184 protein-coding genes, 1 tRNA gene and 6 pseudogenes (2 of these 191 running past the window's edge) are annotated in these 230,686 nt (G+C 71.4%); 65 read left to right on the top strand and 126 right to left on the bottom strand.

The window, feature by feature from the left end; all coding sequences use genetic code 11:
* From K3769_RS33550 to K3769_RS33540, 3 genes are all read right to left on the bottom strand, one after another.
* Positions 1-2,254, bottom strand: partial view of an alpha-mannosidase gene (locus K3769_RS33550; RefSeq protein ID WP_267029998.1) — the 5' portion only. It extends 797 nt beyond the left edge of the window; only the first 2,254 of its 3,051 coding nucleotides appear in the window; it begins with the start codon at positions 2,252-2,254; its stop codon lies off the left edge, out of view.
* 32 nt (positions 2,255-2,286) lie between these two features.
* Complete coding sequence (locus K3769_RS33545) at positions 2,287-3,624, bottom strand: 6-phospho-beta-glucosidase (protein WP_267029997.1); 1,338 nt, start codon at positions 3,622-3,624, stop codon at positions 2,287-2,289.
* A 454-nt stretch (positions 3,625-4,078) separates the two neighbouring features.
* Positions 4,079-4,828: a DeoR/GlpR family DNA-binding transcription regulator gene (locus K3769_RS33540; protein WP_267031647.1), complete on the bottom strand. Its 750-nt coding sequence runs from the start codon at positions 4,826-4,828 to the stop codon at positions 4,079-4,081.
* 148 nt (positions 4,829-4,976) lie between these two features.
* On the opposite strand from K3769_RS33540, the gene K3769_RS33535 reads away from it, so the two are divergent.
* The 6 genes from K3769_RS33535 to K3769_RS33510 all read left to right on the top strand — a co-directional run bounded on the left by K3769_RS33535 (position 4,977) and on the right by K3769_RS33510 (position 13,218).
* On the top strand, positions 4,977-6,050 hold the full coding sequence (locus tag K3769_RS33535; protein WP_267029996.1) for a carbohydrate kinase family protein: 1,074 nt from the start codon (positions 4,977-4,979) through the stop codon (positions 6,048-6,050).
* A gap of 65 nt (positions 6,051-6,115) precedes the next feature.
* Complete coding sequence (locus K3769_RS33530) at positions 6,116-7,402, top strand: extracellular solute-binding protein (protein WP_267029995.1); 1,287 nt, start codon at positions 6,116-6,118, stop codon at positions 7,400-7,402.
* Positions 7,402-8,364: a carbohydrate ABC transporter permease gene (locus tag K3769_RS33525; RefSeq protein WP_267029994.1), complete on the top strand. Its 963-nt coding sequence runs from the start codon at positions 7,402-7,404 to the stop codon at positions 8,362-8,364. Before K3769_RS33530 ends, K3769_RS33525 begins: the two co-directional genes overlap by 1 nt.
* Positions 8,365-8,378: 14 nt before the next feature.
* Positions 8,379-9,278 carry a carbohydrate ABC transporter permease gene (locus tag K3769_RS33520; RefSeq protein WP_267029993.1) on the top strand — a complete coding sequence of 300 codons (900 nt, stop codon included), beginning with the start codon at positions 8,379-8,381 and terminating at the stop codon, positions 9,276-9,278.
* The gene (locus K3769_RS33515) at positions 9,278-12,220 is read left to right on the top strand and encodes a glycoside hydrolase family 2 TIM barrel-domain containing protein (protein ID WP_267029992.1); all 2,943 of its coding nucleotides are present in this window, start codon (positions 9,278-9,280) and stop codon (positions 12,218-12,220) included. Before K3769_RS33520 ends, K3769_RS33515 begins: the two co-directional genes overlap by 1 nt.
* A gap of 167 nt (positions 12,221-12,387) precedes the next feature.
* Complete coding sequence (locus K3769_RS33510; protein ID WP_267029991.1) at positions 12,388-13,218, top strand: PaaX family transcriptional regulator; 831 nt, start codon at positions 12,388-12,390, stop codon at positions 13,216-13,218.
* Positions 13,219-13,350: 132 nt separating this feature from the next.
* Here K3769_RS33510 and K3769_RS33505 read toward each other — a convergent pair whose 3' ends face one another.
* From K3769_RS33505 to K3769_RS33490, 4 genes are read right to left on the bottom strand one after another with little or no spacing between them, the layout of a single operon-like run.
* Positions 13,351-13,806: a MaoC family dehydratase gene (locus tag K3769_RS33505; RefSeq protein ID WP_267029990.1), complete on the bottom strand. Its 456-nt coding sequence runs from the start codon at positions 13,804-13,806 to the stop codon at positions 13,351-13,353.
* A gap of 10 nt (positions 13,807-13,816) precedes the next feature.
* Complete coding sequence (locus K3769_RS33500; RefSeq protein ID WP_267029989.1) at positions 13,817-15,361, bottom strand: acyl-CoA synthetase; 1,545 nt, start codon at positions 15,359-15,361, stop codon at positions 13,817-13,819.
* 30 nt (positions 15,362-15,391) lie between these two features.
* Positions 15,392-16,267, bottom strand: coding sequence for an amidohydrolase family protein (locus K3769_RS33495; RefSeq protein WP_267031646.1), 876 nt, complete (start codon positions 16,265-16,267; stop codon positions 15,392-15,394).
* Between the two features lie 8 nt (positions 16,268-16,275).
* Positions 16,276-17,208, bottom strand: a complete 933-nt coding sequence (locus tag K3769_RS33490; protein ID WP_308216416.1) for an SDR family NAD(P)-dependent oxidoreductase — start codon at positions 17,206-17,208, stop codon at positions 16,276-16,278.
* 251 nt (positions 17,209-17,459) lie between these two features.
* On the opposite strand from K3769_RS33490, the gene K3769_RS33485 reads away from it, so the two are divergent.
* The 4 genes and pseudogenes from K3769_RS33485 to K3769_RS33470 all read left to right on the top strand — a co-directional run.
* A complete protein-coding gene (locus K3769_RS33485) occupies positions 17,460-17,894 on the top strand; it encodes a MarR family winged helix-turn-helix transcriptional regulator (RefSeq protein ID WP_267031644.1) in 435 nt (144 codons plus the stop codon).
* Between the two features lie 13 nt (positions 17,895-17,907).
* The gene (locus K3769_RS33480; protein ID WP_267029988.1) at positions 17,908-18,666 is read left to right on the top strand and encodes an IclR family transcriptional regulator; all 759 of its coding nucleotides are present in this window, start codon (positions 17,908-17,910) and stop codon (positions 18,664-18,666) included.
* A gap of 115 nt (positions 18,667-18,781) precedes the next feature.
* The gene (locus K3769_RS33475) at positions 18,782-18,931 is read left to right on the top strand and encodes a hypothetical protein (RefSeq protein WP_267029987.1); all 150 of its coding nucleotides are present in this window, start codon (positions 18,782-18,784) and stop codon (positions 18,929-18,931) included.
* Positions 18,919-19,107, top strand: a pseudogene (locus tag K3769_RS33470) (hypothetical protein); the annotation flags it as partial. The gene K3769_RS33475 and the pseudogene K3769_RS33470, both read left to right, overlap by 13 nt.
* A 32-nt stretch (positions 19,108-19,139) precedes the next feature.
* Here K3769_RS33470 and K3769_RS33465 read toward each other — a convergent pair.
* From K3769_RS33465 to K3769_RS33440, 6 genes are read right to left on the bottom strand one after another with little or no spacing between them, the layout of a single operon-like run.
* On the bottom strand, positions 19,140-20,594 hold the full coding sequence (locus K3769_RS33465; protein ID WP_267029986.1) for a class I adenylate-forming enzyme family protein: 1,455 nt from the start codon (positions 20,592-20,594) through the stop codon (positions 19,140-19,142).
* Positions 20,587-22,131, bottom strand: a complete 1,545-nt coding sequence (locus K3769_RS33460) for an NAD(P)-binding domain-containing protein (protein ID WP_267029985.1) — start codon at positions 22,129-22,131, stop codon at positions 20,587-20,589. The genes K3769_RS33465 and K3769_RS33460 overlap by 8 nt, the downstream gene beginning before the upstream one ends.
* A 55-nt stretch (positions 22,132-22,186) precedes the next feature.
* On the bottom strand, positions 22,187-23,536 hold the full coding sequence (locus K3769_RS33455; protein ID WP_267029984.1) for a cation:proton antiporter: 1,350 nt from the start codon (positions 23,534-23,536) through the stop codon (positions 22,187-22,189).
* Between the two features lie 18 nt (positions 23,537-23,554).
* A complete protein-coding gene (locus tag K3769_RS33450; protein ID WP_372515094.1) occupies positions 23,555-24,958 on the bottom strand; it encodes a cytochrome P450 in 1,404 nt (467 codons plus the stop codon).
* Entirely contained in the window at positions 24,952-26,022 is a 1,071-nt protein-coding gene (locus tag K3769_RS33445; RefSeq protein WP_267029982.1) for an alpha-hydroxy acid oxidase, read from the bottom strand. The genes K3769_RS33450 and K3769_RS33445 overlap by 7 nt, the downstream gene beginning before the upstream one ends.
* Positions 26,019-27,641 (bottom strand): NAD(P)-binding domain-containing protein, encoded by a 1,623-nt coding sequence (locus K3769_RS33440; RefSeq protein WP_267029981.1) that lies wholly within the window; start codon positions 27,639-27,641, stop codon positions 26,019-26,021. Before K3769_RS33440 ends, K3769_RS33445 begins: the two co-directional genes overlap by 4 nt.
* 62 nt (positions 27,642-27,703) lie before the next feature.
* Here K3769_RS33440 and K3769_RS33435 point away from each other — a divergent pair, with 62 nt between their 5' ends.
* Positions 27,704-29,281: an aromatic amino acid ammonia-lyase gene (locus tag K3769_RS33435; RefSeq protein ID WP_267029980.1), complete on the top strand. Its 1,578-nt coding sequence runs from the start codon at positions 27,704-27,706 to the stop codon at positions 29,279-29,281.
* Here K3769_RS33435 and K3769_RS33430 read toward each other — a convergent pair.
* Both K3769_RS33430 and K3769_RS33425 read right to left on the bottom strand, forming a co-directional pair.
* A complete protein-coding gene (locus K3769_RS33430) occupies positions 29,262-30,485 on the bottom strand; it encodes a sensor histidine kinase (protein WP_267029979.1) in 1,224 nt (407 codons plus the stop codon). The two genes, K3769_RS33435 and K3769_RS33430, sit on opposite strands and share 20 nt — an antisense overlap.
* A 29-nt stretch (positions 30,486-30,514) precedes the next feature.
* A complete protein-coding gene (locus K3769_RS33425) occupies positions 30,515-31,195 on the bottom strand; it encodes a response regulator transcription factor (RefSeq protein ID WP_267029978.1) in 681 nt (226 codons plus the stop codon).
* A gap of 382 nt (positions 31,196-31,577) precedes the next feature.
* Between K3769_RS33425 and K3769_RS33420 the strand changes: the two genes are divergently transcribed.
* On the top strand, positions 31,578-32,960 hold the full coding sequence (locus K3769_RS33420) for a glycoside hydrolase family 16 protein (protein WP_267029977.1): 1,383 nt from the start codon (positions 31,578-31,580) through the stop codon (positions 32,958-32,960).
* 77 nt (positions 32,961-33,037) lie between these two features.
* Here K3769_RS33420 and K3769_RS33415 read toward each other — a convergent pair whose 3' ends face one another.
* Positions 33,038-33,937 carry a helix-turn-helix transcriptional regulator gene (locus K3769_RS33415; RefSeq protein ID WP_267029976.1) on the bottom strand — a complete coding sequence of 300 codons (900 nt, stop codon included), beginning with the start codon at positions 33,935-33,937 and terminating at the stop codon, positions 33,038-33,040.
* Between the two features lie 146 nt (positions 33,938-34,083).
* On the opposite strand from K3769_RS33415, the gene tkt reads away from it, so the two are divergent.
* From tkt to K3769_RS33370, 9 genes are all read left to right on the top strand, one after another.
* A complete protein-coding gene (gene tkt / locus K3769_RS33410; protein WP_267029975.1) occupies positions 34,084-36,171 on the top strand; it encodes a transketolase in 2,088 nt (695 codons plus the stop codon).
* Between the two features lie 19 nt (positions 36,172-36,190).
* A complete protein-coding gene (gene tal / locus K3769_RS33405; RefSeq protein ID WP_267029974.1) occupies positions 36,191-37,336 on the top strand; it encodes a transaldolase in 1,146 nt (381 codons plus the stop codon).
* A 452-nt stretch (positions 37,337-37,788) separates the two neighbouring features.
* Positions 37,789-39,327, top strand: a complete 1,539-nt coding sequence (gene zwf / locus K3769_RS33400; RefSeq protein WP_267031643.1) for a glucose-6-phosphate dehydrogenase — start codon at positions 37,789-37,791, stop codon at positions 39,325-39,327.
* On the top strand, positions 39,324-40,256 hold the full coding sequence (gene opcA / locus K3769_RS33395) for a glucose-6-phosphate dehydrogenase assembly protein OpcA (protein WP_267029973.1): 933 nt from the start codon (positions 39,324-39,326) through the stop codon (positions 40,254-40,256). Before zwf ends, opcA begins: the two co-directional genes overlap by 4 nt.
* Positions 40,249-41,898 carry a glucose-6-phosphate isomerase gene (pgi, locus tag K3769_RS33390; protein ID WP_267029972.1) on the top strand — a complete coding sequence of 550 codons (1,650 nt, stop codon included), beginning with the start codon at positions 40,249-40,251 and terminating at the stop codon, positions 41,896-41,898. Before opcA ends, pgi begins: the two co-directional genes overlap by 8 nt.
* Before the next feature lie 15 nt (positions 41,899-41,913).
* Complete coding sequence (gene gnd / locus K3769_RS33385) at positions 41,914-42,792, top strand: phosphogluconate dehydrogenase (NAD(+)-dependent, decarboxylating) (protein WP_267031642.1); 879 nt, start codon at positions 41,914-41,916, stop codon at positions 42,790-42,792.
* Between the two features lie 5 nt (positions 42,793-42,797).
* Positions 42,798-43,385, top strand: a complete 588-nt coding sequence (locus K3769_RS33380; protein WP_267029971.1) for a histidine phosphatase family protein — start codon at positions 42,798-42,800, stop codon at positions 43,383-43,385.
* Between the two features lie 454 nt (positions 43,386-43,839).
* Positions 43,840-46,740 carry a peroxidase family protein gene (locus tag K3769_RS33375; RefSeq protein ID WP_267029970.1) on the top strand — a complete coding sequence of 967 codons (2,901 nt, stop codon included), beginning with the start codon at positions 43,840-43,842 and terminating at the stop codon, positions 46,738-46,740.
* Positions 46,727-48,106 (top strand): hypothetical protein, encoded by a 1,380-nt coding sequence (locus tag K3769_RS33370; protein WP_267029969.1) that lies wholly within the window; start codon positions 46,727-46,729, stop codon positions 48,104-48,106. The genes K3769_RS33375 and K3769_RS33370 overlap by 14 nt, the downstream gene beginning before the upstream one ends.
* Before the next feature lie 71 nt (positions 48,107-48,177).
* Here the strand turns inward: K3769_RS33370 and K3769_RS33365 are convergent, their stop codons facing one another.
* From K3769_RS33365 to K3769_RS33355, 3 genes are all read right to left on the bottom strand, one after another.
* Entirely contained in the window at positions 48,178-49,740 is a 1,563-nt protein-coding gene (locus tag K3769_RS33365) for an acetolactate synthase large subunit (protein ID WP_267029968.1), read from the bottom strand.
* Positions 49,741-49,864: 124 nt separating this feature from the next.
* Positions 49,865-51,733, bottom strand: a complete 1,869-nt coding sequence (locus K3769_RS33360; protein WP_267029967.1) for a bifunctional sugar phosphate isomerase/epimerase/4-hydroxyphenylpyruvate dioxygenase family protein — start codon at positions 51,731-51,733, stop codon at positions 49,865-49,867.
* Between the two features lie 76 nt (positions 51,734-51,809).
* Positions 51,810-52,688: a shikimate dehydrogenase gene (locus K3769_RS33355; RefSeq protein ID WP_267031641.1), complete on the bottom strand. Its 879-nt coding sequence runs from the start codon at positions 52,686-52,688 to the stop codon at positions 51,810-51,812.
* A gap of 213 nt (positions 52,689-52,901) precedes the next feature.
* Here K3769_RS33355 and K3769_RS33350 point away from each other — a divergent pair, with 213 nt between their 5' ends.
* Both K3769_RS33350 and K3769_RS33345 read left to right on the top strand, forming a co-directional pair.
* A complete protein-coding gene (locus K3769_RS33350; RefSeq protein WP_267029966.1) occupies positions 52,902-53,567 on the top strand; it encodes a TetR/AcrR family transcriptional regulator in 666 nt (221 codons plus the stop codon).
* Between the two features lie 245 nt (positions 53,568-53,812).
* Positions 53,813-55,168, top strand: coding sequence for an MFS transporter (locus tag K3769_RS33345; RefSeq protein WP_267029965.1), 1,356 nt, complete (start codon positions 53,813-53,815; stop codon positions 55,166-55,168).
* Positions 55,169-55,186: 18 nt separating this feature from the next.
* Here the strand turns inward: K3769_RS33345 and K3769_RS33340 are convergent, their stop codons facing one another.
* From K3769_RS33340 to K3769_RS33320, 5 genes are all read right to left on the bottom strand, one after another.
* The gene (locus K3769_RS33340) at positions 55,187-57,046 is read right to left on the bottom strand and encodes a hypothetical protein (protein ID WP_267031640.1); all 1,860 of its coding nucleotides are present in this window, start codon (positions 57,044-57,046) and stop codon (positions 55,187-55,189) included.
* A gap of 6 nt (positions 57,047-57,052) precedes the next feature.
* Positions 57,053-57,961: a carbohydrate ABC transporter permease gene (locus K3769_RS33335; RefSeq protein ID WP_267029964.1), complete on the bottom strand. Its 909-nt coding sequence runs from the start codon at positions 57,959-57,961 to the stop codon at positions 57,053-57,055.
* 72 nt (positions 57,962-58,033) lie between these two features.
* A complete protein-coding gene (locus tag K3769_RS33330; protein WP_267029963.1) occupies positions 58,034-59,011 on the bottom strand; it encodes a carbohydrate ABC transporter permease in 978 nt (325 codons plus the stop codon).
* Positions 59,012-59,122: 111 nt separating this feature from the next.
* Positions 59,123-60,454: an ABC transporter substrate-binding protein gene (locus K3769_RS33325; RefSeq protein ID WP_267029962.1), complete on the bottom strand. Its 1,332-nt coding sequence runs from the start codon at positions 60,452-60,454 to the stop codon at positions 59,123-59,125.
* Between the two features lie 265 nt (positions 60,455-60,719).
* Positions 60,720-61,850, bottom strand: coding sequence for an ROK family transcriptional regulator (locus tag K3769_RS33320; protein ID WP_267031639.1), 1,131 nt, complete (start codon positions 61,848-61,850; stop codon positions 60,720-60,722).
* A 483-nt stretch (positions 61,851-62,333) separates the two neighbouring features.
* Here K3769_RS33320 and K3769_RS33315 point away from each other — a divergent pair, with 483 nt between their 5' ends.
* On the top strand, positions 62,334-64,301 hold the full coding sequence (locus K3769_RS33315; protein ID WP_267029961.1) for a phosphatase PAP2 family protein: 1,968 nt from the start codon (positions 62,334-62,336) through the stop codon (positions 64,299-64,301).
* 68 nt (positions 64,302-64,369) lie between these two features.
* Here the strand turns inward: K3769_RS33315 and tgmB are convergent, their stop codons facing one another.
* The 6 genes and pseudogenes from tgmB to ribA form a co-directional block, all read right to left on the bottom strand.
* Positions 64,370-65,368, bottom strand: coding sequence for an ATP-grasp ribosomal peptide maturase (tgmB, locus tag K3769_RS33310; RefSeq protein ID WP_267029960.1), 999 nt, complete (start codon positions 65,366-65,368; stop codon positions 64,370-64,372).
* Positions 65,369-65,384: 16 nt separating this feature from the next.
* Positions 65,385-65,576, bottom strand: coding sequence for a putative ATP-grasp-modified RiPP (gene tgmA / locus K3769_RS33305; protein ID WP_267029959.1), 192 nt, complete (start codon positions 65,574-65,576; stop codon positions 65,385-65,387).
* Positions 65,577-66,471: 895 nt separating this feature from the next.
* Positions 66,472-67,284, bottom strand: coding sequence for a saccharopine dehydrogenase C-terminal domain-containing protein (locus tag K3769_RS33300; RefSeq protein ID WP_267029958.1), 813 nt, complete (start codon positions 67,282-67,284; stop codon positions 66,472-66,474).
* Positions 67,277-68,329 carry a saccharopine dehydrogenase gene (locus K3769_RS33295; protein WP_267029957.1) on the bottom strand — a complete coding sequence of 351 codons (1,053 nt, stop codon included), beginning with the start codon at positions 68,327-68,329 and terminating at the stop codon, positions 67,277-67,279. The genes K3769_RS33300 and K3769_RS33295 overlap by 8 nt, the downstream gene beginning before the upstream one ends.
* Positions 68,326-68,954, bottom strand: a pseudogene (locus K3769_RS33290) (FAD-dependent oxidoreductase). The gene K3769_RS33295 and the pseudogene K3769_RS33290 overlap by 4 nt, the downstream one beginning before the upstream one ends.
* A gap of 76 nt (positions 68,955-69,030) precedes the next feature.
* Positions 69,031-69,699 carry a GTP cyclohydrolase II gene (ribA, locus tag K3769_RS33285; RefSeq protein WP_267029956.1) on the bottom strand — a complete coding sequence of 223 codons (669 nt, stop codon included), beginning with the start codon at positions 69,697-69,699 and terminating at the stop codon, positions 69,031-69,033.
* 39 nt (positions 69,700-69,738) lie between these two features.
* On the opposite strand from ribA, the gene K3769_RS33280 reads away from it, so the two are divergent.
* On the top strand, positions 69,739-70,551 hold the full coding sequence (locus K3769_RS33280; protein WP_308216414.1) for a creatininase family protein: 813 nt from the start codon (positions 69,739-69,741) through the stop codon (positions 70,549-70,551).
* Between the two features lie 173 nt (positions 70,552-70,724).
* On the opposite strand, the pseudogene K3769_RS33275 reads toward K3769_RS33280, so the two are convergent.
* The 5 genes and pseudogenes from K3769_RS33275 to K3769_RS33255 form a co-directional block, all read right to left on the bottom strand.
* Positions 70,725-71,717: pseudogene (locus tag K3769_RS33275) on the bottom strand (lysylphosphatidylglycerol synthase transmembrane domain-containing protein); the annotation flags it as partial.
* Positions 71,717-72,739 carry a class I SAM-dependent methyltransferase gene (locus tag K3769_RS33270; protein WP_267029954.1) on the bottom strand — a complete coding sequence of 341 codons (1,023 nt, stop codon included), beginning with the start codon at positions 72,737-72,739 and terminating at the stop codon, positions 71,717-71,719. The pseudogene K3769_RS33275 and the gene K3769_RS33270, both read right to left, overlap by 1 nt.
* The gene (locus K3769_RS33265; protein WP_267031638.1) at positions 72,736-73,836 is read right to left on the bottom strand and encodes a glycosyltransferase family 4 protein; all 1,101 of its coding nucleotides are present in this window, start codon (positions 73,834-73,836) and stop codon (positions 72,736-72,738) included. Before K3769_RS33265 ends, K3769_RS33270 begins: the two co-directional genes overlap by 4 nt.
* Before the next feature lie 23 nt (positions 73,837-73,859).
* Positions 73,860-74,258 carry a 6-pyruvoyl trahydropterin synthase family protein gene (locus tag K3769_RS33260; protein WP_055513514.1) on the bottom strand — a complete coding sequence of 133 codons (399 nt, stop codon included), beginning with the start codon at positions 74,256-74,258 and terminating at the stop codon, positions 73,860-73,862.
* A 307-nt stretch (positions 74,259-74,565) separates the two neighbouring features.
* A complete protein-coding gene (locus tag K3769_RS33255; RefSeq protein ID WP_267029953.1) occupies positions 74,566-75,558 on the bottom strand; it encodes a zinc-dependent alcohol dehydrogenase in 993 nt (330 codons plus the stop codon).
* 144 nt (positions 75,559-75,702) lie between these two features.
* On the opposite strand from K3769_RS33255, the gene K3769_RS33250 reads away from it, so the two are divergent.
* A complete protein-coding gene (locus tag K3769_RS33250; RefSeq protein WP_267029952.1) occupies positions 75,703-76,485 on the top strand; it encodes a CDP-alcohol phosphatidyltransferase family protein in 783 nt (260 codons plus the stop codon).
* Positions 76,486-76,935: 450 nt separating this feature from the next.
* Here the strand turns inward: K3769_RS33250 and K3769_RS33245 are convergent, their stop codons facing one another.
* Positions 76,936-77,808: an oxidoreductase gene (locus tag K3769_RS33245; protein ID WP_267029951.1), complete on the bottom strand. Its 873-nt coding sequence runs from the start codon at positions 77,806-77,808 to the stop codon at positions 76,936-76,938.
* 140 nt (positions 77,809-77,948) lie between these two features.
* Here K3769_RS33245 and K3769_RS33240 point away from each other — a divergent pair, with 140 nt between their 5' ends.
* Positions 77,949-78,854, top strand: a complete 906-nt coding sequence (locus K3769_RS33240) for a helix-turn-helix domain-containing protein (RefSeq protein ID WP_267029950.1) — start codon at positions 77,949-77,951, stop codon at positions 78,852-78,854.
* Positions 78,855-78,891: 37 nt separating this feature from the next.
* On the opposite strand, the gene K3769_RS33235 is transcribed toward K3769_RS33240, so the two are convergent.
* Positions 78,892-80,379: an MFS transporter gene (locus K3769_RS33235; protein WP_267029949.1), complete on the bottom strand. Its 1,488-nt coding sequence runs from the start codon at positions 80,377-80,379 to the stop codon at positions 78,892-78,894.
* A 354-nt stretch (positions 80,380-80,733) separates the two neighbouring features.
* On the opposite strand from K3769_RS33235, the gene K3769_RS33230 reads away from it, so the two are divergent.
* The 5 genes from K3769_RS33230 (at position 80,734) to K3769_RS33210 (ending at position 85,488) form a co-directional block, all read left to right on the top strand.
* Complete coding sequence (locus K3769_RS33230) at positions 80,734-81,312, top strand: TetR/AcrR family transcriptional regulator (protein ID WP_267029948.1); 579 nt, start codon at positions 80,734-80,736, stop codon at positions 81,310-81,312.
* Positions 81,313-81,436: 124 nt separating this feature from the next.
* A complete protein-coding gene (locus K3769_RS33225; RefSeq protein WP_267029947.1) occupies positions 81,437-82,813 on the top strand; it encodes a sensor histidine kinase in 1,377 nt (458 codons plus the stop codon).
* Positions 82,782-83,453, top strand: coding sequence for a response regulator (locus K3769_RS33220; RefSeq protein WP_267029946.1), 672 nt, complete (start codon positions 82,782-82,784; stop codon positions 83,451-83,453). The genes K3769_RS33225 and K3769_RS33220 overlap by 32 nt, the downstream gene beginning before the upstream one ends.
* A gap of 350 nt (positions 83,454-83,803) precedes the next feature.
* Positions 83,804-84,076, top strand: a complete 273-nt coding sequence (locus K3769_RS33215; RefSeq protein WP_267029945.1) for a hypothetical protein — start codon at positions 83,804-83,806, stop codon at positions 84,074-84,076.
* A gap of 134 nt (positions 84,077-84,210) precedes the next feature.
* Positions 84,211-85,488: a N(5)-(carboxyethyl)ornithine synthase gene (locus K3769_RS33210; protein ID WP_267029944.1), complete on the top strand. Its 1,278-nt coding sequence runs from the start codon at positions 84,211-84,213 to the stop codon at positions 85,486-85,488.
* Here the strand turns inward: K3769_RS33210 and K3769_RS33205 are convergent.
* The 8 genes from K3769_RS33205 to K3769_RS33170 form a co-directional block, all read right to left on the bottom strand.
* Positions 85,439-86,671 (bottom strand): LCP family protein, encoded by a 1,233-nt coding sequence (locus tag K3769_RS33205; RefSeq protein WP_267029943.1) that lies wholly within the window; start codon positions 86,669-86,671, stop codon positions 85,439-85,441. The genes K3769_RS33210 and K3769_RS33205 overlap by 50 nt on opposite strands.
* A gap of 45 nt (positions 86,672-86,716) precedes the next feature.
* The gene (locus K3769_RS33200; protein ID WP_372515093.1) at positions 86,717-88,795 is read right to left on the bottom strand and encodes a bifunctional polysaccharide deacetylase/glycosyltransferase family 2 protein; all 2,079 of its coding nucleotides are present in this window, start codon (positions 88,793-88,795) and stop codon (positions 86,717-86,719) included.
* Positions 88,796-89,052: 257 nt separating this feature from the next.
* The gene (locus tag K3769_RS33195) at positions 89,053-89,853 is read right to left on the bottom strand and encodes an ABC transporter ATP-binding protein (RefSeq protein WP_267029942.1); all 801 of its coding nucleotides are present in this window, start codon (positions 89,851-89,853) and stop codon (positions 89,053-89,055) included.
* Positions 89,850-90,686, bottom strand: a complete 837-nt coding sequence (locus K3769_RS33190) for an ATP-binding cassette domain-containing protein (RefSeq protein WP_267029941.1) — start codon at positions 90,684-90,686, stop codon at positions 89,850-89,852. The genes K3769_RS33195 and K3769_RS33190 overlap by 4 nt, the downstream gene beginning before the upstream one ends.
* Positions 90,683-91,564 (bottom strand): ABC transporter permease, encoded by an 882-nt coding sequence (locus K3769_RS33185; protein ID WP_267029940.1) that lies wholly within the window; start codon positions 91,562-91,564, stop codon positions 90,683-90,685. The genes K3769_RS33190 and K3769_RS33185 overlap by 4 nt, the downstream gene beginning before the upstream one ends.
* The gene (locus K3769_RS33180; protein WP_267029939.1) at positions 91,561-92,526 is read right to left on the bottom strand and encodes an ABC transporter permease; all 966 of its coding nucleotides are present in this window, start codon (positions 92,524-92,526) and stop codon (positions 91,561-91,563) included. The genes K3769_RS33185 and K3769_RS33180 overlap by 4 nt, the downstream gene beginning before the upstream one ends.
* The gene (locus tag K3769_RS33175) at positions 92,526-94,055 is read right to left on the bottom strand and encodes an ABC transporter substrate-binding protein (protein ID WP_267029938.1); all 1,530 of its coding nucleotides are present in this window, start codon (positions 94,053-94,055) and stop codon (positions 92,526-92,528) included. The genes K3769_RS33180 and K3769_RS33175 overlap by 1 nt, the downstream gene beginning before the upstream one ends.
* Positions 94,056-94,138: 83 nt before the next feature.
* A complete protein-coding gene (locus tag K3769_RS33170; RefSeq protein WP_267029937.1) occupies positions 94,139-94,867 on the bottom strand; it encodes a DUF1684 domain-containing protein in 729 nt (242 codons plus the stop codon).
* Positions 94,868-95,214: 347 nt separating this feature from the next.
* Here K3769_RS33170 and K3769_RS33165 point away from each other — a divergent pair, with 347 nt between their 5' ends.
* On the top strand, positions 95,215-96,147 hold the full coding sequence (locus K3769_RS33165; protein ID WP_267029936.1) for a hypothetical protein: 933 nt from the start codon (positions 95,215-95,217) through the stop codon (positions 96,145-96,147).
* 315 nt (positions 96,148-96,462) lie between these two features.
* On the opposite strand, the gene K3769_RS33160 is transcribed toward K3769_RS33165, so the two are convergent.
* Positions 96,463-98,109, bottom strand: coding sequence for a serine/threonine-protein kinase (locus K3769_RS33160; protein WP_267029935.1), 1,647 nt, complete (start codon positions 98,107-98,109; stop codon positions 96,463-96,465).
* A gap of 315 nt (positions 98,110-98,424) precedes the next feature.
* Between K3769_RS33160 and K3769_RS33155 the strand changes: the two genes are divergently transcribed.
* Both K3769_RS33155 and K3769_RS33150 read left to right on the top strand, forming a co-directional pair.
* Entirely contained in the window at positions 98,425-98,559 is a 135-nt protein-coding gene (locus K3769_RS33155; RefSeq protein ID WP_263973071.1) for a hypothetical protein, read from the top strand.
* Positions 98,560-98,713: 154 nt separating this feature from the next.
* On the top strand, positions 98,714-100,324 hold the full coding sequence (locus K3769_RS33150) for an aKG-HExxH-type peptide beta-hydroxylase (protein ID WP_267029934.1): 1,611 nt from the start codon (positions 98,714-98,716) through the stop codon (positions 100,322-100,324).
* 3 nt (positions 100,325-100,327) lie between these two features.
* On the opposite strand, the gene K3769_RS33145 is transcribed toward K3769_RS33150, so the two are convergent.
* The 5 genes from K3769_RS33145 to sucC form a co-directional block, all read right to left on the bottom strand.
* Positions 100,328-101,038 (bottom strand): response regulator, encoded by a 711-nt coding sequence (locus K3769_RS33145; RefSeq protein WP_267029933.1) that lies wholly within the window; start codon positions 101,036-101,038, stop codon positions 100,328-100,330.
* Positions 101,039-101,277: 239 nt separating this feature from the next.
* Positions 101,278-101,362 (bottom strand) — tRNA-Leu (locus K3769_RS33140).
* A gap of 218 nt (positions 101,363-101,580) precedes the next feature.
* Positions 101,581-103,146: an aldehyde dehydrogenase family protein gene (locus K3769_RS33135; protein ID WP_267029932.1), complete on the bottom strand. Its 1,566-nt coding sequence runs from the start codon at positions 103,144-103,146 to the stop codon at positions 101,581-101,583.
* 269 nt (positions 103,147-103,415) lie between these two features.
* Positions 103,416-104,315, bottom strand: coding sequence for a succinate--CoA ligase subunit alpha (sucD, locus tag K3769_RS33130; protein WP_267029931.1), 900 nt, complete (start codon positions 104,313-104,315; stop codon positions 103,416-103,418).
* A gap of 11 nt (positions 104,316-104,326) precedes the next feature.
* Positions 104,327-105,457 (bottom strand): ADP-forming succinate--CoA ligase subunit beta, encoded by a 1,131-nt coding sequence (gene sucC / locus K3769_RS33125; protein WP_267029930.1) that lies wholly within the window; start codon positions 105,455-105,457, stop codon positions 104,327-104,329.
* A 200-nt stretch (positions 105,458-105,657) separates the two neighbouring features.
* Here sucC and K3769_RS33120 point away from each other — a divergent pair, with 200 nt between their 5' ends.
* The 4 genes from K3769_RS33120 (at position 105,658) to K3769_RS33105 (ending at position 112,318) form a co-directional block, all read left to right on the top strand.
* Positions 105,658-107,343, top strand: coding sequence for a thiamine pyrophosphate-binding protein (locus K3769_RS33120; protein ID WP_267029929.1), 1,686 nt, complete (start codon positions 105,658-105,660; stop codon positions 107,341-107,343).
* 10 nt (positions 107,344-107,353) lie between these two features.
* Positions 107,354-108,658: a formyl-CoA transferase gene (frc, locus tag K3769_RS33115; protein WP_267029928.1), complete on the top strand. Its 1,305-nt coding sequence runs from the start codon at positions 107,354-107,356 to the stop codon at positions 108,656-108,658.
* A 3-nt stretch (positions 108,659-108,661) separates the two neighbouring features.
* Positions 108,662-110,806, top strand: a complete 2,145-nt coding sequence (locus K3769_RS33110; RefSeq protein WP_267029927.1) for an acetate--CoA ligase family protein — start codon at positions 108,662-108,664, stop codon at positions 110,804-110,806.
* Between the two features lie 123 nt (positions 110,807-110,929).
* Positions 110,930-112,318, top strand: coding sequence for an OFA family MFS transporter (locus K3769_RS33105; RefSeq protein ID WP_267029926.1), 1,389 nt, complete (start codon positions 110,930-110,932; stop codon positions 112,316-112,318).
* Between the two features lie 223 nt (positions 112,319-112,541).
* Here K3769_RS33105 and K3769_RS33100 read toward each other — a convergent pair whose 3' ends face one another.
* From K3769_RS33100 to K3769_RS33025, 16 genes and pseudogenes are all read right to left on the bottom strand, one after another.
* The gene (locus K3769_RS33100) at positions 112,542-113,717 is read right to left on the bottom strand and encodes a sugar phosphate isomerase/epimerase family protein (protein ID WP_267029925.1); all 1,176 of its coding nucleotides are present in this window, start codon (positions 113,715-113,717) and stop codon (positions 112,542-112,544) included.
* Between the two features lie 177 nt (positions 113,718-113,894).
* On the bottom strand, positions 113,895-115,331 hold the full coding sequence (locus K3769_RS33095) for an alkaline phosphatase family protein (RefSeq protein ID WP_372515182.1): 1,437 nt from the start codon (positions 115,329-115,331) through the stop codon (positions 113,895-113,897).
* Positions 115,332-115,462: 131 nt separating this feature from the next.
* Complete coding sequence (gene eboE, locus K3769_RS33090; RefSeq protein WP_267029924.1) at positions 115,463-116,632, bottom strand: metabolite traffic protein EboE; 1,170 nt, start codon at positions 116,630-116,632, stop codon at positions 115,463-115,465.
* 3 nt (positions 116,633-116,635) lie between these two features.
* Positions 116,636-117,607 carry a TatD family hydrolase gene (locus K3769_RS33085; RefSeq protein WP_267029923.1) on the bottom strand — a complete coding sequence of 324 codons (972 nt, stop codon included), beginning with the start codon at positions 117,605-117,607 and terminating at the stop codon, positions 116,636-116,638.
* Positions 117,607-118,344 carry an EboA domain-containing protein gene (locus K3769_RS33080; protein WP_267029922.1) on the bottom strand — a complete coding sequence of 246 codons (738 nt, stop codon included), beginning with the start codon at positions 118,342-118,344 and terminating at the stop codon, positions 117,607-117,609. The genes K3769_RS33085 and K3769_RS33080 overlap by 1 nt, the downstream gene beginning before the upstream one ends.
* Positions 118,341-119,304 (bottom strand): annotated as a pseudogene (locus tag K3769_RS33075) (sugar phosphate isomerase/epimerase family protein). The gene K3769_RS33080 and the pseudogene K3769_RS33075 overlap by 4 nt, the downstream one beginning before the upstream one ends.
* The gene (locus K3769_RS33070; RefSeq protein WP_372515092.1) at positions 119,301-120,416 is read right to left on the bottom strand and encodes an SCO3242 family prenyltransferase; all 1,116 of its coding nucleotides are present in this window, start codon (positions 120,414-120,416) and stop codon (positions 119,301-119,303) included. Before K3769_RS33070 ends, K3769_RS33075 begins: the two are co-directional and overlap by 4 nt.
* Positions 120,417-120,721: 305 nt before the next feature.
* Entirely contained in the window at positions 120,722-121,933 is a 1,212-nt protein-coding gene (locus K3769_RS33065; protein ID WP_267029921.1) for an inositol-3-phosphate synthase, read from the bottom strand.
* 178 nt (positions 121,934-122,111) lie between these two features.
* Positions 122,112-123,542 (bottom strand): ThuA domain-containing protein, encoded by a 1,431-nt coding sequence (locus tag K3769_RS33060; RefSeq protein ID WP_267029920.1) that lies wholly within the window; start codon positions 123,540-123,542, stop codon positions 122,112-122,114.
* Between the two features lie 35 nt (positions 123,543-123,577).
* Positions 123,578-126,040, bottom strand: coding sequence for a PQQ-dependent sugar dehydrogenase (locus tag K3769_RS33055; protein WP_267031634.1), 2,463 nt, complete (start codon positions 126,038-126,040; stop codon positions 123,578-123,580).
* A 212-nt stretch (positions 126,041-126,252) separates the two neighbouring features.
* Positions 126,253-127,257, bottom strand: a complete 1,005-nt coding sequence (locus K3769_RS33050) for a sugar phosphate isomerase/epimerase family protein (RefSeq protein WP_107016863.1) — start codon at positions 127,255-127,257, stop codon at positions 126,253-126,255.
* Positions 127,258-127,272: 15 nt separating this feature from the next.
* Positions 127,273-128,505 carry a Gfo/Idh/MocA family protein gene (locus K3769_RS33045; RefSeq protein ID WP_267029919.1) on the bottom strand — a complete coding sequence of 411 codons (1,233 nt, stop codon included), beginning with the start codon at positions 128,503-128,505 and terminating at the stop codon, positions 127,273-127,275.
* 132 nt (positions 128,506-128,637) lie between these two features.
* On the bottom strand, positions 128,638-129,675 hold the full coding sequence (locus K3769_RS33040) for a substrate-binding domain-containing protein (RefSeq protein WP_267029918.1): 1,038 nt from the start codon (positions 129,673-129,675) through the stop codon (positions 128,638-128,640).
* 136 nt (positions 129,676-129,811) lie between these two features.
* Positions 129,812-130,831, bottom strand: a complete 1,020-nt coding sequence (locus K3769_RS33035) for an ABC transporter permease (RefSeq protein ID WP_267029917.1) — start codon at positions 130,829-130,831, stop codon at positions 129,812-129,814.
* On the bottom strand, positions 130,828-132,345 hold the full coding sequence (locus K3769_RS33030; protein ID WP_267029916.1) for a sugar ABC transporter ATP-binding protein: 1,518 nt from the start codon (positions 132,343-132,345) through the stop codon (positions 130,828-130,830). Before K3769_RS33030 ends, K3769_RS33035 begins: the two co-directional genes overlap by 4 nt.
* 149 nt (positions 132,346-132,494) lie before the next feature.
* Positions 132,495-133,676 carry an ROK family protein gene (locus K3769_RS33025; RefSeq protein WP_267029915.1) on the bottom strand — a complete coding sequence of 394 codons (1,182 nt, stop codon included), beginning with the start codon at positions 133,674-133,676 and terminating at the stop codon, positions 132,495-132,497.
* Positions 133,677-134,010: 334 nt separating this feature from the next.
* On the opposite strand from K3769_RS33025, the gene K3769_RS33020 reads away from it, so the two are divergent.
* The 3 genes from K3769_RS33020 (at position 134,011) to K3769_RS33010 (ending at position 138,323) form a co-directional block, all read left to right on the top strand.
* Positions 134,011-135,537 carry a flavin-containing monooxygenase gene (locus tag K3769_RS33020; RefSeq protein ID WP_267029914.1) on the top strand — a complete coding sequence of 509 codons (1,527 nt, stop codon included), beginning with the start codon at positions 134,011-134,013 and terminating at the stop codon, positions 135,535-135,537.
* Between the two features lie 143 nt (positions 135,538-135,680).
* On the top strand, positions 135,681-136,649 hold the full coding sequence (locus K3769_RS33015) for an AurF N-oxygenase family protein (protein WP_267029913.1): 969 nt from the start codon (positions 135,681-135,683) through the stop codon (positions 136,647-136,649).
* Positions 136,650-136,703: 54 nt separating this feature from the next.
* Positions 136,704-138,323 (top strand): FAD-dependent oxidoreductase, encoded by a 1,620-nt coding sequence (locus K3769_RS33010; RefSeq protein WP_267029912.1) that lies wholly within the window; start codon positions 136,704-136,706, stop codon positions 138,321-138,323.
* A gap of 24 nt (positions 138,324-138,347) precedes the next feature.
* Here K3769_RS33010 and K3769_RS33005 read toward each other — a convergent pair whose 3' ends face one another.
* The 5 genes from K3769_RS33005 to K3769_RS32985 form a co-directional block, all read right to left on the bottom strand.
* Entirely contained in the window at positions 138,348-139,028 is a 681-nt protein-coding gene (locus K3769_RS33005; RefSeq protein ID WP_267029911.1) for a TetR/AcrR family transcriptional regulator, read from the bottom strand.
* Positions 139,029-139,127: 99 nt separating this feature from the next.
* Entirely contained in the window at positions 139,128-139,808 is a 681-nt protein-coding gene (locus K3769_RS33000; RefSeq protein WP_267029910.1) for a GntR family transcriptional regulator, read from the bottom strand.
* A gap of 150 nt (positions 139,809-139,958) precedes the next feature.
* Positions 139,959-140,897, bottom strand: a complete 939-nt coding sequence (locus K3769_RS32995; protein ID WP_267029909.1) for a beta-ketoacyl-ACP synthase III — start codon at positions 140,895-140,897, stop codon at positions 139,959-139,961.
* A gap of 207 nt (positions 140,898-141,104) precedes the next feature.
* Positions 141,105-141,266, bottom strand: coding sequence for an MFS transporter small subunit (locus tag K3769_RS32990; RefSeq protein ID WP_210888248.1), 162 nt, complete (start codon positions 141,264-141,266; stop codon positions 141,105-141,107).
* Positions 141,253-142,569 carry an OFA family MFS transporter gene (locus K3769_RS32985; RefSeq protein WP_267029908.1) on the bottom strand — a complete coding sequence of 439 codons (1,317 nt, stop codon included), beginning with the start codon at positions 142,567-142,569 and terminating at the stop codon, positions 141,253-141,255. Before K3769_RS32985 ends, K3769_RS32990 begins: the two co-directional genes overlap by 14 nt.
* Positions 142,570-143,013: 444 nt before the next feature.
* Here K3769_RS32985 and K3769_RS32980 point away from each other — a divergent pair, with 444 nt between their 5' ends.
* From K3769_RS32980 to K3769_RS32950, 7 genes are all read left to right on the top strand, one after another.
* Positions 143,014-143,985, top strand: a complete 972-nt coding sequence (locus K3769_RS32980; RefSeq protein ID WP_267029907.1) for a 2-dehydropantoate 2-reductase — start codon at positions 143,014-143,016, stop codon at positions 143,983-143,985.
* A 64-nt stretch (positions 143,986-144,049) separates the two neighbouring features.
* Positions 144,050-145,975, top strand: coding sequence for a molybdopterin oxidoreductase family protein (locus K3769_RS32975; protein WP_267029906.1), 1,926 nt, complete (start codon positions 144,050-144,052; stop codon positions 145,973-145,975).
* A 42-nt stretch (positions 145,976-146,017) separates the two neighbouring features.
* Positions 146,018-147,841, top strand: a complete 1,824-nt coding sequence (locus K3769_RS32970) for an NAD(P)H-dependent oxidoreductase subunit E (RefSeq protein WP_267029905.1) — start codon at positions 146,018-146,020, stop codon at positions 147,839-147,841.
* Positions 147,838-148,698 carry a 2Fe-2S iron-sulfur cluster-binding protein gene (locus tag K3769_RS32965; RefSeq protein ID WP_267029904.1) on the top strand — a complete coding sequence of 287 codons (861 nt, stop codon included), beginning with the start codon at positions 147,838-147,840 and terminating at the stop codon, positions 148,696-148,698. The genes K3769_RS32970 and K3769_RS32965 overlap by 4 nt, the downstream gene beginning before the upstream one ends.
* A gap of 7 nt (positions 148,699-148,705) precedes the next feature.
* On the top strand, positions 148,706-149,569 hold the full coding sequence (fdhD, locus tag K3769_RS32960; protein WP_210888260.1) for a formate dehydrogenase accessory sulfurtransferase FdhD: 864 nt from the start codon (positions 148,706-148,708) through the stop codon (positions 149,567-149,569).
* Positions 149,570-149,822: 253 nt separating this feature from the next.
* Positions 149,823-151,760, top strand: coding sequence for an exo-alpha-sialidase (locus K3769_RS32955; RefSeq protein ID WP_267029903.1), 1,938 nt, complete (start codon positions 149,823-149,825; stop codon positions 151,758-151,760).
* Between the two features lie 10 nt (positions 151,761-151,770).
* Entirely contained in the window at positions 151,771-153,027 is a 1,257-nt protein-coding gene (locus K3769_RS32950) for a DUF5005 domain-containing protein (RefSeq protein WP_267029902.1), read from the top strand.
* On the opposite strand, the gene K3769_RS32945 is transcribed toward K3769_RS32950, so the two are convergent.
* Positions 152,966-154,039, bottom strand: coding sequence for a bile acid:sodium symporter family protein (locus tag K3769_RS32945; protein WP_267029901.1), 1,074 nt, complete (start codon positions 154,037-154,039; stop codon positions 152,966-152,968). The two genes, K3769_RS32950 and K3769_RS32945, sit on opposite strands and share 62 nt — an antisense overlap.
* A gap of 180 nt (positions 154,040-154,219) precedes the next feature.
* Here K3769_RS32945 and K3769_RS32940 point away from each other — a divergent pair, with 180 nt between their 5' ends.
* Positions 154,220-155,086 carry a LysR substrate-binding domain-containing protein gene (locus K3769_RS32940; protein ID WP_267029900.1) on the top strand — a complete coding sequence of 289 codons (867 nt, stop codon included), beginning with the start codon at positions 154,220-154,222 and terminating at the stop codon, positions 155,084-155,086.
* Positions 155,087-155,182: 96 nt separating this feature from the next.
* Here K3769_RS32940 and K3769_RS32935 read toward each other — a convergent pair whose 3' ends face one another.
* A complete protein-coding gene (locus K3769_RS32935; RefSeq protein ID WP_267029899.1) occupies positions 155,183-155,713 on the bottom strand; it encodes a TetR/AcrR family transcriptional regulator in 531 nt (176 codons plus the stop codon).
* Between the two features lie 180 nt (positions 155,714-155,893).
* On the opposite strand from K3769_RS32935, the gene K3769_RS32930 reads away from it, so the two are divergent.
* Positions 155,894-156,256 (top strand): DUF4267 domain-containing protein, encoded by a 363-nt coding sequence (locus K3769_RS32930; protein WP_267029898.1) that lies wholly within the window; start codon positions 155,894-155,896, stop codon positions 156,254-156,256.
* A 286-nt stretch (positions 156,257-156,542) separates the two neighbouring features.
* Positions 156,543-158,369, top strand: a complete 1,827-nt coding sequence (locus tag K3769_RS32925) for an AMP-dependent synthetase/ligase (protein WP_267029897.1) — start codon at positions 156,543-156,545, stop codon at positions 158,367-158,369.
* Between the two features lie 102 nt (positions 158,370-158,471).
* Here K3769_RS32925 and K3769_RS32920 read toward each other — a convergent pair whose 3' ends face one another.
* Positions 158,472-159,119, bottom strand: coding sequence for a LysE family translocator (locus K3769_RS32920; protein WP_267029896.1), 648 nt, complete (start codon positions 159,117-159,119; stop codon positions 158,472-158,474).
* Between the two features lie 204 nt (positions 159,120-159,323).
* On the bottom strand, positions 159,324-161,000 hold the full coding sequence (locus K3769_RS32915) for a B12-binding domain-containing radical SAM protein (RefSeq protein ID WP_267029895.1): 1,677 nt from the start codon (positions 160,998-161,000) through the stop codon (positions 159,324-159,326).
* Positions 161,001-161,289: 289 nt separating this feature from the next.
* Here K3769_RS32915 and K3769_RS32910 point away from each other — a divergent pair, with 289 nt between their 5' ends.
* Positions 161,290-162,078: an aldo/keto reductase gene (locus K3769_RS32910; RefSeq protein WP_267031633.1), complete on the top strand. Its 789-nt coding sequence runs from the start codon at positions 161,290-161,292 to the stop codon at positions 162,076-162,078.
* 100 nt (positions 162,079-162,178) lie between these two features.
* Here the strand turns inward: K3769_RS32910 and K3769_RS32905 are convergent, their stop codons facing one another.
* The 3 genes from K3769_RS32905 to K3769_RS32895 form a co-directional block, all read right to left on the bottom strand.
* A complete protein-coding gene (locus K3769_RS32905; protein ID WP_267029894.1) occupies positions 162,179-162,880 on the bottom strand; it encodes an SDR family oxidoreductase in 702 nt (233 codons plus the stop codon).
* Positions 162,881-162,996: 116 nt separating this feature from the next.
* Positions 162,997-163,902: a class I SAM-dependent methyltransferase gene (locus tag K3769_RS32900; RefSeq protein ID WP_267029893.1), complete on the bottom strand. Its 906-nt coding sequence runs from the start codon at positions 163,900-163,902 to the stop codon at positions 162,997-162,999.
* A gap of 163 nt (positions 163,903-164,065) precedes the next feature.
* A complete protein-coding gene (locus K3769_RS32895) occupies positions 164,066-165,781 on the bottom strand; it encodes a glycoside hydrolase family 6 protein (RefSeq protein WP_267029892.1) in 1,716 nt (571 codons plus the stop codon).
* A gap of 448 nt (positions 165,782-166,229) precedes the next feature.
* Between K3769_RS32895 and K3769_RS32890 the strand changes: the two genes are divergently transcribed.
* The 3 genes from K3769_RS32890 to K3769_RS32880 all read left to right on the top strand — a co-directional run bounded on the left by K3769_RS32890 (position 166,230) and on the right by K3769_RS32880 (position 173,023).
* Positions 166,230-169,142: a glycoside hydrolase family 48 protein gene (locus K3769_RS32890; protein WP_267029891.1), complete on the top strand. Its 2,913-nt coding sequence runs from the start codon at positions 166,230-166,232 to the stop codon at positions 169,140-169,142.
* 201 nt (positions 169,143-169,343) lie between these two features.
* On the top strand, positions 169,344-172,016 hold the full coding sequence (locus tag K3769_RS32885; protein ID WP_267029890.1) for a cellulose binding domain-containing protein: 2,673 nt from the start codon (positions 169,344-169,346) through the stop codon (positions 172,014-172,016).
* A gap of 173 nt (positions 172,017-172,189) precedes the next feature.
* Positions 172,190-173,023, top strand: a complete 834-nt coding sequence (locus K3769_RS32880; RefSeq protein ID WP_267029889.1) for a PIG-L family deacetylase — start codon at positions 172,190-172,192, stop codon at positions 173,021-173,023.
* Positions 173,024-173,162: 139 nt separating this feature from the next.
* Here K3769_RS32880 and K3769_RS32875 read toward each other — a convergent pair whose 3' ends face one another.
* Together K3769_RS32875 and K3769_RS32870 are read right to left on the bottom strand one after the other, a co-directional pair.
* The gene (locus K3769_RS32875; protein ID WP_267029888.1) at positions 173,163-175,034 is read right to left on the bottom strand and encodes a rhamnogalacturonan lyase; all 1,872 of its coding nucleotides are present in this window, start codon (positions 175,032-175,034) and stop codon (positions 173,163-173,165) included.
* A gap of 98 nt (positions 175,035-175,132) precedes the next feature.
* Complete coding sequence (locus tag K3769_RS32870; RefSeq protein WP_267029887.1) at positions 175,133-176,194, bottom strand: helix-turn-helix transcriptional regulator; 1,062 nt, start codon at positions 176,192-176,194, stop codon at positions 175,133-175,135.
* 62 nt (positions 176,195-176,256) lie between these two features.
* Here K3769_RS32870 and K3769_RS32865 point away from each other — a divergent pair, with 62 nt between their 5' ends.
* Positions 176,257-176,736 (top strand): hypothetical protein, encoded by a 480-nt coding sequence (locus K3769_RS32865; RefSeq protein ID WP_267029886.1) that lies wholly within the window; start codon positions 176,257-176,259, stop codon positions 176,734-176,736.
* Between the two features lie 182 nt (positions 176,737-176,918).
* Here K3769_RS32865 and K3769_RS32860 read toward each other — a convergent pair whose 3' ends face one another.
* Both K3769_RS32860 and K3769_RS32855 read right to left on the bottom strand, forming a co-directional pair.
* The gene (locus K3769_RS32860) at positions 176,919-177,671 is read right to left on the bottom strand and encodes a class I SAM-dependent methyltransferase (RefSeq protein WP_267029885.1); all 753 of its coding nucleotides are present in this window, start codon (positions 177,669-177,671) and stop codon (positions 176,919-176,921) included.
* Positions 177,668-177,973, bottom strand: a complete 306-nt coding sequence (locus K3769_RS32855; RefSeq protein ID WP_267029884.1) for a 4a-hydroxytetrahydrobiopterin dehydratase — start codon at positions 177,971-177,973, stop codon at positions 177,668-177,670. Before K3769_RS32855 ends, K3769_RS32860 begins: the two co-directional genes overlap by 4 nt.
* Before the next feature lie 155 nt (positions 177,974-178,128).
* Between K3769_RS32855 and K3769_RS32850 the strand changes: the two genes are divergently transcribed.
* Positions 178,129-179,085: a helix-turn-helix domain-containing protein gene (locus tag K3769_RS32850; RefSeq protein ID WP_282566296.1), complete on the top strand. Its 957-nt coding sequence runs from the start codon at positions 178,129-178,131 to the stop codon at positions 179,083-179,085.
* Positions 179,086-179,188: 103 nt separating this feature from the next.
* Complete coding sequence (locus tag K3769_RS32845; RefSeq protein WP_267029883.1) at positions 179,189-180,052, top strand: Sco1979 family transcriptional regulator; 864 nt, start codon at positions 179,189-179,191, stop codon at positions 180,050-180,052.
* A 241-nt stretch (positions 180,053-180,293) separates the two neighbouring features.
* Here the strand turns inward: K3769_RS32845 and dnaK are convergent, their stop codons facing one another.
* The 6 genes from dnaK to K3769_RS32815 all read right to left on the bottom strand — a co-directional run bounded on the left by dnaK (position 180,294) and on the right by K3769_RS32815 (position 188,640).
* The gene (dnaK, locus tag K3769_RS32840; RefSeq protein ID WP_267029882.1) at positions 180,294-182,180 is read right to left on the bottom strand and encodes a molecular chaperone DnaK; all 1,887 of its coding nucleotides are present in this window, start codon (positions 182,178-182,180) and stop codon (positions 180,294-180,296) included.
* Positions 182,181-182,379: 199 nt separating this feature from the next.
* Positions 182,380-182,805: an OsmC family peroxiredoxin gene (locus tag K3769_RS32835; RefSeq protein ID WP_267029881.1), complete on the bottom strand. Its 426-nt coding sequence runs from the start codon at positions 182,803-182,805 to the stop codon at positions 182,380-182,382.
* A gap of 74 nt (positions 182,806-182,879) precedes the next feature.
* Positions 182,880-184,622 (bottom strand): vWA domain-containing protein, encoded by a 1,743-nt coding sequence (locus K3769_RS32830; RefSeq protein ID WP_282567275.1) that lies wholly within the window; start codon positions 184,620-184,622, stop codon positions 182,880-182,882.
* Positions 184,623-184,687: 65 nt separating this feature from the next.
* Positions 184,688-185,749, bottom strand: a complete 1,062-nt coding sequence (locus K3769_RS32825; protein ID WP_267029879.1) for an ATP-binding protein — start codon at positions 185,747-185,749, stop codon at positions 184,688-184,690.
* Positions 185,750-185,989: 240 nt separating this feature from the next.
* Positions 185,990-188,032: a phage holin family protein gene (locus K3769_RS32820; protein ID WP_372515091.1), complete on the bottom strand. Its 2,043-nt coding sequence runs from the start codon at positions 188,030-188,032 to the stop codon at positions 185,990-185,992.
* A 182-nt stretch (positions 188,033-188,214) separates the two neighbouring features.
* Entirely contained in the window at positions 188,215-188,640 is a 426-nt protein-coding gene (locus K3769_RS32815) for a hypothetical protein (RefSeq protein ID WP_267029877.1), read from the bottom strand.
* Positions 188,641-188,723: 83 nt separating this feature from the next.
* On the opposite strand from K3769_RS32815, the gene K3769_RS32810 reads away from it, so the two are divergent.
* Together K3769_RS32810 and K3769_RS32805 are read left to right on the top strand one after the other, a co-directional pair.
* Positions 188,724-189,563, top strand: a complete 840-nt coding sequence (locus tag K3769_RS32810) for an MBL fold metallo-hydrolase (RefSeq protein ID WP_267029876.1) — start codon at positions 188,724-188,726, stop codon at positions 189,561-189,563.
* 38 nt (positions 189,564-189,601) lie between these two features.
* Complete coding sequence (locus K3769_RS32805; protein WP_267029875.1) at positions 189,602-190,198, top strand: DedA family protein; 597 nt, start codon at positions 189,602-189,604, stop codon at positions 190,196-190,198.
* Between the two features lie 178 nt (positions 190,199-190,376).
* Here K3769_RS32805 and K3769_RS32800 read toward each other — a convergent pair whose 3' ends face one another.
* The 4 genes and pseudogenes from K3769_RS32800 to K3769_RS32785 form a co-directional block, all read right to left on the bottom strand.
* On the bottom strand, positions 190,377-191,414 hold the full coding sequence (locus K3769_RS32800) for an MBL fold metallo-hydrolase (RefSeq protein WP_267029874.1): 1,038 nt from the start codon (positions 191,412-191,414) through the stop codon (positions 190,377-190,379).
* A complete protein-coding gene (locus K3769_RS32795; RefSeq protein WP_267029873.1) occupies positions 191,411-192,670 on the bottom strand; it encodes an aminotransferase class I/II-fold pyridoxal phosphate-dependent enzyme in 1,260 nt (419 codons plus the stop codon). Before K3769_RS32795 ends, K3769_RS32800 begins: the two co-directional genes overlap by 4 nt.
* A 102-nt stretch (positions 192,671-192,772) precedes the next feature.
* Positions 192,773-193,582, bottom strand: a complete 810-nt coding sequence (locus tag K3769_RS32790) for a hypothetical protein (protein WP_267029872.1) — start codon at positions 193,580-193,582, stop codon at positions 192,773-192,775.
* Positions 193,583-193,791: 209 nt separating this feature from the next.
* Positions 193,792-194,472: pseudogene (locus tag K3769_RS32785) on the bottom strand (RNA polymerase sigma factor SigF); the annotation flags it as partial.
* Positions 194,473-194,859: 387 nt separating this feature from the next.
* On the opposite strand from K3769_RS32785, the gene K3769_RS32780 reads away from it, so the two are divergent.
* Entirely contained in the window at positions 194,860-195,249 is a 390-nt protein-coding gene (locus tag K3769_RS32780; RefSeq protein ID WP_267031630.1) for a DUF2795 domain-containing protein, read from the top strand.
* 201 nt (positions 195,250-195,450) lie between these two features.
* Here the strand turns inward: K3769_RS32780 and K3769_RS32775 are convergent.
* Positions 195,451-196,863 (bottom strand): annotated as a pseudogene (locus tag K3769_RS32775) (ATP-binding cassette domain-containing protein); the annotation flags it as partial.
* Positions 196,864-196,944: 81 nt separating this feature from the next.
* Between K3769_RS32775 and K3769_RS32770 the strand changes: the two are divergent.
* Positions 196,945-198,435, top strand: coding sequence for a bifunctional phosphatase PAP2/diacylglycerol kinase family protein (locus K3769_RS32770; protein WP_267029871.1), 1,491 nt, complete (start codon positions 196,945-196,947; stop codon positions 198,433-198,435).
* Positions 198,436-198,549: 114 nt separating this feature from the next.
* Positions 198,550-199,383: a class I SAM-dependent methyltransferase gene (locus K3769_RS32765; protein ID WP_267029870.1), complete on the top strand. Its 834-nt coding sequence runs from the start codon at positions 198,550-198,552 to the stop codon at positions 199,381-199,383.
* A 306-nt stretch (positions 199,384-199,689) separates the two neighbouring features.
* Here K3769_RS32765 and K3769_RS32760 read toward each other — a convergent pair whose 3' ends face one another.
* From K3769_RS32760 to K3769_RS32695, 14 genes are all read right to left on the bottom strand, one after another.
* Positions 199,690-200,055: a gas vesicle protein K gene (locus K3769_RS32760; protein WP_282567272.1), complete on the bottom strand. Its 366-nt coding sequence runs from the start codon at positions 200,053-200,055 to the stop codon at positions 199,690-199,692.
* Positions 200,056-200,096: 41 nt separating this feature from the next.
* Positions 200,097-200,285 (bottom strand): gas vesicle protein, encoded by a 189-nt coding sequence (locus K3769_RS32755; RefSeq protein WP_248776654.1) that lies wholly within the window; start codon positions 200,283-200,285, stop codon positions 200,097-200,099.
* Positions 200,282-201,064, bottom strand: coding sequence for a GvpL/GvpF family gas vesicle protein (locus K3769_RS32750; RefSeq protein ID WP_267029868.1), 783 nt, complete (start codon positions 201,062-201,064; stop codon positions 200,282-200,284). The genes K3769_RS32755 and K3769_RS32750 overlap by 4 nt, the downstream gene beginning before the upstream one ends.
* Positions 201,061-201,438 carry a gas vesicle protein gene (locus K3769_RS32745; RefSeq protein WP_267029867.1) on the bottom strand — a complete coding sequence of 126 codons (378 nt, stop codon included), beginning with the start codon at positions 201,436-201,438 and terminating at the stop codon, positions 201,061-201,063. The genes K3769_RS32750 and K3769_RS32745 overlap by 4 nt, the downstream gene beginning before the upstream one ends.
* Entirely contained in the window at positions 201,435-202,622 is a 1,188-nt protein-coding gene (locus tag K3769_RS32740) for an SRPBCC family protein (protein WP_267029866.1), read from the bottom strand. Before K3769_RS32740 ends, K3769_RS32745 begins: the two co-directional genes overlap by 4 nt.
* Positions 202,615-203,355, bottom strand: coding sequence for a DNA primase (locus K3769_RS32735; RefSeq protein ID WP_267029865.1), 741 nt, complete (start codon positions 203,353-203,355; stop codon positions 202,615-202,617). The genes K3769_RS32740 and K3769_RS32735 overlap by 8 nt, the downstream gene beginning before the upstream one ends.
* Positions 203,352-203,618, bottom strand: coding sequence for a gas vesicle protein GvpG (locus K3769_RS32730; protein ID WP_267029864.1), 267 nt, complete (start codon positions 203,616-203,618; stop codon positions 203,352-203,354). Before K3769_RS32730 ends, K3769_RS32735 begins: the two co-directional genes overlap by 4 nt.
* A 25-nt stretch (positions 203,619-203,643) precedes the next feature.
* Complete coding sequence (locus tag K3769_RS32725; protein WP_267029863.1) at positions 203,644-204,393, bottom strand: GvpL/GvpF family gas vesicle protein; 750 nt, start codon at positions 204,391-204,393, stop codon at positions 203,644-203,646.
* Positions 204,390-204,821: a gas vesicle structural protein GvpA gene (locus K3769_RS32720; RefSeq protein ID WP_107016803.1), complete on the bottom strand. Its 432-nt coding sequence runs from the start codon at positions 204,819-204,821 to the stop codon at positions 204,390-204,392. The genes K3769_RS32725 and K3769_RS32720 overlap by 4 nt, the downstream gene beginning before the upstream one ends.
* Positions 204,822-204,916: 95 nt before the next feature.
* A complete protein-coding gene (locus K3769_RS32715) occupies positions 204,917-205,273 on the bottom strand; it encodes a gas vesicle protein GvpO (RefSeq protein WP_267029862.1) in 357 nt (118 codons plus the stop codon).
* Positions 205,274-205,332: 59 nt separating this feature from the next.
* Complete coding sequence (gene ligD / locus K3769_RS32710; RefSeq protein WP_267029861.1) at positions 205,333-206,298, bottom strand: non-homologous end-joining DNA ligase; 966 nt, start codon at positions 206,296-206,298, stop codon at positions 205,333-205,335.
* The gene (locus K3769_RS32705) at positions 206,295-208,145 is read right to left on the bottom strand and encodes a transketolase (RefSeq protein ID WP_267029860.1); all 1,851 of its coding nucleotides are present in this window, start codon (positions 208,143-208,145) and stop codon (positions 206,295-206,297) included. The genes ligD and K3769_RS32705 overlap by 4 nt, the downstream gene beginning before the upstream one ends.
* Positions 208,142-209,512 carry an NAD(P)/FAD-dependent oxidoreductase gene (locus K3769_RS32700; RefSeq protein ID WP_267029859.1) on the bottom strand — a complete coding sequence of 457 codons (1,371 nt, stop codon included), beginning with the start codon at positions 209,510-209,512 and terminating at the stop codon, positions 208,142-208,144. Before K3769_RS32700 ends, K3769_RS32705 begins: the two co-directional genes overlap by 4 nt.
* A 310-nt stretch (positions 209,513-209,822) precedes the next feature.
* Positions 209,823-210,239, bottom strand: a complete 417-nt coding sequence (locus K3769_RS32695; protein ID WP_267029858.1) for a phage holin family protein — start codon at positions 210,237-210,239, stop codon at positions 209,823-209,825.
* A gap of 121 nt (positions 210,240-210,360) precedes the next feature.
* Here K3769_RS32695 and K3769_RS32690 point away from each other — a divergent pair, with 121 nt between their 5' ends.
* The gene (locus K3769_RS32690; RefSeq protein ID WP_267029857.1) at positions 210,361-210,714 is read left to right on the top strand and encodes a VOC family protein; all 354 of its coding nucleotides are present in this window, start codon (positions 210,361-210,363) and stop codon (positions 210,712-210,714) included.
* A 20-nt stretch (positions 210,715-210,734) separates the two neighbouring features.
* Here the strand turns inward: K3769_RS32690 and K3769_RS32685 are convergent, their stop codons facing one another.
* The 18 genes from K3769_RS32685 to K3769_RS32600 all read right to left on the bottom strand — a co-directional run.
* Entirely contained in the window at positions 210,735-212,705 is a 1,971-nt protein-coding gene (locus tag K3769_RS32685) for a DUF5107 domain-containing protein (protein WP_267029856.1), read from the bottom strand.
* Positions 212,706-212,764: 59 nt separating this feature from the next.
* Positions 212,765-213,664, bottom strand: a complete 900-nt coding sequence (locus K3769_RS32680; RefSeq protein ID WP_308216483.1) for an arginase family protein — start codon at positions 213,662-213,664, stop codon at positions 212,765-212,767.
* A 5-nt stretch (positions 213,665-213,669) separates the two neighbouring features.
* Complete coding sequence (locus K3769_RS32675; RefSeq protein ID WP_267029854.1) at positions 213,670-214,215, bottom strand: GNAT family N-acetyltransferase; 546 nt, start codon at positions 214,213-214,215, stop codon at positions 213,670-213,672.
* 188 nt (positions 214,216-214,403) lie between these two features.
* Complete coding sequence (locus K3769_RS32670) at positions 214,404-214,661, bottom strand: LapA family protein (protein ID WP_267029853.1); 258 nt, start codon at positions 214,659-214,661, stop codon at positions 214,404-214,406.
* A 72-nt stretch (positions 214,662-214,733) separates the two neighbouring features.
* A complete protein-coding gene (locus tag K3769_RS32665; RefSeq protein WP_267029852.1) occupies positions 214,734-215,657 on the bottom strand; it encodes a S66 peptidase family protein in 924 nt (307 codons plus the stop codon).
* Between the two features lie 37 nt (positions 215,658-215,694).
* On the bottom strand, positions 215,695-217,722 hold the full coding sequence (locus K3769_RS32660) for a prolyl oligopeptidase family serine peptidase (protein WP_267029851.1): 2,028 nt from the start codon (positions 217,720-217,722) through the stop codon (positions 215,695-215,697).
* A gap of 8 nt (positions 217,723-217,730) precedes the next feature.
* Positions 217,731-219,065 carry a M20/M25/M40 family metallo-hydrolase gene (locus tag K3769_RS32655; protein ID WP_372515090.1) on the bottom strand — a complete coding sequence of 445 codons (1,335 nt, stop codon included), beginning with the start codon at positions 219,063-219,065 and terminating at the stop codon, positions 217,731-217,733.
* A gap of 1 nt (position 219,066) precedes the next feature.
* Entirely contained in the window at positions 219,067-219,903 is an 837-nt protein-coding gene (locus tag K3769_RS32650) for a M55 family metallopeptidase (protein ID WP_267029849.1), read from the bottom strand.
* 46 nt (positions 219,904-219,949) lie between these two features.
* Positions 219,950-221,605, bottom strand: coding sequence for an immune inhibitor A domain-containing protein (locus K3769_RS32645; RefSeq protein ID WP_267029848.1), 1,656 nt, complete (start codon positions 221,603-221,605; stop codon positions 219,950-219,952).
* A 94-nt stretch (positions 221,606-221,699) separates the two neighbouring features.
* Complete coding sequence (locus K3769_RS32640; RefSeq protein ID WP_267029847.1) at positions 221,700-222,377, bottom strand: GntR family transcriptional regulator; 678 nt, start codon at positions 222,375-222,377, stop codon at positions 221,700-221,702.
* A gap of 97 nt (positions 222,378-222,474) precedes the next feature.
* Entirely contained in the window at positions 222,475-223,476 is a 1,002-nt protein-coding gene (locus K3769_RS32635; RefSeq protein ID WP_267029846.1) for a proline racemase family protein, read from the bottom strand.
* 41 nt (positions 223,477-223,517) lie between these two features.
* Positions 223,518-224,453, bottom strand: coding sequence for a dihydrodipicolinate synthase family protein (locus K3769_RS32630; RefSeq protein ID WP_267029845.1), 936 nt, complete (start codon positions 224,451-224,453; stop codon positions 223,518-223,520).
* 106 nt (positions 224,454-224,559) lie between these two features.
* A complete protein-coding gene (locus tag K3769_RS32625) occupies positions 224,560-226,002 on the bottom strand; it encodes an FAD-dependent oxidoreductase (RefSeq protein WP_267029844.1) in 1,443 nt (480 codons plus the stop codon).
* The gene (locus K3769_RS32620) at positions 225,995-226,303 is read right to left on the bottom strand and encodes a (2Fe-2S)-binding protein (protein WP_267029843.1); all 309 of its coding nucleotides are present in this window, start codon (positions 226,301-226,303) and stop codon (positions 225,995-225,997) included. Before K3769_RS32620 ends, K3769_RS32625 begins: the two co-directional genes overlap by 8 nt.
* Positions 226,300-227,481 carry an NAD(P)/FAD-dependent oxidoreductase gene (locus K3769_RS32615; RefSeq protein ID WP_267029842.1) on the bottom strand — a complete coding sequence of 394 codons (1,182 nt, stop codon included), beginning with the start codon at positions 227,479-227,481 and terminating at the stop codon, positions 226,300-226,302. The genes K3769_RS32620 and K3769_RS32615 overlap by 4 nt, the downstream gene beginning before the upstream one ends.
* 88 nt (positions 227,482-227,569) lie before the next feature.
* Positions 227,570-229,429, bottom strand: coding sequence for a glycoside hydrolase family 76 protein (locus K3769_RS32610; RefSeq protein WP_267029841.1), 1,860 nt, complete (start codon positions 229,427-229,429; stop codon positions 227,570-227,572).
* A 136-nt stretch (positions 229,430-229,565) separates the two neighbouring features.
* On the bottom strand, positions 229,566-230,288 hold the full coding sequence (locus tag K3769_RS32605; protein WP_267029840.1) for a class I SAM-dependent methyltransferase: 723 nt from the start codon (positions 230,286-230,288) through the stop codon (positions 229,566-229,568).
* A gap of 195 nt (positions 230,289-230,483) precedes the next feature.
* Positions 230,484-230,686, bottom strand: partial view of an ATP-binding SpoIIE family protein phosphatase gene (locus K3769_RS32600; protein ID WP_267029839.1) — the final stretch only. It continues 2,242 nt past the right edge of the window; 203 of the gene's 2,445 nt are visible here — the last part of the coding sequence; its start codon lies beyond the right edge, outside the window — the gene reads right to left on this strand; the stop codon is at positions 230,484-230,486.

The raw sequence follows: 230,686 nt of genomic DNA, 5'->3' as shown, positions 1-230,686 counted from the left end.
GGATCGCCCCGAGCAGCGGGTCGTCCTCGACCACCGTCACGGACTCGGCGTCCAGCAGGTCCGTGTAGCGGTTCTTGTAGTGCTTGTCGACGTCCCACGCGTCCCAGTAGTTCGGGAGGTCCGTGTGCAGCCGGAGCAGGTTGCCCTGGCCCGCCAGGACCTCACGGCCGCCCGCGCGCAGATCGCGTACGGAGGCCAGGGTGCCGTCCTCGGCGATCTCGACGCGGACCAGGCCGTTGTCGAGGACCCGGCCCTCGACCGTCACCGGCCGGGGTGCCTCGCCGGTGCCGAGAGGCGCGCTGCCGTTGGCCGGGACGACCGTGTGGGTCGGGGTGCCGTCGGCGGCCCGTACGACCTCGCGGCGCTCGACGGGGCTCGTGTTGAAGACGCGGGGGCCGCCCGTGCCGAGCGCGCCGAGCGCCTCGGCGGTCAGTGCCTCGACCTCCTCGGCGACGCGGGCGTACTCGGCCTCGGCCTCGCGGTGCACCCAGGCGATCGAGGAGCCCGGCAGGATGTCGTGGAACTGGTGGAGCAGAACCGTCTTCCAGAGCCGGTCGAGCCTGTCGTACGGGTAGGCGTAGCCGGGCGCGTGCAGCGCGGCCGTCGTGGCCCACAGCTCGGCCTCGCGGAGCTTGTGTTCGCTGCGGCGGTTGCCCTGCTTGGTGCGCGCCTGCGAGGTGTAGGTGGCCCGGTGCAGCTCCAGGTAGAGCTCGCCGACCCAGACGGGGGCGTCGGGGTACTCCTCGCGGGCCTTGGCGAAGAAGTCGTCGGGGTGCTCGACGACGACCTTGGGCGAGCCCTCCAGGTCGGCGAGGCGGCGCGCCCGCTCCATGATCTCGCGGGTGGGGCCGCCGCCGCCGTCACCCCAGCCGAAGGGGGCCAGCGAGCGCGTGCCGACGCCCTTCTCCTGGTAGTTGCGGGTGGCGCGGGCCATCTCCTCGCCGCTGAAGCGGGCGTTGTAGGTGTCGACGGGCGGGAAGTGCGTGAAGATCCGGGTGCCGTCGATGCCCTCCCACCAGAAGGTGTGGTGCGGGAACTTGTTGGTCTGGTTCCAGGAGATCTTCTGGGTGAGGAACCACTCGTTGCCCGCCAGCTTGGCGAGCTGCGGGTAGGACGCGGTGTAGCCGAAGGAGTCCGGCAGCCACACGCCCTTGGTCTCGACGCCGAAGTGCTCGATGAAGAACCGCTTGCCGTGGACGAACTGGCGGGCGACGGCCTCGCCGCCGGGCAGGTTGCCGTCGGCCTCGACCCACATGCCGCCGACCGGCGCCCACTGGCCCTTCTGGACGGACTCCTGGATGCGGGCCCAGACCTTCGGGTAGTTGTCGCGCACCCATTCGTACTGCTGGGCCTGCGAGCAGGCGAAGACGAAGTCCTCGTACTCGTCGGCGAGCGAGGTGACGTTCGAGAAGGTGCGGGACGTCTTGCGCTTGGTCTCGCGGATCGGCCAGAGCCAGGCGGAGTCGATGTGGGCGTGGCCGACGCCGGAGACGATGTGGGCGCTGGCGTTGGCGGGCCTGGCCAGCGCGGGCTTCAGCGCCGCGCGCACGTCGGCGGCCGAACCGGAGACGTCGTCGAGGTCCAGCAGGTCCAGGGCCCGGTCCAGGGCGTGGGTGATCTCGTGCCGCCTCGGGTCGTGCTCGCCCAGCTCCAGCATCAGTTCGCGCAGGACCTGGATGTCGAGGTCGAGGTGCCAGACCTCCTCGTCGAGGACGGCGATGTCCGCGCGCCGGAAGGTGTAGAGGGGCTTGTCGCCCGCGGTGCGGATGTCCCCCATCGGCGTGATCTTCGAGAAGTCGTCGGCGAGGATGTCCGGGTTCGAGGCCGCCTCGACCAGGTAGTCGATCTCCTCGCCGCCGGCGGCGGGGTTGGCGATGGCCACGTACTGGTTGAGCGGGTTGACCGCCTTCAGCGGGGTGCCGTCCGTGAGGTGGACCAGGGCCTCGGCCTGGTTGCCGGGCCAGTCGCCGACGAAGCCGAGGTCGATGACCGCCTCGACGCGCCGCCCCGCCCACTCGGCGGGCACCTGTCCGCGCATCCGGAACCAGGTCGTGCCCCAGGGCGGGCCCCACGGGGTGCCCGTCGCGAAGGGCGCGTACGACGCGGAGGCGGCCTCTTCGAAGGGAACGGGCTCCCCCGGGGCCTGCCAGGCCTCGATCTCGAAGGGCACGGCGGCGGCGTAGATCGCGGCCTTGATGCGCTGGTCGTGGAGGCGCTGGACGCGCTCCTCGATTCGCCGGCGTTCGTCGTGCATGAAAGTCTCCAGGTAACGAGCGGGGAAAGCGCTTACTTGAGGTAGGCCAGACCAGGATGGACCGCGGTGTACCCGTCCACCAGGTTGCGCGCCACATTCACCGAGTCGACGAGCGGATGCAGGGCGAAGGCCTTGACGGCCGTGGCGCGCGAACCCGACCCGGCGGCGGCCAGCACCTCCCGCTCGACGGCCTTCACCGCGCACACCAGACCGGTGGCGTGGCCGGGCAGCGGGGCGACCGCGACGGGGTGCGCGCCGTTGGCGTCGACGAGGCAGGGCACCTCGATGACGGCGTCCGCGTCGAGGGCGGAGAGGGTGCCCTGATTGCGGACGTTGAGGATGAGCGTGGTCCGCTCGTCGCGGGCGATGGCCCGCATCAGGGCGAGGGCCACCTTCTCGTAGCCGCCGGAGAGGTCGTCGGCGTCGCGCTCGCCCGCGCCGGCCGTCTCCCGGTTCTCGGACATGTACGTGGCCTCGCGCTCGGCCCGCGTACGGTCCCAGGCGGTGAGCGCCGCGCTGTCCGGGCGGCTCATCTCCTCGTAGAAGGAGGCCTGCTGGTCGCGGAGGAACGCGCCGCGGGTCTTCTCGGCCTGGCTGTAGGCGCGGACGGCCTCGCGGTTGAAGTAGTAGTAGTGCAGATACTCGTTCGGGACGGCGCCGAGCGACTGGAGCCAGTCCGTGCCGAAGAGCTTGCCCTCCTCGAAGGAGCCGAGCAGGTCGGTGTCGGCGAGCAGCCGCGGGAGTTCGTCGCGTCCGGCGACGTGGAGTCCGCGCACCCAGCCGAGGTGGTTGAGGCCGACGTAGTCGATCCAGGCCTCGCGGGGGTTCGCGCCCAGGACGCGGGCGATACGGCGGCCGAGGCCGACCGGGGAGTCGCAGATGCCGATGACGCGGTCGCCGAGGTGGCGGGACATGGCCTCGGTGACCAGGCCCGCCGGGTTGGTGAAGTTGATGAGCCAGGCGTCGGGCGCGAGGCGGGCGACGCGCCGGGCGATGTCGACGGCGACGGGCACCGTGCGCAGGCCGTAGGCGATGCCTCCGGCGCCGACGGTCTCCTGGCCGAGGACGCCCTGGTCCAGGGCGACCCGCTCGTCGGCGGCGCGGCCTTCGAGGCCGCCGACGCGGATCGCGGAGAAGATGAAGTCGGCGCCGCGCAGTGCCTCGTCGAGATCCGTGGTGGCGGTCACGGCCGGTGCGTCCGGGTGGCCCGCCGCCTGCTCGGCGAGGACCCGGGCGACGGCGGAGAGCCGCCCCTGGTCCAGGTCGTGCAGGACGACGTCGGTGACGCGGCCCTCGCCGCGGTCCCCGAGGAGCGCCCCGTACACGAGCGGCACGCGGAATCCGCCGCCGCCCAGAATCGTCAGCTTCACGCAACTGCCCTTTCGCTGTTCCTCGGGGTCATCAGGGGTGGTGGGGACGGTGGCGCCACCAGGGCCTTCGGCGCCGGGGTCGCCGGGGCCGGGGTCGCCGGGGCCGGGGTCGCCGGGGCCGGGGGAGGTACCGGAGCCGCCAGGGCCGCCAGGGCCGCCGGTGATACTGGCGCCACCAGCGCCTTCGGTGACCCCGGTACCCCCGGGGCCACCGGTGTCTCCGGCGCCGCGGGTGTCTCCGGCGCAACCGGGACCACCAGTGCCACCGGAACCACCGATGCGGCCGGGGCTCTCGGGGCCCTCGGGGCCACTGCGACCGTCGGGAGCACCGGGGCCGTCGGGGTCACCGGCGCCGCCGCGGCCCCGGCACCCGCCGTGGACGGCATCGCGGCCCCGGCGCCCGCCGTCAGGTTCCCGCGCTCGCCGGAGCGCGTCGGGATCCCGTGCGTGCCGGTCACGTGAGCACCACGCGTACGCCCGCCTCCTCCAGGGCGGCCCGCGTCCCGGCGTCCGCCGGCGCGTTGGTCACCACGACGTCCAGGTCCTCGGGCCCGCAGACCTTGGCCATCCCCGTCCCGGGGAACTTGGCGCGGTCGGCGAGCAGGACGACCCGGTCGGCCGCCGCGATCATGGCGCGCTTCACCGGTACCTCGACGACGGTCGTGTCCATCACCTGCCCTCCCGGCCGTACCCCGCTCGTTCCCAGGAACAGCCAGTCCGCGTGCAGCTGACGCAGATTGTCCTCGGTGAGGAAGCCGACCAGTGAGCGGTATTCGCGGCGGACCATGCCGCCGAGCAGGACCAGCTCGATGGCCTCGTCGTCCACCAGCTCCTCGTAGACCACGAGGTTGCTGGTGATCACGGTGATCCGGCGGCCGTGCAGCTGCCGGGCCAGCCGGTAGGCGGTGGTGCCGATGTCGAGCAGCACGGACTGGCCGTCCTCGACGAGGGCCGCCGCGCGCTCCGCGATGGCGTCCTTCTCGGCCACGCGCACCTCGGCGACCTCGGCGAAGGGCTGGTCGCCCTCCTCGGCGACCGCCCCGCCGTGCACCCGGGTGAGCAGGCCCTCCTCCTCCAGCTTGAGCAGGTCGCGCCGGACGGTGGCGGGGCTCACGCCGAGCTGCTCCGAGAGGTCGGTCACGGCCGCGGGGCCACCGGAGCGCAGGGCCCGCAGGATGAGTTGATGTCGTCGCTCTGCCAGCACGACGTGAACAGTACTCGTCATTGCCAATCATTTCTATGCTCAGTTCTGCTCGACTCTTGCCAAATCGGCCGGAGACGCGCACGATCCTGTCCACCGAAACACGATCCGGTGCACCGAAAATGAAGAGTTTTGACGAGAGGATGCCTTCGTGGGTGAGACACGGCCCGACGCGCGGCCCGATGTGCTGCTGACCGGGCTGCTCTTCTACGACCTCGTCCTGACCGGTCTGGGCAAGCCGCCGACCCCCGGCGAGGAGATCTGGACCGACGGGATGGGCACGAGCCCGGGCGGCATCGCCAACCTGGCTGTGGCCGCGGCCCGTTACGGCCTCAGCACCTCCCTGGCGACCGTGTTCGGCGACGACGGCTACGGCGCGTACTGCCGTGAGGTCCTCGCCGGCCAGGAGCACATCGACCTCTCGCTCTCCCGTACGGCGGACGGCTGGCACACCCCGGTCACCGTCTCGATCGCCTACGGCCACGACCGGGCCCTGGTCACCCACGGCCAGGAGCCCCCGTACTCGCAGGACGCGCTGATGGGTGACCCGCCCGCCGCGCGCACGGCCCTCGTGCACATCGAGGCCGAACCCCGCGAGTGGCTCGCCAAGGCCGCCGCGAACGGCACGAAGATCTACGCGGACGTCGGCTGGGACCCCACCCAGCGGTGGTCCCAGGACCTCCTCGACCAGCTCGCCCTGTGCCACGCCTTCGTCCCGAACGACACCGAGGCGATGGCGTACACCCGTACCGGCACCGCGGCCGACGCGCTCTCCAAGCTGTCCGAGCTGGTGCCGGTGGCCGTGGTCACCCGCGGCCCAGGCGGCGCGATCGCCGTCGACCAGAGCACGGGCGAGCACGCCGACGTGCCCGCCCTCGCCACCGACGTGCTGGACGCGACGGGCGCCGGAGACGTCTTCGGCGCGAGTTTCGTCGCTGCCTCGCTCCAGGGCTGGCCCCTGGAGGAGCGGCTGCGCTTCGCGGTGCTGGCCGCCGGACTCTCCGTACAACGGCACGGCGGGGCGCTGGCCGCGCCCGGCTGGTACGGGATCCACCAGTGGTGGAGCTCGCTGAAGGACCCCGAACTGCGGCGCGCGTACGGCTTCCTGACGGACCGTATGCCCGCCGATCCCGGCCCTCCGGTCCCCCACGCCCCGGTGACTCCACCCGCCCCCACGGCACTGCCGACCCCACCCGACGCATCCGCCGCGACGCATCCCTTCTGATGCCGCCGCGCTGATGCGCCTCTCCTGATGCGAAGACCGAACACATGTGAAAGGCGGTGGGAGCTGTGCGGCTCTCACGAAGGGGCCTGCTCCGCGCGGGACTGGCCGGTACGGCCGCGACCGCGCTCGGCGGCCTGGCGTCCGGCTGCGCCGTACCGAACGGCTCGACGGGCCGGAACATGGTGCTGTGGTACTGGAGCGGCGGTCTGAGCGACACCGTCGTCAAGAAGGCCAAGGCGCGTTACGACGACGCGGTCGACCTGGACGCGATCCAGATCGGCGGCTACTACCGCTCCAAGCTCATCACCACGATGACCGGCCAGGCCCATGTCCCCGACATCGCGGGGCTCAAGGGCGAGGACATGGCGTCGTACCTGCCGAACGCCGACCAGTTCGTGGACCTGCGCACACTCGGCGCGGAGAAGCTCAAAAGCCAGTACCTGGACTGGAAGTGGCAGCAGGGAGTGGCCCCCGACGGCAGCCTCGTCGGCTTCCCCATCGACGTGGGCCCGGTCGTGCAGTTCTACCAGCCGGCCGTCTACGAGAAGGCCGGGCTGGCGCACGAACCGAAGGACGTCTCCAAGGAGATGGGCACCTGGGAGCAGTTCTTCGCGGCCGGTGAGCAGCTCAAGAAGCGGGTGCGCGGGGCGTTCATCCTCACCGACATCACCAGTGTCTTCGAGATGTCGATCGGACAGGGCACCGAGCGGTTCGTGAACCGGGACAAGCACTTCATCGGTGACCAGGAGCATGTGCGGGTCTGCTGGGACCGGGCCGTGGAGGCCAAACGGCGCGGGCTCGCGTCGAGCATCGTCACGGGCACGCCCGACTCGATCTCGGCCACCGAGAGCGGCAAGCTGCCCAGCCAGCTCAACGCCTCGTGGAACGCGGGCGACCTCAAGCTCCAGTACCCGAAGACCAAGGGCAGATGGCGGGTCGCGAACTGCCCCGGCGGCCCCTCGAACGTCGGCGGCTCGTTCCTGGCGATCACCAAGGCGTGCCGTGAACCCGAGAAGGCCTTCGAGATCATCACCTGGCTGCTCGGCCCGGACAACCAGGCCCAGGGCTTCATCGACGCCGGGCTCTTCCCCTCCACGCCCGCCTCGTACGAGATGCGGAAGCTGCGCGAGAGCGACCCGTTCTTCGGCGACCAGATCACGATGGACGTCTACGGTCCCGCCGCGGAGAAGATCCCGGTCGCCTTCAACAGCCCGTACGACGTGGCGCTCGGGCAGCCGATCAGGGACGAGATCAAGAACGTCGGGGTCCTCGGCAAGAACCCCGAGAACGCCTGGAAGGACGCCATGAGCAAGTGCCGGCGCATCGCCGACCACCTGGGGGTGAGTACCTGATGGCCACCGCACCCCTCGTCGAGAGGCCCCCGGCGCCCGTCGCCGAGCCGCCCGCGTATCGTCCCAAGAAGGGCGTCCTGAGCTACTGGCGGCTGTACGCCGCGATCTCCCCCTTCTATCTCCTCTTCCTCGCCTTCGGTCTGATCCCGGTCGGCTTCTCGCTCTATCTGTCGTTCCACCGCTGGGACGGCCTGGGCTCCATGGAGTACGCGGGGCTCTCGCAGTACCGCTATCTGCTGACCGACACCGATTTCTGGAGCTCGATCGGCAACACGCTGATCATCTGGGCGCTGGCCACCTTCCCCATGATCTTCCTCGCGATGATCACGGCCGTGATGCTCAACTCGGCGGTCCGCTTCAAGAACGTCTACCGCTTCGCGTACTTCCTGCCCAACGTCACCTCCGTGGTGGCCGTCGCGATCATCTTCGGCTCGGTGTTCTCCACCAACTTCGGCCTCGTGAACGCCCTTTTGCAGGCCGTCGGCCTCGACCAGATCGCCTGGCTGAACACCCCCTGGGGCATCAAGGTCGCCATCGCCACCCTGATGACCTGGCAGTGGACCGGCTACAACGCGATCATCTTCCTCGCCGGACTCCAGACGATCCCGGGCGAGCTGTACGAGGCGGCGCGGATGGACGGCGCGGGGCCCGTGCAGACCTTCTTCCGGATCACGCTCCCGCTGATGCGCCCGGTGCTGCTGTTCGTGCTCGTCATCTCGACCGTCACCGGACTGCAGAGCTTCTCCGAACCGCAGGTGCTGCTGCAGTCCACCGCCAACGAGTCCACGTTCTCCGGCGGCCCCGACCACGCCGGCCGGACGATGGTCCTCTACTTCTTCCAGCAGACCTTCGACAACAACGACTTCGGTTACGGCGCGGCCGTGGCCTGGGGCATCTTCCTCGTCGTCGTCATCTTCTCGATCATCAACTGGCGCCTGGTGCAGCGCCGGGGCGAAGACTAGGGAGGCCCGTCACCATGGCTGTCACCACACAGACCGAGCCCGCCCCCACCGAGCCGCCCCGCACCGAGCCCGCCAAGGGCACGCGCATCCGGGGCAACCGGCGCAGAGGCGTCGCGCTGCACGTCTCCCTGCTGTTCGGGGTGCTGCTCTCCGCGTTCCCGTTCTACTGGGCCGTGATCATGTCGACGCACACGTCGACCGAGATCTTCTCCTATCCGCCGAAGCTGCTGCCCGGTTCGCACTTCGGCGACAACCTGAACAAGCTGTTCGACAGCATCGATTTCTTCGGGTCGATGTTCAACTCGCTGCTCGTCGCCGTCTCGGTGACGTTCCTCGTGCTGTTCTTCGACTCGCTGGCCGCGTTCGTCTTCGCGAAGTTCAGCTTTCCGGGCCGCCGCGTGCTGTTCGCGATGATGATGGCGATCTTCATGGTGCCGGCGCAGCTCGCCGCCATCCCGCAGTTCGTGATCATGGCGAAGCTGGGCTGGATCGGCTCGATGACCTCACTGATCGTGCCCGCCGCCGCGAACGCCTTCGGCATCTTCTGGATGCGGCAGTACATGAAGAGCGCGATCCACGACGAGCTGCTCGACGCCTCGAAGATCGACGGGGCGAGCTTCCTGCGCCAGTACTGGCACGTGGCGCTGCCCGTGGTCCGCCCCGGGCTCGCCTTCCTCGGCATCTTCACGTTCATGGGCCAGTGGAACGACTACGCCTGGCCGCTGATCGCCCTCACCGACCCGGGCAACGTGACCCTCCAGGTCGCCCTGTCCCAGCTCAACGGGGTCCACGGCACCACGGACTACGGGATGGTCATGACGGGCGCGGTGCTGGCCCTGATCCCCCTGCTGATCGTCTTCGCGATCGGCGCCAAGCAGATCATCGCCGACCTCGGCAAGGGAGCGATCCGCTGATGCGACGCGACCACCTGCTCACCCTGCGGCCCTGGGAGTCACCGGAGACGACCTCCTGGCAGCGGCTGCCGATGAACGCGGTGGACCGGCGTTCCGGCGCGCTGTCCCTGGACGGCTCCTGGCACTTCCAGCTGCTGTCCTCGCCGACCGGCGCGTCGGGCGAGTGGACCCTCGCGGACGTGCCGGGCGTGTGGACCATGCAGAGCGCGGTGACCACGCAGGGCACCGCCGACCTGCCCCAGTACACGAACGTCCGGATGCCGTTCGCCGACTTTCCGCCGCACGTGCCCGCCGCGAACCCGACGGGCGTGTACGAGCGGTCCGTGGACATCCCCGCCGAGTGGGCGGGCCGCCGGGTCGTCCTCCAGGTCGGCGCGGCCGAGAGCGTGCTCCTCGTCCATGTGAATGGCCGGCCGGTCGGCCTCTCCAAGGACTCCCACCTGGCGGCCGAGTTCGACCTCACGGACGTCGTACGCCCCGGGGACCCGGCCACCGTACGGTTCACCGTCGTCAAGTGGTCCGACGCCTCGCACATCGAGGACCAGGACCAGTGGTGGCACGCGGGCATCACGCGTTCGGTCCTGCTGTACGCCACCGACCCGCTGCATCTCTCGGACGTGACCGTGCGGGCGCCGCGGGACGGACGGCTGCGGGTCGACTGCACGGTGCGCGACACGGCGGGACCGCTCCCGGCGGGCTGGTACGTCACGGCGGCCCTGGACGGTCAACTCCTCTCCCAGGACACGGAGTTCGACCGTCTCAACGCCGAGGACATGCGGGTGTCCGACTTCCACGGCGAGGCGCGGCTGCGGACCGTCGTCCGGGACGTCCGCCCGTGGACCGCCGAGACACCCGAGCTGTACGACCTGGCCGTACGGCTGCACCGGGCCGACGGCTCGATCGCCGACAGCTCGCACCACCGGGTCGGTTTCCGGGACGTCGAGATCGTCGGCCGGGACCTGCTGGTCAACGGCGAGCGCGTCTTCGTACGGGGCGTGAACCGGCACGACTTCCACCCGCTGACCGGCCGCACGGTCACCGCGGACGACATGCGCGCCGACCTCGTCGTCCTCAAACGGTTCGGCTTCAACGCGGTCCGCACCTCCCACTACCCGAACGACCCCACGCTGTACGACCTCACCGACGAGCTGGGCCTGTACGTGGTGGACGAGGCGAACATCGAGTCGCACGACCACGCCCACGAGATCGCCGACGACCCGCGCTATCTGCCCGCGTTCGTGGACCGGGTCTCGCGCATGGTCCTGCGGGACAAGAACCACCCCTCGGTCATCATCTGGTCACTGGGCAACGAGTCCGACTACGGCGCCAACCACGACGCGGCGGCGGGCTGGGTACGGCGCCACGACCCGACCCGGCCGATCCAGTACGAGGGGGCCGCCAAGATCGACTGGGCGGACGAGAAGCTCGCCTCCGACATCGCCTGCCCGATGTACGCCCCCATCGAGGACTGCGTGGCACACGCCCTGTCGGGCCGGCAGACCAAGCCCCTCATCCAGTGCGAGTACTCGCACGCCATGGGCAACAGCAACGGCACGCTCGCCGACACCTGGGCAGCCATCGAGTCCACGCCGGGTCTTCAGGGCGGTTTCATCTGGGAGTTCTGGGACCACGGCATCCTCCAGCGGGTGGACGACGGACGACCGGCCGGACGGGCCGGCGTGGGCCTGTACGGCAACGGTGTCACCTCACCGGGCCACCGCTGGGCGTACGGCGGCGACTTCGGCGAGGCGATCCACGACGGGGCCTTCATCGCCGACGGCGTGGTGTTCCCCGACCGCACCCCCAAGCCCGTGATGTACGAGCACCGGGAGATCGCGGGGCCGGTCCGGCTGACGTACGACGAGGGGGTGCTGCGGGTGCACAACCGGCAGCACTTCCGGGGCCTTGAGTGGCTGGCCGCCGAGTGGCTGCTCTCGGGCGCCGACGGTACGACGCGGCGCGCGGCTGCCTCGCTGCCGGAGGTGCCGCCGGGCGGGTCGGCGGAGGTGGCGCTGCCGTTCCCGCCGCCCGAGCCCTCCGCCGGTGAGACCTGGCTGACGTTGCGGGTGACCACCGCGGACGACGAGGCGTGGGCGCCGCTCGGCACGGAGGTGTGCGTACCTCAGGTCCGGCTGGCCGCCGCGGTCGCCGACGCGCCGCCGGAGCCCGCGGCCGGTCCGGCCGTCACGCTGGACGGGGACGCGCTGCTGGTCCATCCGCTGCTGACATCGGCGCCGCGGCTCTCGCTGTGGCGGGCACCCACCGACAACGACGAGCTGGGCGGCATGGCGGCGCGCTGGCACGACTGGGGTCTCGACGCTCTCGTACGCAAGGTCGTGGACGTGAGTGAGGAGGGCTCGCGGGTCGTGGTGCGCAGCGAGTACGCGACCGGGGCCGGGCCAGTCCACCACGAGCAGGTGTTCACCCCCGTCACCGGCGGGATCCGGGTCGAGGAGTCGGCCGAACTGCCGGAAGGGCTCGACGACGTGGCCAGGGTCGGTACGGTCTTCGAGACTGTCCCCGGGCTCGATGTCCTGGACTGGTACGGGCAGGGTCCCTGGGAGTCGTACCCGGACCGCGCAGCGGGGGCGCCCGTGGGGCATCACTCGCTCGCGGTGGACGAGCTGTTCACGCCGTATCTGCGCCCGCAGGAGAGCGGTGGGCGGCACGGGGTGCGGCGGTTCACGCTGTCGGCGCCGGATGCCACGGGGCTCGCGGTGGAGCTGGGGGTGCCGGGGCAGGTCTCCGTCAACCGCTACCGGGCGGAGGATCTGGCGGCTGCCGCGCACCATGACGAGCTGGTGCCGCGGCCGGGGTGTGTCGTGCATGTCGACGCGGCGCATCGGGGGCTGGGCACGGCGTCCTGCGGGCCGGACACGTCGGCGGGGTATCGCGTCGCCGCGGGGGGTCATCGGTGGGGGTGGACGCTGCGGGTGCTTTGAGGGGGCGCTGGTCGCGGCGCAAGGACTAAAAGATTGCGCCGTTCCCCGCGCCCCTGAAAGCCAGAAGGTTGCGCCGTTCGCCGCGGCGCAAAGACCAAAGGACTGCGCCGTTCCCCGCGCCCTGAAAGGGCTGAGGCGGTGACTGGGAGGGGGCGTACCGTGGGGCTGTGACCAGTGACGAGGTGCTGCGGCCCCAGTCCCTCATGTTGTCGTTTCTCGGTGATCAGGTGCTCGGGCGGGGCGTCTGCGTGTATTCGGGGAGTGTCATCGACGTCTTCGGGCGGGCGGGCGTCGGCGAGCACGCCACCCGGTCCACCCTGACCCGCATGGTCGGCCGCGACCTGCTGCGGCGGCAGCGCGAGGGACGCCGGATGTACTTCGGACTGACCGAGCGCTCGGAGGCCGTGCTGCGGGACGGTGAGCGGCGGATCTGGGAGGAGGGGGCCGTCAACCGCCGATGGGACGGCACCTGGACGCTGCTGGGCTTCTCCTTGCCCGAGTCATGGCAGCGTCAACGCCACGATCTGCGCGCGCAGTTGACGTGGAACGGCTTCGGCCCGCTGTTCGGCGGGCTGTGGATCGCGCCCGGCGAGACCGACGTCTCCGGACTGGTCGCCGAACTCGGCCTGTCCGCCCACGTGAAGATCTTCCGTGCCCACGCGGACGCCGGCATGGACATCGGCGCGATGATCGAGGAGACCTGGGAACTGGGCGAACTCGCCACGCGCTACCGCGAGTTCGTGAGCCGCTGGCAGCGCTGGGAGACCGTGGAGCCCGAGGCCGACGAAGCCCTCGCACTTCGGCTGCGCCTGTCCACGCAGTGGCTGCAGGTCGTCCGCCGGGACCCGCGCCTGCCGGTCGAGCACCTGCCGGACGACTGGCCCGCCGACCAGGCCGAGAAGACGTTCCGGACGGTGTACACCCGCCTGACCCCCCTGGCCCAGCACTCCGCGGACCACCTCCTGGACCTGGTCCCGGTACGCCCCTCCAACCCATAGGGGCGCGGGGAACGGCGCAATCCTTTGGTCTTTTCGGCGAGGGGCACCCAGCCACCTCTCCCTCCCCGGGGCACGGGGAACCGCGCGCTCAGCCCCCGCGGACCCGCACCCGGCAAAGCCCCGAAGACCCCGTCAGACGTAGAACCGCGACAAGCTCTGCAGCACCGCCGCCGGCTTCCCCACCCCCTCGATCTCGATCGTGCCGTCGACGACGACCTGCACCCCTCCCGGCACGTCCAGGACCTCCGCGAGCTTCGCGACGAGCCGTATGCGCGAACCCACCTTCACCGGCGAGGGAAAGCGCACCTTGTTCAGCCCGTAGTTGACCTTCGTGGTCACCCCCCGGACGTCCAGCAGCCCGGTGAAGAGCGGGATGAACAGCGACAGGGTGAGATACCCGTGCGCGATGGGCGCCCCGAACGGCCCCCGCGCCGCCTTCTCCACGTCCACGTGGATCCACTGGTGGTCCCCCGTCGCCTCGGCGAAGGTGTTGACGCGCTCCTGCGTGACCTCGATCCACTCGCTCGTGCCGAGGTCGCCCCCGACGAGTTTCCTGAGTTCGTCGACACCGTTCACCGTGATCGTCATATGGCTCTCCCTAGGGGGAATCGGTCCCGTACCGGCGGCGGACACGGGATTTGAGCAGCTTGCCGGAGGCCGTCCGCGGCAGTTCGTCCGCGAGCACCACCGACTTCGGGATCTTGTACTTGGCGAGGTGCCCGGTGAGGGACGCGAGGACCTCGTCGGGGTCCAGCTCGACGCCCTCGCGCGGTACGACGACCGCGCGCGGCACCTCGCCCCACTTCTCGTCGGGCACGCCGATGACCGCGCACTCGGCGACACCGGGGTGGGCGAGGAGCCGGTCCTCTATCTCGGCGGGATAGACGTTCTCGCCACCCGAGATGATCATGTCCTTGATGCGGTCGACGACGGTCACGTAGCCGTCCTCGTCGATCCGGGCGGCGTCCCCGCTGCGGAACCAGCCGTCGCTGAGGACGGCCGCGGTCTCGTCGGGCAACTTCCAGTAGCCGGACATGACATGGGGCCCGCGGACGACGATCTCGCCGGTCTCGCCGACCCCGACGCCCGCGCCGGCTTCGGCGGCTTCGGCGACGTCGTGCGGGGTGAGGCCCGTCCGTACCACCCGCACGTCGCTGAAGAAGTGCGGCACGCCCGCCGAGCCCGCCTTGGCCACCGCGTGCTCGGCGTCCAGGAAGAGCGCACCGGGCGAGGTCTCGGTCATGCCGTAGCCCTGGAGGAAGGTGAGGCCGCGCCGCTGGTAGGCGGCGATGAGCGGGGTCGGTACGGGTGAGCCGCCGCAGCTGAGCATGCGCAGCGAGGACAGGTCGGCGTCGGCCCAGCCCGGCTGGCGGGCCACCTGCTCGAACATGGTGGGCACGCCGAACATGAAGGTGATCCGGTGCCGTTCGATCAGGCCGAGGGTGGCCGCCGGGTCGAAGGTCTCGACCAGGACACAGGTACCGCCCTTGAGGAGGACGGGCAGGGTGAGCATGTTGAGCCCGGCCGTGTGGAACAACGGGGCCGACACCAGTGCCCGTTCGTCCGCGATCAGGTCCTGGTCGACCAGGACGTTGACGGCGTTCCAGGTGAGGTTGCCGTGGGTGAGCATCGCGCCCTTGGGGCGGCCCGTCGTGCCCGAGGTGTACATGATGACGCAGGTGTCGTCGGCCGTGACGGGTTCGTCGATCGCTCCGCCGGAGGCCGAGGCGAGCAACCGCTCGTAGTCGGCGCCCACTTCGACGTACGTACGCACATCGCAGGTGTCCGGCAGGCCGGCGATCAGCCCCTCGGACGCCGGCCCGTGCACGAGGACCTCCGCGCCGGAGTCTTCGAGCTGGTAGGCGATCTCGGGTCCGGCGAGGCGGGTGTTGAGCGGGACGAAGACCGCGCCGAGCGTGCCCGCCGCGAACAGCGTCTCCAGATAGGAGGGGTGGTTGGGGCCGAGGTAGGCGATCCGGTCGCCGTGGCGCACCCCGCAGGCGCGCAGCGCGTGGGCGAGGCGGGTGGTGCGCTCGTACAGGCCGCCGTACGTGAGGGTCGTGCCGTGGTGGATCAGGGCGGTGCGGTGGGGGGTCTTGCGGGCCCGGCGGGCGGGCCACGACCCCAGTCCCTCGTTGCGCATGCCATACCCCTCGGGGCTCGGTGTGTCCGGTCAGGGCGTGGTGAGGCCGAGCAGCCGGGCGGCGTTCTCCTTGAGGATCTTCGGCCGGACCTCCTCCTTGACGGGCAGCTTCGCGAAGTCGGCGAGCCAGCGGTCCGGGGTGAGGACCGGGTAGTCGGAGCCGAACAGCACCTTGTCCTTGAGCAGGGTGTTCGCGTACTGCACGAGCTGCGGCGGGAAGTACTTCGGCGACCAGCCGGACAGGTCGATGTGGACGCCCGGCTTGTGGGTGGCGACCGCGAGGGCCTCGTCCTGCCAGGGGAAGGACGGATGCGCCAGGATGATCTTCAGATGCGGGAAGTCCGCCGCCACGTCGTCGACGTGCAGCGGGTTGGAGTACTTGAGGCGGATGCCGCCCCCGCCGGGCACGCCCGCGCCGATGCCGGTCTGCCCCGTGTGGAAGAGGGCGATGGCGCCGGCCTCCTCGATGACCTCGTACAACTCGTACGCCACGGAGCGGTCGTTGGGGAAGAAGCCCTGGATGCTCGGGTGGAACTTGAAGCCCTTCACCCCGTACTCCTCCACCAGCCGGCGGGCCCGTCGCACTCCCGCCTTCCCGCGGAAGGGGTCGACGGAGGCGAACGGGATCAGCACGTCCGGGTTGGCGGCGGCGGCCTCGGCGACCTCCTCGTTCGGGACGGGTTCGGTGCCGGTCGCGGACTCGGCGTCGACCGTGAAGATCACGGCGGCCATCCTGCGCTCCCGGTAGTACGCGGCCGTCTCCTCCAGGGTCGGTTTCCGCTCGCCCTCGACCTTGAAGTAGGCGCTGGACGCCGCGTGCAGGTCCTCGGTGAGGGAGGACGTGCCCTTGGAGGAGACTTCGGCATGGGTGTGTACGTCGATGGCGACCAGGTCGTCGATGTCCATCGCGGCGGTCATGACGCCTCCGGAGCCTTGGCCGCGAGCACGGGCGCGGGGATGCCGACCGTCTGCGGTTCGGCGCCGACCGAGGTGTGCCAGACCTCGGCGAGTGCTTCGGGCGTCCAGCCGCCGTCCGCGTACGCCGCTCGGATCTCCTGGGGGTGGGACCACAGGGTCACCTTGTCGCCGCCGATGCCGATGGCCTGGCCGGTCACCCCGCGGGCGGCCTCGGAGGCCAGGAAGGGGACGAGGGCCGCGCAGTCCTCGGGGGTGCCGAAGCCCTCGCCCTTGCGCAGGAGGTCGGGCAGCGGTTCGCCGCGTCTCATGGCCTCGATGTAGGGCGCGAAGGCCGGAATGGTCTCGGTCATCGCGGTCGCGGCCACCGGCACGATCGCGTTGACGGTGATGCCCGCGCGCCCCAGCTCCATCGACCAGGTACGGGCCATGGCGGCGATGCCCGCCTTGGCGGCGGAGTAGTTGGTCTGTCCGAAGTTGCCGCGCTGCCCGGCCGGTGAGCCGACGAGGATCAGCGTGCCGCCCCCGCCCTGCTCCCGCATGCGTACGGCGGCGGCGCGGGCGCAGGTGAAGGTGCCCTTCAGATGGGTGGTGAGCACCGCGTCGAAGTCGTCGTCGGTCATCTTCCACAGCACCCTGTCGCGCAGGATGCCCGCGTTGGTGACCAGGACGTCGAGGCGGCCGAACTCCGCGACCGCGCGGCCCACCAGGCGGTCCGCGGCCTCGGCGGTGCCGACCGCGACCACCTCGGCCACGGCCGTGCCGCCCGCGCGGGTGATCGCCTCGACGGCCTGTTCGGCGACGGCCTCGTCCACGTCGTTGACGACCACCGAGGCGCCGGCGGCGGCCAGGGCGTGCGCGTAGGCCAGGCCGAGGCCACGGCCGGAGCCCGTGACGACGGCGGCCTTGCCGGTGAGATCGATGCTGGGCACAGGGGGTCCCTTCGGGAGGCGGAACGGCCGGCCGGCGACCGGCGTCCGGGGCGCGGAATCGAAGCTAAGGACAATAGTTGTCGACGTCAATAGTTGTTGCCGACCGAGCTGTGCGCCATGCTGGTCCCGTACGGACGCAGTGCCCGGCCCGTGTCCGGGCCACGACCAGGGAGCCCGCCATCGCCCGCCAGCCGCATGCCACCGACCCCTCGCCCGCGGATGCCGCGCCGATCGACGCCCAGGAACCGTGGATGCGCGGGCTGCACGCGGACACCGGCTATCTGCTGTACCGGATGGGCCTGCGCTCGGGTCAGATGTTCAACTCGTTCCTCCAGGAGTCCGGGCTGCGGCTGCGGCACTACGCGCTGCTGCGCTTCCTGGCCACCTCCGAGGGGGCGCTCCAGCGGGAACTGAGCGCGCGGCTCGGCTACGACCCGAGCGCGATCGTCGGCCTGGTCGACGACCTGGAGAAGCTGGGGTTCGCCGAGCGCCGCCCCTCCCCCGACGACCGCCGCAGCCGCACCGTCGTACTGACCGGGGACGGACGCGCCTTCCTGCGCGACACCGACGAGGCGGGGCTGCGCGTCACGGACGGCCTGCTCGGGCCGCTCGACCCCGCCGAGCGGGAGATCCTGCACGCGCTGCTGCGGCGCGTCGCCGAGACCGAGCTCGACTCCGGCGCGTAGAACGGCGCGGCCCATGACCCCCCTGTCCGCGGCCGACCGTCTGCTGGCCGTGCTCGCCGCCTTCGACCACGGCCACCCGGCGCTCTCCCTCACGGAGATCAGCCGCCGGGCCGGGCTCTCCCTCACCACCGCGCACCGGCTCGTGGGCGCGCTCGGCGACTGGGGCGCCCTGGAGCGTGACGCGGACGGGATCTACCACGTGGGCCTGCGGCTGTGGGAGCTGGCGGCGCTCTCGCCGCGCGGGCTCGCGCTGCGGCAGATCGCGCTGCCGTACCTGGAGGACCTGTACGAAGCCACGCACGAGAACGTGCAGTTGGCCGTGCGCGACGGCTCCGAGGTCGTCTACATCGAGTGGATCTCGGGCCGTTCGGCCGTCGGCGTGAAGATCCAGGTGGGCGCGCGCTGGCCGCTGCACGCGACCGGGGTGGGACTCGCGCTGCTCGCCCACTGCGAACCGGCGTTCCAGGAGACATACTGCGGCGGACCGCTCGCCGGCTTCACCCCGCACACCCTCACGGACCCGGCCGCACTGCGCCGGGTACTCGCCGAAGTCCGGCGCTCCGGAGTAGTGGTGAGTGACCGTCAGATCACTGAGGACGCCCTGTCGGTGGCCGCACCGGTGCGCGGGCCGGGCGGACCGGTGACCGCGGCGGTCTCGGTCGTGGTACCCGAACGCGGGGCGCAGACACCGGCGTTGATACCGGCGGTACGGCTGGCCGCCCGCGGGATCTCCCGGGCACTGGGGTGGCAGCCGGAGCCGCCGGGAGGATGACCGGCCACACGCGGTTCACCCGCGGTGGGAGCCGATCGACATCCCTCTCACCGGTGAGGACGCGGCCCGGGCCCCGCGCCGATACTGGCACCGCCCCGTCCCCGAGGAGCCGCCCATGCCTGCCTCGACCGCCTCACCCGGCTCGTCCGGCTCGTCCGTGTCTCCCTGGATCGCTCCTGCCGTCGCCCGCCTGCGCACGGCCGACCCGTACGTCGTCGACAACGCGGCGAACAGCACGAGGACGGCGAGCGCGGTCTCGGACTGACCCTCGCCGTGCTGATCGACGCGACGTTCGTCCGGATGCTGCCCGTCCCCGCGACCACGGCCCTGCTGGGCCGGCGCGCGTGGTGGGCGCCGGGGCGACTGCGCCGGGCGCACGAACGGTTCGGGCCGAGCGAGGAGGTGCGGCCCGCCGCACCCGAACTCACCGAGCAGCGCTGATGCCCGCGGAGCCGGGCCAGGTGGAACCGCGGCTATCCTCCGGCGGCCAGCCGCCTCTTGTCCGGCTTCCCGCCGGGCGTGACCGGTATTTCCCGGATGAGGGTCAGCCGGGTCGGCGCGCTCGCCTCCTCCAGGTTCGCCGTGACCAGCGCGCGCAGTTCGCACAGGTCCGGGGTGCGTCCCTCGGCAGGTACGACGAAGGCGTGCACCGCTTCGCCCGTGTCGTCGTCGGGGACGCCGACGACGTACGCCTCGGCGACCGAGGGATGGGTGGCGAGGAGTCGTTCGACGGGTCCGGCGTAGTAGACGTTCGCGTTGACGATGATCACGTCGCGGGTCCTGCCGGTCAGCCACAGCCGGCCCCCGGGGTCGAGCCGGCCCAGGTCGCGGGTGCGCACCCAGCCGTCGACGAACACCTCGGCGGTGAGGGCGGGTTCCCCCCAGTAGCCGACGCTCTGTCCCGGCGTCCGGACGTGGAGTTCACCGTCGGTGCCCGGCGGGACGGGGCGGCCCGAGGTGTCCCTGATCTCCAGGTCGACGGGCGGCACGCCGAGCGAACCCGGCTCGTCCTCCGGGGTGGCCATCGAGATCATGCCGGTCTCGGTCTGGCCGTACCCGTGGAAGACGACCGGGCCGAGCACTTCGGAGGCCTCGCGGAGCCGCCCCGGCTCCAGCGGGGAGCCGGACACCATCAGGGCACGCAGGCTGCCGAGGTCGGCGGGCGACGCGCGCTGGGCCGCCGTGAGTCTTCGCAGGCCGGCCACCGTGATGACGCTCGCGGTCGCGCGGTGCCGCTCGATGCTGTCGGGAAAACTCGGCGGTTCGACGGTGACCAGGGTGCCGCCGGCGGCGAGGGCGAGGAGGCCGTACTCCATCATCACCTGGCTGGCCAGGGTGCCGAACACCAGGAAGCGGTCCAGCCGTGCGGCGAGCGCCCGCACGGCGGGCGGCCAGGCGTCCGGCCGGAGCGCCCAGGCACCGGTCATCGCCGCGTAGGTCTGTACGCAGGCCTTCGGGACGCCGGTGCTGCCGCTGGTGTGGATGAGCCGGGCGATGTCCCGCGGCCCGGCCGACGGCGTCGGCCGCACGCCGTCGTCCCGCGCCACCAGCAGGTCGGCCAGCGCGAGGACCTTCCCGGGCCCCTGCCGGTCGGTGTCCGCGCCGTCCGGCCGGTCGGTGACCGTGAAGGCCGTGTCCGCGAGCAGATGCCACCGCTGACGTACCGTCAGGCCGGGACGCACGCCTACGACGCGGGCACCGACGACGTGCGCCGCGACGATCGCGGCGAACGCCTCGGGGCTCACGCCGAGCCGCAGGGCGACCCCGTCACCGGGTCCGATGCCCCGCACGCGCAGCCCGTGGGTCACGCGTCGTACGGTCCCGAGGAGTTCGGCCGCGGAGACCGCCCGGCCGGCGTGCTCGAAGACCGGACGGCGGCCTGCCGCGTCGAGCAGGTCCAGGACCCGGCCGGGGAACTGCTCAGTCAAGGCAGGCCTTGACGAACGCCGCGAGCGGCTGCCGGTGGACCTCCGGGACGTCCCACTCGTTCTCCAGGTTCTCCGCCAGATGGTGGGTGGCGCTCAGGACTCCGTCGCGGTAGTGGCGTACGACGGGGTGGAGATAGCTGGAGTCCATCGCGTGCTCGACGTCGTTCTCGGTCACCCGCGGGACGGTGACGTCGAACGGATCGACGCCGTCGTGGTCGGCCCCGTATTCGAGGTCGACCACGAACCGGTGGGCGGCGGGTCCGAGGCAGCCGTCGGCGACGTACTCCAGCGGGACCTCCTCCTGGTGGGTGACGCGGTCCGCGTCCACCGTGATCACGTCGCCGAGGACTCCGAACTGCTGCCACAGGGCGGAGGACCGGTTGACGCGGGCGACGACGGCGTCGGCGATCGCCTCCGGTGCCGTGGCGAGCGGCCGGGAGGGCCAGGGTTCGCCGTGGTGGCGGGCACCGAGGACGCGGTACAGGGCGCGTGCCCCGTAGCGGAAGCCGTGGACGAAGCCGCTGGTGCCCTTCTTGAAGTCGCGCTGCTGGGTCAGCGTGCCGGCGAAGTGCAGGTCCGGCACGTTGACCGACTCGTAGGCGGAGTTCTGTTCGGGGAAGCGCCCGTCGATGACGAGGGCGGGGCGGCAGGTCTCGTCGAAGGCGTCGGCGTCGAAGCGGAATCCGGCGCACAGGATGATCCGGTCGTAGAGCAGTTCGCGCAGGCGTTCCGTGGTGCGGGCATAGCGGAAGGTGACCCGGAACCTGCCGTCGGACGTCTTGTCGATGTTCTCCACGGTGCCGTCCAGGACTGCGTTCTGCGACTTGAGCTGGTAGCTGTCCAGGAAGTTGTTGTTCACCGCGCGCAGATGCCCGACGAAGTGCGTCTTCCAGGCCATCTTGAGCGAGTGCGGTCCGGCCACGTGGATGACCGCGGCCTTCGCCATGAGGGCTTCGGCGGTCTCGAAGGCGGAGTTGCCCTTGCCGACGACCAGCACGCGCTGGTTGGTGAAGGAGCCCGGGTCGACGTCGAACTCGTCGTACCGTTCGGCCAGTTCGATGCCGGGGATGGCGGGCTCGTGGAGCCGGGAGACGCCGGTCGCCACGACGAGCCGGCGGGCCTGCCGGTCCTGACCGGCGGCGTCGCGGACCGTGAAGACGCCGTCCGCTCGGGAGACCCGGACGACGTCGGTGCCGTACGCGACACGGACGCCGGTACGGTCGGCGAAGTCGGCCAGATAACGTACGAAGTCGTCGGCCTGGGGGAAGTACTCCTCGCTGTACCGGCTGAACAGCAGGTCCGGGTCGTCGCTGAGCAGCGAGTTCCAGTCCATCCGGAGGTTGAGTTCGGGGTCGGTGTATCCGGTGTTCACCTTGTTGATCGATATGAGCTGTCGATGTCGGGGGTACCTGGTGAAGAACGTGCCGGGCCCGTCTCCGCGCTCCAGGACGAGGTAGTCCCGTCCGTCGCGTTCCAGGAGAGCGGCGAGCTGAAGTCCGGCCGGTCCGGCCCCGATGATCAGGTAATCGCGCACCATGTACGGGACGTTAGTGCCGTCACATCAGAAGGCTCTGAGATTGCCCCGCGGCGGGTCAGGCGTGCACGGAACCCGCCCCGGCCGAGGGCGCGGAGGAAGCCTCCGTGCCGGCGGTCTCCGCCGTGGGGGACATACCGCGTTCGATGCGTTCGGGCAGGGCCAGCCGGTAGAGCGGCACGGCGCCCGCGGTGGTGAGGACGGCGACCAGGACGAGCATGGAGAAGACGTCCTTGCCGATCATGCCCTGGGCGAGGCCTATGTTGATGAAGATCAGGATCATGAGGCCGCGGGCGTTCATCAGGGCGCCCACCGCCCAGGACTCACGCCAGCTGAAGCCGATGCCGCGCATGGCGAGGGCGCACCCGAGGTACTTGCCGGTGAACCCGGCCACGAGGATCAGCAGGAGCGGCCCGATCATGGCCCATCCGGCGACTCCGCCCAGTTCGGTGTTGAGGCCGGAGAAGGTGAAGAAGACGGGCAGCAGCAGCACGCAGACGAGGTCCATCATGCGGGTGTGCAGGGCCTGGCGGAAGGCGTCGTTCCTGGGCATGGCCAGTCCGGCGACGAAGCCCCCGAAGACCGAGTAGATGCCGATGTAGTCGGTGAACAGGCCGCAGAGCAGCACGATGCTCACGACGAGGTACATCTGGTCGAAGCCGAACAGGCCGGTGCGTTCGACCCTGTCACCCATCGGACGCAGGAGCCGCGACACGACGGTGAGCATCACGACGGTGAAGGCGACGGTCAGGCCGATGGCGCGCAGGGCGTGGGGCAGGCCGGCGCCGGTGTGCATGGCGGACAGCACGGCGAGGAAGCACCAGGCCGCCGCGTCGTCCACGGAGGCGCCGAGGAGGGTCATGCGGCCGAGCGGCGAGTTCTCCAGTCCGCGTTCGTAGAGGATGCGGGCGAGCATCGGGAAGGCGGTGATGGACAGGGCGCCGCCGAGGAAGAGGGCGAACTCGAAGGAGGAGACGCCGGGTTCGGAAAGGCGGTCGTGGAGCAGATACCCCGTCGCGGCACCGAGCAGGAGCGAGGGGACGATGCCGGACACCGCCAGTACGGCCGCGTTCCTGGTGTCCTTGGTGCCGCTGCCGGGGGTGTGGTCGAGGCCGACCCCGACCAGGAACATGAAGAGGGTCAGGCCGAGGGTGCTCAGCACGTAGAGGATGGGTTTCACCTCGGCGGTGAAGACGGCCTTCTGGGCCTCGGGGAAGAGGGCGCCGAAGAGCGTGGGGCCCAGCAGGACGCCGGCCACCATCTCGCCGAGCACCCGTGGCTGCCTCACCCACAGGGCGAGACGGCCGCAGAGGGCGGACGCGGCGAGGATGATCACGATGGCGGGCAGGACCCGCAGGACGAGTTCGAGGTTCTTGTCGGTGGTGGCTGCCAGCAAAGTGGTGGGCACGGCCAGCTCCTGGGGTCGTCAGCGACGTGCGGGGACGTGGGGCGGGGGCCCGGGACCACGGCCTCGGCCGGCCGGGCAGCCGCTGGGCGGATGCTCTTCGAAGTAGCGGCCCGCCAGTCGCCGCCGGCGGGCGTGCAGCACCATGACCGTGCCCAGCACCAGTTGCCGGACGCCGCGGGTGACGTCCTCCACCGCGTTGCGCGCCCGCATGCGGCGCCGCAGTGCGTCGAGCCGGCGCGGGGCGGGCGGCATGCCGTGCGGGATGAGCAGACAGGGGGCGCGGTGCGGGATCGACCGGGTGTGCGGGACCGTCGAGTCCAGCCGGAAGCGGCGCAGCACCTCGCGTACGGCCGCGCGCAGCACCAGCGGGGACAGCCGCCAGGCCGGGCAGGGCCGGTTCGCCGCGATGCCGTACGGGATGTGGTGGGCTTCCTTGACCGAGAGGGTGGCCCAGCGGTCCGGGTCGAACTCGTCGGGCCGGTCGTAACCGGTGGCGTGGTAGCCGGGGTAGCTGAAGCACACCACGGTGCCGGGCGGCAGCACGGTGTCCTCGTCGAGCGGGATCTCGTCCGTGGTGATGCGGTGCGCGATGCCGAAGAGCGGGTACAGCCGCATCGTCTCGTCGAGCACCCGCGTGAGGTACCGGTCCTCCTCGGAGTCGTCCATGACGCGCTGTTGCGCCTCGGGGTGGCGCGCCAGGGCGAGCAGGACGTGTGCGGTCGCCTCCGACAGCTGCACCACGGCGGTGTTGAACATCGTTCCCTGGAGGTAGTGCACCTGCTCCGACAGTGACAGCGTCCGCGGGAGCGGATACGGCACCTCGCCCGCCACGACTCTGCGGCGCACGTACTCCGTCAGTCGGGCCCGGCGCCCGGGGTGGCGCAGTGAGGTGCACTTCAGCGCGCTGATCACGTCGTCGGCGTGTGCGGTGATCAGGTCCCGGGCGTGCGGCGGGCACGGCTCCCTGAACACCAGCTCGTAGCAGAACTCGGCCCAGGCGGGCATCACCAGATCACGCAGGCGCACCTGGCTGATACGCCCGTCCGGGACCGTGTCCAGGGTGCGGGCGACGGCGCGCGTGGCCTGGGCCATGAGCTCGCCCGACGTGCCGGCCAGCATCCGCCGGGTCGTCGCGGCCACGTCCTCGTACCGCTCGCCGGGTTCCAGATGCTCCTGGTGGACCTCGGGTCCCGGGGAGAGCCAGTACCAGAACAGGTCGGACAGGCCCGCGCCGGCGCTGCGTCCGTTCGCCGCGGGGTGCGCGTAGACGCGTTCGAACACCTCCGGGCCGTGGGTGGCGTTGGGCAGGGTCACCGCGCGGTCGCCGTTGGCCTTCTCGAAGATGCGGACGCGCAGCGCCACCACGGCGCGCGGCAGCCACCAGGTGTCCGCCGTGGCCGGCCTGGTCCCGCTCCTCACCACGTCTCTCCCCCGCGGACGACCATGTCCCTCGTCAGATCGGCGTTGTGGCGCCCTCCGCACAGCGCGAGCGTGTGGTCGTACTCGTCGCGCAGCGTGGCCAGTACCGCTCGGACTCCGGCCTCTCCGTCGGCGGCCAGGCCCCACATCACCGGGCGCCCCACCCCGACGGCCGTCGCGCCCAGCGCCAGGGCGACGGCGATGTCACTGCCGCGGCGCACCCCGCCGTCCATCAGCACCGGTATACGGCCCGCGACGGCCTCGGCGACCGCCGGCAGGCAGTCGAGGGCGGCCGGGACGGCGTCGCACTGGCGGCCCCCGTGGTTGGAGACGATCACTCCGCTCGCGCCGTGCTCGACGGCCAGCCGCGCGTCCGCCGGGTGCAGGACTCCCTTGACCAGTACGGGAAGCGCGGTCATGCGCGGGATCTCGCCGAAGTCCCGCCAGGTCGGGGCGGCGGACATGGGGATGTCCGTGAGGGAGCCGGGCGGGGCGCCGGGCAGATCGCGCATGTTCTCCGCGGCGTGGCCCGGCGGCAACTCGGTGAAGCCGTGGCGCAGATCCCTGGTGTGCCGGCCGAACACCGCCGAGTCGACGGTGACCACCAGCGCCGTGCAGCCCGCCCGTTCGGCGCGCCGCACCAGTGTCTCGGTGACCTCTGCGCGCGGGTGGAGGTACAGCTGGAACCACACCGCCGGGTCGGGGGCCGCCTCGCGGGCCGCGGCGACGACGGCGTCGACCGCCGTGGTCGCGGCCGTGCCCGTCACCAGCACGGCTCCCTCGGCCGCGGCGGCACGGGCCGTGGCGCCCTCGCCGTCCGGATGCATCAGCCGGTGGAAGGCGGTGGGGGCGACGATCACCGGTGCGGCCCGCTGGGCACCCGGCAGACAGGCGGTGGTGTCCCGCGTCTCGCTGCCGCACAGGACCCGTGGCAGCAGCAGACAGCGGTCGAAGGCCCGCTCGTTGGCGGACAGGACGCGTTCCTCGGCCGCCCCGCCCGCCACGTAGTCGTAGTGGACGGGGTCCAGTGTCCTGCGGGCCGCGTCGTGCAGCGCGCGCAGGGTCACGGTGTCACCGGGGCGACGGAGCCGAGGCGGTCGGCGAGGAACGCGAGCAGCGGGGCGCGGTGGAACTCCTCGCTGTCCCACTCGTTCTCCAGGTTCTCCGTCATGTGGTGCTCGGCCACGAGTCCGCCGGCCCGGTACCAGCGGACGACCGGATGCAGGTAGCGGCCGTCGAGACCCGCCATGTCCTGCTGCGACTTGCGCCCCGCGGTGACGTCGAAGGGATCCACCCGGTCGTGGTCCGCGCCGTACTCCAGGGTGATCACCGCGTACGCGTCCGCCGGCCCGAAGTCGCCCGCGCGTACGGCGTCGGGCACATGGCGGACGGGAACCTCCTCCGCGTACCGCATGCTGCCGTCCGGGGCGACGAGCAGCAGGTCGCCCAGGACGGCGAACTGCTGCCACAGCGCGGAGGACCGGTTGACGCGGGTGATGACCGCGTCGGCGGCCCGCTCGACGGCGTCGCCCAGCTCCGTCACCGGCCAGGCCTCGCCGTGGTGGCGCCCGCGCAGCACGCGGTGCAGGGCGCGCACCGCGTAGCGGAAACCGTGGATGAAGCCGGTGGTGGACTTCTTGAAGTCGGGGCCCTGGGTCAGGGTCCCGGCGAAGTACAGACCGGGCACGTTGGTCGACTCGCCGACCGGGGTGAGGGCGGGAAAGCGCCCGCCGACGATCAGCTCGGGGAGACAGGCGGCGTCGAAGATCGAGGTGTCGAAGCGGAATCCGGTCGCGACGATCACCCGGTCGTAGCGGAGGTCCTTGACCACCTCGTCGACCCGCTCGAACGAGACCGGCACGGCGAAGCCGTCCGTCTCCCGGCGGATCTCCAGCACCCGGCCGTCCAGGAGCGCGTTCTGCGACTTCAGCTGGTAGCTGTCGAGGAAGTTGTTGTTCACCGCGCGCAGATGCCCCACGTAGTGCGACTTCCAGGCCAGCCGCAGGGAGCCCGCTCCGACGAGGTGGATGACCGCCGCGGTCTCCATCAGGCTGTCGGCCGTCTCGAAGGCGGAGTTGCCCCGGCCGATGATCAGTACGCGCTGGTCGGTGAAGGACTGCGGGTCAGGGTCGAACGTGTCGTAGCGTTCGGCCAGTTCGACGCCCGGAACGGCCGGCAGGTTCGGCTGGAACACTCCGGTGGCGACCACCACGCGCCGGGCGTGCCGCACCGTGCCGGTGTGATCGGTGACCGCGAATCCTCCGCCGCCACCGGCTCCGTCACCGCCGCCGTCGTCATCGTCATCGTCATCGTCGGTACGGGAGATCCGCGTCACCGTGGTGTCGTAGCGCACCCGCACCCCGGTACGGTCCGCGTAGTCCGCGAGGTAGCGGACCAGGTCGTCGGCCGACGGGAAGTACCGCGGGCTGTACCGGGTGAAGAGCAGCTCGGGATCGTCGCTCAGCAGGGAGTTCCAGTCCATGCGCAGCCGTAGTTCCGGATCGTCGTATCCGGTGTGCACCTTGTTGATCGAGATCAGTTGGCGATGCCGGGGAAAGCGCGTGAAGAACGCGCCCGGAACGCTCCCGCGCTCCAGGACGACGTAGTCCGCACCGTCACGCTCCAGGGAGGCGGCGAGCTGTAGTCCCGCGGGCCCCGCTCCGATGATCAGGTAGTCGTGCGCCATGGCCCAGAAGCTATCCACCGGTTTTCAGAGCGCTCTGAGATTCCCCGCCTAGCTTCTCAGGGGTGCTCACCACCATGGACACCGTCTCGCTGACCGCCCCGCTGGACTCCGCCGTCCTGCGCCGCGCGGCCACGCCGCTCACCGTCACGGTGGACGACGGGACCCGTGCGCGCGTCGACCGCAGCCGACAGCTCTTCCACGACCTGCTGCACGGCGGCGGAGAGGGCGGCGGGAGCAACGGCGACCGTGCCGCAGGCGGCGGCCGGGAGAGCCGTATCTACGGCGCCACCACGGGCTTCGGCGCACTCGTCGGTTACGCGGGCCGTGCCGACGAGGCCGACCAGTGCGACAACACCCTGGCCCATCTCGGCGCGGGCCAGGGCCCGGACCTGCCGCTGGAGATCACGCGCGCGGCCCTGCTGCTGCGCACCCGGTCCCTCGCCCAGGGGCTCTCCGGTGTGTCCGCCGAGGTCGTCGAACGGCTCACCGCCATGTTCGCCACGACGTTCACCCCCGCCGTCCCGCGTTACGGCTCGGTGGGGGCGAGCGGGGACCTGATCCCGCTCGCCTATGCCACGCAGGCGCTGCGGGGCCGCGGACACGCCTACGTGGACGACCGCCGGCTGCCGGCCGCCGAAGCCCTGACCGCCGCCGGCCTGCGCCCGCTCGTCCTCGACGGCCGGGACGCCCTCGCCCTCGTCAACGGCACCTCCGTCACCAGCGCCGCCACCGCGCTGGCCCACGACACCCTCCGCGCCGCACACCGTGCGCTGGCCGGTCTCACCTGCCTGCTGGCCGACCTCCTCGGCTGCGACCCCGGCTTCCTCGACGAGGACCTGCTGCGCGCCTACGGCCACCCCGGCGCGGCCCACGTCGGCGCACGCATGCGGCACACCCTGACCGGTGTCACGCCGTCGGGTACCCGGCCCCTGCAGGAGCCGTACAGCATCCGCTGCGCCCCGCAGCTGCTCGGCGCCGCGGAGGACGCCCTGCGCTACGTCGACGGTGTGGTCGCCGCGGACCTCGGCGGCGTCAGTGACAACCCGCTGTTCTTTCCCGGCGACGTGGGGGCGGGAGAGAACGCGGGGACGGGGGCGGCGGCGAAGGTGGTGCACGGCGGGAACTTCTTCGGCCAGCCCGCCGCCTTCGCCGCCGATCTGCTGGCCTGTGTCACCGCCCAGCTGGGCAACCTGGCCGAGCGCCAGCTCGACCTGCTGGTGGACCCGGCGCGCAACGGCGGGCTGCCGCCCATGCTCGCCACCACGCCGGGGCAGCAGCACGGACTGCAGGGCGTACAGCTGGCCACCACCGCCCTGGTCGCCGAGATCCGCCGCGCGGCGGCACCGGCCGGCATGCAGAGCCTGCCGACCAACCTCCACAACCAGGACGTCGTCCCGTTCGGCACCCAGGCCGCCCTGCGCTCCTACGACATGGCGGAGCTGCTCCGCCTGCTGTGCGGGTCGCTCGCCCTCGGGCTGCGCCAGGCCGCGCACGTCGGGGCGCGCCGCCCCACCGCGCCCCGCTGCGGCGGGCTGCTCGACCTCCTCGTCGAGACGGTTCCCGCGGTCGAGCGGGACCGCCCGCTGGACGCCGACGTCCGTGCGGCGGCCCGGCTGCTCGTCACGACCGACCTGCCGTGACCGGCTGCGCCGGATCAGGGACGGGCGCCGAAACGCACTCCGGCAGCCGGACGGTGAACCGGGCGCCGCATCCCGGGCGGCCGGTCGCGGCCACCGTGCCGCCGTGATGGGCGATGACCTCCCGCAGCAGCGCGAGCCCCAGACCGTACCGCCCGCCCCCGTCACCGCGGTGGAACCTCTCGAACAGCAGCTCCGCCTCGGCGGGCTCGAAGCCGGACCCGGTGTCCGCGACGGTCAGCTGGACCGTCCCGCCGGTGCGCGCGAGGTCCACCTCGATCCGCCCGCCCGCCGGGGTGTGTCCGATCGCGTTCACCAGCAGCTCGCCGACGGCGCGGCGCAGGGCGGACTCGATGCCGTCGACGCACAGCGGATACGAGGGGCCGTTCACGACCACGGTGAGGCCGCCCTCGTGTGTGCGGTCCGACTCCTCGGCGACCACCGACCGGGCCAGCGTGACCAGTTCGACATGGCGGTGTTCCGACCGCCGCGCCGGGTCCGCCGCGAGACTCGCGGACAGCAGCAGATCGTCCAGTACCTCACCGAGCCGGCTGACCGACCCCACCAGCCGGGCCAGCCCGTCCCGGTGCCGGGCCGGGAGGTCCTCGTCGGCCGCCTGCCGTGACAGCACCTGCGCCCGCGTGTACACCTGGGTGATCGGGGTGCGCAGCTCGTGGCTGGCGTCCGCGACGAACCGTCGCTGGCGGGCGAGGGCCTCGGCGAGCGGGGCCACCGCCCGGTTCCCCAGGACCGCGCCGGTCACGGCCGCGGCGATCAGCCCCACGATCTCGGCGACGCCGAGCGCGGACCACAGGTATCTGCGGTCGGCGAGCTGGAAACGCATGTCGAAGACCGCCTGGACCAGTTCGCCGTCCGTCCTGACCTGCGTACGCACGAGGTAGACCGTGTCGTTGCGCCGTACCGTGCGCTCCACGGCCTGCCCGGTCCGCCGCGCCCGGTCCATGTCGGCGCGCACCGGGAACCCGGCCGGGGCGTTCGCGAGCGGGGTCGCTCCGGGCGCGTACAGCCAGGTGCACACCGGCGGGCTCGACAGGCCGCCGCGCGCCGCGCCGTAGCGCAGTTCGCGCCGTACCTGATCGTCCTGCGCGTGGGTCATGACCGTGTGGGCCACACCGCCCACGAGCGTGATCAGCAGGGTGATGGTGAGAGCGGTGATCACGGAGATCCGCAGGCGTGCCCGGCGCACCGCCGCCCCTTCCGCGTACGCCGACGCCCTCACAGCGACCCCAGTCGGTAGCCCAGGCCACGGACCGTGCGCACCACCTGCCGGCCGAGTTTGCGGCGCAGGTAGTAGACGTAGGTGTCGACGATGGAGGACGCGGGCGCCTCGTGGAAGACCGCCCGGCGCAGTTCCGCCCGCGAGTACACGGTTTCGGGGCGGGAGGCCAGCACCCACAGCAGTTCGAACTCCCGCGCGGCGAGCCCGATCCGCTCGCCGTCGGCGAGTTCCACCTCGCGGTGGCTGACGTACAGGTGCCCCGAGCCGATCCGCAGCACGTCGGCCACATCGAGTGCGCGTCTGCACAAGGCCCGTAATCGGGCGCTGAGTTCATCGAGTTCGAAGGGCTTGACCAGGTAGTCGTCGGCGCCGGCGTCGAGCCCGTCGACCCGGTCGTGCACCGTGCCCATCGCGGTCAGCAGCATGACCGGCGTACGGACCGCGCGGGACCGCAGCCGGCCCAGCAGGTCGAGGCCGTCCAGGCCCGGCAGGCGCCGGTCGACGACGAGCACGTCGTACTGACGCGCCAGGCCCAGATGCAGGCCCCGCTGGCCGTCCGTCGCCACGTCGACGGCGTACCCCTCCTGCCGCAGTGTCTCGGAGAGCATGGAGCCCAGCTCCCGGTCGTCCTCGACCAGCAGCAACCGCCGGGGGTCGTGCGCGCGAACTTGTCCCACCGTCCCGTTCCCCTCGTCCCGGTGCCCGTCAACGCCCGTGCGTGACACGCGAGTTCCGTGTACGGGAAGGCGCGGCCGAACGAGGATTCGATCGGCAGGACGAAGCTAGCGCGTGCCCCCCGGGGAAGGCGCTCCGGCGGCGGAACCGAGGCTCGTTTTCTGTGCGTGCGGGCAGTCGTCCCGGGCCGCCGCCCCCTCTCTTCCGCTCCCCGCCCCTCCTTCACGGTGTGAACTCCCGGGCCCCCGCACGGCTTTTACCGCTTTACCTCTTGACGGCCGGAGTACTGAAGAGCACATTGGCCGCGCAGCAGTGATGAGAGCGCTCTCAACAGCTCTCGGCAACACCCCGCGCACCCCCACTTCCGTACGTGAAGAGGCACCCATGAGGGAAACTTCCGGCACCCCCGCAAGACCCGGTCGGATACGGCGTTCGGTCATCGCGCTCGTCGGCGTGCTGAGCCTGGCGGCGGCCGGGGCCTCGGCGGCACAGGCGGACGCGCCCGCGCCGCCCAGCGGCTGGACCCAGGTCTTCGTCGACGACTTCAACGGCAGCGCCGGCACCGGCGTCAACACCTCGAACTGGCAGTACTCGACCGGCCACGGCTATCCGGGCGGGCCCTCCAACTGGGGTACGGGCGAGATCGAGAACATGACGTCCAGCACCAACAACGTGGCGCTGGACGGCGCCGGCAACCTGCGGATCACCCCGCGGCGCGACACGTCGGGCAACTGGACCTCGGGCCGCATCGAGACCAACCGCACCGACTTCCAGCCGCCCGCCGGGGGCAAGCTGCGGGTGCAGTCCCGGATCCAGATGCCGAACGTGACGGGCGCCGCCGCCCGCGGGTACTGGCCGGCGTTCTGGATGCTGGGCGCGCCCTACCGCGGCAACTACCAGAACTGGCCGGCCGTCGGCGAGCTGGACATCATGGAGAACGTCCAGGGCCTCAACACCGTGTGGTCCACGATGCACTGCGGCACCAACCCGGGCGGCCCGTGCAACGAGACGACCGGCATCGGCAGTTCCCGCGCCTGTCCCGGCACGACCTGTCAGGCGGGCTTCCACACGTACGGCCTGGAGTGGGACAGGTCGACGAGCGTGGAGGAGATCCGCTTCTACGTCGACGGCGTCAACTACCACACCGTACGGGCCAACCAGGTGGACGCGACGACCTGGGCGAACGCCACGAACCACGGGTACTTCATCATCCTGAACGTGGCGATGGGCGGCGGTTTCGTGGACGCCTTCGGCGGTGGCCCGGACGGTGCCACGGTGCCGGGCAACCCGATGGTCGTGGACTACGTGCAGGTGCTCACGTCGGGCGGCGGCACCACCCCTCCGCCGACCGGCAACCGTGACGCGTACAGCGCGATCCAGGCCGAGTCGTTCGACGGCCAGAGCGGCACGATCACCGAGACCACCACCGACTCGGGCGGCGGCCAGAACATCGGCGCCCTCGCCAACGGCGACTGGGCGCAGTACAAGGGCGTCAACTTCGGCTCCACGGCGGCCAGGCAGTTCGTCGCCCGGGTGGCGAGCGGCGCGGGCAACTCCGTCAGCGGCCTGGTCGAGGTCCGCCTCGACAGCCGTACGAGCACACCCATCGGCAGCTTCGCGCTGGCCAACACCGGGGGCTGGCAGAGCTGGCGGACCGTACCCGCGAACATCAGCAACGTCACGGGCACGCACGACGTCTACCTCACCTTCACGAGCGGCCAGCCGGCTGACTTCGTGAACGTGAACTGGTTCAACTTCGGTCACTGAGAACGTAGTCGAGCGTAGCCGAGTCACCTCCAGCCCTGGTGGGGGCGGTCCTGACGGGCCGCCCCCACCAGGGTTCCTCAGCGCAGCTCCGTCCGGAACGTCACCGGTGTCGTGCCCGTGTGCTGGGTGAAGAACTTGGAGAAGTTGGCCGCGTCCGGGAAGCCCACGACGGCGCCGACGCGGCCGATCGGCATGTCCGTGTGGGCCAGCAGGCGCTTGGCCTCCAGGACCACCCGTTTGTCGATGAAGCCCTTGGGGGTCTCGCCGGTCGCGGCGCGGACCGCGCGGACCAGGGTGCGCCGGGAGTAGCCGAGGGCGTCGGCGTAGGCGCTGACACTGTGGTTGGTGGCGAAGCCCTTCTCGACGGCCTCGCGGAAGCGGGTGAAGGTGCTGTCCGTCCGCGCGTGGGCCGCGTCGGCGGCGCCGGCCGCGAGGTGGGCCAGGCGCAGCAGGAACGCGGTCAGGCTGTGCCGCAGCACGGCGGTGTGCAGGCTGAGCGGCAGGGTGCCCGTGTCGACGTACTCGCGCTCCAGGTGGGCGAGGGAGTTCTCCAGCGCGGTGAGCCGGCCGCGGTCGGGGCGCAGCAGCGGGGGCAGGTCGTAGCGGTAGAGGCCGGCCGCCTCCACGGTGGCGCGGGGCAGGAAGCCCGGCTGCATGATCAGGGCGGTGCCGCGGTAGTCCGCCGGCGAGGAGAAGCGGTGCACCTGGCCGGGCCGGATCCACAGGATCTCGCCGTCCCCCGCCTCGTACTCGTCGAAGTCGATCATGTGCCGGACGGGGCCGCCCCGGAAGAGCAGGACCACATGGAAGTCGATCCGGTGGACGCGCTCGATCTGTTCACCCGAATGCCAGCTGCGGCCTGCTTCCATCGGGCCCACCTGCATGCCCACGCCGAGGACGCTGCGGTCGACGGGGAAGGGAAAGGTTCTGATCCCGCTCCGGAACCCGTCCTCGAATTGAGTGCTTGTGTCCGCCATATCCTTCTCTTGCCGGTTCGGTCCCGTGATCGTTGTCCCACTTTCACCAAAGGCTGACACAGGGGCACCTTCCCCAGAATAAGTCCGACTTTTAAGGTTGAACGCATCAGAGCAGTTACCGGGCTTCCCGTGAGGATTTGTTGAAGATGAGCGCGCAGACACCCGACGGCTTGGAGTGGACCGACCTGGACCGGCGAGCCGTCGACACGGCCCGTCTTCTGGCGGCGGACGCCGTGCAGAAGGTCGGCAACGGCCACCCGGGCACCGCGATGAGTCTGGCCCCGGCCGCGTACACCCTCTTTCAGAAGGTGATGCGCCACGACCCGGCAGACCCGGAGTGGACCGGCCGCGACCGCTTCGTCCTCTCCCCCGGCCACACCTCGCTGACGCTCTACACCCAGCTCTTCCTCTCCGGCTACGAGCTGGAGCTGGACGACCTGAAGGCGTTCCGCACCCATGGCTCGAAGACGCCGGGGCACCCCGAGTACGGCCACACCGCCGGGGTCGAGACCACCACGGGCCCGCTGGGCCAGGGCGTCGCCAACGCGGTGGGCATGGCGATGGCCGCCCGCTACGAGCGCGGCCTCTTCGACCCGGACGCCCCCGAGGGCGAGTCCCCCTTCGACCACACCATCTGGGGCATCGTCTCCGACGGCGACCTGGAGGAGGGCATCTCCGCCGAGGCGTCCTCACTGGCGGGCCACCAGAAGCTCGGCAACCTCGTCTTCGTCTACGACGACAACCACATCTCCATCGAGGGCGACACCGCCACGGCCTTCTCCGAGGACGTGCTCAAGCGCTACGAGGCGTACGGCTGGCACGTCCAGCGGGTCGAGCCCTCGGCGGACGGCGACTCGGCCGGTGACATCGACGTACCCGCGCTGTACGAGGCCCTGACCGCCGCCAGGAACGAGACCGGGCGGCCCTCGATCATCGCGATGCGCACGGTCATCGCCTGGCCCGCCCCGAACGCGCGGAACACCGAGGCCTCGCACGGCTCGGCGCTGGGCGCGGAGGAGATCGCCGCCACCAAGCGCCTGCTGGGCTTCGACCCCGAGCAGTCCTTCGAGGTGTCGGACGAGGTCCTGAACCACGCCCGTCGCGCCCTCGACCGCGGCGCCGAGGCCCACGCCGCCTGGAACAAGCAGCTCGCCGAGTGGCGCACCGAGCAGCCCGAGCGCGCGAAGCTCTTCGACCGGATCGTGGCGGGACAGCTCCCCGAGGGCTGGGAGGGCGCGCTGCCGGTCTTCGAGGCCGGCACGTCCGTGGCGACCCGCGCGGCCTCCGGCAAGGTGCTGCAGGCGCTCGGCGGTGTGCTCCCCGAGCTGTGGGGCGGCTCCGCCGACCTCGCGGGCTCGAACAACACGACCATCGACAAGACGAGCTCGTTCCTCCCGAAGGGCAACCCGCTCCCCGGGGCCGACCCGTACGGCCGCACGATCCACTTCGGCATCCGCGAGCACTCCATGGCCGCCGAGATGAACGGCATCGCGCTGCACGGCAACACCCGTATCTACGGCGGCACCTTCCTGGTGTTCTCCGACTACATGCGCAACGCCGTCCGGCTGTCCGCACTCATGCAGCTCCCCGTCACGTACGTGTGGACGCACGACTCCATCGGCCTCGGCGAGGACGGCCCGACCCACCAGCCGGTCGAGCACCTCGCCTCGCTGCGCGCCATCCCCGGCCTGAACGTCGTGCGCCCCGCCGACGCCAACGAGACCGCCATCGCCTGGGCCGAGATCACCCGGCGGCACGCGGTGAACCCGGCCCCGCACGGCCTGGCCCTCACCCGTCAGGGTGTACCGACGTACGAGGCCGACGCCGACGCGGCCAAGGGCGGCTACGTTCTGCGCGACTCCTCCACCGAGGTGCCCGACGTGCTCCTGATCGCGACCGGCTCGGAGGTGCAGCTCGCCGTTGCGGCACGCGAACAGTTGGAAGCCGAGGGAGTGGGCACCCGGGTGGTGTCGATGCCGTCCGTGGAGTGGTTCGAGGAGCAGTCCGCCGAGTACCGGGAGAGTGTCCTGCCGACAGCTGTGAAGGCCCGCGTGGCGGTCGAGGCGGGCATCGGTCTCACCTGGTACCGGTACGTCGGCGACGCCGGACGCATCGTCTCCCTGGAGCACTTCGGGGCCTCCGCCGACGCCGGGATCCTGTTCGCCGAGTACGGCTTCACCGCCGAGAACGTCGCCGCGTCCGCGCGGGAATCCGTTGCCGCCGCCCGCGGTTGATTCGACTGCACGAAGGAAGATGATCACTGTGACCCAGACAATCACCACCGCTGAACCCCTGAAGGCCCTCTCCGGCGAAGGCGTCTCCATCTGGCTCGACGACCTGTCCCGCAAGCGCATCACGTCCGGCAACCTCGCCGAGCTCATCGAGACCCGGCACGTCGTCGGCGTCACCACCAACCCCTCCATCTTCCAGGCCGCGATCGGCTCGGGCGAGGGGTACGAGGAGCAGCTCGCCGACCTCGCCGCGCGCCGTGTCACGGTCGACGAGGCCGTACGGATGATGACCACCGCCGACGTCCGCGCCGCCGCCGACATCCTGCGGCCCGTGTACGAGGAGACCGGTGGCCGCGACGGCCGGGTCTCCATCGAAGTGGACCCGCGCCTCGCCCATGACGCGTTGGCGACGGTCGCCGAGGCCAAGCAGCTGTCCTGGCTGGTCGACCGCCCGAACGTGATGATCAAGATTCCGGCGACCAAGGCCGGGCTGCCGGCGATCACCGAGGTCATCGGCCTCGGTATCAGCGTCAACGTCACGCTGATCTTCTCGCTCGAACGCTACCGCGAGGTCATGGACGCCTACCTGGCCGGCCTGGAGAAGGCCCGGGCCAAGGGGCTCGACCTCGCCACCATCCACTCGGTCGCCTCCTTCTTCGTCTCCCGCGTCGACAGCGAGATCGACAAGCGGCTGACGCGGGTCGGCACGGACGAGGCCCTCGCGCTCAAGGGCAGGGCGGCGCTGGCCAACGCGCGGCTCGCGTACGAGGCTTACGAAGAGGTCTTCGGCGGTGGGCGCTGGAACGCGCTCGGTGGCGCCCGCGCCAACAAGCAGCGTCCGCTGTGGGCGTCGACGGGTGTCAAGGACCCGTCCTACAAGGACACGCTGTACGTCGACGAGCTGGTCGCGCCCGGCACGGTCAACACGATGCCCGAGGGCACGCTGAACGCCACCGCCGACCACGGCGAGATCCGCGGCGACACGGTGAGCGGTGGTTACGCCCAGGCCCGCGCGGACCTGGACGCCGTCGAGAAGCAGGGCATCTCGTACGACGAGGTCGTCGGGCAGCTGGAGACCGAGGGTGTCGCGAAGTTCGCGGTGGCCTGGGACGAGCTGCTGGACGCGGTCACGGTCTCGCTCAACAGCAAGGGAGTTGACGGCGAATGAGCAAGAACCCTCCCGAGGGAACCCCCTCGGAGGCGGCGGGCGCGGGCGCGTCCGCCGCCGCCCCGGCCCGGGCGGCACAGGCCAAGAAGGCCGCGGGCACCAAGAAGACCGCGGCTGCGGCCAAGGCTGCAGGCGGCAAGAGCGCCGCCGGCGCCGGTAAGGGCGCGGGCGCCACGGTGGCCGCCGGTGCCAAGAAATCCGCGGGTGCAGCCAAGGTTGCGGGCAGCAAGAAGGCTGCGGGGGCCACGGCCGCCGCCGGTGCCAAGAAGGCCGCGGGCGCCACTGGCGCCAAGAAGACCGCGGGTGCTGCGAAGGCCTCCGGTTCCAAGCGCGCCTCCGCCACCAGGAAGACTGCACCGAGTCGCGCGAGGGCCGGGGCAGCCACGGACGCCGCGGCACCGGCCGTCGTCGACCCGGGCACCGCCGATCTCGCGCCGAAGTCGCTCGCCGAGGTGCTGGAGCATGCCGACGGGTGGGTCAATCCGCTGCGTGATCCTCAGGACCGTCGGCTGCCGAAGATCGCCGGGCCCTCCGGTCTCGTCATCTTCGGGGTGACGGGCGACCTGTCGCGCAAGAAGCTCATGCCGGCCGTCTACGACCTGGCCAACCGCGGCCTGCTGCCGCCCGGCTTCTCGCTCGTCGGGTTCGCGCGCCGCGACTGGGAGGACGAGGACTTCGCCCAGATCGTGCACGACTCGGTCCGCGACCACGCGCGCACCGAGTTCCGCGAGGAGGTCTGGCAGCAGCTCGCCGAGGGCATGCGGTTCATCCCGGGCGACTTCGACGACGACCAGGCGTTCGAGCAACTGCGCGCCGCGGTGGACGAGTTGGACAAGTCCCGGGGCACGAGCGGCAACTACGCCTTCTACCTCTCCGTACCGCCCAAGTTCTTCCCCAAGGTCGTCAAGCAGCTCAAGAAGCACGGCCTCGCCGAGGCGCCCGAGGGTTCCTGGCGGCGCGGGGTGATCGAGAAGCCGTTCGGCCGCGACCTGAAGAGCGCGCGCGAGCTGAACCGGGTGGTGCACGAGGTGTTCGACCCGGAGCAGGTGTTCCGGATCGACCACTACCTCGGCAAGGAGACCGTCCAGAACATCCTGGCGCTCCGCTTCGCCAACCAGATGTACGAGCCCATCTGGAACCGGTCGTTCGTCGACCACGTACAGATCACGATGGCCGAGGACATCGGCATCGGAGGCCGCGCGGGCTACTACGACGGCATCGGATCGGCCCGTGACGTCATCCAGAACCACCTGCTCCAGCTGATGGCGCTGACCGCGATGGAGGAGCCCATCGCCTTCGACGCCGACTCGCTGCTCACCGAGAAGCTCAAGGTCCTCAAGTCCGTGAAGCTGCCGGAGGACCTGGGCGAGCACACGGTCCGCGGCCAGTACGCGGCGGGCTGGCAGGGCGGCGAGAAGGTGCGCGGCTACCTCGACGAGGACGGCATCGACCCCGGTTCGACGACCGACACGTACGCGGCCGTCAAGCTGGAGGTCGACAACCGCCGCTGGGCGGGCGTCCCCTTCTACCTGCGCACCGGCAAGCGCCTGGGCCGCCGCGTCACCGAGATCGCCGTCGTCTTCCAGCGCGCCCCGCACTCCCCCTTCGACTCCACCGCCACCGAGGAACTCGGCGCGAACGCGATCGTCATCCGCGTCCAGCCGGACGAGGGCATGACGGTGCGCTTCGGATCGAAGGTGCCGGGTACGTCGATGGAGATCCGGGACGTGTCGATGGACTTCGCGTACGGCGAGTCGTTCACGGAGTCCAGCCCGGAAGCGTACGAGAGGCTGATCCTGGACGTACTGCTCGGCGACGCCAACCTCTTCCCCCGCCACCAGGAGGTGGAAGAGTCCTGGAAGATCCTCGACCCGATCGAGGGCTACTGGGACACCCACGGCAAACCCGCCCAGTACGCCTCGGGCACCTGGGGTCCCGGGGAAGCCGACGAGATGCTCGCACGAGACGGACGGAGCTGGCGCAGGCCATGAAGATCGACCTGACCGACACCACGGCAAGCAAGATCAACAAGGCCCTCGTGCAGGGTCGCCGCGCCATCGGCACGCCAGCCGTGGGCATGGTCCTGACGATGGTCATCGTGACGGACGAGGAGAACGCCTACGACTCGATCAAGGCGGCCGAGGAGGCCTCGCACGAGCACCCCTCGCGCACCCTGGTCGTGATCAAGCGGCACGCCCGCACCCCGCGCGACCGCACGAACTCCCACCTCGACGCCGAGGTACGGGTGGGCGCGGACGCCGGCACCGGCGAGACGGTCATCCTGCGGCTGTACGGCGAGGTGTCCGACCACGCCGACTCCGTGGTCCTGCCGCTGCTGCTCCCCGACGCGCCGGTCGTCGTCTGGTGGCCGGTGGACGCGCCGGAGGTCCCCGTCAAGGACCCGCTGGGCGCCCTCGCGCAGCGCCGGATCACCGACATGTACGCCGTCGAGACCCCGCTGGAGGCCCTGGAGGCACGTGCCGCCGCGTACGCGCCGGGCGACACGGACCTGGCCTGGACCCGGCTCACCCCGTGGCGTTCCATGCTCGCCGCCGCCCTCGACCAGGCCCGCACGAAGATCATCACGGCCACCGTCGAGAGCGAGGCCGAGAACCCGAGCGCCGAGCTGCTGGCCCGCTGGCTGGAGGCCCGTCTCAAGGTCTCGGTCGAGCGGGTCGTCACCGCGGGGCCCGTGGTCACCGCCGTGAAGCTCGGCACCGAGAACGGAGAGATCGTCATCGACCGCCCCGAGGGCCCCCTCGCGACGCTGTCCCTGCCGGGCCAGCCCTCGCGCACCCTCGCGCTGAAGGTCCGCAGCACCTCCGAGCTGATCGCCGAGGAACTGCGGCGGCTCGACGCGGACGAGATGTACGCCGTCGCCCTGCACGGGGACGACACCCGGAGGGAGAGCCGTGTCTGACTCACCGAAGCTCACCCGCCGCCCCGAGTGGACCGCCCTGGAGGACCACCGGGCCGGGCCGTTCCTGCACGCGCACCTGCGCGAGCTGTTCGCGACGGACCCGGAGCGCGCCGAGCGCTACACCGTGCGCGTGGGCGACCTGCACGTCGACTACTCGAAGCACCTGATCACCGACGAGACGCTCGCGCTGCTCCAGGAACTCGCCACCGCCACCGACGTGTTCGGTCTGCGGGACGCGATGTTCCGCGGGGAGCGGATCAACGTCACCGAGGACCGGGCGGTCCTGCACACCGCGCTGCGCGCCCCGCGCGACGCCGTGGTGGAGGTCGACGGCGAGAACGTCGTACCTAAGGTGCACGCCGTGCTCGACCGGATGGCCGGCTTCGCCGAACAGGTCCGCTCCGGCAAGTGGACCGGCCACACCGGCCGCCGCATCCGCAACGTCGTCAACATCGGCATCGGCGGCTCCGACCTGGGCCCGGCGATGGCGTACGACGCGCTGCGCGCCTTCACCGACCGCGACCTGACGGTCCGGTTCGTGTCGAACGTCGACGGGGCCGACCTGCACGAGGCCGTCCGCGACCTCGACCCGGCCGAGACGCTGTTCATCGTCGCCTCGAAGACCTTCACCACCATCGAGACGATCACCAACGCGACCTCGGCGCGGTCCTGGCTGCTCGCCGGGCTCGGCGGTGAAGCGGCAGCCGTCGCCAAGCACTTCGTGGCGCTGTCGACGAACGCGGAGAAGGTCGCGGACTTCGGTATCGACACGGCGAACATGTTCGAGTTCTGGGACTGGGTCGGCGGGCGGTACTCGTTCGACTCGGCGATCGGTCTCTCGCTGATGATCGCGATCGGCCCGGACCGCTTCCGGGAACTGCTCGACGGCTTCCACCTCGTCGACGAGCACTTCCGCACGGCCCCCGCCGAGGCCAACGTGCCTTTGCTGCTGGGGCTGTTGGGTGTCTGGTACGGCAACTTCTTCGACGCGCAGTCGCACGCGGTGCTGCCGTACTCGCACTACCTGTCCAAGTTCACCGCGTACCTCCAGCAGTTGGACATGGAGTCCAACGGCAAGTCCGTGGACCGCGACGGACGCCCCGTGGAGTGGCAGACGGGCCCTGTCGTCTGGGGCACGCCCGGCACCAACGGGCAGCACGCGTACTACCAGTTGATCCACCAGGGCACGAAGACGATTCCCGCCGACCTGATCGGCTTCGTCAACCCGGTCGCCGAGCTGGGCAGCGAACTCGCGGCCCAGCACGACCTGTTGATGGCGAACCTCTTCGCCCAGGGCCAGGCGCTGGCCTTCGGCAGGACACCGGAGGAGGTGCGGGCGGAGGGCGTGGCCGAGGAGCTGGTGGCGCACAAGACGTTCAGGGGCAACCACCCGACGACCACGATCCTCGCCCGCGAGCTGACCCCTTCGGTTCTCGGCCAGCTGATCGCCCTCTACGAGCACAAGGTGTTCGTGCAGGGAGCGATCTGGCACATCGACTCCTTCGACCAGTGGGGTGTCGAGCTCGGCAAGGTCCTCGCCAAGCGCGTCGAACCAGCCCTCACCGAGGGCGCCGACGTCCCCGGCCTCGACTCCTCCACCAGCGCCCTCGTGGCCACGTACCGCACTCTCCGGAAGAAGTGAACTGACATGACTGCGATGCAGCTTGGTCTCATCGGCCTCGGCAAGATGGGCGGCAACATGCGCGAGCGCATCCGCCGCGCAGGCCACACCGTCATCGGATACGACCGCAATCCGGAGCTCGCCGACGTGAGCAGCCTGGCCGAGCTCGTGGGCAAGCTCGAAGGTCCGCGGGTGGTGTGGGTGATGGTTCCCGCCGGTGCCGCGACCCAGTCCACCATCGACGAGCTCGGCGAGCTGCTTGAGCCGGGTGACGTGGTCGTGGACGGCGGCAACTCCCGCTGGACGGACGACGAGAAGCACTCCGAGGAGCTGGCGGCCAAGGGCATCGGCTTCGTCGACGCCGGCGTCTCGGGGGGCGTGTGGGGCCTCAAGAACGGCTACGCGCTGATGGTCGGCGGCGACGCCGAGCACATCGCCAAGGTCCAGCCGGTCTTCGACGCCCTCAAGCCCGAGGGCGACGCCGGGTTCGTGCACGCGGGCAAGGTCGGCGCCGGGCACTTCTCCAAGATGGTCCACAACGGCATCGAGTACGCCATGATGCAGGCCTACGCCGAGGGCTGGGAGCTGCTCGAGGCGGTCGACTCCGTCACCGATGTGCGCGAGGTCTTCCGTTCCTGGCAGGAGGGCACGGTGATCCGGTCCTGGCTGCTGGACCTGGCGGTCAACGCGCTGGACGAGGACGAGCACCTGGAGCGGCTGCGCGGCTTCGCGCAGGACTCCGGCGAGGGCCGCTGGACTGTCGAGGCGGCCATCGACAACGCGGTACCGCTGCCCGCGATCACCGCGTCGCTGTTCGCCCGGTTCGCGTCCCGGCAGGACGACTCGCCGCAGATGAAGATGATCGCGGCACTGCGCAACCAGTTCGGCGGTCACGCCGTCGAGTCCGCGAAGTAGGAGTCATGGGCGATCTTCTCCTCGTCCGGCACGGCGAGACCGAGTGGAGCAGGTCGGGACAGCACACGAGCTGGACCGACCTGCCCCTCACCGAGCACGGCGAGGAACAGGCGAAGTCCCTCGTTCCGCTCTTCGCCGGGCGGTCCTGTGCCCTGGTGCTCACCAGTCCGCTTCAGCGCGCGATACGGACCGCCGAGCTGGCGGGGCTGACCGGGGCCGTCGTCGACCCCGACCTGCACGAGTGGAACTACGGGGCGTACGAGGGCATCAAGACCGTCGACATCCACCGGACCAGGCCCGACTGGTACCTGTGGAACGACGGGGTGCCACCCGGTCCTGACGGGCAGAGGGGCGAGTCGCCCGCCGAGGTGGGCGAACGGGCCGACCGGGTGCTGGCCCATGCGGCGAAGGCGCTCGACGAGGGTGACGTGGTGCTGGTGGCCCACTCGCACTTCCTGCGGGTGCTGACCGCGCGCCGGCTCGGGCTGCCGGCGTCGGACGGGCGGCTGTTCCGGCTCGACACGGCCACGGTGAGCCGGCTCTCCCTGGAGCACGGGCGCCCGGTCCTCGCGGAGTGGAACGCGAAGCCGTAGCCGGTTCCCCGGGCGGGGCCCTTTCGCGAAGTTCCTCGCACCCCTTGCCACATCCGCACCCCAGTGGGTGCTGAGCGCGCAGTTCCCCGCGCCCCTGAAGGGGCGCGGCCCCGCCTTCAGGGGCGCGGGGAACTGCGCGGCCCACCGCCACGGCCCGCAGGCATAGACATACCTCGCGTCCACCGCCGCGCGGCGCCGGCTCGCGTGGCCGGGAGGTGGTGGTCCCCGGCCACCCTCGTCGCCACCGGCTGTGGCTGCTGTGGGTTCGGGGCCTCGCGGGGCGGCGGACGGCCGTCGCGGACGGCCGGGCAGGCGCCTGACGTGCACCGACGCGCCGCACGTGAGCCACCCGCCCGGCACCCCGCATCGGCGGGAACCACCGCTGCGGCCACCCCGCCCCACCGGTAGCGTGCTGCCCCCTGTCCCGTACGCATCCGTACGAAGGAGACAGCCGATGGCCGACACCGGGCAGTACGATCAGCGGTACGAACACTACGAAGGCGGAAGCCCCGAGGCGGAACGGCTGGTTTTCGATCGGCTGGCCCGGGAGCTGATGGAAGTACAGGTCAAGAACCGCCGGGCCGCCGGCGGCGCGACCGCCCGCGCCTTCCACGCCAAGGCTCCGCTCGGAGTGGAGAACGCCCGCCTGCGCTTCCACGACGACCTGCCCGCCGTCCTGCGCGTCGGCTTCGCCCGCCCCGGCGCCGACTACCCGGTGACGCTGCGGCTGTCGAACGCGAGCGGCATCCGGCAGGGCGACGGAGCCCCCGACCTGCGCGGCGCGGCCCTGCGCGTCCGCGTGTCGGACGAGGAGAGCCACGACCTGCTCGCCACGAGCCATCCCGTGTCGCACGCCCGCGACGCACGCGAGTTCGTGGCCTTCGCCAAGGCCATGGCGGGCGCCCGCAACCCCCTCCAGAAGGCGTTCGGACTCCTCGTGAAGCTCCCGCTGGCGGTCGGGTTCGAAACCGCCACCCGGATGCGGCGCAACGTCCAGGCGGCCACCCGGCAGACCGTCACCTCCCTGGCCACACAGACGTATTGGAGTCGCGGGGCGATGCTCTGGGGCGAGGCGGGACCCGTGCGCCACCTGCTGCGCCCGGTCGGCGGAACCCCGCCCGCTCCCCCGCCCGACCGGCGCGACCCCGACTTCCTGCACCACGAGCTGGCCCGTCGGCTCGCCTCCGCCGACGTCTCCTTCGACCTGTGCGTGCAGCGGTACGTGGACGAGTTGCGCACCCCGGTCGAGGACACCTCGGTGGAGTGGAAGGACGCCGTCTCGCCGCCGATCCCGGTGGCCCGGCTCACCGTACCGGGCCAGGATCTGGACGGGGCCGAAGCACGGGCGGCGGCCCGGCGGGTGGAAGACCTGGTGTTCAACCCCTGGTACACCACCGACGAGTTCCGCCCGCTCGGCAATCTCAACCGCGCCCGCAAGGCCGCGTACCAGGCGAGCGGCGCGCACCGGCTCGGGCTGCGCTTCGTCACCGAGGAGCCGCTGCGCAACCGGCTCATCGGCCGGCCCGTCGGCGCCGCACTGACACGGCTGAACCGGTATGTGCCCTGGCACCGGCTGCCGTTGCAGCTGAGCCTGCTGAACCTGGTCTTCCTGCGGAAGGTGCTGCGCCGGTTCAACCTCATCGACAGCGAGGTGCGCGAGGCCCCGCCCAGGGCCCAGTCCGTACCGGAGCCCATCGAGGAGCGGCTGCGCACCGAGCGCTCGTACGACGGGTCGTACAACGATCTGTCCGAGCCGCGGATGGGTGCCGTGGGCGCCGCCTTCGGACGCAACCTGAAACCGGACTACCGGCCCGACCGGTTCGACACGCCCAACCCGGTCACGGTGAGCCGGCAGCTCCTGCGGCGGGACAGTTTCCTGCCCGCGACCTCGCTCAATGTGCTGGCGGCGGCCTGGATCCAGTTCCAGGTGCACGACTGGGTCAACCACCGCAGGTACCCGGCGGGCGGTCCGTCCGTGGAGGTGCCGCTGCCGCCCGGCAGCGACCCCTGGCACAACACGCCGGGCGGGTCGGCCGAGAACGTGATGCGGTTCAGCGACAACGAGGGGCTGGCCCAGCCCGGCGACCGCCCGCCGATCCTGTTCGGGAACATGGCCTCGCACTGGTGGGACGGTTCCGAGGTGTACGGCGGCGACGAGAAGACCGCCCGTTTCCTGCGCGAGCCCGACGGCGGCGCCGAACTCCGTTTGGAGGACGGCCACTTGCCGGGCGCGCAGAACGGCATTCCGCTCACCGGGTTCAACGAGAGCTGGTGGATGGGCCTCAGCGCGATGCACACCCTGTTCGCGCGGGAGCACAACGCGGTCTGCGACGCGCTGCGCACCGAGTATCCGTCGATGGGCGAGGAGCGGATCTACCACACGGCGCGGCTGGTGGTCTCCGCGCTCATCGCGAAGATACACACGGTGGAGTGGACCCCGGCGATCCTCGCCACCAAGGCGATCGACATCGGTCTGAAGACCAACTGGCAGGGCCCGCCCAGGAACTGGCTGAACCAGCTGGGGCTGTGGCTGCTGGAGGCCCACTCGCTCAAGGGCATCCCGCACACCCTGCCGGACCACCACGGGACGCCGTACTCGCTGACCGAGGACTTCGTCACGGTGTACCGCATGCATCCGCTGGTCCCCGACGACTTCGAACTGCGCGAGCACCACTTCGGGCACCGGCTGGAGACGGTCGGGTTCATGGACATCCAGGGCGGCGCGGCCGAGTCGCAGATCCGCAAGACGGGCCTCGCGAACGCGCTGTACTCGTTCGGCATCGCCCACCCCGGCGCCATCACACTGCACAACTACCCCGAAGCCCTGCGGCGGTTCGAGCGGGACGGCGAGATCATCGACCTGTCGGTGGTGGACCTCGTACGGACCCGGCGCCGGGGTGTGCCGCGCTACAACGACTTCCGCGAGGGTCTGCACAAGCAGCGCATCCGGTCCTTCGAGGAGCTGACGCAGAGCGCCGAGTCGCTGGCGCGGCTCAAGGAGGTGTACCGCTCGGTCGACGAGATCGACACGGTGGTGGGCCTGTTCGCCGAGAACCCGCCGACGGGCTTCGGCTTCAGCGACACGGCCTTCCGCATCTTCATCCTGATGGCGACGCGGCGTCTGCAGAGCGACCGCTTCCTGACCGTCGACTACCGGCCCGAGGTGTACACACCGCTCGGTATCGACTGGGTGGAGAAGGGCGGCATGGACTCCGTCATCCTGCGCCACTGCCCGGAGCTGGCCGCGCTGCTGCCGCGCGACGCGAGCGCCTTCGCGCCATGGCGGGCGGTCCGCCCGACGGACAACGGCGACGGCGACGGCGACGGCCATGGAGTCAACGGTGAGCCGGGCTGAGCGCCGCTCCGGGCATCCGGGGCTCGACGACCTGCTGGCGCGGCCTCTCCTGGAGACCCTCTGGCGCCGCCGCACCCACCGGGTCAGCCGGGGCGCGTCGGTGCCGGCCGGCTCCATGAGCCACCGCTCCACGCACCCTCCGCAGCCCCTGTCGGAGCTGGAGGAGGCGGTGCTGATCGCGCTGACCGGCGCCACCGGGCTGACCATGCCGGACCGGCCCTTCGACGATCCGCGGGACGGCAAGCCCATCATGGCCAAGCCCAACCTCACGATGGCGGGCCGGACCGCGGGCAGCCCCGACAACGCGCAGGGCACCCACTTCTTCATGATCAACGACTCGGGCACGTACTACCTGCGCAAACTGGAACCGGCCCCGCACGAGCCCTTCGACGCCGCCACGCTGGTCGCCAGGGCCCACCGGGCCAAGGTGCGGGTCCTGGACCACCGCCTGGACGTCGCCGAGGGGATGCGCGACTTCCCGGCGTACCTCGACTCGAACCGGTTCCTGTCCAACCTGCCCGGCACGACGCTGTTCCTGCCGGTCGTCGACCTGTCCCACCAGTACGTCAACGCGCTGATGTACCTGCTCACGCAGCCGGACGGAGCCCGCCCGACCTTCGTCGACGACCGCAACCTCTACCGTCCCGCCGGGGTACGGAAGTGGGTGCGCAACGGATTCCTCAACGGCGACCTGAAACTGCCGCTGGGCGCGCTCGGCCCGATGCGCACCCAGATCGAGGCGGACCTGCTTCTGCAGAACCTGATGCTCACCGCCGAGGCGATGGGCCTGGGCGCCTGGATCCACGCCTCGGTCAACCCGCAGATCGCCCTGGGCGACCCGAAGTTCTCGAAGGCGTACGGCAGGATGCTCGGTTTCACCTTCGTCACCCCGCGCTGGCGGCTCGCCGACGTGTGGCGCTGGCACGTCCCGCTGCCCAAGTACGCGAACCTGCGCTCGCATCCGGTGGGTCTCACCTCCCCGGAGGGCGAGCCCCTGATCGAGGCCGCCTGCCCGCCCGCGCACCCGTCGATGTCGGCGGCCGTGGACGCCGTCGTCGAGGCCAAGTTCGGGCCCGGCGGCACGTACACCGACAAGGAGGTCTTCACCCGGATCTACAAGGAGGACTACGGGCAGCGCTATCTCGCCGAGGCCAGTGAGTACGAGTCACGGGTCGTGGACTGCGCCCGGGACGTGTGCGAGTACATCATCGGGACGCACCGGCGGTTCCCGGCGCACACGGACGCCATCCTTGTCCCGGGTGTCTGGCTGCAGGCACACCACGTCGAGGAGGAGTACTACGACCGCTTCTTCGTGAACGGTCTGACGCCGGCGCACCGCGAGCACTCCGGCGTCTGGGACGGCTGAGCCCACTTCGTCGCGGGGCCGGGGGCCAGGGACGGCTCTTGGTCAGGCAGGTCAGGTCAGGTCAGGTCAGGTCACGCCAGTGGTGGTACGACGCAGTCGATGAGACAGGGGCCGGGCTCTGCCAGGGCCCGGTCCAGCAGGATGGTGAACTGCTCGGCCGTGACGGCCCGTTCGGCGGGTACGCCCATGCCGCGGGCCAGGGCCACGAAGTCCAGGTCGGGACGGGACAGGTCGAGCAGATCGCCCGCCCGGGGGCCGGCGGCGGTCGCGCCGACGGACTGGAGCTCCAGTTTGAGGACCGAGTACGCGCGGTTGTCGAAGAGCACGACGGTGATGTCGAGCTGCTCGCGGGCCATGGTCCACAGCGCCTGCAGGGTGTACATGGCGCTGCCGTCCGCCTCCAGGGCGAGCACGGGCCGGCCGGGCGCGGCGAGCGCGGCGCCGACGGCCGCGGGCAGCCCCTGTCCGATGGCTCCGCCGGTGAGGGTGAGCCAGTCGTGGGGCGGGGCGCCCGCCGTCGCGGCGGGCAGCCAGATGCCGGAGGTGTTCGCCTCGTCGACGACGATCGCCTGGTCCGGGAGCAGCGCGCCGATCGCCGCGGCGGCGCTCTCGCCGGTCAGGGCCCCGGTGGGCCGCTCGGGCCGCGAGGGCGCCTGCGGTAGGGGAGTCACGGCGCTCTGCACCAGTTCCGCGAGTGCCTCAAGGGCCGCTGTGACGTCCTCGGTCCCGGTGGCCGCCGACAGCACCCGGCAGCCGTCCGGGACGATCCGGCCGCTCTGCCCCGGGTAGGCGAAGAACGTGACCGGCTCGGCCGCTCCGGCGAGCAACAACAGCCGCGCGCCCGCCAGTTGGGCGGTGGCGTCCGCCTCACGGTAGGCGAGCCTGCCGACCGCGGGCAGCCCGGCGCCACGTTCCAGCCGGGCCGGGAAGGTCTCGCACAGGAGCCGGGCGCCGGTCGCGGCGGCGATCCGGGCGGCAGCCCGCAGACCGCGCCCGTGCGTGGCCGCGCCGCCGAGGAGCAGCGCGGCGGGCTCGGTGGAGCGCAGCGCCCGCGCCGCCTCCTCGACGGCCGCCGCGGACACGGCTCCGGGGCGCGGCCCGGTCCTGGCGGGCGGCGGGCCCGACTTGCCCGCCTCCGACCAGGACACGTCGGCGGGCACCAGCAGGGTCGCGACCGAGCCGGGCGGCCCGTACGCGGCGGCGACGGCCTCGGCCGCGTCGCTCGCCAGGTCGGTGGCGCGATACGTGCGCCGGGTCCAGCCGGAGACGGTGCGCGCGAGGGACCCGATGTCGGACTCCAGGGGCGCGTCGAGCCGTTTGTGCGGCAGGGCGTGGTCACCGACGACGTTCACGACGGGGGTGCCCGCGCGGCGGGCGTTGTGCAGGTTGGCCAGGCCGTTGGCCAGTCCTGGGCCCAGGTGGAGAAGCGTCGAGGCGGGTTTGCCCGTCATGCGCCCGTAGCCGTCGGCCGCTCCCGTGGCCACGCCTTCGAAGAGACAGAGCACCGCGCGCAGGCCCGGTACCTCGTCCAGGGCGGCCACGAAGTGCATCTCCGAGGTACCGGGGTTGGCGAAGCACACGTCGACGCCCGCGTCCACGAGGCCTTCCACCAGGGTCTGCGCTCCGTTCGGCATGGCGGTCCGCCTCTGCTGCTCGTGCCTGTCGGGGGTGTGCGCCTGCCAGTCTCACCAGGTTCACAACGGGGCGTCAGCCGGATTCCGGACATCCGGACCGCCGGAGAGCCGGTCGGCCGCCGGCTCAGCGCACGGGCCGCCGTACGTGCTGCGCCGCCAGCCGCACCGGGGCGTTGCGCGCGCCGTAACCGCGGTGTCCCGGGTCGCGCTGGACCAGTTCGAAGAAGACCCGGCCGATCGTCTCCGTGTAGCAGTGGCGGAACGCGCCGTCCGCGTCCCGGTCGTAGAGGATGCCGAGTGCGCGGAAGGTCTCCAGCTCGCCGTCGGCGAACTCGTACCTGGCCGCGAGGTCGTCGTAGTAGTTGGCGGGGATGGCGAGCAGCCGGCCGCCCGCGGCCCGGAAGCGGCGCGCCGCCGTCACGAGGTCGTCGGTGGCGAGCGCGATGTGCTGGGCCCGGTCGCCGTCGTCGGCGCTCGGGGCCGGGCCGACACCGAGGGCGATACGGACACTGCCGTCGGCGTTGGTGACGGCCCGGCTGCGCAGCAGCCCGTACGGGTCGGCGACGTCCACGCTCTCCAGGGCGCCGAGCCCCAGAACGCTGCGGTGGAAGAGCGCGGCCTCGTCGAACTGGTGCCAGGGCTGGGTGAGGGCGAGGTGATCGATGCGGTGGATGCCGCCGGGGGCGGGCTCCGTGGGGTCTGTGGTATCCGCGGGCCCTGTCGGCCCAGTCGGTCCTGCGGGGTCTGTGGGGTCTGCGGGGTCTGCGGGGTCGAAGTCGCTTGTCCAGTCGGGCAGTCCGGGGCGGCCGGTGGCGCAGAAGAAGAGTTCCGTACCGTCGGGTGCGGCGACGGCGTCCAGGGGCACGTCTTCCGGGGTGCGGCGGCGCGGCAGCACGGGGGCGAGCAGTGCTTCGGCACGCTTGGCCGCGCCGGCCGGGTCCGGTGACTCCAGCCCGACGGCGGCGAGCTGCGTACCGTCGCGGCGGGCGCCCGGACCGGTGTTGAGCAGCACCCGTGCCTCCCCCTGCTGCCACAGGTCGACCGGTTTGCCGCGGTGCCGGGCGGTTCTGGTGAAGCCGAGCGCTGCCAGGAGTTCCGAGACCGGTTCGACGTCGGGGCTGACCAGTTCGGCGAAGGCGACGCCGGTCGGCACGACGGGCGCGGGCGGTGCGGTGAGGCCGACGCTCTCCTGCAGCACGAGGAGCGAGCGCTGCGCGTCGACGGCGGTCGGCCCGGCCTCGGCCTGCCGGAAGACGTCGTTGAAGACTTCGAGGGAGAGCGGCCCCTGATAGCCGGCCTTGATCACCTGCCGGAGGAACCCGGCGATGTCGAAGCCGCCCTGACCGGGGAAGCAGCGGTGGTGGCGGCTCCACTGCAGGACGTCCATCGCCATGAGCGGCGCGTCGGCCAGTTGCAGAAAGAAGATCTTCTCGCCGGGAATCTCCGCGATCCCTTCGAGAGCCCGGGGGTCGGAGTCGCGGGCGAGGATGTGGAAACTGTCCAGGCAGGTGCCGAGCGCCGGGTGGTCGGCGGCTTCGACGATGCGCCAGGCGTGGTCGTACGTGCTGACGTGCCGGCCCCATGCCAGGGCCTCGTACGCGACGCGGATACCGAAGCCGTCGGCGAGTTCGGCCAGGCGGCGCAGCTGGAAGGCGGCGAGCGCGTCGTCGTCGACCGCGTGGGGCGAGACACTGGAGCACACCAGGACGGTGTCCGCGCCGAGTCGCTCCATGAGCCGGAATTTGTGCTCGGCCCGGCGCAGGTTGCGCTGGAACTCGTCCGGCGGCACGGCCTCGATATCGCGCATGGGTTGATACAGATCGATGCTCAGCCCGAGATCGGCACAGCGCGCGCGAATCTCCTCCGGTGTCAGCGGACTGGCCAGCAGATCGTTCTCGAAGACCTCGACCCCGTCGAACCCGGCCCGCGCGGCAGCGGTGAGCTTCTCGGTGAGGGCTCCGCTGAGGGAGACGGTGGCGATGGAGGTACGCACGTTGCTACTCCTCGGATTCCGACGTACAAGGGGGCGCAGCCGCAAGGGGCGCGGGGAACGGCGCGGTCCTCTGTCCTCAGGGGGCTCGCAGGGCGCCGGCCCCCGCCAACTCGGAGATGTCCGCCAGCATCCGTGAGGCGTCCGCCTCCCGCCCCGTGACCAGCCGAAACGCGTCCGCCGCCTGGAAGACAGCCATCCCCCCACCATCGAGCACCGCGCACCCCACCTCCCGCGCGACGCGCAGCAGCTCGGTCTCCAGCGGCCGGTAGACCACCTCGGCCACCCACAACCGGGGCCGCAGCAGCTCCGCCGCGAACGGCAGGCCGGGGTGCGCCGCCATCCCCGTGGGCGTGGCGTGCACGACACCGTCGGCCCCGACGAGCAACGCGGCCAACCGCTCCGGGTCACCGGCGTCCACCCGACCCGCCCCGAACTGCCGGTTCAGTTGGTCGGCCAGCGCCCCCGCCCGGTCCGGCAGCGCGTCCACCACGGTGACGGACCCCGCCCCGAGCGTCAGCAGGGCGTGCGCGACGGCCGCCCCCGCTCCCCCAGCGCCCAGCTGCACCACCCGCTCCAGCCGGGCGTCGGGCAGTCCGCGCGCGAAGGACGCCGCGAAGCCGGTGACGTCCGTGTTGTGGCCGATCGCGCGCCCGGCGTCGAAGACGACCGTGTTCACCGCGCCGAGCGCCTCGGCCTGCGGGGAGAGCGCGTCCAGGTGCTCGATGACGAGCTGCTTGCACGGGTGGGTGATGTTCAGCCCGTCGAAGCCGAGGTCACGGGCGGCGCGCACCAGATCGCCCACCGCCTCCGGCGCGACACCGAGCACGTCGATGTCGATGAGCCGGTACAGATAGCGCAGGCCCTGGCGGTCGGCCTCCCGCTCGTGCAGGGCCGGGCTGAGCGAAGGGCCGATGCCGGCGCCGATCAACCCGACGAGATACGAGTCCTTGACCACGGCGACCACGCCGGACCTCCCGAGCAGCTCACTAATGTACGAACCAGTACGTTAGCTATATCAGCATCCTTTGACCACGGGAAGGCCCCGGCGGACACCCCGGCCCGGGCGCCGCCACCTGCTTCTAGAATCGCGGGACACCGGCCCCTCGCCCGCGAGCAGCCGCGGCAGCCAGAGCACCCAGAAACACCCGGCAGAGCCCGAAGGAACCCGATGACCAGCGTCGAAGAACCGGCAAGGCCGAACGGACGCATCCGCGACGCCGTACGCACGAGGGCCGAGATCCTCGACGTGGCGACCCAGGAGTTCGCGCGGGCCGGCTACGACGGGGCCCGGGTGGACGAGATCGCCGCCCGCACCCGGACCACGAAGCGGATGATCTATTACTACTTCGGCGGCAAGGAGCAGCTGTTCACCGCCGTGCTGGAGCGGTCGTACAGCGTCATCCGCGAGGCCGAGCAGGGGCTCGACGTCGAACATCTGGACCCGGTCGCGGCCATCCGGCGGCTGGCCGAGCTGACCTTCGACCACCACGAGGCGCACCCGGACTTCATCCGGCTGGTCAGCATCGAGAACATCCACGGGGCCGCGCACATCGCCGGCTCCGAGAAGCTCGGCCGGATCGGTTCGCCCGCGCTCGACGTGATCCGCCGCATCCTGGAGTCGGGGCGGGAGTCGGGCCTGTTCACGGCCGACGTCGACGCCGTGGACCTGCACGCGATGATCAGCTCGTTCTGCTTCTTCCGGGTCGCCAACCGGCACACCTTCGGCGCCCTGTTCGGCCGCGACCTGGTCGACCCCGCGCAGCGTGAGCACTACCGGAGCATGCTGGGCGACATGGTCATCGCCTATCTGACGGCGGACCGCACGGCGGACTGAGCCTCCGCAAGATCCTTGGGCGCGACCTCTTGACACCCGGGAAACGTGAGCGCAACATCCGTAGCCAGCCACTACTAACTATCCAGTGGGTTAATTAACCGAGCAGGCCCCGGCACGGCGGCCCCACCACCCCAGGGACCACCACTCCTGCCCCGCTCAGCACCGCCCCCTCCCGCACCCCCCCGCTCACTCCCTCCCTCCCGCTCACTCCGCCTACGTTGGAGTTCCCCCGAAGGAGCACCGCCGTGTCCGTCCCCGCAGCACCCCTCGACGCGCCACCCGGCCAGCCGAGGAAGGCCGCGACAGCCGCCTGGATCGGCAGCGCGCTGGAGTACTACGACTTCTTCATCTACGGGAGCGCAGCCGCGCTGATCTTCCCGGAGGTCTTCTTCGACGAGTCCGACCCCGCCACGGCGACCCTGCTGTCGCTGGCCACGTTCGGGGTCGCGTACGCGGCGCGTCCGGTCGGGGCCCTGTTCCTCGGGCACTTCGGCGACAAGGTCGGCCGTAAGAAGATCATGGTCTTCACGCTGATCCTGATGGGCTTGTCGACGTTCCTCATCGGCTGTCTGCCGACCCGCGACCAGGTCGGCACGCTGGCGCCGGTACTGCTGGTCCTGTGCCGCGTGCTGCAGGGCATCTCGGCCGCCGGCGAGCAGGCCAGCGCCAACTCCATGTCGCTGGAACACGCGCCACCGGACAAACGCGGCTTCTTCACCAGCTTCACGCTCAGCGGCACCCAGGGCGGCCAGCTCCTCGCCACCCTGGTGTTCATCCCGGTCGCCGCGATGCCCGAGGACCAACTGCTCGCCTGGGGCTGGCGCATCCCGTTCTGGATGAGCATCGCGGTCGCCGTCGTCGGCTACGTGATCCGCCGCACCCTTGAGGAGACGCCGACCTTCACCCAGCAGGCCGCCACCGAGGGCGTCGCGAAGATGCCCCTCGCCGTGCTGATGCGCGAACACTGGGCGGACGTCCTGCGGGTGGTCGCCGCCGCGCTGGTCGCCTCGATCAGCACGATCTTCACGGTGTGGGCGCTGGCGTACGCGACGAGTGACGCGGTCGGCATGGACCGCACGTCGATGCTGTGGGTGGGAGCGCTGGCCAACCTCGTCGCGCTCGGCGCGATCCCGCTGTGGGCCGCCCTGTCCGACCGCATCGGCCGCCGCCCGGTTTTCCTGGTCGGCGCCGCGGGCAGCGGCGTACTGATGTTCCTCTACCTGTGGGCCATCTCCACGGGCTCCTATCCGCTGGTCCTGTTCCTCGGCATCGTCACCTTCGGTGTCGTGTACAGCGCGGCGAACGGTGTCTGGCCGTCCTTCTACGGAGAGATGTTCTCGACCAGGGTCCGCCTGTCGGGGATGGCCGTCGGCACGCAGATCGGTTTCGCGGTCGCCGGTTTCGCGGTGACGTTCGCCGCGCAGATCGCGGGCCCGGACGGAGACGACTGGCTGTCCGTGGCCGTGTTCACGGCTGCCCTGTGCGTCCCCCCGGTGATCGCCGCACTGACGGCACGGGAGACACACAAGGTCCCGACGGAACACCTGGGCGAGCGAAGCAATCAGGAGTCACCGGACGTACTCAGCCCGTCCGGCGTCTGAGGACGAGCCCCGCCCCCGTCAGCTCCCCCCGGAGGTCAACGTGAGCCCCGGCTCCCCACCCGCGTCCGCCACCCCCAGCACCGCGGTGAACACCCCCGCCCGCACCACGAGCCCGCCCCCCTCCCCCCGCTCACACACCACACCCAACGGCTCGGCAGCCACGGACCCGTACCGCACGGCGAACACGTCGAGCCCCTCCGGCGAGTCCGCCGAGGGCCCCACCTCCAGCGCGCTCGTCGTCCGCACATGCCGCCACCCGGCATCGGGATCCCCGTACCCCCGAGGATCCGCGGCCAGCCCGAACGCGGCGTCCTGCTGCGTCAGTTCGCTCCGCGCGTCGAAGGAATCCGCGGCACCCCGCCGCGGATGCGTCAGCCGCAGCTCACCGGCCGCCACGACCAGCGGGAAGTCGGCCACCCGCCGGAACCGGTCGCCGTCGGCGGTGACGTACGGCATCCCCGCGAGCAGATACCGCTCCCCGCCGAGCCGTTCGACGATCACGGTCATCCACAGCCGCGTCCCGTCCGTGACGTACAACGACCGCACGTGGCGCAGCACATGGTCCCGCCCGACGACGGGCTTGGTCACGAGCTTGGCCGCCAGTCCTCCGGCGCGATGGTCCGCGACCCGTACCGCGCCCATCGGACGGCACAGCAGGAAGCCGTCCGCGGCGAGGCCGACCACGGGCCCGAAACCGTGCTGCCGGTTGACGGCCGCCGCGATGAGCGCCGTACCGCCGGCCTCGATCACCGAGGGTGTCATCCGGTCGTCGAAGGACACCGTGACCGTGCCGGACCGCAGTTGGTGGCAGGCGGGAGTTGTGCTCGGGGCCCGGTGCCAGCCCGGGGTGTCCTGGATCTGCCAGACGAGCATGAACGCGAAGTGCCCGTCCACGCCTCCGTCGGCGCCGACCGCGTGCCGGCTCCAGCGCGCGTCCCCGGCGTACCGGCCGATGTCCGCGCCGATACGGCGCCCGAAGTACCGCAGTCCGAGCACCGACTCGAAGGCGGAGTGCTGCTCGCTGTAGCGCGGGCCGCCGAGGTCGAAGCCGCTGCCGCAGAGCCGCGCGTCGATGTAGCGGGCGAGCGTGTCGCCGTCCCGTGCGAAGACCTCCTCGCCGCTGACCCGGTGGGCCTGGGCGAGGAAGGACAGCGAGATCGGCCCGTAGTTGTTGTCGTACGCGCCCCCGTGCTCGGGAGGCAGGAGCGCGCCCCGGTCCCGTACACGCCGGGCGCGGATCTCGTCGAGGTACAGCCGCAGGGCCCGCTGCCGGACCGACTCCCCCTCCTCGGGCGGGAGATGGCGGGCGAGCATCAGGCCGCCGACCACACAGCCGATGGCCTGGTTCGCGGCGTCCTGCGGGCTGAAGACCGTGGCCTCGGTCAGCCAGCGCCAGTATCCGCCCGCCACGCCGAGGAGTTCGCGGTACTGCTCGTCGTCGACGAGTCCGCCGCGGGAGGCGTCCAGGACGTTGACGGCCTGGAGCAGCGCCCACACCGTGCTGGGCCAGTCCCCGATGGGATGCGCGCCGGGCTCCAGCACGTAACGGGCGTACGGGAGACCGGAGTCGCGTGCCGTCAGGTTCGGGTAGCCGGGGTTGTCCTCGGTGAAGACGCGCTCGCGCAGATGGAAGCCGAGACTGCGGCGCACGGCCTCCGGCAGGCGCGGGTCCTTGCTGCGCTGCCAGGCGAGCGCGAGCAGGGAGGTGATGCCGAGGGAGGTGTCGCCGATGTCCTCGCCGGCGGCCGGGTTCTCCAGGCTGCCCTCGGGGGTGAGACGGGCCAGGGCCGTCTCGGTGACACCGGCCAGGACGGCGTCGTACGCGGCCGGGTCGTCCGCGAGGTCGTGCAGCGGGCCGCGCTGGTGGGGGAGGTGCACGTACATCTAGCCCTTCATGCCGGAGGTGGCCAGGCCTTCCACGAGCCGCTTCTGGAAGATCAGGAAGCAGATGAGGGTGGGCAGGAGAGCGAGCGTCGACATGGCGAACATCGCGCCGTACGAGGAGCCGCTCGTCTGGTCCAGGAACAGGGTCAGACCGAGGGGGACGGTGAACTTGTCGTTCTGCTGGAGGTAGACGAGCTGGTGCAGGAAGTCGTCGTACGTCCAGATGAAGGTGAAGATCGTGGTGGTGATCAGCGCCGGTCGCATCAGGGGCAGGATGATCTTCCAGTAGATCTGGAAGGGGTTGGCGCCGTCCATCATGGCCGCCTGGTCCAGCTCGCGCGGGATGGACCGGATGAACTGGACCATGAGGAAGATGAAGAAGGCGTCCACCGCGAGGAACTTCGGCACGATCAGCGGCAGGAACGTGTTGATCCAGGTCAGGTTGTAGAAGATCGTGTACTGCGGGATCAGCACGGCCTGCGTGGGCAGCATCAGCGTGCCGAGCATGAGCCCGAACCAGATCTTCTTGCCGCGGAACTCGAAGCGCGCGAAGGCGTAGGCGGCCAGCGAGCAGGAGATGACGTTCCCGATCACCGCGCCGATCGTGACGATCAGCGAGTTGGTGATGTAGAGGGAGAAGGAGTTGCCGGAGCCGCTCCAGCCCTCGGAGTAGTTCTCCGGCCGGAGCGAACCGGGGATGAGGCCGGGCTGGGTGAAGATCTCGGTGTCGGGCTTGAGCGAGCTGCTCAGCATCCACAGCAGCGGATAGAGCATGACGATGGCCACGCCGATGAGCACGGTGTGGATGAAGACGCGGCGCGATCCGGTGGCCGAGCGCAGCTTGCGCAGGGGCGGCCTCGCGCCGCGCGGCGGCGACTTCGAGGGCCGGGTCGGGGTGATGGCGGACATGGGATGGAAGGCTCCTCGCTCGGACGTCGGTCCGGCGTCGGTCTGACGTCGGTCGTCGGTCGTCGTCGGACGTCAGTCGTCGTAGTGGACCCAGTAGCGGCCGGCGATGAAGTTGACCGCCGTGAAGCCCGCGATGACCAGGAACAGCACCCAGGCCAGCGCCGAGGCGTAACCCATCTGGAGGTCGGTGAAGCCCTTCTTGTACAGGTAGAGGCTGTACAGCATGGTCGAGTTGAGGGGACCGCCGGAGCCGTTGCTGATGACGAAGGCCGGGGTGAACGTCTTGAACGCGTCGATGATCTGCAGGACCACGTTGAAGAAGACGATCGGTGTCAGCAGCGGCAGGGTGATCCTGAAGAACCGGGTGACGGGCGTGACGCCGTCGATCGCCGCCGCCTCGTACACGTCCTTCGGCAGTTGCTTCAGGCCGGCCAGGAAGATGACCATCGGGGTGCCGAACTGCCAGACGGCGAGCAGGATCAGCGTGTAGATCGCGGTGTCGGGGCTGGAGATCCAGTCCTGGCCCTCGATGCCGAACCAGGCGAGGAAGTCGTTGAAGAGGCCGTCGCCGCCGAAGACCTGCCGCCACACGATGGCGACGGCCACCGCGCCGCCGAGCAGGGACGGCAGATAGAAGGCCGCCCGGTACAGGCCGATGCCCCGCAGGTCGCGGTTGAGCAGCATCGCCACCCCGAGGGCGAGGGCGAGCTTCAGCGGCACCGACACGACGACGTACAGCAGCGTGGCGTGCACCGAGTCCCAGAAGACCGGGTCCTCGGTGAACATCTTGTCGTAGTTGTCCACCCCGACCCACCGTGCGGGCGTCAGCAGGTCGAAGTCGGTGAAGGACAGGTACAGCGAGGCCAGCATCGGATAGACGGTCAGCCCGAACAGGCCGACGAACCAGGGGGCCAGGAAGGCGTACGGCCACCAGCCGCCGCCCCGCCGTCTGGCGAGGCGGCGGCGCATCCGGTCACGCTCCCGCCGGTCGGACGGGGTCACGGGAGCGGCCTGCTCCTCGACGGCCTCGTCGCTCTTCGCGGTGGTCATACTCATCTCCCCGGCCCTTCCCGGTCTTTCGAGCGCCCCTTGGGGGCGCGGGGAACCGCGCGACCAGCCACCGCGGACCCGCAGCTTCGAACAGCCCCGCCCCCGGCGGCGCTAGCCTTCAAGAATCCCGGCCGACTGGTCGAAGAACGCCCCGAGCTGCGCCTTGATCGACTTTTTGCCGAAGGCCACCGCCAGGTTCGACTGGAACAGCAGGTCCCAGATCTGGTCGGCTCCCTGCGGCGGAGGCGCGGGCGCCGCGAGCGCGTCGCTCGCCCTGCCGACCCGCTGCGCGACGTAGTCCGCGTTGGCCATGTTGAGCTTGTCCGTCTCGGTGAGTCCCGAGGCGATCAGCCCGCGCGCCTTCTCCGTCGGCGGAATGCCCCGCAGCAGTTGCATGTCCTTGATGGCGGTGGCGTCCTGGGCGAAGTACGACATGATCTTCACCGAGTCGGCGACCTTCTTGCTGGCCTTCGTCGCGCTGAGCAGCACACCGCCGTTGACGAAGTTGCCCTCGCGGGCCCCTGAGAAGTCGCCCTGCGGAGTGGGCAGGAAGTCCAGCTGCGCGTCGGTGATGGAGCCGCCCGCGCCGTAGACGCCGGAGTCGAAGGTGAACAGCGCCTTGCCGATGACGACCGCGTTCTTGGTGAGGTCGTTGTGCGCGGCCGAGGTGATCGCCGGCGGCGGAGAGGCGTTGACCTTGCGCATCTCGGCCCAGTACTCCCACCACGCCTGGAGGGTGTCGGGGGTGAAGCCGAGCTTCTTGCCGTCCTCGGTGAAGAAGGTCTCGCCGTTCTCGCGGGCGAAGACCTCGAAGCACTGGAGGGTGGAGCCGCCGCCGTCGTCGACGCCGTAGATCTTGCCGCCGCTCTTCTTGTGGACGTCGGTGCCGATCTTCTTCAGGTCGGCCCAGGTCCATTCGCGGTCGGGCAGTTCCAGGCCGAGCTTCTCCAGACCCGTGCGGTTGACGGTGAGCTGGTTGACGCCGATGCCTGACGGGACGCCGTAGAGCTTGCCGTCGACGGTGCCGGCGGCGAGGAGGGTCTTGGAGAAGCCGGTGAGGTCCAGGCTCTTGCCGACGTACGAGTCGATCGGGGCGAGGACACCTTTGCGGGCGTACTGCGCGACCAGCGCGGTGTCCATCTGCAGCAGGTCGGGGGCGCTGCCGCCGGCGATGTTGGTGTTGAACTTGTCGAAGTACCCGTCGTAGCCGGAGTAGGTCGGCCGGATCTTGATCTTCGGGTTCTTCTTCCGGAAGGCGGCCAGCACCTTCTTGTAGGCCGCGTGCCGGTCGTCGCTGCCCCACCAGATCATGGTCAGGTCGCTGTTGGTGCTGCCGGCGCCGGTGCCTCCGCTGCAGGCGCTCAGCGAGGTGCCGAGTGCGCCGGCGGCTGCGATGCCGCTCGCGGAGCGGAACAGGGTTCTGCGCGAGATCTGGTGACCCACCGGGTCCTCCTGGAGGTGCGTAACGGATCCCCCGGCCGTCGGGCGGCCCGGGTCTTTGTCCCTGAGGTGGGGCCTTCCGGCGTGCGGCCTCGCCCGGCCGCATCGCTCCGACGAGTGGGGGTCCCCGGCCCGGAGCCTCAGCCGCACGAGCGCGCCCTCGCACGGCTGCCGTACGTCGCGTACGGCGGGACGCCTCACCCAGGGCCGGGTCCCGCCGACCATGGAAAGCGCTTGTCCGGACATTGGCAGACCCGTGGCTGAACCGTCAATGCTTGACTCGCACCCCACCGGTCACGGTTTCGATTCCATGGGCGACGGCGAGGCGGCTCGCACCGGCCACGGTGCCGCTGTCGCCGACCATGCTGCTGACCACCTCGGTGGGCCAGCTGAGCCGCGCCAGCTCCTCCCGTACACCCGGCAGGAGCTGCGGGAACGCGCCGACGGCGCCACCCAGCACGATCAGCCCCGGGTCCAGTACCGCGACCACCGCGGCGGCCAGCCGGCCGATGTCGGCGGCGTGCCGGCCGACCACGGAACGGGCCGTGGAATGCCCCTCCTCGGCGAGGGCGAAGAGCCGCTCGGGAGTACGGGGGCAGGGTCCGTCGGCGCCGTCCGCGTCCCGCCAGGCGTCCGCGGCCCTGTCCAGCAGCGAACGGGAGCCCATCCGCTCCTCCAGGGCCTCCCGGCGCGGTTCGCGGCCGTCGTCCCACGGGTAGGGCAGCCGGGCCAGCTCGCCCGCGGCGCCGTTCGCGCCGCGCAGCACCCGGCCGCCGATGACGATGCCGAGGCCGATGCCCACCCCGATCCGCAGATAGCCGAACGAGTCGCGGGCGCGGGCGGCACCCTGGTGCAGTTCGGCGAGCGCGGCGCAGTTGACGTTGTTCTCCAGGTGGACGGGGACGTCCTTCGGCAGCGCGACGGCCATGGCGTCGAAGGCGGGGCCGGCCTTCGCGGTCGCGGGGCGCATCCCGGTGCCGTCCCGGTCGCGGGCGGTGACGTCTCCCACGGCGACGACGACGGCGCGCAGCGGGGCTCCGGCGGGCAGGGCGCGCAGGGCCGCCCGGACCGTGTCCGCGGAGTCCGCCCGGGGGCCGGTGCCCCGGGCCAGCAGGGTGCCGTCCAGGGCGCAGCCGCGTACCTGGGTGTGGGTGGGGCCGAGATCGACGGCGAGCACGGCGCCCGCGGCCGGGCCCAAGGCGTAGACGGCGGCGGAGCGGCCGGTGCCGCCCGAGGCGGTGCCGGAGCAGGCCGCGAGCCCGGCGCCCTCCAGTTCGGCCACCGCGGTGGAGACGGTCGGTTTGGACAGACCCGCGCCGGCCGCCAGCTGGGGGCGGGTGGCGGTGCCCGACGCGGCCAGTACGGCGAACACCGCGCGGGCGCTCTCGCTCAGGTTCATGCTCTCCCTCAGGTCGTGCCGCGGCGGTCCGCTCATGCCGCGGCGGTCTGCCGCTCGGGTCTGTCCGGACCTCGTCGCAACCGTTGTACGGCATGGGTTCCACAACCCTTGACGCACCCTACTTCGTTAGTTAACTTCCTAACGAACTCGTGCGGTACTCGCCTGCCGCACTCCCCCCGAAGCCCGTCCCGGGGCTTCCCTAGACGCTGTTCAGCAGGCACGGTTCGCCCGGCGTCCGCTCGGCCTGCGCGCACCGCGTGCCGCGCCGTGGCGCTCGGAGTGCCTGGAGTGCCCGGAGCCCCGCCCGGGGCGTGGCGTCCAAGAGCGCGCCCGATGCCTGCGCGCGGTGAGGCGGCTGCGGGTGCCGCCGGTGGAGGGGGCCGTCGCACCGGCCCGAGCTCTGCCGTGAGGCCCCGCGGGCGCCGAGTTCGTACCGCCGCCGCCCGTCATGACTTCGGCACGACCAGAAGGAGAGGCACCTCCATGCCCGGTGTGCACCCCCGTCCCCCCGGCGGCAGAACCGGTACCCATGTCGATACCGATACGGGTACGGGTACGGGTAGCGGCACCCGTGCCGGTGTCGGCCGGCGTGGGTTCCTGCGCGGGTCCGTCGGCGTCTCCGCCGGACTGATCGCGGCCCCCGCGGTCGCGGCGTGGCCCGCCACCGCGGCGGCGGCGACGAACACGACCGCCGCCTTCGTGGACGCGTACACCACGAACGTCGTCGGCAACGTCACCTCCGACACCAACGCGGCCGTGCACATCCTCGACGGCTTCGCGCGCCTCTGGAAGACGGGCGCCGCCTGGGACACCGGCACCCCCCTGCTGCCCGAGGTCCTGCGCGCCAACATGCGCTACTGCGCCCGCGTCACCGCGCGCCGCACCGAGGCCGAGGCGCGCACCGCCTTCGTCCAGGACCGACAGCACCAGAGTTACGCGGTGATCGCCGGCCTGGGCCCGCTCGCCGACCTGTACCGGAGCGGGGCGAAGGCCGTCACCGGTATCACCTCGGCGCCGGACGGCGTTCCGGCGGGCCGGATCAACGACACGCTCCCGGCCGACGCGCCCGCGGGCTCCGCGCTGGGCGCCGGTTCGCACAGCTCGGACCTCGGCAGGGTGGCCGAGCTGGTCGACACGGTGCGCGGTCCGTTCGCGTCGAGCAACCCCTCCAAACTCGCCTACCAGTACCCGCGTCCATGGCGGATGACCGAGGACAGCCGGATCGTCGCCACGGGCACGACCGACGAACTGGGCTTCCCCGTCTACGCGTCCGACGTCGTGGTGGTCCCCCAGCTGCTGAGGCAGCGCGGCACCGACCCGGCCGACGACGGCGGTTTCACCAGCGGCCACACGAACGCCTTCTACCTCGCGGCCCTGTCCCTGGCGTACGCGGTCCCCGAGCGGTTCCAGGAGTTGGTGGCCCGGGCCTCCGAACTCGCCCACACCCGCATCGTGTCGGGCATGCACTCCACCGTCGACGTGGTGGGCGGCCGGGTCCTCGCGACGGCTCTCGCGGCGGCGGCGCTCGCCGATCCCGCGAACGCCGGCCTGAAGGCGGCGGCCCGCGCCCAGGCCGCGGCGTACTTCCGGGAGCGGACCGGTTCGACCGCGGACACCCTCTACGCCTACGCGCATTCGGCGGGCCCGGACACCGACCCGTACGCGGACCGTGCCGCCAACAGGGCAGCGGTGGAGCCCCGGTTGACGTACGTGCTGCCCAGGCGGTCCGCGCACGACCGCATGAGCGTGCCGAAGGGCGCCGAGGTGCTGCTGGAGACGCGGCTGCCCTATCTCTCCGCGGTCCAGCGGCGCGAGGTGCTGCGCACGACCGCGCTGCCCGCCGGCTACATCCTGCTGGACGGCTTCGAGAAGTGGGGGCGGCTGAACCTCTTCGCCGCCGCCGACGGGTACGGGGCCTTCGACACCGACGTGCGTGTCACGCTGGACGCCGCGGCCGGGGGCTTCGGCGCCGCCGACACCTGGCGCAACGACATCGGCGGCCGGGGCGCGCTCGTCAAGCGCGGCAGCGGGACGCTGTGCCTGGCCGGCGCCAACGAGTACACCGGCGGCAGCACGCTGGCGGAGGGTGTCCTCGCGACCGCCTCGGCCTCCGCACTGGGACACGGTGACGTACGGGTCGCGGGCGGGACCCTGCGGGTGACGTCGCCCCTGCGGGTGCGGGGCGCGTACGCCCAGGCGGCCGGTACGACGCTGGAGGTGACGCTCGCGGGTGACGGCGCGCCGGCGCTCACGGTGGACCGCAGGATGCTGCTCGGCCGGGGCGGCCGGCTCGTCGTCCACCTCGGCGGGTCGTACCGTCCGCGGCGGGGCACGGCCCTTCCCGTGATCGCGGCGCGGTCGCTGCGGGGGCGGTTCGCCGAGGTCGTGGTGGACGGGGTCCGCGCCGAGGCGGTCCGCACGGCGGGCGGGCTGTCGGTCCGGGTGTCCTGAGCGGTCGCCTCGCCCGGCCGCTTCGCGGCACCTGCGCGTTTGCCGGCCGCGCGCGCCGCGACGCGGTCTCAGTGGCCCTCCATCGCCCATGCCCGGGCGCCGGTGGAGCGGGCCCCGGGCGCGGTCGGTGCGGTGGGCGCGGCCAGCCAGTCGGCGACCGCGGCGGCGATCGGCTGCCCCGACTCGATCTGTACGAAGCCGAACTGGCCCGACTGGTTGCACTCCAGGAACCACCACAGCCCCTCGGCGTCCTCGGCGAAATCGAAGGCTCCGTAGGCCAGTTGCGCCTCGCGGAGGTAGGTGCGGATCCCGGCGGCGACGGACGACGGGGTGTCCACCGGCTGCCAGGGGGCGTCCGAGACCGCGAACCGGACGTCCACCTCGTCGGGGTCGGCGTCCGGGGCGACCGTCTTGCGCGCGGCGAACAGCCGGTCGCCGACGCAGGTCAGCCTGATGTCGGCCCGCTTGGCCACCCGCCGTTGGAGCAGGGTGGGGCCGTAGGCGACGGCCGCGAAGTCCGCGTCGGGTGCGACCCGGCTGGTGGGGACCGCCCTGGGTGGCTCCTGCGGGTGCGCGCCCGACACCGGCTTGACCACGAGATCCGGGAAACGGTCCGCGAAGTCACGGGCGGCCTGCGGGAACGTCGTGATCAGCGTGGCGGGTACGGGCAGTCCGCAGCGCTGCGCCAGGGACAGCTGCCAGGGCTTGTGACGGGCCCGGCGGGCCGCGTCGGGGTGGTTCATCCAGCGTGCGTCGGTGGACCGCAGCATGCCGTAGAGCGCCTGGGCGGACTCCTCGGTCAGCCAGTCGGAGGGCTCGGCGGCACGGCTCGCCGGCGCGCCGGGCCTGCGGACCCAGACGGACCGCAACCCGCTCATGCTCACCAGTCGGCCGCCGGCGGACAGATGCCCGCGAAAGCCGCCGCGCACATACTCGCCCGACAGGGCCACCGGGCCGGGCAGGTCCGCGGGATCGAGGCGGACGACCGGAACTCCGGTCCCGTCGAGCTCCGCCACCACCATGTCCGCGGTCACATCCTGTTCGCACGTCAGGATCAGAACCGTCATCGTCGGGGGTCCGGAATCAGTCGTCGAAGTGGGTCTTGGAGCCCGCTGTGGAAGTCGTGGACCCCAACTCCCGCAACACGGCGTAGTCATGCGCGGCCAGCCGCCCGTCCGGGAAGACGTTCAATTGCAGTCTGGAGTCATAGGCATACGGAGTGCTGACCTCCAACTGCTGGGCCGGACGGGCGTAGTTGAGCGCGAACGGTCGCATCGGTTCTCCTTGCTCGGTGCGGACCCGACGAAGCGGATCGTGACGCTCCGGCGTCACGTTACCTGGCGGATCCACGGGGCTTCCACGGAGATATACGAATCGAACTGGAGAATGGTTGCCTCACGCTGCGTAGTCATCGGACGGGTACGGTCCGTGACGTGACCCTGCCGTGCCGATCGTCCGCGCGCGGGACAGCCGTTCATCTCTGGAGACACCTCTGGAGACGCGGGTCCGAGAGTTACGGATCCGAGGTGGAGCCGCAGTTCAGCGCACTGACGCACACATTCCGCCGCCGCGCGCCGCGCGCGCCGGTGTGATGTCCCGGGGCGCGTGATGCGCGAGCACACCGGTTCACGAGCCCGCGGACAGGTCCGGCCGAGGCCGAGAATTTCATTCGGAGGACACCCCCCACACAGCTACTCCCGTAGCGCTTCCCGATCTCCACGCCTCTTCGCCGACCGCGCGCCGATATCCCTTTTCCGCCGCTTTCGGACCGTCAACCGGAGGCAGACATGGATCAGTTGCGGCAAGAAGGGGATCCGTCGGAGGTCGGTCCGGACCCGGCGGCCCCGGACCGTCTCGACCGGTTCTTCGCCCGTCGCGTGAACGACGGTTTTCTTTCCGGGTACCTCGTTTTCGCGACTCCTCACGGACGTGTTGCGCATCTCACGTCGTACGGTCCGCGGAACCGGCTTCCAGGTCCATGAGAGCGGTTCGGGCGACGGCCTCAGAATTCGCCGCCCGACCGCGGGACCGTCCCTGGGCGGGCGCTGCCGACGCGCACCGCGGGCCTGACCATCGGCGCCTGCCCCCGCAGTTCGAGCCGGGGAGCCGGGAGAACCACTCGGTCGCGACCGATGCGGCCGGCCGCCTACGTCGAGTGCCGCCGACAGGCTCAGGCGTCCGTCGTGAGCCTGAAGTCGATCCCGTCGCCCGCCAGTTCCGTGAGCCACCCCTCCGCGCGCCCGGGTGTCTCCGCCGCCCGGTTGAGGCCCGGTGGCAGGGTGCCCCGCAGGATCGCCCGCACGCCGGCCGACAGGGTGCGCGAGACGCATCGCGCCATCGCGCTCTCCTCCGCGTCCCCCACCAGGTCCAGGAGGTAGCGACCCGACCAGGTCCGCCCCGACCCGGCCCGTACGTCCAAGGTCACCGCGAGGACCACCCGGTCGCGGTCGGCGTCGGTGGTCGGGTAGCGGGCGGCCAGGTCATGGGCCAGCTCGGCGATCGCACTCGCACCGGCGTCTGCGTCCGCGAGGCGCGCGAAGACCGGCTGCCACGCCTCCAGCCAGCCGTCGAGGCGCAGGGTGCCGCGGACGAACGTCTGCGGCTTCCAGGCCGGCGGCAGCCCGTACTGCCCGACGAACGGGACGCTGTCGCGGTTCGGGTAGACCTCGAAGGACTCCCCGTCCACCACATGGGACCGGGTGGCCTCCCAGGGGCGCGGGGACTCGGGGGCGGGCAGCATGGAGACCACCACGTCCCCGGGGGCCGGTTCGGCGGTGAGGGCTCCCGGGGTGTACGCGCGGGGCTGGGCACGGCCGGTGAGGCCGAGCGCCGCCAGTGACTGTCCGGCCCTCTCGTCGGTGCGGCGCCACAGCCGCACGCGGTCGGCCGCCCCGCAGAGCGCGGCGAGCCCGCTGCCGGTGGACAGGCCCGCGCCGATCCAGTGCACGGTCCCGGAGGGCGGTACGGGGGAGGAATCAAGCATGGGCGTCGAGGTCGCGGCACGCCTGGGTGAACCGGTCCAGGCAGCGGCCCCACTCCCCGCCCGCCCCGAACTCCAGGAGCAGCGGTGTCAGCGCCGCCGAGAAATCCGTACTCGCCTCCTCGGGCAGCAGGGACGGCAGGTTGTCGATGGCGATGAGATCGAGGGCGGGTCGCTCGTGGAGCCGCCGGACGGGGTCCGCCCAGTCGGTGACGGTGTCGTAGACCGGCAGGACGTTGTACGGGGAGCCCACGTCGCAGGTCACGTCGCACACCGTGCGCAGTCGACGGTCCGGCTCGGCCAGGTCCTTGTCGGTGAGGAAGGGCGTGGAGGGGCCGGTGGTGAGCACCGTGTTCACCATCAACTCGTGTGCCAGCAGCGCCGGCCGGTCCAGGGCCCGGGTCTCGGGGAGGTCCCAGCAGGTGGGTTCGAGGCCCGCCTCGGCGAACGCCGCCCGGGCCCCGCGTCCGGAGCGGCCCAGCGCGCCGATCACCAGCGAGGCGAACCGTTCGTCGCCGGGGGCGGGGTGGAGTCCGTCGTCCAGTTCCTTCTTCGAGGTGGGCCGCAGGGGTGCCGTCAGTGCGCCCCGGTGGTGCAGGACCGCGAGGGCGGCGCCCACATAGCCCGCCCAGTAGCCGAAGGCGGCGAGCCTGCGGCCGTCCTCGTCCACCAGGTACTCCAGGTCGAAGAGGGTTCCGCCGCCCGCGACGAAGCGGCGCAGCAGTGCCCCGGCTCCGGGCTGCGCCTTGTACGCGTGCCCGAAGAAGATGTGCCGGTGCCGCAACTCCGCCGGCCCGTCGGGCCCGTCCGGCAGTTCCTTGAGGCCGACGATCACCGCGTCCGCCGGGGCCCCGGTCCAGGAGCCCGCCTCGACGACCCGGCAGCCGGCCGCCTCGTACGCCTCGGAGGGGAAGACGCGCTGCGGGGACTCCTCGACGGTGAGCGTCACGCCCGCCGCGACGAGCCGCCGGGCGTCGGACGGTGCGACCGGGGTGCGCCGCTCGGTCGTACGGGTCTCGTGGCGCAGCCACAGGTGCAGCTCGGTCATACGAGGTTGACCTCCGGTCTCGGGGCGTCGGCGGCGAACCGTTCGGCACGCAGCGGGGTGATGTCGACGAACGGATCGTGCCCCAGATACAGGTCGCGGACCACCTCTCCCACGGCGGGTCCCTGGAGGAAACCGTGCCCGGAGAACCCGGTCGCGTAGCGGAAGCGGGAGATCTGCTCTGACTCGCCGATCAGTGCGTTGTGGTCCGGGGTGATCTCGTACAGGCCTGCCCGGCCGCCCGTCCTGCGTACGTCGAGGAGGGCGGGGGCGCGGCGCTCCATGGACTCGTACGGACGCGGGATCCAGTGGGGCCTCGACAGCAGGAAGACGTAGCCGACGCGGTGCAGCCCGATGTCGTGGCCCGTCTCCTCCCCGAAACGGGCGAACGCCTCCAGGCTGCGGGCGCCGAGCCGGATGTTGAGCTCGTCGGAGAACTGCGCGCGGACGCCTCCCGCGGCGCGGGCAGTGGACCCGGAGGCGAGTTCGCCCCGCTCGACCAGCACCACGTCGGGTACGCCGCCCGCGCCAGGTGGCAGGTGGCAGGTGGCAGGTGGCAAGCGATGCTCGTGCCGATCACCCCGCCGCCGATGACGACGACTTCCGAGCGCTCCGGTACGGCGTTCATGGGCGCCGCGTTCCGAGGTCCGAGGTCGTTCCCCGTCCCTTCCCCACTCCGCGCCCATGTCGCCGCGTCCGGCGGGTCAGACCCGGTGGCCCACCACCGCGTCCAGGTGCGGCAGGTCGTGGTCCAGGCGCTCCCGCTTGGTGCGCAGGTAGGTGATGTTGTCGTCGCAGGGCGGGATCAGCAGGGGCACCTGCGCGTCGACCCGGATGCCGTTGCGGACCAACGCCTCACGCTTGCGCGGGTTGTTGGACATCAGCCGGACCGAGCGGACGCCGAGGTCGTGCAGGATGTCCGCGCCCACGCCGTAGTCACGGGCGTCCACGGGCAGGCCGAGCGCGAGGTTCGCCTCCACCGTGTCCAGGCCCTCCGACTGGAGCTTCATCGCCTGGAGCTTGGCCAGCAGACCGATGCCGCGGCCCTCGTGCCCCCGGAGGTAGATCAGGACGCCGCGGCCCTCCTCGGCGATCTCCCGCAGCGCGGTGGTGAGTTGCGGGCCGCACTCGCAGTGCCGGGACCCGAACGCGTCACCGGTCAGGCACTCGGAGTGCAGCCGGGTGAGTATTCCCTCACCCCGGGCGCCCCTGATGTCACCGTGAACCAGGGCCACTTGTTCGTCTCCGCGAGTACGGTCCAGGTAGCCGACGGCCTCGAAATCGCCGTACACAGTGGGCAGCGGAGAACTTACGACCCGCTCGACGCCTGCGGACTGGGATTCCCCGGCGAGTACGCCATCAATTTCTGTCATGATTCTGGTTCCTAAGCAGAGACGAAAGGTCGCGAGAACATGGTCAATTCGGACGGTTCGGAAATACGGCTCGCGGTGTCAGGGCCATTGCCGACGGACACCACGGAGGATGTGCGTACCCGAGGTGCCGGCGTTGCCCGGCAGGTCGCCGTGCTCCCCGTCGGCAGCTTCGAGCAGCACGGCCGGTATCTTCCGCTGTCGACCGACACGCTCGTGGCGTGTGCGATCGCCCGGGAGGTCGCTGCCGCATTCCCCGTTCATCTCCTTCCTCCGGTGACGATCTCCTGCTCCCACGAACACGCGGCCTGGCCGGGAACGGTGAGCATTTCCTCCGTGACACTCCATGCGGTGGTGCGGGACATAGCCGAATCGCTGCGCCGGTCGGGCGTGGACACACTCGTACTGATCAATGGTCATGGCGGCAATTACGTGCTGGGCAATGTCGTTCAGGAATCCTCCGCCGCCGGTGCTCGAATGGCTCTGTTCCCGGCGGTCGAGGACTGGGAAACGGCGCGAGAGGCGGCCGGGGTGGAGACCTCGCTGCTCACCGATATGCATGCGGGTGAAATCGAGACCTCCATTCTGCTGCACACCGCTCCGGAATATCTCAGGCCCGGTTACGAGACCTCCGACTTCGTCGCCGACGACCGTCGGCATCTGCTCTCCCTCGGTATGTCGGCCTATACCAGGTCCGGTGTCATCGGCCGCCCTTCGAGGGCGTCCGCCGAGAAGGGGAAGGGACTCCTCGCCTCGCTCGCCGACTCCTTCGGAGCGTACTTCTCCCTACTGACATCCGACCCCGCCGAACCCATCGAGCCCAGCGGCCCCGACAGCTCCGCCGGACCGCACTGAGCGTCCGGGTCGGGACCGGTGTCCGGGTCCGCCACGGTCGCCGCGCCGGCCGTCTCCCGTGTGCCGCGCAGTCCCAGGTACCAGCGCGCCACCAGGACGGCGACGCCGGGCAGGCTCGCGGCGAAGCTGAGGACTCCGTAGACGACGGCGACGGTCAGGCCCTGGGTGGCGCCCAGGCCCGCGGCGCCGAACGCCCAGGCGGTGACGCCCTCCCGGGGCCCCCAGCCGCCGACGTTCAGCGGCAGTCCCATGGCGATCAGGGCCAGCAGCGCCAGGGGCACCAACTCGACGGCGGACGCGGCCGATCCGGCCGCCCGGGCCGCGAGCAGGAACATCAGGACGTGGCCCGCGAGGACCACGGCTGACGAGAGCACCACGCCCGGCCAGCTCCCGCGGGCCAGCAGCGCCCCGCGGGCCTCGGTGAGCGCGTTCCGTACGGCCCGGTAGCGGCGGGAGGTGCGCGGCGCCCGGCCCCTGCCGCGGACGGCGCCCACGGTGACGACCCCGCACAGCGAGACGACCGCCAGCAGCGCGACGAGGTGCCGGGTCTGCGACAGGACAGGCGAGGGCTGGGTGAGCAGGACGGCCACGCCGACCGCGGCCAGGACGGCCTGTCCCGCGACCCGTTCGAGGACGACCGCGCGCACTCCGCGCCCCACGTCCCCGGCGCTCTGCCCGTGCCGTACCGCCCGGTGCACGTCCCCGAGGACGCCGCCGGGCAGCGCGGCGTTGAGGAACAGCGCGCGGTAGTAGTCGGCGACGGCCGCGCCCAGCGGCAGTTCGAGGCGCAGGCCCCGGGCCACCACGCACCAGCGCCAGGCGCTGAACACCGTGGTGAGCAGGCCGATGCCGAGCGCCGCGAGGAGAGTGACCCCGTCGATGCGGCGCAGGCCGTCCAGGAAGACTCCGGTGCCGAGACGCCAGGTCAGCACCGTGAGGATGACGACGCCGGCGATCGTGCCGAAGTGGGTGCGCAGGAACCGGACACCGGAGCGGGCGCCGCGCGTCCGGCCGCCGCGCCGAAGCTCCGCGGGTGCGCCGGGGTCCGCGTCGGAATGGATCCGCTCCGTCGCCTCGTCCGGGCCGCCGGCGCGGACCGCCGCCGACAGCTCCTCGTCCAGGTCGATCGGTGACCGCTCCTGGCGCGCCACGGTTCCCGCGCCCATCACACGCTCCCGGCCGGCCGGGCCAGCGCGAGCAGATCGCTGTGGTGGACCACCACGGTCAGCTCCCCCGCCGCGCAGGCCGCGAGACGCTCACGCAGATACGTCTCTGCCCGTGCGGCCAGTTCGGGCCGCTGCTCGACGGCCGCGCCGACCCAGCCGCGCAGCCACTCCGCCGTCAGCGCGGACTCGTCGCGGCCGAGGTGCCAGGCGCTGGGGTGAACCCGTACCGTCGCGCCGTGCCCGGAGAAGGCGTCGCAGGCCGCGCTGACGGCCTCGGGGCCGAGCAGGCCCCCGCGCCGCTGGTGGTCGTTGAACGCCTCGGCGATCTCGGCGTCCAGCGGGTCGGCCGGGGTGAGTTCGACCCGGCCCGCCACCGAGAGGGTGAGCAGGGCGGGGCAGTTGGCTCCGGCGCAGGCCGCGGCCAGGGCGTCGATCTCGTCGGCGGTGAGGACGTCGAGGAGTGCGGAGGCCGTCACCAGGGAGGCTCCGGCCAGGGCGTCGGCGGTCAGCCGGCCGACGTCGCCGCGCTGGGTCTCCACCGTCACCCGGCTGCCGTCGGCGGCCGACCGGGGCGAGCCGACGGCCGCGAAGTGCAGCAGGTAGGGGTCCCGGTCGTGCAGCACCCAGTGCTGGGGTCCGTCGAGCCGGGGCGCGAGCCAGCGTCCCATGGATCCGGTGCCGCAGCCGAGGTCGTGGATGACGAACCCGCCCGGCCGTCCCGGCAGGTTGGCGAGCCTGATCCGCAGCGGATCGAGCAGCTCGGACGCCCGGGCAGAGGCGTCGGCGGCCTCCCGCAGCTGGAGCCACTCGGGGGCGTAGCGGGTGGTGTCGTCGACGGCCTCGCCGCGGGTGCGGTCGCCCAGCCGAATCGTTCCTGTGTCCCGTGCGCGCTCCCCCGTCCCCGGGCCCTCCACCGACGCCGTGCTCGTACCGACGCCCGTACTCGTGCTCGTACCGGTGCTCGTGTTCGTACCGGTGCTCGTGTTCGTACCGGTATCGGTACTCGTGCTTGTGCCGCTCATGCCGCCCCCCTCCTTGCCTCGCTCTTCAATCGCCCCATGACACCCGACAGACTCCGGGCCGTGGCGGCCCAGCCGCCCAGCGACGCCCGGCGGGCCCGCGCGGCGGCCTTGAGGCGCCGGCGTACGTCTGCCTCACCGAACCAGCCGCGCAGCTCCGCGGCCAGGGCCGCGGGGTTCTCCGGCGGGACGAGCAGACCGGGCACCCCGCCGTCGGGGGCGCGTCCGACCGCCTCGGGGAGACCGCCGACGTCCGTGGCCAGTACGGGGATTCCGCGGGCCAGCGCCTCGGTGACGGCCATGCCGTAGGTCTCGGCGTAGGAGGTGAGGACCATCAGGTCGGCGGAGGCGTAGCTGGCGTCGAGTGCGGCACCTGACCTGGGTCCGGCCAGCTCCAGCCGGTCGCCGAGGCCGTGCTGGTCGATCTGGGCCCGCAGCAGGTCCACGTACTCGGGGTCGTGGTCGAGGCCGCCGACGAGGGCGCAGGTCCAGGGCAGGTCGGTGACGGTGGCGAGGGCCTCGATGAGCCGGTGCTGCCCCTTGCGCGGGGTGACCGAGGCGACGCACAGCAGTCGGGAGACGCCGTCGGTGCCGGGGGCGAGGGGCGCGATGTCGGCGCCCGGGGTGGCGACATGGACGCGGTCCGGCGCGAGGCCGTGGTGGGCGACGAGTCTGCGGGCCGCCCACTCGCTGGTGGCCACGACGGCCGGCACGGCACGCAGGGTGTGGCGTTCCCGGGCGTCGAGGTCCGCGGCGACCTCGGGCGTGAGCCCGGTCTCGTCGCCGAGCGGCAGATGCACGAGGACGACCAGCCGCAGCCGTTCGGCCTCCGGGACGATGACCTCGGGGACCCCGCAGGCGACGATCCCGTCGAGCAGGACGACCGTGCCGTCGGCCAGCTCCGCGAGGGTGCGGGCCAGTTCGTCGCGGGCCGCCGCCTCGGGCCGGGGCCAGCTACCGTCGACCGCGTGCTTGTGCACCTGCCAGCCGAAGCCGGGCAGGTCGAGGCTGACGCGGGCGTCGTAGACGTTGCCGCCGCTCGGCATGGTCGTGTCGTTGACTCCGCCGGGCATCACGAAGTGCATGGCGCGCAGGGACATGGGGATGATGTCGGCGTAGGAGCTCACAGGGCACGCTCGTAACTCGCCCAGGCGATGTGCGACTCGTGCAGGGTGACCGTGATGCCGGCCAGCCCGCGGGCCCCTTCGCCCAGTGCTCCCTTTTCCACTCGCTCGGCGAGGCGGTCGGCGACGACCTTCGCCAGGAACTCCGTGGAGGTGTTGGTGTCGGCGAAGACCGGCTCGTTGTCGAGGTTCCGGTAGTTCATCTCGGCCACCACCTCCCCCAGTTCCCTGGTGGCCAGTCCGATGTCGACGACGATGTTGTCGTCGTCCAGCTCGGCGCGGCGGAACGTGGCGTCCACGAGGAACGTCGCTCCGTGCAGTCGCTGCGCGGGTCCGAAGACCTCGCCACGGAAGCTGTGGGCGATCATCAGGTGATCGCGGACGGTGATGCTGAACAACGGACGACCCTCCAGGTGCGGTGCGTCTGACCCCTCTGCCGGGGCGTGCCGTGTAGTACGGCCGGTCCGTTCTCCGTGTTCACAGGGTTCGGGTCGGAGTTTCGGACACGTTCACCGGGACAGGGGTGCCAGCGGGACGTGTGGTGCGAACTTGATTACCGGCGTTGGGTTTTGGCTACTCGGTGTGCGGACGTGACCGCTTACGGGCGGAATGGGACAGCTACGGGCGGAGTGTGACAGTGGTTCCGGCTCAGGACGAGGTCGTACTCGGGTCCGCGTCGACCTCGGGTCCGCGTCGTCCTCGGGTCTACGGCTTCCTCGGGTCGGCGTCGTAGCGCACCAGGTGGCACATCGCGGTCGTCTCGCCGGTGGTGAGCCCGGCCATCGCCCCGGGCAGGTCCTCGAAGGCGCACTCGCCCGTGATCAGGGCGTCGAAGGCGGGGTCGGCGAGGAGTTCCAGGGCGAGGGCGAGCCGGTCGGCGTAGGTGCGGCGGGAACTCCTGGCGGGCGAGACGGAGCCGACCTGGCTGCTGCGGACGGTGAGGCGGCGGGAGTGGAACGCCTCACCGAGCGGCAGGGTGACCTTCCGGTCGCCGTACCAGCTCAGTTCGAGGACCGTCCCTTCAGGGGCGAGGAGTTCGAGCGCGCGGGAGAGCCCGGCCTCGGTGGCGCTCGCGTGGACGACCAGGTCGCGGTCCCCGGCGGCGTCCTGCGGGAGCGCGAAGTCGATGCCCAGGGCCCGTGCGATCTCCTCGCGCGCCGGGTCGGCGTCGACCAGCTGGACGCGGGCGGCGGGGTACCGGGCCAGCAGCGCGGCGACGCTCGCGCCGACCATGCCCGCCCCGACGACGGAGATCCGGTCGCCGATCAGGGGGGCCGCGTCCCAGAGGGCGTTGACGGCGGTCTCCACCGTGCCGGCCAGCACGGCACGCGAGGCGGGCACGTTCTCGGGCACGGGGGTGACGGCGCTCGCGGGGACGACGTAGCGGCTCTGGTGCGGATAGAGACAGAAGACGGTCCGTCCGAGGAGTTCGGCGGGACCCTCCTCCACCGTTCCGACGTTCAGGTAGCCGTACTTGACGGGTCCGGGGAAGTCGCCCTCCTGGAAGGGCGCCCGCATGGCGGTGTACTGGCTCTCCGGGACCCCTCCGCGGAAGACGAGCGTCTCCGTGCCGCGGCTCACACCGGAGAAGAGCGTGCGGACCACGACCTCCCCCTCGGCGGGTTCCGGCAGGTGGGTGTCCCGGAGTTCGCCACGGCCGGGAGAGCTGAGCCAGAAGGCGCGGGCGGAGCGGTCCATTCGGCATCCTCCTGAGTGGTTCATGTGAATCGGCTGAGCGAACGGGCTGAACGATCGGGCGGCGGGCCACGTACCGACCTTTGCGAAGCCGCGCACAAGGTACGCGGCAATGATCGAATCTGTCACCTGGCCGGAGGATGTGCGGTGGCCCTGAACAACACGTACGACGCGAGGCTCTTGCAGCAGGAGACGGCCGTGGGAGCGGGCGTACAGCTGCTGCTGCTGACTGTGCTCGGCACGGCGATCGGCCTGGGCCCCGCAGGGTGGCTCACCGGGCTGACGTTCGGACTCGCGACCTGGGCGGTGCTCTCACGCGCCCTGCACCGCACGCGGCCCCGCTCCTTCGGAGCCGCCAACCGTGTGACGCTCGGCCGGGCGACCCTGGTCGGCGGGGTGACCGCCCTGGTCGCCGACTCCTTCCAGAGCCCGCCGCCGGTCACGGTCCTGGTGGCGCTCACCGCGATGGCCCTGATCCTCGACGCGGTCGACGGCAAGGTCGCCCGGCGCACCGGCTCCTCCACGGCGCTGGGGGCGCGCTTCGACATGGAGGTCGACGCGTTCCTCATCCTGGTGCTCAGCGTGTACGTCGCCACGACGGTGGGGCCGTGGGCCCTCGTCATCGGCGGTATGCGGTACGCGTTCGTGGCCGCCGCCAGGTTCCTGCCCTGGCTGAACAACGCGCTCCCGCCGAGCACCGCGCGCAAGACGGTGGCCGCGCTGCAGGGAGTCCTGCTGCTCCTCGCGGGCTCGGGAATCCTCCCGTACGCCCTGACGTTCGGGGTCGTCGCCCTGGCGCTGGCCCTGCTGACCTGGTCGTTCGGGCGGGACATCGGGTGGCTGTGGCACACGCGGAGTCCTGCCGGGGGCGACGTGGCGCCGACCGAGGTGGACCTCGTCCTGGAGCCGGCGGCGGTGGGTGCGCCCTAGGGTCTGTCTGACAATTCCCGTCGTCGCCCGTAGGGCGGCTGCGCGGCGTCAGGTGCGTGCTCTCGGTGTGCCGGGCGTAGAGCCTCGTACTGGACGTACTTGGCTCTGCGCCCGGTGCGGCGAGAGTGCGTGCATGGCGCCGCGCGGCAGACGGGAATTGTCAGACAGACCCTAAGGGCTGTCCCGTAACTCCCGTCGTCGCCCGTCGCGCGGCAGACGGGAATTGTCGGACAGACCCTGGCGCGGGTCCGCGGTGCCCGGTGTCGGCGTGCCGCCACCGACAGCCCCGTGAGGGGCGCGGGGAACTGCGCGCTCAGCCCCTGCTGACCCGCAGGCGGCGTAGGACGTCGGCTGCGGGTCGGTAAGGGCCAGGTCGCGCAGTTCCCCGCGCCCCTCAGGTGGTGGGGGTGGGCCGGCGCCGATCAGGGCGCCGCCCGGGGTGGGAATCCCTTACGCGATCTTGTCCAGCTCGGCGATCTCCTCGTCCGGGAGGATCAGGTCCGCCGCCGCGATGTTCTCGCGGAGGTGCGCCCGCGACGACGTACCCGGGATCAGGACGATCGACGGCGAGCGCTGCAGCAGCCAGGCGAGGGCCACCTGCTGGGGTGACGCCTCCAGTCGCGCGGCGACGTCCGTCAGGATCGACGACTGAAGCGGGCTGAAGCCGCCGAGCGGGAAGAACGGCGCGAACGCGATCCCCTCCGCCGCGCACCGCTCGACGAGCGCGTCGTCCTGGCGGTTGGCCAGGTTGTAGAGGTTCTGCACGGTGACGACCGGTGCGATGGCCTGCGCCTCGGTCAGTTGGGCGGCCGAGACCGAGCTGACGCCGAGGTGCCGGATCAGCCCCTGCTCGCGCAGCTCGGCGAGTGCGCCGAACTGGTCGCTCAGCGGCTCCTCGTCCGTGCCCTCGACGGACCCGACGCGCAGGTTCACCACGTCGAGGGCCGCCACGCCGAGGCGCTGGAGGTTCTCCCGGACCTGGGCCTTGAGCTGCTCGGGTTCCCGCGCGAAGATCCAGGCGCCGTCGTCGCCGCGGCGGGCGCCGACCTTGGTCACGATGCGCAGGTCGTCGGGGTAGGGGTACAGGGCCTCCTTGATGATCTCGTTGACCACGTAGGGCCCGTAGAAGTCACTGGTGTCGATGTGGGTGATGCCCCGCTCGACGGCCTCCCGCAGCACCGCGACGGCCTCGTCCCGGTCCCTGGGCGGCCCGAACGCGTTGGGGCCCGCCAGCTGCATGGCCCCGTACCCCATGCGGGTGAGGGTCAGGTCGTCGGCCAGGGTCAGGGTGGAGCCGGGGAGCGGTCCGGTCACGTCCGTCATGGTGATGCCTCTCGGTGTGTCTCTTTCTTCATGCCGTGCTTCTCGACTCTGCGCGCGGCCGGAGGCGGACGGCAGTACCCCGCTGTTCCTGGGAGTGACAGGGACAGTCACCCGCGCCGGGGCGGAACTACGGTGGAGTCATGAACGGCACGAACGTCCTCGGAGAGTTCCTGCGCGCCCGCCGGGCCCTGGTGCGGCCACAGGACGCCGGTATCCGCGGCGGTGGGCTGCGGCGCGTCCCGGGCCTGCGCCGCGAGGAGGTCGCGATGCTCTCCGGCATCAGCGCCGACTACTACTTGCGCCTGGAACAGGGCCGCGACCGCAATCCCTCGCTCCAGGTGCTCGAAGCCCTGGCCGACGTCCTCCAGCTGGACGCCGACGCCACCGCACACCTGATCGCTCTGGCCCAGGTCCGGCCCTCCCAGGCGCACAGGGCGGGTGCCGCCGCCGGTCGCGGGGCCGCACACCGGCCCCAGACCGTGCCGCCCGACATCCTCCAGCTCATGGAGGCCTGGCCGAACGTGCCCGCCTACGTCGAGAACAAGTTCACCGACGTGCTGGCCGCCAACGCGCTGGCCCAGGCCCTGTCCCCGAACCACGCTCCCGGCAGCAACATCATGCGGGCCGTCCTCCTCGACCCGAGCGAACGGGAGCTGCGCCGGGACTGGGACCAACTGACCGAGGCGGGGGTCGCCGCGCTGCGGGCCAATGTCGGGCCCGACGTCGACGATCCCCGCCTGGTGGAACTCGTGGGCGAGCTGTCCGTACGCAGTGAGCGCTTCCGGCAGCTGTGGGGCCGCCACGACGTGCACCCCAAGCAGTCACGTGTCCTGCGGCTGCGGCATCCGAAGGTCGGCGACTTCGAGCTGTACGCCAGCAAACTGGGCATCGTCGGGGCGGACGGTCTGGTCCTGAAGGTCTTCCAGGCCGCGCCGGGCAGCCGGGACGCCGAACTGCTCGCCATCCTGGGGAGCTTGACGGCGTCCGGCGAGGCGGACCGGGACCCGGCCGGCTCCGAGAGCCGCCGGGCCGTGGAGGACCAGTGACGTCAGGTGCGTCCGGGACCGGTCGCGTCCGGTGACGTCAGTTGCGTACGGCGGGGGCGACGGTCTCCTGGTTCGTACGCGCCAGGTCGAGCTCCACGCCCAGGTCCGCGTCCGGTCCCCGGTCGCCGGTGGCACGGGGCGCGCCGGCGATACGGCGTACGTGCCGGACCGGGACGAGCAGCGCGGCCAGTGCCGCGCCCAGGAGCAGCAGGGCCAGCAGGGTGAACCCGTGGGTGTAGCCGGAGGCCTCCGGCAGACCCGAGGACTGCAGGTGGCCGGTGACCAGGACGCTGGTGACCGCGGCGCCGATGGACCCCCCGATGGTGCGGATGTTGGCGTTCATCCCGGTCGCGGCGCCGGTCTGCTCGGCCGGGACGCTGCCCACGATCAGGTTGGCCATCGAGGCGAACGCGAGGCCGATGCCGAGGCCGAACACGCCTGACACGAAGGCCACCTGCCACTGCTCGTCGTGCCACAGGGCGAGGAATCCGCAGGCGACCGCACCGAGCGCGGCACCGGTCGTGAGCAGCTTCTTGGCGCCCACCACCGGCTCCAGCCGGCCGCTCAGGATGCCCGAGAAGAACATGGCGACCAGCATCGGCAGCATGAGCAGTCCGGACGCGGTCACGCTCGCGCCGAATCCGTATCCGGCGGAGCTGGGTGTCTGGACGAAGGCGGGCAGGAAGGACCAGATCGAGTACATGCCCGCGCCGAACAGCAGCGCGGCGGTGTTGGTGGTCCACACGGCGGGCAGTCGCATGACCTTCAGGTCGATGAGCGGCGAGCGGGAGCGTGCCTCGGCGAGCAGCCACAGGACGAAGAGGACGACCGCGGCGGCGAACAGGGCGATCACCCGGCCCGAGCCCCAGCCCCAGCGGGTCGCCTGGCTGAGCGGCAGCAGCAGTGCCACCAGCCACGCCGAGAGCAGGATCGCGCCGAGCCAGTTCACCCGGCCCTCGGCCCGCCCGGGCGACTCGGGCACGTAACGAACGGCGATGAGGACGGTCACCGCGACCACTCCGACGGGCAGCCAGAACAGCCACCGGTAGTCGAGCGCGCTCACGATGGGACCGGCCGCGACCATGCCGACACCGCCGCCCGCGGCGATCACGGCGGACAGGTTGCTGATGCTGGGGCTCACCCGGGACGCGGCGAACTCGTCACGGATGATGCCGAAGGACAGCGGGAACAGCGCGCCGCCTATGCCCTGGACTACCCGGGCGACGATCAGTACGCCGATGGTCGGGGCGAGCGCGGCGATCAGACAGCCGACCAGCACGGTCACCAGGACGGCGACGAGGGTGCGCTTCTTGCCGATGAGGTCGCCGACCCGGCCGAGGATCGGCGTGAAGACCGAGGCCGACAGCAGGTACGCCGTCATCACCCAGGTGGCGGTGGACTGCGAGGTGTGCAGTTCGTGCTGGACGGTCGGCAGGGCCGGCGCGATCAGCGACTGCAGCATGGAGAAGACGCCCGCACCGGTCGCGAGGACCGCGAAGGTGAGGCGGGTGGACTTGCGGGGCATGAAAAGCCTCTCCGAACTGGTTGCGGCCCGGGTCCCCTCGTCACGTTCCCGCCGTCCGCGCATGCCGGAGCGGCGCGGGACGCGGCGGTGGTCGTGGGACGGGCCCCTGTTCGAGCGCGGCCGGAAGCGGCAGCCGGGAGCAGGGAAGGTCGCGGAAGGTGTCAGGGAGTGTCTGGGATACGGGCGGTGCGCTCGGCGCGGGGCCCGGACGGAGACGGGGTGGCGTCGCGCCGACGGCGCGTGCGGCCGCACGTGTCCCCGGTGGACGCACCCCGCACTGCTAAAGTGGAGGTACCCCTCCACTGTAGCGGAGGCGGACCTCCGCTTCAACCTCGTCCCGCCGGGAGGCAGCACGTGAGCGCCCAGTCGTTCCCCGTCAGCGAGATCGTCGCGACCCGGCGACCCCACCGCAAGGACGCGGCGCGCAACTACGACGCGCTGCTCGCCGCCGCCCGCGAGGCCTTCGCGGAGCACGGCGCGGAAGCCTCCCTGGAGGACATCGCCCGTCGCGCGGGCGTCGGCATCGGCACGCTCTACCGCAACTTCCCCACCCGCAGACACCTCTTCGAGAGCCTGTACGCAGGCGAGGTCGAGTCGCTGTGCGAGGTCGCCCGCGAGGTCGCGGACCTGGAACCGTGGGAGGCGCTGACAACCTGGCTGGACCGGTTCGCCGGGTACATGGTGACCAAGCGGGCCGTGCTGGAGGCCCTGAACAACGAGTCGGCCATCTTCGTCACCTGCCGCGAGTCGATGTACGCGGCCGGCACCCCGCTGTTCGAGCGGGCCCAGCGTGCCGGCGAGGCCCGTACGGACATGACGTTCTCGGACCTGCTGCGCATGGTCGCGGGCATCACCGCGACGACCTACGACGACGACACCCAGCGCGACCGCGTCATGTCCATCGCCCTGGACGGCGTACGCGCCACCCGCTGAGGTGCCCCTCCGGGCCCCGCGGGCCCTCCTCCCTGCGGAGGATGCCTGCACGGAGGAGGCGGCCGGAAACCGTTCCTCCCCGGGCCAGAGGGCCGGCCCCGGTGAGCCGTCTACCGTGGTGGTCATGACCCTGATGGACTCGTTCGCCGGACGGCGCGTGCCCCCCGCCGTCACGGACGCGGGTCTGGCCCTGCTCTTCACCGCGGGGGCGTTCGTGCCGCTCGCGCCGCTGCCGTCCGCCGCGCCCCAGCTGCGCACCCCGGACGCCCTGTTCTTCGTACTCGCCCTGCTGTCCGCACTGCCGCTGGCCGTCCACCGGCGGTTCCCCCTGCCGGTGCTGCTGGTCATGACGGCGGCGGTGGCCGCGATCCAGGCACGGCACTACATCCCGCACCTGTCGGGTCCACAGGGCACCTCCATCGGGCCCTCCTACCTGGGCGTGGCCACGGCCGTCCTGCTGACCGCCCGGCGGGGCACGCCCAGGACGGCCACCCTGGTCGTGGCCGTCGTCATCCCGGCCGCGGCCGTCACCGAGGCGGTCCTCGCCCCGGACGGGCACCGCATCGCCACCCTGCTGGCGGATTCCGTGCTGCTGGTCGGCGCCTGGGCGCTCGGCCGGCTGACCCGGGCCCGCGCCGCCATCCGCGACCAGGCACTGGAGCGGGCCGCCGCGCTCGAACGCGCGCAGGAGGCCAACGCGCGCGCCGCCGTCATGGAGGAGCGGGCCCGCATCGCCCGGGAGCTGCACGACATCGTGGCGCACAACGTCAGCCTGATGGTCGTCCAGACGATCGCCGCCGACCGGATCCAGGACCGCGACGGCGACAAGGCCCACGAACTGCACGGCACGATCGAGGAGACGGGCCGGGCGACCGTCACCGAGCTGCGCAGACTCCTCGACGTGCTCCGTACGGAGGACGAGGCGGACGCCGATCCGAGCAAGGAGCCGCCCCAGCCCACCGTGGAGGCGCTGCCCGCGCTGGTGGACGCGGTGCGCGCGGCGGGCCTCACCGTGGACTTCACGACGACCGGGACACCCGCCGAGCTGCCGGCCGGCTCGCATCTGACCGTCTACCGGATCGTGCAGGAGGGCCTCACCAACACGCTCAAGCACGCCGGGCACACCCACGCCGAACTGACCGTCGCCTGGGAGCGCAGGCACCGGCGGCTCACCGTCCGGCTCTGCGACGACGGGCCCCGGCCGGGCGAGGGGGCGCCGCCGCGCCCGGCCGGCCTGCCCGACGGACCCGGTCACGGACTGCTCGGCATGCGGGAACGCATCGGTGCCGTGGGCGGTTCGCTGCACACCGGCCCGCGTCCGGGCGGCGGTTTCTGCGTGCACGCCGTCGTACCGCTGCCGGCACCGCCCCAGACGCAGACGCAGACGCAGACGCAGAGACAGTCACAGTCATCGGCACCGGACGATCCCTCTTACGACATCTCAGGGCACTACGAAGGGCATCCCCCGCATGCAGACCATCCGCGTCCTGCTGGTCGATGACCAGCCGATGATCCGGACGGGTTTCCGGCTCATCCTCGAAGCAGAACCGGACATCACGGTCGTCGGTGAGGCGGCGGACGGCGTCGCCGCCGTCGAGAGCGCCCGGTCCCTGTGCCCGGACATCGTCCTGATGGACATCCGGATGCCGAACATGGACGGCGTCGAGGCCACACGCCGTATCGCGGAGTCGGGCTCGCCGAGCCGCGTCGTCATCCTGACCACCTTCGACCTGGACGCGCACGTGGTGGACGCCCTGCGCGCGGGGGCCAGCGCCTTCCTCGTCAAGGACGGCCCGGCCGACTCGCTCGTCGGCGCCATCCGTACCGTGGCCGCCGGTGACGCCGTGCTCTCGCCCCGGGTCACCCACCGGCTGCTCGACCGTTTCGCCCATCTCGGCGCGCCCGCGTCCCCGGACGTGCCGTCCCGCCTCGGCGCGCTCACCAGCCGTGAACTCGACGTCCTGCGGGCCCTGACCCGTGGCCTGTCCAACGCGGAGATCGCGCTGGAACTGGGCGTGGGAGAGACGACGGTCAAGACGCACATCGCGCACATCCTGGAGAAGTACGGGCTCCGCGACCGGGTGCAGGCGGTCATCCTGGCGTACGACTGCGGGCTGGTGGTGCCGCGCAGCCCTCGGTGACCGTGGCCCCGGGGGAGGTACAGGCGGGACGTCCGCCGGGGAGCCCGGCTTCGGCCTCTCCCCGGCAGGTCGGCGCCGCATGGGGAAGGGAGTACGGTTACGTCACCGGGCGCACCTCGTATGCCGTCATCCGTTTCGGCGTCGCACTCGGAGAACGGCAATGGCCGACGCAGATCGAATCCGGCCGGAAATGAGCCGCACGATGCCTTCTGGCTCGTACCGTCCCGCCCTCTCCCGCAGCCCCTTCCGCACCCGGCGATAGCGACCCTCCCAGCTCTTCGGACGCCCCCGGGCCTCCGGGAGCCTCGTGCACGGTCCGACCAGACCCGAACACAGAGGACACGGGACACATGTACTCACAGGACGCGATCTCCGGCCACCGTCGAGGCCGCCCCGAACCCACCGCCGAGATGCTCTCCGGACTGGCCTGCCTCATGTGCGGCACCGACTACCGGAACGCACCCGACCCCGAGGCCGTGGTGGTCGCCCACCACGACGGCGGACAGATCCTCGCCTGCCACGGAACCTGCGCGCGCATGGCGTGCGGATCCGTCAACGGGCTCCGCGAGACGGCCCTCCCCCTGGACGAACGTGTCCGCAGGCACCGGGGAGACCGTTCCTGATCGGCCGGTCCGGCGTTGCACACCCTGAACGGACCGGCTCGACGACCGGGCCCGCACCACGATCGAACGAGCACGCCGATCGAACCAGCACCACGATCGAACCAGCACGACGACAACGAAATAGAAGGACGCGCATGAGTCTGTTGAGTCTCGGAGTACTCGCCTCCTCCCGCAAGGAGAACGAGTTCCGGCTGCCGTTGCATCCCGGTCACCTCGACCGGATCGCTCCCGACGTACGCGCGAAGATCTTCCTGGAGGAGGGGTACGGCGGCCGGTTCGGCGTCGGTGACGAAGCGCTGCGGCCACTGGTGGGCGGACTGCGCTCCCGTGACCAGCTCTTCGACGAGTGCGACGTGCTCCTGCTGCCCAAGCCGATGCACGAGGACGTGGCCCAGCTGCACCAGGGCCAGGTCCTGTGGGGCTGGCCGCACTGTGTGCAGGACGAGCGGATGACGCAGCTCGCCATCGACGGGCAGCTCAGCCTCATCGCCTGGGAGGCCATGAACCACTGGACCTCCACCGGCGCCTTCAGCGTCCATGTGTTCCACAAGAACAACGAACTGGCCGGCTACTGCTCGGTGCTGCACGCCCTGCAGCTCGGCGGGCTGACCGGCAGTTACGGCCGCCGGATGCGCGCGGTGGTCATCAGTTTCGGGGCCACCGCACGCGGTGCGGTCACGGGTCTGGGCGCAATGGGGATCTCCGACGTGACGGTGCTGACCCAGCGTGCCGCCGCCGCGGTCGCCTCGCCGATGCCGTCGGTCGTGATGGGACACTTCGCCGAGCGCGAGGACGATCCGTCCCGCCTGGAGGCACTCACCGGGCTCGGTCCCATGCCGCTCGCGGAGTATCTGGCGGAGTTCGACGTGATCGTCAACTGCATAAGGCAGGACACCGACGCGCCGCTCACGTTCGTCACCGACGAGGAACTCGCCCTGTTCAAGCCGGGGACCTTCTTCGTCGACGTCTCCTGCGACGAGGGCATGGGCTTCGAATGGGCCCGGCCGACCACGTTCGAGGACCCGATGCCCTCGGTGGGTTCCGGCTGCCACTACTACGGCGTGGACCACAGCCCGTCGCACCTGTGGAACTCGGCCACCTGGGAGATCAGCGAGGCGCTCCTGCCCTATCTGCGCAGGGTCCTGGGCGGCCCGGCGGCCTGGGACGGTGACGCCACGATCAAGAAGGCCATCGAGATCCGTGACGGTGTCGTCCTGAACTCGAAGATCCTCTCCTTCCAGCACCGGTCGGCCGCGTTCCCGCACGCCGTCGAGGTCCCGGCAGCCGCGCTTCCGCCGGCTCCGGTGCTTCCACCGGCCTCGAAGAACATGACGCCCAAGGACATGCCGTCGAAGGACAGGGTCACCTCTCCTGCGGGAGCGTCACCGGGCGGTCGTCCCGCAGCTCGGTGAAGAGGGTGCGCGCGCGGCGCTCGTCCCACTTGACGGCGCTGCCCTTCGACGTGGCGAACGCGGGGTCGGAGACGGGCACGTTGAGCTGTCGGCCGCCGCCCGCCGTGACACCCCGCATCGCGCGGAACAGCGTCACGAGGTCCCGCAGGCCCGTGTCCTTGTCGACCACCAGCGTGTCCAGGCCCGCGCTGAGGGTAGGGAAGGACCTGGCGGGGTTGAGGAGGGTGCCGGGGGTGGCCGCCTGCCGGGCGAGAGCGGTCAGGAACTTCTGCTGGTTGCGGGTACGGCCCAGGTCGCCCTGGGCCTCCTGCTTGCGCTGGCGGACGAACGCCAGTGCCTCGGAGCCGTCGAGGGTCTGGCAGCCCTTTCGCAGGTCGGCGCCCGAGTTGGGGTCCTTGACGTCCCGGTCCAGGCACATGTCCACGCCGCCCACCGCGTCCACCACGGAGACGAAGCCCGCGAAGCCGATCTCCGCGTAGTGGTCGACGTGCAGCCCGGTGTTGCTCTCCACGGCCCGTACGAGCAGGTCGGGGCCGCCGAGGGAGAAGGCGGCGTTGAGCTTGTCCGGCTCGGCGTCGTAGCTGCGGCCGGTCTCGGGTCGGACGTACGGCGGGACGGTCACCCAGGAGTCGCGGGGCAGGCTCACCATGGTGGTGCCGTGGGCGCCGGTGTGCAGCAGGATCATCGAGTCGGTGCGGCGGCCCTCGGCCGAGCCGGTGCGCAGATCCTTCCTGGCCCGCTCGGACAGGCCCGCCCGGCTGTCGGAGCCCACGATCAGGTAGTTGGTGCCCTTGCCGTCCGGCGCGCGGTCCGGGAGCGCGCCGAGATCGACCTCCTGGGCCAGCTCGGTGTCGGCCCACACATAGGTGCCCGCGGAGAACACGACCGGCGCGGCGAACAGCAGGACGGCCAGCCGGACGAGCCTGCGGCGCCGGGAGGGGCGGGGTTTAGGGGATCGGCCGCCGGTCGCGCTCCGACGGGGCCGGCCCCCGACGTGCGTACGGCCGTCATGGGTATGACCCTCAGGCGTACGGTCGTCATGCGTACGGTCGTCCCGCGTACGGCCCGGGGTGGCCGGTGAGGGCATGCCGGGCAGGGGTGCCGTGCGGGTCGAGGGCGGGGCGCCGCTCCCGCGCCCCGACCACGAACCGTGGCCGGTCCCGTGGTCGGTCCGGTCGTTCATCCGCCTGTCCAGTCCTTCGACACCTGGGGTCACCCCGTCACGGGGTCATCGCATGGGCACGCTCTTATACGGGGCGGGGTCGCCGATCTGTTCAGCGGCGGTGCCGGAACGCTTCATGATCTGCCACTTCAGCCGGCTGCCGAGCACCGCGGCGACCACGGACTGGATGACGACGAGATACATCAGCTGCCGGTAGACCACGAGTTGGAACGGCATCCACCACAGGGTCCGTACACGCTCCCCGTCGAGCCGCAACGCGTAACCGGCGCACAGCAGTTGGACGGACATGAAGGCGAACCACACCCCGGCCGAGGCGATCGGGTCGAGGAACAGCACGCCGTACAGGGCGAACACGTCGATGACCGGGGCGAGGAGCGGGAGGGCGACCTGGAAGACGGCGAGATAGGTGAGCCCGCGCCGGCCGAAGCGTCCGGCCACGCCCGTCTCCAGGACGGCCCCGCGGTGCTTCCACATGGCCTGGATCGTGCCGAAGCACCAGCGGTAGCGCTGACGCCACAACTGCCGCAGGGAGGTGGGCACTTCGGTCCAGGCGACGGCGGACTCCTCGTAGAGGACGCGCCAGCCGGCCCGCCACAGGGCCATCGTGAGGTCGGTGTCCTCGGCGAGGGTGTCGTCGCTGACTCCGCCGACCCCGGCCAGCGCGTCCCGGCGGAAGGCCCCGATGGCGCCGGGGACGGTGGTCATGCACTCCAGCACCTCGAACATCCGGCGGTCGAGGTTGAAGCCGAAGCAGTACTCCAGGTGCTGCCACTTGGCGAGCAGGCTCCGCCGGTTGCCGACCTTGGTGTTGCCGCTGACCGCGCCGACGGCCGGGTGCGCGAGCGGCTGGACGAGGTGGTGGACGGCGTCCGGTTCGAAGACGGTGTCGGCGTCCACCATGACGAGGATGTCGTGACCGGCGTACCGCAGGCCGGTGTTGAGCGCCGCGGCCTTGCCCGCGTTGGCCTTGCGGATCACCATCACCCGTGCGTCACCGACGCCCTCGGCGAGTTCCGCCGTACGGTCCGTGGAGCCGTCGTCGATGACGATGATCTGCAGCAGGGGGTAGTCGGAGGCGAGCAGTGAGCGGACGGTGGCCTCGATCCCGGCCTCCTCGTTGTAGGCGGGGACGAGCACGGTGACCGGTTCCGTCACCTCCCGCAGCCAGGGTGCGCCGGGGCGGGAGCGTTCCAGTCGGCGCACATGGGCGCGGGCGAAGTGCACGAGCAGAAGCAGCCGCAGCACACCGAGCGCCCCGGCGACACCGAGCGTCCAGGTCATCGCCCGGGAGAAGGCGCGCCCCAGCCAGGCGGCCCGGATCAGGGCCGTACCGCTCCAGCGCTCGACGTCCGACACCCGCTCGTACGGCGTCAGTTGGGCCCCCGCCGAGACGGTGGTGAAGCGGTCGGCCCCGGGGTCGCCGAGCAGCTTCTCGGTCTCCCGGTACGCGGTCGCCGTCTGGCTGAACTGGCGGACCGTGCCCTGTGCGGGCCTGCGGGACGCCTTGTCCGCGGCGACCAGTACATAGCCCTGGGCGGTGGCACGCCGGGCCGCCGTCCACTCACGGCCGCACAGGGTGTCGGGCGAGGTGGTCCGCGGCATCCGCAGCAGGTTGGTGCGCAGGCCGGCGGCGCCCGCCAACGCGCTCTGTGTCAGGTCGAGTTCGGCGGAGAAGCGGAAGGCGGAGGTCTCGCCGAGGACCGCTCCGGTGTAGGTGTTGGAGCCGATCTCGTGGCCCTCGGCGCGGATCCTCCGTACGAGGTCCGGATGGCGGGCCGCCTGAGATCCCAGGAGGAAGAAGGTGGCGCGAGCCCGGTGCTTCCTCAGCAGGTCGAGGAGGCGCGGGGTCCAGACGAGGTCGGGGCCGCCGTCGAAAGTGAGCGCGACGGTGCGGGCGGGCATCGAGGCGGTCTGTACGCCGTTGCGGTTGATGCCGATGACCGGGCCGCCGCGGGCGACGGCGTCGGGTGCGGGCGAGGTGCAGGCGGACCGGGTGTCGGCGGCGTCGACCTCGTGGTTGGTCCAGCCCTCGAAGAGGAGGGCGGCGAACATCGCGGGCAGGACGAGTATCAGCAGCAGCCAGTGCCCCCGTGGATCGCGGGACTGTTTGTGCCGGGCCCTCACCGGGCGCCGCCCCTCCCCCCGGCCGCTCCTCTGCCCTCCCCGGCGTCGGTGGCCGATGTGCTGGACGGGGTCCGCCGCCACGGGCTGGCGGGGCCGGAGTCACGCATGGGGCTACGCATGGGGCGCGAGTCTAGCCACAGCTCCGCGACCGCACGGGTCCGATGCCGAGGCTCCCAGGAAGGGCGCTCCCTGCCGGAAGGGGGGCCTCGCGGCGGCGAGGGGCGTCGGCGCCAGGCCGGGGGCCGGGGACCCGCCGCTCAGACCGGCAGCCGCGGCACGCTGTCGATCAGGCGTCTGGTGTAGGGGTGGGCCGGGTCGCCCAACACCTGGTCCGTGTCGCCCTGTTCGACGAGCCGGCCGCTCTCCAGTACCGCCGTGCGCTCACACAGGGAGGCCACGACCGACAGATCGTGGGAGACCATGACGAGGGTCAGCCGCCGTTCCTCCTTCAGTTCGGCCAGCAGGTCGACGACCTTGACGCGGGTGGTGACGTCGAGCGCGCTCACGGGTTCGTCGGCGAGCAGGACACGCGGGTCGCACACGATGGCGCGGGCGATCGCGATGCGCTGGCGCTGGCCGCCGGAGAACTCGTGCGGGTAGCGGGAGGCCGCGTCCGCCGGCAGTCCGACCCGCTCCAGCGCGGCGGCCACCTTCGGCGCGGCGGTCGTGCGGGAGTCGAGGCCCAGCGAGCGCAGCGGCTCCGCGACGATCGCGGCGACGCGGCGGCTGGGGTCGAGGGAGGAGTACGGGTCCTGGAACACGCACTGGACGCCCCGCCGGAAACGGCGCATCTGCCGCCGGTCGCGCGGCGCGAGCGGCTCTCCGTCGAAGCGGACGGTACCGGCGGTGGGCCGGGCGAGTCCCAGCAGGATCCGCAGCAGGGTGGTCTTGCCCGCCCCGGACTCCCCCACCAGGGCCAGCGACTGCCCCGGCTCGACGGCCAGGGACACATCCCGTACGACGTCGGTGGCGGCGCCCCGATACCGTACGGCCACGTCGGTGAGCTCCAGTACGGGTGTCTCCGGCGCCCCGTCCGTCGGCTTCGGGTCGGGGGTCATCGCGGGCTCCTCAGGTCCAGGGCGGACTCCAGTTTCCGGGCGCCGGCGACCAGCGCCCTCGTGTAGTCGGCCTGCGGCGCGGTGACGACGTCCAGGACGGGGCCCTCCTCGACGGCCCGCCCGTCCTTCAGCACCAGGACGCGGTCGGTCACCCTGGCGACCACGGCGAGGTCGTGGCTGACGAACAGCACGGCCATCTCCCGTTCGCGGACGAGGGTGTCGAGCAGTTCCAGCATCTCGGCCTGGACGGAGACGTCGAGCGCGGTGGTGGGTTCGTCGGCGATGAGCAACCCCGGTTCGCAGGCCAGCGCCATGGCGAGGGCGACGCGCTGGCGCTGGCCGCCGGAGATCTCGTGCGGGAAGGCGCGGGCGATGCGGTCGGGTTCGGGCAGCCGTACCCGTACCAGTGCCTCGGTGACGGCGGCGCGCAGGTCACGGCCCCTGAGGCCGGTCGTGCGGGCCAGGGGCTCGGCGATCTGGCGGCCCATCCGCATCAGCGGATCGAGGGCGGTCAGGGGCTCCTGGAAGACCACGGCCGCGTCCCGGCCGCGTACGGCGGTCAGGCGCTGCTCGGGGGCGCCGACGATCTGGGTGCCGGCCAGTTCGACGCTGCCGGTGGCGGTCATGCCGTCGGGGAGCAGGCCCAGCAGGGCGAGGGTGGTCAGGGACTTGCCGGAGCCGGACTCGCCGATCAGCCCGAGCCGTTCGCCGCCGCCGACGGTGAAGGACAGGTCGTCGACGAGGGTGCGGCCGTCGGCGGTGCGCACGGTCAGGCCGCGTACGTCCAGGAGCGGGCCCGGGAGTGCGCCGGGGACAGTGCCTGGGAGTTTCATGACCGCCTCCGCCTCATGGCCGGGTCGAGGGTGTCGCGCAGTCCGTCGGCGATGAGGTTGACGCCGACGACGAGCACGACCAGCAGGATGCCCGGGGCCAGCGCGCCCGCGGGTGCGGTGGTGAAGGTGGCCTGCGCCTCTTGGAGCATGCGGCCCCAGGAGGCGTTGGGCGGCGGGGCGCCGAGGCCGAGGTAGGACAGTCCGGCCTCGGCGAGCACGGCGAGGCCGAACTGGAGCGCCAGGTTGACCACGAGGGTGGGCCAGATGTTCGGCAGGACGTGCCCGGCGACCGTACGCGGCCAGGAGGTGCCCGAGGTCCGGGCGGCGGTGACGTAGTCCCGCGCCAGGACCCGCTTGACGAGGATCCGCACGAGCCGGGCGACCACCGCGCTCTGGGCCAGGCCGATCGCGAGGATCGCGGAGCCGAGGGTGGCCGAGCGGGCGGCGACCACGAGCATCGCGAGCAGCAGGGTCGGGAAGGCGATCAGGATGTCCAGGAACGCGGCGAGGGTGTCGTCGAGCCACCCTTGCGCGAACGCGGCGAGTACCCCGAGGGTGACCCCGACGAGTGCGGCGATCGCGACCGACCCGAGTCCCGCCTGGACGGCGATACGGGCGCCGGTCATCAGCTGGGTCAGCAGGTCGCGGCCCAGCTTGTCCGTACCGAGCAGGTGTCCGTCGCCGGGGCCCGCGAGCCGGCCGCCGGAGGTGTCGTCGGTGTCGAAGGGCAGCCAGACGAGCGAGACGAGGGCGAGCAGCGCGATCAGGGCCGTCAGCGAGCAGCCCGCGAGCAGCGTGACGGAACGGCGGCGGCGCGAGTGCGGCCTCGTCGACTCCGTGGGTTCCGTCTCCTTGAGCGGGGCGGCCGGCAGGGTCATCGGGCACCTCCGGAGAGCCGTCCGCGCAGGCGCGGATCGATGACGCGCTGGATCAGGTCGGCGGCGAAGCCGATCAGGAGCACGGCGAGGGTCGAGACGAACAGGACGCCCTGGACGACCGGGTAGTCGTGCTGGGCGATACCGGTGGCGAGCAGCGAGCCGAGGCCGGGCAGCGCGTACACCGACTCCACGACGACCGCGCCGAGCAGCGTCGAGGCGAGTTCGATCCCGAGGATGGAGATCACGGGGACGGAGGCGTTGCGCAGCCCGTGCCGCCACATGGCCTTCGGGAAGGACGCGCCGAGGGCCCGTGCGGTGCGCAGGTAGTCGCTGCCGAGGACGTCGAGGGTGGCGGAACGGACGTACCGGATCAGGGAGGCGCCCATCACGAGCGCGATGGTGACCACAGGGAGGACGAGCGAGCGGACGGCTTCGGCGGGTGCGGCCCAGCCGTCCTGCGGGAAGCCGCCGGAGGGCAGCCAGCCCGCGTTCAGTGCGAACACGGCGATGAGGATCATGCCGAGCCAGAACACCGGCACGGCGATGCCCAGCTGGGAGATCCCGCTGAGCACCGCCCCGTACCAGGTGCGGCGCTTGTACGCGGCCACGAAGCCGACCGGGACGGCGATGACGACGGCCAGGACGAACGCGGCCAGCGTCAGCGGGACGGTGACGTTCAGGCGGGCGGTGACCTCGGGGCCGACCGGCAGCGAGCTGACGAAGGACGTGCCGAGGTCGCCGCTCGTCAGCTGCCCGAGCCAGTGGGTGAACTGTTCGGGCAGCGGACGGTCGGAGCCGATGGAGTGGCGGGCCGCGGCGATCTGTTCCGGACTGGCGCCCACCGACGTGAGCGCGTTGGCCGGGTCGCCGGGGAGCAGGCGCAGCAGCACGAAGAGCACCACGCTCGCCAGGGCCAGCGACACCAGGAGGAACGCGAGGCGGCGCAGGAGGTAGCGCCCCATCAGCCCTTCTTCTTGATGTCGTAGGCGTAGAACTGCGAGTTCAGGCCGTTGAGCGGGTAGCCGGAGAGCTTGCTGCTCGCGACGACGATCTGCGGGTAGAGGTAGAGCCAGTCGCTGGCCGCGTCCTCGGCCGTCTTCTCGTTGACCTTCTTCAGCAGCTCGGTCTGCTCCTCGGTCGTGGAGGCCTCCTCGGCCTGCTCGACCCACCGGGTGACCTGCTTGTTGTCGTAACCCCAGTAGAAGTCGGGGTTGCCGTACCAGACCAGGTCGCGGTCGTTGACGTGCTCCTGGAGCGTGGCCGTGAAGTCGTGGTTCTTGTAGACCTTCGTGTACCACTCGTCCGGCGTGATCGTGTTGATTTTGACGGTGATGCCGACCTCGGCGAGCTGCGACTTGATGAAGGTCGCGGCCGTGGGGTGCGGGTCGTAGTTCGGCGTGTCGAGGGTGAAGGAGAACCCCTTGGCGTAGCCGGCCTCCGAGAGCAGCTTCTTGGCCTTGGTGACGTCGTAGGCGTTGACGTCGGTGAGGTCCTCGTACCAGGGGTCGGTGGGCGGCACCATCGAGCCGATCAGCTTGCCGTAGCCGCCCCAGACGGATTCGAGCAGCTTCTTGTCGTCGATGGCGGCGGAGACGGCCTGTCGGACCTTGACGTCCGTGAACGGCTTGGCCTTGTCGTTGAAGGCGAGGAGCAGCTTGGTGGTGGAGTCGCCGTCGTTGACCTTGTAGTTCTGGTTGCTCTTGAACTGCTCCAGGGCGTCGGGCGACTGCTCGCTGGTGACCACGTCGACGGCGTTGGTCAGCAGCGCGTTGTTCAGCGCGCTGGCGTCCTTGTAGTAGTGGAAGACGACCTTCTTGTTGGCGGCGGCGTCGCCCCAGTAGCCGGCGAAGCGGTCGAGGCTCAGCGCGGAGCCGCGGGTCCACTTGGCGAGCTTGTAGGGGCCGGTGCCGTCCTCGGTCGTCTTGAGGTCCTTGGCCTCGGAGTTGATGATCCAGACGTAGGAGAGGTTGTAGACGAAGGAGATCGACTTCTTCGACAGGGTGACCTTGACGGTCTTCGCGTCGGGGGTGGCGATGTCCTTGACGACTTCGAGGTTGCTCTTGCGGGCGGACTGCGAGTCGTCCGCGAGGACCTTCTCCAGGCTGTACTTGACGTCCGCGCTGGTCAGTTCCTTGCCGCTGTGGAACTTCACTCCGTCGCGCAGGGTGAAGGTGTAGGTCAGGCCGTCCTTGCTGACCTCGTGGTTCTGGGCGAGGAGCTTCTCGACCTTGCCGTCGTCGGTGAGCTTGAACAGTCCCTCGTAGACGTTGCCGTTCAGAGCCTCGGTGACGCCCTGGCCGCCGCCCGCGGTGTTGTCGAGGTTCTGCGGCTCGTAGAGGGAGCCGATGTTGACGGTGGCGTTCTTGTCCCAGGTGCCGGAGGAGGCGCCGCTGCCGCCGGAGCCGCCGCCGCAGGCGGTGAGGCCGAGGGCGAGGGTGGCGAGGGTGGCGGTGCCGTAGAGGGACGCTCTGGTCCTGCTGTTCTTGCTCATGGGTTCAGATGCCTTCGGTACGAGGAGCCGCGGGATGCTGCCGGGAACTGCCCGGTGCTCCGGGATTCGGTGTGGAGGGGCGATCAGTGATCGACCGGGAAGCCGTCGCGGAAGAGGGGAAGCTTCTCACCGGCCTCGACGGCCAGGTGGAAGCGGTTCTGTCGCGGCGGCATCGGACAGTTGTACTGATCGGAGAACCCGCAGGGCGGCACGAAGGCCCGGTTGAAGTCGAGGATCACCCGGTTGTCGTCCTCGGTACGCCGTACGAACAGGAAACGGCCGGCCCCGTAGGTGGTGTCCCCGTTCGTGGGATCGCCGAAGACGAGCAGCAGGGTGCCGTCGTCGTCGAAGGCGCTGAGCGTGTACGCGCGGCCGTCGACGGTGAGCGAGATGTCACCCGGAACGACCAGCTCACGGGTGCCGCCGTTGTCCCTCAGATGCTCGAAGGCGACGCGGCGGGCGCCGGGCACGGGGGTGTAGACCGCCTCCAGGACCCACGCCGGGTCGTACGGGAAGGCGGTGACGCCGCCGAAGTGGCGGATGGCGGGCGAGTCCGCGTCCCACAGGCGCAGGCCGTGCTCGGGTTCACCGGTGACGAGGTCGGTGCGCCGGAGCGTGGTGACCGTGACGCTGTCCGGCTGTCCCGCGCGGACGGCCTCGGCGTCGGGCTCCTCGCCGGCCGGCAGCCAGCGGGTCTCGACGAGGGCGAGGTTCCCGGTCGGCGAGGTGAGCGAGCGGTGGCGCTCGGCACGCCAGGCCTGCCACTCCTCCCCGGGGTCGACGGAGGCCGGGGAGGCGGGGGGCTGGGGCACGGCGGACTCATTCGACTAGGAGGGCGGCGGCGGTGCGGGTGCCGGTTCGCCGGTGGCGACGAACACGGATCATTAATAGATGCTCAAAGCATGTCCTTTATCGTTCATAAGGTCACCTAATGTCAAACATCCGTCTCGGAGGCCGAGACGACGAGTCTCACATCCGGACCGCGTCACGTGGAGCCGCCACCCCGGACGCCCCCTCGCACCCCTCGCACGCCTCCTTGATCGATGCCGTCTGAACGTTTTCTTCGTCCTGCCGGTGCGCGGCCCTAGCGTGTCCCCCGTGGCTCAACTCACGTGGTTCCGGGCCTGCTTACCGGCACGTAAAGGATGAAGGCGGCACGATGAAGCTGGTCGAACTTGTAGAGGCCGGCGACATCGCCGGCGTGGTCCGCGAGCTGGCCGCCCTGCCGCCGGAGCGGCGCGGGGCGTGCGCGGCCGGGCTGCGGGCCCACCGTGCGGCGACCTCCCGGCGGGCGAGCGCCCCGGAGGTGAAGGCCGCCCTGTCCGCCGCCGAACTGGGCTGCCGGGTCACTCCCGAGGCGGCGGCGTCCTGGCTCCTGGCGTACCGGTACTTCAAGGTGGGCACCTGGACGGTGGACGTCCTGGACCTGCACCCCGTGGCCTGGCGCGCCGAACTGGCCGCGCGGCTCGGCGAACGGGCGACGGCCTCGGACACGGTGTACACGCTCACCGAGCACCTCGTCCACGACACCGGCTGTCCACTGCCGGCCTCGCGCAGATTCATCCTGGCCTGGCTGTTCAACCGCGCCGCCAACCGGGAGCGGCCCGCACGGGTACTGGGCGGAGCACCGGGCGCGGACCTCCTGGAACGGCTTCGGGCGGACGCCTGCACCCCGACGCTCCTCCCCGTCGCCGTGCGGAGGCCGGGGCGTCTTGTCCTCGGACGGCCGGGGTGGCTGCTGGAGGTCCTGGTCGCCCTCACCGCCGAAGGTTTCGCCGACCGGGACGAGCTGGTCGACAATCTCTGTGCCGACCTGGCGGGCGATCCGCCGGGTGGGGCGGAGGCGGCGGCCGTACTGGAGACCTTGGCACTCACCCCGGCGGAACGGGCGCGGGTGGCTGCCGCGGGGGCGGCACCGGGCGCACGGTCCGCGCATTCCGCACCGGCCGTGCGGTCCGCACGGGTCGCGCAGTCCGCACGGGGCGCGCGGTCCGCACGGGTCGCACCGGACGCACCGGACGCACCGGACGCACCGGCCGAGTCAGGAGTGCTGGCGTCGGCTACCGCTCCGGGGCGCAAGCCGAAGCGGTAGCCGAAGCGGTAGCCGGGCGGTTCGGGCTGACGCACGCCGGAGGGAGCGGTAGCCGGGCGGCACGTTGGGCCGGGGTGAGTGTGGAAACCCGAACCGGCGCGGCGCACCGGATGGTGCGCGGCCGGACTCGCCGGTCGACCTGTCCGCCCACGCGAAGAAGGCGTTCGCCGGCTTCGGCGGCATGGGCGTCAACCGCCCCTTCGCCGGAACGCACGTACCGCTGGGGACGGGCCGCGAGGAGTGCGGTACGTGCAGGATCACGGGTGACTCAAGAGCGCGGGGGACCGGGCGACAAGGAGCCCAAGTGCCGCTCATTCAGGCGCCCTTGGCCACCGTCACCGTAACGGAGAGGTCGCCCGAGTTGTCGGCGACGCAGCCGCCGTCGGCGTCGTTGATGCGCAGTTCCAGCGTGCCTCCGGCCGCCGCCTCGAAGGTCCACTGCTTGCCCACGACGTGGCTCTCCTCGCCCTCCCCGCTCTCGGTGAAACGCCCCAGGAGCGCGCCGAAGGGAGCCGAGTCGTTGACCTTGCAGTCCGCCGCGGCGAAGTCGAGCGACTTGTCGGTCTCGGCGTCGTAGCCCTCGGGTCCCGTCGGTGGCATCTCGGGGTGGTCCACGGTCCACTGCCCCGAGGTGAAGCGGACGGTGACCGTGTCGCCGGACTGGATGAGCGTCTCGGTGGCCCGCTGCCAGCCGCCGGCGCCATGGATCACCGCCTCGTTGACCACGGGCGTCGCCGGCAGGGGCGTACCGGCGGGCAGGGAGATCCCGGCCTCCGTCCCCTGGTCCCTGCCGTCCGACGCGTCGGCCTGCGCGGCCCGTTCGAACGGCGGGACCCCGGCGAGGAAGAGGCCGAGTCCGGCCCCCGCGAAGACGAGGGCGACCGAGGAGACCACCAGCCCCAGGACCCGTCTGTCGCGCCGGTCCTCGTCCCTGCGCATCATCGCGGACGCGGTCGCTGCGTCGTACCGCGAAGTGCGCGACGTGGGTGTCGCCCGGTCCGTCCACGGGACGTGCTGACGGGTCCGGCTCTCCGCGTCCGCGAGGGAGGCGCCGGCCGGGATCGCGATCCGGACGGTGGCCGAGGGCAGCGACCTCGGGTCGGCCGCGAGGCCCTCGGCGGCGTGCCGCAGTGCGGTGGTCGCGTCGGGGATGGAGGGCCGCTCCTCGGGCGCCTTGCGCAGCAGCGCCTCGACGGCCGGGAGCAACGGGCCCAACTGCGCCGGGAGGTTGGGCTGTTCGTACGCGACCGCGTGCAGGGTGGCCGCGTGCGCGGGACGGCGGAAGGGCGACGCCCCGGTGGCGGCGGTGACGAGGGTCGCGGCCAGCGACCACAGGTCCGAAGCGGGACCGACCTCACCGCCGTTGACGCGTTCGGGCGCCATGTACTCGACGGAGCCCGCGAATTCGCCGGAGTTGGTGAATGCCTCGCCGTCGTCGAGGACGGCGATACCGAAGTCCGTCAGGACCGCGCTGCCGTCGCGGCGAAGCAGGACGTTGGCCGGTTTGACGTCCCGGTGCAGGGCTCCGGCGGCGTGCACGGCGTCGAGCGCGCCGAGCAGTTGCGCACCGAGCGCGGCGACCCGCGTCGGCTCCAACGGGCCGTTCTGGGCCAGGAGTTGGGCGAGGGAGGGGCCGTCGATGAGTTCCATGACGATCCACAGCCGGTCGTCGTACTCGACGAGGTCGTGGACGCCGACCACATGCGGGTGCGGCACCCTGGCCACCACCCGCGCCTCCCGCACAGCACGGCGCAGCCATACGCGGTGGTCCTCGTCGCCCTGGGTGAAGACGTGCAGTTCCTTGGCCGCGACATCGCGTGCGAGCAGTTGGTCGTGGGCCCGCCAGACGGTGCCCATGCCGCCCCTGCCGAGCTGGTCGATCAGCCGGTACCGACCCGCGATCAGGCGTCCGGCACTGCGTGCCGTGTGCGCCGCACCCTGCTGCTCATCACTGCCGGACAACACGCCCGCCTCACGCCCCTCCCGACGGCTTCCTCGCCACCGGCCCCATGCATCACTCGAACACCGGCGAGCATAGCGGTGGGAACTGACGTCGCGACGACAGCCGAGCGAAGTGGACCGGAGGCCGTCCGGCCCGAAGCCGGACCGGGTGCCGCGGCCGGTGGTGGGGTCGGTGGCGGGGTCGGGTGTACGGGACAGTTTCCGGGACAACGCTCCTCTCGGTGTGGGACGTGCGGTAGCGGAAGATGATGTTCCTGGTGGGGTGATCCCTCGCCGGGAACATTCCGTCCGCACACGACCGAAGGGACTGAAGACATGCTGGTGGACCTCATCGAGACCCCCGAGCTGGCTCCGCAGACGTACCTCGACGACGAGTCGCCGCTGGTGGCCGTCGACGCGCCGGAGGAGCGGGCCTGGCTCCCGTCGTACCAGGCGGTTCGCGCCGCCTGACGTACGTCGTCCGTCGTATGTCGTTCGTCGTATGTCGTACGACATACGACATACGACGCGTTCGGTCGGCACCGGATCCGTGGCGGGTTCGGTGCCGGTCGTCCCAGGTTCCACGTCCGTCATCTCGCCCGCGCCCCCGAAGGACGGTCCGTCGTTGTCCCCCTCGCTCCCCGCCGCCCAGCCGGCCTCACCCTCCACCGACCGGGTGGCGCAGGCCGACACCCTGCTCTGTGCCGACCGGCAGTTCGGCGACTCCCCCGCCATCGGCGAGCGCAACCTCGCCCGCTTCCGGCTGGGCCTCACCATGCTGGCGCGGCACGACGGCGGGGCCGCGGACGTGCTGCGGGAGACGGCCGCCGCATCCGACGAACGTCTGCGCCCGCTGCTGTACGACCCCGTGCTGCGCAACTGCTTCGAGGTCGACCTCGCCCTGCTGGACAGCGGCCGGTTCGAACGCAGCTCCTTCGCTACGTATGTACGCGGTCACCTGACCACCGGTCCGGCGGCGGACGCGCCGGTCACGGACGAGGCACCCTCCCCAGGTCCCTCCGCAGCCCTCATGAGTCCCTCCGAGGCCCTCATGCGTCCGCATCGGCCCGCCTGGCCCGGTCTCGGGGACGCCTGGCCCGGTCTCGGGGACGCCTGGCCCGGTCTCGGGGACGCCTGGGTGCTGGCCGAACCCGCACCACAGGAGGACGCGCAGAAACTGCTGGCCGAGCGCCTGATGGAGCTGTACCGGGACGCGCTCGGCGACGGCCGGACCACGGGCCCCGTCGATCCGACGGACGCGACCCTCGTCGGCCTGCGGGACGGCGCGGAACTCCTCGCCACCCTGCTGCCCGCCGCCGGAGCCGGTGTCCTCGGGCACGTCAGCGTGGTCGGCTTCACCAGCAGGGAGAGCGAGGAAGGTCCCCTGCAGTCCATGTCGGGCGGCGACCCGCTCCCCTCGACCGTGCTGCTCGCGCCCGAACGCTGCACGTCTCCGTGGCTCGCGGCCGAGAGCCTGCTGCACGAGGGCGCCCACCTCAAGCTCTTCGACGCGCTCCGGACGGGTTCCCTGGTCAGGAACGCCACCGAGCAGGTCCCCATCCCGTGGCGGATCCGCCCCTGGACGGTCATCCGGGTGTTCGTCGCCCTGCACTTCTACGTGCATCTGCTGGTCTTCCGGGCCGCGGCCGACACGGCGGATGAGGCGGTCCGGGAGAGGTTCGGCCCGCCCCCGCCAGCCGAGGACCTCGACGAGCCGAGCCCGGGTACCCCCGCCGCCCTGAACGGCGAGTACCGCACCAGTGCGGCACGGGCCCGCCATCTCGCCGAGTGCGTACTGTCGCTGCCGGACGAGGCGCTCACCGAGCACGGTCACCGGTTCGCCCGCTGGCTCCTCACCGCCCTGCGGCTGGTGGACGGGAGCGCGCCGCGGCCTCGTGAGCGGGATGAGGCGACGACTCGGCCCACCGGTCCGGGGTCTTCTCAGCAGGGTGGCTCCACAGGCGGTGCCCTGCAACGCGTCACTCCGGTGGACGCGTGCGCCCTGCCCGCTCTCGGGCAACTCGTCGTCAGCCCCGCACGGTCGGCCCGGATGCACTGGCTGAACGCCCGCTCGTGGACCGTCTACTCACTGTGTGACGGACGTGACCCGGCCTCGCTGCACACGGCCTACGCGCGGGCCGCGGGTCTCACCGCCGGCTCGGAGGAGGTCGGCCGGCAGGTCGGCGAGAGCCTGCGCCTGCTCGTGGCCTCCGGCCTGGTCACACAGGACGGGTGACACCTACGCGCCCGCCGAGCCCGTGTCCGGGTAGGCGGTTTCCAGGCCGGTCAGCCGGGCGGAGACGATGGCCTCAAGACGGTTCGACACGTTGATCTTCGGCAGTATGGCGGAGACGTAGTTGCGTACGGTCTTCTCCGCTATGAACAGCTCCTGGGCTATCCGGCGGTTCCCGTAGCCGAGGGAGACCAGGCGCAGCACTTCCCGTTCCCGGTTCGTCAGGGCCGGGAACGGGAGGGTCTCGTCGGCCTCCGCGAGGCGTTTCAGCAGAGCGGACAGCTCGCTGCCGGACCGGGGCCCCAGCGTCACGTACCCGCGTCGCACGGCTCGCACGGTACGCAGCAGGTCCGCCGTGTCCGTGTTCTTGAGCAGGTAGCCGGTGGCCCCCGCCATGAGCGCTGTCAGCAGCAGCTTGTCGTCGTCGTGGTCCGGGGAAACCATGGCGACCAGCCGCGGACGCGGGCCCTGGCGGCGCAGCTGCTGGAGCAGTCCGATTCCGGCGTGGGCCGGCAGGTCGAGGTCGACGAGGACCACGTCGGGCTTCTCCTCCCGGACCGCCTGGACGCCGGCGTGCGGATCGTGGGTCCCCGCGACAACGCCGATCCCGCCGTCCTCGAGCGCGGACCGCAGGCCGCTCAGAACCAGCGGAATGCTCTCTATCAACACCACGGACAACACCACGGACGTATCGGCGTCGTGGACCTCTTCGGCCATTCTCGTTCATCCTCACACCCGGGCTGGCGTGAGGCGTTACAGAGCGCTACCTCACGCCGTCATGATCAGCGTCCGATTGCAGGGTAGAACTCCTGTGGCGCGGCGGACCGTTGCGCCGCGACGGCAGCTCCGAGCACTCCGGGAAATCGCCCGGTCCGGCGGGCGGGCCGTGGTGGCGATATGCGAAAAGGGCCACGACTCTTAGGTCGTAGCCCTCATTCGCGTACCGCTGTGGTGAGTGTCCGAGGGGGGACTTGAACCCCCACGCCCGATAAAGGGCACTAGCACCTCAAGCTAGCGCGTCTGCCATTCCGCCACCCGGACAAGGTGCCTGCCGCTTGGACGGGGGTGTTCCCCGCGGCGACATGGACAACAATACCAAGCTTTCGGAGTGGCTTTCACCTGCGTTTCCGCGCCCCGGCGGGCTCCGGGCCGGGGCGCGGACGACGCTCCACGTCGTCACACAGGGTGACTGAAATGCTACGGCGAACAGTGACGGGAGAACGGTTTCGGGAGAAGTGCCGCGGGCGGGGTGGAGCGGGTCACGGCATCGAGTGGTACTCCGGGAAGTTCCCTGGCAGCCGCTCCCCCGCCGGGCCCTGCGTGACCGCGCGCACCAGCAGTTCGCCGCCGACGAACGCGCCGCGCCAGGACGCACCGAAGCCGCCGAACAGCTCGTCGCGGTCGCCCCGGGAGCGGGGCTTGCCGTGGCCGACCTTGAAGGCGCGGATCTGCGGGGCCAGCCGCTTGTACGTGGTCTCGTCGTCGGTGGACAGGGTCGCGACCAGCGCCCCGTTCGACGCGTTCATCGCGGCCAGCAGTTCCGCCTCCGTGTCTACCAGGACGATCGTGTCGACCGGGCCGAAGGGTTCCGCGTGGTGGAGTGGAGAGGAAGGGGGCGGGTTCAGGATGGTGACCGGCTGGACGTACGCCGAGGTGTCCTGGCCGGGCAGGAAGCGGGCGTCGGCGAGCTTGCCGCGGTGCAGGGGGACGGCCCCGCGGTCGATGGCCTCGGCGACCTGGTCGTGCAGTTCCTTCGCCTTGGCCGCGTTGATCACCGGCCCGAAGTCCAGTTGCGGATACGGGTCGTCGGGGTGCTCGACGGCCAGGGGGTGGCCGACGCGGAGGGTGCCGACCGCCGGGAGGTACGCCGCGAGGAACTCGTCGAACAGCTCACGCTGGACGACGAAGCGCGGGTAGGCCGTGCAGCGCTGTTTGCCGTAGTCGAAGAGCTTCGGGATGACGGCCGTCAGCGTGTCCCAGTCGGTGTGGTTCCAGATGCCCCAGGTGTTCAGTCCTTCCTGCTCCAGTATGTGCCGTTTGCCGAGGTCGGCGACGGCCGTGGCCACCGAGGCGCCCGCGTCCCGGCCGCCGACGAAGGAGACGCAACCGATCTCGGGCGCACGCACGAGCGCCTGGGACAGTTCACCTCCGCTGCCACTGACAAGGGTGACGGGTATCCCCTCGCGGGCGGCGAGCGCACAGGCCAGGGTCAGGCAGGCGACGCCGCCGTCGGTCGGGGTCTTGGCGATGACCGCGTTGCCTGCCAGTGCCTGTACCAGTACTGCGTGAACGAGCACGCTCATCGGGTAGTTCCAGCTCGCGATGTTGGACACGGGTCCGTCCAGCGGGGTCCGGCCCGCGAGCATGGGTTCGATGCCGTCGACGTACCAGCGCACGCCGTCGATGGCGCGGTCGACGTCGGCCCGCGCGAGCCGCCAGGGCTTGCCGATCTCCCAGACGAGGAGGAGGGCGAGCAGTTCCCGGTGCTCCGTGAGCGCGTCGAGGGTGGCCGCCACTCGGGCCCGGCGCTCTTCGAGGGGTACGTGGCGCCAGGCGCGGTGGTGGTCGAGGGCGGCGCGGACGGCCTGGTGGGCCGTGGCGGCGTCCAGTCGCGGCGGGCCCGCGATGGGGCTGCCGTCGACGGGGCTGGTGGCGGGCAGCGCCCGGCCGTCCGCCTGCCAGGCGGCGCCCCAGAGGTTGCGGACGCGGTCGTCCTGGAAGGCCTCGGGCGCCACGGCGAGACAGCGCTGCCAGGCGTCGGTCCACGAGGTGTGGGATTTGAGGGTGAGGGTGGGTGTGTGGATGGGCGTATGGGTGGGTGCCATTCGGTTGCTCCGCTCTCGGTGCACAGTCGGGGGCGGTCGTTCATGGCTGGTCCCGCGTACGCGTGCGCCGGCGGTGCGCGCCCGGCACGGGGACGTCGTGCGTCGTGCGTCGTGTGTCGCGTGTTGTGTGTCGCGTGATGCGCGTCGCGTGTTGTGTGTCGCGTGATGCGCGTCGCGTGATGCGTCGCACGTCGCTCGTCGCGCATCGCACGGGAATTGCGTACCGGTGACGCTAGCGACGCGTCGTGGCGTCCGTAAGTGACGTCAGGTCAACTATGAGTGACATCACGTTGCGCTTCGAGGTGGGCCATCACGAGGCGGGCCGTCCCGGTCGGGGTGTCGCCCACCTGGACGCCGGCCGCTTCCAGGGCTTCCTTCTTCGCCTGTGCGGTGCCGGAGGAGCCGGACACGATGGCGCCGGCGTGGCCCATCGTCTTGCCCTCGGGGGCGGTGAAGCCGGCGATGTAGCCGATGACGGGTTTGGTGACGTGGTCGCGGACGTACGCGGCCGCGCGCTCCTCCGCGTCACCGCCGATCTCCCCGATGAGAACGATGAGTTCGGTGTCGGGGTCGTCCTGGAAAGCGGCGAGGCAGTCGATGTGTGTCGTGCCGACCACGGGGTCGCCGCCGATGCCGACGCAGGTCGAGAAGCCGATGTCACGCAGCTCGTACATGAGCTGATAGGTGAGCGTGCCGGACTTGGAGACCAGGCCGATACGGCCGGGCTTGGTGATGTCGGCGGGGATGATGCCCGCGTTGGCCTGGCCCGGGGTGATCAGGCCGGGGCAGTTCGGGCCGACGATCCGGGTGCCCTTGGCCTTCGCGTAGGCGGTGAAGGCGACCGAGTCGTGGACCGGGATGCCCTCCGTGATGACGACGGCGAGGCCGATGCCGGCGTCGGCGGCTTCGACGACCGCCGCCTTGGCGAAGGCCGGCGGGACGAAGACGACGCTGACGTCGGCGCCGGTCGCCTCGATGCCTTCGCGTACGGAGCCGAAGACGGGGACGGCCCGGTCGTCGAAGTCGACGCTCCGGCCGGCCTTGCGCGGGTTGACGCCGCCGACCACGTCTGTGCCCGCCGCGAGCATGCGCCGGGTGTGCTTCATGCCCTCGCCGCCGGTCATTCCCTGGACGAGGACCTTGCTCTCTTTGGTGAGGTAGATGGCCATGTACCGCTCCTTCAGACTGCGTCGGCGAGTCGGGCGGCGCGGCGCGCGGCGCCGTCCATGGTGGTGGCCTGCTGGACCAGGGGGTGCGCGCGGTCGTCGAGGATCGCGCGGCCCCGTACGGCGTTGTTGCCGTCGAGCCGGACGACCAGCTGTTTGGTCAACCGGACCGTTTCCAGGGCCTGCACGATGCCGTCGGCGACCGCGTCGCAGGCGGTGATGCCGCCGAAGACGTTGACGAAGACCGACTTGACGGCGGGGTCGGAGAGGATGACGGAGAGGCCGTCGGCCATGATCTGGGCGGAGGCGCCGCCGCCGATGTCTAGGAAGTTGGCGGGGCGCGCGCCGCAGCCGGCCACCACGTCGAGGGTGGACATGACGAGACCGGCGCCGTTGCCGATGATGCCGACCTCGCCGTCCAGTTTCACGTAGTTGAGGCCCTTGGCCGCGGCGGCCGACTCCAGCGGGTCGTCGTGCGCCGCCTCCTGGCTGCCCCACCGTGCCTGCCGGAAGCGGGCGTTGTCGTCGAGGGTGACCTTGCCGTCGAGGGCGAGGATCTGCCCCTGCGCCGTACGGACGAGGGGGTTGACCTCGACGAGGACGGCGTCCTCGCGGACGAGTACGTCCCAGAGCCTGACCAGGACGTCGACGGTCTGCGGGGGCAGGCCGGCGGCCCCGGCGATCTCGGCGGCCTTCGCCGAGGTGACACCCTCGGCCGGGTCGATGTGGATGCGCGCCACCGCGTCGGGGCGGGTGGCGGCGACCTCCTCGATGTCCATGCCTCCCTCGGCCGAGGCGATCGCGAGGAACCGGCCCGCCGCGCGGTCGAGTACGTAACTGACGTAGAACTCTGCGTCGATGTCGACCGGTTGGGCCAGCATCACCTTGCCGACCCGGTGGCCCTTGATATCCATGCCGAGGATCTGGCGTGCGGTCAGTTCGGCGGCGGCCGGGTCGGCGGCAAGTTTCACGCCGCCCGCCTTGCCCCGGCCGCCGGTCTTCACCTGCGCCTTGACCACGACGCGACCGCCCAGTCGGCGGGCGCTCTCGCGTGCCTCCTTGGGCGAGTCGGTGACCTCCGCCCTCGGCACCAAGATGCCGTGTTCTTGGAAGAGTTCCCTTGCCTGGTGCTCGAACAGGTCCATCTCGGCTCCCTCTGAAAAGTGCCGCACGCCCCCTGGACACCACCCACCGGATGCGGGATAACAAGCTTCATACAGTATTCGTCGACTGTATGCAATGTACCGCGACGGCATCCACGAACAGTGCGCGCACCACGTATGAGCTGCACGTATGAGCTGCGCTTCGGCGCGCCCAATCCCCTACGAAGGGACAGGACTTCGCCATGCCCGACGACAACAGCCAGAACCTCATCTCCGGTGGGCACCTGGTCGCCAAGGCACTCAAAGCGGAGGGTGTGGAGGTCATCTACACCCTCTGCGGCGGCCACATCATCGACATCTACGACGGCTGCGTCGACGAGGGCATCGAGGTCGTCGACGTACGCCACGAGCAGGTCGCCGCCCACGCCGCCGACGGTTACGCGCGCATCACCGGCAAGCCCGGCTGCGCCGTCGTCACCGCGGGACCCGGCACGACCGACGCCGTGACGGGTGTCGCCAACGCCTTCCGCGCGGAGTCCCCCATGCTGCTCATCGGCGGTCAGGGGGCCCATACCCAGCACAAGATGGGGTCCCTGCAGGACCTGCCGCACGTCGACATGATGACGCCGATCACCAAGTTCGCGGCGACCGTGCCGGACACCGCGCGGGCCGCCGACATGGTGTCCATGGCGTTCCGCGAGTGCTACCACGGGGCGCCCGGACCGTCCTTCCTGGAGATCCCGCGCGATGTCCTGGACGCCAAGGTGCCGGTGGACAAGGCCCGGGTGCCCGCCGCCGGGCAGTACCGGGCCTCGACCCGCTCGGCCGGTGACCCCGAGGCCGTCGAGAAGCTCGCCGACCTCCTCGTGCACGCCGAGAAGCCGGCGATCCTGCTGGGCAGCCAGGTGTGGACGACCCGGGGCACCGCGTCCGCCGTCGACCTCGTACGCACCCTCAACATCCCCGCCTACATGAACGGCGCCGGACGCGGCACGCTGCCGCCGGGCGACCCGCACCACTTCCAGCTCTCCCGCCGGTACGCCTTCTCCAACGCCGACGTCATCGTCATCGTCGGCACGCCCTTCGACTTCCGCATGGGCTACGGCAAGCGGCTGTCGCCGGACGCGACCGTCGTGCAGATCGACCTCGACTACCGGACCGTCGGCAAGAACCGGGACATCGACCTCGGCATCGTCGGGGACCCGGGGCTCGTCCTGAAGTCGGTCGCGGAGGCCGCCTCCGGACGCCTGAACGGGGGCGCGTCCAAGCGCAAGGAGTGGCTCGACGAGCTGCGCGCCGCCGAGCAGAGCGCCATCGAGAAGCGGCTGCCGAGCCTGAAATCCGACGCCTCGCCGATCCACCCGTACCGGCTGGTCAGTGAGATCAACGACTTCCTGACCGAGGACTCCGTCTACATCGGGGACGGCGGCGACATCGTCACCTTCTCCGGGCAGGTCGTCCAGCCCAAGTCCCCCGGTCACTGGATGGACCCGGGACCGCTCGGCACACTCGGCGTCGGCATCCCCTTCGTGCTGGCCGCCAAGAAGGCACGGCCCGACAAGGAGGTCGTCGCCCTCTTCGGGGACGGCGCCTTCTCCCTCACCGGCTGGGACTTCGAAACCCTCGTCCGCTACGACCTCCCCTTCGTCGGCATCGTCGGCAACAACTCCTCCATGAACCAGATCCGCTACGGCCAGGCCGCCAAGTACGGCCTGGAGCGCGAGCGCGTCGGCAACACCCTCGGCGACGTCCACTACGACAAGTTCGCGCAGATGCTGGGCGGTTACGGCGAGGAGGTCCGCGACCCCGCCGACATCGGCCCCGCCCTCCGGCGCGCCCGGGAGTCGGGCAAGCCCTCGCTCATCAACGTCTGGGTCGACCCGGACGCGTACGCCCCCGGAACCATGAACCAGACGATGTACAAGTGAGGTGGAACCGGTGACAACAACGTCAGCGTCGACCACGACGTCGGCCACGACCTCCGCGCAGGCGACCGCGGGAACGCCGTCGACCTCGGCCAAGGCTCTCGAAGGCATCCGTGTCCTCGACATGACGCACGTCCAGTCCGGCCCCTCCGCCACCCAGCTGCTCGCGTGGCTCGGCGCGGACGTCGTCAAACTGGAGGCGCCGACCGGGGACATCACGCGCAAGCAGCTGCGCGATCTCCCGGACGTCGACTCCCTCTACTTCACGATGCTCAACTGCAACAAGCGGAGCATCACCCTCAACACCAAGACCGAGCGCGGCAAGGAGATCCTCACCGAGCTGATCCGGCGCTCGGACGTCATGGTCGAGAACTTCGGGCCGGGCGCGGTCGACCGCATGGGCTTCACCTGGGACCGCATCCAGGAGATCAACCCGCGAATCGTCTATGCCTCCATCAAGGGGTTCGGGGACGGCCCGTACACCAACTTCAAGGCGTACGAGGTCGTCGCTCAGGCCATGGGCGGGTCGATGTCGACCACCGGTTTCGAGGACGGGCCGCCGCTGGCGACGGGAGCCCAGATCGGTGACTCGGGCACGGGCATCCACGCGGTGGCCGCGATCCTCGCCGCCCTGTTCCAGCGGGAGAACACGGGACGCGGGCAGCGGGTGAACGTGGCGATGCAGCACGCGGTACTGAATCTGTGCCGGGTGAAACTGCGGGACCAGCAGCGCCTCGGGCATGGGCCGCTGGCTGAATATCCCAACGACGACTTCGGCGACGAAGTTCCCAGGTCCGGAAACGCGTCCGGCGGCGGGCAGCCCGGCTGGGCCGTCAAGTGCGCGCCGGGCGGCCCCAACGACTACGTGTACGTCATCGTGCAGCCCGTCGGCTGGAAGCCGCTCTCCGAGCTGATCGGCCGGCCCGAGCTGGCGGAGGATCCCGAGTGGGCGACCCCCGAGGCCCGCCTGCCGCAGCTCACCAAGATGTTCCAGCTCATCGAGGAGTGGTCGTCCACGCTCCCCAAGTGGCAGGTGCTGGAGCAGCTCAACGCCCACAACATCCCGTGCGGCCCGATCCTGTCCACCAAGGAGATCATCGAGGACGAGTCGCTGGTCGCCAACGAGATGGTCGTGACGGTGCCGCATCCCCAGCGGGGCGACTTCGTGACCGTGGGCAGCCCCCTGAAGCTCTCCGACTCCCCCGTGGACGTCACCAGTTCGCCGCTGCTCGGCGAGCACAACGAAGAGGTGTACGTCGGCGAGCTCGGGCTCGGCGACGAAGAGCTGCGCCTGCTCAAGTCGAACGGAGTGATCTGATTGATGGCCGAAGACCGGGTGCTGCGGGTACGCGGGCTCCTCGACGCCGTGCGGGCCTCAGGGCGGACGGCGCTGACCGCTCCCGAGGGCAAGGTGGTCGCCGACGCGTACGGGATCGCCGTTCCGGGTGAGGAGCTGGCGACCGACGTCGACGAGGCGGTCGCCTACGCGGCGCGCTTCGGCGGCCCCGTCGTGATGAAGATCGTCTCTCCGGACATCCTCCACAAGACCGACGCGGGCGGCGTGATCGTGGGCGTGGAGGGCGCGGCGGACGTACGCGCCGCCTTCCACAAGATCATCGAAAATGCGCGGGCTTACGACGCGGGGGCCCGCATCGAGGGCGTACAGGTGCAGGAACTGCTGCCCCAGGGGCAGGAGGTGATCGTCGGCGCGGTGACCGATCCGACGTTCGGGAAGATCGTGGCGTTCGGGCTCGGCGGTGTGCTGGTCGAGGTCCTGAAAGACATCACGTTCCGGCTGGCGCCCGTCGACCCCGACGAGGCGCTGTCGATGCTGGACTCGATCCGGGCCGCGGAGATCCTGCGCGGGGTGCGGGGCGCGCCCGCGGTGGACCGGTGGGCGGTCGCCGAGCAGATCCGCCGGGTCTCCGAACTGGTCTCGGACTTCCCCGAGATCGCCGAGGTGGACCTGAACCCGGTGATCGCCACGCCGGAGGGCGCGATGGCCGCGGACATCCGGGTCATCCTCGCCGAGTCGGTGCCCAAGCCTCGGCGCAGGTACGGCCGCGAGGAGATCCTCACCTCGATGCGCCGGCTGATGCAGCCGTCGTCGGTGGCCGTGATCGGCGCCTCCAACGAGCAGGGCAAGATCGGCAATTCGGTCATGCGCAATCTCATCGACGGCGGTTTCTCCGGAGAGATCCATCCGGTGAACCCCAAGGCCGATGACATTCTCGGCCGCAAGGCGTACAAGAGTGTCACCGACGTTCCCGGTGAGGTGGATGTGGCGGTCTTCGCCATCCCGGCCAAGTTCGTGGCCTCGGCCCTGGAGGAGGTGGGACGCAAGGGGATCCCCAACGCCGTACTGATCCCCTCCGGGTTCGCGGAGACCGGTGAGCAGGGACTCCAGGACGAGATCGTGGCCATCGGCGAGCGGTACGGCGTGCGGCTGCTCGGACCGAACATCTACGGCTACTACTCGACGTGGCAGGACCTGTGTGCCACGTTCTGCACGCCGTACGACGTGAAGGGCGGTGTCGCGCTCACCTCGCAGTCCGGTGGCATAGGGATGGCCATTCTGGGCTTCGCGCGCACTACGAAGACGGGTGTCTCCGCGATCGTGGGTCTCGGCAACAAGTCGGACCTCGACGAGGACGACCTGCTGACGTGGTTCGGCGAGGACCCCAACACCAAGTGCATCGCGATGCACCTGGAGGACCTCAAGGACGGGCGGGCCTTCGTGGAGGCCGCCCGGGCGACCGTCCCCAAGAAGCCGGTGATCGTCCTGAAGGCGGGTCGTACGGCCGCCGGGGCGAAGGCCGCGGGCTCGCACACGGGCGCCCTCGCGGGCGACGACGCCGTGTACGAGGACATCCTGAAGCAGGCCGGCGTCATCAGGGCGCCCGGCCTGAACGAGATGCTGGAGTACGCGCGCGCGTTGCCGGTGCTGCCTACGCCTCAAGGCGACAACATCGTGATCATCACGGGCGCCGGCGGCAGTGGCGTACTGCTGTCCGACGCGGTGACCGACAACGGCCTGACCCTGATGGAGATCCCGCCGGACCTGGACGCTTCCTTCCGGACGTTCATCCCGCCCTTCGGAGCCGCCGGCAACCCGGTGGACATCACGGGCGGCGAGCCCCCCTCGACGTACGAGGCGACGATCAGGCTCGGTCTCGAGGATCCGCGGATCCACTCACTGGTCCTCGGTTACTGGCACACCATCGTGACCCCTCCCATGGTCTTCGCCGAGCTCACCGCGCGCGTGGTGGCCGAATTCAGGGAGCGTGGGATCGAGAAGCCCGTCGTGGCGTCGCTCGCGGGCGACGTCGAGGTCGAGGAGGCCTGCCAGTACCTCTTCGAGCACGGGGTCGTGGCCTACCCGTACACGACGGAGAAGCCGGTGGCGGTGCTCGGTGCGAAGTACCGCTGGGCGCGGGCGGCAGGGCTGTTGGGGGGCGGTTCATGACCTGACCCGGTGCGCGGGCGGGCCGACGGTGCGCGTCGGCCCGCCCCGGGACCCGTGCGCACACGAAAGGCATTGGACAGGGGGCGCTGGCCAGATCTTTCGACGCAAGGGGTGCTACGAGACATGACAACCACCGACTACACGACACCCGTCCCCTACAGGGAGGTGACGGACCGCAACGGCCGCCTGTACCGGATCGGTGAGACCGACCGGGACGTCATGGGCCGACCACGCTGGACCATGGTGCTCTTCCCCTGGATGGGCATGCTCGGCATCAGCTCCTCGGAGTACGCGTTCACCTCCGCCGAGGACACCCTGCACGAGGCCCACCTCTGGAACAGTGGGCACATCTTCTGGCTGATGGGCGTCTGGATCTTCTTCCAGGCGGCCGTGGCCTTCCCGGCCGGCCAACTGCGTGAGAGCGGACGGCTGCCCGCGCGGTACGCCATGATGCTCGGCGCGTGCGGCACACTCCTGGGCTACCTCTCGCTGGCGTACGCCCCGCATGTGATCGTCGCCTACATAGGCTTCGGCATGTTCAGCGGCATCGGCGCCGGACTCGTCTACGCGACCTGCGTGAACATGGTCGGCAAGTGGTATCCGGAGCGCAAGGGCGGCAAGACCGGCATGGTCAACGGCGGTTTCGCCTACGGTTCCGTGCCCTTCGTGTTCCTGTTCACCTCGTACATGGACCTGTCCAACTACGAGACGGTGCTTGTCTGCGTAGGCGTGATCTGCTGCACGGTCGTCGCGTTCGCGGGCTGGTTCTTCAAGGACCCGCCGAAGAACTGGTGGCCCGCGCACGTGGACCCGCTGAAGACCTCCACCGACCCCCGGGTCGTACGGGCGCTGGCCAAGAACCCGCCGGCGGTCAAGCAGTACACACCGCGCGAGGCGGCCAGGACGCCCGTCCTGTGGATGATGTGGTTCTGCCTGCTGTGCACGGCCGGCATCAACATCTTCGGTATCGCCATGCAGGTCCCCTTCGGTAAGGAGATGGGGTTCGCCGGCGGCATCGTGGCCACCGCCATGTCGCTCAAGGCCATCGTGAACGGCACCGGCCGGGGTGTCATCGGCTGGATCTCGGACCGCTACGGCCGCCGGAACACCCTCGTCATCGTCTGTGTCGTGCTCGGCTGCTCGCAGTTCGGCGTGTTCTTCTCCGGGAACCTCGGCTCGATGCCGTTCTTCCTGGTCTGCTCGATGATCTCCGGCTTCGGCGGCGGCGCGATCTTCCCGCTGTTCGCCGCGATGACGGCCGACTACTTCGGTGAGAACAACAACGCCTCCAACTACGGCATGGTCTACAGCTCCAAGCTGATCTCCGGTCTCGTCGGCTCCGGCGTGGGCGCCATCGTGGTCGGCGCCTGGGGCTACGGGGGTGCCTTCGCGCTGGCCGGCAGCATCGGGCTCGGCTCCGCCGTCCTGGCGCTCTTCCTCCGGGCTCCCGGCCGGCCCCACCCCAAGCGCGTCGTGCCCAACCCGCATCCCATCGGTGAGGAGACGGCCTGACCCGTGTCCCCCACGCCGCGTCCGTCCCCGACGTCCTGGACGCTCAGGACACCCTGGGCACCCTGAAGACCCCGACGATCCGCTCCGAGTCCTTGAGAACCACGGCGGTCCTCCCCACGACAGTGCGTGGGAAGGACCGCCTGTTGTACGTCCGGGGCGCCTACGGGATGCCTACGGGATGCCTACCGGACGCGTGGGAACTGCGTGCGGGACGCGTCCCGGGTCAGTGCTTCTTGGCGCGCAGGGCCGCGAGGTTGTCGTAACTGATCTTGGCCTCGCGCAGCGACTGCGCGGGGTCGGTGGCGCTGGGCGAGTTGTCGTCCTCGACCATCGGGTTGTGGTAATTCCGCTCGCCGACCCGCGAGAAGAACGTGGTGTAGTCGATGACGCCCGTTCCGAAGGGCACCATGTCGTAGCCCATGCCGTTGGTGGTGCTCACCACACCGTCCTTGGCGTGGAACAGCGGGTAGCGCTTGTTGTGGCGGGCGACGAGGCCCGCCGGGTCGAAGACCTTCTCCCGGGTCGACCCGTCGTGGGCGGTGTAGGTGTGGAACTTGTACTGGGCCACGTGTGCCCAGAAGATGTCCATCTCCAGCCAGACCAGCTTCGGGTCGGTGACCTTCAGGAAGTACTCCAGCTTGCGGATGCCGGAGCTGCGGGTGGGCCGGCCCTGGTCGTCCAGCGGGCCCCCGTCGAGCAGGAAGCCGTACGCCGCGTCGTGGTTGTGCGTGTACAGCTTGATGCCCTCGCGGCGGGCGATCCTGCCCAGCGCGTTCCACTTGTCGGCCGCCACGTCCCAGTCGGCCCGGTAGGAGCTGCCGGTGGGGTCGCCGCCGGTGCCCATGTGGTCCATGCCGAGGATGTTGGCGATCTCCAGGTGCTTCTTGAAGGTGTCCAGGTCGGCGGTGGTCAGCGGCCAGGAGGGCGGTATGAAACCGTGGTTGCCCTGGGCGCGCAACCCGTAGTCGTCGAGCCAGGAACGCAGCAGGCTGGCGCCCTCGACGGACTCCAGGCCGGCGCCGCCGGGCGCGTTGGCGTGCTGGTTGTATCCGGCGAACTCCACCTGGCGGTATCCGTGGCGGGCCAGCTGCTTGAAGACCTCGCGGAAGCCCGAGGGCAGGTCCGAGGCGAGCGGGTCCCGGGCCGTGGCGTCGCGGACGGTGTAGAGGATGATGCCGCGCTTGCCCGGCGGGACGAGGACGTGACCGCGGCCGTGACCGTGGTCATGGCTGTGGCCTCTGCCCCGGTCCTGGGCCAGGGCGGGGGAAGCTCCCAGCACCGGGGCGGCGACCGCCCCGGCGGCGACGGCGGTGCAGGTGCTGAGGAAACGGCGGCGGTTGACGCCGAGCGTGCGACGCAGGGCGTCGCCGGATCCGGATTCGTCGTTGAACGCGGTCACGGTGTCTCTCTTTCGGTTGGTGTACGGCCGAGTGCGGGATCGGTGTCCGGCTGGGACCGCAAGCCTTCGACCAGCGGGGACGGCGAGGCGGTGCGGAGTTATCCACAGGCCGGGCACGGTGTCGGTGCCGTGTGTTTCACTTTTCGTGTTCGCCCGTCCGGTCGTTCCCGGGTGCTGTCACCCGAGGCCGGCCAGGTCGAGCAGCAGGGATTTCACATCGGTGGCCGCGACGCGGTCGCCGACAGCGCGGGGGGTGGAGCAGATGATGAGCGGACCTTCGTCGTCGCTCAGGGGGAGGCGGCCGTGGCTGCCTCGAATAGGTGAGGGATCGAGGGGCACGACCGCCATGCGGTAGCGCATGCCGAGCTTCTTGCGGGCCAGCGCGCCCGCGGCCTTGACCTTGACGTACGGGTCGAGCGGATCCATGAAAAGCTCGACCGGGTCGTAGCCGGGTTTGCGGTGGATCTCGACGAGCTGCGCGAAGTCGGGCGCGCGGGCGTCGTCGAGCCAGTAGTAGTACGTGAACCAGGCGTCCGGCTCCGCGACGGCGACCAGCTCGCCGGAGCGGGGATGGTCGAGGTGATGGGTCTTCTTGCCCTCGTCGTCGAGAAGTTGCTCGATGCCGGGCAGGTCGGCGAGCGCCGCCTTGGTGGCTTCCATGTCCTCGGAGCGACGGACGTAGACATGGGCGATCTGGTGGTCGGCGACGGCGAAGGCCCGCGAGGTCATGGGGTCCAGGTACTCCATGCCGTCCTGGGTGTGCACCTCAAGGAGTCCGGCGCGGCGCAGTGCGCGGTTGATGTCGACGGGCCGGTCCGCGCGGGTGATGCCGTACTCGGACAGGGCGACGACGGTACGGCCTTCGGCGCGGGCGTCGTCGAGCAGGGGGGCCATGGCCGCGTCCAGGTCTGCGGCGGCTTTCAGGGAGCGCGGGTCGTCGGGGCCGAAGCGCTGCAGGTCGTAGTCGAGATGAGGGAGGTAGCAGAGGGTCAGGTCCGGTCGGCGGGTGGCGATGACGTGACGGGTGGCGTCGATGATCCACTGGCTGGAGACGAGGTCTGCGCCGGGGCCCCAGAAGTGGAAGAGCGGGAACGTGCCGAATTTCTCGGTGAGTTCGTCGTGCAGGGCCGGGGGCCGGGTGTAGCAGTCGGGTTCCTTGCGGCCGTCGGCGTAATAGACCGGACGGGGGGTGATGGTGATGTCGGTGTCGGCGCCCATGGCGTACCACCAGCAGATGTTGGCGACCGTGTAGCCGGGGTGGACGCGCCGGGCGGCGTCCCAGATCTTGTCGCCGGACACCAGGCCGTTGTGCTGGCGCCACAGGAGGACGTCACCGAGGTCGCGGAAGTACCAGCCGTTGCCGACGATGCCGTGCTCGGAGGGGTGGGCGCCGGTCAGGAACGTGGACTGGGCGGCGCAGGTGACGGCGGGCAGCACGGTCCCGAGGTGGGCCCGTGAGCCCGACTGGGCGAGGGACTTGAGGTGGGGCATGTGGTCGAGGAGACGGGGGGTGAGGCCGACGACGTCCAGGACGAGGAGAGGGGTGGGAGACGAAGGGCCGGTGGCGGCGGTGGCCGGCTCGGGTACCGGCTCGGGTACCGGCTCGGTCGCGATCCCGGTCGCGGTCCCGGGCGCTGTCTCGGGCACAGCCGCGGGCTCGGTCGCGGGCTCGGTCGCGGTCCCGGGCGCTGTCTCGGGCACAGCCGCGGTCCCGGTCGCGGGCTCGGCGGGGGTCTTGGGGGTGCTCACGGCAGCTCCTTCAGGCCGAGGTCCGTCAACAGGTCGCGGGCGAGCATCAGTTCGGCGGCGATGCCGTCGGCGAGCTGGGCCCGTGCGCGGGGGCGCAGCTCCGGCGGGAGTGCCTGCCAGGTGTAGGTCTCGACCTCAAGGTGGCGGGTGAGTGGCTGCGGGCCGCCGACCAGCCGGGTCAGCGTGTCCTTGAGTACCGGCAGCGTGGAGGTGAGGGGCGCGGCGGGAGCCGCGTGCAGGGGCACGTGGAAGTGGGCGCGCCACGGGGAGGCGTCGGGCAGCGCGTCCTCCTTGATGGCCTCGCCGAGGTCGTCGGTGCCGCGGAGCCCGGCAGCGGTGAGAGTGCGTGTCTGGTGCAGGAAGCGGGGTTCGTCGAACGCGGCGAGGGCCTCGCGGACTTCGGGGAGGTGAGGGTGTTCGGCGTGCAGGGCGGCCGACAGCTGGGACTTGACGACGGGGACGCCGGCGGCGGCCAGCCGGTCCAGGGCGGTGTGCGGATCTTCGAAGGAGGTGGCGAGGTGGCAGGTGTCGACGCAGATACCGATGCGGTCGCGGCCGATGGCGGCGAGCGGGGCGATGGCGTCGGCCGTGGTCTCGACGGTGCAGCCGGGTTCCGGTTCCAGGCCGATACGGATGGAGCGGCCGGTCAGCTCCTCCAGCGCGTCGAGGCGTTCGGCGAGCGTGCGCAGGGCGGTGTGGGCGAGAGCGGCGCGGTCGTCGTCGTACGCGGTGCGCCAGGCGAGCGGCAGTGTGGAGATGGTGCCCTCGGTGACGTCGTCGGGGAGGAGTCCGGCGAGCAGGCGGGCGAGGGCCGTCGTGTGGTCGAGACGTTCGGGGTCGGCCCAGTCCGGCTTGTAGACGCGGTACTTGACCTCCTCGGCGCCGAATCCCTCATAGGGGAAGCCGTTGAGGGTGACGACTTCGAGGCCTCGGCCGTCGAGTTCCGTGCGCAGGGCGCGCAGGGCGGACGGGTCGGTGACGAGGGCTCGGGCCGCGTCCTTGGCGAGCCACAGGCCGATGCCGAGCCGGTCGCGGCCGAGCCGTTTGCGCACGGGTTCGCAGTGGTCGCGGAGCTGGGCGCGGACCCCGGCGAGGGTTTCGGCGGGATGCACGTTGGTGCAGTAGGCGAGGTGGACTGTGGAGCCGTCGGGGTGGCGGAAGCGCATCGGTCACGCCTCCGTGGTCACGGGCGCGGTCTCGGTCCCGGTTCCGGTCGCGGTCCCGTTCGCGGTTCCGGTCCCGGTCCCGGTCCCGGTCCCGGTCGCGGTCCCGGTCCCGGTCTCCGGGGTGGTTTTCGGGGCTCCTCGGAGGACGGAGTTGCCCTCGTGGGTGGCGTCCGTGTCGGCGATGTCGAGGTCGAGGCGCCCGCTGAGGCCGTAGAAGGCGACGGGGTTGCGCCACAGCACCCGGTCGACGTCGTCCTCGGTGAATCCGGCCTTCAGCAGGGCGTCGGCGACCTTGCGGGTCTTCAGCGGATCGCTCTTGCCCCAGTCGGCGGCGGAGTTGACCAGTACCTTCTCCGGTCCGTACTCCTGCAGGACGGCGACCATCCGTTCCTCGTCCATCTTGGTGTCCGGATAGACGGAGAAGCCGAGCCAGCAGCCGCCGGCCTTGGCCTCCTTGACCGTCGTCTCGTTGAGGTGGTCGATCAGGACGTGGTCCATGGGCAGTGCGGACTCCCGGACCACGTCGAGGGTGCGGCGCAGGCCCGCCAGCTTGTCGCGGTGCGGCGTGTGGACCAGCGCGGGCAGCCCGAACTCGGCGGCGAGCTGGAGCTGTGCGGCCAGCGCGGTGTCCTCGGCGGGTGTCATCGAGTCGTAGCCGATCTCGCCGACGGCCACCACATGGTCCTTGACGAGATACCGCGGCAGTTCGTCGAGGACGGGTACGCAGCGCGGGTCGTTGGCCTCCTTGGGGTTGAGCGCGATGGTGCAGTGGTGGGCGATGCCGTACTGGGCCGCCCGGAAGGGCTCCCAGCCCAGGAGGGCGTCGAAGTAGTCGAAGAAGGAGGCGGGTGAGGTGCGTGGCTGGCCGAGCCAGAAGGCGGGTTCGACGACGGCACGGACGCCGGCGGCGTACATGGCCTCGTAGTCGTCGGTGGTCCGTGACGTCATGTGGATGTGGGGGTCGAAGATGCGCATCAGGACTCCTTGCCTTCGGTGCCGCGCACGCCGTCGGGGGTGGTCGGGTCCTCCGGCGTGTCGGTTCCGGTGGGGGTGGCGTGGTGCCCGGTGAGGGCCAGGACGCGGTGCAGGTCGCGGGGGACGGAGCGGTCGGCGGCGGTGCGTTCGGCGGCGTAGTCGCCGAGCATGCGGGCGAGTTCGGCGTCGTCGTGGGCCCGGCGGGCAAGGTCGGCCACGGCATCCACGGGCACACCGGTGAACAGGCACTTCAGGACGGCGTGCCGCCAGTTGTGCGCGTCCAGGTGCCGGGCGGCGTATGCGCCGACGGCCGCGCCCACCAGCCGGGTGTCGTTGGTGCGCAGGGCGTCCTCGACAATCGGCAGGGCCTCGGGGCCGGTCACGAGGTGGGGCAGCGCCTCCAGGACGGCGCGGCGTTCGTCGGCGGTGCCCTGGCGGTAGACGCGGGCGAGGGTCGGGGCGTCGGCCCGGGCCGCGTGGAGGATGAGTACACGGGCCGCCTCCGCGTACTCGGGTCCGCAGCGTCGGCCCGCCTCGGCGATGCGCAGTTCCCACACGGAGATGGGGCCGCGGGTGCCCGGGTGGGTGGCCGCCTCGTCGAGGGACTGGTCGAGCCAGGCGCGGGCGGCACCGTCGAGAAGGGAGTTCAGTCGGGCGTGGAGGGTGGCGAGGGCGGGCGGGGTCTCCGCCGGGAGGGTGGTGCGGGCGCCGCCGGGGGCGTCGTGGAGGTCGTTCACGAGGTTCTCCCTTCGAGGAGGACGCCTTGGCCGGCCGGCCGGAGGTGGTCGGGCATGTCCCGGGAGACGGGGGACGAGGCCGCGTGCTGGAGGAACGGGAGGGACTGCTGGGCGAGTTGCGGGCCGGCGTGGGAGTGGCGGGGCAGTTCGACGGAGACCAGGCCCTGGTAGCCCACGGCGGCGAGGGCTTCGAGTACGGGCGGGAAGTCGATCTCCCCGTCGCCGAAGGGGAGGTGTTCGTGGACGCCGCGGCGCATGTCCTCGATCTGGACGTGCTTGAGCCAGGGCGCGGCGGCGCGTACGCAGTCGGCGGGTGACTGCGGTTCGAGGCACTGGCAGTGGCCGATGTCGAGGGTGAGGCCGAGGGCGTCCGGGCTGCCGAGTGTGGTGCGAAGACGGTGGAAGTCGTCGAGTGTGGCGAGGAGGTGACCGGGTTCCGGTTCGACGGCGAGGGGGATCCCGGCGGTGGTGGCCGCGTCGACGACGGGGGTGAGTGCTTCGGCGAGACGCTTCCAGGCGGTGTCCTCGGCGACCGTGCCGGACTCGTCCGCCGGGAGGACGCCGCTGAAGCAGTGCACCGCGTGGGCGCCGAGGTCGCTCGCGATCCGGACGGCTCGGAGGAGGAGGTCGACGCGCCGGGCCCGCTGGTCCGGGTCCGGGTCGAGGAGGGACGGGCCGTGCTTGCGCCTCGGGTCGAGCACGTAGCGGGCGCCGGTCTCCAGGGTGACGCCCAGGCCGAGTTCGTCCAGTCTGCCGGCGAGGGCGCGGACGCGGGCGGCGAGGCCGGGGGCGAAGGGGTCGAGGTGCATGTGGTCGAGGGTCAGTCCCACGCCGTCGTAGCCGAGGTCGGCGAGGAGTGAGGGCGTCGTCCAGGCGCAGGTCGGTCAGACCGTTGGTGCCGTACGAGAAGCGGAGGGTGAGGGTGGGGGGTGGTGGGTGCGGGCTGGGCTGAGGGTTCATGTCACGCTCACCTTTCGGCTGAACCTGCGGGCGGCCGGGGCGAGGGCTGCCGTCAGCAGGGCCGTGACGGGTGCTCCGGAGCGGGCGGCGAGGGCCGCCTGGAGCGGGATCATCGCGCGGATCCCGCCGCCGACGGCTCTCTGGGTCAGTGGGGGTGACGGGTTCATGGCGGCGTGCAGGAGGGGGCGGGCGGAGGTGACGGCGTAGAGGGTGGTGAGGGCTCCGCTCAGGGTGGCGATGTTCAGGTTGACTCCGCCGGGCCTGGGCGGGGGGCGCCTGTGCTGGAGAGCGGTCGGCGCGTTCTCCGGTGGGCGGCCGTTCCCGGGGGTGGCGGGGGTCCGGTCGTGGCGGGTCCGGTCGTAGCGCATCAGGTCGTAGCGCATCAGGTCGCCGCGCGTCCCGTCCTCGCGGTTGAGGACGTCACGGGTCCGGGTGTCGCGCGTCCCGTTGTCGCGGGTGAGGGACCAGGTCAGGGCTGTCGTCGTGGCCAGGGCGGTCAGCGGGGCCCACGGGGAGCCGCCCTGGGTCTCGTGGCGGGAGACCGTGGTGACGGCCAGGGTGTGGGTGGCCAGGGTCAGTGCGGACGGCACCGCCTTGCGGGTGTCGCCGCCCGAGGCCACCCCGCCGAGGAGGAGGTCCAGGCCCCGGGCGGCGGCCATCGCCGGCGGCCCGGCGGGCGTGTGCTTGAGGACCAGGTCGTACGACCAGACCGTGGCCGCCAGGGCGCCGGCGACCGCGAGCGGTCGGCGGCCCGCGCGGGACGCGAGGGCCAGGCCCGCCAGGGTCAGGCCCCCGGCTGCCGCCAGAGCGGCGGCCGGCTTCACACGGCCGGAGGGCAGGGGGCGGTGCGGGCGGTCGACGGCGTCCTCGGCGCGGTCGGCCCAGTCGTTGAGGGCCATACCGGCCTCGTACAGACACAGGGAGGAACCGATGGCGAGCAGGGTTCGGGAGTTCGGGCGGACCCCTGCGGCGGCGGCGCCCGCGAGTGCGTCGCCGGGGACCGTGAACAGGGCGGGCAGGCGCAGGAGTTCCACCCAGGCGCGCAGTCCCGCACCCGGCGCGCGCCGCTTCGGCCTCGTCCGCTGCCCCCGCTCCGGCGACTGTCCAGGCACCGCGTCCCGCCGACCCGGTTCAGGAATCGAAGCCGTGGTCGGGGTCGCAGTCGGCTCGGCGGCAGTCTGTCGCGGTGCCCCCGCGACAGCGACGGCTGCGAGCTTCCGTGGTGTGCCGGAGCCCGTGCCGGAGCCGGAGCGGTTCGGTGCTCCCTGTCCGGCGGGCAACCCGAGCCGTTCCCACCAACCGGACACACCACGAACCCCGAATGCGCCGCGTGCGCCGGACGCTCCCCGTGGCCCGCTCGCCCCGCTCGCCCCGGTCACCACGCCCCGCCCGGGGCGTAGCAGTCCGCGCAGGCCGCTCATCGGTGCTCACCCGCTGCTCCTTGCGGGGCCGTGCCGTCCGGGTTCACGTGGCCCGCCGAGGGAGCCCCCGGCCCCGGCGGTCGCGCGGTTGCACGCAGGCGTTCGGCGAAGTCGATCAGGTGGGCGTACTGCTCGCCGAGGGGGGCGGGCCCGTTCCCCACCGGGTCCTTGAAGTAGAAGCCGAGTTCGGTGAGGGGGCCCGAGATGCCGAGTTCGTGGGCGCGGGCGGTCAGGCGGGCCAGGTCCAGGATCAGCGGGGCGGCGAGGGAGGAGTCGCAGCCCTGCCAGGTCGTCTGGAGGACCATCCGGGTGCCGAGGAAGCCGTCGAAGGCGATGTGGTCCCAGGCGGTCTTCCAGTCGCCGAGGGACGGTACGTCGTCGATGTGGGTCTCGCCCTGGGGGACCGTGCCGAGGGTGTCGGCGAGGACGCGTTCCTTGCCGGCGTTCTTGGCGGCTGCGGCGGCCGGGTCGGCGAGGGCCGCGCCGTCACCGCCGCCGAGCAGGTTCGTACCGGACCAGGCGCGGACAGCCAGGGCGCGTTGCGCGAACATCGGGCCGAGGACGGAGCGCAGGAGGGTCTGGCCCGTCTTGCCGTCCCGGCCGGCGTACGGCAGGCCGGACGAGGCCGCCGCGGGTGCGAGGCGCGGGTGGTGCAGGCCCGCGGACGGGGTGAAGTTGACGTAGGGGCAGCCGGCCCGCAGTGCGGCGGCGGCGTACAGGGAGCTGGCGGGGAGGGTGTCGCCCTCGGGGACGGGTTCCGTGGAGGACACGTTCACCACGACGGTTCTGGCGAGTCCGTGCCGGTGGGCGAAGTCGCGGATGTCCTCGGCGAGGGCCTCGATGAGTTCGTCCTCGGTCCGTGTGTCGCCGGGGAGCGGGCCGCCGATCCTGATCTCCCGGTCGGCGGCGGCCAGTTCGGCGGACACGGCCGAGGGCAGGTCGTGGGGCAGGACACCTCCCGCGGCGAGCGACTCGGCGCGTTTGGGGAGGGGGCAGTCGACGACGTCGTGGCCGCCGAAGACGAGCGAGGGCAGGGAGGGCAGACCCGCCTCGTGGAAGGCGCCGGTCTCGGTCACCATGCCGGTCGGTGGATGGAGCCCGGCCGTGACGGCCGCGCAGCCCGCGACGGCGGTCGTGGCGACGGAGCCCCGTGCTCCGATCAGCCACACTCCGACCCGCGAAGGGGAAACAGACGGTTCGGCGGACATGGGCAGCCTCCCTTTCAAACGCGAACTCGACGACGCGAACTCGGCAACGCGGACTCACCGCGGAAAAGCCGGTGCCGGAGGGTGGAGGTGGAGGTGGAGGATGGAGGGTGAAGGTGAAGGTGAAGGTGGGAAGGTCGAGACGGCGGGCGGGGGTCCGGCGTCCCCCGCCCGCCGCCGTTCAGTCGCCGTGCGCGGCGGTTCGCACCGGCCGCACCGGCAGTTCCTTGATCCGGACGTCGCGGAAGGACACCCGGTCCTCGGCACCGTGGTTCTGGATGCCGACATGACCGTCCCGCAGGCTCCGCGCCGGATCGGTGTTGGTGTAGTCGTTGATCTTCACGCCGTTGAGGTAGACGCGGAGTCGTTCACCCTCCACGCGGATCTCGTACGTGTTCCACTCCCCCGGCGGGTTCAGCGCACGGTCGCGCTTCTTGATGTCGGCGGACTGGAAGCTGTACACGGCCCCGGTGGTGCGGTCGGGGGCGTCGGTCGCGTCGATCTGGACCTCGTACCCGTTGTCGACGGCAGACCACGGGTCTTCGGAGGCCGGGAAGCCCACGAAGACACCGGAGTTGTCGTCGCCGGACGCACTCGCCATCCTCCAGTCGAGCTTCAGTGAGTACGAGCCGAACTGTGAGGCGTCGTACCAGAGAAGGCCCAGGCCGCCGGACGACGTGAGTGTCCCGTCGTCCGAGAGCGAGAACGAACCCGGTCCCGCCTGCTTCCAGGCGGACAGTGACTCGGCACTTCCGTCGAAGAGCGGTGTGTAGCCCTTCTCCGGACGGCAGTCGGCCTGGGTGTCGCCGACGGCCCAGCGGATGCCGCCCAGCAGGTGCTGTCGGAAGGCGGGATCGGCGTACGACTCCTTGGTGTGGCCACTGCCCGTGTAGAAGGAACGGCCGCCCTTGTACTCCTGGCACCAGGCGATCGGATGGTCGCCGCTCATCGTGCCGCCGGTGTACGACGACTCGTCGAGCGAAGCCAGTACATGGGCCCGGTCGCGCGGGTTGGAGCGGTAGTTGTACCACTCGTCCGTGCGGTTCCAGGACTCCCCGAGGTGCGAGGTGGCGGGGTGGCCCCGGTCCTCGACCTCGACGCGGGCGGGCTGGATCGCCGGGTGCGACTGGAAGTAGGCGCCGGCCAGGCCGCCGTAGAACTCCCAGTCGTACTCGGTGTCGGCGGCGGCGTGGATGCCCACGTAACCGCCGCCCCGCCCGATGTACCGCTCGAACGCCTTCTGCTGTCCGTCGGTGAGGACGTCCCCGGTCGTGGAGAGGAACACCACGGCGTCGTAGCGGGCGAGGTTCCGCGCGGAGAAGGCGCGCGAGTCCTCGGTGGCGTCGACGGCGAAGCCGTGTTCGGCCCCGAGTGCCTTCACCGCGGCGATGCCCTCCGGGATGGAGTCGTGCCGGAACCCGGCGGTCTCGGAGAACACCAGGACCCGGTCGCCGGCCGAGTGCCCCTTCGGGCCGTGCGTTCCGTGCGATCCGTGCGATCCGTTCGGACCGTTCGTTTCGTTCGGACCCTTCGACGCCGCCGGTCCCGACACACACCCGATGAGCAGGGCGGCGCCGATCACCGCGGTCACGGTACGGCCAGTTGCTCGCATGAAAGACCTCCCTCAGCGAATCAGCGGATCGGCGGTCAGCGGGTGGTGAAGGTGAAGTCGTCCACGTCGTACAGGGCCCCGGTGCCGCGTCCCTTGAAGACGAGGTAGAGCGTGGTCGTGCCCCGCGGTGCCTTGGACAGGGAGGCGGTGACGTCCTGGAAGGTCTCCCAGCCGCCGGTCACCGGGACGGTCGCGGTGCCGAGGAGGCGTCCGGTGGGCGAGCCCGCGCGGACTTCGAGCTTGCCGCCCGTGCCGGCGGAGGAGACGCGTGCCGTGAGCTTGGTGGCGTTGCTCAGGACGTACGGCTCGAAGGAGATCCAGTCCTTGTTGTGGATGTCGCCGACGGTCTTGGCGCCGTGCGCGCCGGCCCGCTCCGTGACGGTCACGCCCTCGGACTTGCCGAAGTGCTCGGCCTGGCGGTGCTTGGGCTGGACGACGGACTGGTCGTGGGTGGTGAGGGCCTGCTGGCCGCCGCCACCGCCGTCGGTGTACTCCGCGTCGAAGACACCGAAGATGTTGGCGTCCTCGTCGTGGCCGCCGTCGGCGCTGGTCTGGATGGTTCCGGAGCAGCCGTTGGCCGAGGTCACCGGGTGGCCGTGGCTGTCGTGGCCGAGGACGAAGGTGACCTTCACCTTGGCGCAGTCGATGGTGCCGTCCTCCGGGTCGGTCACCTTCACCTTGAAGGGCACCGCCTCACCGAAAGCGAACAGCTGGCCGTCTCCGGGGAGTTGGAGGGTCACCTTGGGGGCGGTGTTGCCGACGACGATCTGCACGCTGGAACTGCCGGTGCGGCCGTCGGGGTCCTTCGCCGTCAGAGTCGCGGTGTAGGTGCCGTTCGCCTTGTACGTGTGCGTCGGGTTGGCCGACGTCGACGTGCCGCCGTCGCCGAAGTCCCAGCTGTACGTGAGGGTGTCGCCGTCGGCGTCCGTGGAGCCGGCCGAGGAGAACTTGACCTTCAGGGGTGCCTGTCCGGACTGCTTGTCGGCCGCGGCCTGTGCCACGGGCGAGTGGCCGTCGGTGGCGTTCTCGATGCGGTAGAGGGCGGAGTTCTCGTCGCCGCCGAACCAGGAGACGCCGTAGTCGAGGACGTAGAGGGCGCCGTCCGGGCCGAAGGCCATGTCCATGATCTGGGTACCGGTCCAGGGCACGTCGTTGATGGACTGGACGGTGCCGTCGGCGTCCGACGAGATCCGCTTGATCCAGCGGCGGCCGAACTCACCGGCGAAGAAGTCCCCGTCGTAGGCCTCGGGGAACTTGACGGGCGAGTCGAGGGAGGGGTCGAAGTGGTAGACCGGTCCGCCCATCGGGGACTCGGAGCCGGTGCCGAACTCGGGCACCGAGCCGCCGTCGTAGGGGATCCAGGCGGCCTGGGCCGGGGGCAGGTCGGTGAGACCGGTGTTGTTCGGCGAGGTGTTCTTGGGCGCGGCGCAGTCGAAGGAGGCGCCCGAGGTCTTCGTCGCGAAGTCGTAGTCCACGTAGGCGTCGTTGTCGCCGGTGCAGTACGGCCAGCCGAAGTTGCCCGGCTCGGTCACGCGGGCGAACTCGACCTGTCCGGCGGGGCCGCGCGCGGGGTCTGCGGCGCCGGCGTCCGGGCCGTAGTCGCCGACGTAGAGGATGCCGGTCTTCTTGTCGACGCTGAAGCGGAACGGGTTGCGGAAGCCCATCGCGTAGATCTCGGGGCGGGTCTTGTCCGTGCCGGGCGCGAAGAGGTTGCCGTCGGGGATGTCGTACGAGCCGTCGGCGTTCACCTTGACGCGCAGGATCTTGCCGCGCAGGTCGTTGGTGTTGCCGGAGGTGCGCTGGGCGTCGAAGACGGGGTTGCGGTCGGCGCGCTCGTCGATGGGCGCGTAGCCGTCCGACTGGAACGGGTTGGAGTCGTCACCGGTCGACAGGTAGAGGTTGCCGTCCGCGTCGAAGTCGATGTCGCCGCCGACGTGGCAGCAGATGCCGCGGGTCGCGGGGACGTCGAGGATCTTCTTCTCGCTGGCGTTGTCGAGGGTGCCGTCCGCCTTCAGAACGAAGCGGGAGAGGCGGTTGACTCCGTCGAAGGGCGCGAAGTCGGCCGCGGTGCCCGTCTCGGGGGCGTCGCCCGCCGGGGTGTCGAGCGGCGGGGCGTAGTAGAGGTAGATGAAGCGGTTGTCGGCGAAGCCGGGGTCGATGCCGACGCCCTGGAGGCCTTCCTCGTCGTGCGAGTAGACGTCGAGCTTGCCGGCCAGGCGGGTGTTGCCCGCGCTGTCGGTGATCCGCAGTTCGCCGTCGCGTGAGGTGTGCAGCACGGAGCGGTCCGGGAGGACGGCCAGCGACATGGGCTCGCCGGTCTCGGCCTCTCCCTTGGCGAGGGTTACCTGCTGGAAGTCCTCCGCGGCGGACGCGGCCGGGGCGGTGGGGGCCGCGCCCGGGTCCGCGGTCGCCGCGCCCGCCGGGGGTGTGGCGAGGGTGAGCGAGGCACCGGCGAGGAGTGCGCCGGTGAGCAGGGCGAGCGCCTTGCGGAACCGTATCTTCGGACGGCCTCTGTGACGGTCGGAGCCGTGGCTGTCGGAGCCGTGACCGTCCGAGCCATGACTGTCGGCTCTGTGGTTCTCGGTTCTGTTGGTGCTGGTGGGGTCGTTCGCGTGCACGGGTGCCTCCAGAATGGGGCTGGTGGTTCCTGCGGGTGCGATACGCCGGGGTGCGCCGTCACCCCGGAGAGAGAACTCTGCGAGGGGGGTGGCTAGTCGTTGCCGCCGAAGGCCGCGTCGAAGGACGCGGTGGGCGGTTCGAAGTCGAAGGCCTTGAGGCGGGTGAGTGCCTCGGGTGCGCCCTGGAGGCGGTCCATGCCCGCGTCCTCCCACTCGACCGAGATCGGTCCCGTGTAGTCGATGGAGCGCAGCATCCGGAACACGTCCTCCCACGGCACGTCGCCGTGGCCCGCGGACACGAAGTCCCAGCCGCGGCGAGGATCGCCCCACGGGAGGTGCGAGCCGAGGCGGCCGTTGCGGCCGTCGAGGCGTTTGCGCGCCTCCTTGCAGTCGACGTGGTAGATCCGGTCGCGGAAGTCGTAGAGGAAGCCGACCGGGTCGAGGTCCTGCCAGACGAAGTGCGAGGGGTCGAAGTTCAGCCCGAAGGCCGGCCGGTGGTCGACCGCCTTGAGCGCCTCCTTGGTCGTCCAGTAGTCGTACGCGATCTCGCTGGGGTGGACCTCGTGGGCGAACCGCACGCCCTCGTGGTCGAAGACGTCGAGGATGGGGTTCCAGCGGTCGGCGAAGTCCTGGTAGCCGCGCTCGATCATCGACTCGGGGGCGGGCGGGAACATCGCGACCAGGTGCCAGATCGCGGAGCCGGTGAAGCCGATGACGGTGTCGACGCCGAAGGCCGCGGCGGCCCGTGCGGTGTCGGCGATCTCGGCCGCCGCCCGCTGCCGTACGCCCTCGGCCTCGCCGTCGCCCCAGATGCGGGCGGGCAGGATCGCCTGGTGGCGTTCGTCGATGATGGCGTCGCAGACGGCCTGGCCGACCAGGTGGTTGGAGATGGCCCAGCACTTGAGGCCGTACTTGTCGAGCAGTTCCCGCCGCGAGTCCAGGTAACCGGGGTCCGCGAGGGCCTTGTCGACCTCGAAGTGGTCGCCCCAGCAGGCGAGTTCGAGTCCGTCGTACCCGAAGTCGCGGGCGAGGCGGCAGACCTCTTCGAGCGGTAGGTCGGCCCACTGGCCGGTGAAGAGCGTGAAGGTGCGCGGCATGGGGACTTGCCCTCCTCAGCTGGCTACGGGGGTGAAGACGGAGTTCTTCTCGGCGCTCTCCTCGACCGCCGCGAGGACGCGCTGCACCTGCAGCCCGTCGGCGAAGGACGGCAGTGGCCGGCCGCCCTCCGCGATCGCGTGGACCAGGTCGCGGGCCTGGTGCACGAAGGTGTGCTCGTAGCCGAGGCCGTGGCCCGGCGGCCACCAGGCCTCCAGGTACGGGTGGTCGGGTTCGGTGACGAGGATGCGGCGGAAGCCCGCGTGCGTGGCCGGCTCCGTGCCGTCGTGGTACGAGAGTTCGTTGAGGCGTTCCAGGTCGAAGGCCAACGAGCCCTTCTCGCCGTTGAGTTCGATACGCAGGGAGTTCTTGCGGCCGGTCGCGAACCGGGTGGCCTCGAAGGACGCGAGGGCTCCGGAGGCGAACCGCGCGGTGAACAGGGCGGCGTCGTCGACCGTGACGGGCCCGAGTTCGCCGCCGCCGGCCGCCGAGAGGCCGCTGGACGCCCCGGAGAGCAGCGGGCGCTCCCGTACGAAGGTCTCGGTGAGCGCGGACACCCCGGTCACCGGTTCGCCCGCCAGGTACTGGGCGAGGTCGACGATGTGGGCGCCGAGGTCGCCGAGCGCGCCGGAGCCCGCCGTCTCCTTGCGCAGCCGCCAGGTGAGCGGGAACTCCCGGTCCACCAGCCAGTCCTGAAGGTACGTCACCCGTACGTGCCGCAGTGCTCCGATGCGGCCCTCGGCGACCATCTTCCTGGCCAGTGCCGTCGCGGGCACCCGGCGGTAGTTGAAGCCGACCATCGCCACCTGGCCGCGCGCCGCCGCGGCCTCGGCGGCCTCGGTCATCGCCTCGGCCTCCTCGACGGTGTTGGCGAGGGGCTTCTCGCACAGCACGTGCTTGCCCGCGGCGAGCGCGGCGATGGCGATCTCGGCGTGGCTGTCGCCGGGGGTGCAGACATCGACGAGGTCGACGTCGTCACGGGCGATCAGGGCCCGCCAGTCGGTCTCGGCGGACGCCCAGCCGAGCCGGTCGGCCGCCGTTCTCACGGCTCCCGCGTCACGGCCGCAGACAGCGGCGAGGACGGGGCGGAGCGGGAGGTCGAAGACGCGGTCCGCGGTGCGCCAGCCCTGGGAGTGGGCGGCGCCCATGAACGCGTATCCGACCATGCCCACGCCCAGCGGGGGCCTGGTGGCCAGTGCCCCTGCCTGTGCCCCGGCCTGTGCCTCGTCGGGCTGCTGCGGCTGTGCCATGCGGAGGTCCTCCTCTTCGTCGTGGCGCGTGGGGGGCGGGGCGCTCCGCCCGGGTGCGGCGGTACGAGGACTGCGGGTCCGCCGTGGCCGGCCGCGCGGTCCTCCGCGCCCCTGGGAGCAAGGGAGCGCGGCCTACTTGAACCCGGTGGGCAGGTACGTCTTGACGTTCTCCTTGTCCACGACCGCCGAGTAGAGCGTCAGGGACGAGGGGATCTCGAACTCCGCGAGGCCGCTGACGCCCTTGCCCTGGCCGAGCGCGCGGGCGAGGTCGATCGCCGACGCGGCCATGGTCGGCGGGTACAGGACGGTGGCCTTGAGGACGCTGTTGTCGGCCTCGATGGCCTGCATGGCGGAGAGCGAGCCCGCTCCACCGACCATGATGAAGTCGTCCCGGCCGGCCTGCTCGATGGCGCGCAGGGCGCCGACGCCCTGGTCGTCGTCGTGGTTCCACAGCGCGTCGAAGCTCGACTGGGCCTGCAGCAGCTGGGACATCTTGGCCTGTCCCGACTCGACGGTGAACTCGGCGGCCTGGCGGGCCACCTTCTTGACGTTCGGGTAGTTCTTCAGGGCCGCGTCGAAGCCGGCCGTGCGCTGCTTGGTGAGTTCCAGGTTGTCGAGTCCGGCCAGTTCGATGACCTTGGCGTTCTTCTTGTCCTTGAGCTGCTCGCCGATGTAGTGCCCGGCATTGAGGCCCATGCCGAAGTTGTCGCCGCCGATGTAGCAGCGGTACGCCTGCGGGGAGTTGAAGATGCGGTCGAGGTTGACCACCGGGATGCCGGCGCGCATGGCCTTGAGGCCGACCTGGGTGAGCGCCTTGCCGTCGGCGGGCAGGATGACCAGGACGTCGACCTTCTTGTTGATCAGCGTCTCTATCTGGCCGATCTGGGCCGCGGTGTCGTTGGAGCCCTCGGTGATCTCCAGTGTCACGTCCTCGTACTTCTTGGCGCGGCTCTTCGCGTTGTCGTTGATCGCGTTGAGCCAGCCGTGGTCGGCCTGCGGGCCGGCGAAGCCGATGGTGACCTGCTTGCCCTTCTTGTCGTCGGCGGCCGGCTGGTCGTTGGAGGCCGGTTCATCCTTGGTGTCGTTGCTGGTGCAACCGGTGAGGAGGACACCGGCCGAGACGGCGGCGGTGCCGAAGAGCAGTCCTCTGCGGCTCGTGAGCTCTGGCATGGCGGTGGTCCCTTTCCTCAAGGCGAGTCCCTCGGGTCGTCGAGGGCCGTGCGGTCGTACGGGGGTGCGGGGTGCCGTTCCGAGTGCTGCTTCAGGTACCGCGCGTGCGGCTCTGCGCGGTGTTCGCGGTGCGGCTCTACGTGGTGTTCGCGGTGCGGCGCTGGACGAGCACGGCGGCGACGATGATCGCCCCCTTGGCGATCTGCTGGACGTCGCTCTGCAGGTTGTTCAGGGCGAAGATGTTGGTGATCGTGGTGAAGATCAGCACCCCGAGCACCGAGCCGACGATGGTGCCGCGCCCCCCGCTGAGCAGGGTGCCGCCGATGATGGCCGCGGCGATGGCGTCGAGTTCGTACAGGTTGCCGTTGGTGTTCTGGCCCGAGCCGGACAGGATGATCAGCATGAAGGCCGCGATGCCGCAGCACAGTCCGGAGAGCAGGTAGAGGTACAGGCGCTGGCGGCGTACGTCGATGCCGGCGAGCCGGGTCGCCTCCGCGTTGCCGCCGACGGCCACCGTGCGCCGCCCGAAGGTGGTGCGGTTGAGCACGAGCCAGCCGATGATCGTCACGACCGCGAACATCAGGACCAGCGGCGGGATGCCGAGGATGTAGGAGTCCCGCTCGCCGAGGTCGAGGATGCCGTCGATGGTGACGACCTGGGTGTTGCCGTCGGTGATCTGCAGGGCGAGGCCGCGGGCCGAGGCGAGCATGGCGAGGGTCGCGATGAACGGGACCATGGCGCCGTACGCGATCAGCACCCCGTTCACGAGGCCGCAGCCGACACCGACGAGCACCGCCGTGAAGAGGACCCCCACGAATCCGAAGTCCTGGGTGGCGACGGTGGTCGCCCAGACCGAGGCGAGGGCCACGATCGCGCCGACGGACAGGTCGATGCCGCCCGAGGTGATGACGAAGGTCATCCCGACGGTGACGACGCCGATCACCGAGGCCTGGGTCAGGACGAGTTGGAGGTTGCGGGTGTCGAGGAACTCGTCGGGCTTGGTGATGCCTCCGATGAGGATCAGGGCGGCGAGCACACCGAGCAGTGACAGGGTGCGCACGTCGGCGCGGGCCACGACCGCCCGCCAGGGGCTGGGGTCCGCCTGCGATGACAGCTTCGGGGTGTCGTCCCGGGGCGGGGACACGGGCTGCGTCATGACGCCGGGCTTCCTTCCATGACGAGGTCGAGTACGCGGTGTTCGTCGAGCTCCTGGGCGGGCGCCCGGTGGACGACCCGGCCCTCTCGGAGCACCAGGACGCGGTCGGCGAGGCCGAGGACCTCGGGGACTTCGCTGGAGACCATGAGCACGGCCAGGCCTTCGTCGGCGAGGCGGCGGATGACGGCGTACAGCTCGGCGCGGGCGCCGACGTCGACGCCGCGGGTGGGTTCGTCGAGCAGCAGGACCCGGCAGCCGCGCAGCAGCCAGCGGGCGAGGACCGCCTTCTGCTGGTTGCCGCCGGAAAGGGTGCGGATGAGGGCGGACGGATTGTCGGGGCGCAGCGACAGTTCGCGGGTCGCCTTGCGCGCCGCGTCCCGTTCGGCGCTCCGGTCCAGCCAACCGCCGTAACTGAAGCGGGACATGGAGGACACAGAGACGTTCCGGGTGACGGACTCCAGCATCAGCAGGGCCTGCGCCTTGCGTTCCTCGGGGGCGAGGCCGAGTCCGGCGGCGACGGCGGCCCGGACACTACCCGGTTTCAACTGACGTCCCTGTACCCGCACTTGTCCGGTGGTGGGTTTGCGGGCGCCGTAGATGGTCTCCAGGATCTCGGAGCGGCCGGAGCCGACGAGCCCCGCGAGGCCGACGATCTCGCCGGGGCGCAGGGTGAGGTCGAGCGACTCGAACTCGCCCTGCCGCGAGAGCCCTTGGACCTCAAGCACCGGCTCGGGGAGGTCCTGGGGTCCCGGTCGCGGCGGGAAGACGTACTCGACGTTCCGGCCGGTCATCAGGGCGACGACCTCGCGGGTCGGCGTCGACTCCGCGGGCAGTCCGTTCGCCACCGCGCGGCCGTCCTTGAGGACGGTGACCCGGTCGCCGATGCGGCGGATCTCCTCCAGGCGGTGCGAGATGTAGACGACGGCGACGCCCTCGGCGGTGAGGTCCCCGACGATGCGGAAGAGGTTGTCGACCTCGTCCGGGTCCAGGGCCGCGGACGGTTCGTCCATGACGATGAGGCGTACGTCGTGGGAGAGCGCCCGGGCCATGGAGACGATCTGCTGGTGGGCGGCCGACAGTTCGCCGACGAGCCGCGCCGGATCGATCTCCGGGTGTCCGAGCCGCTTGAGGAGCGCGGCGGTCGACGCCCGCGCGTCCTTGCCGCGTACGACGAATCCGGCGGAGGTCGGTTCATGGCCGAGGTAGACGTTCTCGGCCACCGACAGGCCCTCCACCAGGTCGAGTTCCTGGTAGATGGTGGCGATGCCCAGGCGCATCGCGGCGATCGGCGAGCGCAGGGTGACCTGCTCGCCGCGCCAGCCGATGGCGCCGTCGTCCGGCTGGTGGGCGCCGGCCAGGACCTTGATGAGGGTGGACTTTCCGGCGCCGTTCTGGCCGAGCAGGCAGTGCACTTCGCCGGGCAGGACGTCGAGGTCGACGCCGTCGAGGGCCCGGACACCGGGGAACGACTTGGTGATGCCGGACATCGTGAGAAGGGGTGGTTCTGGTGCCATGACGGTTCCCCTCGGCATGTGGGCCGGTTTCAGGGCAGGGCGGAGTGAGGCAGGGCGAGGCCAGGTGGGTGGCGGCTCGGGACGAGGTGCTTACCGGTTACGGGGTCGGCTCAGGGAGATGTGGCGTGTGTGCGGCTCTGAAGCGGGTGCTACGCGGGTGAGAACAGGTGGTCGCTGATGAGGCGGGCCGCGCCGATGACTCCGGCGGTGGGGCCCAACTCCCCCAGCACGATGGGCAGATTGCCGGTCGCGAGAGGCAGCGACTGGCGGTAGACCTGGGTGCGGATCGCGGCGAGCAGGGTGTGGCCGAGGCCGGTCACTCCGCCGCCGATGACCACCAGGCCCGGGTTGAAGAAGCTGACGAGTCCGGCGATGACCTGGCCGGTGCGGGTACCGCCCTCGCGGATCAGATCGAGTGCGGTGGCGTCGCCCGCGGCAGCGGCGGCGGCGACGTCGACGGCGCTCAGGGCGCCCGCCGCCTCCAGTCGTGCCGCGAGTTCCTGGGACAGCCCCTGCTGAGCGGCGTCCGTGGCGTCGCGGGCCAGGGCCGCCCCGCTGAAGTGGGCCTCCAGGCAGCCCCGGTTGCCGCACGCGCACGGGCGGCCGTCCGGTACGGCCTGGATGTGGCCGATGTCGCCCGCGCTGCCCGTCGTACCGCGGTAGACCTCACCGCCGACGACGATCCCGCAGCCGATACCGGTACCGATCTTGACGCAGAGGAAGTCGCCCACGGAGCGGGCCACGCCCGCGTGCTGCTCCCCCATCGCCATCAGGTTCACGTCGTTGTCGACCATGACGGGGCAGCCGAGGTCCTGACTCAGCGCCTCGCGGACGGGGAAGCCGTCCCAGCCCGGCATGATCGGCGGGGCGACCGGAACGCCCTCGGGGAAGCGAACCGGACCGGGTACCCCGATGCCGGCGCCGTCGAACCCCTCGGCGAGTCCCGATGCCTTCAGCTTCGCCGCCATGGACAGGACCTGCTCGAAGACCGCGACCGGGCCCTCGCGTACGTCCATGGGCTGGTTGATGTGTCCCAGCACCTCCAGCTCCGCGTTGGTGACAGCCACGTCTATCGAGGTGGCCCCGATGTCGACGCCCAGGAAGCGCAGCGCCGGGGCGAGCCGGATGTTGTGGGACCTGCGGCCGCCGCGGGAGGCGGCGAGTCCGTCGGCCACCACGAGGCCGGTCTCCAGGAGTCGTTCGACCTCCACGGCCAGCTTGGACCGTGAGAGGTCGACCTGGTCCCCCAGCTGCGCCCGCGAGTTGGGGCCGCCGTCACGCAGCAGTGTGAGCAGCCGCGCCTGATGGGCGTTCCCGGGTCGCGCTGTCATGCGTCTCACGAGCCCCTCCCCGCCTCATCGGCACCGCCGTCGTTGTCTTTCGAGGGGAACGTAGCAGTGGCTGCCGGGGCTGGGAAGAAGTTGCGCAGGATTTACCTACGACTTTTTCCACTGAGTGGACAAAGGGAGGTGCCGGGCGCGACCTGGACCCCTTGATCCACGCGACGGACAGTGTGACCCACGACACGTTACCGGGGGTATCTGAAACATGGTGTCGCAGGTAAGTTGCGGGGAGCGCGCTGAAATCGAGCCACGTTTCTGAGTAGTCGTCAGCAGCAGTCATCAGTAGTAGCCGTCAGTAGCAGCCGTCAGTGAGGAATCTGCGATGGAGCAGCAGCACGTCGACGTCCTGGTCATCGGCGCCGGAATCTCCGGCGTCAGTGCCGCCTGCCACGTACTGCGTGCCATTCCCGGCGCCTCACTCGTCGTCCTGGAACGCCGCGCCCGCGTCGGTGGCACCTGGGACCTCTTCCGGTACCCCGGCATCCGCTCCGACTCCGACATGCACACCTTCGGATTCGGGTTCCGCCCCTGGCACGAGGCGCGCATCCTCGCCGACGGGCCGCGGATCCGGCAGTACGTCGAGGACACCGCGGTCGAGGACGGCGTACTGGAGCACATCCGCTTCCGCCGCCGGGCGGTCAGCGCCGACTTCTCGCACGCCACCGGCCGCTGGACCGTCGAGGTCGAGGACGAGAGCACCGGCGGGCGCGAGACGTACAGCGCGGGCTACGTCGTCGGCTCGACCGGCTACTACGACTACGACACCCCCTACCGCCCGCAGTTTCCCGGCGAGGCGGACTTCCGGGGCACCCTCGTCCATCCGCAGCAGTGGCCGCAGGACCTGGACCACACCGGGCGGCGCGTGGTCGTCATAGGTTCGGGGGCCACCGCCATCACCCTGCTGCCCGCGATGGCCGACGACGCGGCGCACGTCACCATGCTGCAGCGCTCCCCCACCTACATCCTCGGACTGCCCGAGATCGACCCGCTCACCCGGGTCCTGCAACTGCTGCGCGCCCCGGCCCGCCTGACGCACCGGATCGCCCGGGCCCGCAACATCGCGCTGCAGCGCGGGAGTTACGCCTTCTGCCGCAAGTACCCCCGCCTGGCCCGCCGGATCCTCCTCGGCCTGGTACGGGCCCGGGCGGGCAAGGACGTCGACATGCGCCACTTCAGCCCGCACTACAAGCCCTGGGACCAGCGGCTGTGCGTCGTCCCCGGCGGCGACCTGTTCAAGGTGCTCAAGAACAAGAAGGCGTCGATCGCCACCGGTCACATCGACACCTTCACCGCCGACGGCATCCGCCTGAAGTCCGGCGAGGAGCTGAAGGCCGACATCGTCGTCACCGCAACGGGGCTGACCGTCCAGCTCCTGGGCGGTATGGCGCTCACCGTGGACGGCCGCCCGGTGGACGTCAGGAACCGCGTCCTCTACAAGGCGGTCCTGCTGGAGGGCGTGCCCAACATGTCCCTCGTCATCGGCTACACCAACGCCTCCTGGACCCTCAAGGCGGACCTGGCGGCCGACTACACCGCCCGGCTCATCGCGCACATGCGGCGCCACGGGCACGACGTCGCCACCCCGCTGGCCTCCGGCGGTGACCGCTCGGCGGCCTCCGTCATGGGCGAGGCGCTGACCTCCGGCTACATCTCCCGGGCCGACGAGGTCATGCCGCGCCAGGGCACTCGGGCCCCGTGGCGGCTGTGGAACAACTACTACCGCGACCGCGCCATGCTCCAGGACGCCCCCATCGAGGACGGCCCGCTGCACTTCGCCAAGGCGGGGTCCCTGGCCGCCGCGCACACCTCCACCACGGACGACGCGGCGGAAACCCCTCGCGTCGCCTGACCGTCCGGCGCGCGCCGCCAGGCCCGCCCCACCCGCACGACCCGCCCCCCACGACCTCGAAGCACCGCAGCACACCGCTCCACCGCACCGGCCCGCGCACCCGCCTCCCCCCATGGCGGCCGAGCAGACAACCGAGGACGAAGATGACCGCGAACCTGACCAGGAAGCTCTACGACGAGCGCCTGCGGACCCTGTCCGAGGGCTCCGTGAACGTCAACTTCAACGCCTTCACGGACATCAAGTGGGACGATCCCGAGTTCGCCGTGGACCTCGACGACCCCCGCTGGGTGCTGACCAGCGCGGACGCCCTGGGCGCCCACCCCTGGTACCAGGAGCAGCCGCTCGAAGCCCGGATCCGGATCGGGATCTGGCGCTGGGCGGTCATCGCGAAGGTCGGCATGCAGTTCGAGAACCTCCTGATGCGCGGAGCCCTGGACTACGTCTACCAACTGGACAACCGCGACCAGGAGTTCAGGTATCTCACGCACGAGATCACCGAGGAGACCCACCACACCCAGATGTTCCAGGAGCTGGTCAACCGCACCGGCGTGGACACCGCGGGCGGCAAGCGCTGGTTCCGGCAGCTCAGCCGGGTCCTGCCGCTGGCCGGTTCCCTCTACCCCGAGGCGTTCTTCACCGGCATCCTGGCGGGCGAGGAGCCCATCGACCACCTGCAGAAGGGCGCCCTGCGCAGCGGGGAACCGGTGCACCCCCTGCCGCAGCGGATCATGCAGATCCACATCGCCGAGGAGGCCAGGCACATCTCCTTCGCCCATGAGTTCCTGCGTCTGCGCGTGCCGCGGTTCGGGAAGGTCCGCCGAGGCGCCCTGTCCCTCCTCTTCCCGCTGATCATGCGGACCCTGTGCGACGTCATCATGATCCCCGACCGGAAGTCCGCCGCGCAGGTCGGCATCCCGGCCTGGGTGATCAAGGACGTCTTCTGGAAGTCCGAGGCCGGGCAGCGCATGCTCCACGACCTCTTCTCCGACGTGCGGATGCTCGCTCACGACATCGGCCTGATGAACAAGGTGTCCCGTCCGCTGTGGCGGGCCCTGCGCATCGACGGCCGCCCGGCGCGCTTCCGCGGTGAGCCCGCCCTGCACACCGACTGAGCCGTCCCCACCAGCTCCGCATCGCCTCATGTCCCGAACGGAGACCAGCCCGCCGTGCCGTACGTCGTCACCCGATCCTGCTGCGCCGACGCCTCCTGCGTGCTGGCCTGTCCGGTCAACTGCATCCACCCGGCGCCGGGCGAACCCGGCTTCGCGACGGCCGAGATGCTGTACGTCGATCCGCTCACCTGCGTTGACTGCGGCGCGTGCACGACCGCCTGCCCGGTGGACGCGCTCAAGCCCCATACGGCCCTCAGCGGCGCCGAGTTGCCGTTCCTGGAGCTGAACGCCTCCTACTACAAGGAGAACCCGCACGACGACCGCGCACCCATGTACGTCGTTCCGAGGCGACGGGCCCTTCCGCCGGGCGAGTTGTCCGTGGCCGTCGTCGGTGCGGGGCCCGCCGGTCTCTTCGCCGCGGACGAACTGCTGCGCCATCCCGGTGTGCGCGTCACCGTCCACGACCGCCTCCCGACGCCGTACGGACTCGCGCGCGCGGGTGTCGCGCCGGACCACCAGGACACCCAGCAGGTCACGAAGTTCTTCCGCACCATCGAAGCCCAGCCCGGCTTCAGCTACCGCCTGGGCGTCGAGGTCGGCACCCACCTCACCCACACGGATCTCCTGCGCGAGCACCACGCGGTGATCTACGCCGTCGGCGCCGCGACCGACAAACGCCTCGGTATCGAGGGCGAGGACCTGCGGGGCAGCGTCTCCGCGACGGACTTCGTCGCCTGGTACAACGGCCACCCCGACCGCGCCCACGACGAGTACGACCTGGACACCGAGCGGGCCGTCGTCATCGGCAACGGCAACGTCGCCCTCGACGTCGCCCGCATCCTCGCCGCCGACCCCGAGACCCTGGCCCGTACCGACATCTCCGACCGCGCGCTCGCCGCCCTCCGCGGCAGCCGGATCCGTGAGGTCGTTCTTCTCGGCCGACGCGGGCCGGCCCAGGCGGCGTTCACCCTGCCGGAACTCCTCGCCCTGTCCGCCCTCAAGGACGTGGACGTCGGCGTGGAGGGCTGGCCGGACGACCTGGATCCCACCGCCACCGCCGCCCCCGAGAAGGTCCGGATCCTGTCGCAGCTCGCCGCCCGGGAGCCGGTCGAGGGCCGCCGCCGTATCGTGCTGCGCTTCCTGACCAGTCCGGTACGGTTCCTCGGCGACACGTCCGTCCGGGCTCTTGAGGTCACCGCCACGGCGCTGCGCACCGACGCGGACGGCACCGTACGCGCCGTGCCCACCGGTGACACCCGCACCGTGGAGACCGGCCTCGTCCTGCGCTCGGTCGGCTACCGCGCCCGGCCCGTCCCCGGCCTGCCCTTCGACGAGGACAGCGCGACCGTCCCCCACGAGGGCGGCAGGGTCGGGCCCGGCGTCTATGTCGCGGGCTGGATCAAGCGCGGGCCCACCGGCTTCATCGGCACGAACAAGACCTGCGCCCACGAGACGGTCGAGTCCCTGCTGGACGACTTCGCCGCCGGTCGCCTCGCACAGCCGGTACGCGGCGGTGTCAGCACCACCAAGGAGGCGCTGGGAGTGGAAGCCTGGCGCGCGATAGACCGCGCGGAACGCGCGGCGGGCGAGGCCCAGGGCCGGCCGCGCGTCAAGTTCACGGACACCGAGTCGCTGCGACGGGCCGCGGAGGCCGTCCCGGCGGCCCATGGCTGACCCGGAGAGCCGGCGCGGGTACGCCTACAGATCCGCCACGCGCTGCTGCGGCGACAGCTCCACGCCCAGGCTCCGCAGCGTCGCGTCCAGCACCGCCCAGACCGAACGGCACAGCATCTCGCGCAGCTCCTCCTCGGACAGTTCGCGCCGGTCGTCGCGCACCCACTGGTTGACACAGGTGTCCACGAAGCCCACGATGCCGATCGCCACCGAACGGATCGGCGCCTCCGGCACCCCCAGTGCCTTGAGCACGTCCGCGAACCGCGCGCTGAGCATCAGCGCGATGGCCGCCTTGGTGTCCGCGACCAGCGACCCGTCACCCATCGCGTGCTCCCCGACGCCCATGTAGGCGTACAGGCGCGGGTGTTGGGCCACCCAGTCCAGGTGCGCGCCCACCACCCGGCGTACGGATTCCTCGATCGTCCCGTCGAAGCTGAGAGTCGGCTCGATCCCCCGCATGAACGACTCCACCACCCGTCGGCGGATCAACTCGTCGAGCGTGGCCCTGTCCTTGAAGTGCCGGTAGAGCACCGAGCGTGGCAGGCCGACGCGCTCCGCCAGCCGCTGCAGCTTGAAGCGTGTGCCCTCGTCCTCGATGAGGGCCACCGCCGCGTCCACCAGGTCGACCTGCCGTCGCGCCTTGTGGTCGTCCCAGCGGGTGGAACGCCCGTCGGTCTGCGGCTCGCCGCCCGTTCTGTCAGCCATCTCGCCACACTATCGACGTCCCGGCGAAGGTACGGACGCGAGGAACCACTACTGGTCACGCCACTACTGGTCATGGAACCACTACCGGTCACGGAACCACTACTGGTCACGCGGCCGGGCGTGGTACGTCCTGCGGGTGTGTTCCGTGTGGGCGCGCATGACGTCGGTGGCGCGCTGTTCGTCGCGGGCCGCGATCGCGGCGATCAGGTCGCGGTGCTCGATCCAGGACTGCTGTCCGCGCTGCCGGGCGACCGGGGTGTAGTACCAGCGCACGCGCCGGTCGACCTGCGCGGCCAGTTCGGCGAGGACCGTGTTCCCGGCGAGGTCCATGACCTTGGCGTGGAAGCGGGCGTTCGTCGCGACCGCCGCGTCCACGTCGTCGGCGGCCACGGCCGCCTCACCCCGGGCGCACAGCTCCTCCAGGTCGGCGATGCCGGAGGTGCCCGCGTTGGCCGCCGCGAGTCGGGCGGCCTCGGCCTCCAACAGCGTGCGCACGGTGAGGAGTTGGTCCGCCTCCGCCTCGGTCGGCTCGTGCACGAACGCGCCCTGGGCGGGCCGCAGATCGACCCACCCTTCGGTGTTCAGCCGCTGGAGTGCCTCGCGCACGGGCTGCCGGGAGACCCCGAGGTGCCCGGCCAGTTCACTCTCGACCAGGTGCTGACCGGGCTGGAGGGCGCGTGTCGTGATCAGTTCGAGCAGGGCCTCGTAGACGCGGTCCCTGAGCGGCCCCGGCCGTTCGAGCTTCGGCACGGACCCCTGCGGCAGTCCGGTCGACAACATCGCGGTCCCCCTCCTGGGCAGTGGCGGCGCGTACGCGGACGGCACGGCAGCCGGAAGGCCAGTATCAATTGTCTTTCGTCTACAGTCTACGGCGCACAACGGCCAGGCCGAGGGGGAGTCGGCCTCGTCACACCCCGCGGGACCCGCAGGTCACGGGCAGTGGATGACCTGACCGGCGTACGAGAGGTTGCCGCCGAAACCGAAGAGGAGGACGCGGTCGCCGGTGGAGATCTCGCCGCGTTCGACGAGCTTGGACAGGGCCATGGGAATGCTGGCGGCGGAGGTGTTTCCGGACTCGACGACATCGCGGGCGACGACGGCGTTCACGGCGCCGATCTTCCCGGCGAGCGGCTCGATGATCCGCAGGTTCGCCTGGTGCAGCACGACCGCGGCGAGGTCCTCGGGTGCGAGACCGACCCGCTCGCAGGCCTTGCGGGCGATGGCGGGCAGCTTGGTGGTGGCCCACCGGTAGACGCTCTGGCCCTCCTGGGCGAACCGCGCGGGGGTGCCCTCGATGCGTACCGCGTTCCCCATCTCGGGAACCGAGCCCCACAGCACCGGCCCGATCGCGCTCTCCTCGGCGGCCTCGACGACGGCGGCCCCCGCCCCGTCCCCGACGAGCACGCAGGTCGTGCGGTCCGTCCAGTCGGCCACGTCGGACATCTTGTCGGCGCCGATCACCAGGACGCGGGTCGCTCCCCCGGCCCGTACGGCGTGGTCGGCGGTGGCCAGCGCGTGGGTGAAGCCCGCGCAGACCACGTTCAGGTCCATGACGGCCGGTGACGGCATGCCGAGGCGGGCGGCGACCCGGGCGGCCATGTTCGGCGAACGGTCGACGGCGGTGGAGGTGGCCACCAGGACGAGGTCGATGTCCTCGGGGGTGAGGCCGGCGGCGGCCAGGGCCTTGGCGGCGGCGTGCGCGGCCAGCTCGTCGACCGGTTCGTCGGGTCCGGCGATGTGGCGCGTACGGATGCCCACCCGGCTCGTGATCCACTCGTCGCTGGTGTCGACCAGCTCCGCCAGGTCCTCGTTGGTGAGAACCCTGGCGGGCTGGTAATGGCCGACGGCGGTGATGCGTGAGCCGTTCATGGGCGGTCCCTTGCTTGCCGGGGTAACGGGACTCACCAGTCTGATCAGGTACTCACGGGTACGCGGGCACGTAAAGTCACAGGATTGCCGCGCCACCCTTGTCGGCTTCCGTCAGACCCTCGGACGCCCGAACACCCCTCCAGCGGACGTTCGGGTACCTATCCCATGATCACGTCCGGCGGTCCGCCCATGACCGCGAGCGGGCGCCTATCCGGTGAACAACTGGGTCGCTTTCTGCACGAGCTCGTACAGACCATAGGCCAGCGGCGCTCCCACCCAGACCCAGGCGAAGACGATCAGCGGGCGGCGGTCGGGCACCGGGCCGTCCGCCGCGGCGCCGTCGGGCGGGCTGCTGTCACTCGTGGACATCGGCGGCCTCCTTCTGGGCGGGGACGTGGTGGCGGGCGTCGACGGGCCGGACCAGCTCGTTCGCGATGAATCCGACCACGAGCAGCCCGATCATGATGACCAGCGACAGTCCGTAGAGGGACGCACCGGATTTGCCGGCCTCCTCCTGCCGGTCCGCGATCCAGTTGACGATCAGCGGTCCGAGGACCCCGGCCGTGGACCAGGCGGTGAGCAGCCGCCCGTGGATCGCGCCGACCTGGTAGGTCCCGAAGAGGTCCTTGAGGTAGGCGGGGACGGTCGCGAAGCCGCCTCCGTAGAAGGAGAGGATCACCAGCGCGGCGATGATGAACACGGGCTTCGAGGAGTCCCCGACCCAGGCGATGAGCGCGTACATCAGCGCGCCGACGCCCAGGTAGACGCGGTAGATGTTCTTCCGCCCGATCAGGTCGGACGTGGAGGACCAGCCGATGCGGCCCGCCATGTTCGCGGCCGAGAGCAGCGCGACGAAACCGGCCGCCGCCGACACCGAGACGGGGGTGGAGGTGTCCGCGAAGAAGTCCGTGATCATCGGCGCGGCCTTCTCCAGGATGCCGATGCCCGCGGTCACGTTCATGCAGAGCACGATCCACAGCAGCCAGAACTGCGGGGTGCGCACGGCGCTGCTCGCGGAGACCTGGACGCCCTCCAGGGGGGCCGGGGTGCCGTCGGCCGCGGTCTTCGCGGGACGCGGCACCCGCACCAGGAACACACCGAGCGACATGAAGACGGCGTACGTGAGTCCGTGCACGAGGAAGGCGAGGGCGATGCCCGAGCTGTCGGAGCCGAAGGACTCCAGCATCTGCGCGGACCACGGGGAGGCGATCAGCGCGCCGCCGCCGAAGCCCATGATGGCGATGCCGGTGGCCATGCCCGGCCGGTCCGGGAACCACTTGATGAGCGTCGAGACGGGCGAGATGTAGCCGATGCCCAGGCCGATGCCGCCGACGAAGCCGTAGCCGAACACGATCAGCCAGTACTGCTCGGTGGCGGCGCCGAGGGCGGAGAGCAGGAAGCCCGAGGAGAAGCAGATCAGGGCGACCGTCATCGCCCAGCGCGGTCCGTTGCGCTCCACGAGGGTGCCGCCGAACGCGGCGGACAGGCCGAGCATCACGATGCCGAGCTGGAAGGGCAGGGCGCTCTGGGTGCCGCTGAGGTCGAGCGCCGACTCCAGGGAGGGCTTGAACACGGACCAGGCGTAGGCCTGTCCGATGGAGAGGTGGACCGACAGGGCCGCGGGCGGGACCAGCCAGCGGCTCCAGCCCGGTGGGGCTACAGGGGGACTCATGATCCGGACCATAGGAAGCGGTTGTTCAGTTGGGAAGCCGGTCCACCCCAACTGGTCGACCGTATGCGGTGAACGGTATGCGGGGTGCGGTGAACGGTCGGTCTGAGCCGACGAACGGTATTTCCGGCCGAACTCCGTGCCTGTACCAAGGGTGTTCGTGAGGCGACCCTCAGCGAGCCCTTGAGCCCGCTCCAACCCGCGCTGATCCCCGCGGACGGCTCGTGCCAGGTGCTGCGCGAACCCTTGCTGCCCCAACTCCCATACTGTAGACAATATTCAGTCGACATGGTTCACCACGCTTCACCGCCTGTTCAGCGTCTCCTCGGTACCCTCGACCGAACGGAGCCCCCAAGTGACTGTGCTATCCCGGGGAGCAACCCCCGGACCCCCGGCAGAAAAGCAGGTCGGCCGGCACGGCCGGAACCTCTTCGCGAGGAGGTTCCGGTGAAAGTGGCAGTTCTCGGCGCCGGTGCGATCGGCGCCTACGTCGGAGCCGCGCTGCATCGCGCGGGTGCCGATGTGCACCTCATCGCCCGTGGACCGCATCTCGCGGCCATGAGGCAGCACGGAGTGCGCGTGCTCAGCCCGCGCGGCGACTTCACCGCCCGGGCCCACGCCACCGACGACCCGGCCGAGGTCGGCCCGGTCGACTTCGTCTTCCTGGGCCTGAAGGCCAACTCGTACGCGGCGTGCGGGCCGCTCATCGAGCCTCTGCTGCACGACGGGACCGCGGTGGTCGCCGCGCAGAACGGCATTCCCTGGTGGTACTTCCACCGGCACGGCGGCCCGCACGACGGCCACCGCGTCGAGAGCGTGGACCCCGGCGGCGCGGTCAGTGCGGTCATCGCGCCCTCCCGGGCCATCGGCTGTGTCGTCTACGCGGCGACCGAACTGGCGGGCCCCGGAGTGGTCCGCCACCTCGAAGGCACCCGGTTCTCCATCGGCGAGCCCGACCGTACGGTCTCGGCGCGCTGTACGGAGTTCGGCGCGGCCATGCTGGCCGGCGGGCTCAAGTGCCCGGTCGAGCCGGACCTGCGCAACGACATCTGGCTCAAGCTGCTCGGCAACATCTCCTTCAACCCCATCAGCGCCCTGGCCCGGGCCACCATGCGGCAGATGTGCCTGCACGGCGGCACGCGCCGGGTCATCGAGATCATGATGACCGAGACGCTCGCGGTCGCCGAGGCACTGGGCTGCCGGGTGGGCGTCTCCATCGAGCGGCGCCTGGCCGGCGCGGAACGGGTCGGTGACCACCGCACCTCCACGCTCCAGGACCTGGAGCGCGGCAAACCGCTCGAACTCGACGTGCTGCTCGCCGCCGTCGTCGAACTGGCGGAGATCACCGACGTCCCGGTCCCCACGCTCCGCACCGTGCACGCCATCTCGGACCTGCTCGCCCTGAGGACCGCCGCATGAGCCGTATGAGCCGTACGAGGAGCCCCGTAACGAACCTCCGCGTACAGAACCTGAGGACCGCCGTATGAGGAAGCGAGACCGAACTCCCCGGATCTACAACCGACTTCAGTACCCCATGGTCCGTGACTCCCGTGACGAGCCCTTCCGCAGGGCGAGTTGGGACGAGGCCCTGGACCGTGCCGCCCTTGGCCTGGGCGCGGCACGCGGCGCGTTCGGCCTGTTCTCCTGCGCCCGCGCGACCAACGAGATGAACTACGTGGCGCAGAAGTTCGCCCGCGTGGTCATGGGCACCAACAACGTCGACTCCTGCAACCGCACCTGCCACGCACCCAGCGTGGCGGGCCTGTCGGCCGCGTTCGGCTCGGGCGGCGGCACCTCCTCGTACGCCGAGGTCGAGCACACCGACCTGATCGTGATGTGGGGCTCCAACGCCCGTTTCGCGCACCCGATCTTCTTCCAGCACGTCCTGAAGGGCATCAGGAACGGCGCCCGGATGTACGCGGTCGACCCGCGCCGCACCTCCACGGCGGAGTGGGCCGAGAGCTGGCTCGGGCTGAACGTGGGCACGGACATCCCGATGGCCCACGCGATCGGCCGCGAGATCATCCGGGCGGGTCTCGCGAACGAGGCGTTCATCGAGCGGGCGACCACCGGTTTCGAGGAGTACAAGCGGCTCGTCGAACCGTGGACGCTGTCGCTGGCGGAGAAGGTGACGGGCGTACCGGCCGCCGCGATAAGGGAGTTGGCGCACGCCTACGCCCGCGCCGAGCGCGCCCAGCTGTGCTGGACGCTCGGCATCACCGAGCACCACAACGGCACGGACAACGTCCGGGCGCTCATCAACCTGTCGCTCCTGACCGGGCACGTGGGCCGCTTCGGTTCCGGGTTGCAGCCCCTGCGCGGACAGAACAACGTGCAGGGCGGCGGTGACATGGGCGCCATCCCGAACCGGCTGCCCGGCTTCCAGGACATCCTCGACGCGGACACCCGGCTGAAGTTCGAGTCGGCGTGGGACACCGTCATCCAACCGCACTACGGGATGAACCTGACGGAGATGTTCGAGGCCATGGACGAGGGCTCGCTCAAGGCCGTCTACTGCATCGGGGAGAACCCGGCGCAGTCGGAGGCCGACAGCGGACAGGCCGTACGCCGGCTGGGGGGCCTCGGCTTCCTCGTCGTCCAGGACATCTTCCTGACGAAGACGGCCGAGCTGGCGGACGTGGTGCTCCCCGCGACGGCCGGCTGGGCCGAGACCGAGGGCACCACGACCAACAGCGAGCGGCGGGTGCAGCGGGTGCGGCGGGCGGTCGTCCCGCCCGGCGAGGCCCGCGAGGACATCGACATCCTCTGCGACCTCGCCTCCCGCATGGGACACGAGTGGAAGTACGAGGACTCCGAGGCGGTGTGGGACGAGCTGCGGTCGGTGTCCCCGGACCACTACGGGATGACGTACGAGCGTCTTGAGGAGCACCAGGGCATCCAGTGGCCCTGTCCGCAGACCGACCGGATCGAACCGACCTATCTGCACGGCAGGTTGTGGGAGTCCGACCCGGCGGCGCGGGGCCGGCTCGCGCCGTTCGGGATCGTCCAGCACGATCCGCCGGTCGATCTGACGGATGAGCGGTTCCCGATCCGGCTGACCACCGGGCGGCGGCTCGACTCGTACAACACCGGTGTGCAGAGCGGTGGTTTCGCCTCGCCGCTGCGGCGCGGCGAGTTCGTCGAGCTGTGCCCGGAGGACGCGGAGCGCTACGGCGTGGTGGTCGGCGAGCAGGTCCAGGTCTCCTCGCGGCGCGGTTCGGTGGTGGCCCCGGTGTGGGTCGACACCGCGCTGCGGCCCGGCCTCGCGTTCATGACCATGCACTTTCCCGACGAGGTGGACACCAACCAGCTGACGATCGAGGCCAACTGCCCGATCGCGGGGACGGCGGAGTTCAAGGCGTCGGCGATCCGGATCGAAAAACTGCCGGTCGCCGCTCAGGTGAAGTGACGTGATTCCCGTAGTGCCGCGATTCGAGTGAGGTGATGTCAAGTGGACCTGCACTTCGGTGACAGCAAACCGACGGACGAGGAACGGGCGGCGATCGACACGCTGCTCGGCCCTCCCGAGTCTTCGTGGGAGGGCGCCGACCGGTCCGACGCCGACCTCAGGTGGGCACGCGGCGGACGGGCGGCCCGGGAACGTCGTGACCTGCTGTTGCCGGGGCTGCACGCCGTCCACGACCGGATCGGCTGGATCAGCGAGGGCGCCCTGGACTACCTGTGCCGGCGGCTGACCGTGCCGCCGGCGGAGGCCTACGGGGTCGCCACCTTCTACGCGATGTTCTCGGTGAAGCCGCGCCCGGCGACGGTCCTGCACGTGTGCACGGACCTGGCGTGCGCGGCGGCCGGGGCGTCGGAGCTGTGCGCCGGGGTCGAGGCCCGCCTGGGTCTCGGCAGCGGGGTGAGCGTCGAGCGCAGCCCCTGCCTCGGCCTGTGCGAACGGGCCCCGGCCGCCCTCGCCGTCAAGGCCGGGGACCCGGTGCGTACGGCCGTGTCGGCGCCCGCGACCGTCGAGCGGGCCGTGCTCGCGGCGAGCGCGCCCGACTCGGCGCCGGAGGAGCCGCCGGCCGCGCTGGCGGTCCCGCAGGCCGGGGACCCCTCGCTGACGCTGCTCGGCCGGGTCGGCGTGGTCGATCCGGCCTCGCTCGACGACTACCGGGCGCACGGCGGTTACACGGCCCTGCGGCAGGCCTTCGCGCTCGGCCCCGCCGGGGTCATCCGCGAGGTCACCGACGCGGGCCTGGTCGGGCGTGGCGGCGCCGCCTTCCCCACCGGCCGCAAATGGCAGGCCACTGCGTCCCAGCCCGGCCACCCGCACTACCTCGTCTGCAACGCCGACGAATCCGAGCCCGGCACCTTCAAGGACCGCGTGGTCATGGAGGGCGACCCGTACTCCCTCGTGGAGGCGATGACGATCGCGGCGTACGCGGTCGGCGCGCACCGGGGCTACCTCTACCTGCGCGGCGAGTACCCGCGGGCCCTGCGCCGCATGGAGCACGCGATCGGACAGGCACGCGCGCGCGGCCTCCTCGGGGACGACGTCCTCGGCCAGGGGTACGCCTTCGACATCGAGATCCGGCGCGGCGCGGGGGCGTACATCTGCGGTGAGGAGACCGCGCTCTTCAACTCCATCGAGGGGTACCGGGGCGAGCCGCGGTCGAAGCCGCCCTTCCCCGTGGAGAAGGGCCTGTTCGGCAGACCCACCGCCGAGAACAACGTGGAGACGCTGGTCAACGTCCTGCCGATCCTCACCATGGGGGCCCCGGCGTACGCGGCGACCGGCACCGGCGGTTCCACCGGGCCGAAGCTGTTCTGCGTGTCCGGCAGCGTGGACCGGCCCGGCATCTACGAGCTGCCGTTCGGCGCCACGCTCGGCGAGCTGCTGGAACTGGCGGGTGTACGCGAGAGGCTGCGCGCTGTCCTCCTCGGCGGCGCGGCCGGTGGCTTCGTACGGCCCGACGAGCTGGACATCCCGCTCACCTTCGAGGGCACACGGGCGGCCGGCACGACACTCGGCTCCGGGGTGGTGCTGGCCTTCGACGACACCGTGCCGCTGCCGCGGCTGCTGCTGCGGATCGCCGAGTTCTTCCGGGACGAGTCGTGCGGGCAGTGCGTGCCGTGCCGGGTCGGGACCGTACGCCAGGAGGAGGCCCTGCACCGCATCGTCGAGCGGACCGGCGCCGACGCGGCGGCCGACATCACGCTGCTGCGGGAGGTGGGCCGGGCCATGAAGGACGCCTCGATCTGCGGTCTGGGACAGACCGCGTGGAACGCCGTGGAATCCGCCATCGACCGCCTGGGGGCGTACGAATGACCGTGACATCGCTGGGGATCCCCCGCCGCCTGCTGGAATTCACGATCGACGGACAGTCCGTGCGGGCGCCGGAGGGCTCGACGATCCTCGACGCCTGCCGGTCGGCGGGCAAGGACGTACCGACCCTGTGCCAGGGCGACACCCTCACCCCCAAGAACGCCTGCCGGGTCTGCGTCGTCGAGGTCGAGGGCGCCCGCACCCTCGTCCCGGCCTGTTCCCGCAAGGCGGAGGCGGGCATGGAGGTGCGCACGGACACCGAGCGGGCCCGACACAGCCGCAAGGTCGTCCTGGAGCTGCTCGCGTCCTCCGTGGATCTGTCGACCACACCGGAGGTCGCCGGCTGGCTCAAGGAGTACGAGGCCAAGCCCGACCGGTTCGGCCCCGACGCGGCCCGGGTCGACGAGCAGCCGAGGATCGACAACGACCTCTATGTGCGCGACTACGACAAGTGCATCCTCTGCTACAAGTGCGTGGACGCCTGCGGGGACCAGTGGCAGAACACCTTCGCCATCTCGGTCACCGGCCGCGGTTTCGACGCCCGGATCGCCGTCGAGCACGACGGCCCCCTCACCGATTCGGCCTGCGTGTACTGCGGCAACTGCATCGAGGTGTGCCCGACGGGTGCGCTTTCGTTCAAATCGGAGTTCGACATGCGTGCGGCGGGTACGTGGGACGAGTCGGCGCAGACCGGGACGACCACGGTGTGCGCCTACTGCGGAGTGGGCTGCAATCTCACCCTGCACGTACAGGACAATGAGATCGTCAAGGTCACCTCGCCGCACGACAACCCGGTGACCCACGGCAACCTCTGCATCAAGGGCCGTTTCGGCTACCAGCACGTACAGAACCGGGACTGATCAGGACATGGGACGAGTCACGGAACGACGCAAGGTGATCCGCATCCGCGACGGGGTGGTCTCCGCCCGTCCGGACACGCTCGTCGCCGAGGAACCACTGGAGATCCGCCTCAACGGAAAACCCCTCGCGATCACGATGCGCACCCCGGGCGACGACTTCGCGCTCGCGGCGGGCTTCCTGGTCAGCGAGGGGGTGCTGGGCGCGGCGGACGAACTGCAGAACATCGTCTACTGCGCGGGCGCGACGGTGGACGGCTCGAACACCTACAACATCGTCGACGTACGCACGGCGCCCGGCGTCGTCATCCCCGACATCACGCTCGAACGCAACGTGTACACGACGTCGTCCTGCGGGCTGTGCGGCAAGGCCAGCCTGGACGCGGTCCGCACGACGGCCCGCTGGACGATCGACGACACGCACGGCGACACGGCTCCCCCGGTACGGCTCGGGCCCGAACTGCTCGCGAGCCTCCCCGACCGGCTGCGCGCGGCGCAGCGCGTGTTCGACCGGACCGGGGGTCTGCACGCGGCGGCCCTGTTCACGGAGGACGGCGAACTGGTCGACATCCGGGAGGACGTGGGCCGGCACAACGCGGTCGACAAGCTGGTCGGCCGCGCCCTGCAGAACGGCTCCCTGCCGCTCTCCCGCACGGTCCTGCTGGTGTCGGGGCGCGCCTCCTTCGAGCTGGCCCAGAAGGCGGTGATGGCGGGCATCCCGGTGCTCGCCGCGGTCTCGGCGCCCTCCTCCCTGGCGGTGGACCTGGCCGCCGAGTCGAACCTCACCCTGGTCGGTTTCCTGCGGGGCACCTCCATGAACGTGTACGCGGGCGAGCACCGCATCGCTCTGCAGGCCGCGGCCGCCCAGGGCTGAACCGGTCTCCCCGCTGCACGGCGGCGGGGCCCCGATCCGGCGGGGAGCGCCCCCTGCGCCGGAGGGGCCCCGCCTCAAAACGGGCCGTCGGGGCGTGGCCGAAAGTTCTCGCGCCGCGGCCGTGCGCCCTTCTTGTGAGGTGCCTGGGAGCCCAGTAGCGTCTGTGGCGCACCGTCAGGACATGGGATGTCCGGATGTCCTGACGCGCGCTTCGCACGAAACGCATCCAGACGCATGAAGGGCAGGCCGCACCATGCCGTCAGGTCTTCGCGCACGCCCCCGAATTCGCCGCACGGCCAGACCGTGGAGGACCGCCGTCACAGGCGCTCTGACGGCGGTCCTCACCCTCACCGCGCTGCTCGGACTGCCGGGCACTGGACAGGCCCGGACGGCCTCAGAGCCCCGTGCGGGCCGCGAAGCCGCCGCGTTCGAGCAGCAGGTGCTCTTCAAGGCCCCGCAGGATCCCGGATACGCCTGCTTCCGGATCCCGGCCGTCGTCAGGACGGTCGAGGGCACCCTGCTGGCGTTCGCCGAGGGCCGGGTGAACGACTGCAGCGACGCCGGTGACATAGACCTCGTGCTCAAGCGGTCCACCGACGGGGGCCGCACCTGGGGCCCGCTGCAGATCATCAACGAGGGCGCGGGCGACACGCACGGCAACCCCGCGCCGATGGTGGACCGGAAGACCGGCCGGATCGTCCTGGCCGAGACGTACAACACGGGCCGTACGGACGGCGGCAACTGCGCCGTCCCGTGCGACCGCACCCCGCACCTGCAATACAGCGACGACGACGGGCTCACCTGGTCCGAACCCCGCGACCTCAGCGCCGAGATCCTGCCCGCGCACTGGAACTCCTGGTACGCGACCGGGCCGGTGCACGGCATCCAGCTGACCCGTGGCAAGCACGCGGGACGGCTCGTCCTCGCCGTCAACACCGAGACGTGGGACGGCAGCCGTGTCAGTGCCAACCACGCCGCGCTCGTCGTCAGCGACGACGGCGGCGACCACTGGCGGATCGGGGCGACGGACTCGTGGCCGACCGCGCGGGACGGCACGTTCCGGCAGAAGCCCTCCGAGATGACCGTCACCGAGCGCGCCGACGGCACGGTCCTGGTCAGCGGGCGCGAGCAGGACGGCACAGATCTCGGCCACCGCACCCAGGCGTTCAGCACCGACGGCGGCGACAGCTTCACCTCGCGCTTCAAGGCCCTGCCCGACCTGTACACCCCGCAGGTGCAGGGCTCCACGCTGCGGCTGGGCGACCGGATCCTGCTCGCCTGTCCCGGCGACCCGGACCGCCGCCGCACGATGACGGTCCGCTCCTCCTACGACGGCGGGCGCACCTGGGACAGCGTCGACCGCGGCACGATCGTCACGACGGACTGGTCCGGCTACTCCGACCTGGTCGGCATCGGCGCCGGCACGGCGGGCCTGCTGTACGAGGGCGGCGCCGTGGACGCCCGCGACGAGATCCGCTTCGCACGGTTCACCGAGGACTGGCTGACCCCGCGCCGCGGCCCGGACCCGACCACCCCGGACCTGGCACCGCGTGCACCCGGCGCGGCCGTCCTCGGCGGTGCGACGGAGACGGACGGGGTGTCCGGCGGTGCCCTCGCCTTCGACGGCGCCGACGACGCCGTCCGCCTGCCCTTCCGGACCCGACTGCCGCTCGGGACCGAGGACTTCACCGCGTCGCTGTGGTTCCGCTACACGGCAGCCACGGGTGAGCAGCCGTTCCTGTGGATGGGCGGGGTCGGGACCACACAGCCGCAGGTGTGGCTGCGCGGCGAGCCCGCGAACAACCGGGTCCAGGGCCTGATCACCACCCGGGACGGCGCGAACGCCCCCCGCTCCGCGTCCGTGCGCACCACCGGCGCGTACAACGACGGGGGGTGGCACCATCTGGCACTGCGCCGGGGCGCGGGACAGCTGACGCTGTTCCTCGACGGGAGCGTGGCCGCGACGACCGCGGACGTACCGGGATCGGTGAGCCGCAACTCGCCGTTCGGGGTGCACATCGGCCAGAAGCTGGACAGCCGGGCCCACTTGACCGGCGCGATCGACGACGTCCGGGTCTACGACCGGGCGTTGAGCGACGGCGAGCTGGCCGGGCTGCACACCGGGGACGCGTCGGTGACCGGCGGAACCGTCCTGTGGCTGCCCATGGACCAAGTGAGCGGCGGCCACTAACGTCCCGGGCGTGCCCCACGACACACGAGGACACGGTGCGACACGACAGCGCGCGGGGACCGGGCTGGGTCTGCTCCTGGCCCTGGTCCTCGGGGCGGTGCTGCTCACCGCCCTCCCCGAGGACGACGGCGGGGACGCCGCCTGCACGGCCCGTACGGTCCGCTCCTGGGCCCCGGACACCGGCGTCACGGACGAGTTCGCGCGGTACGGGGACGACGCGTCGCGGGCCGACGACTGGACCGGCGGCGACGGTACGCACTCGGTGCGGCTGCCGGACGGGCGGGTGCTCTGGCTGTTCTCGGACACCTACCTCGGCCAGGTGTACCGTCCGCCGAACCCGGCGGGCGAGTCCTACGCCTGGCGGGACACCACCGCGCCGCTCGTGCGCAACTCGGCCGTGGTCATGCGGGACGGGCGTCTGCAACGCACGCTGCCCGCCCCGCTGTTCGCCGACCCGGCGCCCGGCCAATGGCGCTGGCCGGTGGCGGCGCGCGTCGAACCCCGCTCCCCCGGCTCGTCCGAGCAGGTCGTACGGGTCGTGCTGTGGACCCGTACAACCGGCGCGTACCCCTGGATCTACGGGGTGCCGACCGCCACCGAGGTCGCCACGCTGTCGCTGCCCGGGCTGCGGCTCGAAGGGATCACCGAGGTCCTCGACCAGCGGCAGGTCCGGGATCCGGCGCGGCGGGTGCTGTTCGGCACGACCGCGCTGACCCACGACGAGGACTGGACGTACGTGTTCGGCGGGGACGACGCGCGGGCCGCCGCCCGGCCCGCGTCGAACGCGTACGTCGCGCGCGTGCCCCGGGGACGGCTCGCGGACCCGGACGCCTGGCGCTACTGGGACGGCGAGCGGTGGACCATCCCCTCCCGCATGGAGCCCGTCCTGGGGGCCGGCGGCCGCGGCGGGGACAAGGGGGTGGGCAGCGCGTTCACGGTGGCCCGCGACGGGGGGACGTACGTCCTGTTCACGATGGCGGCGGGCACCGAAGGGCTGACGACCGTCACCTCGTACTGGGCCTGCTCCCCCACCGGGCCCTGGCACGGGCCCGGCAAGGGTTTCGGCGCGCCGCTGCCGGAGCGGGGGGCGGGCGTGGCGGCGTACAACCCGCAGGTCCATCCGGCGATCAGCGGGGGCGGGCTGGTGCTGAGCTACGACGTCAACTGGCTGGACGCGAACGGCGGGGCGACCGCGCAGGCCAACCTCAGCCGGAACGTGTCCCTGTACCGACCGAGATTCGTGACGCTGCGGCTGGGTCCGGGGTGAGGGACGGCCCCGATCCCGGCCCCGGCTGCGGCTGCGGCTCGGCCTCCGGGTCGCGGGAGCGGCGCTTGGCGATGACCGCGCAGACCATGAGCTGCATCTGGTGGAAGAGCATCAGCGGCAGTACGGCCAGCGAGGCGTGGGCGCCGAACAGCACGCTCGCCATCGGCAGTCCGGACGCCAGGGACTTCTTCGAGCCGGCGAACTGGATGGCGATACGGTCCTCCCGGCCGAACCCGAGGGCCTTGGCGCCGTACCAGGTCACCGACAGCATCACGGCGAGCAGGACGGCCTCGACGGCGAGCAGTCCGCCCAGGCGCAGTGGGCTGACCTGGTGCCAGATGCCCTGCACCATGCCTTCGCTGAAGGCGGTGTAGACGACCAGCAGGATCGACCCGCGGTCGACGTAGCCGAGGACCTTCTTGTGGCGCGCGACGAAGCCGCCGATCCAGCGGCGCAGGAGCTGTCCGGCCAGGAACGGCACGAGCAACTGCAGCACGATCCTCAGGAGCGAGTCCGCGGAGAAGCCGCCTCCCGTGCCGCCGAGGAGCGCCGCGGCGAGCAGCGGGGTGAGCACGATTCCCACCAGGGAGGAGAAGGAGCCCGCGCAGATGGCGGCGGGCACGTTGCCGCGTGCCATGGAGGTGAAGGCGATGGAGGACTGGACCGTCGAGGGCACGAGGGTCAGGAAGAGCAGCCCGGTGTAGAGGTCGTGGCTCAGAAACACCGGTTCGAGGCCGCGGGCGGCCAGCCCGAGCAGCGGAAAGAGGACGAACGTGCAGGCCAGAACCGTGAGATGCAACCGCCAGTGCCGTACGCCGTCCATCGCCTCGCGGGTGGACAGCCGCGCCCCGTAGAGGAAGAAGAGGAAGGCGATCGCCGCGGTGGAGGCGCCGGAGGCGACCTCGGCACCGGCGCCCCGGGCGGGCAGCAGGGCGGCGAGCCCCACCGTCCCGAGCAGCAGCAGGATGTACGGGTCTATCGGCAGCCAGGACGGCCACTTGAGGCGTTTCACGGTGCTCCGATGGTGCGGGGTCTGCTGGATTTTCCCGGTCTTCCCGGTTCTCCCGGGCTTCCGGGCGTCTTGCGGACGGTGCGTGCCCTCTCCATCGTCCTCCTCCGACCCTTGATCGGGAATCCGGTACACCGCTCTGACTGTCATCACGATGTGCGATGACGCGGTAGCCTCGGGCCCGTGTACGACCCCTCGCAGTTGCGTACCTTCCTCGCCGTGGCCCAAACGCTGAGCTTCACGCAGGCGGGCCGGCGGCTCAGGCTGCGCCAGTCCACGGTCAGCCAGCATGTGCGCCGCCTGGAGAGTGCCACCGGGCGGCAGCTGTTCACGCGGGACACCCACTCCGTGGAGCTGACGGAGGACGGGGAGGCGATGCTCGGGTTCGCGCGCCGGATCCTGGAGGCGCACGAGCAGGCGGCGGCGTTCTTCGGCGGCACGCGGCTGCGCGGGCGGCTGCGGTTCGGCGCCTCGGAGGACTTCGTCCTGACCCGGCTGTCCGAGATCCTTGAGGGGTTCCGCCACGACCATCCCGAGGTCGACCTGGAGCTGACGGTGGAGCTCTCGGGCACGCTGCACGAGCAGCTGGCCGACGGGCGGCTCGATCTGGTGCTGGCCAAGCGGCGCCCCGAGGACCCCCGCGGCGAGCTGGTCTGGCACGACCGCATGGTGTGGATCGGCGGGGAGCGGCTGCGGCTCGATCCCGACCGTCCGGTCCCGCTGATCGTGTACCCGCCGCCGGGCATCAGCCGGGTGCTGGCCCTGGAGGCCCTGGAGCGGCAGGGCAGGTCCTGGCGCGTCGCGTGTACGAGCGGCAGCCTCAACGGGCTGATCGCGGCGGCCCGCGCGGGGCTCGGTGTGATGGCCCACACGCGGGGTCTGATCCCGCCGGGCCTGGTCCGCGTCCCCGACCGCGCGAACCTCCCGGAACTGGGCGAGGTGGACTTCGTCCTGCTCCACGGCAGCCGCCCCACGTCGTCCCGAGGCGCGGCGGACGCACTGGCCACCGCAATCCTGACCTCCCCGGACCGCCTGCACCGGGCGCCCTAGGGGGCGCGGGCAACGGCGCGGCCGACCCCGACCGCCCGCAGGCCGAGCGGCTGCTGGGCCGTCCGCGATTCCCGGCAGGGTCAGGATCGGGCCAGGTCACTCGGTCAGGATGCGGTGGGCGTGTTCCAGTCGGCTCCGGACGCGTGATGCGGGCTGGCGTCCGCTCGTCTGGAGGGTGGCGAGGCCGTGCAGGGTGGCCCAGGCGACTTCTGCCCTGACGTGGTCGGGGCTGGGGAAGACCTGGTGGATCGCCGCGAAGGCGCGCCGGAGCGCTTCGGGGGCGTCCTCGGTCCCGAATCCCAGGTCTGTGGGCATCGAGAACATGGCTTCGTACAGGTGGGGCCGCGCCGACGCGAAGTCGAGGTAGGCGCGCATACGTGCCATGGGGTCGCTGTCGGCCGCTTCGAGTACTTCGGCGATTTCCGTGAACCCGCTCAGGGCCACGGCGTCGATGAGCGCTTGCCGGTTGGTGAAGGCCGAGTAGAGCACCGGCTGGCTGACGCCGAGTGCGGAGGTGACCCGGCGCATCGTCACCGCCTCCCAGCCCTCCGACTCGGCGAGTTCTCGTGCGGCGCGGATGATCCGGTCGCGCCGCAGATCCAGGTCCGGTGCCGGTCTAGGGGACATGGCGCTGACCCTAACACGGTTATCTATCAACGCTAGCGAACGATGGCGCCCTTGCGGCGCACGCTTCCGCGGCGCCCGGCCGCATGGAGGGGGCCGTCACCGCGGACGCGTGGTCGCGCCGGGCAGACGTATGCTAGCGTCGTTACAGAACGCTGTTAGATAACACTGAAAGGCATCCTCATGGCGATCGCCGCCCTCGTTGTCGCACTCCTCGGCTGTGCCTTCATCCTGTTCATCGGCGGCCGGTTCCTGGTGGCCCCCCGTGCCGCCATGGCCGGATTCGGGGTGCCCGAAGGCAGCCTCCGTGCTCTGACCAGCATCAAGGGCGTTCGCGACATCACCTCAGGAGTGGTGCCACTCGCCGCCCTCGCGGCCGGCGGTACCCACGTCTTCGGCTGGGTCATGCTCGCCGCGGCGATCACCCCGATCGGAGACGCCGTCGTCGTCCGCACCAACGGAGGGACCCTCCGCCACGCGCTGACCGTTCACGGGTCCACAGCCGCGCTGCTCATCACCGTCGGCCTCGTCCTCGCGCTCGCCTAGCAGGGACGCGGGCCACGACAGTGCCCCGTTCCGCCCGCCGACCCGCGCGGCGGCACTCCCGTAAAGGCCGAAAGGCCACGTAAGCACCCCGTACAGATTCCGTGGAGATTACGGAACCGAAACTTACGGATGAGTAAGGATTCTGTCCCGGCCTCCCCCCTTGTGGCCGGATTTCAGGGGTTGACCTGTGCATACGCCACCCCCCGCCCCCCTCCGCCGCCCCTCCCGCGGCAGCGTTACGTGGGGTAGCTTTCAGCGCGCTGCGAGCACCTTCAAGGAGCGGGGATTGAGCGAGTTCACCAACCCTCCCCTGGCGTCGGCACCGCCGGTGGGCGGCCTGGCCGATGCCGTGTTCGAGTATGCCCAGGAGGACCCCCTCCACATCGCCCTGGGCCGCAAGGACGAACAGGGCGGATGGCGCGACGTGACGTCCGCCGAGTTCCGTGACGAGGTCCTCGCCCTGGCGAAGGGCCTACTGGCGCACGGCGTCCGCTTCGGGGACCGCGTCGCGATCATGTCCCGTACGCGCTACGAGTGGACCCTCTTCGACTACGCGCTGTGGTCGATCGGCGCGCAGGTCGTCCCGATCTACCCCACCTCGTCGGCCGAGCAGGTCTTCTGGATGCTGCACGACGCCCAGGTGTCGGCGGCCATGGTGGAGCACGAGGACCACGCGATGACCGTCGCCACGGTCATCGACCGGCTGCCGACGCTGCACAAACTGTGGCAGCTCGACGCCGGCGCCGTACAGGAGCTGTACGAGGCCGGTGGCCACATCGAGGACGAGGTGGTGCACCGCCACCGCCGCGCGGTCACCCCGGAGTCGACGGCGACGATCATCTACACGTCCGGCACCACCGGCCGCCCCAAGGGCTGCGTCCTGTCCCACGCCAACTTCATGTTCGAGACGGACACGGCGATCGGCCGCTGGGAGCCGCTGTTCCACTCCAAGCGCGGCGACGAGGCGGCCACCCTGCTGTTCCTGCCGCTCGCGCACGTCTTCGGGCGGATGGTGCAGGTCGCCGCGATCCGGGGGAAGGTCAAGTTCGGCCATCAGCCGCAGCTCAACGCGGCGGCCCTGCTGCCGGATCTGGCCGCGTTCCAGCCGACGTTCTTCCTGGCGGTGCCGTACATCTTCGAGAAGGTCTTCAACGCGGCCCGCCGCAAGGCCGAGAAAGAGGGCAGGGGCGGCCCGTTCGAGAAGGCGGTCGAGGTCGCGGTGCGCTACGCGGACGCCGTGGAGGCCAAGGCGTGGGACATCGGCCCCGGCCCCTCGACGGCCCTGCGCATGCAGCACCAGCTCTTCGACAAACTCGTCTACTCCAAGATCCGGGCCGCGATGGGCGGACGCGTACGGCACGCGATGTCCGGCGGCTCCGCGATGGACCGCCGCCTGGGCCTGTTCTTCGCGGGCGCCGGCGTGCAGATCTACGAGGGGTACGGGCTCACCGAGTCCACGGCCGCCGCGACCGCCAACCCGCCGGAGCGCACCCGGTACGGGACAGTGGGCCAGCCCATCCCCGGCACGACCGTGCACATCGCGGACGACGGCGAGATCTGGCTGAACGGCGACAACGTCTTCCAGGGCTACCTCAACGACCCGAAGGCCACCGACGCGGCCCTGCACGACGGCTGGCTGGCCACGGGTGACATCGGCGTGCTCGACGAGGACGGCTACCTCACCATCACCGGGCGCAAGAAGGAGATCCTGGTGACCTCCGGCGGCAAGAGCGTCTCGCCGGGCGTCCTGGAGGAGCGGGTGCGCGACCATCCGCTGGTCGCGCAGTGCATCGTCGTCGGCAACGACCGGCCGTACATCGCGGCGCTCGTCACGCTCGACGGGGAGGCCGTCGACCACTGGCTGCAGATGCGGGGCAAGTCCCCGCTCGCCCCCGCCCAGTTGGTGCGGGACCCCGACCTGGAGACCGAGGTACGGCGGGCCGTGGTCGCGGCGAACACCCTGGTCTCCCAGGCCGAGTCCATCCGCACGTTCCGGATACTGGCCCACCAGTTCACCGAGGAACACGGTCTGCTGACCCCGTCCCTGAAACTGAAGCGCAAGGCGATCGAGAACGCGTACGCGACAGAGGTGGAGGCCCTGTACCGCGCGTAGCGGGCCTTCACACGTCCGCGGGACCGGCGCGGCAGCCTCAGCCGGCCGGCTGATCACTTCTCCGGCCGGCCGCGGACGGCCGCGCCCCGACGACGATGCCGCTCAGGCCGGGGGCTGCGGCTGCGACTGGTCCATCACCAGCAGCAGGGCGAGCACACCGAGAGCGGATCCCGTGGCGTACCGCTGTACCCGCAGCCAGACGGGCCGTGCGACGAGGAACTCCGACAGCGCCCCCGCGGCCATGATGATGACCAGGTTCGCGGCGACGCTGACGGCTATCTGGATGCCGCCGAAGGCGAACCCCTGGAGCAGGACGTCGCCCGCCCGGGGATCGACGAACTGCGGGATCAGTGAGAGGTACAACAGAGCGATCTTGGGGTTGAGGAGGTTCGTGACCAGCCCCATGACGAAGAGCCGCCGGGCCGAGAGGTCCGCCGTCTCACGCGGCGCGAAGACGGATGCCCCGTCCGACCTGAACGCCTGCCAGGCCAGCCATCCCAGATAGACGGCGCCCGCGATCTTGAAGGAGGTGTACATCACGGGGACGGTCCGCAGCACGGTCAGCAGACCGAGGTTCGTCACCACCACGAAGGTCAGGGCACCGGTGGCGACCCCGCCCAGGGACACCACTCCCGCGCGGCGCCCCTGGGAGATGCTCCGCGACACCATGTACATCATGTTCGGTCCGGGAGTCGCCACGAGGCCCAGGGATATCACCGCCACGCTGATCCCGTCGCTCACGTTCACCACGGATGCTCCCCGGCGGGGCCGGAGGGCCGTGCCCCGGCTGCGCCGGCGAGGCCCGCCCGGGAGGGCCGATGCGCGGCAGCGGACTCCCTTCGTGACGTCTTCCGTGACGTCTTCCGTAACGTCTTCCGTAACGTCTTCTTCCTGCTGTTGTTCTCTTTCATCGATCCCCCGTGTTTTCTCCGCGCTCCGCGCTCCGCGTTCGTGTCAGAGCCGCGCGCAGATGTCGTCCAGCAGTCGTCGCTCGACCGCTTCGTCCTCGTCGACCCCGCCGAGCATGTAGCCGCCGAACTTCATGTGTCCGCGCTCCTGGCCGAGGGCGATCACCCCCCGGCCGACTTCGGCGATCGCGGCCTCCACGTCGGCGAGTTCGACCTCCGTGTTGGCTCGGATGTACAGCTCGGTCAGGCGCCTGGCCGGAATGATCTCGCCGTGCGCGGCCCGTACTTCGGGGTGGGCGTGGAAGCTCTCCCAGTACATGCGCGAGCCGGGTATCACACCCGGTGCCGCCACCGAGACGGTGGTGATGGTGTCCCGGTAGGTCTCCGCGAGGGAGAGCCAGGAGTCCACCTCTTCGCGAAGGTTCTTCCGCGTGGTGCCGGGCAGTCCGAGAATTCCCGAGGCGTAGATCTTGTAGTCCAGTTCACTGGCGAGTTCGAGCGCCTCAAAAACGCGGTCCGGGCCCTTGTTTATCCCCTTGGAGTCGCCCTTCAGGAGCTTCGGGTCGAACGCCTCCAGGCCGACGTTCCACGTGCGGACGAAGCCCTGGCACAACTTGGCCGACTGGAGGAACTCGAAGACCAGCCCGTAGGCGAGGAGGAACCGGTGGTCCCGGAGAACAGGTGAAGCGGCGCAGCGTTCGGCGAGTTCGTCGAGGTAACCGATGTCGCCTCCCCACTGCGCCCGGGAGAACCCCAGAGTGGAGTCCCCGGCGGCGTAGACATTGGCGCCGAGACCGCCGACCACCTTCTCCAGTGCCGGCACGATCGAGTCCATCCGGGCGAACTTCGGAGTGAGCCCTTGGATCGAGCAGTGTTTGCAGCGGCGCCCCGGGCGTTTACCCCATGTGCAACCGGCGTCCAGCGGCAGGGTGACCATGCGTTTGAGGTCGTAGTGATGGGCGTACCAGACGTCGAACGCCTTGTCGTAGTAACGCTCCAGTTGGTCCTCGATGAGTGCGTAGTCGGGGAGGATGCGACGGTCGAGCGGATAAGTGGGGGCGGGCTGATTGACGACCCGCGAGTTCTCGCGATAAGCGAGGGAAGGGACGCGTTTCAGGTCAAGTTGCCCACGTAACGCGTACAGGAGGCCGAGCATGGTGAAGGGGCCGTTGTTTCCGGTACTGATGAAATCGACGAGGCGGTGGCCGTAATGGCCGGTGAGTATCTCCTGATGGAGAATTCCCGCATGATCGTTGCCGAACACGATCACCGCCGCGGGATTCACGCGCTTGATCTCCGCGGCGACGACGAAGGCCCACAGCGCGGTGGAGGTGTAGACGGTGAACGCCGCCACGTCCGGGGGGTCGGCCGCGATGGCGGCGCGTACGTCCTCCCAGTCGACATGACTCAGGTCGAGGTAGGTCCAGGAGAGGTCGGGCAGGAACCGCTGCTGGTAGGTGATCATCTCGACCAGACCGGAGTGCGGGTAGACCGTCCCCTCGTTCTGGTACCGCTCCTGGCCGTCCACCCCGCCGACGAGCGCCCCGCCGCCCGAGTGGCCGCCGCGGTGCGCCGAGGTGAGGGGCAGCGCGATGTACCACACCGACAGGGCGGCGGAGGCCGGACGAGGTCCGGAGCCGGCCCCTCCCGGTGGCGGGAACTCCCACTGGAACCGGCCATCGATACCGACGACCTCTTCCACCGGTTCCAAGCCCATCTCCATGACGTCTCCCGCCCGCAGTCGGCACCAAGGAGCCCCAGCGTCGCCACCCGCCCGGCCCGTGTCACGCGCCGTTCCGCTGAGCGGACCGGGGTCGGGGCCTGCCGCGAGCGGTGTCCGAAGGGGAACTTTCCGGCCAATCTCCCCACCGGTCTCCCTTTCGACCGGCGAACACACGGGACAGGAATGCACGACAGCCCGTGATCGTTCACGATGGAGTACCACCCGACGACGTAAGGATCGAAAGCTCGTGAGCAAGGTCCCCCCGATCACCCTGAACAACGGCGTCGAGATGCCCCAGCTGGGCTTCGGTGTCTGGCAGGTGCCGGACGACGAGGCCGAGCGAGCCGTCTCCACCGCGCTGGAGGCCGGGTACCGCAGCATCGACACCGCCGCGGTCTACGGCAACGAAGCGGGCACCGGCAGGGGCCTCGCCTCCTCCGGCGTCGCCCGCGAGGACCTCTTCGTCACCACAAAGCTCTGGAACTCCGACCAGGGCTACGACTCGACGCTGCGCGCCTTCGACGCGTCCCTGGAGAAGCTCGGCCTCGACTACGTCGACCTGTACCTCATCCACTGGCCGATGCCGGACCGGGGCACCTACGTCGACACGTACAAGGCCTTCGAGAAGCTGCACGCGGACGGCCGCGCCAAGTCCATCGGCGTGTCCAACTTCCACCCGGAGTACCTGGAGAAGCTGCTCGACGCGACGTCCGTCGTGCCGGTCCTCAACCAGGTCGAGCTGCACCCGCACCTTCAGCAGTCCGCCCTGCGCGAGTTCCACGCGGAGCACGGCATCGCCACCGAGGCCTGGTCCCCGCTCGGCCAGGGCAAGGGCCTCCTGGAGGTCCCCGCGATCGTGGCCATCGCCCGCAAGCACGACCGTACGCCCGCCCAGGTCGTCCTGCGCTGGCACCTCCAGCTGGGCAACGTGGTGATCCCCAAGTCCGTGACCCCCTCCCGGATCAAGGAGAACATCGACGTCTTCGGCTTCACGCTCGACGACGAGGACATCGCCGCGATCACCGCTCTCGACGAGGGCCGCCGCCTGGGTTCCGACCCGGCGACGGTCAACGACTGACCGCGAGCAGCCGTACGACCGCATGAGGGCATGAGGGCATGAGGGAGCCGCCGCCCGGTCGGGCGGCGGCTCCTCGGTGTCCGTGAGGTGTCCGACCGGCTCAGACCGGCTGCCCGACCGGCCGTACTACCACGGTGTTGACATCGACCCCGGCCGGCTGCCGGATCGCCCAGACGACCGACTCCGCGAGCTGGTCGGACGTGAGCAGATGGCCGGGCGGCAGGCTGCCGTAGCTGTCCCAGAACGGGGTCTCGACCCGCCCCGGGGAGATCAGCGTCACGCCCACGCCGTACTCGGTGACCTGCCGGCGGGTGTTCTCGGCGAGGCCGGTCACGGCCCACTTCGTCGCCCCGTAGATGTTGCCGGGGGTGTGGACGTGCCCCGCCACACTGCCGACGAGCACGATCCGGCCCCGGGTCTCCTTCAGCCGGTCGATGGAGGCTCTGATGAGCAGCGCGGGTCCGAGCACGTTGGTCAGCACCATGTCGCGCCAGCCGTCCGGATCACCCTCGGCCACGGTGTCGTGCGTGGCGTACCCGGCGTTGGCGACGACGGTGTCGAGACGCCCGAACCTCTCCACCGTCGCCGCGACCGCGGTCCGCACCTGGTCGTAGTCGGCCGCGTCACCACGGATCGTCAACAGCTCCTCAGGCTTGCCGAGTTGTTCCGCGAAGTCGCGCAGCCGCTCCTCCCCGCGCCCCGTCACGGTCACCCGGTGTCCGGCGTCGAGCAGTCGCCGTGCGACCGCCGCCCCGATACCGCTGCCGCCGCCGGTGACGAGTGCGACCGGTGAGTCGGTCATGTGATCCCCCAAGACGTGTCCGAACCAGGCCGTGTCCGGCGAGGTGCCCGGAGTCCACCACTTGGAGCACACTCGATGTCAACACCGTCCGCTTGCAGCCGAGTTGGGGGACGTCGTCAGGGCTTCACCCCGACGTACAGCGTCAGTGCGGTGAGCACGAACACGTCCGGCCGGTGGTGCACGCTCGCCTTGTCCTCCGGGTCGAGGAGCCGGTCGAGCGTGGCGCGGTCGTCGGCGTCGAGGCCTTCGGCGAGACCGTCGCGGCGGTGGCCGAGGGAGGTGGCGACGAACGCGCGGGCCTCGTCGGAGACGGGGGCGGGGAGGTCGAGCAGGAAGGTACGGGTTCCGGTGTGGCGCAGGCCTACGGCGGAGAGCAGGGCCGGCCAGTCCTCGACGTCCTCGACGACCCCACCGGGCAGCTCGGCCCGCATCCGGGCGAACCACTCCTGCTCGATGGCATCCATCCGGGCGTGCAGTCCGGGACGCCCGATCCCGAAGTCGCGCGGCAGGTACCGCGGGGGCAGGCCACCCTCCATCAGGGCGAGGGTGCCGCCCGGCGCGAGCCGGTCGGCGAAGCCCGCCAGGGCGCCACGCTGGTCGCCGACGTGGTGCAGGGACCTGCTCGCCCAGAGGAGGTCGGCCGGGTACTCCAGGTCGCCGAGCCCGTCGCCGAGCTCGGCCCGCAGCGTGCCGAAGCGGTCGGCGATCCCGCGCTGGGCGGCGCGTTCGCGGGCCCGGTCCAGGAGGGGCTGCGCCCCGTCCACGGCGATGATCCGGGCGCCGGGGAACGTGTCGGCGAGCAGACAGGAGATGACACCGGGACCGCTGCCCGCGTCCACGATCAGTTCGGGATCCGGCCGCATCTCCCGCAACCAGTTCGCCGCCTGCGTGTAGAGCGGCGAGAACAGCTCGGCCTCCTGTTCCAGCATCGGAAGCATCTCGGCGAAATCGATGTGGGTGTCACTGTGGGTGTTGGTGTGGGTGTTGGTGTGGCTGTGACCGTGGTCGTGGTCGTGTCCCATGACGTCGAGCCTCTCTGTCGGGAGTAGGCCCAGCGTGCTCCACCTCTCCCGGAAACGGCCACTTACCTTGCCGAAACAGCAACGGTCCCCCGCGCCCCCCTCAAGGGGCGCGGGGAACGGCGCACTCATTTGATCTTTCAGGCGACCGAGCGAGAAGCCCAGGTCACAGCGCGGGATACGCGTTCTTCATGAGCTCCTGGAACTGCGCCGAGAACCAGCGTCCCGACAGTGGGGCATTGGGCAGCGCGCCGGACATGTTGTTGTTGTTCCGCGGGTTACCGGTGTACGTCGGGTCGCACATGCGGTCGAAGCCCTTGCCCTCGTCGTTCGGGATGGCGGTGCTGGACCCGTCCGACTCACCCGGCGGCTTCATCCACACGTACGCGTCGATCCCGGCCGCCGGGGCCGCCTGCGGCCGTTCGCCGAGGCCCGCACCGGACTGGTTGCACCAGTTGCCGGGGTGGATGCGCCGGTCGTAGCGCCCTCCGTCGACGTACGTGTCCACGGTGGTCGTCGGCCCGGCGGCGGTGGGCCGTGCCGTGCCGCCCCAGCCGTTGCGGGAGGTGTCGATCAGCATGCCGATCCCGGAGGGGAAGCCGATCGAGACGAGCTGGGCGCGCATGGCCTGCGCGTACGACTGCTCGTCGACGTACCGGTTCCAGTCGATCCACTTCGACGTGCGGACCGAGGCGCCGTTCACGGTGTCGTTGATCGTGAAGTGGTCCTCCTTCGTGGCGCTGTAGTTGGCGGTGTTCACGATGAAGCCGTGCACATCGGCGACGGTCGCGCCCTCGGTGGTGGCGGCCTCCTTGAAGAGCGCGGCGGAGGGCGCGAAGTTGTCGTCCCAGCCGAGCCAGCCGTGGTGTCCGGCGTCGATGTAGTTGTAGACGTTGGGCGCGTCGCCGAGCTTGTTCAGCGCGTAGCCGACGCCCTTCTGGTAGTTGCCGTTCGCCTTCATCGTGTCGCAGTTGGCCGTGGCGGTGGCTCGCGGCGTGACGTTCGTGACGAGGTTCGGCAGCGAGTCGATCTCGACGGTGGTGACGATGCGCAGACCCGCGTACTTGGTGTCCTTGAGGATCGCCGCGATCGGGTCGATGTACTGGGTCTTGTACTTGTCGATCTCCGTCGGGCCCAGCTCGCCGTTGGACGCCAGGGCGGAGCAGTCACGGCCGGGCAGGTTGTAGATCACCAGCTGGACGACCAGTTCGTCCGAGCCCTTCTGCGCCAGCGCCGCGTCCAGGTGGTCGCGCAGGCCCATGCCGCCGTTCACACCGTTGATCGCGGCGGTCCGGTCGAGCCACACACCGGTCGGCTGGTTGGCGATCCGGCTGCCGCCGGTCTCGGCGGCGGCATGCGCCTTCCACTCCGGGTTCACGTACACCTTGGCACCCGCGTACGGGTTGTCCACCCGGCTGCCCGTTCCCGGATCGGTCGGGTCGGTGGGGTCCGTGCCGCCGTCGTCGACGTTGCAGGTCACTCCGTCGAGGGTGAACGTGGTCGGCAGCGCGTTGGTGCCGCTGTAGGTCCCGTTGAACCCGAAGCTGACCGAACCCCCGGTCGCCAGGGTGCCGTTGTAGTTCTCGTTGGCCGCGGTGACCGCGGCACCGCTCTGGCTGAGCTTGGCGTTCCAGCCGCTGGTGACCTTCTGGTTCCCGGCGTACGACCACTTCACGGCCCAACTGGACTTGGCCGCGCCGTTGTTGGTGACCTTCACCGCGGTGGTGAAGCCGGTGTCCCACTGGTTCTGCACCTTGTACTCCACGGTGCAGGGGACGGCGGCGACCGCGCCGGCGTCCGGGGGTATCGCCGCGACGGCGGCGCCCGCGGTGCCGGCGACCAGCGCCAGCGCCGCGAGAAGTGCAGTTCTGGTACGGCTCATGTGCGGGGTGTCCTATTCGTCGAGGGCGCGCACGCTGCCATGCGGCCCGATGCCGAACGACGTGAAAGTGCCGTCGTGAAGGGAGAGCTGAGCCCGGAGCACGTCGAAGCACGTCACGGAGCTGGTGAAGGAGTGCACCCGCGCCGACCGCCGAGGGCCGACCACTGAAAAAGTGAACGCGAGGGTGGCGCATGAGCGACTCCGTGCAGTCCGGTCGCGCCGTGACGGACGCGTCGACTGATGGAACCGCTCCCACTGGTGCGGACGAAGGTAGCGCCAAGTGTTGGCAAACGACAGAGGAGACGCACTCTTGATCTATCGAATCATTTCGACTCTTCAAGCACCTTGACCCCTTACACCCCTCTCTCCAATATGGGAGCGCTCCCACTGGTTCAAGGCTTGTTGCTCCTCCCTCCCATCTCCGAGCCGCAAGGAGAGGAACCAGAACATGGCACCCAGACGCAGACGCCGTGCGCGGCGGATGTGGACAGCCGTGGTGGCGGCCCTCGCGCTCCCGCTGACCATGCTCACCACCGGTACAACTCCTGCACAGGCGGCGGCTGTTCAGTGCAGCGTCGACTACAGGACGAATGACTGGGGCTCCGGTTTCACCGCGGAGCTCACCCTCACCAATCGTGGTACGGAGGCGATCAACGGCTGGACCCTGACGTACGGCTACACCGGCAACCAGCAGCTCAGCAGTGGCTGGAGCGGCACCTGGTCGCAGTCGGGAAAGACGGTCACCGCGAAGAACGCGTCCTGGAACGGGACCATCGCGGCCGGGGCGGCCGTCACGACCGGCGCCCAGTTCACCTACAGCGGCACCAACACCGCGCCCACCTCCTTCGCGGTCAACGGCACGACCTGCGCGGGCGCCCATCAGCCGCCGATCACCGTGCTGACCAGTCCCGCGGCGGGAGCCGTGTACTCCCAGGGGACGGCGGTCCCGCTCGCCGCGACGGCAGCGGCGGCGGACGGCGCGACGATCAGCAAGGTCGAGTTCTACGACGACACGACCCTGCTGGGCACCGACACCAGCTCGCCGTACTCGCTCTCGGCCACTGGCTTGACCGTGGGCAGTCATTCGTTGCTGGCGAAGGCGTACGACAGCCTGGGCGCCTCCGCCGAGTCCACCCCGGTCGGCATCACGGTCGCCTCGGGTCCCGCCGTGGTGGTCTCGCCGACCCAACTCGGCGTCCAGCAGGGCAGGACGGGCACGTACGACGTGAAGCTCTCGACCCAGCCCTCGGCGAACGTCACCGTGGCGACGGCTCGCGCGAGCGGCAACACGGGGCTGTCCGTCAGCGGCGGGGCGTCACTGACCTTCACGCCGTCGAACTGGGCCACCGCGCAGAAGGTGACCGTGACGGCCGATGCCTCGGGTACCGGTTCGGCCGTCTTCGACTCGACGGCCACCGGGCACGCCAAGGCCTCGGTGACCGTCACCCAGCTCGCCGCGTCGAAGGAGTACGACGCCCGCTTCCTCGACATGTACGGGAAGATCACCAACCCGGCGAACGGCTACTTCTCGCCGGAGGGCATCCCGTACCACTCGGTGGAGACGCTGATCGTCGAGGCGCCCGACCACGGGCACGAGACGACGTCCGAGGCGTACAGCTATCTGCTGTGGCTGCAGGCCATGTACGGCAAGGTCACGGGCGACTGGACGAAGTTCAACGGGGCCTGGGACATCATGGAGAAGTTCATGATCCCCACGCACGCCGACCAGCCGACCAACTCGTTCTACAACGCCTCGAAGCCGGCGACGTACGCTCCCGAGCTGGACACGCCGAACGAGTACCCGGCGCAGCTCGACTCGGGGATCCCGGTGGGCCCGGACCCGATCGCGGCCGAGCTGAAGAGCGCGTACGGCACGGACGACGTGTACGGCATGCACTGGCTGCAGGACGTGGACAACGTCTACGGCTACGGCAACTCGCCGGGCAAGTGCGAGGCGGGTCCGACCGACACCGGTCCGTCCTACATCAACACCTTCCAGCGCGGCGTGCAGGAGTCGGTGTGGGAGACGGTGCCGCAGCCGACCTGTGACGCCTTCAAGTACGGCGGCAGGAAGGGGTACCTGGACCTGTTCACGAAGGACGCCTCGTACGCCAAGCAGTGGAAGTTCACCAACGCCCCGGACGCCGACGCGCGGGCCGTGCAGGCCGCGTACTGGGCGGACGTCTGGGCCGAGGCACAGGGCAAGGGCGCGGAAGTGTCCGCGACCGTCGGCAAGGCGGCGAAGATGGGTGACTATCTCCGCTACTCGATGTACGACAAGTACTTCAAGAAGATCGGCAACTGTGTGGGTCCGTCGACCTGCCCGGCGGGCACCGGCAAGGACGCCTCGCACTACCTGCTCAACTGGTACTACGCGTGGGGCGGCGCGACCGACACCTCGGCCGGCTGGGCCTGGCGCATCGGCTCCAGCCACACCCACGGCGGCTACCAGAACCCCCTCGCCGCGTACGCGCTCAGCTCGTACGCGGACCTGAAGCCCAAGTCGGCCACAGGACAAGCGGATTGGGCCAAGTCGCTGGGCCGGCAGCTGGAGTTCTACCGGTGGCTGCAGTCCAGTGAGGGACCCATCGCGGGCGGCGCGACCAACAGCTGGCAGGGCCGCTACGCGACACCGCCCTCCGGGACGCCGACCTTCTACGGCATGTACTACGACGAGAAGCCCGTCTACCACGACCCGCCGTCCAACCAGTGGTTCGGCTTCCAGGCGTGGTCGATGGAGCGGGTCGCCGAGTACTACCAGCAGACGGGCAACGCGGACGCCAAGACGGTCCTCGACAAGTGGGTCGACTGGGCGCTCGCACACACCACGGTCAATCCGGACGGCACCTTCCGGATCCCGAGCACGCTCCAGTGGTCGGGCAAGCCGGACACCTGGAGCGCCTCAAGTCCCGGTGCCAATACGGGACTTCATGTCACGGTCGCCGACTACACGAACGACGTCGGAGTGGCGGCGGCGTACGCCAAGACCCTGACGTACTACGCCGACCGGTCCGGTGACACCGAGGCGAAGACCACGGCGAAGGCGCTGCTCGACGGCATGTGGGCGAACAACCAGGACGCGCTGGGCGTGGCGGTCCCGGAGACGCGGACCGACTACAGCCGCTTCGACGACGCCGTGTACATCCCGAGCGGGTGGAGCGGCACGATGCCGAACGGCGACGCGGTCAACTCGTCGTCGACGTTCGAGTCGATCCGGTCGTTCTACGAGGACGATCCCGCCTGGTCGAAGATCGAGGCGTATCTGGCCGGCGGGGCCGCGCCGTCCTTCACGTACCACCGGTTCTGGGCCCAGGCGGACATCGCCCTCGCCATGGGCTCGTACGCGGAGCTTCTCGAATAGCCCCCGCATATCGCTCCGCGGGAAGGTCGGCATGTCGGCTGCGGCTTGGTCGTGGCTGGTCGCGCAGTTCCCCGCGCCCCTGAAAGAGATGGGGCTCGGGCCGTGACCAAACATGTCGTGGGCGGTCCCCAACCGCACTGGGGACCGCCCGGCCTTTCATGTCTCCCCCCCCACCTCCCCCCACACAAGGAGAAGGTCACCGTGCGAAGAACCCCCGTTCTTGCCGCTGTGCTCGGGCTCGCGGCCGGGCTGCTGGCCGGGACGCCTCCCGCACTGGCCGCGCGGGCCGTCGAGAAGGCGGCCCCGGCGGTGTCGATCGCCGCCGACACGTACACCTGGAAGAACGCACGCGTCGACGGCGGCGGCTTCGTCCCCGGCATCGTGTTCAACCGGTCCGAGAAGAACCTCGCGTACGCCCGCACCGACATCGGCGGCGCCTACCGCTGGCAGGAGGCGTCGAAGAGCTGGACGCCGCTGCTCGACTCGGTCGGCTGGGACCGGTGGGGACACACCGGCGTCGTGAGCCTCGCCTCCGATTCGGTGGCGCCGAGCAAGGTGTACGCCGCCGTCGGCACGTACACCAACAGCTGGGACCCCGGTAACGGGGCCGTGCTCAGGTCCTCCGACCGGGGCGCGACCTGGCTGAAGGCCGACCTGCCGTTCAAGCTGGGCGGGAACATGCCCGGGCGCGGCATGGGTGAGCGGCTCGCGGTCGACCCCCATAAGAACAGCGTGCTGTATCTGGGCGCGCCGAGCGGCAAGGGGCTGTGGCGGTCCACCGACTCGGGGGCCTCCTGGTCGCAGGTGACGAACTTCCCGAACGTCGGCACCTATGTGCAGGACGCGACCGACACCAGCGGGTACGCCTCCGACAACCAGGGCATCGCCTGGGTCACCTTCGACGAGTCGAGCAGTACGGGCACCGATGCCACGAAGACCCTCTACGTCGGGGTCGCCGACAAGGACAACGCGGTCTACCGCTCGACCGACGCGGGCGCGACCTGGTCCCGGATCGCGGGACAGCCGACCGGGTACCTGGCCCACAAGGGCGTCCTGGACGCGACGAACGGCTACCTCTATCTCGCGTACAGCGACAAGGGCGGCCCGTACGACGGCGGCAAGGGCCGGATCTGGCGGTACACGACGGCGACCGGCGCCTGGACGGACATCAGCCCGATCGCGGAGGCGGACACCTACTACGGCTTCAGCGGGCTGACCGTCGACCGGCAGAAGCCGGGCACGGTGATGGCGACGGCCTACAGCTCCTGGTGGCCGGACACGCAGATCTTCCGTTCCACCGACAGCGGCGGCACCTGGACGAAGGCGTGGGACTACACGTCGTACCCCGACCGCTCGAACCGCTTCACCATGGATGTGTCGTCCTCGCCCTGGCTGACGTGGGGCGCAAATCCGTCGCCGCCCGAGCAGACGCCCAAACTGGGCTGGATGACCGAGGCGTTGGAGATCGATCCGTTCAACTCGGCCCGCATGATGTACGGGACGGGCGCGACGATCTACGGGACCGAGAACCTGGGCCAGTGGGACAGCGGCGGCAAGTTCACCGTCAAGCCGATGGTGCGGGGCCTGGAGGAGACGGCCGTCAACGACCTGGCCGCTCCCCCGTCCGGCGGCGCCCAACTCCTCAGCGCCCTCGGTGACATCGGCGGCTTCCGGCACACGGACCTCACCGAGGTCCCGTCCATGATGTTCACCTCGCCGAACTTCACCACCACGACAAGCCTCGACTTCGCGGAGTCCGACCCGGGCATCGTGGTGCGGTCCGGCAACCTCGACTCGGGTCCACATGTGGCGTTCTCCACGGACAACGGCGCCAACTGGTTCGCGGGCACGGACCCTTCGGGGGTGAGCGGCGGCGGCACGGTCGCGGCGGCCTCGGACGGGAGCCGGTTCGTGTGGAGCCCGGAGGGCGCGGGCGTGCACCACACGACCGGGTTCGGTACGTCGTGGTCGGCGTCGAGCGGTATCCCGGCCGGCGCGGTCGTGGAGTCGGACCGCTCCGACCCGAAGACGTTCTACGGCTTCAAGTCAGGCACGTTCTATGTGAGTTCGGACGGCGGCGCGACCTTCACGGCCTCCGCCGCGACCGGACTGCCGAGCGGCGACAGCGTACGGTTCAAGGCGCTGCCCGGCACGAAGGGGGACGTCTGGCTGGCGGGCGGGGCGAGCGACGGCGCGTACGGGCTGTGGCACTCCACGGATCCCGGCGCGACCTTCACCAAGCTGCCGGGCGTCGAGCAGGCGGACACCATCGGCTTCGGCAAGGCGGCGACCGGGGCCTCGTACCGGACGCTCTACACGAGCGCGAAGATCGGCGGTGTACGGGGCATCTTCCGCTCGACGGACAAGGGCGCCACCTGGACCCGTATCAACGACGACGCCCATCAGTGGGGCTGGACGGGCGCCGCCATCACCGGTGACCCGCGTGTCTACGGGCGGGTGTACGTGTCGACGAACGGGCGCGGTGTCATCTACGGCGACTCGTCCGACGCGGGCGGCGGGGACGGTGGCGGCGGAACGGATCCGACGCCGGCCGGCGCCTGCGCGGTCACGTACAAGATCACCAACCAGTGGTCGGGCGGCTTCCAGGCGGACGTCCGGCTCACCAACACCGGCACGGCCGCCTGGACAGGGTGGTCGCTCGGCTGGTCCTTCGCCGACGGGCAGCGCGTCACCCAGGCGTGGAATGCCGAGCCGGCCCAGTCCGGCGCGGCGGTCACCACGAAGAACGTGAGCTGGAACGCGAACGTCGCGGCCGGTTCGTCCGTGGGCTTCGGCTTCACGGGCAGCTGGTCGGGGTCTAACAGCAAGCCGACGGCGTTCAGGCTCGGCGACCAGTCCTGCTCGGTGACCTGACCCCCGGGCCGGACGAACGGGAGGGCGCGGACCCGAGGCGGTCCGCGCCCTCCTTGTGCGCCCACGCCCCGAAGGCCGGGCGGCCGTGCCGGGAACACGCGGCGTGGTCGACACTGTTGCATCGACCGAGGCACCGGCGCCGCGCGGGTGTATTTCGCAGGAGGACTTTTCATATGACTGACCGGCCCTTGACACTGATGGCAGTGCACGCCCACCCCGACGACGAGGCCACCAGCACGGGTGGGATCCTCGCGCGGTATGCGGCGGAAGGAGTCCGCACGGTCCTCGTGACCTGTACCGACGGCGGTTGCGGAGACGGACCGGGGGGTGTCAAACCGGGCGACCCCGGGCACGATCCGGCGGCCGTCGCCCTGATGCGCAAGCAGGAACTCAAGGAGAGCTGTGACGTCCTGAAGATCAGCGATCTGGAGACGCTGGACTACGCCGACTCCGGGATGATGGGCTGGCCGACCAACGACGCCCCCGGATCCTTCTGGCAGACCCCCGTGCAGGAGGGCGCGGCCCGGCTCGCGGACCTCATGCGGCAGTACCGGCCGGACGTGGTCGTCACCTACGACGAGAACGGCTTCTACGGCCACCCCGACCACATCCAGGCCCACCGCATCACGATGGCGGCGCTGGAGATGACCGACCTGACGCCCAAGGTGTACTGGACCACCATGCCCCGCTCGGTCATGCGGCGGTTCGGTGAGTTCATGCGCGAGTTCAATCCGGACATGCCCGAGCCCGATCCGGCCGAGGTCGCCGAGATGGCCAAGATGGGCCTGCCCGACGACGAGGTCAGCACGTGGGTGGACACCACCGCGTACAGCGGTCAGAAGTACGACTCGCTGGCCGCGCACGCCAGCCAGGGCGAGAACATCTTCTTCCTCAAGATGGGCAAGGAGAGGTTCGGTGAGCTGATGGGCGTGGAGACCTTCGCGCGGGTCCGGGACACCACCGGCGCGGCCCTGCCTGAGGACGACCTCTTCGCCGGACTGCGCTGACCGCGCCGCGGGGAGACGAGCGGCCGCCCCACCTGCTGGGACGGCCGCTCCTCACTGGGCGCCGGGGGGGCCGCCTCAGCAGCTCACGGCGTGCGGCTCATAGCGTGCGGCTCACGGCGTGCGGCTCACGGCGTGCGGCTCACGGCGTGTACACCGTCGGTCTCGGTGCCGTCCGCATGCCGTTGCCGATGTGGAAGCTGGGGTGCGGGGGCTGGTTGTAGGCGGTGTTCTGCCAGGCGATGCCCGTGCGGTACATCGGGTCGTGTAGCAGGGTCGTGATCTTCGTGGTGGTCTCGGCCGGGGTCGAGTAGATCCGCAGCGCCGTGTTGTCGCTCGTCGCCCAGACGACCTCCTCGCGCCAGTCCCCGAAGAGGTCGCCCGACAGGGCCGGGGTCGCCTTCGTGCCGTTGTTGGAGTGCACCGAGGCGCCGGTCAGCAGGCGGGTGTCGGAGGAGGTGCCGTACTTGTCGATGTGGGTGCCGTCGAGGAGTTCGCGGGTGGTGTCGCCGTCCCACCAGGACAGGAAGTTGGCGGAGGACGGCTCGCGGCCCTTGGTGGCGCCGGACTCGTCGCGGATGTTCGTGTCGGAGGCCGACCACACCTCGGCACCGTCGTTGCCCGCGTAGATGTCCCCGGCCACTCCCCTGCCGTTGTCGCAGCAGGCCGCCAGTTGCCAGCGGATCGCGCCGTTCGCCGGGTTGATGTACAACTCGGCGGGCTGGGAGGCGGATTCGGAGACCTTGAAGTATTCGAGCCCCGAGGTCCCCGGGTCGAGGTCGCCCAGATGCTGGGCGTCGCCGTGCCCGGTCTTCGTGGTCCACAGGCCGTTGCCGTTGTCGTCGACGGCCATCGCCCCGTAGACGATCTCGTCCTTGCCGTCGTTGTCGACGTCCCCGACGGAGAGGCTGTGCGAGCCCTGGCCGTCGAAGCCCTTGCCGGTGTTGGTCGAGGAACTGGTGTCGAAGGTCCAGCGACGGGTGAACGCGCCGCCCCGCCAGTCCCAGGCCGCGATCACCGAGCGCGTGTAGTAGCCGCGCGCCATGACGAGCGAGGGCCGGGCGCCGTCGAGGTAGGCGGTGCCCGCGAGAAACCGGTCGACGCGGTTGCCGTAGGAGTCGCCCCACGCCGAGACCGTGCCGCGCGCCGGGACGTAGTCCACCGTCCCCATGGCCTTGCCGGTCCGGCCGTTGAACATGGTCAGGTACTCGGGTCCGGTCAGGACGTAGCCGCTGGAGTTGCGGTGGTCGGCGGAGGAGCTGCCGATGACCGCGCCCGTTCCGTCGACCGTGGCGTCGGCGGTCTTCGCGGCCACCTCGGCGGTGCCGTCGCCGTCGTAGTCGTACACCTGGAACTGGGTGTAGTGCGCGCCCGAGCGGATGTTGCGGCCGAGGTCGATACGCCACAGCCGGGTGCCGTCGAGCTTGACCCCGTCGATGATCGTGTTGCCGGTGTAGCCGGACTGGGAGTTGTCCTTGGCATTGGTGGGCTGCCACTTCAGGACGAAGTCGAGGGCGCCGTCGCCGTCGAGGTCGCCGACCGAGGCGTCGTTGGCCTCGTAGGTGTACGCGACACCGTCGGGGGTGGTGCCACCGGCGGGCGGGCTGATCGGCACGTCCTTGTATCCGGTGCGGAACTGGATCGCGTGCGCGGAGTCGGCCTGCTCGACGCCGCCGACGACCGCGCGGACCGTGTAGTCGGCCTGGGCGGGTCCGGCGGAGTGGAAGTAGTTCGTGGCGCCGGTGACCGGGGTCGAGTTGACCTTCGTACCCGCCCGGTAGACGTTGAACGACACGTCGTTCGGGTCGGTGCCGAGCCAGCGCCAGCTGACCAGGTTGCCCGCGTCGGTGTGGACGCTGACGACACCCCGGTCCAGCTTCTCGACCTGGCGGGCGGTCGCGGCCCGGGCGGGCGTGGCGGTGAGCGTGGTGAGTCCGGCGGCGGCGAGGACGCCGGCCAGCACGGTGGAGAGGAGGAGACGGGTCCTGCTGCGTCTGCGATGCGGGTGCTGCACGGTGAGGTACCTCCCTGGGAGGGGCAGACGGGTTCTGTCACCTCAGTTGCCGCTGAGGGCAGGGGGGTTGCCGGGATCGGGTAAGCGCTCTCTACTTTCTACGCTCGGCCCTTCACGCCGTGCGCTCCGTGCTCCGTGCTCCGTGCCCTGTGCCCTGTGCCCTGTGCCCTGTGCTCTGTGCTCTGTGCTCTGTGCCCTGTGCCCTGTGCTGGCGCATAGGTGTGGGCGAGTGCGGCCACCGTCGCCGTGATGCGCTCGCGCAGCTCGGGCGGTGCCAGCACCTCCACAGCCGCGCCGAGCCGCAGGAACTCCGCGTGGGCGTGCTCGACGGACTCGATGGGTACGGTGGCCCGGGTCCAGCCCTCCTCGTCCGGTACGCCGCCCGCGCGCACGGCGTCACCCGCCGGACCGGGCAGGCGGGTGCCGGGGGCGAGCCTGACCACCGCCTCCGCGCGGTGCAGCCGGTCGTGGAAGTCCCGCTGGTACCCGGCCCAGTACCCACCGAGGTCGAACCCCTCGGGCCGGGTGAACTCCTCGTCGGCCGCGCTCAGTTCGAGGATCTGGTCGACCCGGAACGTACGCGGCCCCGGCCCCGCGACGACGTACCAGCGCCCCGCCTTGAGGACCAGGCCGTACGGTTCCAGGCGGCGCCGGACGTCGGTGGGCTCGCGCCAGCGGCGGTACAGGACGTGCAGCACCCGGCTGTTCCAGACCGCGTCGGCGACGGCGGGCAGAAACGGGGTGGCGCCGTCGCCGGTGTCCGCGTACCAGCCGGGCGCGTCCAGGTGGAAACGGCCGCTGACGCGGTCGGCGTGCTCACGCAGTTCTCCCGGCAGCGCTGCGCGTACCTTGAGCTGGGCGGCGGCCAGCAGCGGGCCGAGTCCCAGCTCGGCGGCCGGGCCCGGCGCTCCCGCGAGGAACAGGGCCTCGGCCTCGCCCGCGGTCAGGCCGGTCAGCCGGGTGCGGTAGCCGTCGAGGAGCCGGTAGCCGCCCGCGTGTCCCGCGTCGCCGTACAGCGGGACACCGGCCTCGCTCAGCGCCTCGACGTCCCGGTAGACCGTGCGCACCGAGACCTCCAGCTCCGCGGCGAGCGCGGCGGCGGTCATCCGGCCCCTGGTCTGGAGCAGCAGGAGGATCGAGACGAGGCGGGCCGACTTCATCGCCCCAGAATGGCAGGGTCCACTGACAGAAGGTGTCAGTGAAGCCCGTCTAGCGTCCCTGCATGGCTTTCGAGGAGAAACTGCTGACCGTGCCGCCGCCCATCGAGGCGGCCGGCCGGTGGATCAAGCGGTACCACGTCACGGCGGACCCGGCGGGCATCGCGCCGGACGTCGAGGAGGCGGCGTACGCGATGCTGCCCGGGCTGCTTCCGGAGGCGGACGGCACACCGCCGGCCACGTTTGTCGTGCTGCACCGGGGTGGCGACGACGGCGCCTACCTCAACGCGTACAGCTGGGTGTGGGACAACGTCCTGCACTTCGGGGCCGCCACGGCCGGCCAGCCGGTGCTGGGCTGCCCCGATCGCGTACCCACGCACTTCATCACCCTGGACCGGCCGTGGATCGGCTGCGTCTGGGAGCTGCCGCCGATCCTGCACGAACGCGACGCCTGGGCACGGCACATGCTCGCGCCGGACGCGCCCGACCTCGACGCCTACCTGGCCGACCGCCTCCCCGAGGGCACGACGGGGGACCGCTCCTGACCGGAACTCCGCGCCCGTCGCTCACGAAGTCGCTTTCCGGGTGCGGGGGTTGGGGGTTGGGGGTTGGGGTTGGGGTTGGGGGTTGGGGTTGGGCGGCGCGGTTCCCGCGCCCCTGGTGGTGGTCACCGGCCCGGATGCGGGCTGCGGGGCGTCCAAGGTTGGGCGCCCAGGTGCGCGTGCCGCTAGAGAGTCGGGGGCGGCGGTTTTCGGAATGCTCTTAGTTTGAATTCCGGTTCCGGGCGGGGGACATGCTGGTCCGGGAGCTGTTCGAGACGGGAGGCGAGCAGCTCGGTGAGCGGTTCGCCGGGCGTCAGCAGGGTGTACCACCCGCGGCGCACGTCGGCCGCGGCCCGGATCGGGGTCCGGCCCTGACCGCGACCGGGGAAGGCCGCCCGTCCCGCCGGAAGCAGCGCGTGCCGGGCGGCGTAGGAGGCCACGAGGTCGGAGCGGTCCCGGGCGGCCCGGCGGGGACGCGGTGCCATCACGGCGTCGATGTCGCTGCCCACGTCGTGCGAGGCCGCCTTGTCGACCGTCGTGACGAGGACGCCGCCAGGGCGGAGCACCCGGGCCGCCTCGGCGACGACCCGTTCCGCGTCGTCCAGGAGGTGCAGCAGCCAGATCGCCGTGACGGCGTCGAACGAGCCGTCGGGAAAGGGGAGCCGTCGGGCGTCGGCGAGTACGACGCGGCCCGGCACCCGCACGGCGGCCCGGCTCAGCATGCCGTGCGCGGCGTCGGCGCCCGTCACGGCGAGACCGGCCGCCAGGAGCCGGCGGGTCACGGTCCCGGTGCCGCAGGCGACGTCCAGGAGGGTGCCGGCGCTGTCGGGGAGCAGCCCGAGGACGGCGTCGGCGGCTGCCGCGGCCCGGGGTTCGCCACCCCGTAACGCGTCGTACCGCTCGGCCTCCTCGTCGTAGTCGAAGACCAGCGTGCTCACCGCGCGCCGTGCCCGGTGCTCAGCTCCTCGACCCGGCCGGCCAGTTCGAAGTCCTTCTCGGTGACGGCGCCGCCCACACTGTGGGTGTGCACGGCGAGGGAGACGGTGTGGTGGCCGAGCGTGAGGTCCGCGTGGTGGTCCAGCGCCTCCTGCACCTGGGCGATGTGGACGACCAGGGCGACCGCGGCGAAGTGCGAGTCGAGCCGGTAGGAGCGGGAGAGCCTGTCTCCGTCCAGGGACCAGCCGGGCAGTTCCGAGAGCCGGTCCTCGATCTCCTTCTGCGACAGCGGTTCAAGGGGCATGACCGTGCTCCTTCCATGGCGTCCGGGGCTTCCCAGCCTGCCACAGTCCCCCACTCCCGTCCCTGGTCAGGCGGGTCATGGGAGGGCCAAGAGGCCGGCCGTCGGCCTCCTGGCCGCACCTCGCCCCGTACGGGTGCGTCGACTACGGTCGGGGCATGACCAGCACCGCGCACACCTCCGGGTCCGTCAGCGTGTCCGCCGGGGTGCGGGGTGGTGACTCCGCCGCCGGGCAGGGAGTGGGTCCGCTGCTGCGCGGCTGGCGGGAGCAGCGCCGGGTGAGTCAGCTGGAGCTGGCGCTGCGGGCGGGATCGTCGGCGCGGCACATCAGTTTCGTCGAGACGGGCCGGTCCCGGCCGAGCGAGGAGATGGTGCTGCGGCTCGCCGAGCACCTGGACGTACCGGTGCGGGACCGCAACTCCCTGCTGCTGGCGGCCGGTTACGCGCCCCGCTATCCGCAGACCCCGCTGGCCGATCCGGCGCTGGACGCGCTGCGGGAGGGAGTGGAGCGGCTGATCCGGGGCTACGAGCCCTATCCGGCGCTGGTCGTGGACGCCACGTACGACGTGGTGGCCGCCAACCGGGGCGTCCTGATGCTGCTGGACGGGGTCCCCGGGCATCTGCTCGCCCCGCCGCTGAACGCGATGCGCCTGACGCTGCATCCCGAGGGCCTGGCGCCCAGGATCCGCAATCTGCGCGAGTGGCGCGGCCATCTGCTGGCCCAGATGGAACGGGACATCGCGCTGCGGCGTTCGGAGCCATTGCGCGCGCTGTACGAGGAGGTGGCCGCCTATCCGGCCCCCGACCCGGGTCCGGGTCCGGGTCCGGGTCCGGGTCCGGAAGCGGAGCCGGGTGCGGTTCCGGACGCGGGCCCGTCCGGGGAATCCCGGGTCGGGGCGGTGGGCTCCGTTCCGGGCGACGAGGAGGCCGCCGAGCCGGTGTCCCGCTTCGCGCTGCCGATGCGGATCGAGCACGAGGGGCGGGTGCTGTCCTTCGTCTCGTCCATCTCCACGTTCAACACGCCGATGGACGTGACGGTCTCCGAGCTGGCCATCGAGACCCTGCTTCCGGCCGACCGGGCGACGGTGACGTACCTGCACTCGCTGATGTCCTGACGGGAGGTGACCCGACACACCGGCCGGGATGAGGGGATCCGGTGAGGCTTTCGCGGGAACGTGGCACACTTCTCGCCATGTTCGGGGCTCCAGGAGGCGTGGCGTGAGTGAGAGACGGCCGGCGCCGACCGTGGGGCAGGTGGTACTGGGCCGACGGCTCCAGGAACTGCGCGAGGCGTCCGGCCTGAAGCGGGACGAGGCCGCGCGGATCCTGCGGGTGGCGCCCGCGACCGTCCGGCGGATGGAGATGGCCGAGGTCGCGCTGAAGATCCCGTACGTCCAGGTGCTCCTGTCGACGTACGGAGTGGGCGACGAGGAGACGGCGGTCTTCGTCCGGCTGGTCGAGGAGGCGAACGAGCCCGGCTGGTGGCAGCGCTTCCACGACGTCCTGCCGGACTGGTTCAGCCTGTACGTGAGCCTGGAGGGCTCCGCCTCGGTCATCCGGTCCTACGAGCCGCACTTCGTGCCGGGGCTGCTGCAGACCGAGGACTACGCCCGTGCCGTCCTGGAGGCGGGCACGGTGGGGCAGACCGGCACCGAGGAGATCGAACGGCATGTGTCCCTGCGGATGGCCCGGCAGAAGCTGCTCACCGGGGAACGGCCGCCGCATCTCTGGGTGATCATGGAGGAAACGGTCCTGCAGCGGCCGGTCAGTATCCGGTCCGAGGTGATGGCGGAGCAGCTGGACCATCTGCTGGCGGCCGTCGAGAACGATCACATCACGCTGCAGATCGCCGAGTTCTCGGCGGGTCCGCATCCGGGGACGTACGCGCCGTTCGTGCTGTTCCGGTTCCCGGAGCCGGAGTTGCCGGACCTGGTGTACACGGAGTATCTGACCGGGGCGCTGTACCTGGACTCCCGCAAGGAGGTGGCGGCGCATCTGGAGGTGCTGGACCACATGGCGACGGGGGCGGCTTCCGCCCGGCGGACCAGGGAGATGATCCTGGAGCGCCGGGCGGACTTCTGACGGGCTCCCCCGGTCGGACTGTCGGCCGCGGGTCGCCTGTCGCCGGGGTGGAGTGCGCAGTTCCCCGCGCCCCTGGAGTGGGAAGGGTGCGTGTTGGCTTGCCCCGTGGGCCCCGGTTGGGGTTGGGGTTGTGCGCAGTTCCCCGCGCCCCTGGGGTGGGAAGGGTGCGTGTTGGCTTGCCCGTGGGCCCCGGTTGGGGCTGGGGTTGTGCGCAGTTCCCCGCGCCACTGAACACAGGGGGTCAGGTTGGGGTGTCCTTTGTGTTTGCCGTGGGGGGATCGTCCACTATTTCCGCGTCCACCACGCTCTCGTCGTCCGGTGGAGTGGGCTGTTCCGTGCCGGGCTCGTCCTGCGGAGGTGGCTGCTGGGCGTCGGCGTACATCGCCTGGCCCATCTTCTGGCTCACGGTGGCCAGTTTCTCCGCGCCCGTGCGCAGGGTGTTCGTGTCGGTGCCGTCCCGGTCGTTCAGGAGGGCCTGCAGTTCGGCGATCGCGGCCTCGACCTCGGTCTTGACGTCGCCCGGGATCCGCTCCTCGTTGTCGCGGATGAACTTCTCCGTCTGGTAGACGAGTTGCTCGGCCTGGTTGCGGGTCTCGGCGGCCTCCCGGCGCCTGCGGTCCTCGTCGGCGTACTGCTCGGCCTCGCGCATCATGCGGTCGATGTCGTCCTTGGCGAGCGCGGAACCGCCCGTGACGGTCATCTTCTGCTCGCGGCCGGTGGCGAGGTCCTTCGCCGAGACGTGCATGATCCCGTTGGCGTCGATGTCGAAGGCGACCTCGATCTGCGGCAGCCCGCGCGGCGAGGGCGGCAGCCCGGTGAGGTCGAAGACGCCCAGTTTCTTGTTGTAGGCGGCGATGTCGCGTTCGCCCTGGAAGACCTGGATGCCGACGGACGGCTGGTTGTCCGTGGCGGTGGTGAAGATCTCCGAACGCCGGGTGGGAATGGTCGTGTTGCGTTCGATGAGCCTGGTCATGATGCCGCCCTTGGTCTCGATGCCCAGGGACAGCGGGGTGACGTCGAGGAGCAGGACGTCCTTGACGTCGCCGCGGATGACACCCGCCTGGAGCGCCGCGCCGAGCGCCACGACCTCGTCCGGGTTGACGCCCTTGTGCGGGTCCTTGCCGGTGAGCTCCTTGACCACCTCGGTCACCGCGGGCATCCGGGTGGAGCCGCCCACGAGGATGACGTGGTCGACCGCGGAGAGCTTCACCCCGGCGTCCTTGACCGCCTGGTGGAAGGGGGCCTTGCAGCGTTCGAGCAAGTCGGCGGTCAGCTCCTGGAACTGAGCACGCGTCAGCTTTTCGTCGAGGTGCAGCGGACCGTCGCCGGTGGCGGTGATGTAGGGCAGGTTGATGGTCGTCTCGGTGGACGAGGACAGCTCGATCTTGGCCTTCTCCGCGCCCTCCCGCAGCCGCTGGAGCGCCATCTTGTCCTGGCCGAGGTCGATGCCGTACTGGCCCTTGAAGCGTTTGACGAGGTGCTCGACGACCCGCTGGTCCCAGTCGTCGCCGCCCAGCTGGGTGTCGCCGTTGGTGGCCTTGACCTCGATGACCCCGTCGCCGATCTCCAGCAGGGAGACGTCGAACGTGCCGCCGCCCAGGTCGAAGACGAGGACGGTCTGCTCCTCGCCGCGGTCGAGCCCGTACGCGAGGGCCGCCGCCGTCGGTTCGTTGATGATCCGCAGCACGCTCAGACCCGCGATCTCACCGGCCTCCTTGGTGGCCTGGCGCTGGGTGTCGTCGAAGTACGCGGGCACCGTGATCACGGCTTCCGAGACGTCCTCGCCGAGATACGCCTCGGCGTCCCGCTTCAGTTTCTGCAGCACGCGCGCGGAGAGCTCCTGCGCGCGGTAGCGGGTGCCGTCGATCGTGCCGCCGTCACTGCCGGGGAAACGCCAAGCGGGGTCCCCCATGTGCCGTTTGACGGAGCGCGCGGTGCGCTCGATGTTCGTCACGGCCTGCCGCTTGGCGACCTCCCCGACGAGCACCTCCCCGTTCTTGGCGAACGCCACCACCGAGGGAGTCGTGCGTGCGCCCTCGGCGTTGGCGACGACCGTGGGCTCACCCCCTTCCAGTACGGCGACCACCGAGTTCGTGGTACCGAGGTCGATCCCGACCGCACGTGCCATGTCCGTCCCCTTCCGCCCAGGTCTTTTCGCATCCGTCACCGCGTGGCGTCACCGCGTTGCGTCGCCGCGTTGCATCACCGCGGTTCCATCACAAAACTTGAGTGCGATGCTGTCAATGGGGCAAGTACCCCGGACCTGGCCGGACATGACGATGCCGCGCCCCCTTGCGCGGGGCGCGGCATCAGCAAAGACGCAGGTGTCAGGCGAGCTTCGCCGTCAGCGTGATCGTCGTCCCCGTCAGCGCCTGGCTGACCGGGCAGTTCTTCTTGGCGTCCTCGGCGGCGGCGGTGAAGGCGGCGTCGTCGAGGCCCGGCACGGTGCCCTCCACCGTGAGGTGGATGCCCGTGATGCCCTCACCCGGCTGGAACGTGACGTCCGCGGAGGTGGTGAGCTTGGTGGGCGGGGTGCCGGCGCCGGCGAGGCCGTGCGAGAGCGCCATGGAGAAGCAGCTGGAGTGGGCGGCGGCGATCAGCTCCTCCGGGCTGGTCTTGCCGTTCGCCTTCTCGGCGCGCGACGGCCACGACACCGGCTGCTCGCCGATGCCGGAGGAGTCGAAGGTGACGACGCCGTTGCCCTCGAGCAGGTTGCCTTCCCAGACGGTGTGTGCGGAGCGCGTTGTTGCCACGATGATTCCCTTTCGACGAGGTCCCGGTTCCGGGTCCGTGGCACCATCCGATCACACTCGGGTCACCGCCGGGCTCAGCGCACGCGAAAGACCGGTCCCCGCGCGGTGAACGGCAGGGACGCGCCCTGCGGAATCAGATAGGCGTGCTCGCGGCGCACCCGCAGCACATCGCACCAGCCGTCCGTGATGATCAGGACCGGGGCGCCCGGCGGGAAGTCCTTCGCCCGGTGCAGGAGGTCGACGCCGGGCTGCAGGATCGTGCCGCCCCGGCCGTGGACGCGTACCCGGCCCGCGATCTCCGTGACCGGGACGAAGCCCGCGTCGTGCGGTGCCGCGTCGCAGAACACGACCCGCGCGGCCGGTACGTCCCTGGCCTCGGCGTACGAGGCGATCGCGCCCAGTGCCTTGCCCAGCAGGGTGCGGTCCATGGAGCCGGAGGTGTCGAGGACCACGCCGAAGGTGCAGCGGGCGATCTCCTCGGGCGGGAAGTACCGTCCGGCGCGCGGGATGTCGGGGGTGGCGGCCTGTCGGCGGGACGGGCGGGCGTAGCTGCGCAGCGGCTCGGGGCGCGGCACGAACTCGTCGAACCAGCGCGCCAGTTGGGCGTCCCACGGCAGCGGTGGGTGGCTGAGCGCGCGGATGTCCTCGACGAGCCCGCCGGGCAGGTACCCGCGTTCCTGCCGCTGGTGCAGGTCGAGGCCCGTGGCGAGGCCGCGGCGGTAGAACTCGTCGAGGCCGACGTAGTCGCGGGGCGCGCCGAGGGAACCGCCGAGGATGTCTCCCACGCCCTTGCCGCGCAGGGTGGCGAGGCGTCGGTTGCGGCGCAGGTCCGTGGCGAGCCGGTCGTAGACCTCCTCGGCGGACAGGTCCTTCAACTCCTGGTCGTACAGCAGCCCTTCGGGCATGACGCCGACATGCATCTCGGCGAGCCAGGAGTTGATGACGTAGTCGCAGGCGACGTTGAAGAGGTACGGGTCACGTACGCCGCAGCGGTCGCCGTGGCGCAGCGCGGCGTGCAGCATCTCGTGGGCGAGGACGAACCGCCACTCCTCGTCGTCGAACTGCCGCAGCGGGTTGATGTAGATCTCGGCGGCCTCCGGGTCGACGGCGGCGACGGAGATGCCGTGCGCGTGGGCGAGTTCGGCGTCGGCGACGATCGTGATGCCGGCCGCGATGCCGCCGAGCAGCGGGTAGGAGGACACGAACCAGCTCAGCGCCCGCTCCCACGGCCGGCGCGGGGTGATGCCGCCGCGCATCGAGTCGCGCCGGCCGCCCGCCATGTCCATCGCGGCGGACACCGTGCGGGTCAGCGCGTGGGCGAAGGCGAGCTGCCAGTCCGGCGCGGAACCTCCCCGCCAGGTGTCCCACGGCACCAGCACCTGGTCCGGCTCGGCACCGGCCGTACCGCAGCGCTCGTACACGGCGGGGATGCCTGTGCCGTCGCGGCGCCAGCGCGCGGCGAGCTGTTCCTCGTCCCCGTCGGGGTACGACATCGGCAGGTCCGCGGGGGTCAGGCCGATGGGGAAGCCGAGCAGGAAGCGGTTGACGACGACGCAGCGGGCGGCGAGGTCGAAGCGGTCGGGCTGCTCCCGTACGGTCTTGTGCGCCGGGACGTGTCCGAAGCCGAGGTGGAGGGCGGCGTGCGCGACGGCCCAGGCCCATTCATCGGGCCGGGCGCGGCGTTGGGGGTGGACGTGCAGCACGCCGTCGGAGTCGACGCGGACGAGTCCGTCGCGGGGCGACTCCTCGCAGTCCTCCTGGCGGCAGACGCTGAAGCCGATGGCGGCGAGGGCACGGTTGCTCCGCACGAGCCGCATCCCCTCCGCGAACGCCTCGGCGGCCGGATCCTTCTTGGGCCGCTGCGCCTGCTTGCCCGTACGGGTCACCGGCGGGCCTCCACCAGCCGGGGCATGTCGCGGGCGGCCTCCACCAGGAACCAGGCGGGCAGCACGGGGTTGCCGTCCTCGTCCGAGGCGATGACGCTCTGGGCCACCTCGACCGAGATCTCGGCGAGCTGCACGAGCAGCGACTTGGCGCGGTACGCGGTCTGCCGGCCGTTCGCCGAGGCGTGCTCCTTGCTGGTGGGCAGCTCCTTGACGAGCCGTCCCCGGAACGACTCGGCGAGGTAGTACAGCAGGTCGCGGTCCTCGACGCGGTTCGGCCAGCGGGCCTCGCCCTTGAGGATCGCCTCGATACCGAAGCGGCTGCGGACGATCTTGACGTAGCCGCAGAAGGCGACGGCGTGCGCGGGTGTCAGGGTGCCGTGTGCGATGACCTTGAGCGTCTCCTCGTCGAGGGTCGGGCCGAAGGAGCACAGGGCGTCGGAGAGCATGTGCCACGAGCGGGGCGTGGAGAACGGCTCCTCCGTCTTGGGCGGCTTGGACCACAGGTGGTCGGGGCGGTCGGTGAGGTGGTCGAGCACCCACGGGTGGATGTCGTTGGTCGCCGCCCACCCCAGCCAGTCCTTCGCGGAGACCTCAAGATGGACGTGGGTGAGGCGGTTCACCAGGGCGGACGCGATGGGGCGGGCGAGCGCGTTGTCCGTCGAGCGGTTGCCCGCGCCGATCACGATCGAGCCCTTCGGCAGCTCGTAGTTGCCGATGCGGCGGTCGAGGATCAGCGAGTAGAAGGCCTTCTGGACGTCCGGGGTCGCGGCGTTCAGCTCGTCCAGGAACAGGCAGTAGGGCTCGTCGCGGGCGATCGCCTCCGGCGGGCAGAAGACGGAGCGGCCGTCCCGGATCTGCGGTACGCCGATCAGGTCCTCCGGCGCCAGCTGCGTACCCAGCAGGCTCACGCACTCCAGGCCCAGTGACTCGGCGAACTCCCTGACCAGGGAGGACTTTCCGATGCCGGGGGCGCCCCAGAGGAACACGGGCCGCACGGTCGCGAGACCGAGCAGTAGTTCCGGTACACGGGCGGGAGTGACGGTGACGGCTGCCTGCACGCGGGCTCCTGGGGGTTGGGGGTGGGTGCCCCAGTGTGCGCGGCCCCGGGCCTCCCTCGCAGCCCATTTTCCGACGGGGGTTCCGGCCGGCCGAGGGTGGGACAGCGGAGGGCGGACCTGCGGGTGCGGGCACCAGTAGCCGGTCGCGGCAGGCGCCCCTCGCCGCCCCGCGCCAGGCAACTGCGCGGCCGACACCGACTGACCCGCACCTCTACCCACCCTTTCACGCACACCGCCCACTCACTCACCCCCGCCGACCGGCACCTGCGGACCGTCGTCCTCCCGCAGCCACCGCCGCAACACCCGATGCACCTGCTCGGCGCCGACCAGTTCCTCCCCCGCCCCCACCGGCGGCGAGAGCGAGAGCGGTGACATCAGGAAGGGCCGCCCCTGCGCCCCGCCCAGACCCCCGTGCGACCCGATCTGCTCCTCGAACGCGAGCACCTCGCCGTCCTCGGGGTCGTACCAGGAGTTCACCATGATGTCCGCGACGTGCGGGAACGAGTGCGTGCGCCGTACCGCGTCGGCCGCGCCCGGCCCGAAGTCGGCGAGCGGTCCGGGATCGTCGTCCAGCTCGTCCAGCGGGATCGCCGCACCGTGCGCGCCGAGCACGAGCCCACCGTGCTCCTCGCTGCGCACCAGCACGAACCCGATCCCGGGATGGTTCGCGAGCGTGGTCAGCAACGCCGGATGCCGCGCGTCGATCTCCTCGCGGCTCATCCGGTGCGGCACGTCAGGGAAAGAGACCAACCCGAGGTTCCCGGAGGCCAGCACGATCGGTTCCGACGGCGGCGTGGACGACCGGAACTCCTCGCCGCCCTCCTCCACCGGTCTGCGCAGCGCGGCCCGCACCGCCGCCCTGGCCTCGGCACCGCTGTGCGTACGCCGGGCCTTGCGCGGCACGGGCAGCCCGCAGCCCGCCCGGACCAGCTCGGCGAGACCTAGGCCGTAGCGGGCGCGGAAGGTCTCCCCCGGGCTCTGGCCGTGGTCGGAGAGCAGGACCACGCGGTACGCGCGCGGCGCGTGTTCGGCGACCTGCTCGATCAGGGCCAGCGAGCGGTCCAGGCGCTGCAGGACCTTCTCCGCGTCCCGGCTGCGCGGCCCGGAGTGGTGCGCGACCTCGTCGTAGGCGACCAGGTCCGCGTAGACCGAGGCGCGGCCGGCGAACATGTCCCCGATCACCGCCGCGACGACGACGTCCCGCTCGATGACGGTCGCGAAGGCCCGGATGAACGGGTAGAGGCCGCCGCGGCCGACGCGGGGGCGCTGTTTGCGCAGCCGGACCCGGGTGTACTCGCCGATCTCGCGGCCGACGTCGGCGACGAAGGACAGGGCGGTACGGACCGCGTTGGCGGGGTCGGAGAAGTACGCGAAGTAACCCGCCCGGGAGCGGTTCTCCCTGCCCCGTCTCGCCGCCACGGAGAGCACCAGGGCCAACTGCTCGGCGCCTCCGCTGAAGAGGTTGCCGCGGCTCGCGCCGTCCACGGTGAGCAGGCCGCCGTCGCCGGTGCGCTCGATGGCCCGGCGCTGGAGTTCCGCCGCGCTGGTGGGCCGGTTGCAGACCATGATCTCCCGGCTGTCCTTCTCGTACCAGCGGAAGGCGGGGACGTCGTGGTTGGAGCCGTGCAGGATGCCGAGCTGGCTGGCCCCGGTCTGGCTGGACCAGTCGGTGCGCCAGGGGGCGAGCCGGTGCGTCGTACGGGCTCCCGTGCCCTCGCCCAGCCAGCCGGCCACGGTGGGCATGAGGCCGCGTCCGATGGCGTCCACGAGGACGTCGTGGCCGACCCCGTCGAGCTGGAGGAAGACCGTGCCGGGGGCCGACGGCACGCCGGGGGGCGGTGCCTGTCTGCGGCGGCGGTCGGACAGCCGGTACAGCCTGCGCCGGTACGCGTCGTCGTCCCGCACGGCCAGCGCGCCGCCGGTCGCCGAGGCGACCGCCGACATCACCGCGGCGACCACCACGGCGGTCTCCGGAGCGGCCTCGCTCTGTCCCGAGGGGTCCAGGCGCAGGGCCAGCAGCAGGAGCGAGCCGTTCAGGAAGAAGACGAGCACGCCGAGGACGAGGGCGGGGACGAGGAGCAGGGCCCGTACGAGGAGGGGCCATACGACGGAGGAGAGTACGCCGAAGGCTCCGGCGCCCAGTGCGGCGGTGACGGCGATGCTGGTGGCGCTGTCACCGTCGGGCGACTGGAGTTTGAAGTCCGGCAGGATCCCGGCGAGCACGAGCATGGTGACCGTGGAGACCGCCCATACGGCGACACTCCGCCAGACCGCGCTCCCCACTCTCCGCCATCGTTCTTTCCCCACGTCACACCCGTCTCACATCCGCGCCCGCCCCCTGGCCGACGGACTCGCGCCCACCTTGCCACACGCGGCCCGCGGGCAGGCCCGGCCGGCGTTCCGCGAGGGCCCGGCTCGGCGGGGCGCCTCCCGCGGGTCGGGGGCCGCGGGATCACCCGGAGGGGTCAACGGCCGTCGTAACCGGCCGTGGGCATGGACAGACGCCGGTGCACCCGCGCCTTCATCTGCGCGTCGTAGGCGGGCTCCGCGTGCCCGACCGTCTCGACGCGCACGCCGCGCCTCGCGCACTCGGCGGTGAACGCGTCGACGGAGGCGAGCGCCCTCTCCAGGACCCGGCGGCTGGGTGCGACGAACAGGTCCACGAGGCCTGCCTCGGCGTCCTCCCAGAGGGCGCAGTGGTCGGGCCGCAGCCCCCGCAGGAGCAGTTCCCTCGTGACCACGTAACCGCGCTCGGCCGCCCAGTGCGCGCACATGGCGTGCTGGCTGCGCGAGTCCACCAGGAAGGGGTCCGCGTCCAGTTCCTCCAACGGCGTCAGGCTGGCGATCGTCGTCACGCGGAGCATGCCGGAGGTACGGCGTACGTCTCCCATGGGCCCCCCTCACCTCCGGGTTTCGTCGCCGACCCTACTCCTGCCCGTAGGCTCGGGGGGAGTCGCGCGAAGGAGGCAAAGGAGTGCCGGTGGAGATCACTTGGTGGGGTCACGCCACCTGCACGGTAGAGGACTCGGGAGTACGCGTGCTCACGGACCCGCTCTTCGCGCGCCGGCTCGCGCATCTGCGCAGGCGCCGGGGCGCGCTCCCGCCCGCCGAGGCGGCGGTGGCGGATGTGACGCTCGTCTCCCATCTGCACGCCGACCATCTGCACATGCCGTCGCTGTCCCGGCTCGCACCGGGCACCCGGCTGCTGGTGCCGCGCGGTGCCCGGCGCGCGGTGCCGGGACTGCGCAGGCTCGACGGACCGGAGCTCACCGAGGTGGCGCCCGGCGACCGGGTCCGGATCGGTGACCTGGTCGTACGGGTCGTCTCCGCCCGGCACGACGGGCGGCGGCTGCCGGTGGGGCCGCATCGCGCGCCCGCCCTCGGCTATGTGATCGAGGGCGAGTCCCGGACGTACTTCGCCGGGGACACCGGGCTGTTCGAGTCGATGGCCGAGGAGGTCGGACCGGTCGACGTGGCGCTGCTGCCGGTGGGCGGCTGGGGGCCGTACCTGGGCGAGGGGCACCTGGACGCGGGGCGGGCCGCCGACGCGCTGGCCCTGCTGCGGCCCGGCAGCGCGGTACCGGTGCACTACGGCACGTACTGGCCCATCGGCATGGATTCCGTGCGCCCCCATGAATTCCACACACCGGGCGCCGAGTTCGTGCGGCTGGCCGCCGCGCGTGCGCCCGGCGTGCGTGTGCACCGGCTCGACCACGGCGAAAGTGTGCGACCCGGGATCGTGGGGTATCGGTCCTCCCCTGGGGACGCACCGGCTGGTCGGGGCGACGACGAGCGGGAGGGCGGAACCCGGTGAGACCTGTGCTCGCCGTCGCGGTCACGACCGTGCCGACTGTGGCCACTCAGCAGGCGCTCGGTTATCCGTCGCTGTTCCTGCTGGTGCTGATCGGAGCGCTGGTGCCGGTCATTCCGACGGGGGCGCTGGTGAGTTCGGCGGCCGTGGTGGCCTTCCACCAGGAGGCGCCCTTCTCGATGCTGCTGGTCTTCGTGGTGTCGGCGCTGGCCGCGTTCCTCGGGGACATGGCGCTGTACTGGCTCGGGCGGCGCGGCATGAAGTCGAAGAACGGCTCGCGCTGGCTCGCGGCGATCCGCGACCGCGCGCCCGAGGACCGGCTGGCCCAGGCCCAGGGGAAGCTCACCGACCACGGGGTCGCGGTGCTGGTGCTGTCCCGGCTGGTTCCGGCGGGGCGTATCCCGGTGATGCTCGCCTGTCTGATGGCGAAGTGGCCGATCCGCCGGTTCGCCCGCGGCAACGCGCCGGCGTGCCTGGCGTGGGCCGCGACGTACCAGCTCATCGGAGTGCTGGGCGGCTCCCTGTTCGAGGAACCGTGGGAGGGCGTGCTCGCGGCGGTGCTCCTGACGGTGATCGTCAGCGTGACTCCGGCGCTGTGGCGCCGTGTTCGGGGTGCGACCGCCCGCGCGCGCTCGTAGGGGCGTTCGCGGGCCGGGGGCCCCGGGCCCGCGGCGCCCGAGCCGGGGTGAGTCGGTCTCAGGGCCGTGGCGAAAGTGCGGCCCCCCCGGGGTCGGGCGCGCAGTTCCCCGCGCCCCTGGAGGGCCGGGCCGCTGTGCGGCCCGTCCCCCGCGGGTCGGCGGTGGAGCCGCCGGGCCGTTACGGGAGGGTGCGGGAAGCGCCCACCGGGAGGTCCCACAGGTTCTCCCGGGGCAGACCCGCCGCCTCCCAGGCCGCACGGACCCGTGTGAGCGGTTCCAGTACGGGCTCGGCCGACAGGACGAAGGTGGCCCAGTGCATCGGAGCCATCCGACGCGCGCCGAGATCCTGCGCCGCCCGCACCGCGTCCTCCGGATCGCAGTGCACATCGCTCAGCCACCACCGCGGTTCGTACGCGCCGATCGGCAGGAGCGCCAGGTCGATGCCGGGGTGGCGCGCGCCGATCCGGGCGAACCAGTGCCCGTACCCCGTGTCGCCCGCGAAGTACACCCGTCTGCCGTCGGGCGCGGTCAGCACCCAGCCGCCCCACAGCGTGCGGCAGGTGTCGTGCAGGCTGCGCTTGGACCAGTGGTGGGCGGGCACGAAGTCCAGTCGCACACCGCGCAGTTCGGCCGCCTCCCACCAGTCCAGCTCGGTCACCCGCGTGAAGCGGCGGCGCCGGAACCAGCGGCCGAGGCCCGCCGGGACGAACACCGGGGTGTCGCGCGGGAGCCGGCGCAGGGTCGGCGCGTCCAGGTGGTCGTAGTGGTTGTGGCTGATGACGACCGCGTCGACGCTCGGCAACGCGCTCCACTCCACCCCGACCGGGGTGATCCGGGCGGGAGTTCCGAGGATCCTGCGGGACCAGACCGGGTCGGTGAGCACGGTGAGGCCGCCGATCCGGACCACCCAACTGGCGTGCCCCGCCCAGGAGACGGCGACCGTGTCGGAGTCGACCCGGGGCAACGGTGCGGGCTCGTACGGCAGTCGGGGAATGTCGGTGAGCCCGTCGGGCCCCGGCCGCAGCGCCCCCTCGCGCGCGAACCGCGCGAAGCCGCCGAGGCCCGGCAGCGGTGTGGTGAGCCGGTCGGCGAAGGAACGGGGCCAGCTCCGCCGTTCGAAGAGTGGCCGCGGCTCGGCGAGCGGCCCTCCGCCCTCGGACGGGGTGGTGGTCGTGGTGGTGGTACGGGTCGTGGCCGACTCGGGCTGCTGCGTCATCGCGGGGACTCCCGTCGCCGAGCGTCGTCGTCGCGGAGATCGGCGAAGGCCGATCCCAGCAGACTCAACATGCTGTGCACCTGCGGCAATTCCAGAGGTTCCGGTGACAGAAGAGACGCCATGCGCTCGTCGTCGGTTGTGCCGAGGAACGACGCGGTGGCCAGTCGTACGCGCAGGGCGCCGAGGTCGTCCCCGAAGCGGTGTCCGCCGGGCGTCGGCATGCCCAGCCGGACGCCGAGGAAGTCCTCCAGCTCCTGGGCGTCGGCCACCCCGAGCGCGCCGAGCGCGGACCGCAGCGGGCCGAGGTCGGACCGCAGCGGGCCGAGGTCGGCGTACAGGTGGCGCCCCGCCCGGGGCGGCCGGACGAGGGCCCCCGCCGCGGTGAGCGTCCGGTGCGCGGCGGCGGCCACGCGCGCGTGCAGCCGTACGGAGGCGGCGAGGCGGTACGTGATCTCGTCGGGCTCGCCGAGCGCGTACGCGGCGGCCGAGGCGACCGGCGCGGCGATCCGGGCGTCGAGGGCGGTCAGCACGTCGAGGACACGCTCGCGCAGCAGGGTGCCGGTGTCGTTCTCGGGGAAGCGGGCGATCGCGGCGGGCCAGCCGGCCGGCAGGAACGGGCCGGCGAGGTCCGTCAGGACCGTGACCCGGTCGGGGAGCATCTCGGCGGGGCCGATCAGCACGGTGTCCCGCGGTTCGTGCAGCGTGTCGCGCCAGGTCTCGTCGCTGACCACGTGCAGGCCCTCGCCCGCGGCGGCCTCGACGGTCTCGTGGACCACCTCGGGCGGCGCGACGGTCGCGGTGGGGTCGTCGGCCACGGACAGGACGAGCAGCCGCGGATCGCCGCCCTCGGCACGCACCCGGCGCACGGTCTCCAGGAGGGCGTACGGGTCCGGGAGGCCGCCGCACTCGGCGGGGGTGCCCACGGGGAAGACGGACGCGCCCAGCAGGCGGGCCTGCGGTGTCCACCAGGCCGCGCAGGGGCGGGGCACCAGCACGTCGCCGCCGAGTGCCGCGGTCAGGGCGAGGAGCAGGGCGGGGGCGCCGGGCGCCGCGACGGTCCGGTCGCGGTCGGCGGACAGTCCGCGCCGGGTCCAGTAACCACGGGCCGCATCCAGGAGGGCGGCGCTCCCGCCGATCGGCCCGGTGCGGGTGCCGGTCGCCGCGGCGACAAGTCCGGGTGGCGGCGGCAGGCCGTGGCCCGGGAGAGGTGGGCCGTAACGGACAGGTCCGTGCCCGGCCGGCTCGGTCCGCCGCATCTGTGTACCTCCACGCAGTGCTCCCCGGATCCGTTCGGTCCGGATTCCCACGGTGCCGGCCGTGCTTCCGGGATCCCCGTACCCGGTGATCCGCTTCGCGACTCAGCCGTTCGGCGACGACTCCCGGTGCCGCAGCTTGTGGACGGCGGCGCCGAGCGCGCCCACGATGAGGACACCGCCGGACACCAGGGCGGCCGTGGAGTCGTTGAAGGTGCCGCCCTGCCCGGCGTGCACCCCGTGCGGGACCCGCGTGTCGTGCGACCCGTCGTGCGAGGTGCCCGGGGAGACGGTGAAGGACGCGCTCCACTCCTTGCCCTGGCCGCCGGGTGCGGCCGGACAGACGCCCTCGGCCAGCCACTCGGAGGTCCGGCCGGCGCCGTCCGGGCCGCCGTCCTCCTCGAAGTCCGCGGCGGGCGCGATACGGGCGGTGCCGCTGTAGGTGAGGCCGTCCCGCGGTGCCTCCTTGCCCGCGGGATCGTCCCGGTCTCCCGGGCCGTGGACGCCCGCGGGCTCCTCGGCGACCGTCGGCGGACCCACGTCGTCAGGGCCCACCGTGTCCTCGCCGTCCGGGCCCACCAGGTCCTCGTCACCCGTCGCCGCCGGGTCCTCGGCGCCCGCCGGGTCGTCCGTCGCGGCCGGGTCGTCGGTGCGTCCGGAGTGCCCCGCGTGCCCGGTCCTGTGCAACTGGACGGTGCCGTGCTCGAAGGCGTCGGAGGTGGCGTCGACGGTCTCGGGCGGCTGCCCGCCGGTCGCTTCGCAGGTGACGGAGACGGTGACGCTGCCGCCGGGGGCCACCGTACGCGGGCTGACCTCGGCCCCCGGGTTCGCGGACGCGGCCGTCGCGGCGATGCCGAGGACGACAGTGGTGAAGGCGGTGGCGGACAGTGCGCGAGCGGTACGGCTCAGCGGCATGGGGCTCGGTCTCCTTCGGCCGACGGCTGAACCCCCACGCCCGGTACGGCGGCGGAGGCGGGGCACGACCGGCATGCCCCGCCGTCCATCAGAGCCCGCTCCCGCCCGGTGCGCGCGCGGCCGGACACCATTCGTGCCACGCGGACGTCCGACCGGGTGACTCCGCGGGGACGCACGCCGTCAGCGGGCACCCCCTGGCCGCGCGGGTGTCAGGCGACGTCCCGCATGACCTGCTCCCGCAGCCGGTCGCAGCAGCGGCTGATCAGCCGGGAGACATGCATCTGGGAGATGCCGAGCTGGTCGGCTATGCGGCTCTGGGTCATGTCGCTGAAGAACCTCATGTAGAGGATGGCCCGTTCGCGTTCGGACAGGGCCTCCAGCCGGGGTTTGACCGACTCGCGGTCGATCACTATGTCGAGGGCCGGGTCGGCGCAGCCCAGCGCGTCGCTCAGGGAGTAGCCGTCCTCGCTGCCGGGCAGTTCGGCGTCCAGCGACAGCGCGGTGAAGCTCTCCAGGGCCTCCAGACCGGTGCGTACGTCGTCCTCGCTCATCCGCGCGTGCTCGGCGATCTCCTCGATCGTGGGCTGCCGGCCGGAGATGGTCTGGGAGAGGTCCTGGCGCGCGAAGCGGACGCGGTTGCGCAGGTCCTGGACGCGGCGCGGTACGTGCAGGGTCCACATGTGGTCGCGGAAGTGCCGCTTGATCTCACCGGTGACGGTCGGCACGGCATAGCTCTCGAAGGCGTTGCCGCGCTCGGGGTCGTAGCGGTCGACGGCCTTGACCAGACCGAGTGCCGCGACCTGCCGCAGGTCCTCGAAGTTCTCCCCGCGGCTGCGGAACCGGCCGGCCAGCCGCTCCGCCATGGGCAGCCAGGCTTCGATGATCCGGTCGCGCAGAGCGTCGCGCGGCCGGCCGGGAGGCATCGCGGCGAGCCTGCGGAAGTCCTCCGCTGTGTCGGGGGCGTCGTCGTGCGGATGGTGCCGTGCGCTCGGTTGGGTTCGCATGATGACTGCAACTCCCTGAAGGGGTGCTCTGGTTGGCTGGCAACCGTGGGAGCGCACCCCTGAGCCGGACGGGCACACCCATGGGCGGGGAACACAACCCACGGACGTGCCTCCTGTCCGAAGCACTGAGTGACCGCCTGCCCCGGTTTTCACGGAGCAAACACGCGAATGACGGGACCTGTCGAGGCCGGGTCCGCGCTCCGGCCGGAGGACGTGTGTCGGTGTTCCGGGCTCGGGTACGCGAGGGGTCACCCCGAACATCTGGAGGGACTCATGGAGCGAGGCAGCAACCGCCTCAGCGCCCACCGGGACGAGGAGATGAAGCACGAACTGCAGGGCCTGCTGAGGTCGGGGCATCCGACCCGGGCGGAGGAGTGGCACGACCCGGAGCCGGTCGCCGACGACGATCCGCGGGTCGCCGGAGGCCCGGTGCGGCCGGGCGCGGGCGGCACGACCGTGGCGGCGGTGCGCCTCGAACTGGCGCGGAATCTGGGCCGTACGTCGTTCCCCGCGGGGCCGCGGGAGCTGGTCGGTGTGCTGCGCGACCAGTACGCGCCGGACACGCTGGTGGAGCCGCTGGAGCGGCTGCCGGAGGATGCGCGGTACGCCAACGCGCAGGAGCTGGCCGAGGCGGTCGTCCGTTCCGCGGCGCCGGACGCCTGACGGCAAAAGGTTGCGCCGTTCGTCCCACACCGGTTCCGTCGTCTCGCGGACGCGACCGTCGCTGCCGAACACCAGATAGCGGTCGAAGGCGCGGGCGAACCACCGGTCGTGGGTGACGGCGAGCACCGTCCCCTGGTAGGCCTCGAGCCCCTCCTGAAGGGCCTCCGCCGACTCCAGGTCGAGGTTGTCCGTCGGCTCGTCGAGGAGCAGGGCCGTGGCCCCCTCCAGTTCGAGCAGGAGGATCTGGAAGCGGGCCTGCTGGCCGCCGGACAGCCGGTCGAACCGCTGCTCCGCCTGCGCCGTCAGCTCGTACCGCCGCAGCCGGGACATCGCGGCCCCGCGGTCCTGGGCGTGCTCGCTCCACAGGATGTCGAGCAGGGCGCGCCCCTGCAGCTCCGGGTGCGCGTGGGTCTGGGCGAAGTGACCGGCCACGACCCGCGCGCCGAGCTTCCACTCCCCCGTGTGCGCCACGTCGCCGCCCGCCAGCAGCCGCAGGAAGTGCGACTTGCCCGAGCCGTTCGAGCCCAGCACGGCGACCCGCTCGCCGTAGAAGACCTCCAGGTCGAAGGGTTTCATCAGCCCGGTCAGTTCGAGCCCCTTGCAGGTGATGGCCCGTATGCCGGTGCGTCCGCCGTGCAGGCGCATCGTGATGTCCTGCTCGCGCGGCGGCTCCGGCGGCGGCCCGGCCTCCTCGAACTTGCGCAGCCTGGTCTGCGCGGCCTGGTACCGCGAGGCCAGCTCATGGCTGATGGAGGCCGCCTGGCGCAGGTTCAGGACCAGCTTCTTGAGCTGGGCGTGCTTCTCGTCCCAGCGCCGGCGCAGCTCCTCGAAGCGCGCGAAGCGCTCGCGGCGGGCCTCGTGGTACGTGGCGAAGCCGCCGCCGTGCACCCAGGCGTCGGCGCCCGCAGGTCCCGGCTCCACGCTGACGATCTTCTCGGCGGAACGGGCGAGCAGTTCCCGGTCGTGGGAGACGAACAGGACCGTCTTACGGGTCTCCCGCAGCTTCTCCTCCAGCCAGCGCTTGCCGGGGACGTCGAGGTAGTTGTCCGGCTCGTCGAGGAGCAGCACCTCGTCGGAGCCGCGGAGCAGCGCTTCGAGGACGAGCCGCTTCTGCTCACCGCCGGACAGGGTCCGTACCTCGCGGAACTGCGCCTTGTCGTAGGGGACGCCGAGCGCGGCCGTGGTGCAGATGTCCCAGAGCGTCTCGGCCTCGTACCCCTGGACCTCGGCCCAGTCGGAGAGCGCCTGCGCGTACTGGAGCTGGGCGGCCTCGTCGTCGACCGTCATGATGCCGTGCTCGGCGCGGTCCACGGCCTGCGCGGCCTCGCGGATCCGGGGCTGGGCCACCGACACGAGCAGGTCGCGCACGGTCGTCTCGTCCCGTACGGAGCCCACGAACTGGCGCATGACCCCGAGTCCGCCGCTCACCGTGACCGTACCGCCGTGCGGTTTCAGTTCGCCCGAGATGAGCCGCAGCAGTGTCGTTTTTCCGGCGCCGTTGGGCCCGACGAGCGCCACCACGGCCCCTTCGCCCACCCGGAAGGAGACGTCGCCGAGCAGCGCCCTCCCGTCGGGGAGGTAGTACTCCAGGTGTGCGGCTTCGAGATGTCCCATGGTCGCGCATTGTCCGGGGCGGACGGTGGGCGGGGCAAACCGATATGCGCGCGCATGGCCCGGTGGGGTAGACGATGGAGCATGACCGCTGAAGTAGACCTCACCGCCACCCGGGCCGGCCATGCGCTGCTCGACCGGCTGATGGCCCTCGACACCCGCCTGTTCGAGGCGGTCGCGACCCGGCACTGGCCGGGCGCCGACCCGCTGCTGCCGAAGCTGAGCCGCGGCGCGAACCACGGGGTGCTGTGGTTCGGCGCGGCGGCGGCCCTCGCGGCGACCCGCTCGCCACGCGCGCGCCGCGCGGCCGTGCGCGGGATCGCCTCGCTGGCCCTGGCGTCGGCCACGATCAACACGGTGGGCAAGCGCTCGGTGCGCCGTCCGCGCCCGCGCCTTGACGCGGTGCCGGTGATGCGGCAGCTGAAGCGGCAGCCGATCACCACGTCCTTCCCGTCGGGGCACTCGGCGTCGGCGGCGGCCTTCGCGACGGGCGTCGCCCTGGAGTCCCGCTCACTCGGCGCGGTGGTGGCCCCGGTGGCCGCCGCGGTGGCCCTGTCGCGTATCTACACGGGTGCGCACTTCCCGAGCGACGTGCTCGCCGGGGCGGCGTTCGGCGTGGGCTCCGCCTTCGTCGCGCGCGCCCTGGTGCCGACGCGCGACCAGTTGCCGCCCCCGGGGCGTCCGCGCGCGGACGTGCCCGCGCTGCGGGACGGGGAGGGTCTGGTGCTCGTGGTGAACACCTCGGCGGGCACCGCGGACCGGATGCGTGCCATCGGGGAAGCCCTGCCGCTCGCCGAGGTCGTGGAGTGCGCACCGGAGTATCTGCGGGCCGAGCTGGAGAAGGCGGCGACCCGCGCCGAGGTGCTGGGGGTGTGCGGCGGCGACGGCTCGATCAACGCGGCGGCGACGGCCGCCCTGCGCCACGGCCTGCCGCTCGCCGTGCTGCCCGGCGGCACGCTCAACCACTTCGCGAAGGACCTGGGCGTGGAGGACGTCCGCGGCCTCAGCCGGGCCCTCACGGAGGGCGACGCCGTACGGGTGGACGTGGGCCGGTACTCCGCGGGTGACCAGGAGGGCTACTTCCTGAACAACTGCAGCCTGGGCGTCTACGCGGAACTGGTGCGCGAGCGGGACCACTGGTCGAAGCGGATCGGCGGCTGGCCGGCCGGGGTGGTCGCGACCGTGCGGGTCGTACGGGCGGGCCGGCATCCGCTGCGGACGGATTTCGACGGCAAGGAGCGGCCGTTGTGGCTGCTGTTCGCCGGGAACGGCACGTACCACCGGATGGGCCCGATCCCGGCCCGGCGCTACGACCTCGCGGACGGTCTCCTCGACGTGCGGGTGGTGCACGGCGGTCGTTTCCCGGCGGTACGCCTGCTGGCCGCGGCCGTGGCCGGACCGCTGACCCGCTCCCCCGTGCACGCGGCGCTGCGGGTCGGTGGCCTGCGGGTGCAGGGCGTCGAACCGGGCACGCTGCTGGCCTTCGACGGTGAAGTCAGGTCGGTGGAGGGTGATGTGACGATCCAGAAGCTTCCGGAGGCCCTGACCGTCTACCGGCCGAGCGTGCCCCGCTGACCGACCGTCAGTCCGTATGCCAAGACATGGGTCTCATAATTCGACATGGCGGCGTAGCTTGACGCATACCCCCGGTACTCCCGGTGGTGCCCGTACGAGTGAACGGAAGCCGTCATGTCGAAGGTGCCGAAAGAGACCGCCGTGTACACGCACGGCCACCACGAGTCCGTGCTGCGCTCGCACACCTGGCGTACGGCCGCCAACTCGGCGGCCTATCTCCTCGGCTCGCTCAAGCCCCATATGCGGATCCTGGACATCGGCTGCGGACCCGGCACCATCACCGCGGACCTGGCCGAACTGGTGCCGGACGGCCGGGTCACCGGGGTCGACCACGCGCCCGGCATTCTGGACCGGGCCCGCGCCACGGCGGCCGAACGGGGCCTGGAGAACGTCGACTTCGCCGTCGCGGACGTCCACGCGCTGGAGTATCCGGACGACAGTTTCTGCGTGGTGCACGCCCACCAGGTGCTGCAGCACGTGGGCGATCCCGTCCAGGCGCTGCGGGAGATGTACCGGGTCACGAAGCCGGGCGGTCTCGTCGCCGTCCGGGACTCGGACTACGCGGCGATGACCTGGTATCCGCTGTCCCCGGGCCTGGACGACTGGCTCGACCTGTACCGGCGGGTGGCGCGCGCGAACGGCGGAGAGCCGGATGCCGGGCGGCGCCTGAAGTCGTGGGCGCTGGAGGCCGGTTTCGACGGCGGGGGCATCACCGCCTCGGCGGGCACGTGGTGCTACTCGACGGCCGAGGAGCGGGCGTGGTGGAGCGGGCTGTGGGCGGACCGCACGGTGGCCTCCGCGTATGCGGCGCTCGCCGTGGAGGGGGGTCACGCCGACGAGGAGCGGTTGCGGGAGATCGCCTCGGCGTGGCGGGCTTGGGGGGTGCGGGACGACGGGTGGTTCTCGGTCCTGCACGGCGAGATCCTGTACCGCAAGCCGGCGGCCTGATGCCGTGAGTTCCACCCGCGGCCCGGTGGGGGTGGGCCGCGCAGTTCCCCGCGCCCCCGAAAAGCGGGGCTGCGCCCCAGCTTTTCGCCCTTCAGGGGCGCGGGAACGGCGCGGCTAGGGCGTTTCTGATGGATCTCCGTGGGTGAAGGAGCGGCGTCCGGTGCGTGCTCTCGTCGTGCCGGGCACAGGCCCGCGTACTGGACGTACTTGGGTCTGTGCCCGGTGCGGCGAGTGGGGGTCCCCCCGGCCGGAGGCTGGGGGAGCGTGCCGGGCGTCGCGACGCCGCGGAGATCCATCAGAAGCGCCCTAGTCGCGGGGAAGCAGGGGGCCCAGCGGGCCGAGGTCGAGGTTCAGGTCCTCGGGGCGGAGGCCGTAGCGGTCCCGCAGCTCCGCCATCCGGTCGTCGAGGAGCATCAGCGTGAGCCCGATCCGCTCCTCCTGGTCCTCGGACAGGTCCCCCGTGTCGAACCGCCGGACGGCCTGCCGCTCCATGAGCTGCCGCAGCAGCTCGACCACGGTGAGCACCAGCTTGATCAGGTCGCGCTCCACCGTGTCCGGTTCGAGGTCGAGGCGACTGCGCCCCGCCTTCTTCCCGGTCCCGGCCGGCCCGGTTGCGGCGACCCCGGTCCCGGCCGATCCGGTTCGGGTTCCGGTCTCGGCCCCGGGCCCCAGGGCCACGTCGTCGAGGACCCGTTGAAGTGCCTCCCCACCACTCACAGCATCTCCTCCCAGGGCGCGGGAACGTTCTCGTTCACCGAGCTGATGAGCGCGTTGAGATCGATCCGTACGAGATCGACGTCCGCGATCCGCAGGGTGAGGTCGCCGGTGATGACGACGCCGCCCGCGAGCAGCCGGTCGAGGAGGTCGACGAGGGCGATCTCCCGGCGTTCCACGACGGTCACGTGTCCTCCCCGCTGAACGAGTAGGCCGCCCACGGGCCGGTCAGCTCGACGCGCAGTCCCGGCGCGTCGTCCTTGGTGCGGTCGACCAGTTCCACGAACGCCTCTGATTCCGTGCGCGGCACCAGATAGGCGGCGTTGAGGATGTTCCGGCCGGGCGCGCGGGACAGCGCCGAGTTCTGCGGGGCGTGGATCCGGGTGTCCTCCGCGTACCCGGAAAGGGACTCGTGGAGCCGGCGCGAGAACTCCTCGGCCCGCTCCCACTTCTCCTCGCTCTCCCTGCGCTGGTTGCGGCGCTGCCGCAGATAGTCGCGTCCGGAGCCCGCCGTCCGGCCGGAAGCGGAAGCGGGTTTCGGGGACGCCTCCGCGGGTTCCGTGGCCTCCGTGGGTTCCGAGTACACCTTCACCCCCCACTCGACCCGCCCGCCGAGCCGGTCGAGGGTCCGCAGGAAGGTCTCCTCGCGCTCCTCCAGCATCGACCGGACGCCGCTGTCGTCCCGGAACACGGTGGCGAGCCGGAGCGGCAGCGGCGAGGTGACGACGGTGAGCGCGTCGATCACGTTCTGGTGGGCCCGCGCGGTCGCGCCGAGCCAGTCCAGATCCTCCAGATGGGCCCTCAGCGGCCCCTCCGCGAAGTCCTCCTCGGGCACCTGGCCGACGACGGCCACCAGCTCGCCGTGGACCAGCTGCTTGGGCGGCACGCCGGCCACCCCTGTCAGCTGAGCCGGCAGGGGTGTACCGAAGGGGCGGCAGACGGCGTACACGTAACGCAGACCACTCATCCTTGTGCTTCTTTCTCCGTCTTCTGCGACGTCTGCGCGGATTCACGCCCGCCCGCGGTCACTTCACCGCGCGCGTTCTCCAGTTCGGCGACGTGTGCCCGCAACTCCGCGTTCTCCCGGGCGAGTTCGTCGCGCCCCGCGCGGGAGGACAGCTGCGGATCGGTCTCCCACCAGTCGATGCCCATCTCCTTCGCCTTGTCGACGGAGGCGACGACGAGCCGCAGCTTGATGGTGAGCAGTTCGATGTCGAGCAGGTTGATACGGATGTCACCCGCGATGACGATGCCCTTGTCCAGGACCCGTTCGAGGATGTCCGCGAGGTTGGCGCCGCCGCCGTTCCCGTAGGGGTCGGGCAGGCGCTGAGCCGTGGTCATCGACGGCTCCGGGCACCGGCGGGCTCACGCTCGCGCTCGTCCGCCTCCTCTTCCTCCGGGACGTCCTCGTCCTCGTACTCGGCCTCCGGGGCGTCCTCCTCGTAGACCTCCTCGTCCTCCGGGACCTCTTCCTCGTCCTCGTACTCGGCCTCGGGGGCGTCCTCGTCCTCGTACGGCTCCTCGTCCTCGGGCAGCTCGTCCTCGGCGGACTCGTGGTCCTCCGGAGCCTCCTCCTCGGCCGCGCCCTCCGCGTCCTCGGAGCCGTCGTCGGCGTGGTCCTCGGAACCGTCCTCGGAGGTCTGCTCGGCTTCCTCCTCCTCCGCGACCGCGTCCTCGTGGCTCGTGACGACCTCGCCGTCGCGGATCTCGCCGCGCCAGCCGTCCTCCGCCTCGCCCTTGATGGTGATGAAGCGGGCGAAGTGCTTGAGGTCGAGGCGTGCCCGGCGGCCCTGGGCACGCCAGATGTTGCCGGTCTTCTCGAACAGCCCCTTGGGGTAGTACTCGATGACCAGCAGCACGCGGGTGAGGTTCTCGGCGAGCGAGTGGAAGGTGATGACGCCCTTGGTGGTGCCCTTGGCGCCCTCGGACGTCCAGCTGATCCGCTGGTCCGCCACCTGCTCGGTGGTGTGGGCCTTCCAGCTGCGGTTGGACCAGAAGATCTTCATCTGCCAGTCAGACGTCGTGTCGTCGGCGCGGTTCGCGCTCTTGACGCCCCGGGCGAAGTTGCTGAAGTCCTGGTACTGGGTCCACTGGTCGTAGGCCGTGCGCAGCGGCACGCCGACGTCGATGAACTCCATGATGACGGTGGGCTTCTTGCCCGCGCCGCCCTTGCGCTTGCCGCCCTTGCCGCCGGTCAGGTTCTTGAAGGCGCCCACGACGCCGTCCTTGGCCTTGCCCGCGCCGAGCTCCAGGGCGGTGCGCACCGGGCCCTTGCCGTCGGCCAGCTTGCGACCGCCGTCTAGGGCGAGCTTGGCGAAGCCGGGGCTCTCGCCGGAGGCGATGTCGTTGAGCTTGCCGGTGGTCTGGCCGAGCTTGGTCCCGACGCCGACCAGCGCCCGCTGGACCTGGGCGGCGAGGTAGGCCTGGGCCTCCTCCTTGAGCCGGTCGACCGCCTCGCTCTGGGCGAGCGAGGTCAACGGGTTGCTCTTGGCCTGCTTGGTCGCGGACCCGAGGGTGTCAGTCATCGTCGCCGCCTCCCCTCGTCGTACGGGCCCGGGTGGTACGGCGCGTGGCGCTCTTCGCCGCGGCCGTCTTCCTGCCCGGGGCCTTCTTCGCGGTCCTGGCCGCCGTCTTCTTCGCCGGAGCCTCGTTGCCGGGGCTGCGCTTGTCGGCGGCCTTCTTCGCGGGCGCCTTCGCGGTCTTCTTCGCGGGAGTCCGCTTGCGGGGCCGCGGCTTCTCCTCGTCGCCGGGCGCGTCACGGCCGGCCGGCTCGTCGTCGTCCGAGTCGCGGGTGCCGCGTGCGGAGTCGTCCGAGTCGTCGTCCTGCTCGTGCTCGTCGTCGTCGTACTCGTCGTCCTCGTAGCCGTCGTCCGGCTCCTCGTCCCGGTCGCGGCGCTTCTTGCCGCCCACGCCCGGTACGTCCGGGACGTCCACCGGGACCACGCCCGAGAGCTGGTCCTGCACCTGGCTGGTCCGCCCGTGCAGCCGGTCGGCGAGGCCGGTGATCTGGCGCTCGACGAGTGCTCCGGTGGCGGCCTTGCCCACGCCCCGCAGGTCCCCGCGCAGCTGGTCGCCGAGCTCCTTGAACTGCGGGTTGTTCTGCAGTTGCGTGGAGACCAGGTCCGCGAGCGCCCGCGGGCTGAGGTGCATCCGCTTGCCGGCCACCATGGTGCCGACGGCGAAGGCCAGTTTCATCTTCTTCGTACGTCCGAGGACGTATCCGGCCCCTACGGCGAGGCCAAGCCCTAGTCGGTTCATCGTGTAGTCCCGTTGTCGCCTGTTCCGGTGCTCCTGGTCATGGCTATCTCCAGCCTGTCGAGGAGCTCGTCCTCCATGCGGTCGAACTCCGCTTCGTCGATCTCGCCGGCCTCGAGGCGTTCCTCGAGCTTGCCGAGTTCGGCGCGGACCGCCGCCGGGTCGTAGTACTGGCGTTCGGCCTCGTTCACCACCTGCTTCATGGCCCAGAGGCTGCCGCGCACGGGGGCGAACGGCAGCATCAGGACCTCTCCGATGAGCCCCATGTCATCAACTCCTGGCTGAGCGAACTCAGTTGGTCGCCTCGGCGGGCTCGGAAGGGCCCGGCTCGACGAAGCTGTAGGGGGGCAGCGGTCCATGGACCCGCAGGTCGAGGTGCGGGTGTGCCTTGCGGACCTCGTCGACGGCGTCGAGGAACGTCCCGGCCTCGTCGCGGTCCACCAGGAACGAGAGGTTGGCCAGCCAGCCGGTGGACTCGGGGCCCACGCTGACGGACGCGGCGGTCGGCTCCAGCGCCCGGTGGATCTCGGCGGCGTCCTCGACCTCGCGGTTCTTCACCGCGGCGACCACCATCTCGCCGAGCCGCAGCTTGTCGTCGTAATTGCCGCCGCCCGCACTGCGGTTGGCCTCGGTGAGCGCCCTGACCTCGGGGTTCTCGGACATCACCCGGTGCAGTACGGCCTCTTCGTCGTGCGTGGCCTTGACGTTGTACTCGACCTTGCCGGCGAGCGCGTCGAGGCGCTCCTTGAAGTGCTCCGCGCGCTCGGCCAGGACACCGGCCACGGCTGCGTCGTCGGTGGAGACACTGCCGAACCGCATGGGCAGCACGGGACCGCCGGCGCCCGCCTCGGCGAGTACGTTCTGGTGGGCGAGCAGGTCCCTGCGCTTGGGCCGCAGCCCCTCGGGCGCGTCGCTGACGACCGCGGCGAGGTCGCCCTCCTTGATGACGCGCACCGGCAGGGCCGGCTCGCCGACGCCTTCCGTCCCGTCCGGGAGCGAGGGCAGCGAACTGGACGTGATGCCGTAGACGTACGTGCTCACTCCTGCTCCTCCTTCCGGCGCGAGGCGGCGGTCTTACGGGTGCGCGGCCTCGACTCGGACTGGCTCTGGCTCTCCTCGCGGGACTGCTTGAAGGCGTCCGAGATGGTCTCGGCGGCGCCGGACAGGGCCCCCTTGGACTTGCCCTTCGCACCGGACTCGGTGATCGAGCCGACCAGGTCGGGGAGTCCGGGGTCGCGCTTGTTTCCGGCTTCGAGGTCGAGGCGGTTGCACGCCTCGGCGAAGCGCAGATAGGTGTCGACGCTCGCTATCACGACACGGATGTCGATCTTGAGGATCTCGATGCCGACGAGGGAGACCCGGATGAAGGCATCGATGACGAGCCCCCGGTCGAGAACGAGTTCAAGGACGTCGTAGAGGCCGCTGGAGCCACCTCCACCACCGGATTGCTGTGCCGGGACTACGGTCATACCGACCGGCCCTCCTTGTCTGTCGGGTGTGTGTGCTGTCGGTCGTGTGCGCTGTCAGGTGTGCGCGCTTCGCTGGGCGCGCGGGCAGGCGCGGCCTAACGGCCGCCGGGCTTGCGGGTGTCGGCCCGGCCGCGTTCGTAGCGGCGGACGCGCCGGTACCCGGTGAGTTCGCCTCGCGGGTTGAGGGTCACCTCGTAGCTCGCGAGCAGACTCATCGTGTCGGGGACCCGGACCAGTTCCAGGACCTCGATCTCCAACGACCAGCCGTCGTCGGTGCGTTCGAACGACGACACCGACTCGGCCTCCATGCCGGTCAGTTCGGCGAGCTGGCCGCGCGCCTGGCGCAGCACGTCCATGGGACCCAGCTCGTCGTCGTCCGTCGCGTTCTGCTGCCTGCCCTTGGATGAGTTCGATGAACTCTGTGAATCTGATGTGTTGGATGTGTTCGACATGGCCACCTCGAACACCGAGTGACCGGCCGATCGTTGACCAAACCTGCGAGTGTCGGAGCTCAGCCGCGCAGGGCGTTCAGCCGGCGCCTGGCGGGCCCGAGGGCGCGCCCGCTCCGCGGCAGCCCTGACCAGGGGTTCGTGCGGGCCTGGTCGACCGCGTCGGCGATCGTCCAGCGGCGCGGGCCGAGTTGGGCATCTTCGAGCTGGTCCCAGGTGATGGGCATGGCGACCGGGGCGCCCGGCCGGGCGCGGACGGTGAAGGGGGCGACGGTGGTCTGGGCGTAGCCGTTGCGCTGGATGTCCAGATAGAGCCGGTCGCCGCGGTCCTTCTTGCGGGCCTCGGTGGTGAGCCGGTCGGGGTGCGCCTCGGTGAGCGTGTCGGCGACGTCCTTGGCGAAGGTGTGGACCTCGTCGAAGCCGTGCCGCCCGGCGAGGGGGACGACGACGTGCAGTCCGCGTGAGCCGGTGGTCATCAGGGCGGACGGCAGCCGGAGCCGGTCGAGGAGTTCGCCGAGCAGCCGGGCGGTGTCGCGGACCGGCTCGAAGTCGTCGGTCGCGGGGTCCAGGTCGAAGACCAGCCGGTCCGGCCGGTCGACCGGACCGTCGGAGGGGATCCGGGCGAGCCACCGGTGGAGGGTCAGGGCGGCCTGGTCGGCGAGGTAGACGAGGGTCGCGGTGTCCTCGCACACGGGGTGCAGGACCGTGCCGCCCTCCTTGGGCACCTCGACGCGGCGGATCCAGTCCGGATAGTGGTCCTGGACGTTCTTCTGCATGAACCTCGGCCCGTCGAGCCCGTCCGGGTACCGCTCCAGCATCAGGGGCCGTCCGCGCAGGTGCGGCAGCATGAACGGGGCGATCTCCCGGTAGTACGCGACGACGTCCGCCTTCGTGTACTCCCTCGCGCCTCCCCCGCCGGAAGCGCCGGACCCGCCTGACCCGCCTGACCCGCCTGACCCGCCGGGGAACATCACCTTGTCCGGGCGGTGCACCTCGACGGTCCGGCGGCCGGCGCGTACGGCGGTCATCGCACCACCGCGTTCTCGACCAGCAGTTTCACCGCCGCCACGATCGACTCGGCGTCGATGCCCGCCGCGTGCAGCTGCTCCGCGGGGGTGGCCGAACCGGGCATGTCCCGTACCGCGAGACGGACCAGCCGCGGAGTGGGACGGCCGTCGAGGAAGGCGTCGAGGACCGCGTCCCCGATGCCGCCCTCCGGGTGGTGGTCCTCGACGGTGAGCAGGCAGCCGGTCTGCTCGGCGGCCTCGCGCAGGGTCTCGCGGTCGACGGGCTTGACGGAGTACAGGTCGACGACCCGTACGGCGATGCCGTCGGCGGCCAGCGCCTCCGCGGCCTTCAGGGACTCGTGCACGGTCACGCCGGCGGCGACGAGGGTCAGCCGGTCGTCCGTGGAGCGCCTGAGCACCTTGCTGCCGCCGACGGGGAACTCCTCGCCCGGGCCGTACAGGACGGGCATGGCACCGCGTGAGGTCCGCAGATAGCGGACGCCGTCGAGGCCGGCCATGGTGGCGACGAGCGCGGCCGTCTGGTTGGCGTCGCAGGGGTAGAGCACGGTCGAGCCGTAGACCGTGCGGAACATGGCCAGGTCCTCGACGCCCATCTGCGAGGGCCCGTCCTCACCGATCGCGACGCCCGCGTGCGAGCCGACGAGGTTGATGCCCACCCCGCTGACCGCCGCCATCCGGACGAAGTCGTGGGCGCGGGTGAGGAACGCGGCGAAACTGGACGCGAACGGCACCCAGCCGCGGGTGGCGAGCCCGACGGCCGCCCCGACGAGCTGCTGCTCGGCGATGTAGCACTCGAAGAACCGCTCGGGGTGTTCCTTGGCGAAGAACTCGGCGCGGGTGGAGTCGCTCACCTCGCCGTCGAGGGCGACTACGTCCGGGCGGGAGGAGCCGAGCGCGGCGAGCGCCTGCCCGTAGGCGTCCCGGGTGGCGACCTCGTCCCCCTTCTTCTCCCAGCGCGGCAGGTCCAGGTGACCGGCCCGTACCGCGTGCAGCGTCCGGGCGGCCTGCGGCTGCAGGCCCTCGACGCGCAGGTCGCGTACCCCGCCCAGCTCCTCGATCGCCTCGTCGGCCTCGGGCAGCGGCTTGCCGTGCAGGCCCTCGCGGTCCTGCACGGACGCGACGCCCTTGCCCTTGAGGGTGCGGGCCAGGATCACGGTCGGCTGGCCCGCCGTGGACACGGCCTCGCCGTACGCCCGCTCGATGTCCTCGACGTCGTGCCCGTCGACCTCGACGGTGTGCCAGCCGAAGGCCTGGAAGCGGCGGGCGTACGCGTCGAGGTCGTGGCCGTGCCGGGTGGGGCCGCGCTGGCCGAGCCGGTTGACGTCCACGATCGCGGTGAGGTTGTCGAGCCCTTCGTACGCCGCGTGCTCGGCGGCCTCCCAGACGGAGCCCTCGGCCAGTTCGCTGTCGCCGCACAGCACCCAGACGCGGTAGCCCACCCGGTCGAGCCGCTTGCCCGACAGGGCGATGCCCACGCCGACGGGCAGGCCCTGGCCCAGCGATCCGGTGGCGGTCTCCACCCACGGCAGCCGGCGCGGTGTCGGATGCCCTTCGAGGCGGCTGCCCAGGGTGCGGAAGGTCAGCAGTTCGGCGTCGTCGATGGCCCCGGCCGCCTTGTACGCGGCGTACAGCAGCGGCGAGGCGTGCCCCTTGGAGAGGACGAACCGGTCGTTGCCCGGATGGGAGGGCCGGTCGAAGTCGTAGCGCAGCTGCCGGGCGAGCAGGACCGCCATCAGGTCGGCGGCGGACATCGAGGAGGTGGGGTGCCCGGAGCCCGCCGCGGCGGCCGCGCGCACGCTGTCGACGCGCAGCTGCTGACCGAGTTCGCCGATTTCGGGGGTGTTCATGGTGTTCCTTCCACAGGAGGTTGCGCGGGGGGTCCGGGCTCAGGGGTGCCGGGTCGGCCCGGCACCCGGGCTGTTTCGGGGGAGGCCGTGTCCAGGGGGACCGACCAGGACCGGACGAGGCCGAGCTGTACGCCCTGGCGGGGCAGGACGGCGTCCAGGAACCAGTCGGCGGCGACCCGGACGCGGTTGCCCGGCATCGCGGCCAGGTGGTAGCCGCGGGTGACGGCGCCCGCGGCCGGTCCGGAGAGGGGGACGCCCAGCGGGTTGGCGGCGGCCTTCACACCGCCGAGGTCGACGACGAAGCCCAGGTCGCGGTGGCGGTAGACGCGGGGCTCGCCGATACCGAGGGAGGCCGCGACGTTGCGTCCCGCCGTTCTGCCCTGCCGCCAGGCGTGCTGGGCGGTCATCGGCGTGTACTGACCGGGCTTCTCCAGGTCGGGCACGGCAGCGGCGTCACCGCAGACGAACACCTCGGGGCGGCCGGGCACCTGGAGGGTCGGTTCGACGAGCAGCCGGCCCCGTTCCATGACCAGGCCGAGCCCTTCGGCCAGCGGGTCGGGCCGTACGCCCACGCACCAGACGAGCGTCCGGGTGGGCACGAAGTCCCCGTCGCTGAGCAGGACGCCGTCCCGGGTGGCCTCCCGCACGGACGTGCCGGTACGGATCTCGACGCCCCGCTGCCGCAGGACGCGGTCGGCGGTGCGCGAGAGCCGCTCGTCCATCTCCGGCAGGACGCGCGGCGCGATGTCGACCAGGGTCCAGCGCGGCCACAGGCCCGTGCGGTGCGGCTGCCCGCGCACCAGGGCGTCCGTGAACAGCTGTCCGTGCGCGGCCACTTCGGTGCCGGTGTAGCCCGCGCCGACGACGACGAACGTGCACCGGGCCGCGCTGGTCGCGGGGTCTTCGGCGGCCGAGGCGAGTTCCACCTGCCGGGTCACGTGGTCGCGCAGGTACAGCGCCTCGGGCAGCCCCCGGAAGCCGTGCGCGTGCTCGGCCACACCGGGGATCGGCAGCAGTTTGTTGACGCTGCCGGCGGCGAGGACGAGCCGGTCGTAGGAGAGCGTGCCCGTGTCGCCCTCGGGGCCGGTGTAGCCGACGGTGCGTGCGTCGAGGTCGATGCCGTCGGCCTCGCCGAGCACCAGGCGCACCCGGGGCAGGGTGCCGGTCAGCGAGACGGTGACGCGGCGCGGTTCCAGGACACCGGCGGCCACCTGGGGCAGCAGGGGCAGATAGAGGAAGTAGTCCGTCGGGTTGAGCAGAACGATGTCCAGCGGTCCTGCCGTGCCCCGGGTCAGCGCCGAGAGCGTCCGGGCCGCCCGGTATCCGGCGAAGCCCGCGCCGACCACCACGACACGGGGGCGGCTCATCGGTCGGCTCATGGGTCGCCTCCGGCGGAATCACTCGAACGGGGCTTTCCGCGTCCCCCTGGCCGGGGTGCCCAAACGTCGGGCCACCGGGGTTCCGGCCGCCGTGGAGGACGAGCGCGGCTCCTTCGACTTCTGCTGACTTCTACCGACTTCTATCGCAGGAAGTCGGCCGCCGCAGCTCCATAAGTGGACTTCAGGACACGCCGGACGGCCAGGCGAAGACGTCGGCCGCGTCGGGCGCGGACAGCGAAGACCGGGGCCACGTCGTTGTGGCCCCGGTCGGCAAGGGGGGTCCGGGCTGCGGTGCGGCTCACCGGCCCCGGGTGTCCGGCACCGCGTTGCCGGGCGCGACCGGCGGCATCGGGGGGACGGCGGGGCCGTGGGCCGACGTGCCCGGAACCGTGCCGGCGGCACCGTCCGGTGTGGGCCGGGACGCCGACGGACGCGCCGCGTTCCGCAGCGCGTACGCCAGTACGCCGAGCACGGCGGCGGTGATCAGCGCGGCGGCCCAGTCGGGCAGGCCGATCGCGAGGGCGAGACCGACCGTGAGCGCGAGGGCCGCGCCCGCGTACAGGGCCAGGGCACCGGAGGCGGCGTACATCGCGGCCGTCCGGCGCTGCTTGCGGGTCTGTTCCCGCAGTTCCTCGCGGATGGCGTCGCGGGCCACCTGCGCCAACTCGTCGGCCAGGTGCTTGTCCAGATGTTCCATGTGATCGATGCGGTCCATGCGCTCCGGGTACCCGTCGCCCGCGGTGCGTAACGCCCGCCCGGCCGGACCGGACGGGCTCCGGCACGGGATCCGTACGAAACGATCTCCTCACCGGCCGACCGCAACTAGGCTCGTCCGTATGGACATTCTGGGAGCCACGCTGCGCATCTGCGTCGATGACCTGGAGGCTGCGGTCCCCTTCTACGAGAGACTGGCCGGCGGACCGGCGCAACGCTTCGAGCGCGGCGGGGTCTCCGTCGCCGCCGTCGGCTGCTTCCTGTTGATGAGCGGCCCCGAGACGGAGTTGGAAGTGCTGCGCAAGGTCTCGGCGACCATCGCGGTCAAGGACGTCGACGAAGCCCACCGGGTGCTCACCGAGTCGGGCGCACACGTGGTCGCGGGCCCGGTGGCGACCCCGGCGGGCCGCAACCTCATCGCGATGCACCCGGACGGTTATGTGTACGAGTACGCGGACCGCCGCACGGCACCGTAGAGCCGGGTGACGAAGCGGGTTCAGCCGTCGGTGCCGGGCGGGCGCATCCGGAAGTCGTAGCGCTCCGGCAGGGGTTCGGCACAGATCCGGGACCACAGGTCCCCGATCGCCTCGGCCCCCTCGCGCAGGTCGGCCACCTCGAAACCGGCGTCGAAGACGGCACGCGCCGCCTCCTTGTCGCCCTCGGCGAGCAGCAGCCGCGCCTCGATCAGCCGGAACCGGCCGCGCTCGCGGGTCACCGGGAGCAGCCGTTCCCACACGGACCGCGCGCCCGCGGTGCGCCCTGCCGCGAGCAGCGCGCCGATCGCCTCGCGCCCGAGCGCGGCGGTGGCCGCCGTCCAGGTCTCGCCGTCGTCGCGCCGCTCCTGGCACAGGTCGTCGAAGGCGTCCGCGTACCGGTCGGCGGCCCGTTCCCGGTTGCCCGCCTCCTGGTCGGCGACGGCGAGGCAGCGCAGCAACGGCCAGAGGGACGGCGCGAGTTCGAGTCCGCGCTCCCAGCTGCGCACGGCCTGGGCCCGGTCGCCCGCGTGCCACTGGGCGATCCCCAGGTGGTACTCGGTGAGCGGTTCGGCGGGGGCCGTCTCCAGCATGTCGCGCCAGTGGGGGCCGACCAGCGTCTCACCGGGCGGCCCGACCCTGCGGGGCTCGGGGAAGGAGCCGGAGCGGAGCAGCTCGGCCCAGGGTCGCTGGGCGTCCCCGAGCGTGGACTCGTCGAAGGGTGTGCCGGGCAACTTCAGGTCGGCGCGCAGCACTTCGAGCGCTCCCCAGCCGGAGCCGGTGGCCAGCACCTCGGTGGGTTCGGTGTCGGCGGACGCCAGCCAGTGCTCGTACGCCGTCTCGAACTCCCCGCGTGGCAGGCGCTGTTCGAGCCCTGCCTCGACCTCGGAGCGGGCGGCGTCCCAGTCGTCGCCGTGCACGGGTCCGGCGTCCGCGTCGATCGGCCCGTACGCCTCCAGCCAGCTCACCTCGCTCTCCGCGTCCAGGCGTACGTGCTCCAACTGCGTGCGGGCCAGGCCCGCCTGGATCTCGCAGTAGCCCTCGGTGCCCGGTTCGGTGAGCCATTCCTGCCAGCGGCGCCCGCCGGTGCCGCTGCCCCACACGAAGAGTTTGCGTCCGCGCAGGACGTCGGTGGACGTCTGCACCAGCCCCCGCCCGGCCTCGTCCACGGCGGCGATCCAGCGCCGCCGTCCGTCGGGCACCTCGTAGAAGTAGTCGGCCGGGTACTCGCCGCGCGGTGGATACGTCCGGTCGACACCTTCGTGCAACGGGACAGGCACCCGACGCAGCCGTCGCTCGTACCCGAAGTGCCAGGCCTCCTCCGCGGGCGCGAGCACCCTTCGCGCCTCCGGGACGGCGGTGTTGGACCACCAGTACAGCGGGGCGGCCCTCTCGTGCGGATTGCGCACGCGAACACCTACGTGCAAGAAGTCAGAGCCCTCCGGCAGCCACAGGTCGACCTGGAAGGGCAGGTCGCGCAGCCGCTCCCACTCCCACAGGCGCAGCATCGGTGTGCCGTCGGGCGCGGCGACCCGGGCCGCGTGCACGGGTGCGCAGGCGAGGGTGGAGTGGCCGGTGGCGCCGATGTTCCACTCGATGCCACCGGAGAACCAGGCGCCGTTGAGCGCGAAGTCGGCGCACTGCAACACCGGGTTGCGGTACAGGAGTTCGCGGTCGGACGGCTTGTGGAAGAGGGAGACGACCCGGCCGCCGAAGCCGGGCAGCACGGTGGCGCGCAGCCGCTCGTTCTCCAGGACGATCGTCTCGACCTCGCGGGGCGTACGGCTTCTCCCGTACCCGTCCCGGACGCGCTCGGGCAGGAGACTGCGCAGCGGCTCGTACGCGATCTGCCGGGCCATGTCGCGGGGCAGGCTCGCGCGTTCCCGCTCGTCCACGTGGTGCGTACCGGTGAGCGGGCGCAGTGGGGGCAGGGGGTTGGCGGGGCCGGGTCCGGCGACCGGAAGCGTCAGTACGTCACGTCGGATGGTCGTCACATGACCATGGAACAGGGTGGACGACGTGCCGACCAGAGGCCCTTACGGTCAGGATCGGGTCAGGATCGCGCAAAGGCCGCGACGACGATGTCGGCCAGGAGGGCGCCGGCGGTTCCGTCGGGGTCCAGGTCGGGGTCGTAGATGGTGACGTTGAAGCCGGCGCAGTGCGGGGAGGTCACCAACGGCCGCAGCAGCTCGGTCAGTTCGCCGGGCAGCAGGCCACCGGAGTCGGGGCTGTCGACGGCGGGCATCACGGACGGGTCGAGCACATCGGCGTCGAGATGCACCCAGAAGCCGTCCAGGTCCGCTACGCCGAAGGCTTCGGCGGTGGCTCGCGCGACGGCGTCGGCGCCCCACTCGCGGATGTCGCCGACGGTCACCGTGGGGATCTTCAGCGCGGCCAGCTCGGCGCGGTCGTCCTCGAACTCGTCCCGGATCCCGAAGAACCGTATGTCCTCGTCGCGCAGATAGGGCTTCAGCCCCTCCAGGTCGGTGAGGTCGTCCTGCCCGCGGCCGGTGGCGAGGGCGACCTCCTCGCCACCGGCCGCGCCGATCCGGTCGGAGTTGCCCGGGTGGCGGAAGTCGTGCGAGGCGTCCACCGCCGCGAGGCCGTAGCGGCCGACGCGGCGCAGCGCGAGGGAGGCGCCGAGCTGGATCGAGCAGTCGCCGCCGAGGACGACGGGCAGCTCGCCGGCCCGTACGTGCCGCTCGATACGGTCGGCGAGCGTACGGGTGTAGGCGGCGAGCGCGGCGGCGTTGAAGACGCCGTCGCCCTCCTGCCAGTCGCCCCGGTCGTAGCGCGGCGGTACGACCACGCCGCCCTCCAGGGCGTTCAGCCGCTGTACGATCCGCTGCTCGCGCAGGGCGCCGGCGAGCTTGTAGCAGCCGGGCACGGTGCCGGGGGCGGGCGGCCGGAGGCCGAGGTTGGAGGGTGCGTCCAGGACGACGAGATTCCGCAGGGCACTCATGTTCGAATCATATCGGCGGTGAGGGCCCACCGCTCATGGTCGCGCCAGGCTCCGTCGATGAACAGGAAGTCCGGCGAGAAGCCCTCGTGACGGAACCCGCAGCGGCGGGCCAGCGCGATGGAGGCGGCGTTGTCCGGCTGAACGTTGATCTCCAGCCGGTGCAGCCCGAGCGTGCCGAACGCGTACCGCACGACCAGGTCGAGCCCCTCGCTCATCAGCCCGCGTCCGGCCGCGTGCGCGAAGGCCCCGTACCCGAGCGCCCCGCACAGGAAGGCGCCCTCGACGATGTTGTTGATGTTGATGAACCCGGCGATCCCTCCCCCGTCCTTCTCACAGACGAGGAACCCGGCCTTGGTCGGATCGTCGATGAGCCGCCCGGCGTACGAGGTGTAGGCGGCGGGGGTGGCGGGCGGCTGGAGCCAGGGGTGGTGCAGGTCCCTGCTCTCCCGCACCCGGGCGGTGAACTCGGGCCCGTCCTCGTGGCTGAAGAGACGTATGCCCACGCGGGGGCCTTCGGCGAGATACATGGTGCGCCCGAACATCCCGCCACGCTACGCCCACGCCCAGCACGAGCCGTGGCGGGGCTTGCTGCGCCGTTCCCCGCGCCCCTGAAAGCAAGGGCGCAGGGAACGGCGCAGTCCTTTGCCTTTAGGGGCGCGGGGAACGGCGCAATCTTTTAGGGGCGCGAGGAACGGCGCAGCCCACAGACAGCGAGCCGGCCAACGGCCGGCTACCCCCGGCGTCGCATGGAATACGCCCCGCACAACGCACCGATCACCGCCGTGGCGAGCAGCGCCACCCACAACGGCATGGTCACCTCGGGAATCAGCAGCCGAATCTTCGTCGCCCGGGTGTTCTCGAAGATGAAGACCAGCCCGAGCACGGCCAGCGCGACAACCGCCACCCGCCCGGGCGTCAGCACACTCCCCCGCCCGGCCCCCGCGCCACCACTACCGTCACCACCACGCTGCGAACTCTTCCGGCTCATGGACCCAGGATGAGCGCACCCAAGCGGGCCACGCGCGGCGAGGCGTCCCTCCGGGTGAGGCACGGCCCGGCGTCACACCAAGGCGGGCGCGTCCAACGTGAGAACCCCCGCGTCCAGCTCCGCCCGCACCCCGAACGGAATCGTCAGCGCTCCCTCCGCGTGTCCGAACCCGAATTCCTCGGCGATCGGCACCCCGAGCCCGCCGAGCCGGTCCAGAAGCAGCTCCCGCACCCGCTCGTAGGGGCCGCACCGGTCCCAGGACCCGAGCAGGACCCCCGCGACCCCCTCGAACCAGCCGGCCCGCAGGAGCTGCGTGAGGTACCGGTCCAGGCGGTACACCTCTTCGCCCACGTCCTCCAGACACAGCAGCCCGCCGCCCGCGGAGGGCCGGGCGCGCGGTGTCCCCAGCTCGGAGGCGAGCAGGCTCAGACAGCCGCCGAGCAGGACGCCGTCGGCCCGCCCCGGCACCAGGACCCGCCCGGCCGCCGCCGGCCTGATCGTCCGCACGGACTCCGGCTCGAAGAGGGTCGCCCGGAGATGGTCCTGGGCGCGGGCGTTCTTGACGAAGTCGATGCCCGCGGCCATCGGACCGTGCAGGGTCACGAGCCCCAGCCGCGTGGCGAAGGCCTCGTGGAGAGCGGTGACGTCACTGAAGCCGACCAGCACCTTGGGCCCCGCGGCCCGCAGCGCGTCCCAGTCGAGCAGGCCGGCCATGCGCTGCACGCCGTAGCCGCCGCGGGCGCAGAGCACCGCGGCCACCGACGGGTCGCACCAGGCGGCCTGGAAGTCGGCCGCCCGGTCGGCGTCCGTGCCCGCCAGATAGCCGAACGTCGTGTGCCGGTCCAGGACATGGGGTGCCAGAACCGGGTCGAGGTCCCAGCCCCGCAGGATGTCGAGCCCCGCCCGCAGCCGTTCCTCCGGCACGGGCCCGCTCGGCGCGACGACGGCGACCCGCGCGCCGGCGACCAGCCGCGCGGGCCTGACGAGCTCCTTCAACGTTCGCTCACACCCCGCTCGCTCACCCGACGGCTGCTCACTTGACGAGCTCCAGTGCGGGCACTCCGGACGGGTTGAGGCCGAACACCTGGGCGTACAGGGAGAGCTCGGCCTCCAGGGCGCGCACCATCGTGTCGGTGCGCCGGAATCCGTGGCCCTCGCCCTCGAAGGTGAGGTAGGCATGCGGCACGGACCGCGCCCGCTCCTCCAGTCGGGCGAGGAACCGCTCGCACTGCGCGGGCGGGCAGATGACGTCGTCGAGGCCCTGAAGGAGCAGGAAGGGCGCGGTGACCTTGTCCGCGTGCTCGGTGGGCGAGCGCTCGGCGTACCGTGCGGGCACCTCGGCGCGCGGCCCGATCAGGCTCTCCAGGTACTGGGACTCGAAGTCGTGCGTCTCGCCCACGCCCCAGCCGACCAGGTCGAGGACGGGGTAGAGGATCGTCCCGCACGCGTAGACGTCGGTGCCGACCAGGGAGGCGGCGGCGGTCCAGCCGCCCGCGCTGCCGCCCCGGACGGCCAGCCGGTCGCGGTCGGCGGTGCCCTCCTCGGCGAGGGCGAGGGCGACGGCCGCGCAGTCCTCGACGTCCACCACACCCCACTGCTCGCGCAGCCGGTTGCGGTACTCGCGCCCGTACCCGGTGGAGCCGCCGTAGTTGACCTCGGCGACCCCGATGCCGCGCGAGGTGAAGTAGGCGATCTGCAGGTCGAGGACGAGCGGGGCGCGGCCGGTGGGCCCGCCGTGCGCCCAGACGACATAGGGCGGGAGCACGTCGCCGGGGGCCACATGGCCGGGGTGGTGGGGCGGATAGATGTGCGCGTGGATCTCCCGGCCGGCGGGCCCGGTGAACGTACGGATCTGCGGTTCCGGGTAGTAGGCGGGGTCCACCGGGTCGTCGTGCCGGGCTCCCACGACACGGGCCCGTCCGGTACGGGCGTCCAGTTCGACGACCTCGTACGCGCTGCGCGGGCTGGCGGCGACGGTGACGACGCGGCTGCCGTCGACGGCGAGAGTCGGCTCGTACTCGGTCCAGGGCCCGGCCGCGTCGACGACCTCGCCGCTCTCCGGGTCGAGGATGCCGAGCACGGCGGCGCCCCGGCCGTGCACGACGGCGATCAGGCCGCTGTCCAGGGGGGCGAACCAGCGGCGGCCGACCGTCCACAGCGGCCCGCCGAACTCCTGCTCGCGGGTGCACAGGAGGAAGGGCGGCTCGGCGTCGCCGCCGGTGCCGTCGCTGTCGGTGGCGTCGCCGGACGCCCGGTAGAGGTTCCACCAGCCGGTGCGGTCGCTGGAGTACAGCAGGGAGCCGTCGCGGCCCCAGTCGGCCTGGGCGATCGCCTCGTCGGGTCCGCCCGCGACCGTCCGGGGCTCCCCCAGCGTGCCGTCGGGGGTCACCTCGGCCACCAGCAGCTCGGTGCCGTCCCACGGCATCCGCGGGTGGTCCCAGGCCAGCCAGGCCGCGCGCCGCCCGTCGGGCGAGATCCGCGGCCCGGTGACGAACCGGTGCCGGTCGTCGGTGAGTTCGCGCACCGCGGCCCGGTCCTCGGCGGCGGAGCCGTCCAGCGGAACCGCGGCGACGAGCCGCCGCACATCGCTGGGCCCGTCGCCGGTGAACTCCTCCAGTACGCACCAGACCTCGCCGTGTTCGAGGCGCACCCGCGGGTCCACCCACCGCAGTCCGCCGCCCACGGAGGACACGGGGGTGAGGGGGCGCGGGCCGCTCCCGGGGTCGGCGGGCTCGTACGCGTAGAGCCGCTGGTCGGCGAAGTTCACGAAGACGACCAGCGGGCCGTCCTCGCGGAGCGTGCCGGTCCAGGGCTGTCCGCCGTACTCCATGACGCGGCTGCGGACGTTCCACGGGGCGGGCAGCACCGACTCCTCCGTACCGTCGGCGAGGCGGCGCACCAGGGTGCGGCGACCTCCCTCGGCGGGCCGGGGTTCGGTCCACCAGGCCTCGTCGCCGACGAAGCCGACGAAGTCGGGGTGCCCGTCGTGCGCGGCGGCGAGCGCCGCGTCGATGGGCGAGGGCCAGGAACCGTAGGCCAGCGTCTGCACTGTGTCCCCCATTTTTTCCACTAGGCCGTGCGCAGGAAGCGGTCGAGTACCCGGACTCCGAAATGCAGTGCCTCGACGGGCACCCTTTCGTCGACTCCGTGGAAGAGGGCCTGGTAGTCGAAGCCCGGCGGGAGCTTCAGCGGTGCGAAACCGTAGCCGGTGATGCCGAGGCGCGAGAACTGCTTGGCGTCCGTGCCCCCCGACATGCAGTAGGGCACGACGTTCCCCTCGGGCGCGAACTCCTCCACGGCGGCGCGCATCCGGGCGTACGTCGTCGAGTCCAGCGGCGCCTGCAGGGCGACCTCGCGGTGGACGAACTCCCACTCCACGTCCGGCCCGGTGAGCCGGTCGAGGGTGGCGCGGAACTCGTCCTCCGTACCCGCCAGGAAGCGTCCGTCGACGTGTGCGACGGCCTCTCCGGGGATCACGTTGACCTTGTAACCGGCGTCCAGCATGGTCGGGTTGGCGCTGTTGCGGACCGTGGCCTCGACGAGGGAGGCGGCGGGACCGAGCTTCTCCATCAGCCGGTCGACCCCGGCCGGGTCGTCGAGCGTGGGCTCGATGCCGTACAGCGCGGCGAGTTCGGTGAGTGCCGCGCGGACCGTCGGGGTGAGCCGTACGGGCCACTCGTGGTCGCCGATCCGCGCGATCGCGGCGGCCAGCCGGGTCACCGCGTTGGACCGGTTCACCTTGGAGCCGTGGCCCGCCCGGCCGTGTGCGGTGAGCTTGAGCCAGCCGGTGCCGCGCTCGCCCGCGGCGAGCGGGTACAGCTGGCGTCCGCCGCCGTCGTGGAAGGTGAACGCCCCGGACTCGCTGATGCCCTCGGTGCACCCCGCGAAGAGCCCGGCGTGCTGGTCGGCGAGGAAGCCCGAACCGTCCTCGGCGCTCGCCTCCTCGTCCGCGGTGAACGCGATCACCAGGTCGCGGCGGGGGCGTACGCCTGCGCGCGCCCACTGCCGGACGACCGCGAGGATCATCGCGTCCATGTTCTTCATGTCGACCGCGCCGCGTCCCCAGACGACCCCGTCGCGGACCTCGCCGGAGAACGGATGGACGCTCCAGTCCTCCGCCTGCGCGGGTACGACGTCCAGGTGGCCGTGGACGAGCAGCGCGTCGGCGGACGGGTCGGTGCCCTCCAGGCGCGCGACGACGTTCGTACGCCCCTTGGTGCGCTCCAGGAGGGTCGGCTCAAGGCCCGCCTCGGCGAGCAGGGCGGCGGCGTACTCGGCGGCCGGCCGCTCCTGGCAGTCGCCGCCACCGCGGTTGGTGGTGTCGATGCGGATGAGGTCGGAGGTGAACCGGACGACCTCGTCCAGGGCCTGCTCGTCGACGGCCGCCTGCTCTATCACGCTCATGTCAGCCATAGTTCTCCTCCACGGCGGCCGAGACGATCGTGGTGACCGCCTTGAAGGTCCGGATGCCCTCGTACATCGTGGCGCTGGTGTACGCCACCTTGCGTTCCCCGGTCTGTTCGACGCCCGGGACGACGGTGGCCGACATGGCCAGGTGCTCGGCGTCGAACTCGAGCGCCACGGTGAAGGGACCCGCCTGCGCGGGTTCGTGCCGTACCGCGAGCCGGGTCGCCTCCTCGGCCGCCGAGCGGATGTCCGCCGCCGTACGGGCCGGGGTGCGGCACACGGCCGCGTACCGCGAGACATGGTCCTTGACGGCGACCTTCAGCGCCTCGGGCGCGTAGCCGAGCGCGTCCTCGCAGGCCACGTCGTCGCCGGTGACGAGCACGACGGGGACTCCGTACTCGGCGACGACGCGGGCGTTGAGCAGGCCCTCGCTGGCCCGCTCGTCATTCACCCACACGCCGGTGATCGAGTTGGCGAGGTAGGTGTGGGCGAGGACGCCCTCCATGCCCGCTCCCGCGTGGTAGCCGACGAAGGCGATGCCGTCGACGTCGCCGTGCTGCACACCCTCGACCATGGAGAGCGATTTGTGCCGCCCTGTGAGCATCTGCGCTCGTTCGTCCAGTTGCTCCAGGAACAGGTTGCGCATGGTCCAGTGGGCCTCGTTGATGAGGACCTCGTCGGCGCCGCCGTCGAAGAAGCCGAGGACCGCGGCGTTCACGTCCGAGGTGAACATCGACCGGCACCGCTCCCACTGCGGTGTGCCCGGCAGCACGTCGGCCGGCCAGGTCACCCCGGTGGCGCCCTCCATGTCGGCACTGATGAGGATCTTTACCATGCTCCAGTTGTATCGCAGTCGCGATGCGCTCCACAGGCCCGGGCGGTCAGCCGGTCGAACCGACCGAAACCCGCACTCGGCCGTCGGTGTGTTCCTCGTCCACGGTGACGGTGGTCCCGGAGTCGGCGTCGTAGCTGGATCCGTAGGGGGCGGCGTCGTGGTGGTGGACCCCTTCGAGGTCGTCGAAGACCGGGACGGCGGGCCGGGCCGGGATCACCGTCCGCACTCCGCCGAGGTGGAAGACGAGCGGGGTGGTGGGCCGCAGTCCGAAGGGCGCGTCGTACGTCTGGAGGCGATTGCGGATCACCGCGCCGGAGGCGGTCCTGGCGGGTTCGGCATGGGCGTCGACCGGCAGGATCCGGCCGTGACCGCCGTTCGCGCGGGTCTTGTTGTCGCGGTACCTGGTGTCCCAGTACCAGATCAGGATGCCGCTCTCGTAGTGCAGCCGCTCCTTGAACCGGGGCCGTTGCGGCGCCCAACCGAGCTGGAAGGGGCTCGACTTGAGGAACCTGTCGTCCCCGACGTACTGCCTGTTCTCGACGACGTAGTAGCGGGCATTGCCGTCCGCGTCGGCCGGCAGGTTCACCAGCAGCGCCTCGGGGCCGGCGGTCGCGGAGGGCACGGAGAGCGGATTGAGAGTGACGGTGGAGGAGGCACCGGACTTGACGGTCACGTAGTCGAGCCACCCGAGCCGAAGCCTGGCCCAGGCACCCAAGTCGGCCGGATGGGCCGCGAGTTCGCTGTCGTCCGACAGCAGGGACCCCTGCGCCATCGCCGACCAGAAGCCGGTGGAGTTCTCGGCGCCCGAGGTGTCGTACAGGTCGGGCAGGCCGAGGTCGTGGCCGTACTCGTGGGCCAGGGTGCCGAGACCGCGGTTCTCGTTGGTCATGGTGTAGTCGTCGACCCAGATCCCGGAGTCGCCGACCTCGCTGCCGCCCTCCTTGCCACCACCCGCCGGACCCAGCTCGTCCGCGCCGGTCTGCAGATGGCTGACGGTGCCGCGGTGGGACCCGATGGCGTCGGAGCCGTTGACACCACCGCCGTTGACCTGCGACTCCCCCGCGAACATCAGCATCACACGGTCGAGATAGCCGTCGGGTTCGTCGAAGTTCCCGTCCCGGTCGTGGTCGTGGCGGTCCCAGGTGTCGTACGTGGCGAGGTACTTGCGCAGTGAGGCGACGCTCCGGCCGGTGGCACGCTGATCCGCGTACCACCGGTCGAGTCCGTCCGTGACGAGCCGCTGATTGCAGTAGTACGTCGAGATCGGCTTGCCCTGCTTCTTGCAGGTGTCGGTGCCGTAGTGCGCGAGGGGCCGGCCCACGCGTGTCCAGTCGTGGACGGTGCCGCTGATGGTGTAGGCGCCGCTGGACTGCCGCTGGTAGTAGGAGCGCAGGGTGTCATCGGCGGTGCCGAAGATCTGCCGCTGGTAGTAGGCGGGGCTGTAGTCCGCGGTCCAGACGGTGGAGTTGTCGACGGACCGGTCGGGCTCCGGAATCCGATTGTGCGCGTAGTCGGCGAACTCGACGGGCAACACGAAGATCTTGTCGTCGCCGGATACGGCCGGCTCCGCAAGGGGCGCGGGGAACTGCGCGACGGGGGTTCGGGGGCGGAGCCCCCATGCCGGTGCCGCGGCACCGGGTGCCAGGACGCACAGGCCCACAGCGGCGGCGACCACCACCACTCCGCGCGTCCACTCACTCACGTACGTCCTCCTCGCGCTCCCGGTCCCGGCCGCACTCAGGAGAGCATGAGGAGACACCCGCGCCACGTTGCCGGACAGCGTGTCGCCGTCGCGGTCACTCGGCCGCCCACAACCCCCGTACATGCCCGAGATGCCGCGTCATGACGGCACGTACCGCCGCCTCGTCGCGGGCGGCCAGCGCGTCGAGGATCTCCAGGTGCTCCTCGGCGGAGGCCTCCAGCCGGCCCGCCTCGACGAGGGCGTGCAGTCCGTACAGCCGGGACCGCTTGCGGAGGTCGCCGACGACCTCCACGAGGTGTTCGTTGCCGGCGAGGGCGAGCAGGCCGAGGTGGAAGCGGATGTCCGCCTCGACGTACGCGATGAGGTCACCGGCCGCCGCGGCCGTGACGATCTCCTGCGCGACGGGCCGCAGCGCCGCCAGGTCGGCGGGGGCCGCGGAGGCGGCGAGGCCCACGGTGGTGGGGATCTCGATGAGCGAGCGGATGTGCGTGTACTCGTCCAGCTGCTTCTCGGAGACGGCGGTGACCCGGAACCCCTTGTTGGGCACGGTGTCGACCAGGCCCTCCTTGGCGAGGTCGAGCAGGGCCTCCCGCACGGGGGTGGCGGACACCCCGAACCGGGCGGCGAGAGCGGGCGCCGAGTACACCTCCCCGGGCCGCAGCTCCCCCGCGATGAGAGCGGCCCGCAAGGCATCCGCGACCCGCTCCCGATAACTGGGCTTCTTCCCCCCCAGAGCGGGCAGGACGGGATTACCAACACGCTGCACAACCATGAACAACCTCCTGGACCACGAGCCTCTTTGGGGGGCGCGGGGAACGGCGCAATCTTTGAAACCGCCGCGCAGCGGCACCGCACCCCACCCCACCCCGCTACAACACGAACCCCGCCGGAAACGGATCCCCGGGATCAAGCAAATACTGCGCGGTCCCGGTAACCCACGCCCGCCCCGTGAAGCTCGGCAGCACAGCCGCCACCCCACCCACCTCGGTGACCCCGTGCAACCGCCCACTGAACCGCGTCCCGATGAACGACTCGTTCAAGAACTCCGTCTCCAGCCCCAGCTCCCCCCGCGCGTACAGCTGCGCCATCCGCGCACTCGTCCCCGTCCCGCACGGCGACCGGTCGAACCACCCCGGATGAATCGCCATCGCGTGCCGGGAATGCCGCGCCGTCGAACCGGGCGCGACCAGGTGCACATGATGGCAGCCCCTGATGCTGGAATCCTCCGGATGCACCGGCTCCCCCTCGGCGTTGATGGCGTCCATCAATGAAAGACCGGCGGCGAGGATGTCGTCCTTACGAGCCCGGTCGAAAGGCAGCCCGAACTGGTCGAGCGGCAGAATCGCGTAGAAGTTCCCCCCGTACGCGAGGTCGTACGTCACCGTCCGCCCGTCCGCGAGCTCGATCTTCCGGTCGAGGGCGACGGAGAAGGACGGCACGTTCCAGAGCGTGACCGACCGCGCCGCCCCGTCCCGCACCGCGACCTCGGCGACGACGACCCCCGCCGGCGTGTCGAGCCGGATGGTCGTCACCGGTTCCACGACCTCGACCATGCCGGTCTCCACGAGGACGGTCGCGACCCCGATCGTCCCGTGCCCGCACATCGGGAGATAGCCCGAGACCTCGATGTAGATGACGCCGAAGTCGCAGTCGGGCCGGGTGGACGGCTGCAGGATCGCGCCGCTCATCGCCGCATGCCCGCGCGGCTCGTTCATCAGCAACTGCTTGATGTCGTCCCGGTGTTCGCGGAAGTACAGCCGCCGCTCGTTCATCGTCGCACCGGGAACCGTGCCGATACCGCCGGTAATCACGCGGGTCGGCATGCCCTCGGTGTGTGAATCGACGGCGTGCAGGACGAGTTTGCTGCGCATGAACTGTCTCCCTCTCTCCCCGACCGGACCCGGTCCGGCCCTCAGACGAGCCCCGCCGCCACGGCCTTCTCGGTGGCGGCCCGCACGGCGGCCTCCTGGCCGGCCCGCAACGGCACGCGCGGCGGACGCACCGGCCCGCCGTACCGGCCGACGATGTCCATCGACAGCTTGATCGCCTGGACGAACTCCACCTGGGAATCCCACCGCAGCAGCGGATGCAGCTGCCGGTAGAGGGGCAGCGCGGTGTCGAGGTCGCCCCGGACGGCTGCGCGGTACAGCTCGACGGACGCGGCGGGCAGCGCGTTCGGGTAACCGGCGACCCAGCCCTTGGCGCCGGCCACCGCCAGCTCCAGCAGGACATCGTCGGCGCCGATCAACAGGTCGAGATCCGGCGCGAGTTCGGCAATGCGGTAGGCGCGCCGCACATCGCCGGAGAACTCCTTGACCGCGTGGATGTACCCCTCACCGTGCAGCTCGGCGAGCAGTTCCGGCACCAGGTCGACCTTGGTGTCGATGGGGTTGTTGTACGCCACGATCGGCAGGCCCGCCTTCGCGACCTCCGCGTAGTGGGCGAGCACCGAGCGCTCGTCGGCCCGGTAGGCGTTGGGGGGCAGCAGCATCACGGACGCGCAGCCCGCGTCGCGCGCCTGCTCGGCCCAGCGCCTGGCCTCGGCGGAGCCGTACGCGGCGACGCCCGGCATGACGCGGGAGCCGCCTATCGCCGCCACGGCCGTCTCCACGACCTTGGCGCGCTCCTCGGGGGTCAGCACCTGGTACTCACCGAGCGAGCCGTTCGGTACGACACCGTCGCAGCCCTGTCCGACGAGCCACGCGCAGTGGTCGGCGTACGCGTCGTGGTCGACGGAGAGGTCGTCCCTGAGCGGAAGAGCGGTGGCGACGAGGACGCCACGCCAGGGACGACCGGAACCCTGGTCGGTCATGTCGGTCATGTCGGTGCTGTCGGTGCTGTCGGTCATGAGGGTTCCCGTCCGATCCTTGGGCCATGAGGCGTGAGGGCGTGTGGTGAAGGGAGGTCAGGTGGGCAGGCACGCGGGTGAGCAGGTGAGTAAGCGGGCGAGCGGGTCACGGGCCTTCACCGGGCTCGCGCGCCAGCACACCGAGAGGCACCGGCCGTGCGAACGGCCGCCGTGACGGTGTCGGCGGACACCCCGCGAGCCCCGCCACCGCGGGACCGCACATCCGCCCCTGGCACCAGCCCATCCCGGCCCGGGTCAGCAGTTTCACCGTACGGACGTCCCCGGCGCCGAGTTCGTCGACGGCCTCCCGGATCGCGGCGGCGGGCACCTCCTCGCACCGGCACACGAGGGTGTCGTCACCGACCCGCTCCACCCAACGGCCGGGCGGCGTAAAGACGTTGTCGACGGCGGCGAAGAACTCTCGCCGTCCGGCCCGCGCCTTGGCGGCCCGCGCGTAGGAACGGGGCTCGGGTGCCCGGGAGTCGAGCCGCGCGGCGATCGAGAGTCCCGCGATCCTGCCCTCGGCGAGCGAGAGCGCCGCGCCGCCGATCCCGGTGGTCTCACCGGCGGCCCAGACGCCGGGTACGTCGGTGCGCTGTTCGTCGTCCACGGCGACGTTCGCCCCGTCGAGGCGGCAGCCGAGCGTCTCGGCGAGGTCGGTGTGCGGCAGCATGCCGTGTCCGACGGCGAGGCTGTCGCAGGGAATCCGCCACTCGCTGCCCTCCCTGACCCGTCCGTCGGTGTCGAGCGCTGCCACGGTCACGGCTTCGAGGCGGTCGGTCCCGTGCGCCGCGACGACGGCGTGACGGGTGTGTGCCCGCACCCGGTACCGCGCCAACTCGGCCGCGTACCAGGCCCCTTCGGCGAGCTTGTCCGGATGGGCGGCGAGCACCCGCGCATGCCGCACGAGGTCCCTGGGGTCGGCGGATTCCACGAGGGCCGCCACCTTCGCCCCGGCCGCGGCCAGTCCGACGGCCACCGGCATCAGCAGCGGCCCGGTCCCGGCGACGACCGCGGTACGGCCCGGGAGTACGAGGCCGCTCTTCAGCATGGCCTGCGCCCCGCCCGCGGTGACGACCCCGGGGAGGGTCCAGCCGGGGAACGGCAGCACCTTCTCGTATCCGCCGGTGGCGAGGAGCACGGCGTCCGCACGGACCGCCACGGACTCCTCCTGCTCGGGCCCGAACAGAGCGTGCACAGCAAAGGAGGCGGGGGCGGGGGCGGAAGCTGTGGAGGCGGACGTGGCGGTCCGGGGGGCCGACCGCCGCTCCACACACCACACATGATGCTCCGTCAGATGCGTGATCCGCCCCGCCGCGACGTGCACCGCGAGTCCGTCACGAAGCCGTTCCCAGGTACGCCACTGGTGATGCAGGGCCTGGGGCCGCCGTGCGCCGAGCCCGGCGGCGGGCTGCCGGTAGAACTGACCGCCCGCGTCCGGAGCAGCGTCCACCAGGGTCACCGCTACGCCGCGCGCGGCAGCCGCGAGGGCCGCGACGAGCCCGGCGGGTCCCGCGCCGATCACCGCGAGACGGGGTCCCTCACTCATGCGGGCCGGTCCCTTCCTGGGTTCGGATCACGTCACCCGGCTCCGCCCGTACCAGGCAAGCCCGTTGGTTGGGGCGCCCGTTGACGGTCAGCAGACAGTCGAAGCACACCCCGATCCCGCAGAAGACGCCACGCGGCTCACCGCTCCCCCGGGTCGTGCGCCAGGACATGACACCCGCGGACCACAGGACGGCCGCGATCGTCTGGCCGGGAAGCACGGTCAGCTCCCGCTCGTCGAACGTGACCGTGAACGGCGGTCCGGGCCGGGCCCGGACCAGACTCAGGGGCGTACGCGGCGTCACGAGCGGACCTCCTCGGGCGGGGGATCGGGGAAGCGGTGGGGGCGGAACGGCGTGAGGTCCAGGTCGGGCGTCCTGCCCGCCAGTACCTGGGCGATCAAGTGGCCCGTACCGGTGGCGAGTCCGATGCCCGCGCCCTCGTGCCCGCACGCGTGGAAGAGGCCGGGGACGCGCGCGTCGGGTCCGACGGCGGGCAGGTGGTCCGGCAGGTACGGCCGGAAGCCGAGGTAGGCGCGCATGGCCCGCACCTGGGCCAGGAAGGGGAACAGCCGGGTCGCGCCGGCCGCCAGTTCCCGCGTGACGGGCAGCGAGAAGGAGCGGTCGAAGCCGACCCGTTCCCGGCTGGCACCGATCAGTACCGGACCCGCCGCCGTGCCCTCGACCACCGGGGAGGTCTGCAGCGCCGCCGAGTCACTGGCCACGTCGGCCACGTAGTCCGCCGCGTACACCTTGTGGCGCACCCTGCGCGGCAGGGGTTCCGTCACGAGGACGAAGCCGCGCCGGGGCAGGACGGGCAGGGACACCCCGGCCAGCGCGGCCACTTCCCCGCCCCAGGTCCCGGCCGCGTTGACGACCGCGGGCGCGTGGATGTCACCGTGCGGGGTACGGACACCGCGCACCGCCCCCGAGGCCGTGCGCAGCACGTGCGTGACCGTCCGGCCGGTCAGCGCCGACGCACCGGCCGTGCGGGCGAGCCGGACGAGACGGGCTGCCGCGAGCGTCGGCATCACCTGGGAGTCCTGCGGGTAGAGCACGCCCCCCGCGAGGCCGGGCGCCAGGTACGGTTCCAGGTCGTGCAGGCGCTCCGGGCCGACGGACTCGGCGCGGACCCCGGCGGCACGCTGTGCGGCGGCCAGCTCCTCCAGCGCCGCGAGCCCGCCGGGTGCGGAGGCGACGACGAGGCCGCCCTTGGCCTCGTACTCGACGGAGTCGCCCACGCCCGGTTCGGCGGCGAGGTCGGCCCACAACCGGCCGGAGAGCAGGGCGAGTTCGAGTTCGGGGCCGGGTTCCTTGTCGGAGACGAGGAGGTTGCCCTCGCCGGAACCGGTGGTGCCGCCCGCCACCGGACCGCGGTCCACCAGGACGGCGCGCAGCCCCGCCCGGGCCGCGTACAGGGCGGTCGCCGCCCCTACCATTCCGGCCCCGACGACCACTACATCGCAGGTCAGCGAGTTGCTCACGTCAGTAATATGTCACATACCCCAGAGAATTCACACCCCCCTTTCGCAACGCTCCGAAAGCCCGGAAGCGCAGCCGGAATCCGCGCGCTCAGCCCGCGAGCCGTCCCGCGGCGGTCAGCGCCTCCAGCGCGCTCGCCTGGGTGCGCCAGTCCGAGACGTTGGGCGCGGCTCCGGACCAGCGCTGGCCGAGGCGGTTCAGCGTGTCCCGGTCGGCCGTCCACACGGAGTCGGCCTGCCGGGTGACGTACGCCTTGTACGCGGTCGAGGACGTGGCGTCCGCGAGGTCGGCGAGGTGCCGTACGAAGATGCCCTTGAACTGCTTCTGGTTGTCGTCGCAGGAGGCCGTGCCGAGGTCGCAGGACTCGGTCAGCACGCCGCCGCGGGTCAGCGCGGGTGAGGAGATCGCGGTGTCGGCCAGCCGCTCGGCCGTGGCCAGGTACCGGGCGCTTCCCGTCGACCGCCACAACTGCGTGAAGGCGCCGATGGCGAGTCCCTGGTTGTAACTCCACACGGTCTGACCGTTGTTGGCGCAGCCCGAGGTGATCCCGTCGTTGACGAGGCCCGCGGAGTTGATCATCCCGCTGGCGAGGTACCAGTCCGCCGCCGTGCTCGCGCGGGCACCCCACACGGTGTCGCCCGCGATCCGCTGGTGCAGCGAGGTGGTGAGCCACAGGTAGAGCCCGTTGGTCACGGCGTTCTTGTAGGTGCGCTCCCGGTCCCACCACACTCCGCCGCCGCAGGTGCCGGTGTCCCAGTACCGGTGGACGTAGTCGGTGATGGTGACCGCCTCCTCCAGATAGCGCCGGTCACCCGTGTAGTCGTACGCCGTCAGCCAGGCCACCGCCCACCAGCCCGCGTCGTCGATGGCCCGGCTGATGAAGTGGCCCTCGATCGGGTCCGAGCTGCGTCCGCCCGCGGGGAAGACACCCCGGTTCTGTTCGTAGGTACGGGCGATCACCCAGTCGTAGTCGTGCCGGCCGCTCTGCTCGGCGAACTCGACGACGGAGGTGAGCGCGACGGCGGAGTTCCACCAACTGCTGCGCCACCAGCCCTCATCGGTCCGGTACGAGGCCATCAGCGCGTCCGCCGCCCCGCGCGCCCTGGTCGGCGCGGGCCTGGCCCAGGCCGTGCAGCTGCCCTCCTGATGGGCGGCCTCGCGACCGCAGGCGCGGACCGCCCCGCCGTACAGCAGGCCGCGCGGGTCCCGGGTGGCGAACAGGGCGGTCCGCGCGGAGGCGGCTCCGGAGGACACGCTCGTACGGCCGAGAGAGGAGCCCTCGGGATGGCTAGCGCCACTGTCCCAGGAGCGGTCCAGCCATATCTCGTCGCCCGGGCCGCCGCCCGCGATCACACCCCAGGCCATACCGCCGCGCTGGTCGACGTGCAGGCTGATGGTGCGGCCGAAGAGTGTGGTCGCGGGGACCGGGGTGTCGTCGCCGGCCGCCGTGGCGGGGTCGGCGCCGTCGCAGGACGAGCCGTCGCACACCTTCGGGTACACCCAGTCCGTGCAGGTCACCCCGGCTGCGTCGGCGCAGGCACGGATCCAGCCGCGCCGGTGCCCCACGGGGTCGGTGATGTTGTACATGAGGGTGCGGGTGCCGGTCCAGGAACCAGGGACGCTCGCCTTGCCGAGCAGTCCCTCCCAGGTGGCGCCCCGGTCCCAGGAGCGGTCCAGCCAGACCGCGTCGCCCGCCACGGCGTCGTCGATGCTCGCCCAGGCCGCGCTGTCCGCGTCGGAGACGTGCAGCCGCAGAGTTCTGCCGTTGACGGTCCTGTCCGGTACCGGGAACGTGTCCTGCCGCGCCTTCGAGGGGTCGAGCGTGTCGCACACCAGGGCGCAGACCGGTGTCGCGGCGTGGGAGGGGGTGGGGGGAAGGGCGACGAGGCCGGCCAGGGCCAGGAACAGGACCAGGAGTCCGCCGACGAGGGGGTGGGGGCGTGCCGCCATGACGTATCGCCTCTCTGGAGAAGCCAGAAGCCGTGCACGGAAGGGCAGAGGCGGCCTGCCGGTGGACCACCGCTTAGATCGTGCCCATGTCAAACCCCGTCTACGACCGAACCGCCCCAGGACTTTCGAGCCGCTCTCAGCCGCGTCCCACGACCATCCAGAGGGAGGGCAACTCGATCCGCGAGCCGTCGGCCCGGGACTCCGTGGTCACCAGGGGCAGCTCCCCGCTCGCCACCACCACGAGCCCGGCCGCCCGCACGTACTCCGGTACGGCGGCGTCGGCCACCTCTCCGGGCGCGATGCCGTGCCGGAGAACGGGCGCGAGTTTCGCGGGCGGCCCCCCGGGGCCCTGGGCGAGATCGCGCAGCATGACACCGGCGGCCTCGGCCGGCTCGACGAGGAACGCGCGGCCCCGGTCGCCGACGAGCGTGGCCAGACCGTCGACGAGCGACTGCCGGTCGGCGGGCTCGCACTGGTGCAGGACACCCCGCACATAGACGTTGACGTCACCGATCTCGGCGTGCAGCGTCTCCGCCTCGGCCGGCTCCGCCGCGTCGACCAGCCGGTAGTGGGCCTGGCCCGCCGGGTCCGCGAGCCGCGCGTGATCGAGGGCGGCGGCCGACAGATCGGCACCGATGACCCTCGGATAGCGGTCGGCGAGGAACCGGGTCTGGGTGCCGTTGCCGCAGCCGAGGTCCACGAGGGGCAGCCCCCGGGCGGTCAGATGCGGCTCGAACAGGCCGAGATGGACACCCACCGTGAGCGCTGGTTCGGCGTCCCAGAAGACGGCTCCCCGCTCGACGGACGCCTCCTGCCAGAAGCCCTCCCAGGCTTCCCTGTACCGCGTGGTCACGCTCATGCCGGCTCCCCAGGAAAAGTGACGGGCAGTCCGGTCTATCGCGCCGGGCGCACTGCGACAAGAAGACGGCGCACACTTTCACGCCCCGAAAGGGGCGCGCGGAACTGCGCGCCCAGCCCTCGCCGGCGCGCGGAGTCGTCCCCACGCCCGCGAAGTCGTCCCCACGCCCACGGCGCAGCGCCCCGCGCTTCGCGGTCAGCGCCGCGGCAACGTCAGTTCGTACCACACCGTCTTGCCGGAGCCGGTCCGGCTGGTCCCCCACTCGTGCGCCAGCGTGCTCACGACCCGCAGACCCCGCCCGAACTCGTCGAGCCGCCCCGCGCTGAGCAACGTGGGCAGGGTGTGGTCGTCGTCGGCCACCTCGCACAGCAGGGTGTCGCCCCGGACCAGCCTGAGGT

Source organism: Streptomyces ortus, assembly GCF_026341275.1.
In the GTDB taxonomy this organism is placed as follows: Bacteria; Actinomycetota; Actinomycetes; order Streptomycetales; family Streptomycetaceae; genus Streptomyces; species Streptomyces ortus.
Note: the sequence above shows the minus strand (reverse complement) of the source record. Positions and strands in the feature narration are given on the sequence as shown.

Excerpts from the sequence above, each read along its gene's own strand:
- K3769_RS32730 (WP_267029864.1), bottom strand. The coding sequence starts at position 203,618 with ATGGGGCTCATCGGAGAGGTCCTGATGCTGCCGTTCGCCCCCGTGCGC.
- tgmB (WP_267029960.1), bottom strand. The coding sequence starts at position 65,368 with ATGACGGTTCTGATCCTGACGTGCGAACAGGATGTGACCGCGGACATG.
- K3769_RS33485 (WP_267031644.1), top strand. The coding sequence starts at position 17,460 with ATGCGCGGGCTGCACGCGGACACCGGCTATCTGCTGTACCGGATGGGC.
- K3769_RS32915 (WP_267029895.1), bottom strand. The coding sequence starts at position 161,000 with ATGGAGATGGGCTTGGAACCGGTGGAAGAGGTCGTCGGTATCGATGGC.
- K3769_RS32795 (WP_267029873.1), bottom strand. The coding sequence starts at position 192,670 with ATGCGGCGGACCGAGCCGGCCGGGCACGGACCTGTCCGTTACGGCCCA.
- tgmA (WP_267029959.1), bottom strand. The coding sequence starts at position 65,576 with ATGCGACCGTTCGCGCTCAACTACGCCCGTCCGGCCCAGCAGTTGGAG.
- K3769_RS32930 (WP_267029898.1), top strand. The coding sequence starts at position 155,894 with ATGGCGATCGCCGCCCTCGTTGTCGCACTCCTCGGCTGTGCCTTCATC.
- K3769_RS33045 (WP_267029919.1), bottom strand. The coding sequence starts at position 128,505 with ATGGCACAGCCGCAGCAGCCCGACGAGGCACAGGCCGGGGCACAGGCA.
- K3769_RS33245 (WP_267029951.1), bottom strand. The coding sequence starts at position 77,808 with ATGACGGACGTGACCGGACCGCTCCCCGGCTCCACCCTGACCCTGGCC.
- K3769_RS33025 (WP_267029915.1), bottom strand. The coding sequence starts at position 133,676 with ATGACAGCGCGACCCGGGAACGCCCATCAGGCGCGGCTGCTCACACTG.
- dnaK (WP_267029882.1), bottom strand. The coding sequence starts at position 182,180 with ATGGCACGTGCGGTCGGGATCGACCTCGGTACCACGAACTCGGTGGTC.
- K3769_RS32630 (WP_267029845.1), bottom strand. The coding sequence starts at position 224,453 with ATGACCGACAGCACCGACAGCACCGACATGACCGACATGACCGACCAG.
- K3769_RS33030 (WP_267029916.1), bottom strand. The coding sequence starts at position 132,345 with ATGGCACCAGAACCACCCCTTCTCACGATGTCCGGCATCACCAAGTCG.
- K3769_RS32975 (WP_267029906.1), top strand. The coding sequence starts at position 144,050 with ATGAGGAAGCGAGACCGAACTCCCCGGATCTACAACCGACTTCAGTAC.
- K3769_RS33005 (WP_267029911.1), bottom strand. The coding sequence starts at position 139,028 with ATGGCTGACAGAACGGGCGGCGAGCCGCAGACCGACGGGCGTTCCACC.
- K3769_RS33335 (WP_267029964.1), bottom strand. The coding sequence starts at position 57,961 with ATGTCCGCCATCACCCCGACCCGGCCCTCGAAGTCGCCGCCGCGCGGC.
- K3769_RS33495 (WP_267031646.1), bottom strand. The coding sequence starts at position 16,267 with ATGGACATCGACGACCTGGTCGCCATCGACGTACACACCCATGCCGAA.
- K3769_RS33105 (WP_267029926.1), top strand. The coding sequence starts at position 110,930 with ATGACAACCACCGACTACACGACACCCGTCCCCTACAGGGAGGTGACG.
- K3769_RS33515 (WP_267029992.1), top strand. The coding sequence starts at position 9,278 with ATGCGACGCGACCACCTGCTCACCCTGCGGCCCTGGGAGTCACCGGAG.
- K3769_RS33375 (WP_267029970.1), top strand. The coding sequence starts at position 43,840 with ATGGCCGACACCGGGCAGTACGATCAGCGGTACGAACACTACGAAGGC.
- K3769_RS33085 (WP_267029923.1), bottom strand. The coding sequence starts at position 117,607 with ATGCGCATCTTCGACCCCCACATCCACATGACGTCACGGACCACCGAC.
- K3769_RS33320 (WP_267031639.1), bottom strand. The coding sequence starts at position 61,850 with ATGAACCTGAGCGAGAGCGCCCGCGCGGTGTTCGCCGTACTGGCCGCG.
- K3769_RS32855 (WP_267029884.1), bottom strand. The coding sequence starts at position 177,973 with ATGCCCCTTGAACCGCTGTCGCAGAAGGAGATCGAGGACCGGCTCTCG.
- K3769_RS32990 (WP_210888248.1), bottom strand. The coding sequence starts at position 141,266 with ATGTCCACGAGTGACAGCAGCCCGCCCGACGGCGCCGCGGCGGACGGC.
- K3769_RS32815 (WP_267029877.1), bottom strand. The coding sequence starts at position 188,640 with ATGGGAGACGTACGCCGTACCTCCGGCATGCTCCGCGTGACGACGATC.
- K3769_RS33440 (WP_267029981.1), bottom strand. The coding sequence starts at position 27,641 with ATGGCGCACGACTACCTGATCATCGGAGCGGGGCCCGCGGGACTACAG.
- K3769_RS33240 (WP_267029950.1), top strand. The coding sequence starts at position 77,949 with ATGAACGGCACGAACGTCCTCGGAGAGTTCCTGCGCGCCCGCCGGGCC.
- K3769_RS32705 (WP_267029860.1), bottom strand. The coding sequence starts at position 208,145 with ATGAACACCCCCGAAATCGGCGAACTCGGTCAGCAGCTGCGCGTCGAC.
- K3769_RS33255 (WP_267029953.1), bottom strand. The coding sequence starts at position 75,558 with ATGGACCGCTCCGCCCGCGCCTTCTGGCTCAGCTCTCCCGGCCGTGGC.
- K3769_RS33415 (WP_267029976.1), bottom strand. The coding sequence starts at position 33,937 with ATGGCGGACACAAGCACTCAATTCGAGGACGGGTTCCGGAGCGGGATC.
- K3769_RS33165 (WP_267029936.1), top strand. The coding sequence starts at position 95,215 with ATGAAGCTGGTCGAACTTGTAGAGGCCGGCGACATCGCCGGCGTGGTC.
- K3769_RS33520 (WP_267029993.1), top strand. The coding sequence starts at position 8,379 with ATGGCTGTCACCACACAGACCGAGCCCGCCCCCACCGAGCCGCCCCGC.
- K3769_RS32905 (WP_267029894.1), bottom strand. The coding sequence starts at position 162,880 with ATGACCGACTCACCGGTCGCACTCGTCACCGGCGGCGGCAGCGGTATC.
- K3769_RS32735 (WP_267029865.1), bottom strand. The coding sequence starts at position 203,355 with ATGAACCGACTAGGGCTTGGCCTCGCCGTAGGGGCCGGATACGTCCTC.
- K3769_RS33110 (WP_267029927.1), top strand. The coding sequence starts at position 108,662 with ATGGCCGAAGACCGGGTGCTGCGGGTACGCGGGCTCCTCGACGCCGTG.
- K3769_RS33270 (WP_267029954.1), bottom strand. The coding sequence starts at position 72,739 with ATGAGCGGCACAAGCACGAGTACCGATACCGGTACGAACACGAGCACC.
- K3769_RS33120 (WP_267029929.1), top strand. The coding sequence starts at position 105,658 with ATGCCCGACGACAACAGCCAGAACCTCATCTCCGGTGGGCACCTGGTC.
- K3769_RS33330 (WP_267029963.1), bottom strand. The coding sequence starts at position 59,011 with ATGACCACCGCGAAGAGCGACGAGGCCGTCGAGGAGCAGGCCGCTCCC.
- K3769_RS32895 (WP_267029892.1), bottom strand. The coding sequence starts at position 165,781 with ATGAGCCGTACCAGAACTGCACTTCTCGCGGCGCTGGCGCTGGTCGCC.
- K3769_RS33365 (WP_267029968.1), bottom strand. The coding sequence starts at position 49,740 with ATGCCGAACGGAGCGCAGACCCTGGTGGAAGGCCTCGTGGACGCGGGC.
- K3769_RS32850 (WP_282566296.1), top strand. The coding sequence starts at position 178,129 with ATGACCAGCACCGCGCACACCTCCGGGTCCGTCAGCGTGTCCGCCGGG.
- K3769_RS33135 (WP_267029932.1), bottom strand. The coding sequence starts at position 103,146 with ATGGCACCCACCCATACGCCCATCCACACACCCACCCTCACCCTCAAA.
- K3769_RS32660 (WP_267029851.1), bottom strand. The coding sequence starts at position 217,722 with ATGGGGGACACAGTGCAGACGCTGGCCTACGGTTCCTGGCCCTCGCCC.
- K3769_RS33215 (WP_267029945.1), top strand. The coding sequence starts at position 83,804 with ATGTACTCACAGGACGCGATCTCCGGCCACCGTCGAGGCCGCCCCGAA.
- K3769_RS33460 (WP_267029985.1), bottom strand. The coding sequence starts at position 22,131 with ATGGTGCGCGATTACCTGATCATCGGGGCCGGACCGGCCGGACTTCAG.
- K3769_RS33190 (WP_267029941.1), bottom strand. The coding sequence starts at position 90,686 with ATGAAACTCCCAGGCACTGTCCCCGGCGCACTCCCGGGCCCGCTCCTG.
- K3769_RS33475 (WP_267029987.1), top strand. The coding sequence starts at position 18,782 with ATGCCTGCCTCGACCGCCTCACCCGGCTCGTCCGGCTCGTCCGTGTCT.
- K3769_RS32625 (WP_267029844.1), bottom strand. The coding sequence starts at position 226,002 with ATGAGTGAGGGACCCCGTCTCGCGGTGATCGGCGCGGGACCCGCCGGG.
- K3769_RS32995 (WP_267029909.1), bottom strand. The coding sequence starts at position 140,897 with ATGAACGGCTCACGCATCACCGCCGTCGGCCATTACCAGCCCGCCAGG.
- K3769_RS33180 (WP_267029939.1), bottom strand. The coding sequence starts at position 92,526 with ATGGGGCGCTACCTCCTGCGCCGCCTCGCGTTCCTCCTGGTGTCGCTG.
- K3769_RS32610 (WP_267029841.1), bottom strand. The coding sequence starts at position 229,429 with ATGGCGGCACGCCCCCACCCCCTCGTCGGCGGACTCCTGGTCCTGTTC.
- K3769_RS33210 (WP_267029944.1), top strand. The coding sequence starts at position 84,211 with ATGAGTCTGTTGAGTCTCGGAGTACTCGCCTCCTCCCGCAAGGAGAAC.
- ligD (WP_267029861.1), bottom strand. The coding sequence starts at position 206,298 with ATGACCGCCGTACGCGCCGGCCGCCGGACCGTCGAGGTGCACCGCCCG.
- K3769_RS33500 (WP_267029989.1), bottom strand. The coding sequence starts at position 15,361 with ATGCGCAACGAGGGACTGGGGTCGTGGCCCGCCCGCCGGGCCCGCAAG.
- K3769_RS33420 (WP_267029977.1), top strand. The coding sequence starts at position 31,578 with ATGAGGGAAACTTCCGGCACCCCCGCAAGACCCGGTCGGATACGGCGT.
- K3769_RS32910 (WP_267031633.1), top strand. The coding sequence starts at position 161,290 with ATGCCCCAGCTGGGCTTCGGTGTCTGGCAGGTGCCGGACGACGAGGCC.
- K3769_RS33185 (WP_267029940.1), bottom strand. The coding sequence starts at position 91,564 with ATGACCCTGCCGGCCGCCCCGCTCAAGGAGACGGAACCCACGGAGTCG.
- K3769_RS33505 (WP_267029990.1), bottom strand. The coding sequence starts at position 13,806 with ATGACGATCACGGTGAACGGTGTCGACGAACTCAGGAAACTCGTCGGG.
- K3769_RS33265 (WP_267031638.1), bottom strand. The coding sequence starts at position 73,836 with ATGTCCCTGCGCGCCATGCACTTCGTGATGCCCGGCGGAGTCAACGAC.
- sucD (WP_267029931.1), bottom strand. The coding sequence starts at position 104,315 with ATGGCCATCTACCTCACCAAAGAGAGCAAGGTCCTCGTCCAGGGAATG.
- K3769_RS33040 (WP_267029918.1), bottom strand. The coding sequence starts at position 129,675 with ATGCCAGAGCTCACGAGCCGCAGAGGACTGCTCTTCGGCACCGCCGCC.
- tal (WP_267029974.1), top strand. The coding sequence starts at position 36,191 with ATGATCACTGTGACCCAGACAATCACCACCGCTGAACCCCTGAAGGCC.
- K3769_RS32955 (WP_267029903.1), top strand. The coding sequence starts at position 149,823 with ATGCCGTCAGGTCTTCGCGCACGCCCCCGAATTCGCCGCACGGCCAGA.
- K3769_RS33525 (WP_267029994.1), top strand. The coding sequence starts at position 7,402 with ATGGCCACCGCACCCCTCGTCGAGAGGCCCCCGGCGCCCGTCGCCGAG.
- K3769_RS33480 (WP_267029988.1), top strand. The coding sequence starts at position 17,908 with ATGACCCCCCTGTCCGCGGCCGACCGTCTGCTGGCCGTGCTCGCCGCC.
- sucC (WP_267029930.1), bottom strand. The coding sequence starts at position 105,457 with ATGGACCTGTTCGAGCACCAGGCAAGGGAACTCTTCCAAGAACACGGC.
- K3769_RS33235 (WP_267029949.1), bottom strand. The coding sequence starts at position 80,379 with ATGCCCCGCAAGTCCACCCGCCTCACCTTCGCGGTCCTCGCGACCGGT.
- K3769_RS32650 (WP_267029849.1), bottom strand. The coding sequence starts at position 219,903 with ATGGTAAAGATCCTCATCAGTGCCGACATGGAGGGCGCCACCGGGGTG.
- ribA (WP_267029956.1), bottom strand. The coding sequence starts at position 69,699 with ATGACAGAAATTGATGGCGTACTCGCCGGGGAATCCCAGTCCGCAGGC.
- K3769_RS32985 (WP_267029908.1), bottom strand. The coding sequence starts at position 142,569 with ATGAGTCCCCCTGTAGCCCCACCGGGCTGGAGCCGCTGGCTGGTCCCG.
- K3769_RS33225 (WP_267029947.1), top strand. The coding sequence starts at position 81,437 with ATGACCCTGATGGACTCGTTCGCCGGACGGCGCGTGCCCCCCGCCGTC.
- K3769_RS32750 (WP_267029868.1), bottom strand. The coding sequence starts at position 201,064 with ATGAGTGGTCTGCGTTACGTGTACGCCGTCTGCCGCCCCTTCGGTACA.
- K3769_RS33060 (WP_267029920.1), bottom strand. The coding sequence starts at position 123,542 with ATGCGAGCAACTGGCCGTACCGTGACCGCGGTGATCGGCGCCGCCCTG.
- K3769_RS32770 (WP_267029871.1), top strand. The coding sequence starts at position 196,945 with ATGACCGCTGAAGTAGACCTCACCGCCACCCGGGCCGGCCATGCGCTG.
- opcA (WP_267029973.1), top strand. The coding sequence starts at position 39,324 with ATGAAGATCGACCTGACCGACACCACGGCAAGCAAGATCAACAAGGCC.
- K3769_RS32870 (WP_267029887.1), bottom strand. The coding sequence starts at position 176,194 with ATGAAGTCGGCCCGCCTCGTCTCGATCCTCCTGCTGCTCCAGACCAGG.
- K3769_RS33295 (WP_267029957.1), bottom strand. The coding sequence starts at position 68,329 with ATGACCGAGCTGCACCTGTGGCTGCGCCACGAGACCCGTACGACCGAG.
- K3769_RS32745 (WP_267029867.1), bottom strand. The coding sequence starts at position 201,438 with ATGACCACGGCTCAGCGCCTGCCCGACCCCTACGGGAACGGCGGCGGC.
- K3769_RS33065 (WP_267029921.1), bottom strand. The coding sequence starts at position 121,933 with ATGTCCGCCGAACCGTCTGTTTCCCCTTCGCGGGTCGGAGTGTGGCTG.
- K3769_RS32700 (WP_267029859.1), bottom strand. The coding sequence starts at position 209,512 with ATGAGCCGCCCCCGTGTCGTGGTGGTCGGCGCGGGCTTCGCCGGATAC.
- K3769_RS33145 (WP_267029933.1), bottom strand. The coding sequence starts at position 101,038 with ATGGCCGAAGAGGTCCACGACGCCGATACGTCCGTGGTGTTGTCCGTG.
- K3769_RS33300 (WP_267029958.1), bottom strand. The coding sequence starts at position 67,284 with ATGCTTGATTCCTCCCCCGTACCGCCCTCCGGGACCGTGCACTGGATC.
- K3769_RS33175 (WP_267029938.1), bottom strand. The coding sequence starts at position 94,055 with ATGAGCAAGAACAGCAGGACCAGAGCGTCCCTCTACGGCACCGCCACC.
- K3769_RS33050 (WP_107016863.1), bottom strand. The coding sequence starts at position 127,257 with ATGCCGCGCACCTTCACGCTCTTCACCGGCCAGTGGGCCGACCTACCG.
- K3769_RS32900 (WP_267029893.1), bottom strand. The coding sequence starts at position 163,902 with ATGGGACACGACCACGACCACGGTCACAGCCACACCAACACCCACACC.
- K3769_RS32695 (WP_267029858.1), bottom strand. The coding sequence starts at position 210,239 with ATGGACCGCATCGATCACATGGAACATCTGGACAAGCACCTGGCCGAC.
- K3769_RS32605 (WP_267029840.1), bottom strand. The coding sequence starts at position 230,288 with ATGAGCGTGACCACGCGGTACAGGGAAGCCTGGGAGGGCTTCTGGCAG.
- tkt (WP_267029975.1), top strand. The coding sequence starts at position 34,084 with ATGAGCGCGCAGACACCCGACGGCTTGGAGTGGACCGACCTGGACCGG.
- K3769_RS33205 (WP_267029943.1), bottom strand. The coding sequence starts at position 86,671 with ATGAACGACCGGACCGACCACGGGACCGGCCACGGTTCGTGGTCGGGG.
- K3769_RS33000 (WP_267029910.1), bottom strand. The coding sequence starts at position 139,808 with ATGTTGTCGACCGGACTGCCGCAGGGGTCCGTGCCGAAGCTCGAACGG.
- K3769_RS32690 (WP_267029857.1), top strand. The coding sequence starts at position 210,361 with ATGGACATTCTGGGAGCCACGCTGCGCATCTGCGTCGATGACCTGGAG.
- K3769_RS32740 (WP_267029866.1), bottom strand. The coding sequence starts at position 202,622 with ATGACTGACACCCTCGGGTCCGCGACCAAGCAGGCCAAGAGCAACCCG.
- K3769_RS33015 (WP_267029913.1), top strand. The coding sequence starts at position 135,681 with ATGACCGCGAACCTGACCAGGAAGCTCTACGACGAGCGCCTGCGGACC.
- K3769_RS33315 (WP_267029961.1), top strand. The coding sequence starts at position 62,334 with ATGCCCGGTGTGCACCCCCGTCCCCCCGGCGGCAGAACCGGTACCCAT.
- K3769_RS32635 (WP_267029846.1), bottom strand. The coding sequence starts at position 223,476 with ATGCGCAGCAAACTCGTCCTGCACGCCGTCGATTCACACACCGAGGGC.
- K3769_RS32780 (WP_267031630.1), top strand. The coding sequence starts at position 194,860 with ATGGAGCGAGGCAGCAACCGCCTCAGCGCCCACCGGGACGAGGAGATG.
- K3769_RS32720 (WP_107016803.1), bottom strand. The coding sequence starts at position 204,821 with ATGACCGTAGTCCCGGCACAGCAATCCGGTGGTGGAGGTGGCTCCAGC.
- K3769_RS32715 (WP_267029862.1), bottom strand. The coding sequence starts at position 205,273 with ATGTCGAACACATCCAACACATCAGATTCACAGAGTTCATCGAACTCA.
- K3769_RS33020 (WP_267029914.1), top strand. The coding sequence starts at position 134,011 with ATGGAGCAGCAGCACGTCGACGTCCTGGTCATCGGCGCCGGAATCTCC.
- K3769_RS32935 (WP_267029899.1), bottom strand. The coding sequence starts at position 155,713 with ATGTCCCCTAGACCGGCACCGGACCTGGATCTGCGGCGCGACCGGATC.
- K3769_RS32830 (WP_282567275.1), bottom strand. The coding sequence starts at position 184,622 with ATGCGGCTCGTGCGGAGCAACCGTGCCCTCGCCGCCATCGGCTTCAGC.
- K3769_RS32790 (WP_267029872.1), bottom strand. The coding sequence starts at position 193,582 with ATGCCGCTGAGCCGTACCGCTCGCGCACTGTCCGCCACCGCCTTCACC.
- K3769_RS33220 (WP_267029946.1), top strand. The coding sequence starts at position 82,782 with ATGCAGACCATCCGCGTCCTGCTGGTCGATGACCAGCCGATGATCCGG.
- K3769_RS32865 (WP_267029886.1), top strand. The coding sequence starts at position 176,257 with ATGGCTTTCGAGGAGAAACTGCTGACCGTGCCGCCGCCCATCGAGGCG.
- K3769_RS32670 (WP_267029853.1), bottom strand. The coding sequence starts at position 214,661 with ATGAGCCGGAAGAGTTCGCAGCGTGGTGGTGACGGTAGTGGTGGCGCG.
- K3769_RS33155 (WP_263973071.1), top strand. The coding sequence starts at position 98,425 with ATGCTGGTGGACCTCATCGAGACCCCCGAGCTGGCTCCGCAGACGTAC.
- K3769_RS33035 (WP_267029917.1), bottom strand. The coding sequence starts at position 130,831 with ATGACGCAGCCCGTGTCCCCGCCCCGGGACGACACCCCGAAGCTGTCA.
- K3769_RS32890 (WP_267029891.1), top strand. The coding sequence starts at position 166,230 with ATGGCACCCAGACGCAGACGCCGTGCGCGGCGGATGTGGACAGCCGTG.
- K3769_RS33380 (WP_267029971.1), top strand. The coding sequence starts at position 42,798 with ATGGGCGATCTTCTCCTCGTCCGGCACGGCGAGACCGAGTGGAGCAGG.
- K3769_RS33350 (WP_267029966.1), top strand. The coding sequence starts at position 52,902 with ATGACCAGCGTCGAAGAACCGGCAAGGCCGAACGGACGCATCCGCGAC.
- eboE (WP_267029924.1), bottom strand. The coding sequence starts at position 116,632 with ATGCGCTTCCGCCACCCCGACGGCTCCACAGTCCACCTCGCCTACTGC.
- K3769_RS32765 (WP_267029870.1), top strand. The coding sequence starts at position 198,550 with ATGTCGAAGGTGCCGAAAGAGACCGCCGTGTACACGCACGGCCACCAC.
- K3769_RS33280 (WP_308216414.1), top strand. The coding sequence starts at position 69,739 with ATGGTCAATTCGGACGGTTCGGAAATACGGCTCGCGGTGTCAGGGCCA.
- K3769_RS32675 (WP_267029854.1), bottom strand. The coding sequence starts at position 214,215 with ATGTTCGGGCGCACCATGTATCTCGCCGAAGGCCCCCGCGTGGGCATA.
- K3769_RS32640 (WP_267029847.1), bottom strand. The coding sequence starts at position 222,377 with ATGGTTGTGCAGCGTGTTGGTAATCCCGTCCTGCCCGCTCTGGGGGGG.
- K3769_RS32655 (WP_372515090.1), bottom strand. The coding sequence starts at position 219,065 with ATGAGCGTGATAGAGCAGGCGGCCGTCGACGAGCAGGCCCTGGACGAG.
- K3769_RS32880 (WP_267029889.1), top strand. The coding sequence starts at position 172,190 with ATGACTGACCGGCCCTTGACACTGATGGCAGTGCACGCCCACCCCGAC.
- fdhD (WP_210888260.1), top strand. The coding sequence starts at position 148,706 with ATGGGACGAGTCACGGAACGACGCAAGGTGATCCGCATCCGCGACGGG.
- gnd (WP_267031642.1), top strand. The coding sequence starts at position 41,914 with ATGCAGCTTGGTCTCATCGGCCTCGGCAAGATGGGCGGCAACATGCGC.
- K3769_RS32800 (WP_267029874.1), bottom strand. The coding sequence starts at position 191,414 with ATGACGCAGCAGCCCGAGTCGGCCACGACCCGTACCACCACCACGACC.
- K3769_RS32965 (WP_267029904.1), top strand. The coding sequence starts at position 147,838 with ATGACCGTGACATCGCTGGGGATCCCCCGCCGCCTGCTGGAATTCACG.
- K3769_RS33195 (WP_267029942.1), bottom strand. The coding sequence starts at position 89,853 with ATGACCCCCGACCCGAAGCCGACGGACGGGGCGCCGGAGACACCCGTA.